We start from the raw sequence: 219822 nt of genomic DNA on the forward strand, positions 1-219822 counted from the left end.
AGTTCATCGGCATCGTCGAGGAGACCGGCTCGGCGGTGACCACCGTCAAGAGGGGCGACCTGGTCGTCGCGCCGTTCGCCATCTCCGACAACACGTGCGCGTTCTGCCGCGAGGACCTGCACACCTCCTGCGAGAACGCCCAGGGCGGCTTCTGGGACGGCATACCGGAAGAGGGCGGTCAGGCCGAAGCCGTCCGCGTCCCACTCGCCGACGGCACCCTCGTCAAGCTCCCCGTCGCCGCGGACTCGGCTCTCGTCCCGTCCCTGCTCACCCTCTCGGACGTCTTCGGCACCGGCCACCACGCCGCCGTGGCCGGCGGCGTCGGTGAACACACCCGCGTCACCGTCATCGGGGACGGCGCCGTCGGTCTGCTGGCGGTGCTGTCGGCCAGGCTCCTGGGCGCGGAACAGATCATCCTCATGGGCCGCCACCAGGCGCGCACCGACCTCGGCCGTGACTTCGGCGCCACCGACGTCGTCTCCGCCCGCGGCGAGGAAGGCATCGAGACCGTCCGCGACCTCACCGGCGGCCACGGCACGCACGTGGTCCTCGAGTGCGTCGGCGCCATGCCCGCCTACGAGCAGGCCCTCGGCATCGTCCGCCCCGGTGGCGTGATCAGCCGGGTCGGCGTCCCGCAGTACGAGGAGGCGCCGATCGGTTTCGGCAGCCTCTTCCGCCACAACATCCGCCTGGCCGGCGGGCCCGCCCCGACGCGCGCCTACATCGAGGAGCTGATGCCCGCCATCCTCGACGGCTCCATCGATCCGGGCAGGGTGTTCGACGCCACCACCGGCCTCGACGGGGTCCCGGCCGGCTACCAGGACATGGCCGACCGCAAGAGCCTCAAGGTCCTCGTCAAGCCCTGACCAGACACCCCTGGAGCAAGGGGGGTGCGGCCTGGACCGCCCCTCCTGCCCGCCCCGGGCCGGCGCCCGACCGAGCCGCGTTGCGGCCCAGGTCCCGTGGTGCGTACGCACCAGGACACGTGAGCTGCTGGTCCGGGCGCACCAGGGGAAGACGGCGGCCGGAGACGATGCCCGGTGGGGGCGCCGGAGGGAAGGGTGGGAGGCGCGCGAATCCCGCGCTTTCCCCTTGTCCCTTGGTGTCTGGAGTGATCAACAGGTGGCGACGTTTCCTTACCGGACCGGACGGTGGGCCTTCCGGCGGCGCCGGCTCGTGGGTGGTGTGCGGCCGGGTGTCCTGGTGCAGCAGAAGGCGTTCGACCTGGTGGTCGAGCGCCGATGACAAAGACGTCCATGTCCGAGGCCGTGGCTTCCCCGGCCCGCATCGGGAGGCCCGCGATCGGTGCCCTCGGCATCCTGGCCCTCGCCCTCGGTACCCTGCAGTCCGTGGTGGAGCCCGCGCTCCCGCTGCTCCAACGTGAGCTGGGGGTCAGTCCCGCCGAAGGGGCACTGGTCGCCAACGCATTACTCGTCACCGGCGCCGTCGTCACACCCGTCGCAGGCAAACTCGGCGACCGCTACGGCGGGAAACGCGTGCTGGTCCTGCTGATGGCCGTGGTCTCGGCCGGTGGTCTGCTGGCCTCTGTGGCACCGAACCTGCCGGTGTTGTTGCTCGGTCAGGTGTTGCAGGGCGTCATGGTGGGTGCTCTGCCCCTCTCGTTCATCCTGGTGCGCAAACACCTCTCGGCGGGAGAGTCGCAGGTGGCGATCGGGGTGGTCGTCGCGTTGTTCACGGGCGGCGGCATGGTGGGAACGTTGGTTGCCGGGCCGATCGCGGAAGGGATGTCCTGGCACGGGATGTTCGCGCTGCCGACGATCGCGATCATCGTGACGACGCTGGTGGTGACTCGGCTGATGCCGCATGATCCGCCGGTCCGGTCGGACACCGGGATCGACTGGCCCGGCGTGGTTCTGCTGAGCGGCGCGTTGCTCGCGTTCATGCTCGGGCTCGTGACGGTGACGAGCGGCGGCCTGCCGCCGCTCGTGGTCGGTGCCCTCGCGGTGGTCGTGGTCGCCCTCGCGACCGGATGGGTCGTCGTCGAGCGTCGGGCGGCCTCGCCGATGGTCGATCTGCGCATGCTGGCAAAGCCCGCGATGTGGAACGCGTGCGTGCTCACCTTCGTCATCACCGTCAGTTCCGGGATGGTGATCCTTCTGCTCCCGCAGCTGTTCGCGGTGTCCGCCGACGGGTACGGATTCGGCGCCGACACCACCGACATCGGCCTGTTCCTGCTGCCCGGCGCCATCGCAGGGGCGGTGAGCGATTCGGTCGGCGGTGTCGCGGCGCGGCGTTTCGGTCCGCGTGCCGTGGTCGTCGTGGGCACCGTCGCCACGGCGGCCACGTTGCTCGTCCTGGCGTCACTGCACACCGCAGCATGGCAGCTCGTCCTCGCGAAGGTGGTGACCGCGTTCGCCGCGGGCGTCGGTACCACGGCCTTGCTCGCCGGCGCCGCCACCGCCGTCGAGACCAGGGACACCGGCATCGCCACCAGCCTGCTCGTGGTGACACGCGTGATCGGCGTCGCCCTGGGCGCCCAGATCGGCGGTGCCGTCCTCGCCGCCGGGGCCGACCCGACGACGGGCCGGCCGGCCGAAGCGGCCTTCGTCACGGGTTTCGCCACGGCCGGCCTCGTCGCCGCGTTGTCACTGCTCGTTGTCCGTGTCACGAAGAAGGGAGTCCAGGCATGAGGTCCACCGGTCTGTCGATGGATGCGAGTACTACCGCACGGCGCGAAGTTCTGATCTCCGGCGCCAGTATCTCCGGACCCGCGCTGGCGTACTGGCTGCACCGGTCCGGGTTCGCGGTCACGGTGGTGGAGAAGGCGGGCGCACTGCGCGACGGTGGTTACCCGATCGACGTCCGCGGTACCGCGGTCGAGGTGGTCCGGCGAATGGGGATACTGCCGCAACTGCGGGACGCGCACATCGACTCGCGCCGCTGCACCTTCCTCGACGCCGACGGCGGTGCAGTGGCCTCGGTCAACCCGCGCGCCGTTGCCGGCAGCGTCGAGGGACAGGACCTCGAGGTGCGCCGTGGGGATCTGGCGGCGCTCCTCCACGCGACGGTGCGCGACGACGTGGAGTTCCTGTTCAACGACTCCATCGACACCCTCGACCAGTCCGCACAAGGGGTCGACGTCACCTTCCGCAGTGGGCGACGGCGCACGTTCGACCTGGTGGTCGGCGCCGACGGTATGCACTCAGCCACCCGGGAGTCCCTGTTCGGCCCCGAAGAACAGTTCCACCGCTACCTCGGCTACTGCTTCGCCATCTTCACCATGCCGAACACCTTCGGGCTCTCCCACGAGCTCATGCTGTGGAACACCCCGGGGAAAGCCGCGGCCCTCTACGCCGTCGGGGACACCGACGAGGTGCACGCCTTCCTGAACTTCCACCGACCGGAACCGCCGTTCGACTCCCTGGGGAACCGCGACGCCCAGCGGGACCTGGTCGCCACCGTCTTCGCAGGCGCGGGATGGGAGGTTCCCGGCATGGTCGACGCCATGCGTGACGCCGATGACCTGTTCTTCGACACGGCCGGTCAGATCCGCATGCCCCGCTGGTCCAGCGGACGCGTCGCGCTCGTCGGCGACGCCGCGTACGCGCCCTCGTTCCTCACCGGTCAAGGGTCGAGCCTTGCGCTGGTCGGTGCCTACATGCTCGCCCACGCCCTGGCCACGAACCGGGACCACACCGCGGCCTTCGCCGCCTACGAACGCGAGGTCCGCGAGTTCGTGGCCATGAACCAGGCACTGATCGACAAGGGTGGGGCCACGCTCTTCCCCACCACGGTGCGGGCCCTGGAGCGACGCAACACCATGCTGCGTGGCCTCGTCACCCTGCCCTCCCCGACCGCACAACCGGCCCACTCCGCCCTTATCCTGCCCGACTTCGCCCCGGTTCCATGACCTGACGCGTCAGGCTCACTCGGCGCTCCGCACCGGGCGGCGGCGGGGTGTGCGCGGCCGGCCGCGCGGAGCTGCCGAGGGCACCTGTGTCGGACTACGACAGGCCGTCGGGACCGGCCTGGACCAGTCCCGTCCGGTAGGCGATGACGACGAGTTGCGCCCGGTCGCGGGCCTCCAGCTTGGTCATGGCGCGCTGCACGTGGGCGCGGACGGTGAAGGGGCTGAGGAACATCCGCTCGGCGATCTCCTGGTTGGACAGGCCGGTCGCGACGAGAGCCACCATCTCGCGTTCGCGCGAGGTGAGCATGGCGAGCTGTTCGGGGTGGTGCGGCCGGGCGTCGTCCGGTGTGGCCAGGAAACGGGCGACCAAGGAGCGGGTCGCGGCGGGGGACAGAAGAGTGTCGCCGTCGGCGATCGTACGCACGGCGTCCGCCAGGTCCTCGGCCCCGATGCCCTTGCCGATGAAGCCGCCGGCCCCCGCGCGCAGCGCCTGAGCGACGTACTCGTCGGTCTCGTACGTGGTGAGGATCAGGACGCGGCTGGTCCGCAGTTCCGGGTCCGCGCAGATCTCCGCCGTGGCGGTGAGACCGTCCACCTCGGGCATACGGATGTCCATGACCACCACGTCCGGGCGCAACTCCCGGGTGAGTCTCACCGCCTCCCTTCCGTCGGCGGCCTCGCCGACCACGGTGATGTCGTCGGCGCTGTCGAGGAGCAACCGGAAGGCACCGCGCAGCAGGGCCTGGTCGTCGGCGAGCAGCACTCGGAGCGTCATGGCGCGTCCCCGGCCTCTCCGTCACCTGTCGCGCTGTCGGTCATACGTCCCCCGGGGGCTGTCGCCCCGTCAGTTCTCCGCGTCGTGTCCTTGGCGGGCGGCAGGGGCAGCTCGGCGGAGACGAGGAAGCCGCCCTCGGGACGCCTGTCCGCGGAGAGGTGTCCCCCGACCGCGGTGGCACGTTCACGCATCCCGATCAGACCGTAACCGGGCGGACGGTCCGGCACCGTGGACGCACTCGCTCCCGTGGACGCGGTCGGCGCCGTACGGGTGCCCCTTCCGTCGTCGGCGACGGTGACGGTCACGCGATCGCGGTGCCAGGCGAGGCTCACCCGGGCACTACCGGTACCGGCGTGTTTGGTCACGTTGGTCAGGGCCTCCTGGACGATGCGGTAGGCGGTGAGGTCCACTCCCGGCGGCAGCGGCCTGGCCGTGCCCTCCTGGTGCACCGACACCTCCAGACCCGCGCGGCGGAAGGACTCGAGGAGCGTGGGAAGCGTGGACAGACCGGGCGCCGGTTCGGCGGGCGCGGCCGCGTCCCCGGACTGACGCAGCAGACCGACCGTGGCCCGCAGTTCGTCGAGCGCGTGGCCGGTGGTCTCGACGAGTTCCTTCAGGCTCTTGCGGGTCTGCTCCGGGCGGGCGTCGAAGAGGTGGGCGGCGACCGTGGCCTGCGCGTTGGCCAGGGTGATCTGATGGGCCACGAGGTCGTGCAGTTCCCGGGCGATGCGCACCCGTTCCTCGGCCACTCTCCGGCGCGCCTCACGGTCCCGGCTCTCCTCGGCCCGCCGGGCCCGCTCCTCCACGGCCGCCAGGTAGGCCCGCCGGTTCCGCACCGAGTGACCGAGTACGCCGGCCACCAGCGGGAACGCCGCCACCGATCCCATCCTGCTGGCGTCCTGCCACGAGAGGCCCCCCGACAAGGGGATGGAGGCGACCAGCAGCGCCGCGGAGGAGAGCGACACCGCGCTCGCCGCGCGCCGTTCGGTGCGCGCGGCGAGCGCGTAGGCGTATGCGGTGATCGCGACGGGGGCCATGACGAGCGGGCTCAGCAGGAGGCCCAGGGGCTGCACCAGCAGGCCGACCGCGGTGGTGGCCGCCAGGGCGGCCAGGGGCGCCCGGTGCCGCACCGGAAGTACGGCACAGGACACCACGGCGACGAGGTAGGTGGTGGCGGGCGGCGGTGCCAGTGTGTCGTCGACGTGCACCACGCCGCCGAGCAGACAGAGCGCGAACGCCGTCGCCGTGATCGCTCCCTCCCGCCACCACGCACCCCGCGGTCGCGGGCCACCGCCGCCCGTGTGCGTCATGGCCGCCTCACTCCCGGCCGACGGGGAGCCGCCGCACCGCTGCGTCATGCCCGGTCGCAGAGGCCGGAACATGCCTGCTCAGTGCCTCACCCTCGATATCGACATTCGGCAGCACACGGTTCAGGATACGGGGCAGCCACCAGGCCCGGTGACCGAGCAGGGCCAGGACCGCGGGTGCGATCGCCATCCGGACCACGAAGGCGTCGAAGGCGACGGCGGAGGCCAGGCCGACGCCCATCGTCTGGATGGTCGGGCTGTTCATCCCGACGAATCCGGCGAACACACTGACCATGATGATCGCCGCCGCGGCCACCACACGTCCGCTGTACCGGAAACCGCTGACGATCGCCTCGCCGGGGGACGCGCCATGGGCGTAGGCCTCCCGCATCCGGGTGAGGAGGAAGACCTCGTAATCCATGGCGAGGCCGAACACTATGCCGATGATGAGGATCGGCATCAGCGACATGACCGGTCCGGTCTGCTCGATGCCGAGCAGGTCTGCCGCCCAGCCCCACTGGAAGACGGCGACGAGGACGCCGAAGGCGGCACCCACCGACAGCAGGAAGCCGAGCGCGGCCTTGACCGGGACCAGGACCGACCGGAAGACCACCATCAGCAGGAGCACCGCCAGACCGATGACCACGGTCAGATAGGGGATGAGGGCGTCGGACATGGCTTCGGATATGTCGATGTTCATCGCGGTGGTGCCGGTCACCAGGACGTCGGCGCCCGTGTCGGGCTCGACGCCGGAGACCGCGCCCCGGATCGCGTGCACCAGGTCCTTGGTCTCGCCGCTGTTCGGCGCGGTCTGCGGGACGGCGGTGAGGACGGCCGTGTCCCCGGTCCGGCTGAGCACCGGATCACCGACCGACGCGACCCCGTCCACTCCCCGTACGGTCTTGACGACCAGGTCCGTGGTGGCCCGGGCGTCCCCGGGCTCCTGCATGTCCACGACCACGGTCAACGGGCCGTTGAAGCCGGGACCGAAGCCTTCCGACAGCAGGTCGTAGGCACGGCGCTGGGTGGTCTCCACCGACTTGGACTCGTCACCGGGCAGACCGAGTTCGAGGCTCAGCGCCGGTACGGCGACGGCCCCGAGACCGAGTCCGGCGATCAACAGCACGGCCATCGGCCGACGCAGTACGAACCGCGCCCAGCGGGTGCCGAGCCCCGGTCGGCCGCCTTCGGTGGGCACCCGGTGCGGGCGTTCGTTCGCCGGCCGGGTGGCCTTGCGGACGGCGCGGGGCAGCACCCGTCGGCCGAAGAAGCCGAACAGCGCGGGGACCAGGGTCAGTGCGACGAGCACGGCGAGGGCCACGGCGCCCGCGCCGCCCATGCCCATCTTGGTGAGTTCGGGGATTCCGACGACCCCCAGCCCGGCCAGGGCGATGATGACGGTCGCGCCGGCGAAGACGACGGCGGATCCGGCCGTGCCCACCGCCCGGCCGGCGGCCTCCTCCGGCTCGCTGCCCTGGGCGCGCTCGTCGCGGAAGCGGGAGGTGATGAAGAGTGCGTAGTCGATGCCGACCGCCAGCCCCAGCATCAGCGCCAGGATGGCGACGGTGGACGTCAGGCCCAGCGGAACGGTCAGCGCGGAGACCAGGCCGAAGGCGATGGCCACGCCCATGAAGGCGGTCAGCAGCGACAACCCGGCCGCGACCAGCGAACCGAGGGCGAGGACCAGCACCACCGCCGCCACCGACACTCCGATGAGCTCCGTCGTACCGCCCGGTTCCTCCTCCGAGTCCAGGGCCGAGCCGCCGATCTCCACGGTCAGCCCCGCGTTCCGGGCCTGGTTCGCGGCGTCCTCGAGGGCGCTCTTCGTCGGCTCGGTCAGGTCGACGGCGTCCACGGTGTAGGTGACCGCGGAATAGGCGATGGTGCCGTCCTCGCTGACCGCGCCGGTCTCGTAGGGGTCGGTGGCCGACGCGACCTGATCGCCCCCGTCCAGGGAGCCGAGCGTGTCCTGGACGGCCGCCTTGTTCTCCCTGGCCGTCACCCGCTGCCCGTCCGGGGCCTGGAACACCAGGCGGGCCTCGGCGCCTTGGGAATTGTTCTGGGGGAAGCGTTCGTCCAGCAGGTCGAACGCCTTCTGCGACTCGGTGCCGGGCATGGAGAGGTCCTCTTCCTCCCCGGCCGGTGCCACGGCGGCGGCGACCACGGCCAGCCCCAGGACACCCAGCCACACACCACCCACGAGCCGGCGCCGCCGGAAGGCCCACCGTCCGATCCGGTAAAGAAACGTCGCCACCTGTTGATCACTCCAGACACCAAGGGACAAGGGGAAAGCGCGGGACTCGCGCGCCTCCCACCCTTCCCTCCGGCGCCCCCACCGGGCATCGTCTCCCGCCGCCGTCTTCCCCTGGTGCGCCCGGACCAGCCACTCACGCGTCCTGGTGCGTACGCACCACAGGACGTCCGCCGCCGCACCCGGCCCCCGCCAGGGTCTCCTGACCGACCGGGCGTCCGCGGGCCGCACTGCTGCCGGGTGCACGTCCCCTGCCACTCGCGACGGTGGGTGCGCGGCACCCAGGAAGCCCTCACCCGGGGGGACTGCGGCCTGGTCGCCTCCCGCCGTGGAGCCGAGGGTGGAGCCATGACCAGCAACGACACGCCCCGCGATCCACACCCGTACGTCGGGATGTGGGTGACCGCGGACGGGTTCATCCGCCAGGAACTGCTGCCGAACGGCCGCTACGACGAGGCCCGGGGCAATCGCCGGAGCGCCTACACCGGCCGCTACACCGTCACCGGCAGCCACCTCGACTACGTCGACGACACCGGCTTCACCGCCACCGGCGACGTCCGAGACGGCGTTCTCTTCCACGAGCACCTCGTGCTCTACCGCGAGGACGACCCGCGCGCCCGGCAGTGAGCCCGGCCGTGACCGAGATCCGGATGCACACGACCTGAGCCGCCCCCTCCCCCCGTGCCGGGCTGCGAAGCCGTCGTCGCCTGCGCCGGGATCCCGAAGAGAAGGGGCTCGACTGCCTCCATCAGGCCGTCGAGCCGCAAGGCACCGCCGCCACTGAGAAGGAGTTCTCTGTCCATGACCCCCTTGACCCCCTCCACCAGCCAGAAGGTCGTCCTCGTCACCGGCGCCAGCAGCGGCATCGGCGAGGCGACCGCCAGGCTGCTCGCCGAACGAGGCCACCATGTCGTCCTCGGCGCACGTCGCACCGAACGGCTCAAAGAACTCGCCGAGGACATCCGGGCGGCCGGCGGCAGCGCCGAACACCACCCTCTGGACGTGACCGACGCCGAACAGGTACGCGCCTTCGTCGACGCCGCCCACAGCAGGCACGGCCGCGTCGACGTCATGGTCAACAACGCCGGTGTGATGCCCCTGTCCAAGCTGGAGGCACTCCGGCTCGACGAGTGGAACCGCATGATCGACGTGAACATCCGCGGTGTGCTGCACGGCATCGCGGCCGCGCTGCCCGTCATGCGGGCCCAGCGCCACGGCCAGTTCGTCAACGTCGCCTCCATCGGCGCTCATCAGGTCTCCCCGACCGCGGCCGTCTACTGCGCCACCAAGTACGCCGTATGGGCCGTCTCGGAGGGGCTGCGGCAGGAGGTCGGCGGCGACATCCGCGTCACCACCGTCTGCCCGGGCGTCACCGAATCCGAACTGGCGGAGTCCATCTCCGACCCGGTCGGCCGCGAGGAGATGCGTACCTTCCGCCGCGTCGCCATCCCGGCCTCGTCCATCGGGGCGGCCATCGCGTTCGCCATCGACCAGCCCACCGAGGTCGACGTCAGCGAGATCATCGTCCGCCCCACCGCCGGCCTCGCCTGAGCCGATCACCTGCCTCGTCCCCACCGCTCACGGCGGGGACGAGCAGCGTCGTCCCCCACGGGTGGCATGCGGACCGGTGATCGGCGGCCCAACCCCCGGGCTCAGCGCTGTGGTGTGGTGCCGGGCCGGAAGGTCACGTTCGGGGTGTAATAGAAACCTCCGCCGCTGACCCGGTTGCCGGTGACCGCGACGTCGCTCACCGGCGAGACGAACCCGACCGTGTCCGCGCTCACTCGGACCGCGTTGCGCGAGGCGCCCGAAGCACCCGCCGTCACCGTCACCTGGTTGTCGATGATGTCGACCCCGGAGACGGGATTCGGCCCTACCTGGACCGGCGGTTGGCTGACCGTCCTCGCCGACACGGAACTGACGTAGACCCCACCGACGCTGTTGTTGATCGTGTTGCCGCGCACGATGATGTCGGTGGTGTTCATCGCGCCGATGGCGTCCCACTTGGCGTTGTCCACGACGTTGCCCTCGATCAGGACGCGCGCGTGCACCTGGCCGACCTTCTCGCCGCCGGTGTGCGATCCGACCAGTTTCGCCCAGGACGGCTGGGAGCCGGACGCGCCCGCGTAGTTGCGCTGGACCTGTACATCCACGGTCGGGGTGCCGTCGCTGGCTCCGGCCCAGGTGTTACCGGAGAGAGGCAGGTCGAGTTGGACGGCCTCACCCTGCCACAGGCCCCACGTCGGGTTCTCGACCCAGCCCTTGAAGAAGCAGTCCCGGACCGCACCCCGGCGCACGGCGTTGAGTTCTACCGCGTGCCACCACTTGACGTTCCAGACCGTCACGCCTTCGACCTCCACGTCCTGGGTGTGGGTGAAGGTCAGCACGTTCATCGGCGGAGCCTTGTCGGCACGTGCCCGCGCCGGCCCCGAGTCCTCCCACACCCACGCCGAAACGGGGTCCCACTCACCGCCCTTGACCATGATGTTGCCCGGGGCCGAATAGCCCTTCGTGGAAGAACTGGGAACATGGTTGATCAACATGGTGGCGGCCTTGGCGCCGCTGACCGCGGGCGCGGTGAACGCCCCCTGGCTGTCCGTCACGTACTCGGGACTGGGTGAGTGCTGATTCTTCCGGTCCAGCGTGTACGTCCGCATCACAGTGCCGAATCTGGCGACGAACCGGGCACCGGTGGCGTCCAAGACCGTGTTGCCGCCGATGACCAGAGTGTTGAGCAGCGTGTAGGTGGGAACGCCCGCGTACCCAGCCTTCACGATGATCCGGCCCTTGCCGTCGACGCCGTGCGGTCCGGCCACGCCCGCCGCCGCGTCGTCCAACGCCTTGCGCAGAGCCCGGACGTGCGCCGCCTCACCCGCAACGGACGGATTGACACCCGCGGCATCGGCTTGAGCCGCCGATGCCGCGCCCCCCGCAACCGTGACGGCCCCGGCCGCCACGCCCCCGCGCAGCAGGCCCCGTCGGCTGATCCCTGTCATTCTCCTGCCCCACCTCTCGAAACACCGGCCGACCAACCATCTCATCAGCCGGTGACAGTACTCCCGAAACCTGAACTCATGCGATCCAACGGGCCCGGAGGGCAGCGCCGACGACGGGTTACTTGGGGGCCCTGACCTCCATGAGCATGAACTCGCGCCCCTGCTCGTCCGCGCTCTCGCCGACGGGGTGCCGGTGACGTCGTATCAGGCCCGGCGCGCGCCCGGGGCGGTGAACCGGAGGTCTGTGGGACAAGGCGGGCCGAAGGAGAGGTGGTGCCGCCAAGGGTCGACCGCCGCACGCGCGGCCGCGAGCCAACTCCCACCCCCTGAGCGCATCTTCGGTGCCTCTTGACGCGCCGGGTATTGCGTAAGGGGTCGGCACTTGGTGGGGTGGGGCCGGGACGGACAGGACTGCTGAGAATACCCACGGGGGAAACGGTGCAGGCACAGAGGTTCGGGTATGCGGTGTCGCCGTCGGCGGCGATCGACACCGAGGCGACGTACCGTCACCTCGCGGACAGCAGGCGACGGGCGCGGCGCGGGCTTTTCGTCAGCTTCGTCGTGCTGGCCGTTCTGTACGGCGGCGGCGCGGTGTGGGTGGCTGCGGCGGGACGGCCCGGTTGGGTACTGGGCGCGCTGCCGTTCCTGCTGTTGCCGGTGGTGATCGTGCCGATGGGGTCGCTCCAGAAGCTCTACACGGTCTCCGTTCTGACCCGGTGGGTGAAGCGAGGACCATGGCAGGTGTGGCCCTGCCGCATGGAGGCTCTGCCGGACAAGGCCGCCGTGCACAGGGTGCTGATGCTGGGGCCGGACGGGACAGTGGCCCGGGAGATGTGGTCGAGGGTGCCGGTGCGGATCTGGGTGGGCCGCACTGACGGGCTCGGCCTGCTCTGGTTCTGCGGCGATCTGCGGTTCGGCGGCGTCTTCGCCGAACCCGGAGGCAGCCCGGTGTGGCGCGCCGAACCGCCCGCGCCGGGCCGGGAACTCGGCGCCGCCGTGCCCGCCGCCTCGCGCGACGACGAGAGCTCGATCGTCGCCGACCTGGCCCAGCAGGCGGCCCGCACCGTCTTCGGCAACCTCCTCGGCGGCTGACCCGGACTGGCTGATCACGGACGTCGGGCCCCCAGTGCCTTCCCGTGCCCCGACGGGACCACCCACAGCCGCGTGAGCGGCCGCGAGCCTGGACGTGGCCACGGCCCGGTTGCGCGTGAGGCGATCGGGCCCGCGTCGGACGTGGGCTCCGGTGCGCGAGGGACAACGGGCCCTCGTGTCCGCCCGGGTGACGGCGGGGCGCCCGTGGACGGCGAAGGCGCCCTGACGCGGCCCGCGGCTCGGTCGGCGCGGCGAACACGTCGGCGGAGCGGCGGTCCGGCGGCCACCACCGCCGCGAGGGCGTCGGGCTCACGAAGCGGGCCGAGTACTCTCGCGGCGCCGGGGGGCGCTCCGGTGCACCGGCTGGCCCGTCGATGGGCCCACGCCCCACCGTCGAGTTGGCGGCCGACCACGCAGGCCCCCTCCTCGTCATCGGCAACACCGGTCCCCTGAGCAGCCTCTGGCCAGCTCAAGAGCGTATTTCGGCCTTTCCCGGCGAGGCTGCCGGGTGCGCGCTCCCCGTCCGCCCGGACGGCTCTATGCTTCTACGCGTTTGTAGAAACAGGCCCGGGCGGTCCCGGGCCGCGCACTCTTGGGATGACACACATGGCTTCGATCGATCTGGACGAGGTGCTGGACAAGGCGTGGGCGGACAAGAGCCTGCCGGAGATACTCGCCGCCCCGGTGGCAGCGCTGAAGGGGGTCTCGGAGCGCGACGGCGAGCTGCTCCAGGAGGCGTTCGGCGTCAGCACCGTCGCGGACCTGGCCGAATTGAAGTACGTCCGCTGGGCACAGGCGCTGGCCGCTCTCGAAGCGGCCAAGTAGCCGGCCCGCGGACGACCGTGGTGCCGTTCGTCCCCTTGCAGCCGGACGGCACCGCCCTCACGAATCACACGCACGTAAAGGAGTGGACGCCACGATGGTGTTCAAGCGACTTCTCGGCTCGCTCGGCGTGGGCGCCCCCACAGTCGACACGGTCCTCGACCCGGCTCCCGCCCTGCCCGGCGGCACCCTCAGCGGGCAAGTACATCTCAAGGGCGGCCAGGCCGACTTCGACATCGAGCACATCACCCTCGAGCTCGTGGCCCGGGTCGAGGCGGAGCGCGAGGACGGCGAGAGCGACGGCATCGTCGTCTTCGACCGCTTCACCGTCGGCGGCGGCTTCCGGCTCGCCGCGCAGGAACCGCGCAGCGTGCCCTTCAGCGTCATGCTGCCCTGGGAGACGCCCGTCACCGAGCTGTACGGCCAGCCGCTGGGCATCGTGCTCGGCGTGCGCACCGAGCTGGCCGTTGCCGGCGCCAAGGACAAGGGTGACCTCGACCAGCTCACCGTCGCACCCCTGCCCGCCCAGGAGGCCATCCTTGAAGCCCTCGGACAACTCGGCTTCGGCTTCAAGTCCGCCGACCTCGAATACGGGCACATCGCCGGCACCGGGCAGCAACTGCCCTTCTACCAGGAGATCGAGCTGACCCCTGCTCCCCAGTACGCGCACCAGGTCAACGAGATCGAGCTGACCTTCCTGACCGGCCCGGGCGGCCTGGAAGTCGTACTGGAAGCCGACAAGCGCGGTGGCCTGTTCTCGTCGGGCCACGACGCGCTCACCCGCTTCACCGTAGGCCACCATGACGTGCGGGACTGGACGGCCGAAGTGGACGGCCGGCTACGGCAGCTCGTCGAGCACCGGTCGGCGTACGGCTCCCAGGCCGCGTACGGGCAAGGCGCCCCGTACACCGACCACGGACACGGTGATCAGCACCACCACGACCACCACCGCTCCGGCCCCGGCATGGGCACGGCCGTCGCGGCCGGCGCGGCCGGGCTCGCCGTCGGCGTTGTCGGTGGCATGGTCGCCGCGGAAGTCGTCGACGAGATCGGCGACTTCTTCGAGGGCGACGACGAAGGCGAGGAATGAGCCGTAACGCCGCTGCCAGGGGCGGAGGAAGCCGAGCCGCCCGCCCCGTCTCGGTGGTTTCCACGTTGCCGTAGAAAGGTACGGCTGCCCCGCGCCGCTTCGGCCGGGGCACACCTTTGACCCGTTCGGCGTGTCCATGGCCCTGCGGGGCCGTTCCAGAATTCCGGGTCGCAGACCCCGACGCAGCTCGTGGCGAAGTAGAAGCCCGACGAGGCGCGGGCCGTGATCCGGATCGGCAATGCGTCAGTCACGGCGCGAGTGCGGCGGCACATGCCGCCGGGGGTGGCCGTGGAGCCTGCCGTTGGAGGACCGGGTGCTGCTGGTGACCGCGTACTGGCGCACCAACCTCACCCTGCGCCAACTTGCCCCATTGTTCGGGATCTCGAAGTCAGCCTGCGGCCGTTGCCGCCCCGCCGACGGGGCAGCACGGGAACCGTCACAGGTCGCGGCGCATGCAGCCCCTCGGCCACTCGTCCAGGCCGTGTGCGGCCTCGGCCGCCCGCAGGCTTCGCACCCCGTCCGTCCATTCCGCTTCGGGCAGGTACCGGAACCCCAGCCGCTCGTAGTAGGGGCCGTTCCAGACGACTCCGGTGAAGGTCGTGAGGGTCAGCGCGGGGCAACCTTTGTCCCGGGCCCATTGCGCCACCCCTTCGATGAGCGCCTTACCGATGCCCCTGCGCGCGTGGGACGGATGCACCGATACCTGTTCGATGTGGGCGTTGCCGTCGATCACATCCACGATCACATAGGCGACGGGACGGCCGGCCTCGCCCACCCACACCCAGGCGCGATGGTCCTGAACATAGGTCTCGAGGGTCTCCAGCGACGGCGGCTCGTCGTCGGCGACCCGCACCATGTCGATCTCCCGGAAGGGCCGGCCGGCGGCCCGCTCGATGGCCTGCAGGACCGGCAGGTCCGCGGCAACCGCCCAGCGAATCATGTAACTCCCCTTGCACAGCGTTGGGACGGGGCACACTCTAGGCCCTCACTCCTCACTCCGAGCTGGTCGGATGAAGGGTGACGACTGCCTGGACGAGCTTGGTGATCCGCATGGTCGAGCACCGCGGTTCGTGAAGGAGCCCGGCCCTGGCGAGGGCCTCGACGATGCCGGGTTCACCACGCTGTCAGCCCGACTGCCGGTCCTCGACCGCAGGGTGGGAATGGCTCACTTCCTCGCCCCGCAAAGACCCGTTGGCGGACCACGGCGACCGTTGTTAGCCTCGCGGAGGCCGTGCGAGAGAACGAGGAGGTGGTACCCGTGAACGCAGTATCGACATGGGTGCTCTCCTCCGGGGTCACGGTCGGGCGATAGGTCGTCCGGGAGCGCCGCTCAAGAGCACTCCCGAAAGGCACGACCATGCAATTCACCTCTGAACAGCGCCTCGACGACGGCGTCCTCGAGCGCGAGTTCACCCTCGGTGAGATCCCCGGCAGCCTGTGGACGCCCGGATCCGCACCGGCCCCGCTGGTCCTGATGGCCCACAACAACGGCCTTCCCAAGGCGGAACCCCGGCTGGTGGCCCGGGCCCGGTACACCGCGGCGCGCGGCTACGCGGTGGCCACCATCGACGCCGCCGGGTGCGGTGACCGGCCCCGTTCCGCCGCCGACGAGCAGGCCCGTGCCGACCTCCGGCGGGCGATGAAGGCCGGCGAGCCGGTCGACGAGATCTTGGAGTCCTTCATCGGCCCGCTGGTCGAAAACGCGGTCCCGGAATGGCAGACCACTCTGGACGCCCTCCTCGCGCTGCCCGAGATCGGCGGCCCGGTCGGGTACTCCGGGGGGTGGACCGCCCTCGGCATTCGGCTGGCGGTGGCCGAGCCGCGCATCGCGGCCGCAGGCTTCTTCGCCGGGGGGTACGTGCCCCGCGCCCAGCGCGAGGAGGCTCGGCAGGTCACCATTCCGCTGCTGTTCCTGCTGCAGTGGGACGACGAAGGGAACCCCCGGCAACGGGCCCTGGACCTGTTCGACGCCTTCGGCAGCAAGGAGAAGACACTGCACGCCAACCCGGGAGGGCACACCGGCACCCCCTGGTTCGAACTGGAGGACGGGTGCCGGTTCTTGGACCGGCACCTGAAGTGAGGCCGGGTCGTCCGGCAGGCAGCGGACGGTAGGCGGTGTCGGCCAGGATGCCGTCATCGAGGACAGGTCCTGCCCCTCCTCGACGGCGTCGACCGGCTGACGCACCACCGCCCCGATCGCGGCGGTACCGGCCATCCGGTGGTACCGCCGCGATCGGGGCGCCACTCGGACATCAGCGCGACATCAGCTGGGACCGTGCCGTGAGGCACTCGACCCCCGCGGCGCGGAGCTGGTCGAACACCTTCAAGAAGCGCAGGCGGTGCGGGCTGGACAGACACCCCTCCCCCACGCCGGTGAGCCGGGAGGGCAGCCGCAGGATCGCCGCTCACGCAGTCGACCGGGTGGGTGGAAGCAGCCGGGGACCTCCGCCGGCACCGCGCCCCACAGGACGACAGGGAACAGTCGCCGCGCGAGCTCACCGACCCGGCCGGCCGCCTCTATCCGCAGCCTCGTCATCCGCACCCCGGTTTCCCCCAGAGGTCCAGCCCGCCAACCGGCACTTAATGAAAGACGAAAGAAAAGCCATGTGCGGAACCTTGACCGCGACCGGCGGGGCGGGCAAGGTTCCGGAGAGCGCTCTCCCACCCCTCCGTGTCAAGGAGTCTCTCCATGCCCACTGTCGGCATACCTCCGGCGGTGCCGGTCCCACGCAGACCCGGTCGCCGCGGCCTCGTCGGCGTCCTGGTCACCGCTCTGGCCGCCGCCCTGCTCGCCGTCGTCCCCGCCACGCAGGCCCAGGCCGCGCCCGTGCTGTTGTCCCAGGGCAAGCCGGTCACCGCCTCCAGCCAGGAGCACCACGGCACCCCGGCGACCGCGGCCGTCGACGGCGACAACGGCACCCGCTGGTCCAGCGCCGCCTCCGACCCGCAGTGGATCCGCGTCGACCTCGGCGCCCCAGCCTCCCTCAGCCGGGTCGAGCTGCGCTGGGAGGCCGCCTACGCCAAGTCCTACCGCATCGAGACGTCCCAGAACGGCACCGACTGGTCGACTGCCTACTCCACCACCACCGGCGCCGGTGGCACGGAGACCCTGGACGTCTCCGGCACCGCCCGGTACGTCCGCATGCTGGGCACCGTCCGCGCCACCGGATACGGCTACTCCCTCTGGGAGTTCAAGGTGTACGGCACCACCGGCGACGACCCCGGCCCGGTCATCCCGGGCGGCGGCGACCTCGGCCCGAACGTGCACGTCTTCGACCCGTCCACGCCCGGCATCCAGGCCAAACTGGACCAGGTCTTCAAGGAGCAGGAGTCGGCGCAGTTCGGCTCCGGCCGGCACGCCTTCCTGTTCAAGCCGGGCACCTACGACAACCTCAACGCCCAGATCGGCTTCTACACCCAGATCGCCGGCCTCGGACTGCGCCCCGACGACACGACGATCAACGGTGACATCACCGTCGACGCGGGCTGGTTCAACGGCAACGCCACCCAGAACTTCTGGCGCGGCGCGGAGAACCTCGCCGTGAAACCGGTCAACGGCACCAACCGGTGGGCGGTCTCGCAGGCCGCCTCGTTCCGCCGGATGCACGTCAAGGGTGGCCTCAACCTCGCGCCCAACGGCTACGGTTGGGCCAGCGGCGGCTACATCGCCGACAGCGTGATCGACGGCCAGGTCGGCAACTACTCGCAGCAGCAGTGGTACACCCGCGACAGCTCCATCGGCGGCTGGTCCAACAGCGTGTGGAACCAGGTCTACTCAGGTGTCGAGGGCGCTCCCGCCACCAGCTTCCCCGAGCCCCGCTACACCACGCTCGACACGACGCCGATCTCCCGCGAGAAGCCCTTCCTCTACCTGGACGGCAACGAGTACAAGGTCTTCGCACCCGCCAAGCGGACCAACGCCCGCGGCACCACCTGGGCGGGTGGCACCCCGCAGGGCGAGTCGATCCCGCTGAGCAGGTTCTACGTCGTCAAGCCCGGCGCCACCGCCGCCACCATCAACGCCGCCGTCGCCCAGGGCCTGCACCTGCTCTTCACCCCCGGCGTCTACCACGTCGACCGGACGATCAACATCGACCGGGCGGGCACCGTCGTGCTCGGCCTCGGCCTCGCCACGATCATCCCGGACAACGGGGTGACCGCCATGAAGGTCGCCGACGTCGACGGCGTGCGGCTCGCCGGCTTCCTCATCGACGCCGGACCGGTCAACTCCCCGACCCTGCTGGAGATCGGCCCGCAGGGCGCGTCCACCGACCACGCGGCCAACCCCACCACCGTGCAGGACGTCTACATCCGCATCGGCGGCGCGGGCGCGGGCAAGGCGACCACCAGCATGGTGGTCAACAGCCACGACACGATCATCGACCACACCTGGGTGTGGCGGGCCGACCACGGCGAGGGCGTCGGCTGGGAGACCAACCGGGCCGACTACGGCGTCCGTGTCAACGGCGACGACGTCCTGGCCACCGGACTGTTCGTCGAACACTTCAACAAGTACGACGTCGAGTGGTACGGCGAACGCGGCCGGACGATCTTCTACCAGAACGAGAAGGCGTACGACGCCCCGAACCAGGCCGCCATCCAGAACGGTTCGACGAAGGGGTACGCCGCCTACCGGGTCGACGACTCGGTGGACACCCACGAGGCATGGGGCCTGGGCAGCTACTGCAACTACAACGTCGACCCGGGCATCCGCCAGGACCACGGCTTCAAGACCCCCGTCAAGCCGGGAGTGAGGTTCCACAGCCTCCTCGTGGTCTCCCTCGGCGGCATGGGCCACTACGAGCACGTCATCAACGACACCGGCGCCTCCACGGTGCCCGCCGGCACCTCGACCGTGCCCTCCACCGTCGTGTCCTACCCCTGAACGAACCGCCCGTCGGCCACGACTCCCCTCCGGGCCGGACGACACCCCCATGTCCCGGCCCGGAGGGGCCATCACCCGGCGCTCCCGCAGCCCGCCCCGTCGGCTCTCCCCAACCCGCCAGGAGCAGATGTGTCCACAGCCCCCTCGTACCGCAGACCACCCGGCCGCCGCGCCGTCCCCCTGCTCGCCCTCGGCGCGCTGGTGGCGTCGTCGCTCGCCCTCGCCGCCCCGCCCGCCCAGGCCGCGGAGACCCTGCTCTCCCAGGGCAAACCCGCCACCGCATCGTCGCAGGAAGGCGACGGATACGCCCCCTCGGCGGCCGTCGACGGCAACCTCACCGGCACCCGCTGGGCCAGCCGGTGGAGCGACCCGCAGTGGATCCAGGTCGACCTCGGACAGCGGTCCGACCTCAGCCGTGCCGTGCTCACCTGGGAGGGCGCGTACGGCAAGGGCTACCAGATCCAGGCGTCCGACAACGGCACGGACTGGCGGACCCTGAAGACCGTGACCGGCGGTGACGGCGGCACGGACGAGATCGCCGTCTCCGGCTCCGGCCGCTACGTCCGCATGCTGGGCACCGAGCGTTCCGGCGGCTACGGCTACTCCCTGTGGGAGTTCCAGGTGTACGGGACCACGGACGGCACGCCGCCCGCCGCAGGGGCGGTGAAGGTCACCGGCTCCCAGGGGGACTGGCAACTGACCGTCGGCGGCCGGCCCTATACCGTCAAGGGTCTGACCTGGGGCCCCGCCATCGCGGACGCCCCGAAGTACATGCCCGACGTCAAGTCCATGGGCGTCAACACGATCCGCACCTGGGGCACCGACGGCGGCACCAAGCCGCTGCTCGACAGCGCCGCCGAGCACGGCATCCGTGTCGTCAACGGCTTCTGGCTGCAACCCGGCGGCGGGCCCGGCTCCGGCGGCTGCGTCGACTACGTCACCGACACCACGTACAAGAACAACATGCTCACCGAGTTCGCCAAGTGGGTGGAGGCGTACAAGAGCCACCCGGCGACCCTCATGTGGAACGTCGGCAACGAGTCGGTGCTCGGCCTGCAGAACTGCTACGGCGGGGCGGAGCTGGAGGCGCAGCGCAACGCCTACACCGGCTTCGTCAACGACGTCGCCAAGAAGATCCACAGCATCGACCCCGACCACCCGGTCACCTCGACCGACGCCTGGACGGGAGCCTGGCCGTACTACAAGCGCAACGCGCCCGACCTGGACCTGTACTCGATGAACTCCTACGGCGACATCTGCGGCGTCCAGGAGGACTGGGAGGAGGGCGGCTACACCAAGCCGTACATCATCACCGAGGGCGGTCCGGCCGGTGAGTGGGAGGTGCCCGACGACGCCAACGGCGTCCCCGACGAGCCGACCGACGTGCAGAAGGCCGCGGGGTACACCAAGGCCTGGGACTGCGTCACCGGCCACCGGGGCGTCGCCCTCGGTGCCACCCTCTTCCACTACGGCGTCGAGCACGACTTCGGCGGCATCTGGTTCAACCTCGTGCCCGACGGGCTGAAGAGGCTGTCCTACTACGCCGTCAAGAAGGCGTACAGCGGATCGACCAGCGGTGACAACACCCCGCCCGTCATCACGGACATGGCCGTCACCCCGGCCGCGTCGGCCGCGGCGGGCGAGGAGTTCACCGTCCGCGCGGACGTGCGCGACCCCGACGGCGACCCGATGTCGTACAAGGTCTTCCTCAGCGGCAACTACGCGAGCGGTGACAAGCGCCTGGTGGAGGCCGAGTGGCGGGCCACCGGCAACGGCACCTTCGCCGTGAAGGCCCCGGAGAAGCTCGGCGTGTGGAAGGTGTACATCCAGGCCGAGGACGGCCGCGGCAACGCCGGCATCGAGACGAAGTCGGTCAAGGTCGTCGCCCCGCCGGTGACCGGCACGAACGTGGCGCTGAACAAGCCCACCACCGCGTCCTCCTTCCAGCCCTCGTACGGCGACTGCCCGTGCGAGCCCGCCAAGGCGACGGACGGCAGGGCGGACACGCGCTGGGCCAGCGACTGGAGCGACCCGCAGTGGATCCAGGTCGACCTCGGCGCCGCCACCGCCGTCCGCAAGCTCCAGCTCGTCTGGGACCCCGCCTACGCCAAGTCCTACGAAGTACAGGTCTCGGACAACGGCACCACCTGGCGCACGGTCCACACCACGACCGCCGGCAACGGCGACATCGACACCATCGACGTCGCGGCGACCGCACGGCACGTACGACTGCACCTGACGGCGCGTGGCACCGGCTGGGGCTACTCGCTGCACGAGTTCGGCATCTACAGCTGACGGCGAAGGGCGTCCGGCGGCGCCCTTCGCACCACCCCCACTCGGTACCTCGGCGGGCAAGGAGGCCCCATGAGACCACGTTCGAAACTCCCCGCGCTGCTGCTCGGCAGCGCACTGATCGCAAGCGTGCTCGGCGTCGGCACCGTCGCCACGGCGGCCGGTCCCGGCGGCGCCCCGGCCGTGTCCGCCGGCGCTCACACCGGGCACACGACGGCGGTGTCGACCCGGGCGTCCGCCGACGATCCCGACGGCGACGGGTACATACCGGCCGTTCCCCCGGTCACCGGCGTGACCCCGTCCGAGGCCACCCCGCCGCCGCGCTACCACAAGGAGTTCCAGGCCAACTGCGCCGTCACGCACACGGCGCCGGACGACCCGATCGTGTACCCGGGGCAGCCGGGCAGGTCCCACGACCACACGTTCATGGGCAACACGACGACGAACGCCGGCAGCACGACGGCGAGCCTCTACGGCGGCGACACCACCTGTCTCGCACCGGCCGACGCCTCCGCGTACTGGATGCCGTCCCTGTACAAGGGGGACAAGAAGATCCTCCCCGTCGGCCCGCAGGTCATCTACTACAAGGCCGGGGTCACCGACTACACCAGTGTGCGGCCCTTCCCCAAGGGACTGCGGTACGTCGTCGGCGACCCCCTGCAGAGCGCTCAGGAGTTCCGCGGCCACAAGGGCTTCGTCGAGGGCTGGGAATGCGGTGACAGCTTCTTCAACGTCGACATCCCGGCGAGCTGCCCGAGCCGGCCCGACGTCCAGCTCAACATCCGTTTCCAGGCACCCAGTTGCTGGGACGGCAAGTACCTCGACACCCCCGACCACAAGAGTCACATGGCCTACCCGGTCGTCAAACCCGGCACCAACGACAACATGTGCCCGGCCTCCCACCCGGTGGCCCTGCCGATGATCGAGTTCAAGATGGCCTTCCCGGTCAACGGCGACATGCGCGACGTCCGTCTGGCCAGTGGACGCGGCTACTCCTTCCACTACGACTTCTTCAACGCGTGGGAGGAACGCACCCTCAAGGCGTTGGTCGACCACTGCATCGTGGGCGGCCTCCAGTGCGACACGCGCGGCTACGACCAGAACCACCCGGAGCGCGGCGCGGTGCTGGACGCGGAACACCGGCTGCCCTGACCCGGCCGGTTCCCCAGGGGCCCGACCACCCGCTCGGCGCGGGTGCCGTCGGGTCCCTTCCGCTGCCCGCGTGCCTCCGTGTGCCGACGGCCCGGGGAAGGGCTTGACGGAAGGGAGGAGCTCGTCAAAGGGTTGGGAGAGCGCTCTCCCGCAGGCGGGGAGCGGAAAGTGGGGCGGGAATGGACGACGGGACACTCGATCGGCTCATCGGAAGGCTGAGCCTCGGGCAGAAGGTGCGCCTGCTCACCGGCGCGACGACCTGGCGCACGGCCGGTGAGCCCGGGATCGGACTGCGGGAGATGGTGACCTCGGACGGGCCCGCCGGGGTGCGCGGCGAGGCATGGGACGAGCGGCGCACTTCGGTCCTGCTGCCCTCCGCCTCCGCACTGGGGGCGATGTGGGACGAGGAACTGGTGGAGCGGCTCGGGGGCCTGCTCGCCACCGAGGCCGCCCGCAAGGGCGTCGACGTGGTGCTGGCCCCCACGCTCAACCTCCACCGGAGCCCGCTGGGCGGCCGGCACTTCGAGTGCTTCTCCGAGGACCCGGAACTGACCGGCCGCACCGGGGCCGCGCTGATCCGGGGCATCCAGGCCCTCGGGGTGGCGGCCACCGCCAAGCACTACGTCGGCAACGACTCCGAGACCGACCGGCTGACCGTCGACGTCCGGGCGTCCGAACGCGCTCTGCGCGAGGTGTACCTCGCTCCCTTCGAGGCAGCGGTCGAGGCCGGGGTGTGGCTGGTCATGGCGGGCTACAACGCCGTCGGCGGCACCACCATGACGGCCAGCCCGCTCCTGGCGGAACCCCTCAAGGGAGAATGGGGGTTCGACGGGGTCGCCGTCTCCGACTGGGCGGCCGTGCGCACCACCGAGGAAACCGGTCGCGCCGCCCTCGACCTGGCGATGCCGGGCCCGGACAGTCCCTGGGGCGCGTCGCTGGTGCGGGCGGTGAAGGACGGCCTGGTCGCCGAGGAGGCGGTCGACGGGAAGGTGCGTCGGCTGCTCCGGCTCGCCGGCCGCGTGGGCGCGCTGGAACCGCGTCGCCCGCGCCGGGTACCGGCGACGGCGTCCCGGGACACCCGGGCGCTGCTGCGCCGCGCCGTCAGTGCCGGTTCGGTGCTGCTGCGCAACAGCGACGTCCTGCCGCTCGACATCGCCGGGCTGTCCACCGTCGCGGTCGTCGGCGTGCACGCCGCGTCCCCGCGCGTCCAGGGCGGCGGCAGCGCGGGCGTCTTCAGCTCCGACGTGGTCACCCCGTTGGCGGGCGTCCGGGCCCGGCTGCGGGGGCGGGCCCGGGTGGTGTACGAGCCCGGTCCGGCACCGGGGTTCCCGCCCGCCCCCCTCGACACCGACCGGTGCACCGACCCGGAATCGGGTGCCCCCGGCGTGCTCCTGCGGGTGCTGGACGCGGCGGGGCGGCAACTGCACGCGGAGCACCGGCTCTCGGGCCGGCAGTTGGAGCCGGACCTGCCTCCCGGCGCGCACACGGTGGAGATCCGCGCGGTGCTGCATCCCCGTCAGCCGGGAGAGTGGACGTTCGGTGTCGGGGGCTTCGGACGCATGACGCTCACCGTCGACGACCGCATGCTCCTGGACGGGGAGTTTCCCGGTGACACGGACGACCCTGCCGTCGTCCACGTCAACCCACCGCTGCACACGGCACGGACGGTACTGACCGGCAGGCGACCCGTGCACGTGGTGGCCCGGCGTGAACTGGTGCCCGGCCGTGGACGCGCCACCGTCGTCGCCGCGGCGCCGCCGGAACCGGACCCGGCGACCGCGGTGCGGGACGCGGTGCGGGCGGCCCGGGAGGCCGACGCCGCGATCGTGGTCGTGGGCACCACCGAGCACAGCGAGACCGAAGGGTACGACCGCGCCGGGCTGTCGCTCGGGGGACACCAGGACGAGCTGGTCCGCGCGGTGGCCGCCGCGAATCCGCGCACGGTCGTGGTCGTCAACAGCGGCGGTCCGGTCGAGCTGCCCTGGCACCGGGAAGCGGGCGCCGTGCTGCTCACGTGGTTCCCGGGACAGGAGGCCGGTGCGGGGCTGGCCGACGTCCTGTTCGGCCTCGCCGAACCCGGCGGCCGGCTCCCCACCACCTGGGCGGCTTCCCTGGCGGACGCGCCCGTCACCCGCACCCGGCCGGTCGACGGCCGGCTCGACTACGCCGAGGGACTGCACATCGGTCACCGGGCGTGGCTGCGGGCCGGAGGCGAGCCCGCCTACTGGTTCGGTCACGGACTCGGCTACACGACGTGGGAGTACGCGTCCGTGGAGGCTCCCGCGCACGTCGCGGCGGGCGAGCCTTTCACCGTCCGGGTGACGGTGCGCAACACCGGCACCCGCGCCGGGCGCGAGGTCGTACAGGTCTACCTGGCCCGCCCCGATTCGGCGGTGGAGCGTCCGGTGCGCTGGTTCGCCGGATACGCGGCCCTTCGGGCGGAAGCGGGCCGGACGGTGTGTGCCGAGGTGGTGGTGGGTCGGCGCGCCCTGCGGCACTGGTCGGAGACGGACCACGGCTGGGTCACGGAGGCCGGCACCTACCGGCTCATGGTGGGCAGATCGTTGGGAGACACGCGGTGGGAGGGGCGGGTTACGGTCAGCGGCCCCTGAGGGGTGGGGCGGTCGGTCCAGGCAGGCGTTGGCCGGGGGCCGCAGCGCCGGCCCGGGGGCTGCGTGGTGTCATGGGGCGTTCTCCCCGGGGGCCGCGCCCTTCGGCCGATGCCTGGGCCTCACCTCCCGTGGCCCGCGGTGGGGGCCGGCTTCGCCGGGTCCGTGGCTCAGGACCCGGGGCCGGCGCCTGCGCGGGACCCCTTCCGCAGCGGCGGGAGCCACGGGCCGCGGCGGGTCCGGCCGCCCCTGGAGGACTCCGCCGGGGCGGCTGGTACCGCTCACTGCACCGAGCGCTCCCGCAGGGCCGTCCGCCACGCCGGGTCCTGTTCCACCGGTTCGGCCTCCTCCGGCCGGCCGCCCCGCGCGAAGAAGCCGGCGAGCGGCAGGACCGCGGCGCCCACGGTGACGGCGTCCGGCCCCAGGGTGCCGAGGTCGATGCGGACGCGGGATGCGGGGTGGGCGAGGGCGTACGAGGTGGCGTGTGCCGTCACCGCGTCCAGGAAGCGCCGACCGAGCTGCAGTCCGGCCCAGCCACCGACCAGGATGCGTTCGGGCTGGAAGAGGTTGATCAGGTCGGAGAACCCGGCGCCGAGGTACTCGGCGGTCTCCTCGAGGACACGTAGGGCAGTGGCATCGGGTTCCGGGCCGGTCCCCGCCGCGTCCGGATCCGGGTACGCGGCCGCGAGCATCGCGGTGAGCGCGGTCTCCTCGTCCGCGCCCGCGGGCGGCCGCCCGCCCGCCTCCGCCCAGCGTTGCAGCAGCGCCTCCGCGCCCGCGTACGCCTCCAGACAGCCCAGGGCGCCGCAACGGCACCGGCGCCCGCGCACCCGCACCGTCAGATGCCCCCACTCCACCGCTCGGGCCGGCCCCATGTCGTCACCGACGACGCAGGCGCCGACGCCGGAGCCGAAGAGCACCACCGCCACGCTCTGGGCGCCCCGGCCGGCGCCGAACCACATCTCCGCCTGGCCCAGTGTCTTGGCACCGTTGTCGATGTAGTAGGGCACGGTCTCGGGCACGATCCGGGACTCGCGCAGCAGCCGCTCCAGGGGAACGGCGTCCCAGCCGATCGTCTGGCCGTGCACGACGGCGCCGTCCTCCGGGGTCCTGGCGACGATGCCCGGCACTCCGATCCCGACGCCGAGCAGCCGCTCCGTCGCGATGCCGGCCTCGTCCAGCACCTCGCGGATGCCCTCGCGCAGATGCGTCACGACGACGCCGACGTCGTAGCGGTCGAGGCGGCTCGGGCCGTCGGTCTCCAGCGGTTTCTCGACCCGTGCCAACTCGGTGAGGGCGAGGTCGAAGAGCTCGATCCGCACCCGGGTCTCGCCGATGTCGACGCCGATCATGTACCCGCTCCGCGCGCTGACGCGCAGCAGCGTGCGGGGCCGGCCGCCGGCCGAGTCGACGCTGCCGGCCTCCTCCACCAGCCCCTCGGCGACCAGCTCGGAGACCACGTTGCTCACCGAGCCCGAACTCAGCCCGGTGGCCGGCCCCAGAGCGAACCGGCTGAGCGGCCCGTCGAAATACAACCGTTGCAATACCGCGGTGCGGTTCTCCCGCCGCAGGTCACGCACTGTACGGCCACTGCGCACTTTCACCCTGTCCCCTCGTTCCGAAGTCGTCACCGCGACTTACCTGTGGCCGAGCCCTTGACGCGCCCTTCCACCTGAAGCTTAACTCACCTCCTAAATTAAGTCGTGGCGGCTTGAGGGTGCGCGGGGCGCTGCCCCGGCCCGCCTCCACGAGCGATCTCATCACCTCCCGGAAGGCCTCTGGAGTCATGCGCAGAATCAGAGCCGCAGCCGTCGGCGCCGTCACCCTCTCGTTCGCCCTCACCGTGGCGGCCTGCGGCGGGGGGTCGTCCGGCACCGAGGGTTCCAACGAGCAGCCGAAGACCCTGACTTACTGGGCCTCCAACCAGGGCGCGAACCTGGAGGTGGACAAGAAGGTCCTCCAGCCGGAGCTCGACAAGTTCGAGAAGCAGACGGGCATCGAGGTGAAGCTGGAGGTGGTGCCCTGGGGGGACCTCCTCAACCGCATCCTCACCGCCACCACCTCCGGTCAGGGCCCGGACGTCCTCAACATCGGCAACACCTGGAGCGCCTCGCTTCAGGCCAGCGGTGCCCTGCTGCCCTGGGACGCGAAGAACTTCGAGGCGATCGGCGGCAGGGACCGCTTCGTGGAGTCCGCGCTCGGCTCCACCGGCGTCCAGGGCCAGGACCCGGCCGCCGTGCCGCTGTACTCCATGGCCTACGCGCTCTACTACAACAAGAAGATGTTCGCCGACGCCGGCATCGAGAAGCCGCCGGCGACCTGGCAGGAGCTGGCCGAGACCGGCAAGAGGCTCTCCAAGGACGGCAAGTGGGGACTCGGCGCCGAGGGCTCCAACCTGTCGAACAACATCCACCAGGTCTTCGTCCTCGCCAAGCAGCACGGCGCGGACTTCTTCACCCCCGAGGGCAAGGCCGACTTCACCTCCGACGGCGCCGTGGCGGCGGTGAAGCAGTACGTCGACCTGATGGCCGAGGAGGAGATCGTCGCGCCGGGCAACGCCGAATACGCGCAGAACCAGTCCCTGAGCGACTTCGCCAAGGACAAGACGGCCATGGTGCTGTGGCAGACGGCTTCGGCCACCTTCGCGTCACAGGGCATGAACGAGGACGAGTGGGGTGTCGCACCCGCCCCCGTGCAGTCCGGCGCACCCGGCCCGGGCAAGGCCACCAACTCCATGGTCGCCGGCATCAACATGGCCGTCTTCAAGAACACCAAGAACATCGACGGCGCCAAGAAGTTCGTGAACTTCATGACCAGCGACGAGGAGCAGGTCATCCTGAACAAGGCGTACGGTTCGATCCCGCCGGTCAAGACCGCGCAGCAGGACCCGGCCTTCAGCGCGCCGGCGCTCGCCGTGCTCAGGGACACCCTCGCCACCAGTGCCACCGCGCTGCCGCAGGTCCCCGAGGAGTCCCAGTTCGAGACCGTCGTCGGCACCGCCGTCAAGGAACTCTTCGCCGACGCCGCCGCCGGCCGTGCGGTGACCACCGAGTCAGTGCGGGCGGGGCTCGAGAAGGCCCAGCAGCAGATGCCCAAGAAGTGAGCACGGACACCCTCATGACGACCACCGCTGCCCTCAGCGCAGGCGAGCGGACGGCGCGGAAGAGCGCCCCCGGGACGGCGCCGCGCAGACGCCGCCCCGGGCGGCTGCGCCGCATCGGACTGCCGTACCTGCTGCTGCTCCCCGCACTGCTGCTCGAACTACTGGTCCACCTGGTGCCGATGGTGATCGGCATCGTCGTCAGCTTCAAGGAGCTGACCCAGTTCTACATCCGCGACTGGGGCACCGCTCCCTGGGCCGGTTTCGACAACTACTCCCTGGCAGTCGACTTCGACGCCCCCGTCGGCGAGGCGCTGCTGGGGTCGTTCCTCACCACCTGCCTGTTCACCGTGTTCTCGGTCGGCCTGTGCTGGCTGATCGGAGTGGCCGCGGCGATCTTCATGCAGGAGACCTTCCGCGGCCGGGGCATCCTGCGCACGCTCTTCCTGGTGCCGTACGCGCTGCCCGTCTACGCCGCCGTCATCACCTGGGCGTTCATGTTCCAGCGGGACAACGGCCTGGTGAACCACGTGCTGCACGACCAGCTCGGCCTCACCGACAGTGCCCCGTTCTGGCTGATCGGCGACAACAGCTTCATCGCCCTGCTCGTCGTCTCGGTGTGGAAGGGCTGGCCCTTCGCCTTCCTCATCATCATGGCCGGGCTCCAGAACATCCCGAAGGACGTCTACGAGGCCGCCGCCCTCGACGGCGCCGGTGTCTGGCAGCAGGTCCGCCGCATCACCCTGCCGGCGCTGCGCCCCGTCAACCAGGTCCTCGTCCTGGTGCTGTTCCTGTGGACCTTCAACGACTTCAACACCCCCTTCGTCCTGTTCGGCAAGGCGGCACCCGAGGCCGCGGACCTGATCTCCATCCACATCTACCAGTCCTCGTTCCAGACCTGGAACTTCGGTACGGGCTCCGCGATGTCGGTGCTGCTGCTCCTGTTCCTCCTCGTGGTGACGGGCGTCTACCTCTGGTTCACCTCCCGAGGATCCCGAGGAAGGAAGGCCACCGATGCCTAGCCCAGCCGTCCGCCGACCGCGCTCACCGATGGCCGCCCCGCGGTCCTTCCTGTGGAGCCGGCGGATCTTCCTGACCCTCCTCACCGTCTTCGTGCTGCTGCCGGTGTACGTGATGGTCTCCAGCTCGCTGAAGCCGCTGGAGGACGTGTCGGGGAAGTTCACCTGGATCCCCTCGGGCCTCACCGTCCGCCCCTACTTCGACATCTGGGACACGGTCCCGCTGGCCGACTACTTCATGAACTCGCTGATCGTGGCCGGTGCGGCGACCGTCTGCTCCGTCACCATCGCCGTGTTCGCCGCCTACGCGGTCAGCCGCTACTCCTTCCGCGGCAAGCGCGTCTTCACGGTGACGGTGCTGTCGACCCAGATGTTCCCCGGCATCCTGTTCCTGCTGCCGCTGTTCCTCATCTACGTCAACATCGGCAACGCCACCGGCATCGCGCTCTTCGGCTCCCGCGGCGGCCTGATCCTCACCTACCTCACCTTCTCCCTGCCCTTCTCCATCTGGATGCTGATCGGATACTTCGACTCGGTGCCCAGAGACCTCGACGAGGCGGCCAAGGTGGACGGCTGCGGGCCGCTCGGCGCCCTCTTCAGGGTCATCGTGCCCGCCGCGATCCCCGGCATCGTCGCCGTCGCCGTCTACGCGTTCATGACGGCCTGGGGCGAGGTCCTCTTCGCCTCCGTCATGACCAACGACACCACCCGCACCCTCGCCGTCGGCCTGCAGGGCTACTCCACCCAGAACGACGTGTACTGGAACCAGATCATGGCCGCCTCACTCGTCGTCAGCCTGCCGGTCGTCGCCGGCTTCCTGCTCCTGCAGCGCTACCTCGTCACCGGCCTCACCGCCGGCGCCGTGAAGTGACCGCCGGGGCACCACCGCCGCACCACCCGACCATCCCAGAGAGGCTCTCTGTGTCCGAATCGTTTGACCTCGCCGCCTTCCCCGCCGACTTCGCCTGGGGCACGGCCACCTCCGCCTACCAGATCGAGGGCGCCGTCGCCGAGGACGGCCGGGCACCGTCGATCTGGGACACCTTCTCCCACACCCCGGGCAGGATCGACAACGACGACCACGGCGACGTGGCCTGCGACCACTACCACCGGTGGCCCGAGGACATCGACCTGATGAGGCGGCTCGGCACCGACGCCTACCGCATGTCCGTCGCCTGGCCCCGCGTGATGCCCGCCGGTGACGGACCGGTCAACGCGGCCGGCCTGGACTTCTACGACCGTCTCGTCGACGCCCTCCTCGACGCCGGCATCACCCCCAACGTCACCCTCTACCACTGGGACCTCCCCCAGGCCCTCCAGGACCGCGGCGGCTGGACCGCACGCGACACCGCCGAACACCTCGCCGACTACGCCTCCGCCGTCGCCGCCCGGCTCGGTGACCGCGTCACCCGGTGGGCCACCCTCAACGAACCCCTCTGCTCCGGCTGGATCGGCCACCTGGAGGGCCGCATGGCACCCGGCCTGACCGACCTGACCGCCGCCGTGCACGCCTCGTACCACCTGCTGCTCGCCCACGGCCTCGCCACCCGGGCCATCCGCGCGGTGGCCCCCGGCGCACAGGTCGGCCTGGTCACCAACCACTCCACCGTCGAGGCCGCCTCGACCCGCCCGGAGGACATCGCGGCGGCCACGCGCATGGACGGCCACACCAACCGCTGGTGGCTCGACCCCGTCTACGGTCGCGGCTTCCCCGCCGACATGCGCGAGCTGTACGGCGTGGAACTGCCCGAGCGCCCCGGCGACCTGGACACGATCGCCGCGCCCCTGGACTGGCACGGCCTCAACTACTACTTCCCGGCGACCGTCACCGACGACCCCCAGGGCCCCGTCCCGTACGCCCGTGAGGTCCGGCTGCCCGACGTACCGCGCACCGGCATGGACTGGCAGATCGACGCCGGGGGCCTGGAGGCCCTGCTGCTGCGCCTGACCGACGACTACGGGGTCCGCCAGCTGTACGTCACCGAGAACGGCTCCGCCTTCCCGGACAACGTCTCGCCCGACGGCGCCGTCCACGACCCCGACCGGGCCCGCTACCTCGAGCAGCACGTGAGCGCCTGCGCCCGGGCGGTCCGCAAGGGAGTGCCGCTGGCCGGCTACTACGCCTGGTCCCTCCTCGACAACTTCGAGTGGGCCTACGGCTACGACAAGCGCTTCGGCCTCGTCCACGTCGACTACGCGACCCAGACCCGCACCCTCAAGACCAGCGGCCTGCGCTACGCGGAGATCATCCGTGCCCACCGGGAGTCCCACGCCTGACCGCGCGGGGGTGTCCGCCCGGCGGACGGTGTGCCGGATCAGGCGGACTCGCGTACGACCAGTTCCGGTTCGAAGACGAGGGTGCGGGGTTCGGTACGGGCGCCCTGGACCTGCTCTCCGAGCATTCCGGCCATGGCCGCCGCCATGTCCTCCACCGGCTGGCGCACGGTGGTCAGCGGCGGCCGGCACGTCACGGCGATGCTCGAGTCGTCGAACCCGACGACGGCGACGTCCTCCGGTATGCGCCTGCCCAGTTCCCGCAGGACTTGGCAGGCGCCCTGGGCCATCAGGTCGTTGGCCGCGAACACGCCGTCCACAGCGGGGTGGTCCTCCAGCAACGTGGCCATGGCCGCCGCCCCGCTGTCGAGGGTGAAGGCGCCCGGCGCCACCGGAGGGCTGTCCTGCCCGGCGCGGACCAAGGCGTCGCGGAATCCGGCGAGGCGTTCTCGGCCGGCCCTGAGATCCAACGGAGCGCTGATCACCGCGATACGGCGACAGCCGCGAGCCAGGAGGTGCTCTCCGGCCAGGCGTCCCCCCTCATAGTGGTCCAGATCGACGCAGCTGACCGGTGTCCCCCGGGTGGGACGTGCGAACAGCACCGTGGGGACACGGGCGGAGAGGAGCATGTCCGGCAACGGGTCGTCCGGTTGCACGGACACCACCAGCACGCCGTCCGCACTGCCCTGCCGCACGTAGTCGACCACCTGCGTCCTGGCCGCCTCCGACTCGGCGAACAGCAGCACCGGTTGCATCGCGCGTGCCCGGAGATACCCCACCACGCCGTTGACGACACGGCCGAAGAACGGGTCGGCGAACACCCGGCCGGCGAAGGCGTCGCCCGCACCGGAGACGATGAGCGCCACCGTCCCGGTGCGCCGGGTGACCAACGCCCTCGCCGCGCGGTTCGGTGTGTAACCCGTCCGCTCGATCGCGCTGCGGACCAGGTCCTGGATGCTGGGGTCGACGTTGCGCACCCCGTTCACGACCCGCGACACGGTGGCGCGGGAGACCCCCGCCTCCCGCGCGACATCCTCCAGCGTCGGGGCCTGCCTGTTCATAGGGGGAACTCTAACGCCGGGCACTCTCACGGGCACAGGGCGGCAGACCCTGGACCGTCACGCTGACCAGTGACGCAGCCGGTGCGGAGGTGCCGGTGAGAAGCACGACAGCAGGACGAGCGGGGCGGCGGTGAACCACGTCCGGACACATGACCGCTTCCGGCGCATGGGCATCGGTGTCGCACTGATGGAGCGCGCCAGAGGCGTTGCGTTCTCCCCATGCGGACTCATGCCCCGACGGGAGCGGGGACTGCACGCGCGCCGTCCATGACCGCCACCAGTACGGCGCTGTCGCCGAACTGCCAGACCGGCACGACATGGGCGAAGCCCGCCCGGCGCAGCAGGTCGGTGTGGCGGTGCATTGTCACTCGCTCGTCGCACCCGTTCCCGGCGTGGACGGCCTGGCGCCGTCTGCGTTCGTCGAGCAGGTCGGCCAGTTCGGGGTCCCGGGCCGCGGCGTCCCACCAGGTTCGCCAGTCCTCCCGTGCGCGTGCGAGGCCGCCCGTACGCTCGGACCTGCGACGGCCCACGTGGGCGGTGAGGTCGGCGCACCGTGCCGCGCCCGGCGGAAAGTGGTCCCCGTTGACCAGGACGCCGCCGGGGCGGAGCAGAGACGCCAGGGAACGGTACGTGCGCAGCAGCGCCTGCTCGGGCAGGTAGTGCAGCGCGGTCGTCGAGACGGCGGCGTCCAGGGGGCGTTCCAGCCCGAGGGCGTCGGTCCAGCCCTCCTCGCCGATGACGGTGTCGACGTAGCGGGCGGCGTCGGCGTGGTGGGTGCGCCCCAGTTCCAGCAGGAGAGGGTCCATGTCGGCGGCGACGACTTCGGCGTGCGGGAAACGGCCGGCGAGCCGGGCGGCCAGGGAGCCGGGGCCGCACCCCAGGTCGAGCAGGAGCGGCCGGGTACGGCCGGCGGTGGTGTGCTCGACGACGTCCGCGATCACGGTGAACCGCTCCTCGCGGTCCACCGCGTACCGCTCCTGCTGTCGTTCCCAGCGCTCCACCCAGGCCCTGGCCGTCGCCATGCTCACGCCCATCGCTTGCGCCACCTCATCCGTCTCTCATCCGTGCGTAGGCACAGCCCAACCTACAGGTGGAAACGGTTATCAGTTGCCATTCATGTCAACGACGCGAGGACGTTCAGCAGGCGGTCGATCTCCTCCGCCGTGTTGTACACGTGCAGGCTCACCCGCACGGATCCGTCCCGCTCGTCGGTGCCGGCCTGGCAGAGGCTGTCGGCGCGGACCATGAAGCCGTGACTGTAGAGGATGAATCCGAGGTCGTCGGAGGGGATGTCGCGGTGCCGGAAGGTGACGATGCCGTGGCGGCGCTGGGCGGTGGGCAGTGCGGAGCCGGCGTCCAGGCTCGCCGGGCAGCCGAGGACCTCGTACGGGCCCAAGTGCCTGAGCCGGTCCGTCAGCCGGGTGGTGAGCGTGGTCGTCCAGCGCGCGATCCGCTCGACTCCGGCCGCGTCGAGCCAGTCGAGCGCGGCCCGCAGGGAGACGATGCCGACCGTGTTGGGCGTGCCCTGCCAGCCGTCCGGCCGGAACGCGGGACCCCGCGCGTTGCGCGCCCAGACCGCCCCCGAACCGGGCAGGGCCATCGCCTTGTGCCCGGAGAAGACCACGAAGTCGACGTCGAGCGAGGGGTCGTCGAGGTGGACGGGCTGATGGCCGATGCTCTGCGCCGCGTCCAGGCAGATCGGTACGTCCGGGCCGACCGCTTCGCGGATGCGGTGCACGTTCATGTCGCCGCCGTAGACGTGGTGGACGTGGGTGACGGCCACGAAGCGGGTCCGCGGTCCGACGGCCTCGGCAAGGGCCCGGTGGTCGTAGTCACCGGAGATCGGCTGGCACGGCAACGCCTGTACGCGGACGTCGGCACCGCGCTCGGCCAGCAGCCGCCGGGCCTCGAGCCAGGGGTCGAGATTGGCCCGGTGGTCGGCGTACGGCACGAGGATCTCGTCGCCGTCGGTGAGGTGGGGGACGAGCCAGTCGCGGGCGACGGAGCGCAGGCCCCCGGTGGTGCCGCTGGTGAAGTGGACGCCGGAGCGGCCCGGTTCGGGGTCGTGGAGGAACTCCTTGACCCGCTCCCGGGTCGATTCCACCAGTTCCGTGGTCCGGTTGGCCCAGGGGTAGGTGCCGCGGCCGGCGTTGGCGTTCGACGTCGTGAGATACGTCTGGACGGCCTCCAGTACGGCACGTGGCTTCTGCGACGTCGCCGCGCTGTCGAGGTACGCCAGCTCGGGGTGGGCTCCGATGATCGGGAACTGCTCCCTCAGTTCCCGCTGCCAGGACAGGTCTTCCCCACCGTCCGTGCCGGGAAGCGGCTGGGCCGCGCTCATTCGCGCACCAGCGGTGCGCCCGCGTCCCGCCAGGCGACGATCCCTCCGGCCAGGCTGCGGGCGTTCGGGTGGCCCATCCGGGTCAGCGCGGCGGCGTAGCGCAGTGACTTCTCCCCGACGGGACAGGCGAGCAGCACGGGGGTGCGCTTGCTGAAGGGGAGCCCGCCGCGGAGCAGGTCCTCGAACACCTCGTCGACGATGTTGATCGAGCCCTCGATGTGCAGGGCGGCATAGGCGTGCGGGCTGCGCAGGTCGACGACGAGCGGCCGGGGATCGCCCGTGACGGTCCAGTGCCGGGCGTCGTCGACAGCGATGACGCGAGCCTCCGCGCGGGCCTCCGCCTCGGTGACGGCTGATGCGGCTCGTCCCCGGTCCATCCGGCCCAGGAGTTCCGGGCGTCGCCGGCGCACATAGCTCAGGTAGCTCTCGGCCCGGTCGCACACGATGAATACCGCCGTCCGGCGCTGCTGCGTCCCGTCCAACTCGGCGTCGGCGTGCCGCAGTTGCCGCACCGCTCCTTGGTAGGCGGCGCCGCCGGTCGGTCCGGACAGGAGTCCGCAGCGACGGATGAGGGTGAGCATCCCGTCGATGGCCTCGTCCGAGGTGACCGACTCGATGGTGTCGTACGTCGCCGGGTCGAACAGGCCGACTTGGTGGACCTCGTCGATGGTGCGGATGCCTGGTATGAAGTCCGACTTGTGGGCGACCAGGCCGAGGACCCGCACCCGCGGGTCGTGCTCGCGCAGGACCTTGGCGACACCGGTCGACGAACCGGCCGTGCCGACGCAGGTGACGAACCAGTCCGGCACCCGGCCGTCCAGGTCCTTCACTATCTCGGGACCGGTGCCCATGGCATGGGCCTCGACGTTGCGAGGGTTGAAGTACTGGTCGGTGTGCAGATACGTACTCCCCGGGTCGGAGAGCGCCCGGTGGAAATGCGTCAGCGGGTCGTCCGTGTCGGTCGGGTCGAGGCACTCGCTGCGCCCGGGAAGTTCCTCGATCTCGGCGCCGAGGAGCAGCAGGAGTTCCTTGATCTCGGGTACGCGCATGCGGTTGGTGACGCTCTTGAACCTCAGGCCGTGCATACCGGCCAGCAGGGCAAGGGCCTTGGCCGTGTTGCCGCTGGAGAGCTCCACGACCGTCCCGTCACCGTCGGCCGCGGCCTCCAGATGGGGCCGGGCCATGTGCCAGGCGGGCCGGTCCTTGACGGACCCGAACGGGTTGAGCATCTCCAGCTTCGCGTAGAGGTCGATGTTGCGCAGCCCGTGCACGGCGGGATCGATGCGCACCAACGGGGTGTTGCCGATCGCCTCCGTGATGCTGTCGTACCTCATCCGGGTGTTCCTCCCAAAGCTGTGATCGGCCAGTAGTCCTCGTCGGGGCACCAGCGCCAGGAGTCGCCCTGGCCCTCCACCGCGACCGTCCGCGCGAGCGGCTGCCGCTGCGCGTGGTGGGCGTGGAAGTCCATGGCGTACCCGGCGGTGTTGGCGAAGGCCAGCAGGTCCCCCGCGTGCGGCAGCCGGGGCAGGAAGACGATGCGGCGGGTGATGAGATCGCCTTCCAGGCACAGGTTGCCGGTGAGGTGGACGCCGACCGGTCCCTCGTCACCCGGCGCCGTTTCGCCGCGCGGCAGCAGCACGGGGTCCACGAGGACTCCGTGCTCCTCGAGGCTCATGTCTCCCGCGTTCATGCCGAGGCGCACGAGGTGGTGCCCGGAGTCCGAGTCCGCGGGCCGCACGTCCAGCACGCGCGCCAGCGACAGCCCGCACTGATCGACCAGGGAGCGGCCGGGTTCGATGTACAGGTCGTGGAGGTGTTCCAGCAGGAGGGTGGCCGACGGCCGGCCCAGCACCGGTGCCGGCAGTGAGAGCAGCTCGTCGAGGTAGCCGGGGCCGGCGCTGGGGCGGTGAGCGGGGTACAGCGCCGCCGCTCCGCGCACCGTGCCGCCCTCGTTGTGCAGCCCGTAACCGTGACCGCGCCAGGTCAGCGGCGGGCGGACACCGAGCACCGCCTCGGTCAGCGCGGTGGTCCACCGCTCCCACTCCTCGGCTTCGGCGACGTATCCGACGCCGAATCCGCCCCCGATGTCGAGGGCGCGCGGCGCGAGTCCCCGTGCCCGGCACTCGTCCATGAACAGCACGCACTGTTCCAGCGCCCGTGCCTTCTCCTCCACGCCGGTGGTGTCCAGGTGGTAGGCGGCGCCGGTGAACTCCACGGCATCCGCGCAGCGTTCGAGCACCGACAGCACGGACTCCGTCTCCCGCACCGGGGTGCCGAAGCGGCTGCGCCGGGAGAGCAGCCGGGTGCCCGCTCCCCCGTGCCCGGAAGCGGACTCGAATCCGGCCAGGCGCACCAGTACGGAGACCCGGCCGAGACCGTGCGTGCGCACCAGGCCGGAGAGTCGTTCCAGTTCTCCGGGCGAGTCCACGTTGACCGTCGCTCCCACGCGCGCCGCCAGCCAGAGGAACGCGGCGTCCTTGGGACCGGTGGCCATGATGCGGTCCCCGGTGAACCCGCAGCCCAGTACGTGCTTCAGCTCCTCAAGCGACGCGACGTCGACACCGACGGCGGCCGGGTCCTCGGTCGCCAGCCGCCGCACCAGGGCGCTGGACCGGTTCGCCTTGTGCGCGAAGTACACGCGCCCGGTCAGACGGTGGCGGCGGTAGACGGCACGGAAGCGGGCGGCGTTCTCGGCGACGGCCTCGGGGAGCAGCACGTTGAGCGGAGACCCCAGCGCGTCGACGAGCGAGTGCAGGAAGGGCCGGTCCGTCAGCAGTGAGGCGAGCGGCGGATCCACCCTCGGCCTCAGATACAAGGGCGCATCCACGTGAGACCCCTCCCGTGTCGGCCGACCGTCGCCCCGACGATCGTTCGGGAGTAGTCGTTTCCAGGTACACCGGCCGCTAAGCCTCACCGGGCCGTGCCCGGGGTGACATCGCGTACTCAGGAGGGGGAGGTGGTGAGTATGCGGTTGAGCGCGCTGTCGGGGCGGCGGGTGAGTTCCTCCCAGGTTCCCTCTTCCGTGATGCGGCCCTTCTCCAGGACGGCGATGCGGTCGGCACGGCGGACGGTCGCGCGGCGGTGCGCGATGACGATCGTGGTACGGCCCTCTTCCCGTAGTGCGGTGGCGAGTTGGGCGTCGCCGGCGTTGTCCAGGTGGGCGGTGGACTCGTCGAGGACGAGGACTCTCGGGCGGACCAGCAGCGCTCGGGCGAGGGCGACGCGGGCCCGCTGGCCGCCCGAGAGCGTCGCACCGCGCTCGCCGACGAGGGTGTCCATCGGGGCGATCTTGCCGACGCCGCACAGACGCGCCGTCGTGGCGAGCAGTTCGTCGTCCGCCTCGGGTGCGGCGAGCCGCAGGTTCTCGGCGAGGGTGCCGTGGAAGAGGGGCGTCTCCTGTCCCACGAGCACCACGGCCCGCCGCAGTTCCGCGTCGCTCACCTCCCGCACGTCCACGGGGTCCCCGTGGGCGGACAGTAGCTGGACCGCCCCGGCGGAGGGGTCCCAGAACCGGGCCAGCAGGTGGGCACAGGTCGACTTGCCGGCGCCCGATGCGCCGACCAGGGCGAGTGTCTGCCCCGGGCGGACGGTCAGCTCGACGCCGTCCAGCACGGGCTCGCCGCCGTAGTCGAACCTCACCCGGTGCAGCCGGATGCCCAGCGGTCCGGGTGGCAGAGCGCGGGGTGCGGCGGGCGGTGGGGCGAGGGCGGGAGCCTTGACAGCCGCGCCGACCCGGGCGGCGGCGGCGCGCAACGCCACGGCCTGGCTCAGGGAGCGGGCCGACTCCGCGACCGGACCGAGGACGGACAGGGCCAGTGCCATCGCCGCCGGGGCCCATGCGCCGTGCAGTCGTCCGGAGGTCACGGACTGCGCCGCCGCGGCCACCACGCCGAGGACCGCCGCCGCGATGAGGAGGTCGCGCACCGCTGCGGCGACCGCCTCCCAGGTGGCCTCGGCGCGCTGGGCGTCACCCACCTGCCGCCCCCGTTCCGCCAGCTTGCGGCGGCGTTCCGTCAGAGCCCCGAAGGAGAGCAGGTCACGCAGTCCGTCGACGGTCTCCACCGTGTCGGCCGACAGGCGGGCGACGGCCTTGCGGGTGCGGTTGCCCCGCGCCGCGCGGGCGCGTGCGTCGGCGAAGGGGGCCGCGGCGAGCAGGACGGCGACCGGCAGGACGGCAGCGGGCAGCCACGGCTCCACCGTGGCGAGGACCACGGAGCCGCCGGTGAACATGGTCACCGCCGCCAGCAGCTGGGCGGTGGTGTGGGCGTAGAAGAACTCCAGGGCCTCCACGTCGGCCATGGCGGTGGCCGCGAGGTCGCCGCTGCGCCGGCCCGCGACCCGGGCGGGCGCGCTGCGGGCGAGGCCGTCGAAGACGCGTACCCGGAGAGCGGCCAGCACCCGGTAGGCCAGGTCGTGCGAGAGGTCCATCTCCCGCCAGGTCATCAGGGCGCGTACGAGGACGAGGGCGACGAGCGCGGTGACGGTGACCGCCGTGGGGGCACGCCCTTCGAGGACGGCGGTGCCCACGGTGTGCGCGGCCAGCGTCAGCAGCGCGACGAGGGAGCCCTGTTCGAGGAGCGCGGCGGCGCAGGTGCGGGCCGTCATGGCGCGGTGCTCGGCGAGGGCGGGGAGGAGGGCGCGCAGTGCGCCACGCGCGGGCGCCTCCGCGTCGGTGGTGTGGGTGGTGTCGGCGGTGATCATGCGGCGAGTTCTCCTCGGTGGGCGTGGCCCGCCTCGACGAGCCGCGTGTAGACGCCGCCGGCCTCGACCAGGTCGGCGTGCTCGCCGACGGCGTCCACCCGTCCTTCGTCGAGGACGACGATGCGGTCGGCGTGCCGGACGGCGGCCAGCCGGTGTGCGACCACCAGGACGGTCCGGCCGCTCGCGGCGTTCAGCAGTTCCCTGGCTATGTCCGCCTCGCGGCGCTCGTCGACCGCGCTCGTGGCCTCGTCGAGGACGAGCACCGGTGCGTCCGCCAGCAGGGCCCGCGCGAGGGCGAGCCGCTGGCGCTGGCCGCCGGAGAGGGTGGCGCCCCGTTCGCCGAGGACGGTGGCGTAGCCGTCGGGGAGGGCGGCGATCTCGTCGTGGATGCCGGCGACGCGGGTCGCGCGGGTGAGGTCGCCGTCCGTGGCGTCCGGCCGGGCCAGGCGCAGGTTCTCGGCGATGGTGGCGTGGAAGAGGTACGTCTCCTGCGACACGACGGCGATGCCCTGCCGCAGCGATGGGAGCGAGTAGTCGGTCGTAGGACGCCCGTCGAGGGTGACGCGGCCTTCCTGCGGGTCGTGGTGACGCAGGAGCAGGGCCAGGAGGGTGGACTTGCCTGCGCCGGAGGGGCCGACGATCGCGGTCGTCCGTCCTGCCTGTGCGGTGAAGGAGACGCCGTTCAGGGCGGGCGCCGGTGCGCCGTCGTAGGTGAAGGAGACGTTGTGGAAACGCAGTTCGGGCGGTGCCTGCCAGTGCGCGGACACCGCTCCGGTGTCGGGCACGGCCGGTTCGGCGGTGCGCAGGGCCGCGAGACCGTCTGCGGCCGACACCCCCAGGTATCCGGCGTGCCACTCGCGGGCCAGGTCGCGGACCGGCCGGAAGCACTCGGAGGCCAGCAGCAGCACCAGATAGGTGCCGGTCGCCGTGGTGGATCCGGTGACGGCCGACCAGCACGCCAGGAGCGCGGCGGCGGCGGTGCCGCCCTGGACGGCGAGGTCGGTGATGCCGGTGTCGACCAGGGACACCCGCAGTTTGGCGACGGTCGCCCGGTGCAACGCCGCGGACCGCTCCTCCAGGCGTGCGCGGGTGCGCCCGACAGCGCCGGCGGCACGGAGGGCGGGCATGCCCTGGAGGGCCTCCAGGTAGTCGGCGCCCAGTCCTTCGTAAGTGTCCCAGTGCTCCTTGCCGCGGGCGGCGAGGAGCCGGTCCCAGGCGCGCGGCCCGGCCAGGGCCAGGAGCAGGGCGGGGACCAGGCCGAGGAGGGCCCGCGGTTCGACCACGGCCAGGGCGGCCAGTACCAGGGGCGGCACCGTGAGGGTGACCAGGAGCTGGGGCAGGTAGCGGGAGACGTAGGCGTCGACGCCCTCCACTCCGTCGACGAGAGTGGTGCGGACGGCTCCGGCCCGCGCGGTGCTGAGGTGAGCGGGTCCCAACCGGCCCAGGTGGGCCAGGAGTTCGTCCCGCAGGGCCACCCTGACCCGGGCCCCGGCCCGGGTGGCGGTGCGCCGCTGCCACAGGGCGAGCCCGGCGCGGGCGGCGACGACGGCGAGCACCGCGGCCAGCAGCCATGGGAGCCGGCCGGTGTCGCCGCGGGGCAGGTCGGCGAGCGCGAGGGCCAGCAGTACGGCCTGCGCCAGGTGGGTGAGGGTGACGGCGCCCTGCAGCAGGGTGGCCGTGAGCAGGGGGCGCCGGGCGCGCCCGGCGGCGCGGCGCAGTTCGGGGTGGACGATCACGTGGTGTTCTCCTCGTCGGCGTGGCGGGTGCCGAGGGCCAGCGCGTGGACGACCCAGTCCCGGCCCGGCGCGGCTCCGAGGGCGGCGCCGAGGTCCGCCTGCTGCCAGGAGCCGACGGGCCGGGCGGCCAGTCCGTGGCGCCGGGCGGTGACATGGGCCAGGTGGACGGCGAAGCCGGCCCGCAGGTGGGCGCGGCGGATGTGCGGGGCGTCGGCGTCGGTGGGGCAGCCGTGGGCCAGCAGCACGGCGCCCGCCTTGGCGATCCACGCCTGGCCCGCGGCCCAGGCCGCGAGCGTCGGTCGGGAATCCCCCGCCGCGTACCGCCGCAGAGTCGTGCCGTCGGCTGCCGACCGCACCAGACCGGGCCGTGGCGGGCCGACCGCGGCGCACCAGCGCAGGTCGACCGTGCTCGCCCGTTCGGCCGTGGTGAGGACCGCCCGCAGTGCGTCCTGGGAGGGGGCGCCCGGCAACGGCGGTGGGGTACTCCGACGCGCCAGCAGCTCGGCGGGGGTGGGCGGTCCCCCCGACGGCTCGGGCACGCGGGCGCTGCCGGCCGGGTACGCCGGGCCCGGCCCGTCGGGCGGCGGCACGTGCACGGCGGCCAGTGGCCTCTCGGCGAGTCCGTCCAGCGACACCCGGGGATACCTCACTCCGAGCGCACGCGCCGCGAGGAACAGGGCCGCGGCGGCGTGCCCGGTGTCCAGCAGCAACAGGGGCCAGGCTCGGTGGCCGTAGTGGGAGGCCGTGCGCCGTGCGGTGACGGAGAGTTCGACGACCACGCCCGGCGGTGTGCCGTCGGGTTGCCCGCCGAGGCGGTGGACGCGGTGGCGCAGTGGGTCGTAGCCGTAGCGGCCGGGCGGCAGGGAGCAGCCGGTGCCCACGAGCAGTTCGGTGTCCACCGGGTGCAGCGCGCCGGCGGAGGGTGCGGGCCTGAGCCGTCCGGAATCGTCCGAGGCCGCCAGGGCGAGACGCAGCAGGGCCTGCACATCGAGGTCCGCCGGGCCGGCCGGCGGGATGGGGAGCGGGGGCCCCGGCCAGGTCCGGACGGCTGTTCCGGCGGGCGTGTCGGGGCCGGGGTGCTCCGGGGAGCGGGCGCGGGCGAGGGCGGCGACGAGGTCCACCGGGCGGTCCTCGCGGGGTTGTTCCACGGTGCTCCTCACATGTGCGGCGGAGGCGCCAGCGTGAAGTCCTCCGGCGCGCTCGGCGAGGTGGTGCGCCATCCCCGCGCGACGGCGGACTCGGCGAGGCGCGGGCAGCCGAAGTAGCCGAAGGCGGCGGGTGCGTTGGGGAGGAGCCCGGAGACGAGGACCCTGGCCACCCGCAGGGATGTCTCGGCGACGTCCTCGGTGGTCAGGTCGAACGTCATGACGCGGTGGCCGCCCGCGATCAGCGCGCGCTCCAGTCGATCGCGGCTGCCGGGCTCGACCTCGTCCAGCGACGCGGTCCCGAGCGTGGGCGCGGTGAATCGCCGGGCCTCGGCCGCCATCCGCCCGTCCAGCCACACCTGCACGTGCGCACCCAGGTCCCGCACATGCTCGAACTGCTCGCCGCACGCGTCGAGATAGCGGCCGTCGGTGCGGTGCTCCAGATAGAGCCCGCGGGCCAGCAGCCCGGCCTCCACGGCCTGGAACACCCAGCCGTCGGGGTCCGTCAGGCCCTGGGTGAAGACCCAGGTGTGCACGGCTTCCAGGACGGCCTTGCGGGCGGCTTCGGCCGGGTCGTACTTGGCGGCGAACCCGGCGGCGTACAGGCCGAGGCGCGGGTCGTGCACGAGCGCGGCCATGCAGGGGGCGAACTCCGAGGGCATCTCGACGATGTGGACGTCGAGGGCGGAGCCGGCCAGGTCGTCGGCGAGGCCCGGCACGTCGGCCGGGTCGATGCCGCGGGTGGGTCCGTCGAGGTGCCACCACAGTTCCAGGGCGTCGCGCTCGACGATCTCCAGCAGGCCGCGTTCGGCGGCGTCGTCGAGTCCCTGTCCGGTGGCTATGCCCGCGTAGTTGAGGTGGTGGGTGCGGGGCAGCTCGCGCAGTTCGCCCTGGCGCCAGTTGAGGTGGGTGAGCGCGACGGGGGCCCAGACCTCGCTCGTCCGTCCGCCGGGCAGCCGCTCGGTGCCGCGCGTCCACAGGGCCGGGGTGTCGGGGGTGAAGGGTCGGTAGGGGAACTTCTCACGGGCGTACTGCCAGTCGGCGTACGCGGGCAGGTCCCCTGGGCCGTACAGACGCAGGCCCTTCTCCGCCAGTTCGGCGGCGGTGGCGCGCACGGGGGCGTCGGGATGGCCGGGCGGCGGCACGCGGTTGCCGCAGTACCGCTCTGTCCCCTCGGCTATCGCGGCGATGCGGGCCTGGTCGGGGTCGCCGAACGTCGTGCCGAGGGAGACCCGGTCGGCCGGCCACAGTCCGAGTCTGCGGGCGTCGGATATCTCGGCGGTGAGCGCGGTGTAGCGGGGTGGGGTGCCCGGGGGGTGCTCGACGGGCTTGACCTTGCGGACGATGCCGCAGACCGGGTCGACGAGTGCTTCCACTGGCAGCGCCGTCATCGCAGGATCTCCTCGGTGGGCTCGATGGGGGAGGGACGGGAGGCAAGCACGGGCAGCGTCAGCACCACGCTGTCCGGATCGACCTCACGCCGGGAGGCGAACAGCCGGACGGCCGTCGCCGGGTCGCCCCCGGTGTGGGGGTTCCGGGCGTGGGCCGGGAAGTGGTGCCCGGCGATCTCCAGGCGCAGCCGGGTGCCGGCCCGCAGCCGACGCGCGAGCCGGCCGAGCTCGACGGTGAACTCGGTTTCGCGGAGTGCTGGTCCGTCGTGCCGGACGACACCGACGGCCAGTCGCTCGGCGGTCCCTTCCGGAGTGAGGGCCACGAGCCGGGCGGCCCAGTCGGCGGACGGCGTGTGGGCGATGGCCCGCAGCCGTACCCGCACGGGTCCGACCACGTCGAGGGGACGCGGCGACGGGGGCGTGACCAGCAGGCAGCGGTCGGGCGGGCCGTCGGTGGGGACGGTCAGGTCGTCGGAGCGGACGGCCCGGTCGGGGTCGGCGGTGAAGGCTGAGCCGCGCAGCAACCGTGGCCGTCGTGTGCGCGGTTCGCCGTTCGTGTCGGCGGGCAGCCACAGGTCGGCGCCGCCCAGCCCCTGTGCGCCGTGGCGGCCGGGGGCGAGTTCGCCGGTCAGGGCGCGGCGGGCCCAGCGCACGTACAGCTCGCCGAGGTTCACCCGGTGGGCCGGGCCGGCGTCGGCTCCGGGCGCGGTGACGAGACCGTGCCCCCAGGGGCCCAGCAGCATCCGGGCCGAGGGTCCGGCCCAGGCGCGCCACAGCGCGACCGTGTCCTCGGCGAAATGGTCGTGGTGGCCGCCCACCGCGAGCAGGGGCACGGCGGCGTGCGCGGCCCGTGAGACGAGACGGCCTCGGTCGCGGGACCGCCAGAGATCCGTCCAGGAGGGCAGCGGGCGGCCCAGCCGTTCGGGGAGGCCGGTGAGCGGCAGGTGGGTGAGGAGTCCGGGGTCGGCGGCGAGGGCCTTGTCCAGCGCGTTCTCGTCGGAGTCCCTCCGGTCACCGTGGGCGGCCCACCATCCGACGCGGGACAGCAGCCGTTCCACGCCGGACGCCTCGCGCGCCGTTTCTGCCGCGCCGAGGGCGGGCACGGCGGCGATGACGGCGTCGGGCCGTGACTCCTCGGGTACGTCGAGGGCGAGGACGAGGGCGCAGTGGGCCGCGTAGGAGGCGCCGACGGCCACCAGCCGGCCGTCGCTCCACGGCTGCCGTCGGATCCAGCGCACGGTCGCCGCTCCGTCGGCGGCCTCGTCCGCGTAAGGGTGCCACTCCCCCGGCGACGCGAACCGGCCGCGCACGTCCTGGACGACGGCGGCGAACCCGCGGTGGGCCCAGCCGCGTGCCTCGGCCCGGTGCCGTGTCCGGTCGTACGGGGTGCGGACGAGGACGGACGGGAAGGGTCCGTCGCCGGCCGGGAGACGGACGTCGGTGGCGAGTTGCCCCACAGCCGTGGTGAACGCCGTCATGCGCCCTTCTTCGGCATCGGTGCGACGTCGGGTACCGGGAGGACGGGGTGCTCGGTGACGATCAGCGTGCGCAGGTCCACACATCGGAGTCGGCGCCGTGCCGGAATGCCGGCCACGTCGGGGGCGTCGGTGGCCCACCGGTGGAGGCTGTCCGCGAGCAGTGCCGCGAGCAGGGTGGCGGCGGGAGGGGCGAGCCGGACCGGCGTTCCGGTGGTACGGGGTCCGCTCCAGTACGCGGCCAGTTCGCGGTGGGCGGGTGTGGCGGCGAGCCGGCGGGACCGGACGTGCGCCGAGGTGACGTCTCCGGGAGCGGCGGCCACCGGTTCGACGTACGCCTGCCAGCCCTCGCGATGGCAGCGCAGCCACGCGACGTCGTGCTCGGGCAGCCCGTCGGCGTTGTCCCACAGCCCGTCGGGTACGGGTCCGTCGAGACACCACACGACGGCGGAGGGGTTCCCGTCGAGCAGGTCTTCGATGCCCCCCGGTGAGCTGTCGGAGGCGGTCACGGCCCGAGTCGTGAACGGCCTCGCGCCCAGAGCGGCCAGTTGCACGGCGAGTGGTTCGGTCAGTACCGGGTCGCCGAGGAGCCGGATGTCCCGGCGGGCGACGGGCCACTGCGCGCGCAGCGGTTGTTCCGCCAGGTAACCGGCCTTTTCGAACGCCGCGACGACACGCGCGACTTCCTCGTCCACGGGGGTCGTGGTGAGGCCCGTGAGCAGGGAGAGCAGGACGTCTTCGTCCGCACCTCCCGTCCTGACGCTGAGGAACTCCCCTTCCGGGGTGCGGACGGCGAGCCCTCGCCCGGGCACGGCGACGACCTCGGCACCGGGGGCGAGTCGGCTGTGGGACACGGCGATCCTCCTGACGGCGGGACTGGAACGGGAGTGGGCCCGCCCGGAAGGCATCGGGCGGGCCCACGGTCGAGGGTGGCTGGGCCCTCGCTTACTCCTCGGTGTCGTCGAAGGGGTTCTCGACGAGTGCGTTGGAGTGGGAGGCCGAGTCGTGCGCCAGCTGACCCGGGTCGGTGATCGGCGCGAAGACCTGCTCGTTGTCCATGAACTCTCCTTCATAGCCAGGGAGATACGACGTTCGGATGAGCGCCGCAACGGCAGCTTAGTGAATCTGATTTTCATATTCTAGAGAGGGAAGGGGGTGATCTGGATAACACACCGGCCAGCCCCCCTCGGGGTCCTGGCCGACCCGGCCGGCCACCTTCAGCACGTCGGCCAGCAACCCCGGTGTCACGACTTCCTTCGGCGTTCCGTCGGCCACCACGCGGCCTTCCCGCAGGGCGACGATGCGTTCGGCGAACCGGGCGGCGTGGGCCAGGTCGTGCACCACCATCACCACGGTGAGCCCGCGCTCCTCGCGGAGGCGGACCACGGTCTGCAGCACGTCGAGTTGGTGGTGCAGGTCCAGGTAGGTGGTCGGCTCGTCGAGGAGCAGGACGCGGGTGTCCTGCGCGAGCGCCATCGCGAGCCGGACCCGCTGCCGCTCGCCGCCGGACAGCGCGTCGACGTCGCGGTCGGCCCATTCCTCCACCCCGACGTCCCGCAGCGCCCGGTGCACGACGGGGTCGTCGCCCTCGCGCAGCATGCCCAGAGGACCGCGTGCCGCGTACCGGCCCTGACGGACGAGGTGACCGACCGTCATGCCCGGGACGGCCGGGGCGGACTGGTGCAACAGCGCCACCCTCCGGGCCGTGGCGCGCCGCGAGAGCCGGGCGAGGTCGTCCCCACCGAGCAGCACGCGCCCTTCGCGGGGCTGCAGCAGCCCGGCGGCCAGCCGCAGCAGGGTCGACTTGCCGCAGCCGTTCAGGCCGATGAGAGCGGTCAGTTCGCCCGGCCGGACGGTCATGTCGACGCCCCGCAGCACGGGTCGTCCGGGGTAACCGAAGTGGACCCCCTCGACGTGGATCCCCACGGACTCGGTCATGCTCTGTCCTTAAGTCGACTTCAGAACGTACGGGTCGGCCTGCGGCGTACGACGACCAGCAGCAACGCGGCGCCGAGGCAGGCGGTGAGCGCGCCGACCGGCAGCGTGAGCCGTCCGGAGTCCAGCGCCGTCGCCAGCAGCCGCGAGGACAACTGCGCCGCCGCGTCGGCCCCGCACACCACGACCCCGCCCACCAGCGCGGCGCCCGGAAGGCTCGTCCGCAGGTCCGCACCGAAGAGCGCCACGGCCAGGTGCGGGACGAGCAGTCCCACGAAGCCCAGCGCCCCGACGGCGGCCACCGCGCCCGCCGTCAGCGCCACCGCGCACAGCAGGGCCAGGGTCCGGGCCCGGCGAGCGGAGAGGCCGGCGGCGAGAGCGATGTCGTCCCCGCAGCGCAGCAGGGTCAACGGCCCGGACAGCAGCCAGGCCGCGATCCCCCAGACGAGCGCCCACGGCCACAGCAGGTGCCAGTGCTGCCACACCCGGCCCTCCGTCGTGCCCACCAGCCACTGGACGACACTGCCCAGTTCGCCCGGCTCCACGAGCAGCACCATGGCGGTGAGCCCGCCGAGCACCGCCGACACCAGCACCCCGTGTACGGCGGTCTGCGCGGCATCACCCGACCCACGGCCGGCGAGCAGCCACAGCAGCGCCGCTCCGGCGCACCCGCCCGCGCAGGCGGCGAGGACCACGGCCAGGGGTGAGTCCCACCCGGCGAGTCCCAGGGCTGTGGCGGTGACGGCGCCGAGCACCGCCCCCGGGGTCACGCCCGTCACCTCCGGCCCGGCAAGGGGGTTGCGCAGGGCGGACTGCAGGACCAGCCCCGCCACGGCCAGGCAGGCGCCCGCGCCGAGGGCCACCAGGAGTCTGGGAAAGCGCAGTTGGAAGAGGATGTGGCGCTCCGTCGCGTCACCGCCGCCGTTCAGGACGTCCCAGGCCACGCCCGGGGACATGCCCCGCCCGGCCACCAGTTCCACGCCGGCGCACACGACGGCCAGCGCCGCGAGGGCCGTGAAACGCCGGGTCACCGCACGTCCTCCGTCCGGGTCGCCGTCGACGGGGGCGGGCAGGCACCGCTGGACGCGCCGTGCCCGGGCTCGTCGTCCCGGTGGGCGTTGTCGGACGCCCCGGCACGAGGGTCTTGGCCCGCCGCACCGGAAGCCGGTCTCCGCGGTCCGTGCAGCGGCTTGCGCACGGCAGTCGAGGCGGCCGGCCCGCGCCGGGCCACCCGGCCGCGGCCGCCCGAGCGCATCAGCGCGATCCCGGCCGGCACCCCCAGCAGGGCCGTCCAGGCACCGGCCGGTGTCTCGACGGGCGCCAGCGCCAGCCGGGCCGGGACATCGGCGACCGTCACGACGACGGCCCCCCAGGCGGCGGACCACGGAAGCCGGCGCACCGCCCCCGCCGTGGGATCGAACCAACGGGCCAGGTGCGGGGCGAGGAAGCCCACCCACGCGACGGGCCCGCACACGGCCGTCACCGGGGCGATCAGCACCACGGCGATGGCCAGCGCGGCCAGTCGCGCGCGATGCGCACGCACGCCGAGCGCCTCGGCATCCTCGTCGCCCAGCCGCATCACCGACAGCACCGGCGCGCACAGCACGAGGGCGGGGACGGAGACGAGCAGCCACGGCCACAGGCCCGTCACGTCGTCCCAGGTCCGGGCGGAGAGGGAGCCGAGCAGGTAGCGGTAGATGAGCTGGAGGTCGAGCTGGTCGGCCATGACCATCAGGACGAGCAGCGCGGCCTGCAACGCGGCCGCGACCGCGGCCCCGGTGAGCAGTACGGCGGACGGACTGCGGCCCAGCCCGGCGGCGAGGAGCGTGAGCCCGCCGCCGAGCGCGGCTCCGCCGATGGCCAGCAGAGGCTGGACGGCGGCGGGCAGGGACAGGGTCAGCACCAGCGGCGCGGCCACCCCCAGCGCGGCCCCGGACGACACGCCCAGCATCTCCGGCACCGCCAGGGGATTGCGCAGCGCCTCCTGGAGCACCAGTCCGGCCGCCCCCAGACAGGATCCGGCGACGAGCGCCAGCACCAGGCGGGGCACGCGGAGTTCGGTGACGACGATCCCGGCGAGGGTGGTGTCGCCGTCCAGCACCACGGCGATCAGCCGGTGCGGGGGAACGTAGGGGGTGCCGAGGCTGAGCGCGCAGCCCGAGGAGGCGGCCAGCAGTACGCCCACCAGGAAGGGTTGCCACGTTCGTGTGCCGCGCGACGGCCGCAGTCCGCCCGCAGCGGTGCGGTCCGCCGCGGCGGGCGCCGAGAGGGAGGTCCTCACCGCAGCGCGGCCGTGGCCTCGTCGAGGACGATGCCCAGGGAACGGGTTCCGCGTCCCTTGGCCCACACCTCTGAGTTCACCTCGTGGACGTCTCCGTTCCGCACGGCCGGGATCTTGCCCCAGAGAGGGTTCCCGGCCAGCTTCTCCGAGAGCCTGCCGTCCGCGTCGCCGAAGCTCATCGTCTCGACGAACAGCACGTCGACGCCCTGGGCGAGGATCTCCTCGAGGCTGTAACTGCCCTCCACGCCACGCGACTTCCACGGGTAGTCGGCGAGCTTGGGGAACAGGCTGGCGGTCACGTCGCCCTCCGGGGTCGCGACGCCGAAGTTCTCGTCACCGCCGTAGATGATGAGAGCGGTCTTCTCGCTCGGGGCCTTCTCGGCCGTGGCGAGCCTGGTCCGGAAGGTCCTCTCGGCCTTCTCCCCCTCGGCGGTGCGGCCGGTGAGCGCGGCGACGTCGCGCAGGTACCCCACACTGTCCTCCCACGTCTCGGGCTGCATGGCCCAGAACGTGGTCGCCCCCTTGAGCGCCGGGGCGAGCTTGCCGTGGGTGTCACCCAGCCCGATCACGAGATCGGGCTTGTGGGAGAGGATCGCCTCCACCTCCGGGGCGATGAACCCCCCGGGGATGACGTCGACCTCCTTGGCCTTCTCCTCCCCCAGGAAGCCCGGGTGGGCCAGCAGCGCGCTGTTGGTGGCCGCCGGGACGATCCCCAGTTCGGTCAGGATGTCGTCGCAGAGCCCGAACAGGCAGACGATACGCTCCGGTTCCTTCTTCAGAGAGACCTTGACGCCGTTCGTGTCGGTCAACTCCGCCGACGCCTTGATGGGTTCGACGGTGACCTCGGTCTTCGCCGCGCGCTCGGCCTTGGCACTCGCGGGTTCTTCGGACGACGAGCCGCAGCCGACCAGGACGGAACCCACCACCACTGCGGTGATCCAACTGCGGACGAATCTCGACGGTGAGCGCAGCATCGATGCCCTCGCTTCTTCTCAGGTACCGGGAACGCACTGAAGATACATGATAATCGTTTTCACCAGACCCAGACCGGACCGTTTCTGGAGGACCCATGCCGGCTGCCGCTCCCGTCCTGCTCGTCTCCGACCACGTGGACGGATCCGTACACGTGCTGACCGTGCCGGACGGCGCCGTCGTAGGACGCCTCACCGGCCGTCATCTCTCCGAGCACGCCGGGTTCCTGGCGCTACCGGGAGGGCAGGTGGCCTGCGTCGACGACCGCCGAGGGGAACTGCTGGTACTCGATCCGTTCGCGGACAAGCTCGTGGAACGTACGGTCCCGGTCGCCGTTCCGGCCGAGCACCTCGCCTGTGACCCGTCCGGTCGCCGACTGGCCCTCACCACCGGGCTGGGCAAGAACACGGAGCCGTGGTCGGACCTGCTGACGGTCCTCGACCTGGCCACCGGAGAGGCCACGAGGGTACGCACGCGCGTCGGCGAGCCGGGCGTGACCGTGCTCGGCGGCGGCGATCCTCTGGTGGTGCTGCGCCACCGGGAGCCCGGTGCGCTGGCCGTCCACCGGTTCGCGGATCTCCTCGCGACTCCCCCCGGCTGCCCTCCCGTCACACCTCACGCACTCCTGCCGCTGCCGGACGACGGACACGGGGACGCGCAGGCGCCCGGCGCGGGACACGTGTTCGCGGCCACGAGCGAAGGGGTGCACCGGGCCCGGAGGAAGGGCGACACACTCGCCGCCGATGAGGTCATTCCGTGGGGATCACCCGCCCGGGGCTGGTACCTCCGGCTCGACACCCGTCGGCAGGCGCTGTGGACCACGCTGCGCGGCGGTGACCCGGACCCGCTGCGGTGGCCGGAGTGGACCAACCACGCATGGCGCCACGACCTGCGGACGGGCCGCACGTTCCGCACGGAACTCGGCCCCGGACTCGTCTTCCGGCTGGCCCTCGCACGGCGCCACACCGCCTTCACTCGTATCCACCCCGACGGCGACGAACTGGTCCTCCTGAGCGCCGACGACACCGTCCGCCGCTTCCCGCTGCCCGCCATGGAGGGTGCTCCGCGTCGCGGCGGCACCCCCTGGGAGGGCGTCCAGCGCCGAGCGGTGGCCGCCTCTCCGGGCTCCGACTGGATCGCCGTCACCCGGGGTGGCCACGGCGAGGTGCACATCATCGACGCGGGGACGGGCCACGAGGCGACCCGTCTGCGGCTGAGTACAGCGCTGCATCACGGCGGCCACCTGGCACTGCGCAGCCGGAACGACGGTGCCGAGGGTGATCCCGTGGGCCGGTGACGACGTGTCCGGTCCGGAACGGTCCAGACACCCGGAACAGCCGCCAGGCCCGCCTGCGGACCGGTCGGCGTCAGGACACCACGCCGTCGTCTCGACCGGCTGCCGCAGTGTCAGTGTCCGGCAACGACGCCCGACGGCTCCACCGACCGGGTCGGCACGGACGGCAAGTACATCCAGGCACAGGGCGGCGGCTTCCTGCGGCGGAAGGTCAACCCGGAGACCAACGCCGCGGACCCTGACGGCGTCGACACCTGCTTCTGGGGCGGCGCGGACAGATCCGGCACACAGCGCGAACAACAACTCGGTCCGGCTGTACAAGTACCGGCAGCGAGCGCGAGCGCGGGGCGGCGTGACCCGTCGGGTGTACCAGGGCATACGGCTCTGCCATCGCCGGCCGCTTCCGCCGGGGCCCGGTACTTCCCGCCCCGGCCGCGGTCGCCACCGCGCCGCCGACCGTGGGAACCGGTCCTCACACCCGACCCGGCATGACCGTACTGCTCGATCGGCAACGGCTGCCGTGCATCCGTCTGCACCGACGTCGGAGGGGCACCACACCACCCCCATCCCCGCCCGAGACGCCCAGGGCCGGCATGCAGAACCCGCCACTGCGTCGAGCAGTGGCGGGTTCGCCAGTCGGATGCGTGGCTGTGCCGGTCAGTCGGCGTTCTCCGGACGTTCGCCCTTCGGCCCCCGGCCGCGTTCGGTGCGCGGGCCCCGGCTCTGCCAGTCGGGATCGCTCTGGAGCGTCTCGTTGGCCGCCTCGTTGGCGTCCTGATCGGTGACGCCCAACCGCTCCGCCTCCTTGCGCAGCCGTGCGCGCCGGGTGTCGTACTTCTTGCTTCCAGGCTCGGGCACGATCATCACCTCCTGTGCCGGACGGGTCCCCTGCGGCCCCCGGGGGCAAACGGCTCAGCCCTCCGTCCACCGGCACAGCAGCCGGAACACCGTGCAGCTCAGCGCTTCGGCGATCTCACCGGCATGGTGCTCCCAGGTGCCCCGGCCCCGAGCCCGCGGGACTGATGTCCATCAGGGCGTCGCGCACCGCCCGACGGCCGACGGCCCCTGCATGCCGGCCACCATGCAGGCGAGGCCGGTGCCCTGCGAACCGGCACACCGCGTCATTCCGAAGGAATGCGGAACTCGAATTCGGGACGGTCCCACGGCACAGCGGGCGGGTTCGCGAGCGCGGTCCCGGTCCGCACCGCACCGACGCGGTGGTAGAAGCCCTCGGCAGGAAGATGCGACACGACCTTGACACGGTCGAGCCCGGCGGCACGGGCCTCGGACTGCATGTGCGCGACGAGCAGTAGTCCGATACCCCGTCCTTGCGCTTCGTCGGCGACGAACAGCAGGTCGAGCTCCGGTGGAGTGAGGACGAGCGAGTAGAACCCGAGGACCCGGCCTCCGTGCTCGTCGGCGCCGACGGCTACGAAGGCGCGGTGGGCCTCGATGTAATCAGGACCGACCCGGTAGCCCGCGACTGCGGCCGCGTACTTGCCCTCGTAGGCGCCTGAGCCACGCACGAGCCGCGTGAGCCGTTTGGCATCCCGCGCGACGGCCCTCCGTACCGTGATCGGCCGGCTGGTCGGGGAAGTGCGTGAACTCATCGCGAGAGTATTGCGCACCGGGGAGTGCCTTCCTGCGGCGGGGCGGAGGAGCGGGAAGCGCATCGTCGCCGCCAGCCTCGTCGGGACCACCGTCGAGTGGTACGACAACTCGTCCGATCAGGGCCACGACCTGCACGACGTCCACCTCCTGCACCGGCGCGCCGGCCGGCCCCGCCCACGTCGGCGCCGCCCTGGCCTGAGGCGCTCCCCGGCCCGACCCCGCCGCGCCCCCGCACCGGTCGGGCGCGGGGATCTCGCCGACCGCCCGCCCGGCCGCTCCGAGAGGGGCCGGGCGGGCCGGTGATCAGCCGCCCGAGCAGACGGTGCCGTTCAGGCGGAACACCGTCGGGTCCGGGTTGGGGCCGTCGTTCGCGCCGACGAAGCCGAACGAGGCCGTCGACCCACCGTTCGGGGCGAGTGGCGGGGCGCCGTCGGGCGCGGTCGCCCGTGCACGGCGGCCGGATTGGTCGAAGGCGGCGTTCCAGCCGGAGGACACCGACTGGCGGTCGGTCGGCCACTCCCAGTCGACGGTCCACCCGGTGATCGGGGTGTCCGACAGGTTCCGGACGGTCACCGTGGTCACGAAGCCGTTGCCCCAGCTCGTGTCCCGGTGGTAGGTCACCGCGCACACGGCGTTCGCCGGGGCCGTGGTGGTGAACGTCAGCGGGCCGGACGGTGCGGAGAGCCGGCCGGCCGAGTCGGCCGCCAGGACGTTGACCGTGTGGGTGCTGCCCGGAGGGAGGTTCGGCAGGGTCACGGACGTCCCGGTGGTCTCACCGACCAGCCAGGTGTGCGCACCGTCTCGCTCCTGGACCAGGTAGCGCGCGGCGCCCGGCGCGCCCTCCCAGGAAAGACGGGCCGTGGTGTCGGTGATCGCCTCCGTACGCGGCGCAGCCGGCGCTCCGGCGGCGGAGGCGCCGGGCCCGGTGCCGGCCCGCGGGGTGAGGGTGACGGTGAGCATGCCCAGGGGCGGCACGGTGACCCCGGACGCGGACGCCGTGCCGTCGTCGACGTGGGTGATGTCGGCGTCGCCGCGCGCGTACCGACTGACCTCGGGTGCGGCGGCGGACGGGGTGAAGCCCTCGTAGTCGAGGCCGACGGTGTGCGCGGAGCCTGGGTCCTTGTTGATGAGCAGCACGCTCAGGCGCCCGTCGCGGCGGTGCACGGCGTGTGCGGAGACGTCCTGGGCGGACGAGGACGTGGCGACCAGGGTGTCGCCGGCGGTGCCCAGTTCACTGGTCATCTTCATGCCGTAGTACGGGTGGAACGGGGTGTTCGGTGCCGGTTCACAGACGTCTCCGGCACAGGCACCGCTGGACAGCATGCCCATGTCGCCGTAGTCGGTCTCGCCGTCGACGGTGGTGATCCGGCCCACCCCGTTGTGGGTGTTCCACCAGTCGACGGTGAAGACGCCGTTCTCCAGGGCCGTCATGAACGCGTCGGCGGCGAACAGCCCGTTGGGGCGGGCGGTGAGCAGCGCGCCACCGGTGTTGGTGTTGATCTCGGTGAGGGCGATGCCGATGCGCGACGAGTCGGCACCCGCGTGGCGGTCGATCTGGTTGCGCACCTCCCGCAGTTCGCCGGGCAGTCCGGTGAGTCGGTCCATGGCGTTCTCGGCGGTGGTGTCGGCGCCGCCCGCGTACCAGTGGACGCTCACGAAGTCGATGACGTCGGTGACTTCGGAGAGCACGGTGTTGTTCCAGTCGCCCGCGTCGCCCTCGCCGACGACGCCGTCCGGCCAATGTCCGGGGGTGGTGAGGACGGCGCCGATCCTGACGGCCGGGTCGACGGCCTTCATGGCCTCGGCGTAGGCACGGACCTGGCGGGCGTACTCGCGGGGGCTCTTGTCCTCGTGGTCGTCGTGCTCCCAGCCGCTGCCGTAGTGGCCGTTGCCGTATATCTCGTTGCCGATCTCCCAGTAACGCGCGCCGTAGCCCTTGGTGACGTTCGCGTACCGCACCCAGCCGGCGGCCTCCTCGGGCGTGCCGGAGCCGTAGTTGGCGATCAGGATCGGCTGGGCGCCGGCGGCGCGGACGGTGCCCATGAAGGCGTCGAAGCCGGTGCCGGGAGCGACGTACCCACCGGGCGCCGTGTGCGTCTCCCAGTGGTAGATGTCCGCGTACGAGCCGCCGGGGTAGCGCATCGCGCCGACGTCGGCCGCCTTCATCAGTGCGGCGACCTCGGGGTCGTTCATGTGCGCGTCCCAGACGGCGGCGTTGACTCCTCGGGCGGTGGCGGGGACGCGGCCCAACGACGCCTGGGTGTTGACCCGGACGTCGACGTCGGCGACGGGCTCTTCGCCCCCGGCGGCGGACGCGATGCCGGGGGCACCGAGCGGCGACAGCAGGGCGAGTGCCGCGGCCAGGGCGGCGGCGGAGCGTACGAGGCGGCGGGGGCCGCCACCGGCCGTGCGACCGGTCCTTGACGACAACGGCATGGGAGTCCTCCCTCGGGGCCCGGAGGCACGGGGCGGCGGGTGCCGGGCCCGTGCGGCCGGACGGGCGGAGTACCGGGGCGCGGCGACGTGTTCCGCGCCGACGACACAGCGAACGGGGCGTGCATGCGGTGCGGTCGTGCACGGGCAGGGCGAAGCCTGTGGGAGCGCTCCCAGAATGGGAGGAGTGTGACGCCCTGTCAACGCATGGGACAATCTCAGTACCGCCCCGCGCCCCCACCCGGCGCCACGAAGCCGACGTCGCACGGGCGGACGAGCCGGCCACGCGCTGTCCGGCGAGGAAGCGGAAGCACCGCGCTCCGCCACTCGCCGCGGCACAGCCTTCATCCGTCGGCGACTGACCGCCTGCTGTCGGACCACGAAGCGGTCTCCGCGAAGCCAGTTCGTGAATCGGCCGGCAGGCCCCTACTCGGCGGCCCGACGAGGACGCTGGACCCGAGGAGCGGCGGGAGGCGGACATCCGACGGCTCGGGCTGCAGCCCGACGTCGAGTCCGACGCCCTATGTCCTGTTGGGTCCCGAGGAAGTGGACGAGGACAGCGAGTGGGCCGTGCATGCACGTGGGCGAGCCGGCTTGCCGATTCACCCGGACGGCACGCGAGCTTCCTCGAGTTCATGCGGGACGTGCACCGGGAGTTCCACAGCTGCGGGCGCACCGGAGCGACGGGGAGCCGGAGTTCGTCGACGACACGACGCCGGAGGGTGGACACCGCGGTGGAGGCGGCCCTGCCGAAGGCGCTGCACGGTGGCTGGGAACGGGCCGTGAAGGCGCTGGACGAGCCGAAGGGTACGGCAGGGGCCGGGGACCACCGGACTGGGCGACCAGACACGCCGGCCGGCCCGCGCCACGCCTGGGCGACGGTTCCCGCCCGCAGGCACTCGCCGAGACGCGGGGCCTCCCACAAGGTCCGGGCGCTGGAGGATCGCGCGGCCCCCCTGGAACGCGAGCGCGAGCAGCACGACCAGGCCCCGGCACAGCGGGAACGCACCTCCCTCGCCCGCGAGCTCCACGACATCGTCGCCCATTCGGTCACCGTCATGCTGATCGGCGTGCGCGATGCCCGGGACGTCCTGCCGACCGAGCCAGGTCGCGGCTGAGACGCCACCGTGCCGTGGCCACGGGGTACGACAAGCTCGCCGTCCGACACGAGGCGACCTGCTGGTCACAGACCTCAACGAGTCGCTGTGTCCAGCACTTTCACAACAGCCTCACACCCCCAGCTCCTTGAGACGCTCGAGGTCGTCAGCGACCGACTCCCGCTCCTGGGCGGTGAGATGGACTGCGGTGGCCTGGTCGAGCGCGGACCTCGCGGTCTCTTCGTCACCGAGGCGCCCGGCGACATCCGCACGCAGCACGAGGAGGCGAAGCAACTGCACGGGCGTGGGCCGCTCGTCCTCGAGGCGCAGCACCCGATCGATGATCTTCGCGGCGCTCGCGGGGTCCTCTTTCGAGTCCGCGAGCAGGGATGCGTGGTGGAGTGCTCGGGCAAAGGTTTCCTTGGGCGCGGGCCGGTGGTGCTGGTCCTGGCTCGTCCGCTGCCCGATGCGGAGGCAGTTGCCGCCCGGGTCGGTCACGAGGAACTGCCGCACGCCGTGCGACGTGTCATTCAGCGGCCCGATGCGCGGCAGTCCGCGGGTCGGGATTCTCCCGTACTCCGCCTTGAGCCTGGCCCGGAAGACCTCGTGCAGCCCATCGACGTCATCGGTATGGACGTAGCAGGTGCTGTATGACTCGGCCGGCTCGTACTGCTTCATCCCGAAGAAGTGGAGCTGAATGCCACCACGCTCCACGACTGCGTACGGATTGGGACTCTTCTGCTGGAATGTCACCTTGAACCCGAGGGCGGTGTAGAAGTCGAGAACAGGCTGGATGGTCCGGCAGGGCAGGATCGGGATCGTCTTCTCCTCCATGCCGACAGTCTAGTCAAAGTTGAATAGCGGGGGCGGTTTTTGGCGGGACCGCCCCGGGCGGCGTCCGCTTCGAGTGACACCCTGGTAGTGAGGACCGCGGTCACCGTGACGGTGGTGGCGGCGACGACGGCGCTGGAGCGCACGGTGCGCAGGACGGGGCCGGTTCGCCGGCCGTGGCAGCAGCCCATGCGGTGTGGCCAGGACCAAGCAAACTCGATCAGACTGAGATCATTCAGCTCCTTTGCGCATATACCCTCCATCTGCAAGCATCGATATCAGACAGCACTTTGCGAACAGCAGTGCGCGCCGCACATCAGCCGCGCGCATCCTCGGCAGAGCCGACGCCTTCACCCGAACGCCGTCCCGCCTGCCTCAGAAGGCAGTTCCTCAGCCACCGCCACCATCAGACCAGGCCAGGAGGCGCATCATGGCCACGGCGGCACTCGCTTCCGAACGAGAGTCGGACTATCTGTCGCAACTGACGATGGCCGCGGCACGCTACGCGAACCGGACCGAACGGCGGGAGAAGAACCAATCCGCTCTCGAGACGCGTGGCCCGCTGTACGCGGATGCCCCCGAGCGTGTCGAAAAGCGGCTGGCACGTCTCGGTGCCGACTGGGCCATGATCCGGGCGATCCAGCGGACGCCGACGGAGCCGGCCAGCAGCGCGGGAAGCACCCTGCAACTGCCCCCTGAGGCCTTCACCAGTGAGGTGCTGGGACTGGAGCGCCTCATCGGGCGCAACAACCTCACCCCCGTCGCGTTCCTGGAGGAAGGCGTCCAGGTCTCCCGCTCAGTCGGCCGGATCACCATCAACGGGCCCGGAGGCGGACACGGCACCGGCTTCATGGTGTCCCCCTCCCTGCTGCTCACCAACAACCACGTGCTGCGCGGCATGGAGGAGGCGAGCCGCAGCGAGGTCGCGTTCGCGTTCCAGGACGGCATTGACGGAAGCCCGCTCGTACCGGCGGTCTTCCAGCTGGAACCGCTCCGGTTCTTCGTCACCGACCGGGCGCTGGACTACAGCCTCGTCGCGGTGGCCCCGCGCGGTGTTCAGGGCGAGGCGCTGTCGTCGTTCGGCCGGTTGGTCCTCAGCGAGGCCGAGGGCAAGGTTGTCGTCGGGGAGTTCGTCAACATCATCCAGCATCCCCGGGGTGAACCGAAGCAGATCGCGCTGCGCGAGAACCAGGTCGTCGACGTGCTGGAGCGGTTCCTGCACTACGAGTCCGACACCCGTGAGGGTTCGTCGGGTTCTGCGGTGTTCAATGACCAGTGGGAGGTCGTCGCGCTGCACCACTCGGCTGTCCCGAAGATCGATGCCGAGGGTCGGCCACTGAGTATCGACGGCACGGTGTGGCGGCCCGAGACGGGCGAGCAGCGACTGGCCTGGCGGGCCAACGAGGGGGTGCGGATCAGCCGCGTGCTGCGGGCTCTGCACGAGGCGCCGCTGTCCGGTGAGGCGGCCCGGCTGCGGGACGAGGTGTTCACCACAGGACTCGCTCCGTCCCCCAGGGAGAGCGCGGCCCCGATGCCCCCCTCCGACGGCAGGCCCACCCGGCCGCGAACCGACGGCTCACAGGCACAGGCACAAGAACAGACGCACGCGGCCGACGGCACCGTCCAGCTCACCATCCCGCTGCGGATCACCCTCGGCTTCGATACGCCCATGTCTTCGCAGGCTGCCCTCGTCGCCCCGCTGTCCGCGCTCGCACCGACGTCGAAGGCCCCACCGCAGCCGCCCCCGACCGGACGACCGGACGTCGTGGCAGCGGTCGAGAAGGACGTCGACGCGGCGCTGATCAATCATCGGCTCACGCAGGAACTTCCCTACTACGACCGCACCGCGGACTTCGCCGCGCGCGACGCGTACTACGCACACATCGGCACCGGTGACGGTGACGGGCTGCGCCGCGCGCTGGCCATGCTGCTGACGGACACCCACGAGCCCCAGCCCAGGTACAAGCCGATGAGGCTGGTCTACCCGTGGGTCGACCTGCACAAGGACGGCCGGCTCCACAGCATCTACTCGGGCAGGGACTTCAGCGCCGAGGAGCTCATACAAGCCGACGCGGCCGTGGCGAAGGCCCGGCTGGCTCGCGTGCAGGAACTCCTGTTGCAGGAGAGCACGGCGGGACCGGCCGAGTTCGAGGCGGAGTTCGATGCCCTGGAGGCGTCCATGCCGTTCAACTGCGAGCACGTCGTGCCGCAGTCATGGTTCGCCAAGAAGGAGCCGATGCGGGGCGACCTGCATCATCTGTTCGCGTGCGAGGTGGGCTGCAACAGTTTCCGCGGCAACTTCCCGTACTTCGACTTCCCCGACTTCGACGAAGCGGTCCGGGACGCCTGCGGGATGCGCGAGAGCGTGGGATTCGAACCGCAGGAGGGCAAGGGCGTGGTCGCCCGTGCCACCCTGTACTTCCTGCTCCGCTATCCGGGCCAGGTCGGTGACGCAGCTCGCGAGTTCCCCGAGGACCGGCTGCCGATCCTGCTGCGGTGGCACGAGAGCGAGGCCGTCACCGAGTACGAACTGCACCGTAATGCGGCCATCTCGGAGATCCAGGGCAACCGAAATCCGCTGATAGACCATCCCGAGTGGGCACGCGAGATCGACTTCACCGGCGTCTGGTCCTGAGTTCGCCGTGCGAATCACCATACTCGTGGGAGGTTCCCAGGCCTCCTTTTCTGTGGGACCGCGAAGGAGTCGATTCCGTGTCGGTCATAAAAGGACGCCACCCCGCTCCGGACATCGGTACGTGCTGAGCCAGTGAGGATCGTATGCCCACGCCCCAGAAACTGCCCATCGTCTACGTCCGGGGGTTCGCCGGCGATACGGCAGGCATCGACAAGGCCGTGACGGATCCCTTCTACGGATTCAACGAGGGCTCCACGCACATCCGTATCGGACCGGACAACGAGCCCAACTTCTACCAGTTCGAAAGTCCGTTGCTGCGCCTGCATCTGGACGAGGGTTACCAGATCCTGGTCGACGGAAGTCAGGCGATCTACCTGAATTCCCATGCCACGATCCCACCTGAAAGCATCTGGATTCACCGCTTCTACGATGTGTCCGCGAGCACCTGGAGCGGCAGGCCGAAGGAATTCCGCATGGAGACGGCTGCGACGGACCTGCTGACACTGATCGACACGATCAGGGAGAAATCCGGGGCGCCCCGCGTCCACCTCGTCGCGCACTCCATGGGCGGCCTGGTGTGCCGTTGCCTGATCCAGAAAATCCTTCCGGACCTCGGCCGCGACCCCGCAGAGTGCGTCGGGAAGCTCTTCACGTACGGTACACCGCACGGCGGCATCACCTTCGACTTCGGCTTCGGCATGCTGGAGAGGTTGCGCGACGCCATCGGCGTCAACGGCGGACAGATCTTCGGCCCCGAACACATGTACAGGTATCTGACGCCTGAGTCCGTCGCCGATCCGGACGGCCGGCCGGAGGGCTGGGACCCCTGTGAGATGCCCCCGGACCGGCCGTTCGCCTTCCCCCACGACCGGGTCTTCTGCCTGATCGGCACCAACCCGGCCGACTACGACGTGGCGCGTGGTCTTTCCGCTGCTGTGGTCGGGCCCCGCAGCGACGGTCTGGTACAGATCGACAACGCATACGTCCCCGGTGCCCATCAGGCGTGCGTGCACCGCAGCCACAGCGGACGCTACGGGATCGTGAACTCCGAGGAGGGCTACCAGAACCTGCGACGCTTCCTGTTCGGCGACCGTGAGGTGAAGGTCGCGCTCGTCGGCCACCGGCTGCCACAGCGACAGGACATGGCCTGGCAGGCCGAGGTCGGTCTGTCGGTACGCGGCCTCCAGATCGTGATGCACGAACGATCGAGCGCCCACTGGTGCCCGGTCCAACTGCGGGACGGCACACGGAGCGTCACCGCTGGGGGCCGCCCCACGGAAGCCGTCACGGACGCCGACGGAGCCGTACCACTGGTGGACACCTTCCTGTGCAGCAACCTGGCTCCTCCCGGCGATACCAGCACCATGCGGTATGCGCTGCACCTCCGGATTCTGTCGCTGCGTGAAAGCAACGGCCTCCTGAATTTCGGCGACCACTTGGAGCAGACCGCCGACTTCGACGACATCCTCGTCGTCGACGTCGGCGCCGACGGTGCGACCTCCGTGCCCGCCCTCTCGGCCGTCTGGAACTCGGCCATCTCCGGCTCCATCAGGGACTATCGCCCGGGCAGCCATGCCCGCGACGACGAGAATCCGGGCACCGACAGCTGGGTCAACCACATCGAACTGCCCCACACCGCCGTCCCGCTCGTGGGCGCGGACGCCCGGCTCCGGCTCACAGTGACGCCTTGGCGATGACGAGAGGACGCGAACTTCGCAGCAGCTGATCGGCAGGCTCTTGGCGGGAGTGGTCCCCGAAGAAGAACGAAGTCCCAGGTGGGCACTGCGGTGGCCAATGGTTCACATGGCCAGAAGAATGAATACGTGGGGCCAGTTGAGGCTTTTGTGCCAAAACACCCATCGAGAGGATGGTCATGGACCACGAGCGCAGGCAAGTGCGGAGGGCGACCGCGTGGCGGCGGCCGACCGTCGGCGGCGCCCTCGAGGCTGACCGCCGGGCCACCGATACGGTCGGCCCGGAAACGGCGGCGGAGCACGGCTTGGCCGTCGAAAGCTGCGGCACCGATCCCTCCGCGCTGAACTCCGGACAGCTGTACCGCAGGGTGAACGGCAGGGACAGCCGGGCGCAATCAGTGAGCGAGGAGGAACTCGCCGGTCTGAGCGACCCGATGGCCGCCGAGTTCTTCCACAAGAACAGATTCCCGTTGACAGTGCAGGAACTGTTGTCCGGACTGCCGGAGGCTGCCGCCGCCTCTCGGCGGGTGTACCTGGTCGGTGAGGCCGGGCAGATCGCGCCGGACACCTCTCCAGGACTGCACCGTGACCTGCGCTTCGCCATCACCGTGGCCGTGCGGGACGGCCGGCCGGACCTGCTCGTCAGTACGCAGGCCGGCGGCGACCAGGTCACAGCGTTCCTCCAGGTCGCGGCGTGGGACCCTGGCGCGAAGGTCTTCAATTTCTACATGCGCATCGGCCGGGCCTGGATATGGGCGGGCAACTCCTGGGACGCCTTGGAGCCGGACTCCCGCGGCAAGGGCTGTTTCGACAGCCATGTCAACGGGAGCGCCGTGATGAAGGAGCTCAGGATCCCTTGGCTCAACTGGCAGTCCGAGCGGGCGACGATCCGGCTGGCCGACGACGACCCGCTGCGCCGTGATCCTCTCTACCAGCAGGTCACGGGCGCCCAGAAGCTGGAGCTGACCGTCCGGTCGCTGGTCACCAGATGGACCGCCGCGCGACTCGCCGAGGTCACCGCGAACGGCGTCGTCGAGCACCCCGACCGTCTGCTCCGCCACCTGTTCACGACCACCACCGTCAACCTCGCCAGCACGGACAGACAGAGCAGCGTCATCGCCCCGGGATCAACCGACCTGGTGCTCCCGATGGGGTTCTGGCTCAATCAGGATGTTCTACTGGACGACCTCGGCCTGGTGACGCAGGCCGCGCCGCCCACGGCGCCCGCCGCCCGGTACTGCTCTAGCCTGGCCCGGTTCCGCTTCCGGCTGGAAGAGCGGTCCGGAGACGGCGGCGTCGTCTTCCGCCGACCCGGTGACACCTTCTTCGCCTTCGTGGTGCCCGAGGCCGCTCACGAGGACAACGAAGTGGTGCGGCAGATGATCCGCCATGGGCTGCTCTCGGCGAAGTTCGCCGCCTGCGTGATGATGGTCGACTTCCCCAATCCGGTCTTCAGCCTCCCCCGGGCGCGTCTCATGCGGTATGCGCCCACCGCAGCGACCCATCCTTCGGCACTGTGCGACCGGACGGCCCTGGCTGTCACGGATGCCGCACGCGCCCTGCCCGCCGACAGCCCGGAGGGCCGCTTCGCCGCGCACTGGCAGGTGCCCGACGACGCGTGGCGGACGTTGTTCGGACAGCGCGTGGACGCCTACCTGCGCAGGGCCGCAGCACAGGCCCGCACCGAAGACGGTTTCGACGACTACGTCCGCCTCGCCGAATCCCGCCGCCGGCAACTCCGGGCCATGAAACTGCACGAGTTCCAGCTGACCCTGCCGGTCACCGACATCCCCGCCGACGCGCCGCCGTCGGCGATGCGTGAGGACGCCACCGTCGTCCCCGTGCCGTGAATCACCGCCCGTGCGCTCGGTCACCACGCCGTCCGCTTCACACGAAAGAACGGACCATGACGAAACTCGACGCCTACAGGCCCCCCGGGAGCCTCGACGACTTCGACGACTTCGGCCGCAAGGCGTGGAACGCCTTCATCTCGAACTCGGTGGACGCGGCCGTCAAGGGACCCGATCCCGACGAAGTGCTGCACGACAGTCCAAGGCCTCAGTTCTACAACCTGACCAGCGCGGACACCGCTGGCGATGCCACCCGGGCCGTCATCAGCTGGACCGCGTTCCCCCGCGTCATCAAGATCACATCGAGTTCCGACGTCCAGCGGTGGGAACGCGCCGACGCCAGCCGTGACGTCCAGGACGAGTACTGCGAATGGAGCGTCACCCGCGACAACACCAACAAGATCACGCAGGTCACGTTCACCTGTGAAGGCCCCGAGTACTGGGAAGTGCTCGCGGAGACCAACCCGCAGAAGGTCATCGAGCTCTACCGTCGCCACATCGATCCTGACGTCCGTCCAGAGGATCTGTTCTCCCCCACCGGTCAATATCAGCCACGCAACAAGTGGAACGACTCCACGAGCCACGGCGCCATGCACCTCGTCCAGCGCAACAACACCCTGGGCGCCGAGATCGAACTGGCCGCGGCGGCCACCGTCCGACGCGTCATCGACGGCGCGGAGCTCACCACCGAGCAAGAGCTCATCTCCTGCGGCAAGTACGGAGCCCCTGAACGCAACAGCGATCCGCACATCGGCGCCGGCGTCAACGCCCTCGCCCGCCAAGGAGCCGACATCACCCTCGCCGACCCCGTCGGCCTGTACTTCGACGACCTGTCCATCGACGGCTGGGAGACGCCCGACGGGTCCGACCCCAAGGGCTACTGGACTTACCTCAGGGGCGACACGGAACACCGCGTCCGAGCCGTCTACCAGGTCCCACCGGAGAAGGGTTTCTGCGTGGGAGACATCACCATCGCCGGCAGGCCCATCGATTTCGGCTCCCAGATCGCAGACTTCATCACCATCAAGCTCACCGGTATCGCCTGCCGTTTCGGCAAGAGTGCAGCCGAACCACGGACCTCCTGCGTGGAATTCCTCCCGGCCGACATGCCCGAGGAGGCGTTCACCGCGGAGGCCTTCTCCGCCCACGGCACCTTTCTCAACCCGAGGCCCACTCTCTCCGGCCGGTCCTCCCGCGTCGCCTGAACCGTTCAGGGCTTCGTGCCGCCCTGGGTGATGTGCCACGGCACGAACGCGTTCTTCACCCCCGCGAGGGCACTACGCAGCTCCGGGTAGTGGCGCAACAGCACGGTGCCCATGGTGTTGTCGTCGATCCATGCCATGCCGGCTTTGGAGTAGACCTCCGGCGTATAGAACTCGGTGTAGAACCGGTCGCTGTTCAGCCGACGCGAGGCCATCAGGATGAAGATGCGGAATGCCGTGTCGCTGAAGGCGAATCCAGCCGGAAGCTTCTCCGCATACAGGCCCACCGTCAGATCGACCTGCTCGATGTCGTCCTCATAAAGCCGCTTGATCTCCTCGGCCCAAGCCGGGTTGTCCGTGAGTTCCTCGAAGCTCTCCGCGGGCTTCAGCCGCAGCAGCCGCCGGAACTCGTTGTAGCGGGGTACGCCCAGCTCCCGGCTGCGCAGGATGTCGGTAGCGGCGAGGTCCTGCAGCTGCCCGTCGGGACGCTCGTACTCCTGCAGGAACCGAGGGAAGTTGTGCAAGGTGACCAGTCCCGGATGGAGGGTGCCGAAACTGTAGAACAGATCGGCCGTCTCCGTGGTCCTCAGGACCTTCAGCGCCTCGGGCCCGGCAAGCTCGCGGAAGGTGCGGTGGCTCAGGGTGGCGTTGTCGGCGACCGAGCGCAGGTGCCAGTCGTCACGGACGAGCGGATGCATGCGGTAGACAGCCACGAACTCCTCCGTGAGGGCGTACGGGATCCCGTAGTGGTCCGTCCTGCCGCCGGGGATGCCGCTGACGGTCTCGCTCTCCGCGATCCGGCCGAAGAGGTTGTGGACGCGCTCGCCCGCGATGCCCCACCAGTTGGCTCGCATCGCCTTCACCGTGGTGGGGTGGCTGATGACGGCCGGCGTCCACTCCACGGTATGGATCTTGGCCAGGAGCGCGGCATTGACCAGCCGGGCCCGCTGAAAAAGCTCCTCGTCGCCCCAGGACGGATAGGCGGCGTGCAGGTGGTCGCAGATCGCGTTGTGCTCCTGGGTGAACAGGTTCTGCATCATGACGAGGCCCAACCAGAAGCCGGGAACACGAGCTGGGTCGGAGGGGGCCGGGGGCAGCTTGTCATCCCACAGACGCAGTTTGCCCAACTCGCCGGAGCGCAACAGTCGCTGTTCCCCTTCGTTGGTCCCATAGATCTGGGACGCGTCCCACCAGTGGGAGGAGACATTGACGCGGGTGTCGGGTGTTCCCTCCGGCGCCCGAGGATCCCGGGTGGGGTCGTCCGGTGTCCGCATGATCCGCATCGGGCGTTCCGGCCACGGGTCGTCATCCATGAGGGGCACTTCCCAGGGCTGTTCCGTGGGACTCGTACCATGGCTGAACCAGTCGCGGATCATGAACTGCAGCCAGGCGGCGACCAGGGAGTTGACCGACTTGGCCGGGATCAGCTCGGTGCGCGTGAGGAGAGCTCGGCTGACCTCGCGCGGGTTCGGCCTGGACAGAACCCGATCGGGGGTGGCCGGGGCGATCTTGCCCAACGGAATGTTGCGGCCGAAGCGGGTTCCCGTCATACCCATGCGCGGCTCGTCGAGGTCGTTGTGGCTGCCGTCGGCGGTCCGGTTGACCTTGTGACGCGCGGACGGGGGCGCGGGGTCGGGGAGGTTGGCAAAGGGCAGTCGGGTGGTGTCGTGGAGGTTCTTCTGACGGAGTCGGACGCGTAGCCCGAGGAGGGTGAGCAGGCCGGGAACAAGGGCCAGTTTGTCCCATCCGGTACGCCGGTCGACGTATTCGGCGATGCCGGTGACGATCCGCCAGGGGAAGGAACGACGGTACCCGGAACCGGATCGACGATGGGTGGTGTGTCTTTGCGAACTCAACGTGGTACTCCTCGGAACGGGTCGCTCCTCATCCGGCCACGAGGTGCTGACCATGTGCACCGGGTGGCCACGAGAAGCGGGGAATGCGACAGGGCTGAGACGTCGACGAAGCGGCTTGTGCCGGGTGCTCCAGAGGCGGTTTCCCCCACGGCTGTGGAATCGTCGGCCCACCCCGCGTTCCAGCTGCCGAACGTGTCGGAGGCTCTCGGTGTCGCGCACCTGCTCGCCTGCGACGCCCGACGAGTGCGGCCAGGGCGGTCGTGCGCGACGATCTCTCAGGCCGGGCCGGCAGGCCGGTGGCCCCGTGCTCCGGCCCGCGTGTGCGCGGAGGCGTGGCCATGGGCCGTACGTTGTTCGGCCATGGCATCTCCCTGAGAGAACTTCCTCCCAAAAGCCACATTACGGGGTGCACTGCGCACACGCACCTTGCGGGGAATCCGCCGCATGGCCGGTCATCAGCCTTCTGGCCGCCGGGTCGGTGGTGATCCGGCCCGGAGCCCGGCCATGCCCGGTCCCGCGCGGCCGCGGAGTGCGGTCAGTGCGCGGGCGGTGAACCCGGTGGCATCGGCGAGATCTGCCGGTGATCGCACACTGGCGTGCAAGCCACGTTTCTCCCCTCGACAGCCGCCGAGTCCGACCGAAGCGGTGTGGAGTCGGCCCAGGCCGGTCCTCATTGGATCGGTGCATCAGGCGGGGGGAGCTGGACGGTTCGCTCCCGATCGACTGATTCGACACCGTCCACCGCCTCCAGAGCCGGTACCCGGTCCTCCACGATGGTGCCGGAGAGCGTGCCAAGGATCGGCTGCTCGCCCGTGACCGTCAGCCCGACGTGCCGCAGGACCTCGACGACTTCCGCGAACCGGTCGGGGTCAACCGCGAGGTTGACCCCGACCGGTGCGGATTGCGACGACTCGCTCACGGGGCCTGGAGCAGACCCGCACCGACGTCCCTGAGGGGCTGTGTCAGCGGGAACGCACCGGCCTTCAGGCCGGCCATGAGATCGGCCGCGGACACGTGGGGATTCGCCTGGGCCAGCAGTGCGAGGACACCCGCCACGTGCGGCGTGGCCATGCTGGTGCCGCTCAGGGGCTGATACCCCCCGCCGGGGGCGGCCGAATGCACCTGCCAACCGGGCGCGGCGATATTGACCTCTCCGCCCTGGCCGTTGATGGCGCCGTTGGAGAAGAACGCCGGCGCGATCGCCTTGTCGAGCGCGGCCACCGCAAGGATGGAGGGGCAGTTGGCCGGCCGGCTGACGGGCTCGATCTGCGGCGGGCGGCGGCTGTCGTTGCCCGCGGCGGCGACGATCACCGTCCCGCGCTCGAGCGCGCGCTTGGCCAGGATCTCGTACGTCTGCGGGAAGAGCTCACCCGGTCGGACCTGGCCCCCGAGCGACATGGAGATCACCCGCGCGCCGCGGGCGACGGCCCAGGCAATGCCGGCCAGGATGAAACCGTCCTGGCCACTGCCCGCGTTGCTGAGCACCTTCGCCGCGAGGATCTGGGCCTCGGGGGCCACTCCGTAGCGGGGACCCTGCCGGGGGTTGGCCGGGCCGGCGGCGGTGCCGATGCAGTGGGTGCCGTGGCCGTTGCCGTCCTCCACGGTCTCCCCGGGCACGAAGGATTCCGCCGCCTCGATGCGGCCCGCGAAGTCCGGGTGGTCGGTGTCCACGCCGGTGTCCAGGACAGCGATCTTCACACCGCGTCCGGTCAGGTGGGACAGGTTGGCTCGGATCGCCTGCAGACCCCAGGTCCAGCTGTCCTCGCTCCAGGCCGGTCCCAGACCCGCGGCCATCTCGGCCTTCGTGTGACGCGCGACCACATCCTCATCGCTGCGGAAGGCCGGGAAGAACTCGGTCGGTGCTTGCTGCGGGGCGGTGATCGGCAAGGCGTGGACCATGCGTTCCGGTTCCGCCGCAGTGATCGAAGGCTCCGCCTCTGCCGTGGTCACCAGGGCGTGGCGCTGCTCGGGCCGAACCTCGACGACGGCTGCGGCGAGGTCTTCGAAGAGCACCGAGACGTCGGGGCGTTCGAGGAGTTCGGCGACGTTCCCGACGTCGGTGCCTCGAACGCGCTCGACGGACGCGATGTCGGCGGCGGAACGCAGCGCGTTGATTCCACTCTCCTGGCTGCTCGGGTCGAACAGGACCACGTACCGCCCGGTGTACTCCGTACCGTGGCCGATGACGGAGCCATCGGGCCGAGACGGCTGCTCGCCGAAAGCGCGCCTGTCCATGGGGCCGTTCACCATCGAGTTCCCTGCTTTCTGTGCGCTTCCCCCCTGTGCGTGGAGGCGCGCCGGCACACGGAGTGTCGGGTGCGAGGACGGTGGGGGCGGTTCAGCCGTGTATCGACGCGTGATGACGTAGGCCGGCAAGGTCGTCCCTTGCCGGACGATCGGCTTTCCCCCTTCGGACACCGTCGCACTGGGCGGGGAGGGCCGCAACACAGCGCCGCCAACCGGCAGCGGGATTCCGGCGTGATGTCCGTTCAGCGGCGGGCCGCTCATCGTCCGGGTGTCGGCTGCCCCCCAGGTCGCGGCCTCGGGAGCGGCTCGACACGGCGTGGTCGGGAGCGGAGCATGTGGGTGGTGAGCAGCACGTGGGGCATCCACGGGACATGTCCTGGCAGGGAGGGCAGCGGATGGGCAACGGGCACCGAGATGGTCACGGCGCGGTCGGCCGGCGGGCGCCGCAGCAGGCCGTGTCAGTTCCGATCTCCTCCGCTTCCGCGTCCTCCGGGCGGGTCGGGGCAGGGGTGTGCATCGGTGTCCTGGGAGGCTTCGGACTGTGGGTGGACGGGGAGTCGGCAGCCGTCCCAGCGGGGTCGGAGCGCGTACTGGCGTTCCTCGCCCTGTGCGCCCGGGCGGCGGTCCCCCGCCCCCTGATCGCGGGCACTTTGTGGCCGGCGTCGTCCGAGCACAGTGCGCACGCCAATCTCCGCTCGGCCCTGGCACGCCTGCACCACGCCGGCCGGCAAGCCCTGGAGATCGGCCCGGCCGAGGTACGTCTGGCCCGCGACACCACCGTCGACCTCCACGACGCCCGCCGGACCGCCCACCGTATCCTTGACCCTGCCGATTCCGGCCGACCCCCCTGCAGTTCGGCTTTGGACGCCGTCGATGTCCTCTCTGCCGACCTGCTGCCCGGCTGGTACGACGACTGGGCGCTGCTGGAGGCGGAGGACTGGCGGCAGCTGCGACTGCACGCCCTGGAGACGCTCGCCGGACGGCTGATCACGGCACGGCGGTATGCCGAGGCCGTCGCCGCCGCGCAGGCGGCCGTGCACGCTGATCCGCTGCGTGAGAGCGGCCAGGCATGTCTGGTGCGGGCCCACCTGGCGGAGGGCAACCCCTCCGAGGCCCTGCACGCATTCGCCCGCTACACCCGGCGCCTGCACGACGAACTGGGACTGGAGCCGACCGAGCGGATACAGCGGCTGGTCGCCGGCCTTGTCCGGTCACGCCGCGGTGACGACCGGCCCGGACCATGAGGGCATGGCCGAGGTCGAGCACCGGCATGACGCTCACCCGGGTCGGTGCCGGGCCACGCGGCCGTCACACGGCGGTGACGCTTCGGCCGGAACACTCGTGGACGAAGGTTCCGCCGAGGGGACCTCCTGTGCAGCCGCGCCCAAGGAGGACAGCCATGGCCGCCCCAATGTCAGCAGACCGGTTCCTCGACTCGCTGCGCGCCGAAGGGCTCACCGTCGTCGAGCACCGGTCGTGGCGCACCCACAATCGCAACCACAAGGGCCCCTGGGGCCCCGTGCACGGGGTGATGATCCATCACACGGTCACCACCGGCACGACGAGCAGCGTCCAGCTGTGTTACGACGGCCACTCCGCCCTGCCCGGGCCGCTGTGCCACGGAGTTGTCGCCAAGGACGGCACCGTGCACCTGGTCGGCAACGGCCGCGCCAACCACGCGGGACTCGGTGACGACGACGTCATGCGCGCGGTGATCGACGAGGTCGCCCTGCCGCCCGACAATGAGGCCAACACCGACGGCAACCAGCACTTCTACGGCTTCGAGGCGATCAACCTCGGCGACGGCACCGACCCGTGGCCCCAGGTGCAGTTGGAGGCGATCGAGAAGGCGGCCGCCGCCGTCTGCCGGGCCCACGGCTGGACCGAGCGCAGCGTGATCGGCCACCTGGAGTGGCAGCCCGGCAAAATCGACCCCCGGGGTTTCACCATGGCGTCGATGCGTGGCCGGATCAGGAACCGCCTGAGCACCGCCCTGGCCGGAACCCCCGCTACTCCATAGGGTCACGGGAGATCGCCACGGCGAGGACGCGGGCGAGGCAGGCGCCCACCCGGCCGCGCCAACTCCTGCACCACACATCCGAGTTGGTCGGCCAGCCGGAATTGCGGCGTGGTCGGCGTGGTCGGCGTTCCCAAATGCCGGGGATCTGCTCACGGAAAGTCTCCCGCGTCAGGTCCAGTTCGGGACAGACCAGGCCTCGCGTTCACCGACACCCGACGGGCGCGTCACTCGTGCCTTCGCGCGCGGCCGCCATCAGCCCGGTTGCGGGGCATCCAGGGCAGAGTAGCGTGGATCTCACCCATGCTGTCTGATCCTGGAGGTAGGAAATGTTTCTCAGACTGCTGCGGCGTCGTATGCCGTACGGGCTCGTCCTTCTCGGCAACGGCCGTCTGATCCGGGGTTTCAGCGGCGCCTTCTACGACGGTCACGGATACCACTCCTGACACCGGCCCCACGTCTTCGGACCGGGTCCGCCACCGGAGGGTTCCAGACCGACCTTGGAGGATGGTGCGGTGGCAGAGAACACCGATGCCCTGGTGGCCATGACGCGGATCCTGTCACCGCACTGCCGTGTTACCAGGATGTCCGACGGAGCGCTGATCGCGGACTGGCGGCGGACGCGTTTTCTCGGAGTGGCGACGGCGGACATACGGAAGTTCGCTGGTGAAATCTCCGAGGAACGCGACGAAATCATTACCGGTCTCGTCCGCGCCGGGTGTGCGACGGCCCGCCGGAGCCAGCAGTCGGACGTCGCCATCGGGCTTTGGCTGCGCGGAGTGCACCTGCTGATCCGGACCATGGGATTCGGGCGCGCCCTTCGGCTCCTGTCTTTGGCCGCCCCCGATTACGCCCGTGCGGATCCCGCCGCCACGGAGGACGTCGAACGGCTGAAACAGGCAGTGCAATCACACGGTCGCAGAAGCTGGTTCGTCAACGACGACTGCAAGGCCGAGGCGATGACGGCCTTCGTCCTGCTGCGGCGGCGCGGCTTGAAAGCCGTACTTCACGTCGGGGTGCGCGAGCACCCGTTCGCCCTGCACGCCTGGACGTCTTCGTCCGGCCTGTGCATCCCCAACGCCGATCCGCGCGGGCACGCGTTCGCACCGGTTCTCTCGGTCGACGGCGGAGGACAGTGACGTGGAAGCACTCCGCCTCGAGTGGGACGGGGGCGTCCCGAAGCTCTGGACAGCCGGGGCCATGGAGCGGCAGGGGCTCGTGACGACGGTTTCCTCACGAGCCAGGACCGCCGTGGTCGTCGGCTGGGTCGGCTCCGTCCGTGAGCGCGTGGCGGGTGCGCGCGGCCTCCTCGAGGGCTGGGACCGGCCGCAAGCGGCACCGCGTCTGCCGACCGGCGACTACGCGGCCGTCCTGGTGTGCCGCGACCGGATCCTGCTGATGCGCGACGAGCATGCACGCATCCCCCTGTTCTTCAGGGAGTCCGGTGGTCGTGTCACCGCGGTGAGTACCTCGGCGAGCCACCTGGGCGGCGGATCAGGACTGGAACGGCGCTACTTCTGCCGCTACCTGACCGGGAACATGGCGCAACCTCACTCGGAACTCACCCCCTTCGCCGGGGTGCACCGCATACTCGGTGGCGAGGTGGTGGAACTTTCGACCACGGGGCAGCTGCGCGGTCGGATGCCGCGACACGTCCGTCAGGCCCACGAGCCGTCAGTGCAGGCAGCGGACGAACCCGACCTCGGCGGGGCCGCGAAGGACCTGCGCCTCGCATTGGAGAACGCTGTCGGGCGCCGTATGGGCAGGATGACGGCATGCCATGTCTCCGGCGGCACCGACTCCACCAGCGTCGCGCTGCTCGCGGCACGTCTGCTGGCCGCCGGACAGGGACCCCCTGGGGGCCTTGTCCTGCTCGCCGGGCGCTTCGAAAGGGGGGAACTCGCCGCCGAACAACCTTATATGGACGAGGCGATGGCGGAGATCCGCCGGTACGCGCCCGCCGCCCGTCCGATGATCGTCGATGTCGACGACGTGTCCGACTTCGACGACTTCCCACACCACGCCGGAGACCCGGACGAGCCTCATGCGCACGCCTTCCGCGCGCCGTTCTGGAGCAGGCTTCACGCCGCTGCGGCGCAACTGGGCTGCGACAGCCTCTTGACCGGCTGCGGGGCCGATCCGATTGCGGACGCCAACCCGCTTCACCTCCACAGGCTGGCCCGCACCGGGCAGCTCCGTCAGATGACGAGGCAGGCACGTGACTGGGCCGCGGGCAGCGAGCGGGGCTTGTGGGAAGTCGTCTCCGCCCACGTGGTGCAGCCGGCTCTTCCGCTGGCCGCCGAACGGGTCACAGCGTTCGTCCGCCGCCGCGGAACGGTGCTCGACGGCCTCGGTAACTTTACCCGCCCTCGTTGGCTGCGTTCTGGATTCGCGCGGGCTCACGGCTACCGTGAGGCCAGCATCGCGGAGAGCCGCTTCGTGTTCGGGCGCAAGCCCGAGCAGTCCCTCTACGAGGCCGCCAACTACATCGCCGCTCCCGACCCGCTGTCCTGGCGCCGCGCACCGCAGGACGGGTTCTTCCTCTCGCACCCCTTCCTCGACCCGGAGGTCATCGCCACGATGCGCCGCCTCCCCGCCGAGACGGCGTTCCATCCGGGCCGTCCGAAGGCGGTGTTGCGCGAGGCGATGGCGGATCTGCTTCCCTCCCGAATCGGCGGCCGGGTCGTCAAGGTGCCCTTCAACCAGCTCTACGCCCGCGGCCTGCGGACGCACGGCGACGAACTCATCGACCTCTGCCGCTCCGCGAAACATCCGCTGACCGCTGAGATGTTCGACGTCGAGACGCTGTGCCGGGCGGTGAGGGAAGCACAGTTCGGCATAGGGAGCTCCTATTCCTGGGACCGCCTGAACAGTTCTCTCGCCCTCGTGGTGTGGCTTGAGCGATTGGACCAGCGCTCCCGCGCGCGCCGTGCGGCCATGCCGGTCATCGCTGGTACTTGATGTCCCACAGAGTCCGTTTGATGGGACCTGTTGCGGCGGTGACCAAGCCGTACCGGCTCAACATCTCGCGAATTTCCGCTCTGGAGAGGATGCGGTCTTCCTCACCGTTTCGCGTGATGGATTCCGACAGGCCTGCACCGTGCGCACCGAACTGCCAGTAGACAGTGACGTAGCGAGGGTCCATCACATGCTGGTCGATCGCGTTGTTCTCATACACCCGGCCGCGGTAGACGACGGAGTCGAGACTCTTGTCCTCCTTGACCCACTGGGGTACCGCGCCACCGCCCCAGGAATACCCCTCCACCTGGATCTGCTCCAGACCGAGCCGATCCTTGCGCGCCAAGTGCGCGGAGGCATAGAGCGCCAACTGGTCATACGGCGTGTCGATGGGCAGCTGCACAACCGTTTGGGTGACGAACGCGTCTTGCGCCTCGATCCAGTTCCCGGCAGGCACCCATGGCTGCGCCAGCACCAGCTGGCCGGCCTGGTAGATCTCCCTTCGGGAGAGCGGGTGTTGCACCTGGAAGTCGCGGAATGTCTCAGCATCTGCGCGCCATTGGTCGCGCGGCCGGTCCGTCTGGCTGAGCGACACCTGCTCACCCATGGCGTGAAATTCGGTGCCGAGCACGAAGAAACCCACATCGCTGTGGTTCTCGATCCTGATGTCGACCGGCACGGCGAATTCCTTACGGTCCTTACTCATCACAGGCTTACCCACGGCGATGTGGACGAGGGGCCTGACACCGCGCTGGGACGGGTGGTAGAGGTGTTCATAGCCGAAATTGGCTACGGCGAGAGCCGAGGAGACGATCAGTGCCGCGGCCACCCGCTTCGGAGAAGGGATCGTGACCGATGTCCGCCACACCGCGAATACGGCCCACGCGGATCCCGCCGTGAGCAGGCTGAACAGCACGCGGTAAAGTATGGAATCGCCGTCCCTGAATGTCTCCAGCAGGACCATGGTGTTGGCCAACAATGCCGCGACCGTGCCGATCAGCGCGACCAGCCCGGAATAGGGGAAGCTACTCCGGTGCCAGTGGTCCACGACCGCGGCAGCGCCCAGTAACGAGAAGGCCGAGACCAGAATGAGGATGGCACCGGTGATGCGCCCCGTGTAGGTCAGGGCCCCGCTGAGGTCTTCGACGCCCCACCAACCCAGCAGCAGCGAGGCCGGGAGGAGGACCAGCAGGATCAATACCATGGCAGCCGGTGACCGCCTGGTGCTCGTCGTGATCAGTAGCGCCCGCAGGCGCGAGCCGACGCCGGCCCCGGGAGAGGTCCTCACGTGATCATCTCCTGACGCCGCTGCCCGTCTCCCCTGTGCTGACGGTGACCGCGACCGGAACGGACACTCAAGCCGACCGCGAAGAGACCCGCCGGCAGGCATCGGCCTATGCGAACTGGACCCACGGGGTTCTCCTTCGACCGTCACTGCGGCACTGCGGCACTGCACGGGTGAAGCACCTTCTGGCGAGCCCCTGTTGGCTTCCCGCTGCACGTACGTCGTGGTGGCGTCGCGGAGCAGCCGATCCCCGCAGTGGACCAGAGAACCTGATGCTGCGCCGGGACCCGAGCACCATCGTCCGTGCTGATCATTCGGAGCACCACCCGGAAGCCTCCGGACGGCCTACACGAATGAGCCCCCTGCGGACTTCGGACAGGAGGTGCGCTCTCGTCGATGCCGCGGAGAGCGAGGAACTCGCGCTGGTCCTCACCGACGGAGGCGAGCACCCGCCCGTGGGTGGGAACTGCGACCAGCAACAACATCCACCCCGCCCGCGGTTCACCGGCAAGTGCGGCTCCAACCGAGCCCACTCCTCATCCGAAAGATCCCCCCGCCCCATGCCCCCCCCGAAACGAGTCCCCAGCCGGAGCGTCACACGAACCATCGGACAGGCCCTGGCCGGCGAGCGGCGGGGCAGCGGTTTCGCGGCCCGCCAGCCGGGCTGGTCAGATGCCCATGGAGGCCATTTCGATGGGTGAGCGGTAGTTGGCCGCGGCGGTGACCACGCAGGCACGGTACGTCCGGTCGCTCTTCACGACCAGGAAGTAGTCGCGAAGGTTCTTCCCATAGTTGACCAGATAGCCGAGTCCGGGCACGAAGCCGGCCGGGCGCGGCACGAGGGCGAACGCCTCACTGCACTTGAGGATCTCGCCGGTGGCCGTGGACAGTACGTTGGCCACCTCGGCGTTCATGTTCCAGCCGGCCGCCAGCTCGGGCGTCCAGATGGCACCGGCGATGGCCCGCAACTGCTCCTGCTCCTCGGGTGTGGGGTCGCTCATCTCGATCGACTGCGCGATCACCGGTGCGCCGGCCGGCGGACCGCCGGCGGCTGCCGCGGCCGGTCCCGCAATGGCCGTCGCGACCAGGAGTGCCGTGAGCGCGACGGCGATCCTGGTACCTTCGCCTCTTCTGTGTGCGCTGCCTGTGGTCACGGTGTGTCCCTCCTGTGAATGACTGCCTTCGACGCCTGAAGGTGACATGCGCGGGCAAGGCGGTCAACGGCCGCAATCGCGCCACACACCCTCATGATCCGGCCGACGTTCTGCACGTCGCATCAGGCACGGGCCGGCGCAGAGGACGAAGTCGGGGGTGATCCGCGATCAGTGAGGTGCTCGCCGTTCAGGCGGAACGGGCGAAACGGTGGCATGAGGGTCAACGGAACGTCGTGCGACCCGCGTGGCAGGAGCCGCCGACGGCTTCGACATGGCCGGCTACACCACCCTTCCCTGAGCCAGCATGGTGGCCGCGCGCATACCCCGTCCCCGAACTATGGCGCCCCGCCACATGCGCCCCTGAGCTGCGGCTTCCTACCGTGCCCCGACACGTACCCGTCCCCACCGCGCACGAGGAAGCGGTGCACATGGCCTCAGCAGCACCCGCTCCCCCGACGGTCCGAAGATTCCGCCGTTGTCGGTGACCGATGCCCAGCGGGCCGTGCTGGAGGGCTGGGGCGCGTCGACACTCGACGGTCCGCGCCTGGCGGCGGCGTTTCATCGAACGTGGTCTGGACGGCCTGTCCGACGAGCCGCGGTCCGGTGTCCCGCGGAAGATCACCGACGCGGACGTCGAGCGGGTCATCGTCAAGACGCTGGAGGAGAAGCCGAAGAACGCCACCCACTGGTCGACCCGGTCGATGGCGGTGGCGGTGGCCACCGGCATGTCGCAGTCCGCGATCTCGCGGATCCGACGGGCGTTCGCGCCGGCCCCGCACCGCTCACCGATGGCTTCCGGGGTTCCCGAGCGCCGCAGCCACGACTACGTCCGGGCCGGCACCACCACCCTGTTCGCGGCCCTGGAGGTGGGCACCACGGGGAAGGGGATCGGCTCTCTGCACCGCAGGCATCGGGCCGTGGAGTTCAAGAAATTCCTGGCCAAGCTGGACAAGGAGGTGCCCGCCGACCTGGACGTGCACCTGATCCTGGACAACTGCGTCACCCACAAAACGCGGGTCATCAAGAAGTGGCTGCTGGCACATCCCCGTTTTCATCTGCACGAACTCGCTGACTCAGGCCACCAGGGCCTTCCACCGGGATGTGATTCCGGCCATTCGGTACATGCTGACGAGGTCGGCTCCAGACTGGAGAACCACAGCCCAGAACCTTGGTGGCGGCCACTGGCACCGCCGCGATCCGGCGGTGCTCCATCCCGTTGGCGCTGCGGCTCACATCGGGCTCACCACTCGCTGCGTCGTCACGCCGGTGACGTCCCCGTGCGAAGCCGTGTCCGGCGCCGGCGTTCGCGGGGAGCTCGCGCCCGGGGGCCCGGTACATGAGTAGCATGCACGCGTCAAGTACGCGCTTTGCGTCAGAAACTCGAACGCTCTGGCGAACTCTCCGTCTGGCCTGATTGGATCACTTCAGCAACAACAGCAGCACCAAAGAATTAGGGGGACGTAGCATGCGCATCCGGCGATCCCTGACTCCCAGTCGCCGCGGAACAGTGCTCCGGCACTCGCAAGCCGTCGGCCTCGACGCATCTGTGGTCGCTCGCTCCGGATAGCGGCTTCGCGAACTCCTGGAACTACGACTCAGGCCGGAACGCGGGTATCGACGGCGCCGGCACCTCGGCCGACGCGGCGGCCGTCCAGGCGACTGGTTCCAGCGACACCAGTCAACCGGCTGACCGCTCGGCGATCGAGCGCTGTCTGCGGAGACATGGTCCTGCTTCGCTACGCCCCGAAGGAGCACTCCTGATGTCCACGTCTTCCCGCGAGCGTGACCTCCACTGGATGCGCCGAGCGGTCGAACTGGCCCGGCTCTGCCCGCCGTCGGAGGGCGCGTACTCCGTGGGTGCCGTCGTCGTCGGCGCCGACGGAAGGGAGCTGGCGTCCGGCTACAGCCGTGAGAACGGAGGGCGTGAGCACGCCGAGCAGGCGGCACTCGCCAAGCTTCCGTCCGACGACGTCCGGCTGCGCACCGCGACGATCTACAGCACGCTGGAGCCGTGCTCCCGGCGCAGCCACTCGGCGATCTCGTGCGCGCACCGGATCCTGGCCGCCGGACTGCCGCGCGTCGTCATCGCCTGGCGTGAACCCTCCCTGTTCGTCGCGGACTGCGTCGGCTGTGAGTTGCTGACGGAGGCAGGGGTAAGGGTGGTCGAACTGCCGGAACTCGCTGCGGACGCCCGGGCCGTCAACGCTCATCTGGGACGCCTCGACCAGTCAAAAGGCTGATTCGCGCAAAAGGGCGGATGAAAGAGAGTCCATGCCCCTGCGCGCCAATGAAGTGATCTGCACCATGTGTGATGAACGGGGATGAAGGTGACGACGAGTCAATTGCCCGTTGGAAACCGGCCTCTTGGCCGGGCCGAGGTCCGGAGGCGGACAGTAGTGCCGTTGGATCTAGAAGCGTACACGTCTGTGCAGTCCGAACTCATCACGTTCCATGGCCTCGCCGACGGCCAGGAACACCTGGCGGTTCGCCTCGGGGAGCCAACGGGCATCCCGCTGGTCCGCGTGCATTCGGAGTGCCTGACCGGAGACGTTCTCGGGTCCCGGCGCTGCGACTGCGGTCCGCAGCTGACCGATGCCCTCGCCATGATCCACGAGCGGGGCGGCTACCTGCTCTACATGCGTCAGGAAGGACGTGGCATAGGGCTGTACAACAAGCTCGACGCCTACCAGCTCCAGGACGACGGCCATGACACGTATGCCGCCAATCTACAGCTGGGACGCGCCGCCGACGAGCGGGATTACACGGCTGCCGCGCAGATTCTGCACTGCCTGGGTGCCGTGGAGATCGACCTGCTGACGAACAATCCGGACAAGGCGGAACAGTTGCGCCGGTACGGCATCCGCCTGCGCAAGGTGCTGCCCACCGTCGCGCACGTGAACCCCGACAACTACCGGTACCTGGCGGCCAAGGCCACCGAGACCCGCCACACCATTGATCTCGAAGGGATGTTCCCGTGATACGCCACCGCGGCCCCATCAGCGGCATCGCCGCCTACGACAGCACCTATGTGGCCACTGCCGGTTACGACAACCAGGTCGTGCTCTGGAACGCCGCCGACCGGCAGCCCCTGGCCCGCGGGGTTCATGATCACCTGGCCAACCAGGTTTCTTTCAGCCCCGACGGCACGTACTTGCTCACCTCCTCCAGTGACTACACGGCGCGGCTGTGGTCGCTTCCGGATCTGAAACTTGTCACGGTCTTCTCGAACCACGACGACGACGTGGAGATGTCTGCTTTCCACCCCACCGAGCCGCTGATCGCCACGGCCTCCCGCGACCACCGGGTCCGGGTATACGGCTTCGGCGGAGAGCTTCGGTTCGTCTTCGAGGGGCACACCGCGGATGTCATCTCCGTCGAGTGGGCCAGGGACGGGGACGAGCTGATCTCGTCCAGTGACGACGGCACCATCAAGCGCTGGTCGCTGAGCAAAGGCGCGAAGGTCGCGGACATCGACCTGGGCGGAGTCGAGACGGACACCGTCGCCCTGGACTCCAACGGCATCGTCTACGCGGGTAACGACGACGGCGAGATCGTCCTGATCCAGGACGAGAGCACGACCACACACCCGGCGCACGAGGCGGGCATCAAGCGGCTGGTCCACAACGCGGCCCGAGAACTGCTGGTCAGTCTCAGCTACGACCGGACACTGCGGGTCTGGGACACCTCCGACGGCCTGGCCCCGGTCGCCTCCTCGTCGCTGCCCAGCGACGTGTGGCCGCGCTCCTGCGCGTTCCTCGACGACAACACTCTGGTGTTCGCCACGTTCGGCACCTCGTACGCCACCTACCGCATCGACGACGACTCCTGGGACCTCGACGGGGTGGACCCCACGCCCGGTGTCAACGCGGTCATCACCCGCCGAGGAGCCCGCCTCACCATCGGTGACGCGGGCATCCTTCGGGAGAACGGCGCGGCGCGGGCCAGGACCGGCAGCCTCTGCAACTTCCTGACCGAGGTCGGCGACCGCGTGGTCACCGGTGGCCAGATGGGGACGGTCTTCGACGCCCTCAGCGGCAAGGTGCTGCACCAGCACCGCTCGCCGCTCAACTGCGGAGCCGCGTTCGTCCGCGAAGGGCTGCCGCACGTGGTGATCGGCGCCTACACGGGTGAGGGCCTGGTCTTCTCCCTGCGACCCGACGGGGAGTTCCGGCTGGAGGAGACGCTGCACCTGCACGGGAACGCGGTGAAGGGCGTCGCGGTCAGCGGCGACTCGATCTTCTCGGTGTCGGCGGACGCCGAGGCGGCCTGGTTCTCCACCATCTCCCTCACCGAGACCCGGCGCGCACCGCAGGCCCACGACAAGATCGCCAACGGCTGTGTCGGTCTCGGCGACGGCGCCTTCGCCAGCGTGAGCCGCGATCTGAAGCTGCGCGTCTGGAGCGGCGAGGACGCCGTCGTCACGCTGGACACCCCGCACGACCACTCGATCAAGTGCGTCAGCGCCTCGGCGGACGGCCGCTATATCGCCACCGGCTCCTACAACGGACTGGTCGCCGTCCACGACCGCGCCACCGGCACCTGGCCCACGGTCACCCGCCCCACCACGGCCGGCATCTCCTCGCTGCACTACGACGGCGAGGCGAAGACCTTCCTCGCGGGCTCGTACGACAGCACGGTCTACGAGGTCCCGCTGGAGCGGGCGTGACGCGGGCGGGGCTCCCGGCCAACCCGAACGATCTGGCCGACCGCGAGGCGATGGGCCTGCCCCGGTCCTTCGTCTCGCGGACGGACCACGTCCTCCTGGCCGAGGCCCACCGCAAGCTCGCCGGCCGAGAGCCGGAACACCTGGCGGCCGCGGCTGAGGACCACCTGCTGCCCTTCACCGAGAGACTCGCGGCCGGCTCCCTCCTCGGCCTGCTCGAAGACCCCAGGATCTCTGCGCTGGACCCGGCGATGGTCGAGGTGCCGGCCGGTACGTTCCGGATGGGACTGGACCCCGCGCGGGTGGCGGCCACGGCGCAGGAGTGGCGCCACGTCGGCGTGCTGCCCGAGTGGATCCGCAAGGAGACCCCGGAACACACCGTCGACGTGGCGCGGTTCAGGCTCGCGCGGTATCCGGTGACCAACGCCGAGTACCGGCGGTTCCTGGAGGACACGGACGAGCGGTGGCTGCCGACGTCGTGGCGCTTCGGGGTGTACCCGGCCCACCTGTCCAACCATCCGGTGTGGACGGTGCCGCCGGAGGCCGCCGACGCGTACACCCGGTGGCTGGCCGGCCGGACCGGCCGCGCCTTCCGGCTTCCCACGGAGGCGGAATGGGAGTACGCCGCCTCCGGTGGGGACGGCCGGGAGTATCCGTGGGGAGAAGCCTTCCACCCGGAACGCTGCAACACCGCTGAGGCGGGCCCACTGGGGACCACCCCCGTGGGGATCTATCCCGAGGGCCGTGCGCCGTTCGGTTGCGACGACATGGCGGGCAACGTCGAAGAGTACGTGGCCGACGACTACCGGCCCTACCCCGGCGGGCCGCGCGTCGCCGACGATCTGGCGCGGGACGAGAAGCCCTACCGGATAGCCAGGGGCGGAAGCTTCACCCGGTTCGGGGACCTCACCCGGTGCCGCAGGCGCCACGGCTGGTACAGCAAGCCCATCTACGCCATGGGCTTCCGGATTGCGGAGACACCATGAAAGCAGCCCCGTCCATCGCGCCGCTCGAGGCGCCCTACACGCTGCGGGCTTGCGCTGTGCCCTACGAGACGCTGGCCGAACGGCATCCCGCCTACGGGAAGTTCGGCCAGGACGTGGGGCGCACGCGGCTGATCGAGGTACCCGGCCCCCACGGCGGCGCCACGGTGATGGCCAAGTGCGAGTGGGAGAACCCGGAGGGCTCCGTCAAGGACCGCGTCGCCTACGCCCTGCTGGGCAGTGCACTGGAGGAACACGGGGACCGTCCGCTGAGCGAACTCAAGGTGCTCGAGTATTCCGGCGGGAACCTCTCCCGTGCGCTCTCCGCGCTCTGTGCGGAACTCGGCATACGCTCCCGGTACGTCCTCTCCTCCGCGAGCCCCCGCAGCCTGCTCGACACCCTGGAGGCGCGGGGAGCCGAGGTGGATCTCGTGGACAAGGAGAAGGGCTTTCTCGAAGTCGTCCGCCGCGCCCTGCGGACCGCCGAGGAGGACCCCGGCTGGCACCTGCTCTACCAGCACCGCAACCCGGCCAACCTGTTCTTCCACGAGCGCACGACCGGCGCCGAGATCGTGGCACAGACCCGGGAGCGGAAGGTGGCGGCCTGGGTGGCTTCCATCGGCACAGGTGGCACGCTCATCGGTGTGCTCCGCGCCCTGCGGCGACGAGATCCCGCAGTGAGGGCCGTCGGGGTCACCCCGTCCGAACTCCCCTACGCCAGCGAGCAACCGCCCAACGGATTGCCGAAGTACGCCGGGTCGGGCGGCATGGGGTACGGCATTCGGCAGCCGTTCGTCACACTCCACGACGACGAGATCGAGCATCACACGGTCTCCCACTCCCGCTGCCTGGAGCTGATGGCGGAGTTCTTCGCGGCGACGGGAATCCGTATCGGCACCTCGGCCGCCGCGAACTGGTCCACGGCGCGGGAAGTGGCCGCTTCGCTGCCGCCCTCGGACACCGTGGTCACCGTTCTGCCCGACGCGGGAACGCCCGAGGAATGGGCGCGGATCGGGCGATGAGCACGCGCCGGAGAGGAACCGCCGCAGAACGCGGGCGCGGGACGCCTCCGTCCGCGTTCCCGGCCGGTGGGCCGGAAGGGGAGGCACGGTGATCGGCGTACTGCTGGCCGCCGGCGCGCGGTTGCGGGAGGACCTGTGCGTGGTCGTGGAGCGAGATCCGGCGGTACGCGGCAGGAGCGAGGCACTCCTGGCGCCCCATCTGCCGGCGCTGTGGCTCCACCGGGTCTCACACCCGCTGCACACGCGGGGGCACCGGTTCCTGGCCCGGTTGTTGTCGCTGCTCGGACGGTTCCTGTCGGGTGGGGTGGACATCCATCCGGGGGCCAGGCTGGGGCGGCGGCTGTTCATCGATCACGGCGCCGCCGTGGTGATCGGCGAGGACGCGGTGATCGGCACGGACGTCACCCTGTACCACCAGGTCACGATCGGTGCCGTGGGCTGGTGGAAGGACCGGCGGAGGAAGCCCGGTGAGCGGCGGCACCCGACGCTCGGTGACCGTGTGGTGGTCGGTGTCAGCGCCTCCGTGCTGGGTCCCGTCCAGGTCGGGGACGACTGCGTGATCGGCGCGCACTCCCTGGTGACCGGCGACGTACCGGCCGGACACAGCGTCCGGGCGGCCGGCAGTGAGATCCGCGGGGGGAGGAAGAACGACACAAGCGTCACGCACTTTCCGGCTTCCATCAAGTGAAATCGCTTCAAGGGGGATTCCAGTGCACGTCATCCTGGTCGAGACGTCGTCGGTGAGAGGGTTCGACTGCGTCCAGGAAATGGTGGAAGCCGGTGTCGAGGTCACCTTTCTCTCCGGGGACCTGAGCGGATACCGCGCGAAGCCCGGGGCCGAGCTGATGTCGGCGGCCACGCGGACCATCGAGATACCGGGCCTCTCCTCGGTCACCGATCTGGCCGCCGAGCTGGAGGGCCGACTCGGCGACAACCCGGTGACGGGTGTCATCTGCCGGGAGGAGGCACACGCGTACGTCTCGGCCTGCCTGGCCCGGGACCTCGGCCTGCCGCACGAGGACCCCGAGACGACACTGATGCTGACCAACAAGGCCGCGGTCCGCGACGAACTCGACATGGCGGGGCTCGGCGGCCTGGCCTGGCGGGCCGTGACCGGCGAGGAGGCGGGGCTGGCCGCGGCGCGGGAGATCGGCTATCCCGTGGTCGTGAAGCCGGCCGACGGCGGCTGGTCCATCGGGGTGTCGGTGGTGTGGGACGAGACCTCGGCGCGCCGGGCTCTCCGGGAAGCCATGCGGCCCATTCCGTTCGCTCCGCCGAAACCGCCCCTGATCCTGGTCGAGGAGTACGCCGTCGGCCGGCACGTCAGTGCCGAGATGCTTGTCCAGGACGACCGTGTGATCGTGCTGGGCTTCGTCGACCGGGTGCCCGCCCCGGCGGGAACGACCGCCGAACTGGGCGGCCACTTCCCCGCTCGCTTCCCCGGTATGGAGGCCGCCCGCCAGTACGCCGTCGACGTGGTGCGGGCCCTCGGCGTCCGGTGCAGTGCCGTGCATGTGGAGATGCTGATCACGCCCGCCGGGCCGGTGCTCATCGAGGTCAACCCCCGGGTCGCAGGCCACGTGGTGGCCCACCAGATATCCCTGGCGCTGGGCCGGTCCCTGGCCCTGGACCTGGTGGACCTGGCTTCGGGACGGCCAGTGGCCGAGGCAGGTGTTCCCGTGGCAGCGGTGGCCCTGCGGCAACTGTTCAGCGTGACGGGCGGAACCGTCTCGGCTTCCGCCGCACCGCAGAAGCGGGGACCCGCGGTGGCGATGGCCGACGTCTGGGCAGGGCCGGGAGACCGGGTGCGACCGCTCAGGGACAACCAGGACCGCTTCGGCTACGTCTTGGCGTGCGGGGACTGCGCCGAGTCCGCCGACCGGGCCGCCAGGACGACCGCCGACGCCCTCCTGGCCGAGCTGGCCATCGTGCCCGACGGACCAGCTGACGGCGAAGTCGCGGCGACCGCGGTCCCGCCCGGCCCGCACCTCGTGCTGCTGGCAGGGCCGCAGGAGCCGGGCGACGTGCCGTTCGACCGGATCATCGACGCCGTCCGCCCGATCACCGACCGGATCAGCACTCTCTGGATCGCCCCGGACGAAGACGCCGACGCGCGGCCCGGTCCGTCTGCGCGGTCCGCCGGTGCCTGGCATCACGTCGCCTCCTGGGAGGAGGCGGAGAAGCTGTACGAGCGGCTCCGCTCGGCCGGTCCCGTCGAGGGCACCGTCGCGGCGAGCCCGCGTCTGGAGCCGCTCGCCCGGCGCCTGCGCGGTGAGAAGCCCCTGGAGCCCGCGGCGCCCCCGGACGAGGAGAGCGCCGCGCACATCGTGCTGGTACTGGGCCCCGTCCCCGGCCGCACCGATGACGCCGTTCCGCTCGGCGTCATCGACGAGCTCCGCCACGGCGGCGGTACGGAACGCCGCTTCCCCACCGCCTTGGAGTCGGGTGCCGCCGAACGGCTGCAGGCCCGAGCGGCGGCCGCTGTACGGGAGTCCGGGGCGACGGGTCTCGTCCGCTGCGTCGTCCCGGGCCCGGACACGGACGCGCGCGGCGACGCGGAGGTCGGACTCGTGCCGGGTGTCGACGCCTCCATGGTCGACCTCTTCGACGCCGTGCACACCCGCGGCCTGCTCACACTCGCCGCCGAGGCCGCGCTCGGACGCTCGCCCCGGCTGCCCGCACGCCGCGCCCGGACCGCACTGTGGCGCTCGCTGCCCGCGCCTGCGGGACCCTTCCGCGTGGTGGAGTCCACCCCGGCGGACGAACTGTTCGCCCTCACCGGTGTGTTCCGCGCCGAGACGCCCCTCGCCACGGGCGACATCCGGCACCGGGGAGGCCCCGGGACGCGGCTGCGGTTCACCGTGACCGGCCCGGACCCCGCGCAGGCCGCGGAACGTGCCGCGGACGTCGAGGCCTCGCACACGTTCAGGACGGATCCCTTGGACCGTACGCATGTACTGGTGCTGGACAGGATCGGCCCGCAGGCGTGGACGGACGAGGACGGCACGTCACTGTTCCCGCCCGACCGGTACCGGCTCAGCGTCCTGTCCTCGGCCCAGGACGCCCTGACCACCCGGGGCGCGGACTTCGCCGCGGCCGTGGACGTCTTCGACGACTCGGCCGTCGGCCGCCTCGCCGGGGCCGTGCACGCCACTCACCCCGTGCACCGCGTCGCCACGGTCTCGGAACGCCTCCTGGCCCCGGCCGCACTTCTGCGCGGCAGGTTCTCCGCACCCGGTGACACAGCCCGGCAGGTGGCGCGCTTCGTGGACAAGGCCGTCATGAAGCAGATCGCCCGCCGGGCCGGCATCCCCCACGCCCGGGGCCGGGTGCTCGACACCAGAGCGGACCTGACCACGATGCTCGAGCAGCACGGCCGGGTGGTGGTGAAGCCCCGCAGCGGTTCCGGGTCACAGGGCGTGCGCTTCCTCACCGGCGCGGAGGACGCCGCTCACTGGCTGGACACCGGATTCCGGCCGGGCGTCTTCCTCTGCGAGGAGTACGTGCCGTACGAGCTGTGCCACATCGACGCCCTGGTGACCGGCGGCGAGCCTGTCTGGGACGTCTCGCTGTACACACGGGACACCCTCGCCCTGCGACGGGGGCTGCCGCTGTCCTCCCGCACGGTGTCCGAGCCCGGCCTGCGGTCGGCGGCCGGCGTCCTGCTCGCCTCGGTGATCGACGCGTGGCAGGTCCACGACGGCGTGGTGCATCTGGAGGCGTTCCGTTCCCCCGCCGACGAGTTGACCTTCTGCGAGGTCGCCGCGCGGCCGGGAGGGGGAGGGGTCGCCGACGCCTTCCGGGCGACCCGCGGCATCCACCTCGACCGGGCCAAGCTGCTCCTGGACGCCGGCGAGGACCCCAGCCGCATACGACGGGATCCGGTGGCCGCGTACGCGGGCTGGACCGTGCACTACTCCCCGGGCGGCGTACTGCGGGAACTGGACGACTCGGCCGTGGCGGACCACGCGTACGCGCGTTCCGTGGCCGCCGAGCCCGGACAGCCGACCTCCGCCTCGTCCTTCTCCGGCAGCGGTGTGAGCACCCATGTCTTCGCCGACGACGATCCGCTCGAGGTGCGGCGTCTGGTCGAACTGGCCGAGACGAGCACACGAGTGCTCCTCGACACCCCTCCCACCACAGAAAGCGCAGGCACCAGGTGATCCTTTGCGTTCTCGGCAGTGCTTCGAAGGACTCCGTCACCCGCAGGGCTGTGGAGCTCGTCATGGAACGCTTCGTCCAGCACGGCAGTACGCCGGAACTGGTCGACCTGTCCACCGAGTTCACGCAGCTGCACGACATCGAGCAGTACGCGGACCCGGAACCGGGCAGCCAGACGGCACTCCTGCGGGACCGCGTCGCCTCCGCCTCCGCCGTGGTGCTGGCCTCGCCGGTCTACCATGGCACCTTCAGCGGACTCCTCAAGAACGCTCTCGATCACCTGGAAGGCGACAGTCTCGCCGCCAAGCCGGTCGGCATCCTCGCGGCCGGGGGAGGCCCCCGCAGCGCCGCCGTCGCCTGCGACCACCTGCGCACGGTCACCCGCGCGCTGAGCGGCTGGGCCGTGCCCACCCACGTGGCGGTGACCTCCACCGACTTCGAACCCGGGGACGACTTCGACAACCTCGTCGAGCGGGCCGACGAACTGGTCACCGAGCTGCTCTCCTTCCGTGCCGGCCCCGCGGCCGCGCCGTCCGAGGAGCCGCGCCATGACCACTGACGGCGAGCAGCACCTGCTGCTCCTCACCGGCATCGGCGGACACGCGCCCGAGGACGCGCTGGACTCCCTCCAGACCGTCACATCCACGATCAGCGTCCTCCACCTGACGGCGTGGACCCCCGTGGACCCGGTACGCGCCGACTGGTCCTCCCGGGGCCTGGACGGTGAGTGCCTGATCGCCGCCGACTTCGCCGAGGCCGCGGAGACCGTCGCAGCCCTGCACCGAAGGCGGCGGATCGACGGGGTGGTCACGTACTCGGAGCTGCTCCTGCGTCCGCAGGCGGAGATCGCTCAGCGGCTCGGGCTGCCCGGCAACAGCCCGCAGTCGGTGGCGATCGCCCAGTCCAAGGCCAGGCAGCGCGCGGTCTTCGCGCAGCGCGGAGTTCCCTCGCCGCGCTCGGCGGAACTGCGCGGCGCCGCCGATCTGGCCCCCGCCGCCGCGCGCGTGGGACTGCCCGCCGTGTTCAAGCCGTCGCTGGGAGCGGGCAGCACCGGCGTCCGGCTCGTACGCGACCAGGCCGAACTGGAGAGGGCGTACGAGGAGGCGAGAGCGGCCACCGGCCCCTTCCTCCAGGAGGACGACCGGTTCCTGCTGGAGGAGCGTCTCCAGGTGGAGGCGGACGGCGATACGGACTACGCGGCCTATGTCAGCGTCGAGAGCCTGCTGGTCGAGGGGCAGGCCCACCACTTGGTGGTGACGGACCGGCTACGCCTGCGGCACGGCTATGCGGAGGAGGGCCTGATCCTGCCCTCACGGCTTCCGGCGGCGCGACAGGCGGACGTGATCGCCTGCGCGGACCGGGCGATCCGAGCTGTGGGCCTGACCAGCGGCGCCGTGCACACCGAGGTGGCCCTCACCGCGCGCGGCCCGGTGGTCATCGAGGTCAACGCACGCGCCGGCGGCCCGGTACCGGATCTCCTGCGGACTGCGGCCGACTACGACTACGCGGCGCAGATCGGCCGGGCCGCACTACGTCTGCCGCCCACCGAGGGCGTCGTGCTGCGCCGGGCGGCCTGGCACCGGTTCATGCCCATTCCGGAGGGTGAGTGGCGTGTCGCCTCGCAGGAGGACGCGGCGAAGGTGCGCGAGCGATTCCCCGAACTCGTCTACCTCAGCCCGCGCTTCCGGCCGGGCCAGCAGGTCAGCCGGGCCCGCACCCTCCATCTGGCCAGCTACATGCTGCGGGCCGGGACGCTGGACGAGGCACGCGCGCTGGCCGAGGCCGTCGAGCAGGCGCTGGACGTGCGCCTGGAGCCGGTGACGCCTCCGGGCGGCCCGCGTCAGGGGTGAGCACACCCCCGATGCCACCACCAAGGAACACAGACCAGGAGCAGACGTGACCGACGGGCCATCACTCACCGAACAAGCACCGGGCGCGGACCGCGCCGGAGCATCGAGGGCGCCGATCTACGCGGTCGAACTGGCGGACGCGATCGGTCTGGGCATGTACCTGGCCTCCTCGGTGCTGTTCCTCAACCGGGCGGTGGACCTGTCGAACCATGAGGTCGGACTGATCCTGGGGGCCTCGGGCGTCGCCTCGATGGCGGGGGCGATGCCCATCGCCCGCGCGGCGGAGCGCTTCGGGGTCCGCAACGCGCTGTGCCTGCTGTTCGTGGTCCGGGGCGCCGCCTTCCTCGGGCTGTCCCTGGCCACCTCCTTCACGGCCGCGCTCTCCGTGTCGCTGGTCGCGGGTCTTCTCAGCCGGGGCATCGGCCCGCTCATCGAGTCCGCGATGCTCGCGGCGGGCGACGGTGACAAGGCCGGTGAGGTGGGAGCGCTGGCCCGACTGCGGACCCTGCGGAACGCGGGCATGGCCGCCGGTGCGCTGCCGGCGGGCTGGGCGATCACTGTGGACGAACGCTGGGCCTACCAGGTCGTCCTGGCCTCCTCCGCCGTGGTGTTCGTCTGCTGCGCCGTCGTCTGCCGACGGTTCCCCGCCGAGGGTGAAGGACCCGCGGGCAGGAGGGCGGGTGCCGCGGCCGACCGCGCGGGCATCCTGCGCAACCGCCCGTTCCTGGGGATCACGGTGCTGTACGGGGCACTCACCCTGTCCGCCCTGGTACTGGCCATCGGGCTGCCGCTGTGGATCGTGCAGGAGACCGAGGCGCCGGGCTGGAGCGTGACACTGTGCCAGCTGCTCAACACCGTGCTGGTGGTGCTTCTTCAGGTACGGATCTCCCGGGGCTCGGAGAAGCACCGCACAGCGCGCGGGATGATGCTTCGGGGCGGAATCATCTCCGCGCTCGCAGCCGTGGCCGTACCGCTGTCGGGTGACGTCGGCCCCTATCAGGCAGTGGCCGTGGTGGCGATGGTCGCCGTGCTCTTCACCCTGGCGGAGCTGTACATCGTCGCGGGCTGCACCGGGGCTGCACTGCAGCACATCCCGGAGGAGCGCAGGACTGGACATCTGGCGGCCTTCAACCTCGGCTTCGCCGCGGCCACCGTCATCGGTCCCCCACTGATCAGCACGAGCCTGGCATGGGGCGCCTGGTCCTGGGCCGGCTGGGCGGCCTTTTTCCTGGCTGTCGGCGCGGGAGCCCTTGCCGTCCCGCCGGCCGAAGAACCCGAGGCGGAGGCCCGGGCGGAGTGAACCTCATGTCCACCAACTGCATTCGCTGCACAGGAAGGAGACGAGTCATTGAATTCGACTGAGTACATGGCCCGCTTCACCAGCTGGGCCGACAAGATCTACGCACAGGCACGCGACTCGTGGACCGAGACGGACGAACAGCGGTACGCCGCGCGGCTCATGCTTGGCACGTTGGCACCGGGCAGCCGTGTTCTCGACATAGGGACCGGGCGAGGGCGCGATGTCGCAGTCCTTGCCGGGGCGGGACACGAGGCCGTAGGGCTGGACCTGACGCCGCTGGCGGAGTGGGAGAAGATCCGCGCGGATTATGACAGGGCCTCGTTCGAGGTGCGCGGGTTCATGGACTACAGGCCGACCGGTGCTTTCGACGCGGTGCTGGACAGCGGGTGCTTCCACCACCAGCACCCGGACGATCTGGATCCCTATCTCGAGAAGGTGAGGGACGTCCTCGTACCCGGCGGGAGCCTCTGGCTGAACGTTTTCCGCCGCCGCTCCGACGATTGCGCGTTCACGGAGAACCCGACCGCACCCTGGACCGACGGCCGCTACATCCGCACCTACGTGGAGTCCACGGTCAAGGCCCTGCTGACCGGGCACGGCTTCTCGCTTGTCTCGCACACCGTCATCGAACGCGACGACTTGAGAGCCGAGGTGGACGACATGCTTGTTCATGCGGTGCGGCCGAAGCAGTAGGCCGCTGAGACTTCTGTGTGGAGTCCCAGCGGCGGTGGACCGCCGCAGCGCCTACAGGGCGGTCGGTGGTTGTTCCGCGCCGAACACCCACGGTGCGAGCACGACCTGCCAGCCGTCGGGGTCCTCGAACAGAACGGCGCCGTGGTCCTCCCAGTACGGATTCACCGGCGGGACCGGGTGGTGCCCGTGCTCGGCGAGCCGCCGGGTCGCGGTGGCGACCGCCTTGGGGCCCCGCAGGTAGAGGACCAGCTGATTCTCCGGGTCGGGCTCGGGGACGCGCGGCGGATCGCCGTGCTGCAACAGCTCCATGTGCACCGGTGTCCCGGGCAGGCCGAGCACCACGCCGTCGTATCCGCGGTGTCCGCGCCACTCAGCCAGCACCGGCAGGCCGAGAACGTCGCGGTAGAACACGAGGACTTCGTCGTACTTCGCCGTCGGCCGGGCGAACCTGACGGCGCCGACATCTAAGTGGGAAGGCCAGGTATGAGACATGGGCCGATTATGGCAGAAGGCCGGCCTCGCACTTCCGCCGAGCGAAGCAGCGGCATCACTTGCCGAGCCTCTTTTCATCCCGCGCTGATAGATGAAACGGGCTGGTGGGCGGGGAAGTCCGCTCTGCCGGCGCACTTCGTCCTGCATCCTCCACCCGGCGTCGATGTCGTGTCGCTCTTCATCACCTCCCGCATGGCCTCGCAGAACGACGCCGCGGCGTTCTGCGAGGTCGCCCAGCGGCAGCAGGTGTACGCCTTGCTGGATGAGGAGAAGCCGCTGAAGACGGTAACCACCGGACAAGCCCCCGCCCGAGCAGCACACCACATACCCGAGTGTGACGCAGCGTGGTCAGCACCAAGTCAGCACGGGAGCCGGCACCACGCCGCCGAATCACCACTGACCATACTTCCCGGACAGCGCTCGTATCGGCCTCCTCCGGGCCCTTGAGCCAGCCCTCCGTAAGCCAGCATGGTGGCCGCGCGCATACCCAGTGCGCGAACTATGGTGCCCCGCCACATGTGCCCCTGACCTGCGGCTTCCTACCGTGTCCCGACACGTACCCGTCCCCACCGCACACGAGGAAGTGGCGCACATGGCCTCCGCAGCAACCGCTCCACCGACACCCGGCAACCTCAAGCGCATCGTCGCCGCGTCCCTCATCGGCACCACCATCGAGTGGTACGACTTCTTCCTCTACGGTTCCGCCGCCGCCCTCGTCTTCAACAAGCTGTTCTTCCCGGACTCCGACCCGCTGGTCGGCACGCTGCTGTCGTTCCTGACGTACGCCGTCGGCTTCGCCGCGCGGCCGCTGGGGGCTCTCGTCTTCGGGCACTACGGTGACCGGCTCGGGCGCAAGAAGCTGCTGGTGCTGAGCCTGTTGATGATGGGCGGGGCGACCTTCGCGATCGGGTTGCTGCCCACGCACGCGACCATCGGCACGGCCGCTCCCGTGCTGCTGACCGTGCTGCGGCTCGTGCAGGGCTTCGCGCTCGGTGGTGAGTGGGGCGGGGCCGTGCTGCTGGTGTCCGAGCACGGGGACGCGCGGCGGCGCGGGTTCTGGGCGTCGTGGCCGCAGACCGGGGCGCCGGCGGGGCAGTTGCTGGCCACCGGTGTGCTGTCCCTGCTGACGGCCGTGCTGTCGGACTCCGCGTTCGACAGCTGGGGCTGGCGCATACCGTTCCTGCTGTCCGGAGTGCTCGTCATGGTCGGCCTGTGGATTCGTCTCTCCGTCGACGAATCTCCCGTCTTCAAGCAGGCGTTGGCCCAGGCCCGGACCCGCAAGGCGGACGCCGAACCGCTGCCCCTGGTCTCCGTGCTGCGGCACCACTGGCGTGACGTGCTGATCGCGATGGGGGCGCGGATGGCGGAGAACATCAGCTACTACGTGATCACGGCCTTCATCCTCGTCTACGCCACCACCGCGGCCGACGTCTCCAAGCAGACCGCGCTCAACGCGGTGCTGATCGCCTCGGCCGTGCACTTCGCGGTCATCCCGGCCTGGGGCGCGTTGTCGGACCGGATCGGCCGGCGCCCCGTCTATCTGCTGGGTGCGGCTGGTGTCGGGTTGTGGATGGTCCCCTTCTTCCGGCTGATCGACTCGGGCCGCTTCGGCAGTCTGCTCCTCGCGGTGACCGTGGGCCTGGTGCTGCACGGCGCGATGTACGCACCCCAGGCGGCCTTCTTCTCCGAGATGTTCGCGACCCGGATGCGCTACTCCGGCGCCTCCATCGGCGCGCAGTTCGCCTCGGTCGCCGCTGGTGCCCCCGCGCCGCTGATCGCCACCGCGCTGCTGAACGAGTACGACAGCTCCACCCCGATCTCCCTCTATGTCATCGCCTCGGTCGTGCTGACGCTGATCGCGGTGGGCGTGGCCAAGGAGACCCGGCACCGGGACCTCGCCGAGGTCGCGTCCTCGGACGAGGGCCCGGAGGAGCCGGCCGACTCCCGCGTCCCCCGGGCACGCACCACCTGACCGCTGTGCCACCTCCCCCGGGTGACCCCGTGCGCCCGTGCGTGCGGGGTCACCCGCGTGGCGTGGCCGACAACCGGTGGAGTCTCAGGGCGAGTTGTATCTCCAGAGCGCGATCGGGGTTCTGCCAGTCCTCGCCGAGGAGACGGCCGACGCGCTCCAGGCGCTGGGCGACCGTGTTCACGTGGACGTGGAGCTCGTCCTTGGTGCGGGCGGGGCTCATGCCACAGGCGAAGTACGCGTCGAGGGTGCGCAGCAGTTCGGTGCCGCGTCGCTCGTCGTAGGCCACGATCTCGCCGATGGTGCGGTCGACGAAGCCGGAGACGTCCTGGTCCCCGGCCAGCAGCAGCCCCAGGAACCCGAAGTCCTCGGCTGCTGCGCCGTCCCCGGTGCGGCCCAGCAGCCGCAGGGCGTCCAGGCAGCGTCTGGCCTCTGTGTAGGCGCCGGCCACGGCCTCGGGGCCGGCCGTGAGGTCCTCGACGGGGGCGGAGGCGCCGACGGTGACGGCCTCGTGGACGGCGGTGCCGAGGTCCCGGGCGGTGCGGCGGGCCAGATCCGTGGCGCCGTCCCGGGTGGCGAGGGGCAGCAGCAGTACGGTGCCGCCGTCCCGGGCGGCGGCCAGGCCGTGCCGGGTGGCGGCGAGGTGGGAGGCCGCGGCCCACAGGCGTCGGCGCGCGTCCGCCTCCTGTTCGGCGTCGGGCGCGGTGGCGTCGAGGCGGGCGGCGAGGACGACGTGCGTGGCGTCGAGGTCGGCACGCAGCCGGGCGGCGCGTTCGCGCAGCAGGCGCGGGTCGCGGTCGCGGGCGTCGAGCAGGTCGTCGAGCAGCTCACCGCGGACACGCTGTTCGGCCTCGGCGGCGGAGCGCCGGGCGAGCAGCAGCAGGGAGGTGACCATCGCGGCGCGTTCCAGGGTGCGTTGGTCGACGGGGTCGAGCCCGGGGTGGCCGTGCAGCACGAGCGCGCCGAGCAGTTCGCCGCCGGCGGTGACGGCGGCGACCCAGTCGTCCTCGTGCCGCACCGCGTGGCCCTCGGCCCGGGACGCCTCCAGTGCTCTCGCGGGTGTCGCGGTGGCCTCGGCGAACTCGACGGTGCCGTCCAGGACCTGGGAGACGGCGGCGGCCACGTCGTGGACGCCGCCGCCGCGCAGGACGAGTTCGGCGAGCCGGTCGTGGACGTCGGAGGCGCGTTCGATGACCGCGCTGCGGTCCCGGATGATCTCGTTGGCCCGCTCCAGTCCGGCCAGGGCCGAGCGGGTCTCGGCGAGCAGGTTCGCCGTGTCGATGGCGGCCGCCGCGAGGGCGGCGAAGGAGCCGAGCAGGGCGATCTGCTCGCGTTCGAAGACGCGGGCGCGCCGGTCCGCGGCGAACAGCACGCCGATGACGTGGTGGCCGAGCATCAGGGGTACGCCGAGGATGGCGACGAGGCCCTCGTCGCGTACCCCGGCGTCGATGGTGCGCGTGTGCTGGAAGCGGGCGTCCTCGAAGTAGTCGTCGGTGACGTAGGGGCGGGCGGTCTGGGCGACCAGGCCGCCGAGCCCCTCCCCCATGCCGAGCCGCAACTGCTGGAAGCGGGCCGCGACCGAGCCCTCGGTGACGCGCATGTACGTGTCGCCGCGGTCCGGATCGTTGAGGCTGAGGTAGGCCACGTCGGTGCCGAGCAGCGAGCGGGCACGCTGCACGATCGCGCGCAGCACGGCGTCCAGGTCGCGCAGTCCGGCGAGGTCGTGGGCCGTCTCGAACAGTGCGGACAGCTCAGCCTCCCTTCTGCGCCGGCCCTCCAGTTCGGAGCGGACGCGCAGCGCGAGGCGTTTGGCCTTTTCGAGCGCGTCGATCCGCTCGGCCGGCCCTCCCTCCACGCGGGCGCGCAGCACCGGCTGCTCATAGGCGTCGGCGGAGGCGCCCCGGGCCAGCAGCTCCAGGAACGGCGTCTCGGCGGCGGTGGGTGACCGGTCCGCGGCGTCGTCGGCCGGCGCTCCGGCACCGTGGGCGAAGCGCTCGGCGGACTGCACGTGATCGCGGGACATGGTCACAGGATTCCCCATCGCACGGTCGGCCCGGCAGCCCTGTGGACAACCCGGGTCGCCGTGGGTGCCGTCCTGCCCGTCGGGCCTGCCGGGGTCGTGTTTCAGTGCGCGGTCCAGCCGCCGTCCAGGACGAGTGAGGTGCCGGTGACGAAGGACGCCTGCGGGCCGCACAGGTACGCCACGGCCTCGGCGACCTCCTCCGGTTCGATGAGGCGCCGCACGGCGCTGTCCCTCAGCAGTACGTCGGAGAGCACCTGTTCCTCGGGGATGCCGTGTGCCCGGGCCTGGTCGGTGATCTGCTTCTCCACGAGCGGGGTGCGCACGTAGGAGGGGTTCACGCAGTTGGAGGTGACGCCGTGGGCGGCCCCCTCGAGGGCGGCGGTCTTGGACAGTCCCTCCAGTCCGTGCTTGGCGGACACGTAGGCCGCCTTGTAGGCCGAGGCGCGCAGGCCGTGGACGGAGGAGATGTTGACGATGCGGCCCCAGCCCTGCCCGTACATGTGGGGCAGGGCACCGCGGATGAGGCGGAACGGCGCCTCCAGCATCACGGTGAGCACGGTGTGGAAGACGTCCGGCGGGAACTCCTCGATCGGCCGCACCAGCTGCAGCCCGGCGTTGTTGACGAGGACGTCGGTGCCCGCGGCGACGAGTTCGGCGGCGTCCAGGTCCGTCAGGTCCAGGACGTGCGGCTCGACGCCGCCCCGGAGGTTCCCGCCGCTCTCGGCGAGCGTCCGCAGTCCGGCGGCGTCCCGGTCGACCGCTCTGACCTTGGCCCCGGCGGCGGCCAGCCGCAGCGCGCAGGCACGGCCGATACCGCCGGCCGCGCCGGTGACGAGGGCGGTACGGCCGTCGAGGTCGAGCGAGGAGGCGTGGGGAGCCGGGAGGGGGCTGGGCGAGGTCATGTCCCGACCCTAGGCAGCGCGTGTCCCGCACCCCATGTGGGCACGCCCCATACTTCAGCCGGTACCAGTATGGTCGAACCATGTGGGGGCGTCCGACAGCGCCTGCTTGACCCTGACCTGCACGAACTCCTTCTGATCCGGCAGCGCGTCCACGTCGAACCAGCCCACGTCCAGCGACTCGTCGTCGTTGACCCGGGCCTCCCCGCCGACGGCACGGCAGCGGAAGGTGATGTCCATGAACTGGCAGACGTCACCGTTGCCGTACACGACCGGGTTCAGCGCCTGGACGAGGACCACGCGTTCGACGACGCACCGTACGGCCGTCTCCTCCCTGACCTCGCGCACGGCGCAGGCGGCGGGCTGCTCCCCCGGTTCCGGGATGCCGCCGATGAGTGACCAGCGCCGGTTGTCGGACCGCCGGTTCATCAGCACCCGGCCCGCGTCGTCGAAGACGACGGCGGTGACTCCGGGGAGCCAGAGCAGTTGGTGACCGGCCGAGGTGCGCAGGTCGCGGATGAAGTCGGGAGTAGCCATGCGCACGACCCTAATGGGCTGGTCGGGCACCGCCCGGCGATGGCGCGGGGCGTGCGGCGGGCGTACTGCTACACACCGCGGGCGCGTCGTCCGCGCACACCGGACCCGACGGCCCAGCCGAGTCCGCCGGCCGCGACCAGCACCAGGGCGATCTCGGGCGCCACGCCCAGTCGGGTGGCGGGCGTCCGGGAGGAGCGCAGGGGCACCTCCTGGACCAGGGAGTCCGCCACGAACATGCCGGTCTTCTGGGTGATCCTTCCGTCCGGCATGATGACCGCGCTGACGCCGCTGGTCACCGGGACGGTGACGGTCCGGCTGTGCTCGACCGCGCGGATGCGGGACATGGCGAGCTGCTGGTAGGTCATCTCGCTGCGGTCGAACGTCGCGTTGTTGCTGGGTACGGAGATCATCTGGGCGCCGTCGGTGACCTCGGAGCGCACGGCCCAGTCGAACGCGGCCTCGTAGCAGGTGACGAGGCCGACCTCGGTGCCGGCCATGGTGAACACGCCCGGTTCGGTGCCGCGGCTGAAGTCCTGGCTGACCATGGAGGTCCAGTCGTCGTTGATCGCCCCGATGAGCGAGCGCAACGGCAGGTACTCGCCGAACGGCTGGATCTGCCGCTTGTCGTAGGTGTCGACGGGGCCCTTGTCCGGGTCCCACAGGATCTGCTCGTTGAGCAGCCTGCCGTCGCGTTCCACGACGCCGCCGACCGAGACGGGCGCGCCGATCGCCTTGGCGGCCCGGTCGATGACGAGGCGTGCGTCGGCGTTGGCGAAGGGGTCGATGTCCGAGGAGTTCTCCGGCCACAGCACGAAGTCCGGCTGGTCGGCCTTGCCGGCCTTCACCTCGGCGGCCAGGCGTTCCGTCTCGCGCGCGTGGTAGTCCAGTACGGCCCGCCGCTGGGCGTTGAAGCCGAGGCCGGCGCGTGGCACGTTGCCCTGGATCACTGCGACGGTGGCGGTGCCGTCCTCCGCCTTGTCGCTGACCAGCGGCCGGGCGGCCGCGGCGCCGACGACGGGTACGGCGACACTGAGGAGGGCGACTGCCGCCGCGCTCCTGCGTACCTCTTCGGTGCGGCGCGCCCGGGCGGCCAGGCGCACGACCTCGCAGAGGCCGAAGCCGCACAGGACGACGGCGAAGCCGAGGACCGGTGTGCCGCCGACCGCGGCGAGCGGCAGGAACACGCCGTCCGCCTGTCCGAACGCGATCTTGCCCCAGGGGAAGCCCTCGAAGGGCACACGCGCGCGTGCCGCCTCTCCGGCGGTCCACAGCGCCGCCGCCCAGACCGGCCAGGCCGGCAGCTTCGACACCGCGGCGACGCCCGCGCCGACCAGCGCGACGAAGATCGCCTCGATCGCGACCAGGGCGAGCCAGGGACCGGGGCCGACCTCGACGCCGGTCCACACCAGCAGCGGCAGCAGGAAGCCGAGCCCGAAGAGGTAGCCAAGGCCGAGGCCCGCCTTCCAGCCGCGGCCGCGCAGCACCCGGCCGATGACGGCGAAGGCGGGCAGGGCCAGCCACCACAGCGTGCGCGGCGGGAAGCTGATGTAGAGCAGCACTCCGGAGAGCGCGGCCGCGACGGCCGGGAGGAGGCGCAGGAGCCGCGCGGCGACGCGCGAAGGGGGCGTGGTCTGCGGCTTCGTCCGGTCCGACTCGCCGACGGAGGTTGCGGTGGCTGTCACCCACCGGAGTGTACGGCGAGTGACCGCGCCGCCGACAGCGCGGTCCGGGGACGGCCTGGGCCCGTGGGCGGCCGGTGCCGCATCGTTTCGGCACCACCGGGTGCCGAGCGGCCCGCGATCCGCCGACCGGCCGTCACGGTGTGCCGGAGCCTCGGTCGTCGGCCTACCCGGGCGGGGGGCGGGCCCGCCAGGTCGGATCGGCGCGGGCGGCCGGCACGGTGGGTCGAGAGGGGGTGAGGTCTGCGGCCCGTCCGGACGCGGACGGCGGCCGGTGGCGGCTACGGGCCGCCGCCGGTGCTACGGCCCGGTGCGCAAGGCCACCGCCCGCCGGGCTCGCGCACGGTGACAGCGCAGGCCGCCATGCCGTGCGGGGCCTGTCCGGGTACAGGGCACCCCGGGAACGCCCGGGAGTCGAAGGGTGTGGGAGGGCCTGCCGACCGGCCGGCGCCCGGCGCGGCCGGTGGGCTCAGTGCGCCGGGCCGGGTGCCTTCGGACGCAGTCGGTCCTTGATGACCTGTACGGCCGCTTCCGCGTCGTCGACGGTGACCGTGAAGGTGTGGCCGTCCCACAGCCGAAGGATCACGCCCTCCCCCCGCCGCACGACGACGGCGGTGCCCTTCTCCGGACGCCAGCGGTAGCCCCAGCCGCCCCACTGGCGCGGGGTGACGTGCGGGGCGAACTCGGCGCCGACGACGTGCGACAGCGGGATACGGCGACGGGGCACGCCGATGTGGCCGCAGCGTACTTCGAGGCAGTCCTCGTCGACTCTCAGCGCGACGTGCACGAACGCCAGCGTGCCGAAGAGGACCAGCAGTCCCGCCGCGATGCAGCCGACCACCGCCATGGCCAGCGGCGCGACGCCGGTCTCCCAGGCGGAGTCGACGGCCAGCGCGATGCCGAGCGCCAGGCAGGCGGCGCCGATGAGCGCCAGGAACCATTGGACCCGGCTGGTGGCACGTCCGGTCCACACGTCGGCTTGGGGGGTGGTCTCGCCGTGGCGATGCCTCATGGACAAGAGGTTACTCACGATTCGCTGCGCGGCTACCTCGTCGCGCAGGGTGAGTGGGCCGATCGGGCGTGCCCGCCGGTCAGCGGGCGGGCGTGACCGCTCGCAGCAGCCGGCCCTCGTCGTAGGCCAGCGCGGGCGTGGGCAGCGTGCCCTCGCGCCCGCTCAGCAGCACGGTGAGGGTGCCCTCGGCCGGCGCCCCCGGGTCCGGCCGGGCGCCGATCCGGCGCAGTGCCTGTGCCGCGACCGCGCCGGCGGAACCGTGCAGGACGAGGCGCGGGCCGCCGGGGCGCTGCACGGCGGCGCGGATGCGTTCGGCGACGAGTTCGTAATGGGTGCAGCCCAGGACGACGGTCGTCACGTCCTCGGGCGTCAGGGCGGCCGCGGCGGCGAGGGCCGCGGCGATCGCGGTCTCGTCCGCGTGCTCGACAGCCTCGGCCAGTCCGTGGCACGGCACCTCGGTGACCGCCGTACCGTCGGCGAACTCGTCGATGAGGTTGCGCTGGTAGGGGCTGCCGGTGGTGGCGGGCGTCGCCCAGATGGCCACGGGGCCCCCGCCGGCCGCCGCGGGCTTGATCGCCGGGACGGTGCCGATGACCGGCAGGGCGGGTTCGAACCGGGCGCGCAGCGTCGGCAGCGCGTGCACGGTGGCGGTGTTGCAGCCGATGATCAGGGCGTCCGGCCGATGGGCGGCGGCGGCCTCGGCGACGGCGAGGGCCCGCCCGGTCAGATCCTGGGGCGTGCGCGGGCCCCAGGGCATGCCGTCGGGGTCCAGCGACAGGATGAGATCGGCGTCCGGTCGCAGGCGCCGTACCGCTGCGGTGGCCGCCAGCAGACCGATTCCGGAGTCCATGAGCGCGATCTTCACCCGGCCACCATAGACGATGCGCCGCCGCGGGCCGGTGCCGTGGGGCAGACTGCGCACGTGAGCGCCGATACGTGGACTTCCGCCGTGGCCGTCGTGTCCGCCCTGTCACTCGCCGCCTGGCTGTGGCTGCTGCTCGCCCGCGGCTTCTTCTGGCGTACGGACGTCAGGCTGCCGGCCGGCGGGGAAGTGGACGCCTGGCCGTCCGTGTGCGTCGTCGTCCCGGCGCGCGACGAGGCGGCGGTGCTGCCCGCCAGCCTGCCGTCGCTGCTGGCCCAGGACTATCCGGGGCGGGTGGACGTCTTCCTGATCGACGACGGCAGCACGGACGGCACCGGAGAGCTGGCGTGCGAGCTGGCCCGGCGGCAGGAGGCCAGGCCGCTCACCGTGGCCTCGCCCGGGGAGCCGCCCGCCGGCTGGACGGGCAAGCTCTGGGCGGTGCGGCACGGCATCGGCCTGGCACGCGCGCGTGCACCCGAGTACCTGTTGCTGACGGACGCCGACATCGCCCACGCGCCGGACAGTCTGCGCCGGCTGGTGGCCGCGGCCCGCACCGGCGGTTTCGACGTCGTCTCCCAGATGGCCCGGCTACGGGTGGACAGCGGGTGGGAGCGGCTCGTGGTGCCGGCCTTCGTCTACTTCTTCGCTCAGCTGTACCCGTTCCGGTGGATCGGCGGGGGCCGTGCCGGGAGGAAGAGGAAGGGGACGCGTACGGCCGCAGCGGCGGGCGGCTGTGTGCTGCTGCGCGCCGACGCCGCCGAGCGGGCGCGGATCCCGGAGGCGATCCGGCACGCGGTCATCGACGACGTGGCCCTCGCCCGGGCCGTCAAGGGCGGCGGCGGCCGGGTCTGGCTCGGACTGGCCGACCGGGTGGACAGTGTGCGCCCGTATCCGCGGCTGCGTGATCTGTGGCGGATGATCTCGCGCAGCGCGTACGCGCAGCTGCGGCACAACCCCCTGGTGCTCGCCGGGACGGTCGTCGGTCTGTCGCTGGTGTATCTGGTGCCGCCGGCGGCGGCCGTCGGGGGCGCGGCGACGGGGAGTGCGGCGACGGCCGTGCTCGGCGGGGCCGCGTGGCTGGTGATGGCCGGGACGTACGTGCCGATGCTGCGCTACTACCGCCAGCCTCTGTGGCTCGCACCGCTGCTGCCGTTGACCGCGTTCCTGTACCTGCTGATGACGGTCGACTCCGCGGTGCAGCACTACCGGGGGCGCGGTGCGGCCTGGAAGGGCCGCACCTACGCCCGTCCGGACGCCGTGCCCGACGAGGGCTGAACGCCCGCCCCGTGCCGGTTCACTTCCGGCCGGGGGTCCAGTTCATGCCCCAGCCGTAGGCGTGGTCGACCGTGCGCTGCGGGCTCACGCCGCGCTCGGGGACCAGGTAGCGGGCCTCGCGCTGGACGACGAGGTCGCTTCCGGTGTTGGTGATCAGCGCGAGGGCGCACACCGTGGAGGGGACCGTGCACTCGTCGAGCGAGAAGTCGACGGGGGCGCCGTACTGGGGGTGGAGGGTGACCGTGGCGTGCAGGTCGGCGAAGGAGCGCGCCCCCTCGTAGATGGTCACGAAGACGAGGATGCGCCGGAAGTACCGCTGGTGGTCGAGGTTGACGGTGAGGTTCTCGCCGGTCGCCACCGCGCCGGTGCGGTCGTCGCCGTCGAGGTGGATGAACGGCGGCTGGTGCAGGGACCCGAAGGCGTTGCCGAGGGCTTGGACGACGCCCTTGCTGCCGTCGGTCAGTTCGTACAGGCAGCACAGGTCGAGGTCGAGGTCGTCGTGCGTGGCGACCGGGCGGCCCAGCTTGCGGGCCCAGCCGGAGAACTGCTTGCGCACCTGCCAGTTGAGGTTCACGTGCAGGGCTCCTGAGGTGCCGCCCTGCTTGGTCAGCGAGACGGAGGGTGCCGCCTTGGTGAGCGTGACCTTGGTCAGGCGGACCGGCTCGGCGGAGGGCGCCGCCGGCGGGGACGGTGGTGCGGCGGCCGGCCGAGCGATGGGCGGCACCGGGGGCGACGCGGCCGCAGGGGGTGCCGGCCGCGGCACGGCCGTAGGGGGCGCCGACTGGGGCATGGTGACCGCGGGGGCCGGCGGAGCGGCCGGGGGCGCCTGCTGCGGCTCGTCCACCGTGATGCCGTAGTCCGTGGCCAGGCCCTCGAGCCCGCTGTCGTAGCCCTGGCCGACGGCGCGGAACTTCCAGGCGCCCTGACGGCGGTAGAACTCGCCGAGCACGAAGGCCGTTTCGACAGTCGCGCCGGGGTTGTCGAAGCGGGCCACCACGGTGTTCCGGGCGGCGTCGCGGACCTCGATGTAGAGGTCCGGGACCCGCCCGAACGCCCCGCCGTCGGAGGAGGCGGCGAGGATCACGGTCTCGATCGCGGGCTCCACGCGCGTGAGGTCGACGAGCAGGCTGTCGGTCACCCGGCCGCCGGCGTCCCGCTTGCCCTCGTGGCGGACCGCGCCGGAGGAGTGCGCCGGCTGGTTGTAGAAGACGAAGTCCGCGTCGGAACGCACCTTGCCGCCCACCAGGAGCAGAGCCGAGGCGTCCGCGTCGGGTATGCCCGGGCCGGACCGCCAGCCCATCTCGACCCGCAGCGCCGCCGTCGGCACCGGGGTGTTCGATCCCTTCGTCATCGGCATGTCCGCCCCCATCACGTGTCACCGAGCCGGGCCGTGTCCCGGCGGTTCGTCGAAACTTCCCGCGCCCAACCTATTCCCCTCGCCGCAGGCCTCCCGTGAGGAGTACGGGAGGACGACTGTGCAACCCTCGGTAACCCACCCGGAACTCGGTCTTTACCGCAAGATCACCGGTTGTGACGTCCCATTTCGCCGAGTTCGCTCGCATTGGGGATGCCAGGTCGCTGCAGACACGGAAAACAACCCTCTTATCGGTCTCCCCAACCAGCACATCGTGGGCTTAACTTATGTGCCATGACCTCCCCCCGCTCCACTTATGGCGGCGGCTACTACTCCGCCTCCTTCCCGGACACTCCGATCTACGACAAACTCGTGGCCGAGCGGGGCACCCCGCAGATCGCCCCGATCCGGGTCCCCGCCGCGTACGACGCGCCGGGCAGCCATCTGCCCGCGCTCCCGTCGGCTCTGCCCGCCCTTCCGGCGGCCCCCTCCCAGCCCTCCTACGGCTACCCGCAGCAGGTACCGCAACCCGCCCCGCTGCAGCAGGCCCCCGCCGCGTACATCCCGCACCAGGCGACGGCGCCGCGCGGGTACCCGGGCCCCCAGCAGCCGCAGCAGCCCCGCCCGCCCGCTCCAGGCCCCGCGGGGTACGAGGCCATGCGCCCCGCGGCCCCCCGGCCCGCCCCGGCGCCGTACCAGGATCCGTACAACCAGCAGCAGTACCGCGGCTACTGAGCCGCCCCCCGGGGCGTCGGTGCCACCTGGCACGATGACGTCATGGGGAACGCGCGACTGCAGTCGATTCACGTCCATCCGGTCAAGGCTTTCCGGAGTCTGCCGCTCCGGGAAGCCGTCGTGGAGCCCTGGGGGCTGGCCGGAGACCGCCGCTGGATGCTGATCGACGACGGGGGAAAGGTCGTCACACAACGCCAGCAGCCGCGCCTCGCCCTGGCCGCCGCCGAGCTCCTGCCCGGCGGCGGCATCCGGCTGTCCGCTCCCGGCCGGGAGCCGCTCACGGTGCCGGTCCCGCACTCGGCGAGCACCGTCGTGGCGCAGCTCTTCCGCGACAAGGTCGAGGCGCTTCCCGCGCAGGACGAGACCGCGCACGCCTGGTGCAGCGCGTTCCTCGGTGCCGACGTGCGGCTGGTGTACCTGGACGATCCCGCCACGCGCAGGCCCGTGGACCCCGAGTACGCGCTGCCGGGTGAGACCGTCACCTTCGCCGACGGCTTTCCGCTGCTCCTCGTGACGACGGCCTCCCTCGACGCCCTCAACTCCCTGATCGCGCGGGGCGAGCACGCGGAGGAGGGCCCGCTGCCCATGAACCGCTTCCGCCCGAACCTGGTCGTCTCCGGGACCGACGCCTGGGCCGAGGACGGCTGGTCGCGCATCACCGTCGGCGAGGTCGCCTTCCGGGTCGCCAAGCCGTGCGGGCGGTGCGTCGTGACGACGACCGACCAGGGCACCGCCGGGCGCGGCAGGGAGCCGCTGCACAGCCTCGGCCGGCACCGCCGCGTCAACGGGAAGCTGGTCTTCGGCCAGAACCTGGTGCCGGTCGGCCACGGCACGGTCCGGGTCGGCGACCCGGTGCGGATCGTCGAATGACGGCCGCTGGTGCGGGGGGCGTTGCGGGAACCGCGCCGCGGTGGTCCGGGAACCCGGTCGGGGGCCCGGGCGTTGGGCCTCATGAGACGTTCATGAGAAAGCCGGCGGGGAGCCGTACCAGGACTGGACGGCGCCCTCTTCCGCACCGGCCCGCGCGTGAACGGCTCGACCGGGGGCGGTAGGAGCGGGAAGGGGTGCGGGTCGTGCGGGCGGTCAAAGGGCTCTGGCGCTGGCGGCACAATCCACTGTGCCGTACGACCGACCTGGTCGAGGCGTGGATGGCCCTGGGGACACTGCTGCTGATCCTCTCCGTGGCGCCCTTGGCAGGCGCACTGGTGGGCGGCGCGGCGCAGGACGCCCTGAAGCGGTCGGTGCGCGACCAGCACGAGTCCCGACACCGGGTGACGGCCACCGTACTGCGTGAACTGGAGCGTTCGCCGCTGGGCTTCGACCCGGAGAACGCCTCCGCGGGGGACCTGCGCGGCCGGGTCCTCGCCGGCTGGACCGCGCCGGACGGCTCGGAGCACGAGGGCCCCGTGCCCTCGGGCCTCGACGACCCGCACAGCGGCGACCGTTTCCCGATATGGACGGACGGGCGGGGGCGGATGGTGGCCCGGCCGCTGGACTCGGCGACGGCGACGACGCACGCCGTGCTCGCCGGGTTCGGCGCCGCACTGGCGGTCGCGGCCCTGTGCGAGACCGGCCGCCGGATCGTCGTCTGGCGCATGGTCCGCCGCCGGTACGCCCGTTGGGAACGGGAATGGGAGCGGGCGGGCCCGGACTGGGGCAGGACGGGCGCGGGCAGCTGACGGGCTTCCGCCTCCGGTCAACTCACCACCGGTGCGCACGCTACGGTGGACCGGCCGAACCGAATCGGCGACAACCCGCGTACGACGAGGTGGGGGCACAGCAACGCCATGGCACAGGGCACGGTCCAGGTGACGCACACCGGTACCTCGCGGTGGCGGCGCCGCACAGGTGAGTACGCATCGCTCGCCGCCGCCCTGGAGGCCGCGGCGGACGGTGACGTCCTCACCGTCGCTCCCGGGACCTACCGGGAGAACCTCGTCGTCCAGCGGGCGGTGACCCTGCGCGGGCCCGAGGGGGCCCGGGGTTCCGTGCGGATCGCGCCCGTCGACGGGGTCCCGCTGACCGTGCGCGCCTCGGCGGTGGTCCAGGACCTGCACGTGGAGGGCCAGGACGGGGCGGCGCCCGCGGTGCTCGTCGAGGAGGGTACGCCGGAGCTGCTGGACCTCCGGGTGGTCACGCGCTCCGCGTCCGGGATAGAGGTGCGCGGGAGCGCGCGACCGACGGTGCGGCGCTGCACCGTCGACAATCCGGCCGGTGTCGGCATCGCCGTCCTCGACGGCGGGGGCGGCGTGTTCGAGGAGTGCGAGGTCGTCTCGGCCGGCCAGGCGGGCGTCGCGGTGCGCTCCGGCGCGCACCCCCGCCTGGAACGCTGCCGGATCCACCACGCCGCGGGTTCGGGCCTGACGGCGACGGGCGACGGCTCCGCGTTGGAGGCCGTGGGCTGCGAGGTCTACGAGGTCCGGGGCAGCGGTGTGCAGATCACCGGCCGGGCCACCGCCCACCTGACCGACTGCGATGTGCACCGCACCACCGCCGACGGCGTCACGCTCGACACCGACGCGGTGCTCACTCTCGCCGACTGCCGTATCCACGACATCCCGGAGAACGCTGTCGACCTGCGTTCCCGCTCCGTGCTCACCCTGACCCGCACCTCCGTGCGGCAGTTCGGGCGCAACGGCCTGTCGGTGTGGGACCCCGGCACGCGGGTGGACGCCAACCAGTGCGAGATCTTCGACAGCACGGGCGACTATCCGGCGGTCTGGGTCAGCGACGGCGCCACCGCGGTGCTCGACTCCTGCCGGGTGCACGACGTGCCGGACGCGCTCTTCGTCCTGGACCGCGGTTCACGCGCGGACGTCGTGGACAGCGATCTGTCCCAGGTGCGCAACACCGCCGTTTCGGTGAGCGACGGCGCCACCGCGCAGCTCGACGACTGCCGCATCCGGGACGCGGCCACGGGTGCGTGGTTCCGCGACCACGGCAGCGGCGGCACCCTGAACAACTGCACGCTGGACGGCAACCGCACCGGCGTGATCGTCACCAAGGGCGCCGACCCCACCATCGAGCGCTGCACGGTCGACTCGCCCACGGAGGCGGGGGTGTACGTGTCGGCCGGAGGCCGCGGCAGCTTCGTGAACTGCCGGGTGACCGGCAGCGCCGGCTACGGCTTCCACGTCATCGACGGCTGCCGTACGACGCTGCGGAGGTGCCGCACGGAGCGGTGCGCGCGCGGTGGCTACGAGTTCGCGGACGGCGGCCCCGACACCGCCCACGACTCCGGCCCGCTCGTCGAGGACTGCACCAGCGACGAGAGCGGCGCTCCGACGCCGCCCACTCCACCGCAGCCGGTCGTGCAGACGGTGGGCCAGTCCCCCGGCGGCCTCCTGGGCTCCATCCCCGGGCAGCGCAGCACCGAGCAGGAACCCCTGATCGCCGGCATCGGCCCGCAGGAGCCGGCGCGGACCTCGAAGGCCGTCCTGGGCGAACTGGACGCGCTGGTCGGCCTGGACAGCGTCAAGCGCGAGGTGCGGGCCCTGACCGACATGATCGAGGTGGGCCGGCGCCGGCAGCGGGCGGGCCTGAAGGCCGCCTCGGTCAAACGGCACCTGGTCTTCACCGGCTCCCCCGGCACCGGCAAGACGACGGTCGCCCGGCTGTACGGCGAGATCCTGGCCTCCCTCGGTGTGCTGGAGAAGGGGCACCTCGTCGAGGTGTCGCGGGTGGACCTGGTCGGCGAGCACATCGGCTCCACGGCGATCCGCACCCAGGAGGCGTTCCAGCGGGCGCACGGCGGTGTGCTGTTCATCGACGAGGCGTACGCGCTCTCCCCCGAGGACGCGGGCCGGGACTTCGGCAAGGAGGCCATCGACACGCTGGTGAAGCTGATGGAGGACCAGCGGGACTCGGTCGTGGTGATCGTCGCCGGCTACACGGCGGAGATGGAGCGTTTCCTCTCCGTCAACCCCGGGGTGGCGTCCCGTTTCTCGCGGACCATCACCTTCGGCGACTACGGGCCCGAGGAGCTGCTGCGGATCGTGGAGCAGCAGGCCGACGAGCACGAGTACCGGCTGGCGCCGGGCGCGGCCGAGGCGCTGACGAAGTACTTCACGGCGATCCCCAAGGGCCCGGCCTTCGGCAACGGGCGTACCGCCCGGCAGACCTTCGAGGCCATGGTGGAACGGCACGCGAGCCGGGTCGCCCAACTCGCCGAAACCAGCAAGGACGACCTCACCCTGCTGTACGCCGAGGACCTGCCGGAGCTGCCGTAGAGCGTGCCCGCCGGAGCTGCCGTGAAGCCGGCCCTGCGCGGCAGCTCCGGCGGGCACGCTCTAGCTAGTGCCGCAACAGGCAACGTTCGCCCCGTCGCGACGCCCGGCACGCCCTCTCGCCGCACCGGCCGAAAGCCCGAGTACGTCCAGTACGAGGGCTTCCGGCCGGCACGCCGAGAGCACGCACCGGACGCCGCTCCTTACCGGGCAAACGTTGCCTGCCGCGGCACTACTAGGGCCTGTCGTCCGCCGCCGGGGCGGGTGTCGGACGGACGGTGTGGCGTGGCACCGGTACCTCCGGGCGCAGCCGGGCCAGCAGGCGCCGGCGTTCCTCGACGAAGGCCGGGTCGGCCTGGTAGTCGGAGTGGCCGAGGATCGGCGCGGGCAGCGGGTGGAGTTCTGTGCGGCCGTAGGTCAGAGGGTCCTCGAGCGGGGCGCGGTCCACCGCCGGTCCGCAGTCGCCGGGCAGCCGCATCGGACCGCCGATGGGGTCGGTGCGCCGGTACAGGTTGCGCCAGCAGTCGACCTCCTCGTGCAGCGAGGCGAGCGCCGCCGGTCCGAAGTGGGCCGGGAACCAGCGGCCGTACAGCCGCTCCAGCGGGGAGCCGTACGTGAGCAGCGCGACCCGTTTGCGGGCGGACGGCTCCAGCTGCCAGGCCGCCGCGGCGGCGAGGACGCTGCCCTGCGAATGCCCGGAGATGACCAGTCGCCCGCCCGTGGCACGGGTCCAGGTCGCCATCCGCCAGGTCAGGTCGGGCACCGCGCGCTCGGCGTAGCAGGGCGGTGCGAAGGGGTGGGCGGCGCGCGGCCAGAAGGTGCCGACGTCCCACAGGATGCCGATGGTGCGCCGCGCGGAGGCGTCCTTGTAGGCGCGCCTGCCCCAGGTGACGAACAGGACGAAGCCGAGGCCGATGAGCCAGGAGCCCAGCGCCTGCGCGGTCTGCGCCGTGCCGTACACGAAGGCGTGCGTCCCGCGGGCCGCGTCGGCGGGCACCCGGTCGGTGATCAGGGCACCCACCAGGGCTCCGGCGCCCAGCAGCAGCGTGGCGGCGGAGGTGATGGCGACGAGGAGCGGCGCCCGGTCGGTGAGGGTGGCGATGGCCCGGGTGAACGCGATGCGCCGGGTGCGCCCCGGGTCTCCGGCCTCCCCCGGGTGGCCGCTCTCCACCACGTCCCGTTCCGCGCGGGCGAGGCGCCAGGTGTGCCGGGCGAGGGCGGCGGCGAGCAGCAGCACGACGCCGAGCAGCGGCGGGATGACGGACGCCTGCCAGGTCAGCAGGACGGGCGGGCCGTCGATGGACGTCCCGGTGCCGTCCAGCCAGTCCGACACGCGCTGGGCGACGCCGCCGGACATCACGCCGCCCAGTGCGCAGGCCAGCATGGCGACGGCGGGTCCGCCGAGGCCGCGGATCGCGGCGCGGGCGTCGGGGAGCCTCCGGTGGAGCAGGTGGGCGACCAGGGCGAGGGCGATGACCAGCAGGCCCTGCACCAGGGCGATGCCGCCGAAGGTGATGTCCCCCGGCAGCCGGCCGGCCGACGTCCACTCCGGGCGGGCCCAGCCGCTGTAGACCAGGGCGAGGGCGAACAGGGCCAGGGCGGCGAGCGGCAGACCTCGTACGAGGTGCTCGTCGAGCCTCCGGTCGAGGCGCCTCTCGCTGCGTCCGCGGCGACAGACCACCGCCACCACGGCGACCGCGCCGACGACCAACGCGGCGACCAGGAGCCACCCCAGCACGTCGAGCGGCGCGGGTCCGCCCGGCCGACGGTCGAAGCGGGCCGCCGGGGCCCCGACGGCCGCGGCGACCGTCAGCAGCCCGGCGGCGGTGTGCGCGGCGCGCAGCCGGGCCACCAGGCGGCGCCCGTACCAGAATCCGGGCCGACCCAGGGCGGTGCGGCCCGGGTCCGTCTCGGGGTCGAGGGTGCGGTCCATCGGCTGCTGGGACTCGTACGCCCGCCAGGTGCGCAGCGACAGGTACCACAGCAGGCCGGTCAGCGCGGCGGGCACGGCGGCCGCGAGGGCGAGCCTGCGGCCGGGCGCGCTCCACCAGCCGCCGTCCGACATGACCGGCGACAGGAAGCCGAGCCATGAGTGCCGCTCGGCACACGCGCGCGTGCCCGCGCACTGCCAGGCCAGGAGGTCGATCGCCACCTCGCAGGCCGCGGCGACCAGCAGTACCGTCAGGGTCAGTCCCGCGAGCCGGACCAGCAGCCCGTACAGGCGGACCGTCCGGATCCGGCCGTGCGTGGAGGGCCGCATCCAGTGGGCGAGGTTGACCACCATGAACGGCAGGAGCAGCAGCCACAGGGCCCGAGTGCCGTTGCCGGAGGTGAGGTTGCACCAGACGTAGGCCTCGGGCACCGGTCGGCCCCGGTAGTCCTCGGGACGCGACTCGGCGTCGGCGTCCTCGGTGCGCCGGAAGACGGCCGCGATGTGGTCGCCGGTGATCCGTACGGTCCGCGGGTCGTCCAGCATCTCGGCCGGTGTCGTGCCGCCCACTCCGTGCACGAGGAGTTCCAGGGCGGTGCCGGTTCTCCCGTCCCTCCGGTCCCTCCCGTCCCTCCCGTCGCTCGCGTCGTCCGGACCGTGGGCGTCCTGTCCGCCCGTCCCGGCTCGTTCCTGCGCTTGTTCCATTGTCCGCACTCCCCCGTGACGCGCCGTCGGCTGTGTCCGTGCGGGCACAAGGATCTCCGCTCGGAGCCCGCCGTACACCCCTCGGCACCGAATCTCCCCGAACCGTGTGGCCGGCGACGCCGGGACGGGCCGCGATGAGCCGCGGGTGGGAGGTGGGAGTGGCATGTGCGCGACCGACAGGCGGTGGCACGGTCCATGGCGGGGCGTGCGAGGATGGAACGTCCGCGCACCGGGCCGGGGAGTACCCGTCGTCGAACGGATTTCCGCCCGGTCGAGCGAAGTCGAAGCTCGGGGGTGGGTGCGCCGGGCGTTCGGACGGTTTTGCGGCGAAAGGACCGAAGCGTACGTGAGTGAGAACTCGAACCTCCTCGCGGAGCAGCGCCGCGCCCTGATCCTCGACGAGGTGCGCCGCCGGGGCGGTGTCCGGGTCAACGAGCTGACCCGGAAGCTCGGCGTGTCGGACATGACGGTCCGCCGTGATCTCGACGCGCTGGCCCGGCAGGGCGTGCTGGAGAAGGTGCACGGCGGCGCGGTCCCGGTGGCCGAGGCGAGTACGCACGAGCCGGGTTTCGAGGCCAAGTCGGGACTGGAGCCGACCGCCAAGGAGGACATCGCGCGGGCCGCGGCGGAGCTGGTCGCGCCGGGTGCCGCGATCGCCCTGTCGGGCGGTACGACGACGTACGCGCTGGCGCACCGGCTGGTGGACGTGCCGGATCTGACGGTGGTCACCAACTCGGTGCGGGTGGCGGACGTGTTCCACGTGGCGCAGCGCACCTCGGGGGCGCGGCAGGGTGCGGCCACCGTGGTGCTCACGGGCGGTGTGCGCACGCCCTCCGACTCGCTGGTGGGGCCGGTCGCCGACCAGGCGATCGCGGCGCTCCACTTCGACGTGCTGTTCCTCGGCGTGCACGGGATATCGGCCGAGGCCGGCCTGTCGACGCCGAACCTCGCGGAGGCCGAGACCAACCGGCGGTTGGTGCAGTCGGCGCGGCGGGTCGTGGTGGTCGCCGACCACACCAAGTGGGGCGTCGTGGGCCTGAGTTCCTTCGCGACGCTGGAGCAGGTGGACACGCTGGTGACCGACGTCGGCCTGCCGGCACAGGCCCGTGCGGAGATCGCGGAGCACATGCGGCTGGTCGTGACGGGCGAGCCGGACACGACCGACTGACCTCAGTGGTCGCTGGGGACCGACCCCTGCCCCACTGACACCCGACGCACCCCCGGCTATCGTGGCGCCCCCCGGCCGATCGCCCGCATCCGCGGCTTCGTACAAGGGAGTTGTGCCCATGGCTCGCCGTCTGCGTCCGGTGGGTCTCGGCTTTGTCGAGACGGCTCCGGTACGCCTGGTCTTCGCGCGGGAGATCTCCGCCGCTCCCGACGCGGTGTTCCGCGCGCTCGCCGAGGACGTGCCGGGATGGACCGCGTGGTTCTCGGCGGTGACGCTCGCCCGGCCCCTCGGCGGGGGAGCGGGGCGCGAGATCCGGCTCAAGGGAGGTACGCGCTTCACGGAGACCGTGCTGGCGGCGGACCGGCCCGAGGTGTACGCCTACCGCATCGACGTCACCAACGCGCCGGGCGCCCGGGCCATGGTCGAGGAGTGGCGGCTGGCGCCGGCCGGTACCGGCACGCGCGTGCAGTGGACGTTCGCCGCGGACGGTACGGCGCTGTTCCGTTTCGTGCTGGCCCGCGCGCGTCCCGGGCTGGGGCGGGCCTTCCGCGACGCGGTCACGTCGCTGGACCGGCGGCTCACCCGGCCGTAGGCGCGGGGCTGGGGGGCGTGTCGCCCGTGCCCCCAGAGCCGTCGACCGGAGGCCGACGGCTCTGTGCCCGGCCGGGAGGCCGTGGGCCCCTGCCCGGGATTGTCGACCCGTGCCGAGGCCGGCGCCCACCCCCCGGGGACAGAGAAGGCCGTGGACCCGCGGCCGGGGCCGTGGGCCGTGGGCCCGCTCCCGGGGGGCGCCGTGGACTGGAAGGCCGCGGCCCTGGGCCCGTCCCGGAGGCCATAGGCCGGCAGGCCATAGGCACGGGGCCCGTCCCCGGGGGCCCGGGGACGGACGGGTCGTAGGCAAGGGATCCGCCCGTGATCGAGGGCCGGCGTCAGCTCGGCCAGGTGCCCGTGTGCAGCAGGGACTCGATCGCCGCCGTGTACGGCCCGATGTCGAGGCCCTGTTCGACGAGCCACGCGTCCGAGTAGTACTTGTCGAGGTACCGGTCCCCCGGGTCGCACAGCAGCGTCACCACGCTCCCCCGGCGTCCCTCGGCCACCATTTCGGCAATGATCTTCAGCGCGCTCCACAGCCCGGTACCGGTCGAGCCGCCCGCCTTGCGGCCGATGGCCCGTTCCAGGGCCCGCACGGCGGCGACGCTCGCCGCGTCCGGCACCTTCATCATGCGGTCGATCGCGCCGGGTACGAAGCTCGGCTCCATCCGGGGTCGGCCGATGCCCTCGATCCGGGACCCGCAGTCGCAGGTGACGTCCGGATCGCCGGTGGTCCAGCCCTCGAAGAAGCAGGAGTTCTCCGGGTCGGCGACGCAGATGCGGGTGTCGTACTGCATGTAGTGCACGTAGCGCGCGAGGGTCGCCGAGGTGCCGCCGGTGCCGGCCGTGGCGACGATCCACGCCGGCTCGGGGAACCGCTCCAGCCTGAGCTGACGGAAGATCGACTCGGCGATGTTGTTGTTGCCGCGCCAGTCCGTGGCACGTTCGGCGTAGGTGAACTGGTCCATGTAGTGGCCGCCGGTCTCCGCCGCGAGACGGGCGGACTCCTCGTACATCCGGCGGGAGTCGTCCACGAAGTGGCACCGGCCGCCGTGGAACTCGATCAGACGGATCTTCTCGGCACTGGTCGTGCGCGGCATGACGGCGACGAAGGGCACCCCGATCAGCTTCGCGAAGTAGGCCTCGGAGACGGCCGTCGAGCCGCTGGACGCCTCGATCACCGGTCGGTCCGGTCGGATCCAGCCGTTGCACAGGCCGTAGAGGAAGAGCGAGCGGGCGAGTCGGTGTTTGAGGCTGCCGGTGGGGTGGGTCGACTCGTCCTTGAGGTACAGGTCGATGCCCCACCGCTCGGGCAGCGGGAACAGGAGCAGGTGGGTGTCGGCCGAGCGGTTGGCATCGGCCTGGACCTTGCGCACGGCTTCCTTCAGCCAGGTGCGGTAGGCGGTGTCGCTGTGGTCGACGTCCAGGGTGGCGCCGGTGCGGGTCTGCTGGGGGGTGCTCACGAGGGGGCTCCTTACGCTGCGCGCCGACGGCGCGTGGCGCGGCCGACGCCTCGATCATAAGCGCCTTCCACACGCTCCTCACCTGCATAAACACACCTTTGGGAGCCCCAAAGACACCCCTGGGTCGAGGCGCCCGGACCGGTGGGGGCGCATTCACGCGAGTGCTCCGGTCGCCTCGGGAAAGGGACGGCGCGCACTGGTGCTCGACGCGTGGTGCGGGCAGACTGCCAGCGGGCGGGACCGGGGTCCCGTCGCGCGGGCGCACACTGGAGCACGACACGAGCCGGGTGCCGGACCCACCGAGGTTGCACGGTCCGGCAACCGACGCGCACGAGGGGGCGGCGGCATGGCGGAGCCGGAGTTCAGGGCCACGGGGGTGCGGATCGGCAAGCGGCTGCGCTCACTCACCCGGGCCGGGACGGTCCGGATCAGCGGTGGCAGACTCGAGCTGCTCACCAGCTACGGCAGCGAGATCGACAGCGCGCCGGTGCAGGCGGTGCGCGCCTCCCGACCCTGGTTCGCCCCGGAGGACCGGGCACTCGCCGACCTCAACGGAAAACGCTACCTGCTCACGCTCGGTGAGCGGGACCCCGCACCGGGCGAGCCGGGCCCGCCCGCGGCGCGCCGTTTCATAGAGGCGGTGCGCAGGGCGGCCGGGCACCGCGGGTGAGATGTCCGTAAGTTGCGGTGTCCTACCCCTTGCGTCACGCTGGTCTCACGTCACTCTGGGTTTACCGGCGATAACGCTGCGAACCAGCCCGCCGGCCATGACAGCAGGCGGCGGTGCGCCTCGTACGCCCTGCTGGATCCGAACTCCGTGTTCTTCCGGACCTCTATGTCGGGGAGTCGCAGCCGTGATCAGTCACCCAAGCAGACACTGCACGGTGGAGCTCCAAGCCCTGCCGTCGCGGATCGGCCAGGTCCGCAGAATCGTATCTGCGCAATTGCGCTACTGGCATGTGGATTCCCTGATCGACCGGGCGGCGCTCGGCGTGACGGAGTTGTTGACCAACGTCCACCTGCATGCCCGGCCAGACAAGACGTGCACCGTGGAGATAGAGCTGCTCCTGGACCGGCTCACGGTCTCGGTACGCGACCACGATCCGCATCTGCCCGTGGTGGACGACGCGGAGCCGCTCGCGACGTGCGGGCGCGGGCTCGCCATGGTGGCCGCGATGAGCGAGAGCTGGGGCGCCCGGCCGGACGGTGAGTCCGGCAAGGTCGTCTGGTTCACGCTTCCGACGGCCGTCACCGCGTCGCCCGCCGCCGCCCGCCCGCCGCGGCGCCTGGCCGAGGAGGTGCCGGCCTCCGCGTTCGCGGAGGTCGAGCGCGCCGTCGAGCTGGGCCGGCCCCAACCCGCTCCCGCCCGGCCGGCCGTTGTCGGCTGACCGGGCGGTGACCGTTCGCTGCCGCCGGCCCGCGCCCGGTTTTCCGGCCACCGTCGGCCACGGAGGTCCGGCGCCGCCTCTGCACAGGTGATCGCCCGGGACCCGAAGCCCAGAGCGGCGGACCGCCCCCGGCTCGGGCGAGTGGCCGTGAGGCGCGGACGTGGCCCGCGGGCCGCCACGGAGTGAGGGGCCCGGGGACCCTCACTCCGTGGCGAGGACCCGCAGCCGGGCCCCGGTCTGCCCGCGGTGCGGGGCCCACGCGGCGCGGGCGATGACGGAGCCGGCGAGCACGGACGCCCGTACACCGTGGTCATGCCCCACCGCTCTCGCCGGTCCGGCCGAACCGCTCGTCCAGCACGGACAGCCGGCGCCCGTACTCGTCCTCGACGGTGGGCCGCCCGGGGCCGCGGCGACCGCGCCAGAGGGTGTGGCCCAGCAGGGTGACGCCGACGCCGATGACCAGTGCCCGGACCGGCGGGAGGAGCAGGATTCAGGGGCCGGGCCCGTGGTCGCCGAGATGTACCAGGGTGTGCATGTCGTCCAACTCCTCGGTGGCGATGTCCTTGTGCCGCTTTCTAGGATCGTCCGCAAGGTGGGCCCGGGTCGTCGTACGGCCAGCGGCCGTGTGCGCACTACCTGGGGAGTACCGCCCTTCTTCGTTCCGCCCTCGACTTCTGTAACTACTAGTATGTACAGTGCTCGTGTGAGCACCTCCGAGCGACTGATCGAGTCCACCCGGGAGCTACTGTGGGAGCGCGGATACGTGGGCACCAGCCCCAAGGCGATCCTGGAACGCGCGGGTGCCGGACAGGGCAGCATGTACCACCACTTCCGGGGCAAGCCCGATCTCGCGCTGGCCGCGATCCGGCGGACCGCCGAGGAGATGCGGGCCACCGCGGCGGGGGTACTCACCGGCCCGGGGACGCCGTACGAGCGCATCGAGGCGTATCTGCGGCGCGAGCGCGACGTGCTGCGCGGCTGCCCGGTCGGGCGACTGACGATGGACCCGGACGTGATCGCCGACGAGACGCTGCGCGCCCCCCTCGACGAGACGCTCGACTGGCTCCGGGAGCAGATCGCCCGGATCGTCGAGGAGGGCCGGGAACAGGGCCAGTTCGCGCCCTGGCTGGACGGCGAGGAGATCGCGGCGGCCGTCGTCGCCACCGTCCAGGGCGGTTACGTCCTCGCCCGCGCGTCCGGCTCACCCGCCGCCTTCGACGCAAGCGTCCGGGGGCTGCTCTCGCTGCTCGCACCGCACGACGCCCGTACCCGGTAGGCGAGTTGCCACTCGCCCGAGGAGGCTCCATGCACGCCATGCAGTACGGGTTCACCCTGCCCGCCGACTACTCGATGGACGTCGTCCGCGAGCGGGTGGCCCGCACCGGACATCTGCTGGACGACTGGCCCGGTCTCGGGCTCAAGGCATATCTGATGCGCGAGCGCGGGGTGCACGGCTCGCCGGTCAACCAGTACGCGCCGTTCTACCTGTGGAACACCATGGAGGGCATGAACTCCTTCCTCTGGGAGGGCGCCTTCCAGCGTCCCACCGACGACTTCGGCCGTCCCTCGGTCCGGCAGTGGACGGGCCTGGCGTACGAGGAGGGCGGCGCCGTTCGCTCGCCCGCGCGGACGGCGGTTCGGCGACGGCGGCCGGTGCCCGAGGGGGTGCCGCTGTCCGAGGTGGCGGCCGAGGCGGTGCGGGAGACCGGGCGGCTGGCGGCCGGGGACGGGGCGCTGCTCGCGGCGGCGGTCGTGGACACCGGCCGATGGGAGTTGGTCCACTTCTCGCTCTACACGCACGACGCGCCGAGCACGGTGGAGGGCGAGGTCTTCCAGGTACTGCACCTGTCCGCGCCGGAGCGGGACCGGCTGCCCCGAGGGCGTCAGTGGTGAGAACGGTCCGTACGGTGCTCGGGGACGTGGCCCCCGGGGAGTTGGGCGGGTGCAACGCCCATGACCACCTGTTCCTCGCCAGTCCCCGGCTGCCCGGTCAGGAGCTGCGGAGCGTGGCGGCGGCGCGGGCGGAACTGGCCGCGTTCCGGGAGGGTGGCGGCGGAACGGTGGTGCAGTGGACGCCCCATGGCATGGGCCGGCGGGCCGGCGATCTGCCATCGTTGTCCCGGGAGACCGGCGTGCACCTCGTCGCTGCGACGGGACTGCATCAGGACGTCCACTACGACGAGGAGACGCTCGCCGCGCTGCGGGGACGGGCGGCCGACGTGTTCGTCACCGAACTGACGGAGGGCATCGGCACTTCGGGCGTCCGCGCGGGGCTCATCAAGGTCGCGGGCGGCTTCCACGCGCTCGACGCGCACGCGCGGTGGGCCATGTCGGCGGCGGCCGAGGCACACCACGCGACGGGGGCGCCGATCGCCGTGCACCTGGAACTGGGCACCGGCGCACTGGACGTACTGGACCTGCTGTGCGGCGCGTTGGAGGTGCCGCCGCACCGGGTGATCCTCGGTCACCTCAACCGCTCCCCCGACCTCGTGGTGCACCGGGAGGCCGCCGGTGCGGGGTGCTATCTGGCCTTCGACGGGCCGTCCCGGGCCCACCACGCCACGGACTGGCGGATGCCGGACGCCGTACGGGCCCTCGCCGACGCGGGGCACGGCGATCAGGTGCTGCTCGGCGGCGACACGACGACGGCCGCCGCCCGGTCGGTCAACGGCGGCCCGGGGATGCCGCATCTGCTGCGCCGCGTGGCGCCCCGACTGGCGCAGGCCGTGGGCGAGGAGTTGGTGCGGCGCGTCCTCACGACGAACGCCTCGCGGGCGTTGGCCGTGGAGTGGCGCTGACACCCGCCGAGTGTTCCCTGGGCAACGGAATCGCCCAGTCCGTATCTTCGCCGGATCCCGTACGTCCCTGGGCTTAGGGTGGCCCCCATGCTGAGACTGGGAATCCCTGTCATCGGTGTGACGGACCTTCCCCGCGCGGTGGCGTTCTGGACGGCGGCGCTGAACCTGGTCGCCACCGAGGAATGGCGCAGCGAGACGTGGCGGACCCTCAACCACGCCGACGGCTCCGGGCAGGCCCTCGGCCTGCTGCGCAGCGAGTCACCGGCCGAGCCACGTCCGCGTCTCCACCTCGACCTGTACACGGACACGGCGGAGGAACAGCAGGAGGAGGTGCGGCGGCTGATCGGTCTCGGTGCGCGGGCCGTCGACTGGGACCTCTATCCGCCCGACCCCGACTTCGTCGTCCTCGCCGATCCGGACGGCAACAGGTTCTGCGTCGTGGACCTCAGCCACGCGCCCAGCGGCGGCAACCGGCCGACACCCTGACCCGACCGCCGCGAGGCGGGCGGGAATCGTCGGACACCTACCTAGCCCAGCGCCCCCAGTGGGTCGTCCAGTACCGGCTGCCAGGCCAGCTCGGCCGCGCCCACCAGGCTGTTGTGGTCGAGGCTGCAGGGCAGGATGGGCACGCTGCCGCTCTGGCCCCACAGGCTGCGGTCCGCGACGACCGCGCGCAGGCGCTCGGGGTCGGCGTCGAGGAGTGTGCGGTGGAGTCCGCCGAGGATGATGCGGTCCGGGTTGAGGATGTTCACCAGGCCGGCGAGGCCCAGGCCCAGGCGGTCGATGAGGGCCTCGGTGGCGGTGCGGACGGCCGGGTCGGCGTACTGGCCACGGATCAGGTCGTTGGACTGCTGGAGCAGGGAGACCTCGGGTCCGGGCTCACGTCCGGCCGCCGTCAGGAAGGCCAGCGGGTCGGTCTCCACGTCCAGGCAACCCCGGCTGCCGCAGTGGCAGGGGCCGCCCTCGGGGTTGACGGTGAGGTGGCCGACCTCCAGGGCGAGTCCGGAACTGCCGCTGTGCAGGCGGCCGTCGAGGACGAGCGCGCCTCCGACGCCCCGGTGGCCGGTCGCCACGCACAGCAGGTCGCGGGCGCCACGCCCGGCGCCGTGCCGGTGCTCGGCGAGGGCGGCGAGGTTGACGTCGTTCGCCGCGAACGCGGGGCCGTCGAGGCCGGCGGCACGTACCTGCTCGGCGAAGATCCGACGTACCGGCGCGCCCGCGGGCCAGGCCAGGTGCAGCGGGTTCAGGGCCAGGCCCTCCGGCTCCGCAACGGCGGACGGTACGGCGAGCCCCGCACCGACGCAGCGGCGCCCGGTCTCCCGGAGGAGTTCCGCGCCCGCCTCGACGACGGAGCCGAGCACCTTCGCCGGGTCGGCGTCGATGACCTCGCAGCCGGGCGCGGTCGCGACGATCCGGCCGCCGAGGCCGACCAGCGCCGCACGGAAGCCGTCGGCGTGGACCTGGGCGGCGAGGGCGACGGGCCCGTCCTCGGCGACCGCGAGGCGGTGCGAGGGGCGGCCCTGCGCACCGGCCGGCGCGCCGGGCCGGGCGTCGACCCGGATCAGGCCGAGCGCCTCCAGTTCGGAGGCGACCGCGCCGGCCGTGGCCCGGGTGACGCCGAGTTCGGCGGTGAGCACGGCCCGGGTGGGCGCGCGTCCGGTGTGCACGAGCTCCAACGCGGGTCCGAGCGCGCCGCGCCCCCGGTCCAGCCGCGTCCTCGAGGTGGTCCCTTCCCCCGCCGCCCGGGGGTCCGCCTTGCCGCTCATGAGGGCGAGTCTCCCATGATCCTCAGGGGCGGGGTGCCGGGAGGCCGCTGACCCGGAGCGTGATGTTCAGCCGCCCGGTGAGGCCCAACTCGGGGGGCGCGGTGCCCGCGTGCACCCGCGGCACCCCGTGGTACGCGAGCCGGGACGGCCCGCCGAACACGAACAGGTCGCCGCTGCGCAGCTCGACGTCGGTGTAGGGGCGGGTCCGGGTCTCGGGGTTGCCGAAGCGGAAGACGCAGGTGTCGCCGAGGCTGAGGGAGACCACGGGTGCGTCGGACCTCTCGTCGGCGTCGCGGTGCATGCCCATGCGGGCGTCGCCGTCGTAGAAGTTGATCAGCGCGATGTCGTACGGCGCCCGCGCCACCGCGTCGGCGCCCAGCGCGTCGGTCACCGCCCGACGGCCGAGCACGCCGAGCCAGTCCGGGAAGGGCTTCACGGGGGCGCCGTCGCCGTCGACGACCGTGTCGGCGTAGCCGTACGGGTACCAGTGCCGGCCGAGGCAGACCTGCCGGGCGGTCATGGTGCCCCCACCGGGGGTGCGGACCGTGCGCAGTCCGGCCGGTGGACGGGCCCACTCGCGGCAGGCGCGCAGCAGCTCGCGCTGCCGACCGGGGTCCAGCCAGTCCGGCACGTGGACGGCGCCGGGCGCGGTCGTGCTTCGGGCCCTGGGGAACAGCTCGGCGTCCATGTCTCCCATCCTGCCCGCGATCGCCTGCACTGCGACCCGGCACGACCCGCGCTGCGACCCGGCACGACCCGCGCTGCGACCCGGCTCGGCGCGGGCCGCGACCCGGCTCGGCTCGGCTCGGCCTCATCCACGACCCGGCACGGCCTGAGCTGCGACCCGGCACGGCCTGAGCTGCGGCTCGGCTAGCCTGGACGCACGATGAACGACCGCAGCGACCCTATGACCACTCCCTGGGGCGAGCACGTGCTGGCCCGCTTCCCCGAGGACCCGCGCGACCGGCTCCGTGCCTGGGACGCATCCGACGAGTATCTGCTCGGGCACCTCGCGGAGCAGGAGGTCCCGCTGTCCGGCACGGTCGTGGTCGTCGGCGACCGCTGGGGAGCGCTGGTGACGGCACTGGCGGCACACCGGCCCGTGCAGATCACCGACTCCCACCTCACGCGGGAGGCGACCCGCGCCAACCTGGAGCGGAGCGGCGTCGAGCCGGGCTCCGTGCGTCTGCTCACCACGCAGGACCCGCCGCCGGACCGCGTCGACGTGCTGCTGGTGCGGGTGCCGAAGAGCCTGGCGCTGCTGGAGGACCAGTTGCTGCGGCTGGCGCCCGCGCTGCACGAGGGCACGGTCGTCGTCGGCACCGGGATGGTGAAGGAGATCCACACCTCGACGCTCAGGCTCTTCGAGCGGATCGTCGGTCCCACCCGGACCTCGCTGGCCGAGAAGAAGGCCCGGCTCATCTTCGCCACCCCCGACCTCTCCCTGAAGCGGCCCGCCAATCCCTGGCCGCTCAGCTACCGTCTCCCCGACGACGTCGGGACGCTCTCCGGCCGGACCGTCGTCAACCACGCCGGTGTCTTCTGCGCCGACCGGCTCGACATCGGCACCCGGTTCTTCCTCCAGCACCTGCCGGCCGCCGGCGGCGCCCGGCGGGTGGTGGACCTGGGCTGCGGCAACGGTGTGGTCGGTACGGCGGTGGCACTGGCCGACCCCGGGGCCGAGGTGCTGTTCACCGACGAGTCCTTCCAGGCCGTCGCCTCTGCCGAGGCGACGTACAAGGCGAGCGGGGCGCCGGGGCACGCGGAGTTCCGGGTCGGCGACGGACTGGCCGGGGTGCCGGACGCCGAGGTCGACCTGGTGCTCAACAACCCGCCCTTCCACTCCCACCAGGCGACCACCGACGCCACCGCGTGGCGGATGTTCACCGGGGCACGGCGCGTGCTGCGCCCCGGCGGCGAGCTGTGGGTGGTCGGCAACCGGCACCTGGGCTACCACGTCAAGCTGCGACGCCTGTTCGGCAACAGCCAAGTGGTCGCGAGTGACCGGAAGTTCGTCGTGCTGAAGGCCGTCAGGAAGTAGTCCCGGCGACCACCTGGACCATCGTCGCCACCGTCCGCGTCATCGCCTCCCGTCCCGCGGTGAGATAGCCGCGGGAGTCGACCGCCTCGGGGCGGGCGGCGAGGAACTGTCTGATCGCGCCGGTCATGGCGAGGTTGAGGGCGGTGCCGACGTTGACCTTGGAGATGCCGCCCACGACCGCCGCGGCGAGTTCGCCGTCCGGGACTCCGGAGGAGCCGTGCAGCACGAGCGGCACGTCCAGCGCGCCCGACAGTTCCTTGAGCAGGTCGTGGTCGAGGGCGGCGGTGCGTGTCGTCATGGCGTGGGAGCTGCCGACGGCGACGGCCAGGGCGTCCACACCGGAGTCGGCGACGAAGGCGCGCGCCTCGGCGGGGTCGGTGCGGGCTCCGGGGGCGTGGGCGTCGAGCGGCGGCTCCCCGTTCTTCCCGCCCACCTCCCCCAACTCGGCCTCGATCCACAGCCCCCGGGCGTGCGCCCAGTCGGCCGCGGCCCGGGTGGCCGTGAGGTTCTCGGCGTACGACAGCCGGGAGGCGTCGTACATCACGGAGCTGAATCCGGCGTCCGGGGCCTGACGCAGCAGGCCGTCGCTCCGGACGTGGTCGAGGTGCAGCGCGACGGGCACGGCTGCACCCTCGGCGGCGGCGACGGCGGCGCGGGCCAGCGGCAGCAGGCGACCGCGGCGGTACTTCACGGCGTTCTCGCTGACCTGGAGGACGACGGGCGTGCGCACGGACTCGGCGCCGGCGACGACGGCCTCGATGTGCTCCAGGGTGATGACGTTGAACGCGGCGACGGCGGAGCGCTCGGCCGCGGCGCGGGCGATCAGGTCGCCGGTGGTGGCGAGGGGCACGGTCTCTCCCTTCCCGGGCGTCGGAGGGCGGGCGTCAGGGGGCGAGGATCACCGAGCGGGTGAGGTGACGGGGCCGGTCCGGGTCGAGGCCGCGGGCGGCGGCGACGGCGACCGCGAGCCGCTGGGCGCGGACCAGTTCGGCGAGCGGGTCGAGATCCCCGGGCACCCACAGCGCGCCGGTGTCGCGGACCTGGTCGGCCAGCCCCTCGGGCGCCTCGCCGAACATCCAGGTCGCCGTGCCGGCGGTGCTGATGCTGATGGGGCCGTGCCGGTACTCCATCGCCGGGTAGGCCTCGGTCCAGGACAGGGAGGCCTCGCGCATCTTGAGCCCTGCCTCGTTGGCCAGTCCGACGGTCCAGCCCCGGCCGAGGAAGGTGAACTGGGCGCGTCCGACGAGTCCTTCGGGCAGCTCGGCCGCGAGTGCGGCGCGGGCGTCGGAGACGACCGTGTCGGTGTGCAGGCCCAGGTGGGCGCGGAGCAGGGTGAGGGCGGTGGTCGCGAACCGGGTCTGCACGACCGACCGTTCGTCCGCGAAGTCGAGCACGACCACGTCGTCCGCGGCGCTCATGACGGGGGTGTCCGGGTCGGCGGTGAGCGCGACGGTGCGGGTTCGCCCCTTCAACGCCGCGAGCAGGTCCAGTACTTCGGTGGTGGTGCCGGAGCGGGTGAGGGCGACGACACGGTCGTACGCGCGGCCCCGCGGGAACTCGGAGGCGGCGAACGCGTCCGTCTCGCCCCGGCCCGCGTCCTCGCGCAGCGCCGCCGCCGACTGGGCCATGAAGTACGAGGTGCCGCAGCCGACGATCGCCACCCGCTCCCCGGCCGCCGGGAGCACCGCCGCCTGCCGTGCCGCCTCCTCGGCGGCGCGTGTCCAGCACTGGGGCTGGCTGTTGAGCTCGTCCTCGACATACGTCATGCCGCACACTCCCCGCTCACTGGCCCGTGACCATCCGGGCCGGCCTGATTGTTCCTGCAAGATATAGCGAGCTTTCGAGCACAATCAAGCAATCTGGCGAAGCGTGTGGTGCGTTAGGGTCGGCGGGAGACCGAAGAACGGAGGCGCGGATGTCGCGCGACGCCCGCTGGAAGGCGCTGCTGGAGCTGCTCGTCGAGCGCGGCCGGCTGGACGTCGAGGAGGCGGCGACCGAACTCGAGGTGTCGGCCGCGACGATCCGCCGGGACTTCGACCGGCTCGCCGAGCAGCAGATGCTCGTGCGCACGCGCGGCGGCGCGGTCGTGCACGGGGTGTCGTACGAGCTGCCGCTGCGCTACAAGACGGCCCGCCGCGTCTCGGAGAAGCAGCGCGTCGCCCAGGCGGTCGCCGCCCTGGTGGCGCCCGGCGAGGCGGTGGGGCTGACCGGGGGCACGACCACCACCGAGGTGGCCCGCGCGCTGGCCGTGCGCGCCGACCTGGCCTCCGGCACGCCGGCGCTGACCGTGGTCACCAACGCGCTCAACATCGCGAACGAGCTGGCCGTCCGGCCCCAGTTCAAGATCGTGGTGACCGGCGGGGTGGCCCGGGCGCAGTCGTACGAGCTGATCGGGCCGCTCGCGGACGGGGTACTGGGCCAGGTGACCCTCGACGTGGCGGTACTGGGCGTCGTCGCCTTCGACGTCACGCACGGCGCCGCGGCCCACGACGAGGCGGAGGCCGCGATCAACCGGCTGCTGTGCGAGCGCGCCGAACGCGTGGTCGTGGCCGCCGACTCCAGCAAGCTGGGCCGGCGGGCGTTCGCCCGGATCTGCGCGACCGAGTCGGTGGACACGCTGGTCACGGACGGCGCGGCCGATCCGGACCTGGTGCGGCAGTTCGAGGAGGCGGGGGTCCGGGTCGTCCTGGCGTAGGGGTGCGTTTGGATCAGCCCGGCTCCGGGTGACGGCGCCTTGCAGGCAAGCCGAGCGGGGTCTGGTGCGTGCGGCTGCAAGGCGGAGGAGGGCGCCGGGGCGGAGCCCCGGACGACACCCCCAGGGGGGTCCGCCCACGGCCACGGCCGTCCATGCCCACGGCCATCCTTCCCCTGCCGGCCGACGCTCCGCCGGAGTGTTCCGTCCGAGTGCTCAGGCGGAGCGGTCGGGGCGCGGCCCCGCGCGCCGGACGCCGACCGGCTCGCACGGCGAAACGCCGCTCGGTCGTCCTCCCCTGGCCGGCGGAGCGCTCCGCCGGCGTGCTCCACCGGAGCACTCGGGGCGCGACCCCACGCGCCGGACGCCGAACCGGCCCGTGCGGCGAACGCCGCGTTCGACGGCCGGACGTGCAACGTCGTGCGACGCGGGAGCGCTCCTGCGCGACGACTTGGCCCGCTCCCCTACCGACCCCCCTCGCGCCCGCGCCGTCGCCCGGACGGTCCTCCCGGGCGCGCCGTACGCCCGCAGACGGAGCAGGCTGGTGCGGCGACGGGTCACGCGCGGCGCGCCGGTGTGCCGACGCGCCGCCGGTGCCAACGGTGCCCCCGGACGTCGCCCCGGCCTCAGTCACCCCGCGGGAGCAGGAGCCCATGACCGAACCGACCAACGCCGACGGGGACACCAGCGGCCCGCTCGCGTCGGACTCCGGCCCGGCGCGGTCCGGCCGACGGGTCTTCGCCGCGGTACTCGGTGATCTGCGGGCGGTGGACGGCGCGCTGTACGCCGCGGTGGCCGCCACGCCGACGCCCACGCTCGACCGTGCGCTGCGGCGGCTGTCCCACGCCGCAGACCACTCCAAGGTCTCGCTCGCCATCGCCACCGCGCTCGCACTGAGCGGTCCGCGACCGCGCCGGGCCGCACTCGCCGGGGTGGCGGCGGTCGCCGTGGCGTCGGCCTCCACGAACCTGCTGGGCAAGCACCTGGTCCGCAGGGGGCGGCCCGACCGTGAGGCGGCGCGGGTGACGGTGGACCGGTACGTGCCCATGCCCGCGTCGGCGTCGTTCCCGTCCGGGCACACGGCATCGGCGGTGGCGTTCGCCACGGCGGTCGGCGTGGTCCTGCCCACGGCTGCCGTACCCCTCGGCGTACTGGCGAGCGCCGTCGGCTACTCCCGCGTCCACACCGGCGTGCACTACCCCGGCGACGTGGCCGCGGGCGCCGTCGTGGGCATCGCGAGCGCGGCGGTCGCGCTGGCGGCAGCGGCGGCCACTCCGGTACCCGGCCTGCGACCGGTCTGTTCGACGGCGCCCGCGACGCCGGCAATGCCCAGCGCGCCCGAGTGACGTGGCGAAGCCGGCCGTGACGGCCCGTCGGCTGCGCGGCCGACCTCGCGCTGCGTCTTCGGCCGGCACCTGCGCGGGCACCGGCTACGCGTGTTCCGTGGAGCGCGGGTCCGTCAGCCGAAGGCCTTCACGGCCTGGTAGTACGTCCACGCCGTGCTGTTGCAGGCGGTCTTCGTGGCGCCGTCGTAGCGTGCGCACACGCGCTTGAGGTCTTCGTAGAAGGCGCTGTCGAGGCGGGACTTGTTGGCGCTGAAGGAGCCTGCGGCCTTGTAGTTGCGGTAGCCGAAGTCGTGCCGCGCACAGGAGGTGCTGAAGGGGAAGCCGAACGGGTTGTCCGGCGAGGTGGAGCAGTAGTCGGTGGTCCAGTCGAACCCGTACGAGGCCCAGGCGGACTGGTTCGCCCGCGCGGCGGTCCAGGCGTTGTAGCTCGACGCGCTGGTCTGGGTCCAGCTCGCGAGCACCTGCGGTTTGTCGGCGGGAGCGGCGTCGGCGGTCGCGGCGGTGGCGAAGACGGTGGTCGCGGCCAGGGCCGAGGCGGCGAGTCCAGTGGCGAGTCTGCGGTGCATCCCACACCTCCATGGGGCTGCGGTCCGCCCCTCGGACCGCAGGTTCATGCCAAGATAATGCGCACTTCAACCATCCCTTCACACCTCCACACCCCTAATGGCCCCTTAACTCTTCGGTGGGACACGGGATCTGGACGTGAGCATCCGCCGTCCCGGTCCCGTCGGCGCACGGCCAGTACCCCCAAGTCCGGTGATCCGGCGCGCCGTTACTCCCCCTCGTACGGCAGCGTGGTCCTCGGCAGGGCGTACTCGTCGCGGCGCCCGCACATGCCGTAGCCGCCGAGCCGGCTGGGCGCGGCCCGGTATGCGGTGGCCTCGCCGAGGTACGCCGGGTCGCCGTCCGTCAGCGCGTCGAGCTGGGCGCCGGTGCGCTCGGCGGTGGCCAGCGCGCCCGACCGCCACAACTCCCGCCAGGCGGGCACCTTCTCGCGTACGAGCCGGGCGGCGGCCCACTGGAACTCCCGGTAGGGGCCGTCGTCGCCGGCGACGAGGGCCTCGCGCAGCGCGAGGTAGCCCTCGACGGCGAGGTCCCTGCGGCGCCGGGCCGCGGCCTCCGTCTCCGGTCCGGCGCCGGACGGCAGCGTGGCCGCGGCGGCGTAGGCGGCGGGGTCGGCCAGTACCTCGGGCGGGAAGGTGAACACGGCGTCCCCGGCCTCGGGCAGGCCGCTGTTCTGCATCAGCACCGTGACGCGCAGGCCACCGCCCTGCACCATGCGGTGCACGGTGCCCGGCGTGAACCAGGCGACGGAGCCGGGCTCCAGGGGGATGTCGCGGTAGCCGTCGGGGCTCAACGTCTGCACCGCGCCGCGCCCGCCGGTGACGACGTACGCCTCCGTGCACACCAGGTGCAGGTGGGGGCTGCCACCGCACACGCCGTCGGCGGCCTGCCAGTCGTAGGCGCTCAGGTGGGACAGGCCGACCGCGCCGGGCAGCGGGTGGGGCAGCGCCGGCTTCCGGTCGCCGCTCACCACGGCAGTCCCTCCAGGTACGCGCGGACGCGGCTGCCGTCCCACGACCCGTCGGCGACCACGATGCGGTACCGGTACGCGAAGGACTCGCCCGGGGGCAGCTCGAACTCCTCGAAGAACGCCCAGGAGAACGCCACCGACGGGATCGGTTCGGCGCGCACGAACCAGTGCGAGGGGTGGATCGCCCTCGCGTCGTCGAGGTTCTCGGGTGCGTGGGCGAAGACGAGCGTGGAGTGGGCGTCGACGTCGTCGTGCTCGGTGGTGAAGGCGAGCCACGGGCCCTGGGTGCCCATCAGCTTCGCGGCGCCCGCGTCGGTGTCCGGGGCGAAGACGGTGCCGCCGGTGAAGTCGCGTGGGCCGCGCCACTGGAGGCCTGTGTAGCCGGCCATCTCGCGGCCCGCGGTGGTGGGCGAGCCGAACGCCAGCGGCTCGGCGCGGGTGTTGGTGAGGCGGATCGACCAGTCCAGGACCCAGGCACCGGTCTCCGCGTCGACCGAGTGCACGGTCAGCCCGCGTTCCTCACGGGCCCACTCCGCGCCGCCGTTCTCCACCCAGGTCAGGTGCTCGGTGACGGCGAGCCGGTCGTCGTCGACCGTGAACCGGGGGAAGCCGTCGTGCCGCATCGAGCCGATGCGCTCGGGCAGGGGCAGGTAGCCCTCGCCGTGGACGTAGGAGTTGCCGCCCCAGAAGTTCTGGCCGGACAGGTGACTCGCCGTCATCTGCAGGCCCTTGTGCCAGCGGTGGTCGTTCGGGCGGTAGCCGGTCACCGTGCGCCCGGCGAGGGTGCGCACCGGGTGGGCGTAGGGCTTGCGGGACTCGAAGGCCTCGGGGTCGGGACGGTAGACGTAGCGGAGGATTTCGATGCCGTTCGCCGCGGTGACCGTGATGTGGTCGCCGTGGGTGTGGCTGACGCGGAGAGTCCTCATGCGCGCTCCTCGGGGGCCCAGTCGGGGTGGTCGCCGTGCATGGCCGCGTAGAAGGGGTCGCCGGGTGCGATCTCACCCGCGAGGACCGGCCGTCCGGTGAACGCGGCCTTGTACAGGGCGGCGGCGAACTCCAGCGTGGCGCGGGCGTCCGTACCGCTGCCCGGCGGCCGGGCGCCGGCGTCCCGGGCGTCCAGCACGGCGCCGAGCTGCGCCGTGTGGGAGCTGGGCACGTCCACCGCCGGGGTGCGCCACGCGGTGGCGCGTTCGGGGACGACGTGCCGGGCGGGCGTGTAGGTCCAGTCGTCGTTGCGGTGCCCGTACAGGTGGGTCAACTCGACCGTCGCGTCGGCGCAGTCGACGCGCACGCGGCTCACCTCGTCCGGGGAGAGCACGCTGTTGACGACGGTGGCGAGGGCGCCGTTCTCGAAGCGCACCAGGGCGGTGGAGACGTCCTCGCTCTCGGTGTCGTGGACCAGCCGGGACGCCATGGCCCGCACCTCCGCCCAGGGGCCGAGCAGGTGCAGCAGCAGGTCGTACTGGTGGATGCCGTGGCCCATGGTCGGGCCGCCGCCCTCGGTGGCCCAGCGTCCGCGCCACGGTACGGCGTAGTAGGCGGCGTCGCGGTGCCAGGTGGTCTGGCAGTGGGCGACCAGCGGGGCGCCCAGCTCACCGCTCGCGATCAGGTCGCGGGCGTGCACGGCGCCGGAGCCGTACCGGTGCTGGAAGACCACGGACGCGTACGCCCCGGACGCCTCCTCGGCCGCCGCGATGTCGTCGTACTCGGCGAGGGAGAGACACAGCGGTTTCTCGCACAGCACCCAGGCACCCGCCTTGAGCGCGGCCACCGTCTGCTCCCGGTGCAGGGAGGGCGGTGTACCGATGAGGACGAGGTCGGGGCGTACGGCGTCCAGCATGTCGCCCATCGACGTGTAGCCGGCGACGTCCGCCCCCGCTTCCGTCCGGAAGGCCTCGAGCCGGTCCCGGTCCACGTCCACGGCGGCGACCAGTTCCGTCCGGTCCGCGTGGGCCCTGAGGGCGGGCAGGTGGCTGCCGACGACGATGGCACCGGTGCCGACGACGGCGACGCGGAGGCGGGCGGGACGTGGGGACATTCGGTCTCCTCGGACACGGACGGACGACATGGATGCCGCACCTGTAGAAAGCGCTTGCACTCCGGCAGACCATAGGTGGCGAGTGAATGAGGGGACAACCCCCCAGCGTTTGCGGGCCAGGCATACGACTGGTCGACTGTCGCCTGAGGGGGGCCGGAGCCGGTCGCACCGCGCCGGCACACTTTTCAGTCCTCTCCGGAAGGAGTCCAGGCGTGAGCAACCCGAAGTCGTCCTCCGAGGAAAACCGGTCCGACGGCAGCCAGCCCTGGCTGCACCAGAAGGGCCGGACCATTCAGGAGTTCGGCACCGTCAAGCAGTTCCCCGTGGCACTGACCATGGAGACCCGCCTCTACTCCTGTCAGCGGCTCAACAAGGTGCTGGCGGACACCCGCATCCTGCACGACCTGTACAAGAAGTACCACTGGCTGATGCGCGGGGCGACGTTCTACCAACTGCACCTGCTGCTGGACAAGCACGCGGGAGAACAGATCGAGCTGATCGACGCCGTCGCGGAACGCGTCCAGACCCTCGGCGGCGTCGCGGTCGGCGACCCCCGGCACGTCGCCGAGATCACCACCGTGCCGCGTCCGCCCGACGGGGTGGAGGAGGTGCCGTCGATGCTCTCGCGGCTGCTGGAGGCGCACGAGCTGATCCTGACCGAGTGCCACGACGCCGCGGCCCGCACGCAGGAGCTCGGGGACGACGGGACCAACGACCTCCTGGTCTCCGACGTCGTGCGCACCAACGAACTGCAGGCCTGGTTCGTGGCGGAGCACCTCGTGGACACCCCGCTCGTGCACGTCTGACCCCCTTCCGCCGGGCTCCGGCGACCGCGCCGGGGCCGGCGTCACACTCCGTGCACCCCCGGACGACGGCGCTCCCCATGCCGTTCCGCCACGGCTGTGAAAGCGTCCGGGACATGGCCCACATGTCCCACGGCGCCCACGGCCGGCCTCCGACGCGCGGGCAGTGGTGGTCCACGTTCCGGCAGTCGCCGTTCTGGCCCGCCACCGTACTGGTGCTGATCCTCGCGGCGGCGGCCGGTCTCTTCGCGGGCTCCTACACCTATTCCATGGCGGATCCGACACCGCGCTCGATCCCCACGGCCGTGGTCGGCTCGTACGAGCAGGCTCGCGGGCGGGCCTTCCTGGACGGCCTGGAGAAGGCGCTGAACGCCTCGGTGAAGGTGCATCCGTACAGGACCCAGGCCGAGGCGCGTCAGGCGGTCGAGGACCAGGAGGTCTTCGCGATCTTCGAGTTGCGCGGCGACGGACGGACCGCCGTACTCGACCTGTCCAGCGCGTCGGGTGCCTCGGTCTCCCAAGTACTGGCCGACGCGGCACCGGCCGTGGGGAAGAAGACCGGCGTCGAGGTGACCGTCCGGGACATCAACCCGCTGCAGGAGGGCGATCCGCGCGGGCTGGCGATCTTCTACATCTCCCTGGCCGCCGTGATCATCGGCTTCGTCGGGGCGATCCAGCTGAGCGTGCACGCGCGGTCGCTGACCCCGTTCGAGCGCATCCTCTTCACGCTGGCCTACGCGCTGCTCGGCGGGTTCGCCATCGCCGCGACGGTGGACTGGCTGCTGGGCGCGCTCGACCTGCCGTTCGTGGAGTCGTGGCTGATCCTGACGCTCACCCTGTTCACGAGCGGCATGGTCTTCACCATGTTCAACACCCTGTTCGGACGCTGGGCGATGCTGCCGACGTGGGGGCTGATGGTGCTCCTGGGCAACCCCTCGTCCGGCGGCGCGGTGTCCTGGCCGCTGCTGCCGTCCCCGCTGGGGGTGATCGGCCAGTGGCTGCCGCCGGGGGGCTCGGTCAACGCCCAGCACACCGCGGTGTACTTCCAGGGCCACCAACACGCGTTCCCCTTCCTGGTGCTGGGCGGGTGGGCGCTGCTGTCCTGCGCGGTCTTCTGGACCTGGCGGCACCGCCATCCCGGAGGCCGCGAGAAGAACCCGGCACACGCCGACGCGCCACCGCCGGCCGCCCCGTGATCCGCCCGCCGCTGCCCTCTGTTCCCGTCGCCGCCCTGCTGCGATCATGGGGCGGGCATGCCCGCCTTCGGTTGGAGTTCACATGGCACTCGACGTCGACGCGATCCGGGCGCGGATACCCGCCCTGAAGTCCGGCACCGCCCGTTTCGACGCGCCCGGCGGCACCCAGACCCCGCAGCCCGTCATCGACGCCGTCGCCGAGGCCCTGACCAACCCGCTGGCCAACCGCGGGCGGACGACCGAGGGCGAGCGCAACGCGGACGACATCGTCACCGAGGCCCGGAGCGCGCTGGCCGACCTGCTGGGCACCGAGCCGCGAGGCGTCGTCCTCGGCCACAGCGCCACCCAACTGACGTACGACCTGTCCCGGACGCTCGCCAAGACGTGGGGGCCGGGGGACGAGGTGGTCGTCACCCGCCTCGACCACGACGCCAACATCCGGCCCTGGACCCAGGCGGCCGAGGCGGTCGGCGCGAGCGTGCGGTGGGCGGACTTCGACCCCGCCACCGGGGAGCTCGGCCCCGAACACGTCGAGGCGGTGCTCTCGCCGCGTACCCGTCTGGTCGCGGTGACGGCCGCGTCCAACCTCATCGGCACCATGCCCGGCCTGCCGGCCGTCGCGCGTTCGGTGCACGGTGTCGGCGCGCTGCTCCACGTCGACGCGGTGCACTACGCCGCGCACGCCCTGGTCGACCTGGCGGCGCTCGGCGCGGACACGCTGGTGTGCTCGCCGTACAAGTTCCTCGGGCCGCACCTGGGGGTGCTGGCGGCCCGGCCCGAGTTCCTGGAGACCTTGCGTCCGGACAAGCTGCTGCCCTCCGGCGACGCCGTCCCCGAGCGGTTCGAGCTGGGCACGCTGCCGTACGAGTCGCTGGCCGGTGCCCGTGCCGCGGTGGACTTCCTCGCGGGTCTGGAAGAGGACGCGCGGGGCACCCGCCGGGACCGGCTGGTCGCCTCCTTCGCTGCGTTGGAGGCCCACGAGGGGGTGCTGCGCGAGCGGATCGAGCGGGGGCTGGCGGACCTCGGCGGGGTCACCGTGTACTCACGGGCCGCGCGGCGCACGCCGACCCTGCTGTTCACCGTGGCGGGCCTGCGCCCGGCCGAGGTCCACCGGCGGCTGGCCGAGCGCGCGGTCGACGCGCCCGCCGGCTCCTTCTACGCCGTGGAGGCCGCGCGCCGTCTGGGACTCGGCGACGAGGGCGGCGTACGGGTCGGGCTCGCGCCCTACAGCAGCGCGGACGACGTGGACCGGCTCCTCACCGCCCTGACCGACCTCACCCGCTGACGGACCGGCGGACGAGAACCACGCCCCCGGCGACACGCACCGGCTCCCCCGACAGCGTAGACGTCCGCCCCGCCCGGAACCGGGCGACGAACGACGGCGCACGCGTCGCACGCGCGCACCGCGGCCGCCCGCTCACGGCACTCGGCAGTCTCACCCGCCAAGGAAGCCGGTGAAGAGCGAGCACCACACCCCCAGCGACCCGCCCAGCGGCCCCGCCAACTCCCCCGACGACCCGGAAAACCGCACCCCGCCCGGAACCCGGCGACGAACGACGGCGCACGCGGCCTCCGACGGCGTCGCACGTCGCTGTCGGAACGCGTCACCAGGGGCGCGCCCGTGCCCGGCAGCCGTCCGTTACGACGTGGAACGGCCTCGCCCGCCGACGCAGCCGGTGGGCGGGGCCCTGCCCGTCCTCAGCGCAGCGGCACGCTCACCTCACCGGTTCCCTCCGCGCTCGCCCCGCCCGCGACCCGCACGGTGAACGGGCGGTCGGTGCCGGTCGCGGTGACCCGCAGGACGTCTCCGTCCCGCCGGGCGCGGAACGTCGCGGCGGGCGTTCCCAGCAGGTCGGGCACGGTGACCTCGGCCGCGTACTCGGGGCCGGCGGGCGGGTGGACGAGCAGGGTCGGGGCGTCCAGCCAGTCGCCGTCCGGCCGCTGGTCGTCGGCGGCCAGCGGCAGCACGGCGCCCTCACGGACGTACAGGGGCAGGCTGTCGTAGCCGTGCCGCTCGGTGCGCCAGGCCGGGCCGGTGACCCGCTCGCCGGTCAGGAGGTGGGTCCAGGTCCCCTCGGGGAGGTAGACCTCCACCTCGCCGTCCTCGGTGAAGACCGGGGCGACCAGGAGGTCGGGGCCCAGCATGTACTGCCGGTCCAGCGGACGGCACGCGGGGTCCCGCGGGTACTCCAGGACCATCGGCCGCATCATCGGCACACCGGTGCGGTGGGCCTCGGCGGCGACGCCGTAGAGGTAGGGCATCAGGCGGTGCTTGAGGAGGGTGAAGCGACGGGCGACGTCGACGGCCTCCTCGCCGAACTCCCACGGCACCCGGTACGACGAGGAGCCGTGCAGCCGGCTGTGCGAGGAGAGCAGTCCGAAGGCCAGCCAGCGCTTGAAGACCGCGGGGTCGGGCGTGCCCTCGAAGCCGCCGATGTCGTGGCTCCAGAAGCCGAAGCCGCTCAGGGACAGGGACAGGCCGCCCCTGAGCGACTCGGCCATGGCCTCGAAGGACGACCAGCAGTCGCCGCCCCAGTGGACCGGGTACTGCTGGCCGCCCGCGGTCGCGGAGCGGGCGAAGAGGACGGCCTCGCCCTGTCCGCGCTCCTTTTCGAGGAGCTCGAAGACGGTCCGGTTGAACAGGTGGGTGTAGTAGTTGTGCATCCGCTCCGGGTCCGAGCCGTCGTGCCAGACGACGTCGGTGGGGATGCGCTCCCCGAAGTCGGTCTTGAAGCAGTCCACGCCCTGGTCGAGCAGCGGCTTGAGCTTGCCGGCGAACCAGTCGCGGGCCGCGGAGCTGGTGAAGTCGACCAGGCCCATGCCGGGCTGCCACAGGTCCCACTGCCAGACGTCGCCGTTCGGCCGGCGCACCAGGTGCCCGAGGGCGGCCGCCTCCTCGAAGAGCGGGGACTTCTGCGCGATGTAGGGGTTGATCCAGGCGCTGACCCTGAGTCCCTTGGCCTTCAGCCGGGCGAGCATGCCCTCCGGGTCGGGGAAGACGTCCGGGTCCCACTGGAAGTCGCACCACTGGTACTCGCGCATCCAGAAGCAGTCGAAGTGGAACACGGTCAGCGGGATGCCCCGCTCGGCCATGCCGTCCACGAACGACGTCACCGTCCGCTCGTCGTACGACGTGGTGAAGGACGTGGTGAGCCAGAGGCCGAAGGACCAGGCCGGCGGGAGCGCGGGGCGGCCGGTGAGGGCGGTGTAGCGGGTGAGGACGTCCTTCGGGGTGGGGCCGGCGACGACGTAGTACTCCAGCGTCTGGTCCTCGACGCTGAACTGCACCTGCCCGACGGACTCGGAGCCGACCTCGAAGGAGACCGCCCCCGGGTGGTTGACGAAGACTCCGTAGCCGCGCGAGGAGAGGTAGAAGGGGACGTTCTTGTAGGCCTGCTCGCTGCTGGTGCCGCCGTCGGCCTGCCACATGTCGACGACCTGGCCGTTCTTGACGAACGGGGTGAAACGCTCCCCGAGGCCGTAGATCTGCTCGCCGACGCCGAGGGCGAGCCGGCTGAGCATGTGGTGCGCGCCGTCGCCGGTGGTGGCGAACGCGGTGCCCTTGGCGTTCGCCCGGGTCAGCTCGCGCCCGTCCGCGTCGTGGAAGGTGAGGCCCCAGGGGCCCTCCCGGTCCAGGCGGAGGCTCAGCGGGCCGCTGGTCAGCTCGGTGACCGTGCCGTCCCGGTGTACCGCTCCGGCACCCTCCGCCGCGCCCGCGAGCGCGAAGTCGGGACCCGGTCGGCGCTTGCCGGCGTGGTGGGTGACCCGGACGCCTATGACGCCCTCGGCGGGAGAGAAGCACTCGACCGTGAGGAGCGGCGAGTTGAGCGTGTCCCCCCGCCGCGTCACCTTCTTCACGGCAGCGTGGGCGGTGAAGCGCTTCGATTCGGTGCGTACATCGCGTACCTCAGTGGCGTACGAGAGATGCACGCCCTCGCGGATGAGCCAGAAGCCGTCGGTGAACTTCATGATCTTCCTTGGGTGGGGCGGGAGCTGTCGGATGGGAAGCACGGGGGGCGTCTCACAGCATTTTGATCGTACACAAAACAAATCCCGCTGCCGAGGGCTTCGTGCGGACTTTGCCGGTCTGACCAGGCAGGATTACCCACAAGAACAGCCTCCTCACCCCATGAAGTGGAGAGAGAGGGGCCACTTTCCTCTAGCGCGACCGTGCGCCCTTGACGTATTAGTCATCACATCAAACAAAACGGTCCGGCAAGGAAGCCGGACGGTACGACAGCAAGGGCCCGCACCATGTCGAAGCGCTTCACCTCGCTCGCCTTGACAGCTCACCCTCCTGCCGCCCCGCACCGCGGGCGAGGACGCTCACGCCGGGTCGTCGCCCCGTTCGCCGCGGTCTCCGTCCTGGTCGCCGGGGCGGCGCTGACCGGCTGCGGACAGCAGCGTGACGCCGACGTGTACACCGTGATGAACTCCTCGACCGACGAGTCGTACCACCGCTGGGACGCGGAGGCGATGGCCCGGTGCGGCAAGCAGCTGGGCGTCACCATCGAGCAGCAGAGCGTCCCGGCGGCGCAGGTGATGACGAAGGCGCTGCGCATGGCCTCGTCCAAGTCGCTCCCCGACATCGTGCAGTTCGACGCCTCCGAGATGCCGACGTTCGCCGACGCCGGTGGGCTGGTCGACCTCAGGACCCTCGGGCTGAGCACCGACGACATCCCCGACGGCATCGTCGACTTCGGCTCCTACAAGGGGACGTACTACGGCGCGGCCCGCTCCGTGAACACGCTCGCGCTCTTCTACAACAAGGACGTCCTCGACAAGGCGGGCGTCGAGGTCCCCACCACCTGGGCCGAGTTGCAGGAGACCGCGAAGAAGCTCACCCAGGGCAAGCAGTACGGTCTGGCGCTCAGCGCCGGCGGCGCGGAGGACGGCGTCTTCCAGTTCACCCCGTTCATGTGGTCCAACGGCGGCGACGAGACGAAGCTGGACGGCCCGCAGGTCGCCGAGGCCCTCGACTACTGGAAGAGCCTGCTGAAGGACCGCTCGCTGTCCAAGTCGACGGTCAACTGGACACAGGCGGACGTCAACGACCAGTTCATGGCCGGCAACGCGGCGATGATGATCAATGGTCCGTGGCAGGTGGAGACCCTCAACACCGACAAGTCGCTGCACTGGGGCATCGCGCCGATCCCCGTGCCCGAGGCCGGCGAGGACTCGGTCGGCCCGCTGGGCGGTGCGGTGCTCACCGTGCCCAACACCGGGGACGAGGCGCGGGAGAAGACGGCCGGCAAGATCGTCGCCTGTCTGGCGAGCGAGAAGGAGCAGCTGACCTACGCGCTCAACAGCTGGATGGTCCCGGCCAACGCCAAGGCCGCCGCCGTCTGGCGCGAGCGGGTGCCGGAGCTGGACTCCCTCGCCGACCAGGTGGCCGTCGCCCGGTCCCGGACGGCGAAGCTCGGCGCCGGCTGGTCGAGCGTGTCGCTCGCCCTGCAGAGCGCCTTCCAGTCGGCCCTGACCGGCCAGTCCAGCGAGACCGCCCTGAAGCGCGCCCAGCAGCGGGCCACGAGCGGGAACTGAGGTACGCGCCCCATGACCACGTCCACCGTCACCGCGCAGACGCCCGCCAAGGCGTCCAGGACGGCCGCCGCGCCGGACCCGGACCGGCTCAGGCGCCGACGCCGGCTCACCCAGTGGGGGTTCGTCGCCCCCGCCGTCGTCTTCATGCTGCTCTTCTTCGGCTACCCGCTCGTCCGCAACGTCGTGATGAGCTTCCAGGACTACACGCCGAAGACCTTCTTCACCGGTGAGGCGCCCTTCAACGGCGCCGACAACTGGTCCAACGTGTTCCAGGACGCCCTGTTCGGCAAGGCGCTGTGGCACACGCTCGTCTTCACCGCCGGGTCGCTGCTCGGGCAGTTCTGCATCGGCATGGCGCTCGCGGTGTTCTTCAGCCGCCGGTTCCCGCTGAACGGGGTGCTGCGCTCGCTGATCCTGCTGCCCTGGCTGGTGCCGATGGTGGTCTCCGGCATCGTCTGGCGACGCATCCTCGACCAGGACACGGGCGTGCTGAACTCGTTCCTGGACACCCTGGGGCTGGGCGGTCACACGCCCTGGCTGACCAGTCCGGAAATGGCACTGCTGTCGGTCATCCTGGTCAACATCTGGATCGGCATCCCGTTCAACATGGTCATCCTCTACGGCGGTCTCCAGGAGATCCCGAAGGAACTGCACGAGGCGGCCTCGCTCGACGGTGCCTCGGCGTGGCGGACCTTCCGCTCCGTCACCCTGCCGATGCTCAAGCCCGTCATCACGGTGGTGCTCGTGCTCGGCTTCATGTCGACGGTCAAGATCCTCGACCTGATCCTCGCCCTCACCGACGGCGGCCCGGCCGACGCCACCCAGACACTGGGCACGCTCACGTACCAGAACTCGTTCGTGCAGCTGGACTTCGGTGCGGGCGCGGTCGTCGGCAACGTACTCATCCTGATCTCCGCCGTCTTCGCGGTGTTCTACCTGCGGGCCAACCGCACCGAGGGGAAGTGACGTCCATGGCCTCCCACACGCCCACAGCCTCCCGGCGCCGCTGGGGTTCCACCGTCGCCGGCGTGATCATCCTGTGCGTGATGCTGTTCCCGCTGTACTGGATGCTCAACACCGCGCTCCAGCCCGAGGCCGGGCTGCTCCAGGTCGACCCGGTGCCGGGCAGCCTGGACCTGTCCGGTTTCTCCAAGGCGATCACCGACCAGGGCGGGCATCTGCTGACCTCGCTGGCCGTCTCGCTCGGCGCGGTCGTCATCTGCCTGGCGATCGCGGCTCCGGCGGCGTACGGGCTGGCGCGGTTCGGGCTGCGCGGCTCGCGCACGATCGTGTTCGGCACGCTGATCACCCAGATGGTGCCGGGCATCGTCATCGCCAACGCGCTCTACAACTCGTACGTCGACCTGGGCCTGGTCAACTCCTACTTCGGCCTGATGCTGGCGGACGCCTCGCTGGGCATCCCGTTCTCCATCGTGCTGATGCGGTCCTTCATGGTGTCGATCCCGGGCGAGGTGATCGAGGCCGCGCAGATGGACGGCGCCGGACCGGTGCGGACGTTCCTGCGGGTGGTGCTGCCGATGAGCCGCAACTCCCTGATCACCTCCGGACTGTTCGCGTTCCTGTTCTCGTGGAGCGACTTCATGTTCGCGCTCACGCTGAACACCACGGACGACGTGAAGCCGGTGACGCTGGGCATCTACCAGTACATCGGTGCCCACGTCGGCGACTGGGGCTCGGTGATGGCCGCCTCGGTGCTCTCCGCGGTGCCGGCGGCGATCCTGCTCGTCCTCGCCCAGAAGTACATCGCCGCCGGCATCACCGGCGGTTCCGTCAAGTGATCACCCCGCACAGGAGATGGGCTCTCTCGTATGACTGACTTCCCCGGCTTCCCGTCCGGCTTCGTCTTCGGCGCCGCGACCGCCTCGTACCAGATCGAGGGCGCGGCCCGGGAGGACGGCCGCGGGCCGTCGATCTGGGACACCTACAGCCACACCCCCGGCCTGACGGCGAACGGCGACACCGGTGACGTGGCCTGCGACCACTACCACCGCTACCCCGAGGACGTGGCGCTGCTGCGCGACCTGGGCGTGGACTCGTACCGCTTCTCGATCGCCTGGCCGCGCATCGTGCCCCAGGGTTCGGGAGCGGTGAACGCGAAGGGCCTGGACTTCTACTCCCGCCTGGTCGACGAGCTGCTGGCGGCGGGCATCGAGCCGGCCGCCACGCTCTACCACTGGGACCTGCCGCAGACCCTGGAAGACCGGGGCGGCTGGCGGGTGCGGGAGACGGCGGAGCGGTTCGCCGAGTACACGGCCGTGGTCGCGGAGCACCTGGGCGACCGGGTGCCGCGCTGGATCACCCTCAACGAGCCGTGGTGCAGTGCCTTCCTCGGCTACTCCATCGGGCGGCACGCCCCCGGCGCCAAGGAGGGCCGGGGCGCCCTGGCCGCGGCTCACCACCTGCTGGTCGGCCACGGCCTGGCGGTGCGGGCGCTGCGGGCCGCCGGGGTGCGCGAGGTCGGCATCACGCTCAACCTGGACCGCAACCTGCCGGCCACCGACTCCCCCGCCGACCTGGCGGCCGTGGTCCGCGCGGACACCCAGCACAACCTGGTGTGGACCGAACCGATCCTGGCGGGCCGCTACCCGGCCACGGAGGAGGAGACCTGGGGCCAGCTGATCACCGGCGCGGACTTCCGGCTCGACGGCGACCTGGAGCTGATCTCCCAGCCGCTGGACTTCCTCGGCATCAACTACTACCGCCCGATCGTCGTCGCCGACGCCCCGCACCGCGAGGCCGACCCGGCGCGGCGGGTGGCGACGGACAACCGCTACGCGGAGGTCCGGCACGCGGGCGTGCGGCACACGGCGATGGACTGGCCGGTCGTCCCGGACAGCTTCACCGACCTGCTCGTGCAGCTGAAGAAGCAGTACGGCGACGCGCTGCCACCGGTCCACATCACGGAGAACGGCTCGGCGGAGGACGACACGGTCGCCGCCGACGGCGCGGTGCACGACACCGACCGCGTCGCCTACCTGCGTGACCACCTCACCGCGCTGCGGGCGGCGATGGAGGCGGGGGTCGACGTACGCGGGTACTACGTGTGGTCGCTGCTGGACAACTTCGAGTGGGCGTACGGCTACGACAAGCGCTTCGGCATCGTCCGGGTCGACTACGACACGCAGAAGCGCACCCCGAAGGACAGCTACCGCTGGTACCGGGAGATGATCGCCGCGCACCGCGCGTGAGGACCGGCCGGCGCGGGGGCCGCGAGACGCCCCCGCGTCAGCTCGCGTCCCGCTCCGCGTACGCCACGGGGTCGGCCAGGACCTCGCGGACGATCACGCCGGCCGCGCCCCGGGCCGCGTCACCGAGGGACGAGGAGGCCCGCAGCCGCTTCCCGTCCTCGGTCCACAGTCCGGAGACCACGCGGAGCGCGAGCTCGCGGTCGACGGCGGGCGCGAGCCAGTCCATCAGCTCCCGGTAGACACCGCCGAGCATGACCGCGTCGGGGTCGAAGAGGTTCACCGCGCCCGACACCACGACGCCCAGCCGGCGCCCGGCCCCCTCGATCGCCGCCAGCGCGGACGGCTCGCCCCGCCGGGCCCGGCGTTCCAGCTCGGCGACGCCCTGCACGCCGGCGTCCGCGTCGATGCCCGCGGCCTTCAGCAGCGCGGCCTGTCCGGCGTACTGCTCCAGGCAGCCGCGGGCCCCGCACCGGCACAGCGGGCCGTCGGGATCGACGACCATGTGCCCGATCTCCCCGGCGAAGCCGTGCGCACCGCGCAGCAGCTCGCCCCCCAGCACGAAAGCGCCGCCGATGCCGATCTCGCCGGTCAGGTACAGGAAGCTGCGCACGCCCTCGGTGCCCGCGCCGAACCACAGCTCGGCGAGGGCGGCGGCGTTGGCCTCGTTGTCGGAGCTGACCGGAAGGGGGCGGTGCGCGGGGCGCAGCGCGAGCAGGGCCTGGGCGAAGAGGCCCTCGACGGCGACCCGCTGCCAGCCGAGGTTGGGAGCCTGGCGCACGGTGCCGCCGGTGACCAGGCCGGGCAGCGCGACGTGCACGCCGGCCGGGGCGAGGTCCTGCTCGGCCGCCGATCCGATGGCGCGCGCCGCCAGCCGGGCCGCGCGTGCCAGCACCTCGGAGGGCTGGACCCCGCGGTTGTCGAAGTGCTCCACGAGCCGGACCCGGTCGGTGCCGGCGAGGTCGACGACGCACACGGTGATGTAGTCGATGTTGATCTCGACACCGAGGCCCGCCGGGCCCGACCGGGACACCTTGAGGACGGTGCCGGGCCGTCCCGCCTGACCGCTGCTGGTCTTGCCCCATTCGGAGACGAAGCCGTACTCCAGCAACTGCTCGACCAGGGACGACACCGCCGCGCGCGTCAGTCCGACGTGTGTGGCGATGCCGGCCCTGGTCGACTCCCCCGCGTCGTGCACGGCCCTCAGGACCAGGCTGAGGTTGTGCCGTCTGACCGTGGCCTTGTCGGCCTTCGGCTCCAGGGGGGTGAGGTTGCTCTTCATGGTGATGTCGAGCGTATGCGACGGCCGGAGCGCGGCCTTCGCCCCCCGTCGCCGGTTACGCCGGCAGGTTCCACTTCTGGGTGCCGAGGCCGTTGCAGTCGTAGATCTGCAGTTTCGTGCCGTTGGCCGTGGCACCGGAGGGGATGTCCAGGCACCTGCCGGACTGCGGGTTCAGCAGGGAGCCGTCGGACCGGTGGCGCCACTGCTGGCCGCCGACGCCCGGGGCGCAGTCCCACAGCTGGACCTTGGTGAAGTTGGCCGTGCCGTTGCCGTCGATGTCCAGGCACCTGCCGAACGCGCGCAGGGTGCCGTCCGGGGCGAGGGACCAGCGCTGGCCGGTGGCGGTGCTGCAGTCCCACAGCTGGGCGGCGCGGCCGTTGCCGCTGGTGTTGGTGTCGACGTCGAGGCACTTGCCCGCCACCCACGGCGTGGTGACCTGGCCGACGGGACCGCCGAGCGTGCCGGTGCCGAAGCGGATCTGGCACTGGTTCCCGGTGCCGAGCCAGGTGGCCGTCAGGTAGAGGAAGGAGGTGCCGTCGGCGCGCGGCACGATGGGTGAGCTGTAGCCCGGGCAGGAGGGCTCGCCGGGGTTGTACCCGCCGGTCGGGGCGGTCAGGACCGGGGCCTCGATCTCGGTCCACTCTCCCGCGCCGAGGTCGGTGTTGGCGAACAGCACGGTGCCGGACTCCGCCATCACGGCCTTGTTCCCGGTGGGCCCGGTGACGACGCGCTGGCCGGACATCAGCAGGGTGCCGTCGGGGCCGCCTCCCGGTACCCAGGCCAGGTACGGGGTGTGCAGCAGTTCCCTGCCGTCGGCGGTGCGCACCAGGGTGCCGGGGTTGTCGGCGGGCGCCCAGTTCAGGCCGTCGGGGCTGGTCTTGGTGTACACCTCGCAGGCGTGGTCGGCGTCGGTGGCGTCCCGGCACATCTCGTACGCCATCATGAACCGCCCGTTCGGCAGCGGGACGACGATCGACATGCCGGGGCGGGCGAGGTTGTCGGCGGGGAAGGCGACGTCCTGGGTGAGGGTGCCGCTCCAGGTGCGGCCGCCGTCGGTGGAGGTGTAGTGGCCGATGACCTGGTTGTTGGTCGGGCTGTTCGCGGGCCGCTCGTCGGAGATGAAGCAGGCCAGCCTGTTGTCGGGGGCGAGCAGGAACCAGGGCTCCCAGATGCCGTGCCCGATGGTGTCGGGCAGGCCGCTGGTGCGGGTGCAGTCGGAGAGGTACTGCCAGCTCTGTCCGTGGTCGGTGCTCTTGAAGACCTCGACCCGCTGCGTGGTGTAGTCACCGGCCTGCCAGGCGGTGCCGGCGGCGAGCAGGTCGCCCTGGTTCAGGCCGTTCGCGGTGCGCGGCACCTCGTAGAGGACCGGTGCCTCGATGTCCCAGCCGGGGGTGTGGGAGGTGATCGTGGAGATCGGCGTGGTGCTCCAGGTGCGGCCGCCGTCGGTGCTGCGGTGGACGGGCAGGGTGTTGGTGGCGCCCTGGTTGCGCCGGGCGTAGGTGGCCAGCATGGTCCGGCCCGCCGAGCCGTCGTGGTCGAGGCGGACGGCGCGCGGGTAGCTGTCGTCGCCCTGCGGGTGGGCCGCCTGGTCGGGGGATGCCAGGACCTGGCCGGTGGGGGCCGCCGAGGCGGGCTGTGCCCACAGGGACAGCAGTGCCGCGACGAGGGCGAGGACGCCGAGCAGGGCCGGTGACCGGCGTCTGGGCAGGAGGTTGCGCATGGATCTCCTTCGGGCTGGGTGCCGGGTGGTGCGGGTCAGTCGGTGGTGCGGGCCGACGGGTCGTCGCCGATGTGGGGCTCGGTGCGGGTGTCCACGTCCAGCGCGGTGCGGGCGGTGACGGTGCCGTCCACGACCAGCGCCAGGTGGAGTCGGCCGCTGGTCCAGCCCTCGGGGAGCGTGGCGGGCACGGTGACGGGCGCGCCGAGGACGTACGGCTTCGCCTCCGCGCGGCAGCCGGGAACGGCGCTGCCGGGGTCGTCGGGTGTCCTGGCGTACACAGGGGTCCAGGTGGTGTGCAGGGTGCCGGCGACCGGGTCGGTCCCGTGGTGGGAGACGCGCACGTCGACCGTGAGGTCCGGGGTGGCGGTGAGCAGGTCGCGGCCCGGTGCCACCGGGGTCACGTCCAGGACGAGCGTCGTCGGCGCGTTGGCGTGGGCCGGGTCGACGCCGGCGAGGTCCTTGGCGGCGCGCCGGAAGTCCAGCAGCCCGGCGCTCTCGTGCTCGATGTCGTACAGCTCGGTGTAGACGTATCCCGCGAGCCGGTCGTGGCGGCGCAGTTCCTGCGTCTGCCAGCGCAGGTGCCAGGCGCGGTCCAGGCCGGTGAAGCCGCCGCCGTACTCGCTGTTGAGGTTGGGCAGGCCGCGCAGGGGCTGTCCCGGGACGGCGAGCTTCTTGTGGACGATGTGGTCGGGGCCGAGTTTGACGGGGAAGTCGTCGCGGGCGCCGGAGAGCAGGTCGGCCACCGTGGTGGCCCAGGAGGCGGCGCTCTCGTCGTAGTAGTGCCAGTCGAGCAGGTCGGTCCTGACGTGGGTCCAGCCGGAGTTGTCGACGACCGGGCGGGTGGCGTCGAGGGCCTTGAGGCGGTCGTAGGCGTCGGCGGTCGCGCGCTGCTTGGCCTCGTCGCCCGGGATGTCCCAGTCCAGGCCCCACTCCTCGTTGTACAGGCCCCAGATGACGATGGCGGGGCTGTTGCCGTCGCGTTCGACCATCGGCTCGATCTGGTCGGCGAAGGCGGCGACGGAGGCGGGCGAGAAGCGGCCGGGCGAGGCGGGTTCGGCCCACAGGAGCATGCCGAGCGTGTCGGCGTGGTGCACGAAGCGGGGGTCCTCTAGCTTGAGGTGCTTGCGTACGAGGTTGTAGCCGGCCTCGGCGGCGAGTTCGAGGTCGCGGCGCAGGGCGGTGTCGTCGGGGGCGGTGATGCCGGTCTCGGGCCAGTAGCCCTGGTCGAGGACACCGCGCACGAACAGCCTCCGCCCGTTGAGGTACAGGTCCTCGCCGTCCACGGTGATGGTGCGCAGGCCGGTGTAGGCGGTGGCGCGATCGGTGCCGTCGGTGGTGGTCAGTTCGGCGTCGACGTAGTACAGGTGCGGGTCTTCGGGCGACCACGGGCGGGCGGCGGGGAGCAGGAGTTCGGTGCGGACCCACCCGTCGGGGTCGACGGTCGCCGTGACGGCGGTGGCCTCGCCGCGTACGCTCAGCCGCAGTTCGGCGCGGTCCGCCGCGGGGCCGTGCACGGCGGCCTCGACGGTGATGCCCGTCAGGTCGCCGTTCGGGCGCAGGCGCAGCGAGGCGAGGTGGGTGGCGGGGCGGGACTCGAGCCAGACGCTCTGCCAGATGCCGGAGGACGGGGTGAAGCAGACGCCGTCGTAGTCGTCGCGGGGCATGCTGCGCTGTTTGCCGTGGGCGATGTCCCGCTTGTCCGCGGGGGCGTGGACGCGCACGGTGAGCAGTTGCTCCCCCTCGCCGAGCGCGTCGGTGACGTCGGCGGCGAAGGGCGTGTAGCCGCCCTCGTGGTGGGCCACCTCGGTGCCGTTCACCCAGACCGTGGCCGCGTGGTGCACGGCGCCGAAGTGCAGCACGACGCGTTGTCCGGCCCAGGCGGCCGGCACGGTGAACGTGCGCCGGTACCAGGCGGTCTGCAGCCAGTGCTCGGCGATGCCGGAGGCCGGGGTCTCCCAGGCGAAGGGCACGGTGATCCGGCGGTCGTATCCGTCGGCGGCGTCGGCGCTGTGGTGCCCGGCGGGGTCGGCGCGGAACTCCCAGGTGCCGTTGAGGGTGAGCCAGGCGTGGGAGCGGTCGAAGTGGGGGCGGGGGTATTCGGGGCGAGGGACGGTCATGGGTGTGTGAGCTCCGATTCGGTGCGCGGGTGTGGTGGGAAGGCGGGGCCGACGGGGCGTCAGCCCTTGACGCTGCCCGCGAGGATCCCGTTGATGAAGTGGCGTTGCAGCAGGACGAACAGGGCGAGCACGGGCAGCATCGCGATGCTCCCGGCGGCGAGGAGTTCGCCCCAGACGGTGGCGAAGTCGGCGCCGACGCGGTTGCCGGTGACGTTCTGCGCCAGGGTGGACAGGACGACCTGGAGGGTCTGGTGGCTCTCGTCGTTGACGGCGACGACCGGCCAGACGAAGTCGTTGTAGATGTTCATGGCGGTCAGCACGCCCAGCGCCGCGATCCCGGGCCGGATGACGGGCACCACGATCCGGGCGAAGATGCCGAACTCGCTCGCCCCGTCGACGCGTCCGGCGTCGAGGAGTTCGTCGGGGACCGCGGCGATGGTCTGCCGCATCCAGAAGATGCTGAAGGCGTCGATGCTGCCGGGCAGGATCAGGGCCTGGTAGGTGTTGACCCAGCCCAGCTCGCTCATCTCCAGCAGCAGCGGAATGACCAGCACCAGGGTCGGCAGCATCAGGGTGAGCATCAGCACGCCGAACAGCAGGTTCTTGCCGGGGAAGCGGTACTTGGCGAAGGCGTAGCCGGCCAGCGGGCAGAAGAACATGGTCATCGCGCCCTTGACGGCCACGACGAGCACGGTGTTGACGAAGCCGGTGCCGATCGGCACGTCGTCGAACATCGCCCGGTAGTTGTCCAGCGTGGCGCTGCCGAGCGAGAAGGACAGCGGGTCGCGGACGATGTCGGTCGGCGGCTTCAGCGAGGAGCTGACGGCCCACCAGATGGGGTAGACGAACACGACGGCCAGGAGGCCGAGCACGAGGTACTGGAACGGGCCCGGCCTCGGCTGGGAGAGACTCGTGCGCCGCCCGCCGCCACCCTCCTCGCCGGCGCTCCGCCGGCTCCGTCGTTCCTGGCCGGCTGGGAGCCGGCTCTTGCTTTCGTTGGTCTGGCTGGTCATGGTCACTCGTCTCGGGAGCGGAGCAGGCGCACGGACAGCAGGGACAGGGCGAACACCAGCAGGACGAGCAGGAAGGAGTTCGCGGCGCCGGTCCCGAGGTCGGACGCCGTGATGTGGTTGTAGAGGTAGAGCCCGCCGGTGGTGGTCGAGCCGTACGGGCCGCCCTGGGTGACGACGTAGGGCTCGGCGAACATCTGGAACACCGCGAGGGTCTGGATCACCACGAGGAAGGCGATGCTGCGGCGCACCAGCGGCAGTGTCAGCGACCAGAACTGCCGCTTGCGGGAGGCTCCGTCGAGGGCGGCGGCCTCGTACACGTCGGCGGGCACGGCCTGGAGTCCGGCGAGCAGGATGATGATCGCGAACCCGGTGGTCTTCCACAGGAACAGCAGCGCCAGGGTCGGTTTGGCCCACGCGGTCGACTGGAGCCAGTCGATGTCGGGCAGGCCGACGAGGTTGAGCAGGTGGTTGACCAGCCCGTAGTCCGTGTCGAAGGCCACGATCCACACCTGGGCCATCGCCACCAGCGGGGTGACGAACGGCGCGATGAAGGCGACCCGGAACATGCCGCGCAACCGCAGTCGCGCGTTGGCCAGCAGGACGGCCGCGGCCAGTCCCCCGACGATCTGCAGCGGCACGATCAGCAGCCACATCACCGCGCTGTTGCCCAGCGAGGACCAGAACTCCTCGCTGGTGAGCAGGTAGGTGTAGTTCTCCAGGCCGATGAAGCGCGCCTCGCCGGCGCCCTTCCAGTTGGTGAAGCTCAACTGGAGCGCGAAGACGAGCGGGTACAGGCCGAACGCGGCGAAGACCACGTAGAACGGCGCGACGAACAGGTAGGGCGCGAGGAGGAGCCGGCGGCGGGAGCGGACGGGGCGCGGCGCTGCCGGGGGCCTCCCCTTGCTGCGCGGCGGGGTGAGGGTGCCGGACGTCATGCGCGGTCCACCAGGTTGCGCTGGATCTTCTTGGTGGAGTCGTCGATGACGTCGTCAGGGGCCATCTTCCCCTCGATCAACCGCTGGAGGTTGTCGCCGAGGTAGTCGACCGACTTGGCCCACCAGGCGGGGATCGGCGCGGCGGGCGGGATGGTCTCGGCCGCGTTGACGGCCACCTTCCACAGGTTCTGTCCACCGAGCGCGGCCACCGGTTCGAACAGCGGCCGGTCTGGACGGCGGGCGGGCCCGTAGCTCGGCACGGAGGTGGTCAGGCCGTCCGGGTAGACCTCGCCCGGCCCGTACACCGCGCTGTAGCCGGGCTCCTTGAAGCACAGGAACTCGTAGAGCAGCCAGGCCAGTTCCGGGTTCTTCGCCTTCGCCGGGATGATGAAGCTGCTGCCGCCCATGGCGCCGCTGCGCGCACCGCCCGGTGACCAGGCAGGCAGCGGGGCGGCCCGCCACTTGCCCTTGCCCTTCTTCAGCAGCTGCTGCGGCGCGAAGGACCACCACACCGCCCACGGGACCAGTGCCTGCTGCCCGTTCTCCAAGGCGGCGAGGTCCGCCTGCTTGAGGTACTCGGTATGGGTGACCAGGTCGTCGTCGACGGCGTCCCGTATCCAGCCCAGGATGTTGCGGTACTCCCTGGAGTCCAGCCGCACCTTTCCGTCCGCGTCCGCGAGGCTGGTGCCCTGCTGGCCCGCGAGCATCTCCAGCCACAGCTGGCCGAGGAAGGGGTCCTTCTCCATGTGGATCGGGCGGGCGTCGGGGTTCTTCTCCCGCAGTGACCGGGCCGCCGCCAGCAGGTCGTCGTAGGTCTTCAGACCCGCCGGGTCGACGCCGGCGTCCTCCAGCAGGTCCTCGCGGTACCAGAGCAGTCCCGGGTCGAGGTCCCAGGGCACGCCGTAGATCCGGCCGCCGACGGTGTTGACCGACAGCTTGTACGCCGAGGTCTTGTCGCGGTAGGGCGCGATCAGGTCCGTCAGGTCGTACAGGTGCTCCGCCTGCCCACCGATCTTGGCGTCGTCCCAGAAACTGCCGTCCGGCAGGTCGGTGCCGCTGATCAGGGTGTTGGCGAGCTTGGCGTCGATGTCGACGGCCTGGTGGTTGACCTTGATGTCCGGGTACGCCTTGCGGAAGGCGTCGATGGCCGCGTCGAAGACCTTGAACAGGTCGCCCGAGCGGTTCCAGATGGTGATCTCGCCCTTGGCCGACGCACCGGGCGTCCCGGCGAGCTTGCGCGGCTCGGACCCGGAGGAGCCCGGGGCGCAGGCCGCGAGGGGGCCGGCGGCGACGGCGAGCGTGCCGGCGCCGAGGGCACCGCGCAGGACGCTGCGACGTGGGACGGATGGTCTGGACATGGGCACGGCTCCTGGGTCGGGAATCGGGGCTGAGTCGAGGAAAGAACGGAGGGGAGAGGTCTGAGAGGAGAGACCTGAGAGGGAGGAACGAAGCGGGGAGGACGAAGCGGGGAGGACTTGAGCCGGACGGACAGAGCAAGACGGAATACAACAAGACGGAACGGGACGGGACGGACGGACGGAACGGGAAGGAGGGGCGCGAGGCGCGGGATGCACGCAGGCGGCGGCCCGGACCGCGCGCAGGCGTCGTCGGCGCAGCGGTACACCCGCGCCGCCGCCCCTCGCTTTGCAACGATGCAGAGATGATGCTGCGCCTTTTGCAACGATGCAATAGCTGAGTAACATCAACCTGCGTCAGCGCTGGTCCGCACCGGCGCGGCCCGAGATGCTGCCGACCGAAGGCCCGTGAGGGCCGTGAGGGGGAACCGGATGGCCGGCTCCACGCTCCGCGACGTCGCCCGACGTGCCGGAGTCTCGATTCGCACCGTGTCCAACGTGGTCAACGGCTCGGTGCCCGTCTCCGACGAGCTGCGGGTCCGGGTGCAGGCGGCGCTCGACGAGCTCGACTACCGGCCGAACCTGGTGGCGCGCAATCTCCGCCGCGGCCGCAGCGGCATGATCGCGCTGGTCGTGCCCGAGCTGGACGTGCCCTACTTCGCCGAGCTGGCCCGTGAGGTCATCACCGCCGCCCGCGCCCACGGGTACGTGGTCATGCTCGACCAGACCGACGGCGACGGCGAGCGCGAGCGGGAACTGCTCGGCCGCGAGTCGCGCGCCACGATGTTCGACGGTCTTCTGCTGAGCCCGCTGGCCATCTCCGCGGACGAGCTGCGGCTGCGCACCAACAGGGTGCCCGTCGTGCTGCTCGGCGAGCACATCTTCAACGGCAGCCTCCACCATGTGGCGATCGACAACGTGACCGCGGCCCGGGAGGCGACGGAGCATCTGCTCGCCCTCGGCCGACGCCGCATCGCGGCCATCGGCGACCAGCCCTACAGCACCGGCGAGACCGCGCAGCTGCGCACGATCGGGTACCGCCTGGCGCTGGAGCGGGCCGGGCTCACCGTCGACGAGGAGCTGATCGTCCCCACCCCGCGCTTCCATCGCCACCTCGGCGCCGAGGCCATGGAACGCCTGCTGGCCCTGCCCGAGCCACCCGACGCCGTCTTCTGCTACAACGACCTGCTGGCCATCGGCGCCATGCACGCGCTGACCCGGGCTGGAGTGCGGGTGCCCGACGACATCGCCGTCGTCGGGGTCGACGGCATCCAGGAGGGGCGCTACAGCTCGCCGTCCCTGACCACCGTCGCCCCGGACAAGGCCCAGATCGCGCGCACGGCGGTCAGCACTCTGCTCGGCGTGATCGACGGCTCGGCGCCCCCGCCGGCGGAGGTGAAGGCACCGCACCGGCTCCTGGTCCGGGAGAGCACGGCGGGACCGGCGGCGCGCACCTGAATCGACGAGGGCCCGGTGACCGAGCCCGGCGACGCACACCTGAAGCGCCCCTGAGGACCGGCGACGCATGCGAGAAACGGCCGTCGACCGGGTGACCGAGCCCGGCGGCGCCCGCGTGCGCACCGGGCACCAGCACGTCGGCAACCCCACCGGGTCCCCTTGCCCCGTCCCGGCGGCACCCCTAGCCTGACTTTGTGCCGCAAGTAAACAAAACCCGTTCGCACAGCGCCGTGCCGGGTCCCCGCAACGACCTCACCCGCCTCCGCACCGCTCTGACCGCCTTCTTCGCCCTCGACGGCTTCGTCTTCGCCGGCTGGGTCGTCCGGATCCCCGCCATCAAGGAGCAGACCGGTGCCTCCGCCAGCGCCCTGGGGATGGCGCTGCTCGGTGTCTCGACGGGTGCCGTCGTCACGATGACGCTCACCGGACGACTGTGCCGCCGTTACGGCAGCCACCCCGTCACCGTCGCCTGCGCGGTCCTGCTCTGCCTCAGCATCGCCCTGCCCCCGCTCACCCACTCCGCGCTCGCCCTCGGCGCCGTACTGCTGGTGTTCGGCAGCGCGTACGGCGGCATCAACGTCGCCTTCAACAGCGCCGCCGTCGATCTGGTGGCCGTACTGCGGCGCCCGATCATGCCCAGCTTCCACGCGGCGTTCAGCCTCGGCGGCATGGTCGGCGCGGGTCTCGGCGGGCTCGTCGCCGGATCGCTGTCGCCGACGCGGCACCTGCTCGGTCTCACCGTGATAGGCCTGCTCGTCACCCTGGTCGCGGGCCGCGCCCTGCTGCGCTGCGAGCCCGCCGCGCCGCCGGACCGCGCGCCCGAGGACGACGGCGCCCCGCGCCGGCTCGACCGCCGGACGCGCCGCCTCGTCATCACCTTCGGCCTGATCGCCCTGTGCACGGCGTACGGCGAGGGCGCCATGGCCGACTGGGGTGCCCTGCACCTGGAGCAGGACCTCGACGCCTCACCGGGCGTCGCCGCGGCGGGCTACTCCTGCTTCGCGCTCGCCATGACGGTGGGCAGGCTGACCGGCACGACGCTGCTGGAGCGCCTGGGGCGGACGACGACGGTGGTGGCCGGTGGCACGATCGCCGTGGCCGGCATGCTGCTCGGCTCACTCGCCCCGTCCGTGTGGGCGGCCCTGTTCGGCTTCGCGATCACCGGACTCGGGCTCGCCAACATCTTCCCGGTGGCGGTCGAACGGGCCGGCGCGCTGGGCGGCCCCGGCGGCGTCGCGACCGCGTCCACGCTGGGCTACGGCGGCATGCTGCTCGGGCCGCCCGCGATCGGCTTCATGGCCGACTGGTTCTCCCTGCCGACCGCGCTCACCAGCGTGGCGGCGCTCGCGGCGGTGGCGGTGCTCGTCGCGGCCGCGACCCGGCGGGCGGCGCCGGCGGGCTGAGCCGCAGCCCGCTCCTGCCGGTGCTCCTCGGCCCAGGCCCCGCCCCTCCACTTCCTGTCCGCCCGTCACCACCGGCCAGAACTTCACGTGGCGCCTTTCGGCCCGTTGAAGCGCTCGCCCTGCCGAGTGACGCACGCCGGAGAGAACCGGGCTACGGCTTCGATGACACCAGCCGCGTACGGACGAGTGCCCGCAGCATCGCCGTACCCGCCCCCACCGCTGCAAGGTGCAGGACCGCCCCGAGTGCGAGGTTTTCCGGCAGGGCCGCATCGGCCGGTTGCGTCGACCGGTTGCGCGACGGCGGCGGGCGGCGGTGTCGGCCGGCGCCCGCTCCACCGCCGGGGCCGGGCCTCCCGCCGGGGCCCTTCGAGCCCGCTCCATGAGGCACACTCACTGCCATGGAGACTGCCGCGTTCATTGAAACCCTGGAGCGTGAGGGCCAGTTGCTGGCCGTGGCCGCCGAGGCGGCCGGCACCGACGCCAAGGTGCCGACCTGTCCCGGCTGGCAGGTGCGGGACCTGCTGCGGCACACGGGGATGGTGCACCGCTGGGCGGCGGCGTTCGTCGCCGAGGGGCACACCTCCTACCACCCCGACGGCGGGCTCCCCGACCTCGACGGCACCGCGCTCCTGACCTGGTTCAAGGAGGGGCACGGGCAACTCGTCGGCACCCTGGCCGGCGCCTCGCCCGACGTGCGCTGCTGGCACTTCCTGCCCGCGCCCTCACCCCTCGCGTTCTGGGCCCGGCGGCAGGCCCACGAGACGACCGTGCACCGGATCGACGCCGAGTCGGCCGGGGGCGGCGACCCCACCGGCATCGCACCCGACTTCGCGATCGACGGCATCGACGAGTTGCTGTGCGCCCTCCACGCCCGCCCGAAGAGCGCCGTCCGCACCGAGGAGCCCCGCACGCTGCGGGTGCGGGCGACGGACGCGCCCGGCGCCGTGTGGACGGTACGGCTGTCGGAGGAGCCACCGGTGACGGAGCGGCACGACGCCGGGGACGCCGACTGTGAGCTGGCCGGGCCCGCCGCGCTGCTGTACCCGGCGCTGTGGAACCGGGGGCCGGTCCCGGAGGTGACCGGGGACGCCTCCCTCGCCGCGCTGTGGCGCGAGGCGTCGGGCGTCACCTGGAGCTGAGCAGGGCGGCCGGCCGCAGCGGAACCTCGGGGCGTGCGCAGCGCAGCGCCTGCGCGCGCCGGGCCGACGTGGCACGACCCGCCGGACGTACGGCTGCGACACTCGCCGGTATGACCAGTCACGGGAGACGGCGTACGCAGGGTGAGCGGGACGCGATCACGGTGGAGATCGGATACGCGCTGTGCAGCGCGGCGTTCGCGGCAGCCGTGCTGTTCGGAGCGGTGGCGGGTCCGGGCTGTGTCTTCGGGCTGCCGGCCGGCACGCGGGACGTGCTCGTCGGCTCGGGTGCGGCACTGGCCGTCGTGGTGTTCCTCAGCCGCGTGGTGAGCGTGCTGGTCCGGTTCGGGAGCGGCGATCAGCCCAGCCGGCCCGGCCGCACCAACCCCGACTCGTAGGCCGACACGACCAGTTGGGCCCGGTCACGGGCACCCGGCTTCACCATGGTGCGGCTGACATGGGTCTTGGCGATGAGAGGACTGACGACCGGGCGGGGCGATCTCCTCGTTGGCCGGGCCGATGCCGACCGGGGCCATCACCTCGCGCTCCCGCTCGGCGAGCCGGGACAGCGCGCCGACCGCGGCGGGCCCCTTGGAGCGAGCCGCGACTCGGCGATCAGGCGCCGTGGTCAGCGCCGTGGAACGCCAGGGCCTGCGGGGATGGCGCTCCTCGTCCCCCCGTTGGTTCCACCACGGGGGCCCGTGCCGCCACCACTGCGGCAGCCCGCCCCCGCGCTCACGGCGTCGGTCCATGACCGCCGCGCTGGACGCCGGATGCCGGGGGCGGCGTCATGCGCGCGTGGCGATCACACGTACTCCCCGCGAAGCACGTCCTCCTCGTCCGGACCACCCGGACCCCCCGGACCGCCCCGACCGTCCGGACCGCCCCGACCGTCCGGACCGCCCCGTCCGTCCGGCGCCGGTGTCCGCGCCGGTGCCTCCGTCACCCGGAAGCGGCGCAGCGCTCGCGGGGCGCCCACCAGTTCGCGCGCCCCGCGAGCCGCATCGTCACGGGCAGCAGCACCACCCGGATGAGGGTGGCGTCGACGAGGATCGTCAGGGCCGTGCCGATCCCCAGTTCCTTGAGGAACACGACGCCGCCGGTGGCGTACGACAGGAAGGACAGCGCGAGGATGCCGGCCGCCGCGGTGATCAGCGGGGCGCTGCGCCGGATGCCCTCGCCGACCGCGCTTACGGTGTCCCCGGGCCCCGTCGCCCCATCATGGAGACGCTGGGCGATCTCGTCCGAGTGCTGCCAGGCACGCGCCTTGAGGACCTCGATGGGAGCTTCCCAGCAACGCAACGCAACGCAGCGCGCAGGCGGCGTGCCGCCGGGACATTCGCTCCCCTCAGCGTCCTGCGACACGATGCGCCGACAGCGTCCGCCACCGGAGACCTGGCCCACCGCGTCGATGAGGCCGCTCCGCGTCGTGGCGGAAGAAGGGCGTCTCCCGGTCCTCGACGCCCCGTCCACAGCCTCCGGCGACAGGCCGGGACACCGAGCGGCGACCGTCCGCCGGCCCTCGGATCAGGAACCGGCCTCGTCACCCGCGGAGCCCGGGGAGCCCGCGGAGCCCGCGGAGCCCGGGGTGCTCGTGGCACCCGCGCCGGCCGTGGTGCCCGCAGCGCCCGTGGAGTCCGTCCCGCTCACGGGCTGCCGGCGGTCCATCGCCGCCAGCGCCCGCTGCGCCAGCGGGTGGCCGCGGACCAGCTCGCCCAGCGAGGTCGAGCCCTGTGTGATGTCCCTGAACGCCTTCCAGGCGGGACGGAAACCGGTCAGGGCCGCGTGGAAGAGTCCCGGCCGGCGTTCGAAGATCGCCAGCATGCGCTTGCCCACGCTCATCTCGACGCCCAGCCCGGCCTTGATCGCGAACGCGTAGTTCAGGGCCTGCTTGCGCGCGTCCACGGCGTCGTGCGCCTCGGAGATCCGCACCGCCCACTCCCCCGCGAGCCGTCCCGAGCGCAGCGCGAAGGAGATGCCCTCCCGCGTCCACGGCTCCAGGAGCCCCGCCGCGTCCCCGCACACCAGGACCCGGCCGCGCGACAGCGGCGAGTCGTCGGCACGGCAGCGCGTCAGATGGCCGGAGGAGATGCTCGGCTCAAAACCGGCGAGGCCGAGCCGCCCGACGAAGTCCTCCAGGTACCGCTTGGTCGCCGCGCCCTCGCCGCGCGCCGAGATCACACCGACCGTCAGGGTGTCGCCCTTGGGGAAGACCCAGCCGTAACTGCCCGGCAGCGGCCCCCAGTCGATGAGGACCCGCCCTTTCCAGTCCTCGGCGACCGTCTGAGGCACCGGGATCTCCGCCTCCAGGCCGAGGTCGACCTGGTCGAGCTTCACCCCGACGTGCGCGCCTATCCGACTGGCGCTGCCGTCCGCGCCGACGACGGCCCGCGCCAGCACCGTCTCCCCGCCCTGCAGGACGACGGCGACCGTACGACGGTCCGGCACCGCCGACCCGTGCTGCTCCACCCGTGTCACCGTCGCCCCGGTACGCAGCTCGGCGCCCGCCTTCTGCGCGTGCTCGACGAGCTGCTGGTCGAACTCGGGCCGGTTGATCAGCCCGAACAGCATCTGCCGGGAGCGCCGGGTCCGGGTGAACCGCCCGTTGTGGGAGAACGTCACCGCGTGCACACGGTCCTGGAAGGGAAGGTCGAAGCCGGGCGGAAGAGTGTCGCGCGAGGGACCGATGATGCCGCCGCCGCACGTCTTGTAGCGGGGCAGCTCCGCCTTCTCCAGCAACAGCACGCGCCGCCCCGCGACCGCCGCCGCGTAGGCGGCCGAGGCCCCCGCCGGTCCCGCGCCCACCACGACGACGTCCCAGACCTGACGCGCGTCGTCCGCCGAAGAGTTCTCGCTGCTCACGATGGTCTACTGCTCCGATCAAACCGCATGCCGCACCTGACCCCCGCATCCTACGGCGGCATTGCCGCAGGCCACTGTGGGAGGATCCCCGTACTCATCGGTACAACGTCGCACCCACAAGGAGCGTGCCCATGTCGTCGAATCCGGTCGCCGAGACCGTCTCCTCCCTGATGCCCAGGGCGAAGGAGGAGCTCACCGCGCTGGTGGCCTTCAAGTCGGTGGCGGACTTCGACCAGTTCCCGCGCAGCGAGAGCGTGGGCGCCGCCAACTGGATAGCCGCGGCGCTGCGCGCCGAGGGCTTCCAGGACGTGGACCTGCTCGACACGCCGGACGGCACGCAGTCGGTGTACGGGTACCTGCCCGGGCCCGAGGGTGCCAAGACGGTGCTGCTGTACGCCCATTACGACGTGCAGCCGCCGCTGGACGAGGCCGGCTGGGCCACCCCGCCGTTCGAGCTGACCGAGCGCGACGGCCGCTGGTACGGGCGCGGTGCCGCCGACTGCAAGGGCGGCGTGCTGATGCACCTGCTCGCGCTGCGCGCGCTGAAGGCGAACGGCGGCGTGCCGGTGCACGTCAAGGTCATCGCCGAGGGTTCGGAGGAGCAGGGCACCGGCGGCCTGGAGCGGTACGCCGAGCAGCACCCCGAGCTGCTGGCAGCGGACACCATCGTCATCGGCGACGCGGGCAACTTCCGGGTCGGGCTGCCGACGGTCACCTCGACGCTGCGCGGCATGACGCTCGTGCGCGTGAAGGTGGACACCCTCCAGGGCAACCTGCACTCGGGCCAGTTCGGCGGTGCGGCGCCCGACGCGCTGGCCGCGCTGATCCGCGTACTGGACTCGCTGCGCGCCGAGGACGGCTCGACGACCGTCGACGGCCTGGCGACGGACAGCCGGTGGGAGGGGCTGGCGTACGACGAGGAGCAGTTCCGCCGGGACGCGCGAGTGCTCGACGGAGTGGAGCTGATCGGCTCCGGCTCGGTCGCCGACCGCATCTGGGCCCGCCCGGCCGTCACGGTGCTCGGCATCGACTGTCCGCCGGTCGTCGGTGCCACCCCGTCGGTGCAGGCGAGTGCCCGCGCGCTGGTGAGCCTGAGGGTGCCGCCGGGCGTGGACGCGGCCGAGGCCACCAAGCTGCTCCAGGCACACCTGGAGACGCGCACGCCGTGGGGTGCCCGGGTCGGCGTCGAGCAGATCGGGCAGGGCCAGGCGTTCCGCGCCGACACCACCAGCCCGGCGTACCAGGCCATGGCGGACGCGATGGCGGTGGCGTACCCGGGCCAGGAGATGCAGTACGCCGGTCAGGGCGGCTCGATTCCGCTGTGCAACACGCTGGCCGCGCTGTACCCGCGGGCGGAGATCCTGCTGATCGGCCTGAGCGAGCCGGAGGCGCAGATCCACGCCGTGAACGAGAGCGTGTCCCCCGAGGAACTGGAGCGGCTGTCGGTCGCGGAGGCCCTCTTCCTGCGCAACTACGCGGCGAGCTGAGCCGGTCCGGCCCGCGCTCTGCCGTCGGCAGAGCGTCCTCGCCACCTGGCGGGCCCCTGCCTACGCTCGTGCCGTGGACATCGTCGAGCTCCTCCCGTGCCTGCACCTGCTGCGCTTCCCGGTCGGCCAGGCCTACCTCTGGCGCGACGGCGACGAGCTGACGCTCATCGACGCCGGGCCGGCCGGGTCCGGGGCGCGCATCGCCGCTTCGGCACGGGCCGCCGGACGCGTACGGCGTGTCGTCCTCACCCACTTCCACGAGGACCACGCGGGCGGGGCGGGCGAGGTCGCCGCGCTCACCGGGGCCGAGGTGGTGGCCCACGCCCTGGAGGCGCCCGTCGTACGGGGCGAGGTGCCGGGCCCGCCGCCCGTGTTCGAGGACTGGGAGCGCCCGCTGCACGCGGACGCCGTCCGGCGGCTTCGACCGGCCCGCGCAGGTGACCGAGGTGTCCGGCGGTGACGTCCTCGACTTCGGCGGCGGGGCACTCGTCGTCCACGTCCCCGGTCACACGGACGGCAGCATCGCGCTCCTCCTCCCGAGTCACGGTGTGCTGTTCACGGGGGACGCCGTCGCCGCGTCGCCGGTCGACGGCGGTGTGATGCTCGGTGTGTTCAACGTCGACCGGGACCGGGCCGTCGACTCCTTCCGGCGATTGGCGGACCTGGACGCGGAGGTGGCCTGCTTCGGGCACGGGGATCCGGTGATCCGCCGGGCCGCGGAGGCGCTCCGGGAAGCGGCGCGGGCCCACGGGGCGACCGGCTGACGTCAGCCGACCGGAGTGCCCGCCTCCAGATACAGTGCGGCCCCGCGTTCCCGGGCCCGCAGGGCCCAGCGCAGACGCTCGTAGCGGACCGGGGGCAGGAGGTCGGCGGCCTCGTCCTCCGTGACGAAGCGCCAGTCGCGCAGTTCGGGGCCGGGCAGCAGCACCCGGCCGGCGTCCGCGGGATCGAGCCGACCGCCGTCGAAGAGCAGCCGCAGACCGCCGTAGCCGGGGGGCACGGGCGATTCCCAGTCGACGACCAGCAGGGCGGGTACGTCGTCGAGGCGGATGCCGGTCTCCTCGGCGACCTCGCGCATCCCGGCGCGGGCGGGCGCCTCGCCGGGTTCGACGACTCCCCCGGGGAACTCCCAGCCGGGCTTGTAGGTGGGGTCGACGAGCAGGACGCGGTCCTGCTCGTCGAAGAGCAGGACGCCGGCGGCGACGGTCTCGCCGGTGGGCTCGGGTGTCTGCACGATGTCGCAGACGGGGAGGGCGTCGGCATGGACGGCCTCGGCGATGCGGGCGGCGGCCTCGTAGGGGCTGAGGGCGCCGGTGTCGACCGGGTGGGCGTCGGCGGTCAGCCACGACGCGAGGGCGGCCCGGTACGGCTCTATGTGGTCGTACGACCACTGCCGCACGCGTATCTCGCCGTCGGCCGGGCCCTCCGGTATGTCGCGGCCCGCTATCCGCTCCCGCAGGATCGTTTCGGCCGGAGCCAGCAGGACGTGCCGGACCTCGATCCTGCGGGCGGCGAGGCCGCCGAAGATCTCGTCGCGGTACTCCTGGCGCAGCAGGGTCATCGGGACCACGAGGGTCCCGCCGAGCTCGGCGAGCATGGCGGCCGCCGTGTCGATCACGAGGCGGCGCCAGATCGGCAGATCCTGGAAGTCGCCGACCTCGGCGAGGCGTTTGGGCGGCAGCAGCCGCGCGAGCGCACCGCCGACGACTTCCGGGTCGAAGAGCGCGCTGTTCGGGATCAGTTCGATCAGTTCCCGTGCGGTGGTGGTCTTGCCCGCACCGAACGCGCCGTTGATCCAGACGACGGTCACAGGTCCCCCTCTTCCGTTGGCCCCCTGAGGCTTGCCCGCTTCACCCTGCCACGGAAACCAGGCCCAGTTGAGGGCGTACGCGGACGGCGCCGGCGCCCCCCGGAGGGGCACCGGCGCCGCGTGGTCCGGATGGTGCTTGTGGTGCTTTTGTTGCTTTTGGTGCGTGTGGGTCGGTGTGCGTCAGCCAAGCTGCCTGAGGTTTTCCTGGTCCAGGGCGAGGTTCTCGGTGTGGACCGTGTCGTTGACGATGCCGACGGGGTCCATCTCGAGGTGGATCGGAAGGCCCTCCGGGGCGGCGTGGGACGGACTGACGGCCGCGACGACGAAACCGGTGGCGAGGGAGGCGATGGCGAGCATGCTGCGCTTCTTCATGCCTGCTCCAACTGCGCCACGGCGCCGGGGTCACGGTCCGGGCCGCACAAGTCACGGAATGGACCACGCGCGCCCCGCCCGGGCCCCGGGCCGACCGGACTCGTGCCCCGGTCGGCCTCGGACGTCCCGGGCCCGGACTCCCGCACTCCGGACCAGCCGCTCTCGCAACCCGACGCTGGGACCTGCCGACCTCGCCCGCCCGCACCCGAACCCGCCGGTCGCCCACACACCCACGCCCGAACCCGCCGGCCTCGCACGCCCACACCCGGACCCGCCGGCCGCCCACACACCCACGCCCGAACCCGCCGACCTCGCCCGCCCACACCCGGACCCGCCGGCCTCGCACGCCCACGCCCGGACCCGCCGGCCTCGCACGCCCACACCCGGACCCGCCGGCCTCGCACGCCCACGCTCACTCAGGCCCGAGCCGGCACCGGCCGGCCGGGGGCGCCCGGTGCAGCACACCACCCCGCGCCCGTACCGGCCGTCTCACCCGCACGCGCCTCTCGAGCCCGGACCGGTACCGACCCGCCGGGACGGCCCGCCACACGACCCCTGCGCTCTCCCCCGCCTTCCGGTCCCGCGTTCGGCCCGGATTCGGGTTCGGGTTCGGTTCAGACCCGCGCCGGGGTCACGCCCGCCGTCCTCGTGAGCGCCGCCGCGGCCGCGCCCACCAGCCCCGCGTCCGTCCCCATCTGGGCGGGCACGACCGTCAGGCGCTGCACGAAGGACAGGGTCGCGTAGTCGGTGAGGGCCTTGCGCAGGGGGGCGAAGAGCACGTCGCCCGCCTTGCCCACCCCCCCGCCCACCACGGCGATGTCGATCTCGACGAGGGTCGCGGTGGCGGCGATTCCGGCGGCCAGGGCCTGTGCCGCCCGTTCGAAGGAGGCCACGGCGACGGGGTCCCCCAGGCGCGCGGCGGCGGCGACCGCTGCGGCGGAGGTGTCGCCGTCAGGGCCCGGGCGCCAGCCGGCGTCGAGTGCGCGCCGGGCGATGTTGGGGCCGCTCGCTATGCGTTCCACGCAGCCGCGCGCGCCGCACGGGCAGGGGTCCCCGTCCAGGTCCACGCTGATGTGGCCGATGTGCCCGGCGTTTCCGGTCGGGCCGGGGTGCAGCCGGCCGTTGAGGACCAGACCGCCGCCGACACCCGTCGAGACCACCATGCACAGCGCGTTGTCGTGCCCGCGGGCGGCGCCCTGCCAGTGTTCGGCCGCCGTGATGGCCACGCCGTCGCCGATCAGCTCGACGGGCAGGTCACCGGCGGCGGCGCGGACCCGCCGGACGAGCGGGTAGTCGCGCCAGCCGGGCACGTTGACCGGACTGACCGTGCCGGCGGAGGCGTCGACCGGGCCGGCGCTGCCGATGCCGACGGCCGTGGCCCTCCCCCACAGCGGCGACGCGGCCAGCTCGCCGAGCACGGACTCGACGGCCCGCATCACGGTGTCGCCGTCCTCCTGGGCGGGCGTCGCACGCTGTGCGCGGGCCTGGATGCGGCCGTGGCCGTCCACCAGCGCTCCGGCGATCTTGGTGCCGCCGATGTCCAGCGCAGCCACGAGGTCGGTGTGCATCAGAGTCGGATCTCCCCGTCGGACCGAAAAAACGAAAAATGACGAGCACATGAACATGCAGTAGACCGGTCCCGCGGTGGGGACGGGGACCGGAGAGTGCGATGGACAGTATCTCCCGCATCTGACAACGTTGTCCAGGCTCTATGCTCGACGCCACATCCTCATACAAGTGCATCACCCAGGCATCCCCCGTGGACGACAGGAGCCGACGCAATCCCGTGGACGACAGGACAGGACACCGCACCGTGCCCGAGACGCCCCGCCGCGCAGACCGCCTCCCCGGGAACCGTTACGGCAATCGCCCGACCATGAAGGACGTCGCCGCCCGGGCCGGGGTCGGCCTCAAGACCGTCTCCCGGGTGGTCAACGGGGAGCCGGGCGTCACCCCGGAGACCGAGCGCCGCGTCCAGGAGGCCATCGACGCGCTCGGCTTCCGCCGCAACGACAGCGCGCGGGTGCTCCGCAAGGGCCGTACCGCCAGCATCGGGCTGGTCCTGGAGGACCTGGCCGACCCCTTCTACGGGCCGCTCAGCCGCGCCGTGGAGGAGGTGGCCCGCGCGCACGGCGCCCTGCTGATCAACGGGTCCAGCGCGGAGGACCCGGACCGCGAACAGGAACTGGTGCTGGCGCTGTGCGCGCGGCGCGTGGACGGACTGGTGGTGATCCCCGCCGGGGACGACCACCGGTATCTGGAGCCGGAGCTCAAGGCGGGCGTCGCCACGGTGTTCGTGGACCGTCCGGCGGGGCGGATCGACGCCGACGTGGTGCTGTCCGACAACTTCGGCGGTGCCCGCGACGGCGTCGCCCACCTCATCGCGCACGGGCACCGCAGGATCGGCTTCATCGGTGACATGCCCCGCATCCACACCGCGGCCGAGCGGCTGCGCGGCTACCGGGCGGCCATGGAGGACGCGGGCATACCGGTGAAGGACTCCTGGATGTCGCTGGGCGTCACCGACCCCGTGCGGGTGCGCCGGGCGGCCGAGGACATGCTCGCCGATGCCCATCCGGTCACCGCGATCTTCACCGGCAACAACCGGGTGACGGTCACCGTGATCCGCGTCCTCGCCGAGCAGGCCCGCGGCGTGGCCCTGGTCGGCTTCGACGACATCGAGCTCGCCGACCTGCTCCAGCCGGGCGTCACCGTGGTCGCCCAGGACGCGGCGGCCCTCGGCCGCACCGCCGCCGAGCGGCTCTTCAGGCAACTGGACGGCACCCTGCTCTCGCCCGACCGCATCGAACTGCCGACCAGGCTGGTCACCCGGGGCTCGGGCGAGTTGCCGCCGGCGGACTGAGCGCCCCGGGACCGGGGACTGGGCGGCAACGTCCGAGGGCAGCCGTGCCGCCCTCGGACGTTCCCGCGTACGACCTCCGCGACCGCCGTCCCACCACCGGGAGGGAACCCCACCGTGCCGAAGCCACTCGGCGAGGACCGGACGCTGCGAGCGCTCGGGCTGGCCGGCGTGCCGCGTGAGGAGCCGCTGCTGTACCCGGGCGCGTGGCCGCGGGAGTCGGGGCTGCTCGACGGGGACCGGCTGCTGCCGCTGGACGGGCCGGTGCACGAGGACGGTGCCGACCGGGTTCCCGTGCTCGCGATCGGCTCGAACGCGAGCCCGGGACAGCTGCGCCACAAGATGGCCGAGTTCGGGATCGGTTCGCCGATCCCGATGGTCAAGTCCCGGGTCACCGGCGTCGACGTCGGTGTCTCCGCCCATGTGAGCCGTATGGGCTATGTGTCCGCCTCGCCGGTGCGCGCCCCGGGCGTCGTCCGGGAGCTGTTCGTCCTCTGGCTCGACGCCGAGCAGCTCGCCGTGATCGACGCGAGCGAGGGCGTGCCGATGGCGGCCGGCAACTTCGACCGGGCCTGGCTCCCCGCGACCGACGTGCGCGTCGAGACGGCCGACGGCACGGTGCTGCGCGGGACGTACGCCTACGTCAACCGCCACGGAGTCCTGCACGACGGCAATGGGGCACCGCGTCGGCACCCGGGCGAACAGCGCCCGCTGCTCACCGAGTTGCTGCAGGGGTCGGCCCGGCTGCGCGAGCTGTTCGGGGTGACACCCGAGGAGTTCTGCGCCCGGGCGCGGGCCGACCGGCGGCTGTGCGAGCGGGGAACGCGACTGTTCGCCGAGGAGAAGCGGGTGACGGCGTCCGGCCTGGAGCGGTACGTGCTCTCCGGCCGGACCGACGGGCCGCTCCCCGGGGCCCAGCCGCCGCCTACTGCGCCGATGCCGTGAGGTCGCCCCGCCGCGGCGAGGAGAAGCCTTCCAGGTCGGCGCGGGTCAGGCCGGTGAGCCGGGCGACCTCGCCGATGTCGAGGGCACCGCAGTCCAGGCCGCGCAGCAGATAGCCGCTGAGGGCCTTGGCGGTGGCGGGCTCGTCCATGACGTCGCCGCCGGTGCGGCTCACGTAGCGGGCGAGGCGGGCGGCGGCCTGCTCGAAGCCCTCGCGGTAGAAGGCGAAGACGGCCGCGTACCGGGTCGGGATGTGGCCGGGGTGCATGTCCCAGCCCTGGTAGTAGGCGCGGGCCAGCGCACGGCGGGTGAGGCCGTAGTGCAGCCGCCAGGCGTCGTGGACCTTCTCGGTGGCGCCGACCGGCAGGACGTTGGTGGAACCGTCCGAGACGCGTACACCGGTGCCCGCGGCGGCGACCTGCATCACCGCCTTGGCGTGGTCGGCGGCCGGGTGGTCGCTGGCCTGGTAGGCGGCGGAGACCCCGAGGCAGGCGCTGTAGTCGAAGGTGCCGTAGTGCAGGCCGGTGGCGCGGCCCTCGGCGGCCTGGATCATGCGGGCGACGGCGGCGGTGCCGTCGGCGGCCAGGATGGACTGGCTGGTCTCGATCTGGATCTCGAAGCCGATCCGGCCGGGCTCCAGTCCGCGTGCCTTCTCGAACGCCTCCAGGAGACGCACCATGGCGGTGACCTGCTCGGGGTACGTCACCTTCGGCAGCGTGAGGACCAGCCCGTCGGGCAGGCCGCCGGCCTCCATCAGGCCGCTGAGGAAGACGTCGAGCGTGCGGATGCCCCGGTCGCGCACCTGGGCCTCCATGCACTTCATGCGGATGCCCATGTACGGGGCCGCCGTGCCCTGGTCGTACGCCTCGGCGATCAGCCGGGCCGCGCGGGCCGCGGCCTCGTCCTCCTCGGCGTCGGACCGGTTGCCGTAACCGTCCTCGAAGTCGACGCGCAGGTCCTCGACCGGCTCGCGCTCCAGCTTGGCGCGCACCCGGGAGTACACCGGCTCGGCGAGATCGTCGGTGAGCCCCAGCACGGCGGCGAAGGACGCGGCGTCCGGGGCGTGCTCGTCGAGGGCGGCGAGGGCCCGGTCGCCCCAGGAGCGGATCGTGTCGGCGGCGAAGACGTCGCCGGGTACGTAGACCGTGTGGACGGGCTGGCGGGTGCCCGGGTCTCCGGGGTAGCGGCGCTCGAGTTCCGCGTCGACCGGTGCGAGGGAGGCGCTGATCTCCTCGCCGACGGCGCCTGCGAGGCTCGTTGCCACCTTCTCCTGCTGACCCATCCCACACCCTCCTGTTTTCCGCTGAACGGAATCAATAATCCGTACAGCGAAGTTATCTGTCGGTCCGTCGCCGGTCAACACCATCCTGCGCAGACGCCGAGGCCCCCGCGACCAGGACGGTCGCGGGGGCCTCGGCGTCGATCCGACGGGCTGCTCAGCCCTTGCGGCTCTCGACTTCCTCGGTCAGCTGCGGGACGACGTCGAAGAGGTCGCCGACGACGCCGTAGTCGACCAGGTCGAAGATCGGGGCCTCGGCGTCCTTGTTGATCGCCACGATCGTCTTCGAGGTCTGCATGCCGGCCCGGTGCTGGATCGCGCCGGAGATGCCGGAGGCGATGTACAGCTGCGGCGACACGGACTTGCCGGTCTGGCCGACCTGGTTGGTGTGCGGGTACCAGCCCGCGTCCACCGCGGCGCGCGAGGCACCGACGGCCGCGCCGAGCGAGTCGGCGAGCGCCTCGATGATCGCGAAGTTCTCCGCGCCGTTGACGCCACGGCCGCCGGAGACGACGATCGCGGCCTCGGTCAGCTCCGGGCGGCCGGTCGACTCACGCGGCGTGCGCGCGGTGACCTTGGTGCCGGTCGCCTGGGCGGAGAAGGACACCGACAGGGCCTCGACCGCACCGGCGGCCGGGGCCGGCTCGACGGCGGCCGAGTTCGGCTTCACCGTGATGACCGGGGTGCCCTTGGAGACACGGGACTTGGTGGTGAAGGCGGCGGCGAACACCGACTGGGTGGCCACCGGGCCCTCGTCGCCGGCCTCCAGGTCGACGGCGTCGGTGATGACGCCCGATCCGAGGCGCAGCGCCAGACGGGCGGCGATCTCCTTGCCCTCGGCGGAGGACGGGACCAGCACGGCGGCCGGGGACACGGCCTCGTGGGCGGCCTGCAGGGCGTCCACCTTGGGCACGACCAGGTAGTCGGCGTACTCGGCGGCCTCGTGGGTCAGCACCTTCACCGCGCCGTGCTCGGCGAGCGTGGCGGCGGTGTCGCCGGCGCCGTTGCCGAGGGCCACGGCGACCGGCTCGCCGATGCGGCGGGCCAGCGTCAGCAGCTCCAGAGTGGGCTTGCGGACGGCGCCGTCCACGTGGTCGACGTAGACGAGAACTTCAGCCATGGGACTTCTTCTCTCCTGCTTGCGAGATATGAGGGGCGGTCTGCGGGTCCGGGGCTCAGATGAACTTCTGGCCCGCGAGGAACTCGGCGAGCTGCTTGCCGCCCTCGCCCTCGTCCTTGACGATCGTGCCCGCGGTGCGCGCCGGGCGCTCGGCGGCCGACTCCACGACCGTGTAGGCGTTCTCGAGACCGACCTCGTCCTCGTCGATGTCGAGGTCGGAGAGGTCCCAGGACTCCACCGGCTTCTTCTTGGCCGCCATGATGCCCTTGAAGGACGGGTAGCGCGCCTCGCCCGACTGGTCGGTGACCGACACGACCGCCGGCAGCGACGCCTCGAGCTGCTCCGTGGCGGAGTCGCCGTCGCGGCGGCCCTTGACCGTGCCGCCCTCGACGGAGACCTCGGAGAGCAGGGTCACCTGCGGCACACCGAGGCGCTCGGCCAGCAGCGCGGGAACCACGCCCATGGTGCCGTCGGTGGAGGCCATGCCGGAGATCACCAGGTCGTAGCCGGCCTTCTCGACGGCCTTGGCCAGGACCAGGGAGGTGCCGATGGCGTCGGTGCCGTGCAGGTCGTCGTCCTCGACGTGGATCGCCTTGTCAGCGCCCATGGACAGCGCCTTGCGCAGGGCGTCCTTGGCGTCCTCCGGGCCCACCGTCAGGACGGTGACCTCGACGTCGTCGTCCGCGTTCTCAGAGATCTGCAGCGCCTGCTCGACCGCGTACTCGTCCAGTTCGGAGAGCAGACCGTCCACGTCGTCCCGGTCGACGGTCAGGTCATCGGCGAAGTGCCGGTCGCCAGTGGCGTCGGGCACGTACTTCACAGTGACAACGATCCTCAAGCTCACGCCGGCTCTCCTACTGCATCGACATTTCAGTACTGCCTGCTTGCAGGCAGCATAGGCGCCTCAAGCGGCCGATCCCGGTCGGGGCGATCCGCGCTCCGCCCGGAATATTACTCGTCAGTACATCCAGTTCTTTCCCGCTAAGCAAGCGCTTTGAACTGTGACCTTCGCAACGCAGCGTAACCGGAACTCGACGGGTTCGCAGAGGCGCCCCCAAGGGGCGTCGCGGGGGAGATCAGTCGCGCAGGCCGTTGTACCGCCCCTGGTGGTACAGCAGGGGGCTGCCGGTGCCCGTGGGATCGCCGAGGAGCACTTCGGCCAGGACGATGCGGTGGTCCCCGGCGGGCACCCGGCCGACGACGCGGCACACCAGCCAGGCGAGTACGTCGTCCAGCACCGGCACGCTCTCGGGGCCCTCCCGCCAGGCGGTGGGCGCGCCGAAGCGGTCGGCACCGCTGCGGGCGAAGGTGGTCGCGAGGTCCCGTTGATGCTCACCGAGCAGATGGACCCCCACGTGGTCGGCCGCCGACACCGCGGGCCAGCTGGAGGATCCGGTACCGATGCCGAAGGAGAGCATCGGCGGCTGAGTGGAGACAGAGGTGAGGGAGGTGGCCGTGAAACCGACCGGGCGGCCGGACTCTCCGCGCGCGGTGATCACGGCCACCCCCGCCGCGTGCCGCCGGAAGACGGACCGCAGCAGGTCGGCGGTGGCGAGCCGCGGCGCGGCGAGGTCGGGGGTGGCCGTCATACGGGGTGTCCTTCTGCGTTGCGCCTCGCTCCGGGGAGAGAGAGCGAAGCAGTACGGGCAGGCTGACGATGGGTGGCGCGCACAGTCAAATACGTCCCGGGATGTGAGAGCTGTGGAGAACGCCTCACGACCGGCGTGGTGGTGGTCACACCGCCTCCCCCAGCGCGGCGATGACATCCGCCTTGCGCGGCAGGCCGACGGCGCGCCGTACGACGCGGCCGCCGGCGTCGAGGACCAGCACGGTCGGGGTCTTGAGCACGTCGAGCGCGCGCACCAGCTCCAGGCGGTGTTCGGCGTCGATCTCGACGTGGGCGACGCCGGGGACCATACCGGCGACCTCGGCGAGGATCCGCCGGGTGGCCCGGCAGGGGGCGCAGAAGGCGGTGGAGAACTGCACGAGCGTGGCGCGTTCCCCCAGTGCCGCGCCCAGGTCGCCCGCGCCGAGCCGGCGACCGGCCGAGTCGAGCCGGCGACCGGCCGCGTCGAGCCGCGGGCCCGCCGCAGCGAGCCCCGTTCCGGCCGCGTCGAACCGCTTGCCGTCGCTCCGCCCGCGCACCCGCGTGCCCCCGTTCCGCCGCCACCGCGGCACTCCGTCGACACGCTTCGCACGCGCCATCTGTCCGATCGTCGTACAGGTCAGCACTCGTGGGACGGCGGAGATTCCCTTCCCACCGTCGTGATTCGGCCACACGGCGGCCGATGACGTGATGAGGATCTCGCCACGGCGGGGCACCAAGGCTGGTACACCGGCCGTTCTTGGGGCACGATCTGCGACAAGCCGTAAACCTACGGCTGCGTAACTTTCGACTGGGAGTTCCCCTTCCCAGGCAGAGAAGGAAGGGCCCGACCCGCCCATGGCAGAACTCGTCTACCGCCCGGTCATCGGTCTCGCCCGCACCATGTTCAAGGTGTGGGACCTCAAGATCGACTGCCGTGGGTCGGAGAACATCCCGCGCTCGGGCGGCGCCGTACTGGTGAGCAACCACATCAGCTACCTGGACTTCATCTTCAACGGCCTGGCGGCGCTTCCGCAGAAGCGGCTGGTGCGGTTCATGGCGAAGGAGTCGGTCTTCCGGCACCGGGTCTCCGGTCCGCTGATGCGGGGGATGAAGCACATCCCGGTGGACCGCAAGCAGGGCGAGGCGGCGTACGCGCACGCCCTGGACTCGCTGCGGTCCGGTGAGATCATCGGAGTCTTCCCGGAGGCGACGATCTCCGAGTCGTTCACGCTCAAGAGCTTCAAGTCGGGCGCCGCGCGCCTGGCGCAGGAGGCGGGCGTTCCGCTGGTCCCGATGGCGGTGTGGGGCACCCAGCGGCTGTGGACCAAGGGGCACCCGCGCAACTTCAGGCGCAGCCACATCCCGGTCACCATCCGGGTCGGCGAGGCGCTGGAGGCCTCCCGCGAGCAGTACGCGGGCGCCATCACCCGTCGGCTGCGCGAGCGCGTGCAGGAGCTGCTGGAGGCCGCGCAGCGCGCCTACCCGGTGCGCCCCAGGGGCGCCGACGACACGTGGTGGATGCCGGCCCACCTCGGCGGTACGGCCCCGACGCCGGAGCAGCTGCGCACGGCCGAGGCGCACTGACCCCGGCCGGGGCGGGCCGCTCCGGCTACGACGACAGCGCGGGCGGGAGGATCGCCCACAGGTGCGGTCGGTCGGTGGCCGCCCTCAGCGCGTCCAGCACGACCGGATGCGGTGCCGCGTACAGCTCCGGGTAGTCCTCCTCCCCCGCCTCGAAGTCCGGCGTGAAGGCCAGCCGCTCCCTCCCCAGGGAGAACTGCGCGTTCACGCCGGGCTTGTTGCCGCGCGGGTCCTGCCGGTGCCAGGCCCCGTTGAACCGTACGGCGACGAGCCCGTGCACCACGTCGAAGCGCTGATAGCACAGCGCGGTCGGGATGTCCTCGGCCCGCAGCAGCGCGGCCAGCGCGTGCGCCTTGGCGTAACAGATGCCGGTGCGCTGCTCCAGGACGTCGGAGGCGCGCCAGGTGACGCGCGGATCGCCGACGTCCTGCGAGTGCGGGATGGTGTCGCGTACGAACTCGAACGCCAGTTGTGCATAGACATACGAGTCCTCCGCCTCCTTCGCGAGGCGTCCGGCCACCTCCCGTACGCGGGGGTGGTCGTGGTCGATGACCTCGTCGGCGGCCAGATAGGCGGACAGGTCGTGGGTCTCCTGGATCAGCTCCATGCCCGCAGAGCATAGGAACACGATCACCCATCAGTCAATGACTTTTCAGGTGACCGCATACCTATGCAGACCTCGGGTGTTGCCCGCTACCGCGCCATCTCCTCCTTGAGCGCCGCCACGAACGCGTCCACGTCGTCCTCGGTGGTGTCGAAGGCGCACATCCAGCGGACGTCGCCCGCGGCCTCGTCCCAGAAGTAGAAGCGGAACCGCTTCTGCAGACGCTCGCTCACCTCGTGCGGCAGCCGGGCGAAGACCGCGTTGGCCTGCACCGGGTAGAGGATCTCCACCCCGTGCACGGCGCGGACGCCCTCCGCCAGCCGCTGGGCCATCTCGTTGCCGTGCCGGGCGTTGCGCAGCCACAGGTCCTTGGCGAGCAGGGCCTCGAGCTGCACCGAGACGAAGCGCATCTTGGAGGCCAGCTGCATCGACAGCTTGCGCAGGTGCTTCATGTGGCGCACGGCGTCCTGGTTGAGGACCACGACCGCCTCGCCGAACAGGGCGCCGTTCTTGGTGCCGCCGAGCGAGAGGAGGTCGACGCCGACCGCGTTGGTGAACGTCCGCATCGGAACGTCCAGGGAGGCGGCGGCGTTGGATATACGCGAACCGTCCAGGTGCACCTTCATGCCGTGCGCGTGGGCGTGCTCGCAGATGGCGCGGATCTCGTCGGGCGTGTAGAGGGTGCCGAGCTCGGTGCTCTGGGTGATCGAGACGACCTGCGGCATCGCGCGGTGCTCGTCGTCCCAGCCGTACGCCTGCCGGTCGATCAGCTCGGGTGTGAGCTTACCGTCGGGCGTGGGCACGGTGAGCAGCTTCAGGCCGCCCATCCGCTCGGGGGCGCCGCCCTCGTCGACGTGGATGTGCGCGCTCTCGGCGCAGATCACCGCGCCCCAGCGGTCGGTGACCGCCTGGAGCGCGACGACGTTGGCGCCGGTGCCGTTGAAGACCGGGAACGCCTCGGCGCCGGACCCGAAGTGGCTGCGGATCACACGCTGGAGGTTCTCGGTGTACTCGTCCTCGCCGTACGCGACCTGGTGCCCGCCGTTGGCCAGGGCCAGGGCGGCGAGCACCTCGGGGTGCGCGCCGGCGTAGTTGTCACTGGCGAAACCGCGGACCTCGGGGTCGTGGTGGCGACGCGCGTCGGTCTTCGGGGGGTTCACGGCTTCTCGGTCAGCCACAGACGGTTTCCGTTCACTTCCGCGGCGGGCTTCTCCCAGACTCCGGCGACGGCCTCGGCGAGGTCACGCACGTCCGTGAAACCCGCGAACTTCGCGTTGGGGCGCTCGGCGCGCATCGCGTCGTGCACCAACGCCTTGACCACCAGGATCGCAGCCGCCGACGTCGGCCCCTGCTCACCCCCCGCCTTGCGGAAGTAGTCCGCCATGGCCAGCGTCCACGCCTCCGCGGCCGCCTTGGCGGCCGAGTAGGCGGCGTTGCCCGCGGTGGGGTGGGTCGCGCCGGCTGCGCTGATCAGGACGTAGCGGCCGCGGGCACTGCGCTGGAGGGCTTCGTGGAAGGCGAGGGAGGTGTGCTGCACGGTGCGGATGAGCAGCTTCTCCAGCAGGTCCCAGTCGCCGAGGTCGGTCTTGGTGAAGTTCTGGCTGCCGCGCCAGCCGCCGACGAGGTGGACCAGACCGTCGACGCGGCCGAACTCCTTCTCGATGCGGTCGGCCCACGCGCGGGTGGAGTCCAGGTCGAGCAGGTCGACCGTCTCACCGGTGACCGCGGCGCCGCCGTGCGCGTAGCGCGCCGCGTCGACGGCCTCCGCCAGCCGCTCCGGGTCGTTGTCCGAGCCGACGACCGTCGCACCCGCCTCGGCGAGCCGCAGCAGCGCGGCCCGTCCGGCGGGTCCGCCCGCTCCGGCCACCGCGATCACCGCGCCGTCGAGCGCCCCGTTCCCCATGGTCCTCGCCTCCCGAGCCTGTACCTGCTGAGCCTGTTCCCGCTGGGCCTGTTCCCGCATGCCGTCGCTCACGCGGCGGCCCGCTCGGCACCGTCCGCCGTGATGCCCTTGGTGGAGGCGATCACGTTCTTCAGCTTCTTGGACAGGGCCTCGTAGAACATGCTCAGCGGAAACTCGTCCGGAAGCACGTCGTCGACGAGCTTGCGCGGAGGCAGGTTCAGGTCCAGCGCGTCGGGTCCCTTGGCCCACTTCGAGCCCGGGTGCGGGGCGAGGTAGGTGGAGACCAGCTCATAGCCGGCGAACCAGTGGACGAGCTTGGGGCGGTCGATGCCGTCGCGGTAGAGCGTCTCGATCTCGGCGCAGAGCTGGTTGGTGACCTGCGGGGCGCGCTGCCAGTCGATGAAGAGCTTGTTGTCCGTCCAGCGGACCACGTCGTGCTTGTGCAGGTAGGCGAAGAGGAGCTGGCCGCCGAGGCCGTCGTAGTTGCGCACGCGCTCGCCGGTGACCGGGAAGCGGAACATCCGGTCGAAGAGGACCGCGTACTGCACGTCACGGGCCTGCGGGACGCCGTCGGCCTCCAGCTTCACGGCCTCCTTGAAGGCGGTGAGGTCGCAGCGCAGCTCCTCCAGGCCGTACATCCAGAACGGCTGGCGCTGCTTGATCATGAAGGGGTCGAACGGCAGGTCTCCGTGGCTGTGGGTGCGGTCGTGGACCATGTCCCACAGGACGAACGCCTCCTCGCACCGCTTCTGGTCGTGGACCATGGCGGCGACGTCCTCGGGCAGTTCCAGGCCCAGGATGCCGACGGCGGCCTCGGTGACGCGGCGGAAACGGGCGGCCTCGCGGTCGCAGAAGATGCCACCCCAGGAGAAACGTTCCGGCGCCTCGCGCACGGCGATGGTCTCCGGGAAGAGGACGGCCGAGTTGGTGTCGTAGCCGGACGTGAAGTCCTCGAAGGTGATGCCGCAGAACAGCGGGTTGTCGTAGCGGGTGCGCTCCAGTTCGGCCAGCCAGTCGGGCCAGACCATGCGCAGCACGACCGCCTCGAGGTTGCGGTCCGGGTTGCCGTTCTGGGTGTACATCGGGAAGACGACCAGGTGCTGGAGGCCGTCCGCGCGGCTCACGGCGGGCTGGAAGGCCAGCAGCGAGTCGAGGAAGTCGGGCACCTGGAAGCCGCCGTCGGCCCAGCGGCCGAAGTCCGTCACCAGGGCCTCGTGATAGGCGCGGTCGTGCGCGAGGAGCGGGGACAGCTCCTGGACGGCCCCGGTGACACGGCGTACGGCGTCCTCGGCGGCGTCCCGGTCGGGCGCGCCCTCGGCGTCGAAGTCGATCGACCCGTCCTTGGACTGCCATGGCCGGATCCGCTCCACGGCATCCTTGAGCACGGGCCACGCCGGGTGCTCCACCACCCTGCCGACCGGAGGAACTTTCTCCTCCGCACCCACCTGCACAAGAATTTCCGTCATGTCCCATCCTCCACGGGAGAAGCTTGAGTCAGGACACCGTATGCGCACGAGGTTCCTCCCTTCAAGGGGAGCCCCCGTAAATAATCCTGCTACACCTAGGGCTTCACCGCATTTTTTCCTGCGGGATGCCTGATTCCGTATACCCAGCGCGGCAGAGGGGAAACGATCCCGCAGGGCCGTTAGGCTGCGCCCTGCCATCGCCGCCGTCGACGGAAGCGAGTCGAGCCTTGAACTTCCTCACCATCGGTCACCGCGGAGTGATGGGTGTCGAACCCGAGAACACCCTGCGTTCCTTCGTCGCCGCCGAGCAGGCCGGGCTCGACGTCGTCGAACTGGACCTGCACCTGAGCAAGGACGGCGCGCTCGTCGTCATGCACGACGCGGAGGTGGACCGCACCACCGACGGCACCGGCGCGATCGCCGAGCAGACCCTCGAGGAGCTGCGTGCGCTGGACGCGGGCCGCGGGGAGCGGATCCCGGTCTTCGAGGAGGTGCTGGACGCCGTGTCCGTGCCGTTGCAGGCCGAGATCAAGGACGCGGCGGCCGCGCGGACGCTCGCGGAGGTGATGCTCCGGCGGGACCTGGTGGACCGGGTGGAGGTGATCTCGTTCCACGACGAGGCCCTCGTCGAGATCGCCCGGCTGGTGCCGGGGGTGCGCACCGCCCTGGTCGCGCAGTACTACGGCACCGACGTCGTGGACCGCGCCGTGGAGGCAGGGGCGGGGACGCTGTGCCTGGACATCAACCGGATCACGCTGGAGATCGTGCAGCGGGCCCGCAAGGCCGGCCTGCGGGTCTTCTCCTGGACCGTGAACACCCAGGACCATCTGCGGCTGGTGCGCGCCCTCGGCCTGGACGGCGCGACGACCGACTACCCGGAGATCAAACGCACCGGCCGCTTCACGGCCTGAGCCTCAGACCAGCGGCTTGACCAGCAGCTCGAACTGGAGGTCGTCGCGCTGCGGGATGCCGAAGCGCTCGTCGCCGTACGGGAACGGGGTCATCTCCCCCGTGCGGCGGTAGCCGCGGCGCTCGTACCAGGCGATGAGTTCCTCACGCACGGAGATCACGGTCATGTGCATCTCCGTCACACCCCACACCTCGCGGGCCCGCCGCTCCGCCTCCGCGATGATCGTCTTGCCGAGGCCCGCGCCCTGGAGCTCGGGGCTGACGGCGAACATCCCGAAGTAGGCGTGTCGACCGCGGTGCTCGAGCTGGCAGCAGGCGGCGATCCCGCCGTCCCGCTCGACCGTCAGCAGGTGGCTGCCCGGCGCGTTGACGACCGCCAGCACACCCTCCCGGTCCGTGCGCCGGCCCTGGAGGATGTCCGCCTCGGTGGTCCAGCCTGCCCGGCTGGACTCCCCTCGGTACGCCGACTCCACGAGCGCGACGATCGCGTCCACGTCGGCGTCGGTGGCTTCGCGGTAGGTCAGTGTGATGGCGGCGGTGTCCATGCGGGGCGTCTCCGGTTCGTTCTGGGGCGCGGGGCGGCACCGACGAGGGTAACGCTGCCGTTAGGCTCCGGACGCATGGTGTACGTACTCAGCAGCCGGACCCTGCTCCGCCCCACCGACCCGGACCGGACCCGCGCCTTCTACGGCGAACAACTCGGCCTGGCCGTCCACCGGGAGTTCGGCACCGGGCCCGAGCGGGGCACCGTCTACTTCCTCGGCGGAGGCTTCCTGGAGGTCTCCGGCCGTTCCGAGGCGCCGGTGACCCCCGCGTTGAAGCTGTGGCTCCAGGTCGAGGACGCGGCAGCGGCCCACGACGAGCTGCGCGCGAAGGGCGTCGAGATCGTCCGGCCACCGGTCAAGGAGCCGTGGGGGCTCGTGGAGATGTGGATCGCGGACCCGGACGGCACGCAGATCGTGCTGGTGGAGGTCCCCGCGGACCACCCGCTGCGCTACCGGCCCGGGATCTGAACCTCCGCGGCGGTACGTGCCGGATGGCCGCCGTCCTGGCCCGGCCTTAGCGTGCTGGGGACGGACGGCCGCGGCTCGGCGGAAGGACGCCCCACGCGATGAAGCTCCACGAACCGGTGACCGGCGGGCCCTGCTGGGCCGAGCTGGGGACCAGCAACCTGGAAGCAGCCAAGCGGTTCTACACGAAGCTGTTCGGCTGGCGCCCCGAGACGGACCCGCGGCAGCAGGCCGGCGGCTACACCATCGCGCGCCTCGGTGACGCGGCGGTCGCCGCCCTGACCCCGCTGTACCAGCAGGCGCGGCCGGTCGCCTGGAACGTGTCGTTCGCCGTGCGCGACGCGGACGCCGCCGTACGGCAGGTGACGGCGGCCGGCGGAGCGGTGCCGCAGGGCCCCACGGACGTCTTCGACCTGGGCCGCTCCGTGGTGGCCGTGGATCCGACGGGCGCGGTGTTCCAGCTCTGGCAGGGAGGCTCGTTCCCGGGCGCCGGGCTGTTCAACGCGCCCGGCTCGCTGGGTTGGGTGGAGCTGCTGACCCGGGAGCCGGACCGGGCCGCCGACTTCTACACCACGGTGTTCGGCTGGAGCGTCACCGCCTCCGAGCGCTATCCCCGGTGGGGGATCGACGGGGCGGACTTCGGCGGCATGGTGACGATGGACGACAAGTTCCCGCACGAGGTGCCCGCGCACTGGCTGCCGTACTTCGCGGTCGCGGACGTGGACACCGCGGCGGCCGACGCCACCGAGGGGGGCGGCACCGTGCTCATGCTGCCCACCTCCGTGCCCGAAGGACCGCGCATCGCGGTACTGCGGGACCCGCAGGGCGCGATGTTCGGCGTGCGCCGGGCGGGCGACGAGCGCTGAACCGCCGGTACACCGGAAGGCACCGCCGCGCGAAGGCGCCCCACCCGTATGGGCGGGGGAAAGCCACCGCAGGGCGATGCCACGGGAGGCACGCCCAGGGGCGGCGCCTCAGATCCGGAGCGCGTCCAGGCGCCCCTCCAGCTGGCCCAGCAGTACGCCGAGGAGCGCGGCGAGCTCGCCCTGGGCGGGTGGCTCGACGCCGGACAGGACGGCGGACTCGTAGGCGAGCTGATCGGGCAGGATGCCGTCGACGAGGTCGCGTCCGGCGTCCGTGAGCCGGACGTGGGCGACCCGGCGGTCGCGGGTGTCGCCGCGCCGCTCCACCAGGCCGCGCTCGGTGAGCTGCTTGAGGCGCTTGGTGACGGCGGCGCCGGAGGAGAAGGTCTCGCGGGCCAGTTCCCCGGGGGTCAGCTCGTGCCCGGTGCGGCGCAGCGCGCCGAGCAGGTCGAACTCGGCGCGGCTGAGGCCCGCCCGCCGCAGCGGGGCGTCCTCGGCCTGCTGGAGGAGGGCGGCGCACCGGTTGATGCGGCCGATGATCTCCATCGGGCCGGTGTCGAGGTCGGGGTGGACGGCCCGCCACTGCCGGACGACCGCGGCGACGGTGTCCCCGCCCGCTCCCCCTCTCGCGTCGCCCCCGGTCGCCGAGCCCCCGTCGCTTGCGGTCATCGCAGTACGTCCTCCGTTCTCGTGCCCGTGTCCCGGTCCGGACGCGCTGCCTGGCGTCGCACCGTTGCGGCGAGCGTACGGTGTCCCGACTGCTCGGCGAGCACGACCCTCTCCTGGGGCAGCGCACGCCCCCACCACTCACCGGCGGCCCCGTCGACGGTGGCCCGCAGGTCGGTCAGCGCGGCGACCAGCCCCCGGCGGGCGGCCTCCAGGGCGCCGGGGGCCGGGTCGGGCTCCGCCAGGAGACGGGCGGCGCGTTCGCGGGCTCGGTCGGCGGCGGTCACCGCCTGTTCGACGCGGTCCCCGGCCCGCCGGTTGGTGACGACCACGGCGGCCAGGAAGCCGACCAGTGCGCCGACGAGGGTGTCCACCACCCGCTCGGTGATCAGCTCCCCGGGTTCCTGGTAGCCGGCGAACTCGGTGACGAGGAGCGCCATCGGGGTCACGCAGACGGAGCCGAGCCAGTAGTTGCGGGTGATGAGCGCCTCGGCGCCGAAGTTGAGGGCGACGCAGAACAGGACGAGGAGGGCCTGCCCGAGGTGGGCGAGCGGGGCGATGGCGGCGAACAGCAGCACTCCGGCGACGTTGCCGACGACGCGCTGGACGGCCCGGCTCCAGGTCAGGGCCATGTTGGCCTGGTACAGCGCGGCGGCGGTGACCAGGGCCCAGTAGGGGCGGCCGATGCCGAGGGCGAGGGAGGCGTAGCCGGCCAGCGCGCAGCCGAGGGCGGTGCGCACGGCGATCGGGGTGAGTGGACCGAGCCGCTGCCACAGGGGCGCGGGGCGGGCGGCGAGTTCGGCGTCCACACCGAGGAGTTCGTCGGCGACCCCCGGGGAGTCGCCGGTGCGGGGGATCCGGCCGGTGCCGCGCAGGGCGCGGGCCCAGCCGCGCAACCGCTCCGGGTCCATGTCGGCGGGCGCGGCGAGCGCGACCTCGGCGCGGACCACGAGGCGTTCCAGGGCGTGCCGGGTGGTGGCGCGGGCGCCGGTCGCCGGGAGGGACAGCAGCGTCTGCCAGGCGGCCTGCACGGCGGCGTACCCGGCGGCGCGGGCGGGGACGTGGCCGTCGCCGGTGCCGCGGGTGTCGGCGTACGCGGCGGCGGCGTTCAGTGCCTGGGCGGTGGCCCGGCGTTCCGGCCCGTGCGGGCGCAGGAGTGCGGGTGCCATGCCGACGAGCCAGGCCCAGGCGCCCGCGGCGGCGCCCAGTGCCAGATGTCCGGGGACCTGTCCGAGGGTCTGCGGGACGAACAGGGAGGCGGAGCTGATGAAGGTCAGGACCACATTGCCCGGCGGGCCGACACGGGTGGCGTCGCACAGTGCCTTCTGCACGGCGGCCAGCAGGGCGCCGACGGTGACGAGCACGACGGCGTTCCGCGTGAACGAGGCGGTGACCAGGGCGACGGCGACGCCGCCGAGCATGCCGAGGACCACCCACGCCAGGGTGCGGGCCCGGGCGGCGTAGGGGCGGTTGTGCGCGTAGAGGGCACACAGGGACCCGGCCATGGTGTACATCGCCAGGTCGAGCCGGCCGAGCGCCAGCAGGATCAGGTTGGGCGGAGCGACGGCGGCGACCGAACTCAGGGCGGGCTTGAACCAGATGTCGGAGGGGCGGCGCAGGCGCAGCACGCCTGCCAGGGACAGACGTCGGCCGAGTGAGGTGCCGGAGGTGGGGGTCGCACTGCTCATGGAATTTAGCTTAACAGGTGTTTTACCAGTAAACGACTACCGCTATGTGACCTCGGCCCCGGCGCCGACCAGCCGCGACCCACCGCGCTCCCCCGAATACCCCCCGTGTACACCCTTGCGCTCGCGTGCGCGCCGCGTGGCTCGGGCAGTCCTTGAGCGACCGTCGAACGTCGAGCGGGGAGGCGCGCGTGCACGGATCGGCGTCGTCCGGGTGGCTGCTGGTCGCGCTGTGCGCGGCCACCGGCGCCTACTGCCTGCTGCGGATGCGCAGCGGCGTCGAGGAGCAGCGCCGTGCCGCGGGCGGCGAGGCCCTCATGGGTTTCGGCATGGCCGCCATGGCCGTGCCGGCAGCGGTGTTCACCCCACCGGCCTGGGCCTGGCCGGCCTACGCGGTGCTGTTCGGTGCCGCGGGGCTGCACGCCCTGTGGGCGGCCCGGTCCGACCGGCACCATCTGCACCACCTCGTCGGGGCCGCCGCCATGGTCTACATGGCGGTGGTGATGGCGGGCTCCCCCGCCCACGCCCACGGGCACGGCACCTCCGGAAATCCCGCGCTGACCGGGGTGCTGCTGCTCTACTTCACCGGCTACGTCATGGCGACCGGTGCACGCCTGATACCGGTCGTCGCCGTGGCCGGTGGCGGCTCGGCGACCGGGTGGGGCGACCGGCCGGAGCTGGCGCGGGCCTGCCGGCTGTCCATGGGGATCGCGATGCTGGCCATGCTGCTCACCATGTGATCACCGGTGGCGGCACGCGCCGGCCCGGTTCACGCCGCGCGCAACCGTTGCCTGCGTCACTTTGCGCGGCGGGCCGTACTGCCGGGGGCGCGGCGCTCATAGGCTGCCCCCATGATTCTCCCCGCGGCACTGTTGCTGCTCGGCGCCCTGACCGCCGTCCTCGGCCCGCGGCTGCTCGCCCGGGCCGACTGGCCGGACCGCGAGCCGGTGGTCGCGCTGTGGGTGTGGCAGTGCGTGGTCGCGGCGGTGCTCGTGTGCTGCGCGCTGTCGATGACGCTCAGCGCGGCGGCGGCCTGGCACGCGGTGGGCGGACACGTCTTCGCGACGGCGCCGCGCCCGGTGGTCGAGGCCTACGCGCTCGGCACGTCCGGCCTGTGGGCGGACACGACCGCCGTCACGTTGGCCTGCGCCGGCCTGTGGAGCGCCGCGATGCTGGCCCGGGAGATCGTACGGGCCCGGTCCCGGCGTCGGCGGCGACGGGCGGAACTCCTGCGGCGCGCCCCGGTGTTGCCCGGTGAGGTGCCCGGAACCGACCGGCTCGTCGTCCTGGAGGGGGAGCGGCCCGACGCCTGGTGGCTGCCCGGCACTCCCCCGCAGCTGGTCGTCACCACCGCCGCGCTGCGCCGCCTCAAGGGCCGGCAGCTGGACGCGGTCCTCGCCCACGAGCAGGGGCACGCGCAGGCGCGGCACGACTGGCTGCTGCACTGTTCGGCCGCGCTGGCGGACGGGTTCGGGCGGGTTCCGGTGTTCGCCGCGTTCCGCGACGAGATGCACCGCCTGGTCGAACTCGCCGCGGACGACGTGGCCTCCCGCCGGTTCGGCCGGCTGACGACCGCCCTGGCGTTGGTCGAACTCAACGAGGACCGCGGGGTGTTCGGCCCGTGCCCCACCGCGCAGGCCCATGTCCCGCAGCGGGTGCACCGGCTCCTCACGCCGCCGAACCGGCTGACGGCGGCCCGTCGACTGCGGCTGACGGCGGCGGCCGCGCTGGTCCCGGTGGTACCGGTTCTGGTGGCGTTCGTACCGGGGCTGCGAGCACTGGCGTAGCGCCCGGACGGGCCGGGGTCTGGCGGGCTGGGCGCGATCGGCGGCCCCCGCCCGGGGGCGTGGCGTACCCCTCGGCAACCAGGGCCGCGGGTGCGGCGGACGACGTGGCGCGCCGCGGCTTTGGGCACGGCCCGGACCCTCGTCACCCGGGGTCGCGGACGCTGCGAGCGCGGCGGACGACGCGGCGGCCCGTGGCTGGGGCGCGGCCCGGACCTTCGGCAACGAGGGGTGCGGGCGCTGCGAGCGCGGCGTGCCCCGTCGGCTGCCTGTGGCCGCAGGCGCGGCGGACGACGCGGCGGCCCGGCATCGCGAGCCCGGCGCAACTCCCCACGGCCCGCGGCTCCGGACGCCGACGCAGTCCCTCGGCGGCACGGCAAGAACGGCGAGCGACGCGGCGGCCCGGGGCCGGGCCCGGCGCAGAACCCCGGCCACAGACGCCGACGCACCCCTTCGACCACCCAGGACTACAAGCACAGCAAGCCACGTGGCGGCCCGGGATTGCTTGCGCCGCAAGCCCCCGTGGCGGCCCGGGGGCGCGGGCGCGGCGGCGGGCCTGGGCGGGCCGGCGCCGCGGGGATTGGCCCCGGGCCCTCCGGTTCGGCGAGTATCGCAGCATGCAGACGCCGTCCGTCGACTCCCCGCCCACGCCGCCGCGTTCCCGCACCGTCCTCCGCGCCACCTGGGCGCTGGCCGCGTGCTCCGTGCTGCTGCTCGTCCTGGTCGCCGCCGATTGGCGCCCGTTGACCGGCCTGGACGACGACATCGCCGCAACGACGCACCGCTGGGCGGTCGACGAGCGGGGCATCACGCACGTCATGCGGTTCCTCACGGACTGGGTGTGGGACACGTGGACGATGCGTCTGCTGTGTGCTGCGGTGGTCCTGTGGCTCTGGTGGCGGCGCGGGGACAGGTGGACGGCCGTGTGGCTGGGGGCGACCTGCGTGCTGGGCAGCCTGTTGCAGCAGGCGCTGAAGGCGGCGGTGGACCGACCCCGCCCCGTCTGGCCCGACCCCGTGGACTCCGCGCACTACGCCGCCTTCCCGTCCGGCCACGCCATGACCGCGACCTTCGTGTGCGGGCTGCTGGTGTGGCTGCTCCACCACTACGGCGCCGCCCGCGGCCTGTACCTGACGGCGCTGGCCGTGGCCGTGCTCTCCGTGGCCGGTGTCGGGATGACCCGGGTGTGGCTCGGCGTGCACTGGGCCACGGACGTCGCCGGCGGCTGGCTCCTGGGCGCCCTGGTGGTGACCCTCGCCGTACTGGTCCACCGGCGCCGCCACCCGTGAGCAGGACGGTGCGCGGCCTCGTGGACCACGGCTCCCGCCGACGGACGTCGCCCGAGGCAACCAGCGAGGCTGACCGTCCGCCTCGGACGATCCCCCGTGTCGCCCGAAGCAGACGGTGGCCGGACCGGACCCTGGGGTCCGTCCGCCTGCGCCGAGTATAGTTGGCCGGCAGCCAGTCAACGCAGGAGTACAGCATGTCCCCGCGCAGCGCCTCGGTCAATGAAGAGTTGCGGAGACGTTCGAAGGAGCGGCTCCTGCAGGCCGCCGTGGAGCTGGTCGGCGAGCGCGGGTACGACGCGACCACGCTGGGCGACATCGCCGACCGCGCGGGCTCGGCACGCGGCCTGGTCTCGTACTACTTCCCCGGCAAGCGCCAGCTCGTGCAGTCCGCAGTCCACCGGCTGATGCACCGCACGCTGGAGGAGGCCCTGGAGCGCGAGCCGCACACCGTGGAGGGCCCGGAGCGGATGGCCCGGGCCATCGACGCGATCCTGGGCCTGGCCCGGGACCGGCCGGTGCTCATGCGCCAGCACATGGCGGGCCTCCTGCAGGCCGAGGGCTTCGTGCCGTGCCCGGAGCAGCGTCGTCTCGCGGAGCTGCTGCGGGACACGGTGGCCCGGCAGGGCTCGTCGGACGTCGACCGTGACTACCCGATGCTGCGCGCGCTGCTGATGGGCGCCGTCTTCGCGGCCCTGGTGCCGGGTGTGCCGATGCCCGTACCGGTGCTGCGCGCCGAGTTGTTCAGGCGCTACCGGCTGGAGTGGGAGCGGGGCGTCCCGCCGGACGCCGAGGCGCCCGACGGGACGGAGTGCGACACCGACCTGTCGCGGTTCTTCGCGACCGGCGTGCCCGATCAGTCGAAGTAGTCCGGCTGAGTCTGCACGTTGAGCTCGCGCAGGTGGACCCGCTTGGCCGGGTCGGTGCGCCGGTCGTTCAGCTTGAGGACGTCGAAGCCCTTGGCCATGTCGTTCGAGTAGATGTAGCCGTTGTAGTAGTACGCCGACCAGGAACCGCCGCTGGCGAGGCCGTCCGTGGACAGCGGGCCGCGCTCGAAGTAGGCGATCTCCTTGGGGCGCGAGGAGTCGGTGAAGTCCCAGACGGAGATGCCGCCCTGGTACCAGGCCTGGACCATGATGTCCCGTCCCTCGACCGGGATCAGCGAGCCGTTGTGGGCCACGCAGTTCTCGGTGTCCGCCTGGTGGCGGGGGATCTTGAAGTAGCTGCGGAAGACCAGCTTGCGGTGGTCGCCCTTGCCGACGATGTCGTAGATGCCGTCGGCGCCGCGGTTCGGGCCGATCTCCGCGTTGCAGGTGGCGGCACCGCCGCCGCCCAGCTCGTCGGTGAAGACGACCTTGTTCGTGTCCTGGTTGAAGGTCGCCGAGTGCCAGAACGCGAAGTTGACGTTGTCCTGCACCCGGTCGATGACCTTCGGGCGCTCCGGGTCCTTGATGGAGAACAGGATGCCGTCACCCATGCAGGCGCCCGCGGCCAGGTCCTTCGAGGGCAGGACCGTGATGTCGTGGCAGCCGGTGGTCTTGGAGACGCCCGGGTTGGTGGGACCGCCCGGGTTGCCGCCGCCGTCCGCACCCTCACCGGGGAACAGCACCGGGAAGTTCACGACGGCCGCCCGCTCGGGGGCCTTGCGGGGCACCTTGATGACGGAGATCCCGTCGTGCGGCGGCCGGCAGTCGGGGTAGGCGGCGTTCGGCGAGTACGAGGAGACGTAGACGTAGACGTCCTTGCGCTCGGGCACCAGCGTGTGGGTGTGCGAGCCGCAGGCGGTCTCGACGGCGGCGACGTACTTCGGGTTGCGCTTGTCGCTGATGTCGAAGACCTTCATGCCCTCCCAGGAGGACTTCTCCGTCGCCGGCTGCGTGGTGCTGTTGCAACTGCTGTCGCTGCGCGAGGAGTCGGTCGACAGGAACAGCAGGTCCCCGGAGACGGAGATGTCGTTCTGCGAACCGGGACACAGCACCTGGGCGACGGTCTTCGGCTTCTTCGGGTTGCTGATGTCGAAGATGCGGAAGCCGTCGTAGTTGCCGGCGAAGGCGTACCGACCCTGGAAGGCCAGGTCCGAGTTGGTGCCGGGCAGCACGTCCTTGGGGATGTTGGCCAGGTGCTCGATGTTGTCGGAGTGGACTATCTCGTCCTGGCCGGGTATCTCCCCGCTCTCGATGGCCTCGCGCACATCGGCGCGCGCACTCCCGGACACCTCCTTCGACGTGACGGGACCGTCTCCCGGGTCGGGGGTCGCCATGGCCGGGCCGGCTGTCAGCAGCGCGGACAGGAGCCCCGCGGCGGCAGCCGCGACTCCCAGACGTCTGCGCCGCGTTCGCGGGTCGTTCGACAGGATCACTGTTTCCTCCCTGCGTCCGTTCCCTTCGGAACGGTTCACGCACCACGCAGTATCGTCTTCGCCATGCTCATACCAACAGGGGGCAACAAACACGCAATGAAGTTTTTTGATCACTGACGCACGGAAGCGTGCTAGGACGGTCATGGCACTCACGAGGTGTCCCGCATCCCTCCCAGAGGGGATACTCCCAGCCACAGGAGGTCGTTGTGCCCTTTCGCCCCTCGTCGACCCGCGCTGCGCTCGTCACCGCCTCGCTGACCGCGCTGGCCGTGCTCGGGCTCGGCGCCTGCGACTCCGGTTCGGACACCGGGTCGGCGTCCGCCGCCGGGCCTTCGGTGCTCGCTCCGGGCAAGCCGGGCGAGGGCAACCGGACGCTGTCCGCCGAGGACGCCCAGAAGCAGCGCGCCGACGACGACTCCCCCAACTCGGCGGACGTCTCCTACGCACGCATGATGATCCAGCACCACGCCCAGGCGCTGGAGATGACCGAACTCGTCCCGGAGCACGCCGAGTCCGGCAAGGTCAGGAAACTCGCCGAACGGATCGCCGCCGCGCAGGGCCCGGAGATCACGGCGATGCGGGGCTGGCTGAAGTCCCACGGCGAGCAGGAGACGGGCGGCGGGCACGACCACGCCGCGATGCCGGGGATGGCCACGGCGGCACAGCTCGAGAAGCTCCGCGCGGCGAAGGGCAAAGCCTTCGATCAGCTCTTCCTCACGCTGATGATCACTCACCACGAGGGCGCGATCACCATGGCCACGGACGTGAAGTCGCAGGGCAACAACGTGCGGATCGAGGAGATGGCCGACGACGTGGTCGCCCAGCAGACCAGCGAGATCTCCCGCATGCACGGGATGCTGTGACGGATGCGGTGACGGACGTCCCGCGGCCGCTCAGCGCCGGGCGCGACGCGGGGTCAGGAAGCCCTCGTCGCGCGCCTGCCCGATCAGCCTGAGCGACTTGCGCCGGCTGTGCCCGGTCAGGCGCATCACGGCGAGCACCGGGTCGGCTCCCTCCTCCCGGGCCGCCCGGTACTCCTGCGCGGCGAGCCGGCACCCCTCCCTGCCGCGCGGCCACGCGGGGCGGCCCCGCCGCGGTGTCGCCCGTGCGGAGCCCTCGGAGTGCGGCACGCAGGCCTCGAAGAGCGGGTTCTCCAGCCAGTCGGCGAGGACCGCCAGATCGTCGAGGGACAGGGGCGGCTTGGCGCGTACGTCCTCGACCCGGATGCCGTCCCCGGACAGCACGGCGAGCGCGTCCACCCGGGCGCCGTCGGTGAACGTCAGCCGGACGTCGAACCACGAGGTGGTGGTGCCACCCTCGCGCACCACCCAGGTGTGCCGCACGGACATCGCACCGTCGTCCGGACAGCGGTCGGAAAGCTGAAGAGAACGATCAACGAAGGATGCTTCGAGCACACACGCAACGTAACCGCACGATCACATTTCATCCGACCAGAACACGCGCCGTTCACCGCGCGCGGCACCCTGTCAGCGGAGCGGGGGCGGTGGGATGCTGGAACCACCAGCGGCTTCCCGCCACCTTCCGACCACGGATCCTCCCGACCTCCCGATCCTCCCGCCCCCCCGCCTCCGATCCTCCGGCGGGTCCCCGGACAAGGAGTACCGCCGTGCTGCGTGTCGCCGTCGTCGGCTCGGGGCCGAGCGGGTGCTACACCGCTCAGAGCCTCGTCCAGCTCAGCCCCGAGGCGCACGTCGACGTCCTGGACCGTCTGCCGTGCCCGTACGGGCTGGTGCGGTACGGCGTGGCGCCGGACCACGAGAAGATCAAGTCGCTGCAGAGCACCCTGCGTACGGTCCTGGAGAACGAGCGGGTGCGGTTCCTCGGCGGCGTCCCGGTCGGCCCCGGCGGCGTGCCGTCCACGCGACTGCGGGAGCTGTACCACGCGGTGGTGTACTGCGTGGGCGCCGCCACCGACCGGCGCCTGGGCATCCCCGGCGAGGACCTGCCGGGCAGCTGGTCGGCGACCGAGTTCGTGTCCTGGTACAGCGCCCATCCGGACGCCCTGGACGACGGGTTCCTGCGCGGGGCGCGGTCGGCGGTCGTGATCGGCGTGGGCAATGTCGCCGTCGACGTGGCGCGGATGCTGGTCCGGGGTGCGGCCGAGCTGCGCGGCACCGACATGCCGCAGGCGGCGCTGGACGCGCTCGCCGCGAGCCGGGTGGCGGACGTGCACCTGGTGGGCCGACGCGGCCCCTCGCAGGCCCGCTTCACCACCAAGGAGCTGCGTGAGCTGGGCACCCTGCCGGGCACCGCCGTCCTGGTGGACCCGGCGGAGCCGGTACTGGACCCGGCGTACCGGGACCCGGCCGGGCTGCCCGGACCGCTGCGCCGCAATGTGGAGGTGCTGCGCGGGTGGGCCGGGCGGCCCCCGGCGGGGGCCGCCCGCCGGATCCGGCTGCGCTTCTTCCTGCGCCCGGTGGAACTGTCGGCGGGCGGCGACGGACGCGTACGGGCCGTGCGCTTCGAACGGACGGTGCCGGACGGGCACGGCGGCGTGACGGGCACCGGGCGGCACGAGGAGATCGAGGCCCAACTGGTGCTGCGGTCGGTGGGATACCGCGGCGTGCCGCTGGAGGGGCTGCCGTTCGACGCGGTGAGCGGCACCGTGCCGCATCGGGCGGGGCGCGTCCTGCGCGAGGGCGTCGTCGCCCCCGGCGAGTACGTGGCCGGCTGGATCAAGCGGGGCCCGACCGGCGTCATCGGCACCAACCGCCCCTGCGCGAAGGAGACGGTGACGTCCCTGCTTGCGGACGCCGCCGCGCTCGTACGCGCAGACGTCCCCGCGGATCCTCTCGGGCAGCTGCGCGCCGAGGGTGCCGAGCCGGTCGAGTGGGCCGGGTGGCGGGCCATCGAGCGGGCCGAGGCGGAGCACGGCGCCTCGCTGGGACGGGGCGTGGTGAAGCTGCCCGACTGGGAGTCGCTGCTGGCGGCGGCGCGGACCGCGGCCCGCTGAGCGACGGGCCGCCGAGTCCGGTCAGTCGGTGCCGAGACGCGCTGCCTGGCGGCCGGCGGCGGCCAGGAGCGCGTCCAGCAGCCCGGGAAACAGGGCGTCCAGGTCCTGCCTGCGCAGCCCGTTCATCTTGGCCGTGCCCCGGTAGGTCTGCCGGATCACCCCGCACTCGCGCAGTACCCGGAAGTGATGCGTGGTGGTGGACTTGGTGACCGGCAGGTCGAAGTAGGAGCAGGCGAAGAGCTCGTCGCTGTCGGCGGCGAGATCCCGCACGATCCGCAGGCGCACCGGATCGGAGAGCGCGTGCAGCACGCCCTCCAGGCGGATCTCCTCGCGCGCCGGGTGCGGCAGGTCGCGGGTGCCGGCGGCAGTGGTGGCGGGGGTCACGGCGGCTCCGGTTCGTCGGGAGGGTCCCACCGTTCAGGAGGGCCTCTGCATTGTACGAAGGACATCGTAGTTTGACACCTGCCGTACTACGAGAGTTATCGTACGAGCCGTTCCGTCCTGCCGCGACCAAGGGAGCAGCCCCATGAGCGCCCTCTTCCAGCCTCTCCAACTGCGTGAAACCACGATCGGGAACCGGATCTGGATGCCGCCGATGTGCCAGTACTCCGCCGCACCGGAGGGCCCGTCGGCGGGCGTCCCCGGCGACTGGCACTTCGCGCACTACGGCGCACGCGCGGTGGGCGGCACCGGCCTGATCGTCGTCGAGGCCACCGGGGTGTCCCCGGAAGGCCGCATCTCCCCGCAGGACCTCGGCCTGTGGAACGACACGCAGGTCGAGGCGTTCCGCCGGATCACGGGCTTCCTGCGGTCGCAGGGCACGGTTCCGGCGGTCCAGCTCGCCCACGCGGGCCGCAAGGCGTCGACCGCACAGCCCTGGAAGGGCGGGGCACCCGTGGGCCCGGACGCGCACGGCTGGCAGCCGCTGGCCCCGAGCGTCCTCGCCTTCGACGAACGCCACCCCGTGCCGACCGAGCTGACCGTCGGGCAGATCCAGGAGGTCGTCGGCCAGTTCGCGGACGCCGCGCGCCGGGCCCTCGCCGCCGGTTTCGAGATCGTCGAGATCCACGGCGCCCACGGCTACCTGATCCACGAGTTCCTGTCGCCGCACTCCAACCACCGCACCGACGCCTACGGCGGCTCGTACGAGAACCGGGCCCGGTTCGCCCTGGAGGTCGTCGACGCCGTGCGGGAGGTGTGGCCCGACGACAAGCCGCTGTTCTTCCGCGTCTCGGCGACCGACTGGCTGGAGGACGGCGGCTGGACGCCCGACGACACCGTCCGCCTCGCCCGCGACCTCCGGGCCCACGGCATCGACCTCCTCGACGTCTCCACCGGCGGCAACGCCCCCCGCGTCCGGATCCCGACCGGGCCCGGCTACCAGGTCCCGTTCGCCGCACGCGTGAAGGCCGACACCGCGCTGCCGGTCGCCGCCGTCGGCCTGATCACCGATGTGGAGCAGGCCGAGAAGATCCTGGCCAACGGCGAGGCCGACGCGGTGCTGCTGGGCCGCGAGCTGCTGCGCAACCCGTCCTGGGCCCAGCATGCGGCCCGGGAACTGGGCGCCGGGGTCCGGATGCCGGACCAGTACGGATGGGCCGTGTGAGACGGCGCAGCGCGCAAAGCGTTGACTAGAAAGCGCTTGCCCTCTACGGTCCGTTCATCAGCATGACCGTCGCGAGCGCGGTAGGTCGCCAAGGCCCCACATGCGCCCTTCCGCGTTCGCGGCATCGATCATGCTGAAGTACAACGTTCATGTACATGTTCCGTTCCAACCCCCACTCCCTACGGAAGGGATCAGAACATGACTGCTGCGACACGCCCCCGGGCGCGGCACCGCGCAGTGACCGGCGCGCTGGCCGCCCTCGGGCTCTCGGTTGGCATGGTCATGACCACCGGGACCTCGTCGGCGCACGCCGCCACCTGGCCGACCCCCAACGGCAGCCAGGGAGTCTCCTCCACCATCTCGGTCTCCGGCACCAAGGACTACGGGATGCAGCGCCTCTACGGCACCGGCGACCTCGGCTCCGGCGGCCAGGACGAGGACCAGGGCCCGATCCTGGAGTTGGCCCCCGGCGCCGTCGTCAAGAACGTGATCATCGGTGCCCCGGCCGCGGACGGCATCCACTGCAAGGGCAGCTGCACCCTCCAGAACGTCTGGTGGGAGGACGTCGGCGAGGACGCGGCGACCTTCCGGGGCTCCTCGTCGTCGAACGTCTACACCGTCTCCGGCGGCGGCGCGAAGGAAGCCAGTGACAAGGTGTTCCAGTTCAACGGCGCCGGCACGCTGAACGTCTCCAACTTCGCCGTCAAGAACTTCGGCACCTTCGTCCGCTCCTGCGGCAACTGCTCCACGCAGTACAAGCGGACGATCAACCTCAACACCGTCGAGGTGACCTGGAAGGGCAGCCGGCTCGCCGGGATCAACACCAACTACGGCGACAGCGCGACCCTGCGCAACATCACGATCATCGGGGACAGCAGCAAGAAGATCGTCCCGTGCCAGAAGTACATCGGCAACGACGACGGCGACGAGCCGGACTCGAACGGCTCCGGCCCCGACGGTACGCACTGCAAGTACGCGTCGTCCGACATCACCTACAAGTGACGCACGCGTGAGGTACGGGAGATCCCCGTCGCGTCAGGTCCGGGCGTCCCGCGCCCGGACCTGTCCGGTCGGCCTCGGCGGCGCCCTGGAGCGTGCGCTGCCGGGTGGGAGTTGACGCGCAGAGGGGGCCTCGCCGCTCTGACCTGCGGCGAAGCGCTTTCCGGAGGTGACTGTCAGTGCCTGGGTGCAGACTGGCCGGTGTCCGAGTCGAAGGCGTCGACGACGACGTCGCGGAGGTGATCGGCATGACCGAGGTACTGCTCGCCGTGGGCACCCGCAAGGGTCTGTTCATCGGGCGCCGGCGGGGTGGCACCTGGGAGTTCGACGAGAGTCCCTACTTCAACGCACAGGCCGTCTACTCGGTCGCCCTCGACACCCGCCGGGACACCCCGCGGCTGCTGGCCGGCGGTGACAGCGCGCACTGGGGGCCGTCGGTGTTCCACTCCGACGACCTGGGCCGGACCTGGACCGAACCGAGCGCACCGGCCGTCAAGTTCCCCAAGGAGACGGGTGCTTCGCTGGAGCGGGTGTGGCAGCTGCACCCGTCCGCCGCGGAGCCGGACGTGGTGTACGCGGGCACGGAACCGGCCGCGTTGTACCGCTCGGAGGACCGCGGCGAGACCTTCGAGCTGGTCCGCCCCCTCTGGGAGCACCCCACGCGGTCCCAGTGGGTTCCGGGCGGCGGCGGCGAGGGGCTGCACACCGTCCTCACCGACCAGCGGGACCCGCGGTCGGTGACGGTCGCCGTCTCGGCGGCGGGCGTGTTCCGCACAGCTGACGGCGGAGCGAGCTGGGCCCCGTCCAACTCCGGGGTCTCCGCGGTGTTCCTGCCGGACCCCAACCCGGAGTTCGGCCAGTGCGTGCACAAGGTGGCGCGGGACGCGGCGACGCCGGACCGGCTGTACCTGCAGAACCACTGGGGCGTGTACCGCAGCGACGACGCCGGCGCGCACTGGACGGACATCGGTGCGGGGCTGCCGTCCACGTTCGGCTTCGCGGTGGCCGCCCATCCGCACCGCGGCGACACGGCGTACGTCTTCCCGATCAACGCCGACGCGGACCGCGTCCCGGCCGACCGGCGCTGCCGGGTCTTCCGCACGGCGGACGCGGGCAAGAACTGGGAGCCGCTCACGGCGGGGCTGCCCCGGGAGGACCACTACGGCACGGTGCTGCGCGACGCGCTGTCCACCGACGACGCGGACCGGACGGGCGTGTACTTCGGCAACCGCAACGGCGAGGTGTTCGCGTCGGCCGACGACGGCGACAGCTGGCGCCAGTTGGCCTCCCACCTGCCGGACGTGCTGTGCGTGCGGGCCGCGGTCGTCGGATGAACCGGACAGGGGGTCCGGCCTCGGCCACCGGTTGATCGACGTCACCCGTACGGCAGTACGGGTGACGCCCGTACTGCCGCGAACTTCGGCTGAAACGTCGGAGTGTCATCACGGGTTCAAGCTGAGTAACCGAATCCATCACGTTTGTGATGCCCCTGTGGCTGGTTTACTCCTTGTACCTCTCTTCTGTGTCATTTGTCATTGGGTGGAGCGTGGGCGATCAACAAGGGGGGCCGTGAGCGTGCTGGAAGGACGAGCCGACGGCGACAGAACGGGGAGCGCTGCTCGCATTCGGGTGCTTCTGGCCGAGGACGCTCCGTTGATCCGTCAGGCGCTGACCGCGCTGCTGAGCCAGGAACCCGACATCGACATCGTGGCGGCGGTCGACCACGGTGATCTCATCGTCCCCACCGCGCTCCGCACACCGCCGGACGTGGCGGTGCTCGACATCGACCTGCCCGGCATGGACGGGATCACGGCCGCCGTGGAACTGCAGGCCAAGTTGCCCTCCTGCCGCACGCTCCTGCTGACCAGCGTGGCACGGCCGGATCACCTGCGCCGCGCGCTGGCGGCCAGGGTCGTCGGATTCGTCCGCAAGGACGCACCGACCTCACGTCTCGCGGAGGACATTCGTCAGGTGGCGCAGGGCCATCGGGTGGTCGACCCTGAATTGGCGCTCGCTGCTGCGACGGCGACGGACAATCCGCTGACCCCCCGTGAGGTGTCGGTGCTGCGGCTGACGGCGCAAGGGGCCTCGACGCGGGAAGTGGCCGCGCAGCTCTATATCTCGGTCGGGACGGTGCGTAACCATCTGGCGTCCACCGTGGCCAAGACGCAGGCGCGGGGCCGGGTGGACGCGATCAGGATCGCGACCGAGGCAGGTTGGCTCTGACCACCACGTCGTTGCCGACGGGCACCTCCTCGTTCCCCGCACCGGTCTCCGACAGTTCGTCGTCGTCGCTCCAGTACCCCACCAGGTCGCGGTAGAGAGGCGAGCGTTCCAGCACCTCCTGGTGGGCGCCGCTCACCACCCGGCTGCCGTCCAGGACGAGGACGTGCCGGGCGCGAAGCGCGGAACTGATGCGGTGGGCGACCACGACGAGTGATCCGGGCCGCCGAGTGAACGCCTCCTCCGCACGTGCCTCGGCAGCGGGGTCAAGGTGGCAGGTCGCCTCGTCCAGCACGACGAGGGGGGCCGGTGACAGGTACGCGCGGACCAGCGCGATCTGCTGGCGCTCGCCCGACGACAGCGTGGCGGGATCGATCAGGGTGCCGATCCCACCGAGCCGGGTGACGAGCGGGGCTGCCCCCACCGCTTCCACGGCTGCCACCACCTCGTCCTCACAGGCGTCGGGCCGCAGATAGCGCAGGTTGTCCATGAGACTGCCCGAGAACACGTACGCCTCCTGGGGGACGAGGACGCGACGGGCGGAGAGAGCCTCCGGGGGAAGAGCGCCCGGGGGGTGGCCGCCGAGGCGGATCTGGCCACTTTCCGGCTCCAGTGTTCCGCTGATCAGCCCGGCCAGCGTGGACTTGCCGATGCCGCTCGGGCCGACGACCGCGAGATGTCCGCCCTCGGGCAAGGTGAGGTCGAGGTCCCGGAACACCGGGTCGGCCCCCACGCCATAGGCGAAGGTGACGGCAGTGAGTGCGACGTCGTAGGCGGTCGGGGCCGTCGTACGCGGCTGAGGAAGGGTACGGGCGGAGTCCTCCTTCGGTCCGGGCTGGGGAGACGGCGGCGGGTACGCCGCCCGGATGCGGCGCAGCGCCACCGCAAGACGCAGGCCGCTGCCGCCCAGCCCCTGGATGAGCGAACGAACCGCCGGTTGCAGGCCGCTCATCACATACGTCACCGCTCCCAGCACGGCACCGGTGGACAGCCCACCGGCACGCAGCCCGGGGGCGGCCACCAGCAGAAGCAGCAGGGGCAGCCAACCCGCGACAACCAGGCACAGCACACGGGCCGGCATCAGGGCCGCGAGTCGCCGACTCGCGGCCGCCTGGGCGTCGATGCGCTCCGCCAGATGGTCGCGTACGCCGCTCTCCGCCCCGCAGGCCGCGATGTCCCGGACGGCCGCGCACGCGGCGCCGACCGTTTCCGCGACGCGTTCGTCCGCGACGATGACGTCCCGCTGGGCGGTGGCCATGCGGCGGAGCAGCACCAGGAAGAGAGCGAGACCCGCCAGGAGGGGTGGTGCGACGAGCAGCAGGACCAGTGGCGCGAGAAACACCATGCCGATCAGGGCACCGCCCACGGTCAGGAGGAAGCCGCGTACGACCATGAGCACGCCCGCGTAGGCCTCGCGCACCATCTCGACCTGGAGGGTGAGCCGGGAGACGCCCGACGCGTCGACGGAACGTCCGGACACGGCCTGGCGCAGGGAGCCCTGGGCCACCTGGCGCACGAGATCGTCCCGGAACGGCTCGACCACCTCGGCGAGCAGAGGGTAAGCCTGCCGTGTTGCCCAGGTTCCGGCGAAGACGCCGAGCCCCATCAGCGCGAGCCAGGCCAGTCCTCGCAGTGGGTGTCCCGCCGCGAAACCGCGGTCGACCGCCAGGGCCACGACGTGGCCGGCGAGCAACGCGGGAACGGCTTCGACCAGGGACCACAAGACCAATCTGAGCAGACGGCCGGGGCGTGCCCGCAGAGGAGCCACGAGAAGGGGGAGCAGCGCCTCGTTCGGTGGTCCCGCGCTCACGTCGGCACCTCATCGACGGAGTCGGCGCCGCGAAAGACCCGCCGGTACTCCGGTTCCGTGCGCCACAGTTCGCGGTGCGGGCCGACCCGGCGCACCCGCCCGCCGTCGAGCCATGCGACGGTGTCCGCGCGGGCCGCGGTGGCCGCGCGATGGGCGACGACGACGCGGGTCCGGTCGTGCAGTCTTCCGGTGAGAGCCCGGCTGATGTGGTGTTCGGTGACCGTGTCCAGGCTGGAGGTGGCGTCGTCGAGGATGAGCAGCCGACCGGAGTGCACGAAGGCCCGGGCCAGGCCGATGCGCTGTATCTCTCCTCCGGACAGGGCCGCTTCCGCGGACGCGGTCAGGTATTCGTCCGGGAGCCGCCGGACAAAGCCGTCGACGTCGGCCGCGCGGGCCGCGCGCACGATCCGCTCGGTCGGTACCAGACCGGCCGGCCGGCCGGTGCCGTGTGCGATCGCGTCGCCGAGCGTCTCGCCGAAGAGCACCGGCCGTTCGAAGGCGTAGGCCACAGCGGACCGCAGGTCGAGGTGGGTCAGCCGGCGCAGCGGCACGCCGTCGAGGACGACGGTCCCGGCGTCCGGGTCCGCCAGCCGTCCGGCGACCGCGGCGAGCAGCGACTTACCCGAGCCCGACCTGCCGACGAGCGCCACGCACGAGCCTCCGGGAACCGTCAGATCGACTCCGTCCAGGACCCGTTCGCTCCCAGCGACCACTCGTACGCCCCGGAGCTCCAGGTTGCCCGGGCCCGGTGGCAGCAGTTCGTCGCCATACTCCATGAGGGGTTGCGCCAGGACGCCCCGGACCCGTTCGGCGCCGGCCCGCGCTCTGCCCAGCCTGCCCAGCAGCATCGTCGTCATGCCGATACCGCTGCCGATGGCCACGTACTGCGCGGCGGCCAGCATCTCGCCCGCGGTGATACGGCCGGCGGCGAGGCCGAAGCCCGCCACGGACAGGACCCCTATCTCCAGCAGCGGGGTGAGCAGGGCGGACCGGCCGACGACGCTGGTCTGCGCCCGCCACATGCCGTGCCCCAGCCGGTTGAGTTCGGGAAGCGCGCGCAGCACCCGACGGGTCTCGGCCTCGGTCGTACCCGCCGCGGCGATGGTGCGGCGTCCCGCGAGAGCCTCCAACAGGGCCGTGGCGAGGTGTCCTTGGGCCTTCTGGTACCGGATGGACACATCGGAGATCTGCCGGGTGAACGCGCGCAGGAGAACGACGACGGCGGGAAAGCCCAGCAGAAACGTGCCGGCGAGCCAGGGGTCGATGAGCCAGAGGGCGATGACACTGCCGACGGCCGGCACGGCCGACAGTACCGCGCGGACGAGTACGGCAGCCACAGCGCCCGCCTCCCCCGCAGCGCCCACCACGCGGCTCACCAGGTCACCAACGGACGCGCGGGGCGCGACCGGTCCGGTCCACGAGAGCAGGGGCCCCAGCATCGAGCGCCGCAGGTCGGCTGTGCCCCGAGCGGCGCTCACTCCGGCAGCCAGTTCGAACATCGCATCGGCGGTGGCCATGGCGACCACGGCCACCAGGCAGCCGATCACCCACCGGCCCGCGCCACCGCCGTCCAGCGCGTGGTCCAGAGCCCCGCCCAGGAGGGCCGGAAAAAGGATCTGCGCCACGGTCGAGACGGTGGCCGTGACGAGCAGGACGGCGGTCCAGGCGCCGCACCTGCGTGCGGTGCGCAGCAGAATGCGGTCTGCCGCACGCCCCGGGGCCTGCGATACACTTTTCAGCGGCTGACTCACGGTCAATGGGGCGCGCTCCTTGCACGAGTGCCACGGGCGTCCTGGGCGGATGATCCGGCCGGCGGATGATTGCCCCACCCGCCGACCGGATTCGTTCACGGCTTGGCAGCCGCGTCAGGTGCTCTCAGCCTGCGGAGTCCACAGGCTTCGTCCACCTGGATCAGCAGAAGACCCAGCTGGCGTCCGAGCAGTGCTGGCTCTGACCACTGCCGAGCACGGTCTCCTCCGAGGACTCGGTGGACAGTTCCATTTCCTGAAGTTCGAGCAGAGACATCCTGTGTCCTTTCGTTGATGTGGGCCGGTCATGGCGTGGGCCGCGTCAGCAGAAGACCCAGCTGGCGTCCGAGCAGTGCTGGCTCTGACCACTGCCGAGCACCGTCTCCTCCGAGGACTCGGTGGACAGTTCCATCTCCTGAAGTTCGAGCAGAGACATACAGATCACCTCCTTCGTGCGCGGATGCGCGTGCCCGCGTTGCGGGCGCCCCCCGTGGTCGGCGGGCAGGTCCAAAGGGTCGGGCGTCACACGGTCCGGTTCTGGACCGCGGCACCGGCGGGCGTCTGCGAACCGAGGAAGGGCAGGTGGACCGGCTCGGTGTGCAGGGCGGAGCCGAGCGCCAGCATGACGCCGGCGGAGCCGGTCGCGAGGTCCATGGAGAGCCTCAGCAACTGTTCCCCCGGGAAGGCGAGATGCCCTTGGTACTCCAGCGCGTGCCAGGACAGCGCCTCGATCTGCGCGGCAACACGCGGATCCCCGAACGCCGCGCGCTGAGGGGACACGGCGGCGAGGTGGGCGAGAATGCCCGCCCGGCCGTTGAAGAGTCCGGCCTGGACGTAGAACTGGGAGCTGGACGAGATCACTGCGCCCGAGGCCGCCGTCCGGAAGCGTTCGTCGTCGCGATGAGTCTGGTAGAGGTCGAGGACCATGGCCACTCCGGCGATGCCCTCGGCAAGGTACGGCAGCGAGCGCCAGCCCTCATTGACGTGGAGGGCTCCGTCGTCCCGGACCACGCAGCGGCGCAGATCCTGACGGAGTGCCGTCGCCGCAAGGTCCAGGAACGTTTCCTCACCGGTGGCCTCGTAGCAGCGTACGAAGAGCAGGGCCGGCCCCGACGAACCAAGCATGAGGCCCGCCTTCGGGTGAGCGCCGCCGCTCACCTCCGGTACGTCGCTCTCACCCCCGAGCCGCTCGGCGACGGTGCGAGCCACGTCGAGGGCCGCGTCCCGAAGGGTGCGCTCCCCCGTCGTCCCGGCGAAGTGGAGCAGGTTCAGGCCCACTCCGGCCAGCCCGCTGAACAGGTCCGTGCCGAGGCGCTGCCACTTCTCGTCCATGCACCGGTCGAGGACCCGCCTGGCCTCGTCGTGATGCCCCAGACGGTCCAGGGCGTACGCCACCCCGTGGAGCCCGTCGTAGAAGCCGATCCGGGCCCGCTGCTCCTTGCGCAGTGCCCGTTCCAGCAGCCAGTGCTCGTGCTCACGGTGACGGCCCGCACCCGTGACGTGCAGGGCGTACAGAACGCCCGCCGCGCCATGGGCCAGGTTGAGCGCGCCCGTGCTGAACTGCGCGATGTCGCCGGGGAACAGCCGGTCGTCGCGGTGCGGGGTGGCGCTGGCCAGGATCGCTTCCGCCAGTGAGCCGCGTACAGCGGGCCAGCTCTCCCGGTCGGGCCGGGGGCGGGGCGGCCGGCCGTCCCGCCCCCGGAGCTCACCGGCACGGCGGCTGTGCCGGCCACTCCCGCCGCCCTCGGCCGGGCCTGCGCCCACAGCGGCGTCCTCGCCGAGGATCGCACGCAGTGCCGCATCCAGGAATTCCTGTGGTACCGGGAACCGTGCGGCGATCTCGTCGGCCAGTTCCGCTGCCTTGCCCAGGTCCAGCCGCAACAACGCGGTCAGCGGCAGGAACACCGCGAGCTTGATGCAGCCCAGGGCGTAGGTGTCCGCCGCGAAGCCCGTGCGGTCGCGGGGGGCGGCGTACGCGGGGTGCCCGAGCATCCGTACCGCCTCGGCCTCGACCGGCGCCGCGACCTCGAAGTCGATCAGTCCGACCCTGCCGTCGTCGCCGACCATGACGTTGTAGGGGTGCAGATCTCCGAAGACGATCCCGCGGTCGTGCAACGAGGCGACCGCACGCTCCACCGCGGCGCAGACGTCCATCGCCCACTGGGTGTAGCCGGCGATCTCGGCGGGGTCGGCCCGCGGGCCGGTCTCCGGGTACTTCTGGCCGAAGAACTTGCTCAGTGGCTTGCCCGCGATGAGCTCCTGGGCGAGGAAGTGGTGGTCGCCCACGGTGAAGTAGTCGAGCACCGCGGGGACTGTGTCGAGACCGGCGAGCCGTTCGAGGATGTCCCGCTCCCGCTGGAGCCGGGTCACCGCGTCTCTCCCATCGGCCGTCAGCCCCGCGTACGGGCGGGCCTCCTTGAGGATCACCTCTGTGCCGGTGCGGGTGTCCTCGGCGACGTAGACGCCGCCTCCGTTGGAGAAGTGCACCGGACGGCGGACGACGTAGGGGAGTCCGGCCAGGGAGTGGGCGTGCCGGGCCTCGGCGTGCGGCGCCAGGAATTCCGGCAGTGTCACCCAGTCGGGGACGTGGAAGCCGGGCCGGCGCCGGTCTGGTACGAGCGTGCCGTCGGGCCGCTCGATGGCGGGCTCGAGAACGCCCCGCTCCGAGACGACGTGACGTTCGACGAAGCCGCCGTAGCGCACGTACAACGGGCCCTGGTTCCAGCGCAGATCGCTGAGAATGTACGCACCGGGCTCCCCGCCGACGACGGCGTCGAGGCCTTCGAGCACCTCGCGCAGCTCCGCCTCGTCCGCCGGGTAGACGGTGACCAATTTGCCGCTGGCCCCGCGGGGCGCGTATTTCATGTTCCGCAGCTGCAGGATGTGGTGACCGCGCAAGAACTTGAACGGTATTCCCCGGGGTACACAGAAGTCCCAGACGGCGTCGAGGATCTTCTCGGCGTTGTCCTGACACCCGGAGGCGTGGATCTTCCAGCCCTGGGCCGGCCGTCGTGTGCCTTCCGGGGTGCAGACAAGCCAGTCGTCCTGGCGGACGTGGAGCCACCCCCCGGGCAGCTCCCGGCCCGCGGCGGCGAAGGCGTACTCCTCTTCGTACGCCTCCCCCGGTGAGTCGAAGAACGTTCGGTCAACCATGCAATACGCGTCGTACCGCACCTTTCTGTCCCCCCGTGATTCTCGTACTCCCGCATTCGGTTTCCTCGAACGACTGGAAACATTTCACACTCACGAACGACCCCACCAGTACACAACACCCAAGTTGAACCGTGAAAAACGCATGGTTCAGGCTGTTCGAATCGGCCAAACCCCTTGCCTGGCAGGAGCCTGACGTCGGTAACCAGGAGATCTCCGATACGGTTTCAGCGCCCGCTCCAGAGAATCCGTCCGTTTCGAGAGGCACCCGTGATACGACTCGCATGGCGGACCCTTTCGGGCCGCAGGGCAAGCTGGGCCGCGAGCTTCGTGACGCTCGTCCTGGCCCTGGTCATGACGACGGCGTGCGCCGTATTGCTGGAGTCGGGCACCCGGGCCGCCGCACCCACCGAGCGGTACGCGGGGACGGACGTGGTCGTCGGCGGGCAGCCCTTCGTGCCCCGGGCACAGGCGCTTGTGACGGCGCTGAGCGCCCTGTCGTCCGTCGAGCGAGCCGTACCGGAGCTGTCGTTCCCCGTGTCGGCGGTGGACGGGTCCGGTGAGCCGGTCGAGGCGCCCTGGGGCGGCCCGTCCCTGGGGCACTCGTGGGAGAGCGCCGTCCTCGGCCCGTTCGTTCTGCGGCAGGGCCGCGCACCCGCCGACGACGCGGAGGTCGTGCTGGACGGCGTCCTCGCCGGACGCCTGGGCGTCGGTGCGGGCGACACCGTACGGCTGACCGGCCCGGACGGGCCGCGCGCATACAGTGTCTCCGGTGTCGCCGACCCTCCCCGGCAACCGGCCCGCCAGTACGCGGTGTTCCACACGCCCCGGGAGGCGGAGCGGCTCGCGGGCTCCGCCCAGCCGGTCCGGGCCGTCGGCGTGCTGGCGAAGGCGGCAGCGGACACGGCACAGCTGCGGCGGCAGGTGGAACAGAACGTCACGGCCCTGTACGGAAACGCCGGCGCGCCGGTCGTGGTCGCCTCCGGCGCGGGGCGGGCGGACGCGGAGTTCTGGAACGTGCCGTCCCCCGCGTCGGTGCTCTCCTCGCTCGTCGGCACCTTCGGAGCACTGTCGCTCTTCTTGGCGGCCTTCGTCATCTCCGGCACGCTGTCGCTCGCGGTCGCCGGACGGCTGACCGAGATCGGTCTGCTGCGGGCCGTCGCGGCCACCAAGGGGCAGATCCGTCGGATGATCGCCATGGAGGCCCTTCTGGTGACCGCGGCAGCGGCGCTCGTCGGTGTACCGGGCGGCATCGGTGTGGCGCTGCTCCTGCACCGGGTGCTGGTGGACGGGGAGGTCCTGCCCCCGTCGTTCGCCCTGTCCGTGGGGCCGGTCGCGCCCTGGCTGACCGTCGTCCTGGCCGCGGTCGTCGCCCAGCTCGCGTCGTTCGCCGCAGCCCGACGCGCGTCCCGGGTGCGGCCGGTGGAGGTGCTGCGCAAGTCGGCCGCACCTGCCCCGGGGATCGGGTGGCGGCGTGTGCTGCTCGGCGTGTGCGTGCTGGCCGGGGCGGGTGCCTGCCTGGGCGCGGTGGCCTCGGGCCGCCTGGACGGGGGCGGCGGGACGGCCGAGAGCATGGTGCTGGTCCTGATCGTCGGGGTGGCGCTGCTGGCTCCGTTGCTCTGCCGTGCCGCCGGCGCCGTTGTGGTGACTCCCCTGAAACCGCTCCTGCCCATGGAAGGCGCGCTGGCCGTCCGCAACCTCCGGCAGCAGAACGCACGGCTGGCGTCCACCGTGACACCGCTCGTGCTCGCCCTCTCCTTCACCGGCACACTGCTCTGTGTACCGGTGATCACGGCGGAGGGCGCGCAGCGAGCGGAACGGCAGCGCCTTCTCGCCGACCATGTGGTGACCTCGACCGGGCCGGGCATCGCGCCGGGTTACGCGGAGCGGGCCGCCCGACTGCCTGGAGTGGCGGCGGCGTCCGGGCAACTGTCCCTGTACGGAGAGTTGAGCCGGGCGGACGCCGATGAAGGCGGCGCCGAGGCAGTCGTCGGCGCGCGTCTGGTCGCGGTACGGGCGGAGGCGGTACCGGAACTGCTCGACCTGGGGGTCCGCGCGGGCTCGGTCGCCCGGCTCGGTGCGACTTCCGTGGCGCTCGGCGACAGCGCGGCACGACAGCTGGACGTGGCGGTGGGCGACCCGGTCCGCGTCGACTGGGACGACGGAACCCGGGACACCTTCCGCGTCGCGGCCGTCTACTCCCGTGACCAGGGGTTCGCCGACGCGCTGCTGCCGCATGCCTCGGCGGCCCGGCACGCGGCCGATCCCCTGGAGAGCACCGTCCTCGTACGCACCGCTCCCGGAGCCGATCGTGACGGTGTCCAGCAAGGGCTGGAGGCCCTCGCCGCGCAGTTCCCGGGAACCCGGGTCGGCGGTGGAGCGACGGAGGACGCCAAGAGCGGTTCGGGCTCCACGGATGCGGCCGACCTGTTCGTCCTCCTGCTGCTGGCCATGATCAATGCGTTCACGGCCATCGCCGTCGTCAACACCCTGGGCATGACGACGGCCGGCCGCAGACGGGAGTTGGCTCTGCTGCGGCTGGCCGGCGCCCAGTCCGCGCAGGTGTTGCGGGTACTGGCCTGGGAGGCCCTGCTCACCTGCGTGGTCGCGCTGGCGCTGGCCACGCTGGTGTGCGCGGCGGTGCTGGTGCCGCTCAGTACGGCGCTCACCGGCTCGGCCGTCCCCGCCCTCGCTGTGGGACCGTTGACCGCCCTGGCCGCCGGGGCACCCATGGTGACCGTCTTGACGGTCACCATGGTCGGCCGCACAGCCATGCGGCGTGCCGCGGCCGACGGGCTGGCCAAGGCCGTCTCCTGACCTCACCTTCGGCTCAGAACGCCGCCGTTCGGATCCGGCGCGACCGGCCCGGCGCGTCGGCCGGACGGGGGAGACCGCCGGCATGCGGCATGGTGGATCCCTCGGGACCGGTCACAGCCGACCGGTCTTCCCCTCGGGGACGGACGCAAGCGTGGCGAACGCCGTGGAGGCTTCGGCGGATCTGTCCTGCCCTGCGAAGGGCAGGGCCACCGCGATCCGGTAGCCACCCATGCCATCCGCCTCCGCGCTCAGCCTGCCGCCCCGTTCCGTGACCCGCTCGCGGAGATTGTGCAGACCGCTGCCGCCCAGTCCCTTCAGATCAGGGGAGTCCGACCGAGCCCGTCTCACCTCGCCCGAAGCGACCCCGTCGTTGGTCACCTCCAGGCGCGCCCACACTCCGCCCAGTTGCTCATGGCCCACGATGAGGCGGATCGCGCAGTGCCGAGCCTTGCTGTGCCGCAGCGCGTTGGTGACGCCCTCCCTGACCACGATGGCCAGTGTCTCGTCGACGGGCACCGGCAGTGGGGAGTCGGCCAGCTGGACGTCGACGGTGACACCGAGGGACTCCAGCAGCGCGGCAATCGTCCGCGCCTCCCGTTCCAGGGACAGCTTCCGGTATCCGGCGGACACGGCCCGTACCTCCGACAGAGCGTGCCGTGCGAGGGCCTGCGTCCGGCCCAACTCCTCGTGGGCGCGCTGAGGATCGCTGCGTACGAGCCCCTGGATCCCTTCGCACTGGAGCGCCACCGCCGTCAGTGAGTAACCGCACAGATCGTGCAGGTCGCGGGCGAAGCGCAGCCGTTCACGGTCGACGGCCCGCTGTGCCAGTGCGGCACGGGCCGCCTGCAGTTCCTCGGCGAGATCCGCGAGGCGCACCACGCCGAACAGGGCCAGGCCACCCACCGCGTGGGAGACCGCCGAATTGAGGCTCTGGCCGGTCGTCTCGCCGATGACCAGGGACAGGGGTACCTGAAGGCCGACCAGCACGGCGAAGGCGATCCACGCGTGCGGCATGGGCGTGGTGAGCAGCACCGCGGCGGCGAGGGACCCCGGAATACCGACCCAGGTGTCCTGGAAGAAGCAGTACGGCGCGTAGGTCAAGGCCGCGTGCGCGACGAACGACCACGGCCACCAGGGCTTGCGCCGGCGCACCGCCGCTGGGGCGGAGTGGCGCAGATGAAGGCCCAGGGTTGCCACCAGGATGGCTGACCCCACCACCAGGTCAGCAAGTCCGTCACGGTTGGCGGCCGTTGCCGCCACCGATGCGACGAAGAAGCCGACAGAGATCAGACAGACAATGACCCGCGCTCCCCGCGGACTGTTCTCTTCCCCCCACATGTCCCCCCCATGAGGTGTCTCCGCTCAACTCACGGGCGAGAATACGCAACCGGCCTCCTCGGCGACCCCACCCTGACGACGACCGGCGGACCGCTCCGCGAGGTGGAAGACCGCTTCAGCGTCGAACCCGCGGCAAGGGCCTTCCCCGACCGGACTCGTCAGGTCGCGGAGCAGAAGCTCCCCCTCGAGGTCGTCCGCCCCGCGGCGCTTCATCGAGAGCGACGACCTGCGGTGTCACGGCGTCAGTTCCCCGCCGGACGACCGGAGCGGCCCCGGGTCCCAGTGCACCTCCCGGGAGATGTCCTGTGACGGCCCCCGGCAGGGAACGCGTCTCAGGCGTCGGCGCGGCCCCGTCCGGACAGCCACTCCGGGCGGGGAAGGCGCCGGCGGTTCGTCACGGCAGACGCCAGTCCACCGGCGCTGCACCTTGCCGGGTGAGGAAGTCGTTGGCGCGGCTGAAAGGGCGGGAGCCGAAGAATCCCCGGTCGGCGGAGCGGGGTGAGGGATGCGCGGACTCGATCACCGGATAGCGGTCGAGATGGGGGCGCAGGTTGCGGGCGTCACGGCCCCACAGGATCGAGACCAAGGGCTTTCCCCGCTCGGCGAGGGCGCGGATCGCCTGCTCGGTGACCTCTTCCCAGCCCTTGTCCCGGTGCGAGCCGGGACTGTTCGGCCGTGTGGTCAGCGCCCTGTTCAGCAGCAGCACCCCTTGCCGGGTCCATGGGGTGAGGTCACCGTTGGACGGGCCGGGCAGGCCGAGGTCGCTCTGCAGTTCCTGGAAGATGTTGATCAGGCTGCCGGGCAGACGACGTACCTCCGGGGCGACGGCGAAGCTCAGGCCGATCGCCATCCCGGGCGTGGGATAGGGGTCCTGTCCCACGACGAGGACGCGCACGTCGTCGAAAGGCTGCTGGAAGGCGCGAAGGACATTCGGCCCGTCGGGCAGATACGTACGGCCCGCCGCAAGTTCGGTCCGCAGGAAGGCGCCCATGGAGGCGACGCGTTCGGCCACCGGTTCCAGGGCCTTCGCCCAGCCCGGCTCGACAAGTTCATGAAGAGGTCGTGGTGCCACGAGCCCTCACTCTACTGGTGCGCGTGAAGGACAAGTCCCGCGAACCAACCGCCCCGCCCCGCATCCAGCGGCACTACTCTTCCTCCTCGTCTTCTGCCAGAGTGACGAGCACATCCCGCAGCAGGTCCTCCGGAACAAGAGAGGCACGTCGAGTCCAGTGATCCGCCCACGCCGCCGACGTCATGCCCCTACGTCCCGTCCGTTCAGCCGGGCCAACGACCTGCTGATGCGGCTGGGAGGTCAGCCGGTCGACTGGCGCCTGCCGTGAGCGTCGGCTTCCTGGCCGTGGACTCCGGCGGCTCGGGCCTGCGCGTCGTCATGGGCACAGCCGGTGACGACGGGCGGGGTCGGCTCGGGCGGCGTGCGTCGCGCGAGCCCGTCCGCACCGGGGCGCGGGGCATCGACCCCGGACATCTGATGGCGCAACTGGTACCGATGGCCAGGGCGTTGACCGCCGAGACCGGCGTGTCCCGGCTCGGCACCGTCGTCGTGGGCGCCGCCGGACTGGCCACCCTCGGTGACGCCCTGCGCGCCGAACTGCCGGGCGCGCTGGCCCGGGAGTTCGGGGCGCGCACGGTCGCCCTCGTCGCCGACGCGGTCACCGCGTACGTGGGCGCCCTCGGTCCGAGGGCCGGCGCCGTGGTCGCCGCCGGCACCGGCCTGATCGCCACCGGAACCGACCTCGCCCGCTGGCGCCGGGCGGACGGCTGGGGGCATCTGCTGGGCGACTGCGGCGGCGGCGCCTGGATCGGGCGGGCCGGCCTGGAGGCGGCGCTGCGCGCCCACGACGGGCGCCGGGGCGGCTCCGCCCCGCTGCTGGCCCGGGCCGAGGAGCGGTTCGGCCCGGTGGCGGGACTGCCCGGCCAGTTGTATCCGCGCCCCGACCGTCCCGCCGTCCTCGCCTCCTTCGCGCCCGAGGTGGCCGCGTGCGCCGCCGCCGACGACCCCGTCGCCACGGACGTGCTGCGGGCCGCCGCCGCGCACATGGCCGACTCTGCCGCCGCGGTCTGCCCCACCGGCGGCGAGCCCCGCGTCGCGGTCACCGGTGGTCTGCTGAAGATGGGCGACCCCCTCGTCGTACCGCTGGCGGAGGAACTGGCCAAGCGGCTGCCGCACGCTCAGCGGGCGGCCGCGGAGGGTGATCCGCTGCACGGCTCGGTCCGCATCGCGACCGACCTGGCGACCGGCTCGCTCACCCTCCCGAGGGACGACAGGATGCTATGGGTGACGACCGTGCCCGACGGCTGAGAATCGGTCCGCCAACGAGGTGAATCGTGCCGATGTCGGCCGATCCGTACATCACTCATCAGACAAAACCGGACGGATACCGCTCAGCCGTACCCTCCCCGAACGGGGAAACCCCGGAAACCAGTAACATGCGGCGCCATGAGCTCCTCCACTGGGCCCGCGTCCGGCCTGCCAGTACGAATGCCGCGCCCCCGCCAGCCCGGACGGCACCGCCGTCCCGAACCCCTGGTGGCTCCCGAGGGCGCGCCCGCGCTCGTCCTCGCGGTGCCGGGCACGCCCAGTAGCGCCACCCGCGGCCTCGCCGAAGAGGTCATCAGCATCGCCCGCTCCGAGCTGCCCGGCCTCGACGCCCGGATCGGCTGGCTCGACGGGGAGGACGAGGAGTTCCTCCCCCTGCCGACCGTCCTCGTGCGTGCCGCCGAGGAGCGCACCGCCCGCTACGAGCATGCACGCGCCGCCGGGATGGACGTGAAGGAGCCGGAGGGCCCCGTCGCCGTCGTCGTGCCGCTGCTCGCCGGCCCGGACAGCGCGCTGCTGCGCCGGATCCGGCAGGCCGTCATGGACAGCAGCATCGCGGCCGAGCTGACCGATGTGCTCGGCCCGCACCCGCTGCTCGCCGAGGCGCTGCACGTGCGGCTCTCCGAGGCCGGGCTGGCCCGCGCCGACCGTGCCCGCCTGTTCACCGTGGCGACCGCCGCGGACGGCATCATCCTGGCCTCCGTGGGCGGTGACGAGGCCGTCCAGGCGGCCGGGATCACCGGCATGCTGCTCGCCGCCCGCCTCGCCGTGCCGGTGATGGCTGCGGCCCTGGACGAGGAGGGCTCGATCGCGTCCGTGGCCGAGCAGCTGCGGTCCTCGGGCTCGCAGCAGCTGGCGCTCGCCCCGTACCTGATCGGTCCGGAGATCGAGGCGAGCCTGCTGGACGAGGCGGCCAAGGAGGCGGGCTGTTCCACCGCCGAGCCGCTCGGCCCCTACCCCGCGATCGGGAAGCTGACGCTGGCGAAGTACACCACGGCGCTCGGTATCTCGCCGCAGCAGCCGCAGGGCACGCCGGTCCGCTGAGGCGTGGGGCGCACGCCAGGGTGACGCGCACGACCGAAAGGGCCCGCTCGGGTATCGGAGCGGGCCCTTCGTCGTGCCGTGCGGCGCGCGGGCCGGCCGGCCGCGGGCCAGACGTGCGGGCCGCCACCGGACCTTCGAGAGCATCCACAGACAAGCGAGCACACCTGCGCCGGGAACCCCCGCCGGCCGCGGGCCGGACATGCGAGCCACCACCGGACCTTCGAGAGCATCCACGGACAAGCGAGCACACCTGCGCCGGGAACCCCCGCCGGCCGCGGGCCGGACATGCGAGCCACCACCGGACCTTGGAGAGCATCCGCGGACAAGCCGAGTCCCCCTGCGCCGGGCGCGCCGGCCCGGTGCCGGGTCAGTCGAAGACCACGCAGGACGCCGCGGGTACCGCGAGTGAACCGCCGCGCCGGGGCACACCGGTCTCCGGGTCCAGCGCGAACCAGGTCACGTCTCCGGAGCGCTCGTTCGCCACGTACAGGAAGCCGTCCGACGCGGCGAGGGCCCGCGGCCAGTGTCCGCCGCAGGGCACCGTCCCGAAGAGCCGCAGCCCGTCCGGCTCCACCTCGAACACGGACAGGACGTCCTCGCCGCGGGTCGCGGTCCACACGAAGCGGCCGTCGGGCGAGACCACGATGCCGGACGGGTAGGCGTCGCCCTCCGGAACCCCGGTCAGCACCTGTACCTCGGTGAGGGGCTGCAGCACGCCGTCGGCGGCGTCCCAGCGGCAGACGGTGACGGTGGGCGCCAGTTCGTTGACCACGTAGGCGTGGGAGCCGTCCGGGTGGAAGGCCAGGTGCCGCGGACCCGAGCCGGGGCGCAGCGCGACCTCCCGGTGCACGACGAGTGCGCCGTCCGTCAGTCCGCAGACCCGCACCGAGTCGGTGCCGAGGTCCACGCTGACGGCCCAGCGCCCGCTCGGGTCGGGTTGCACCTGGTGGGCGTGCGGCCCCTGCTGCCGCTGGGCGTGCGGGCCCGAGCCGGTGTGCTGCAGGACGCCGGTCGGGGTGCGGGCGAGGGTGCCGTCGGAGCGGACGGGCACGGCGGTGACACTCCCGGAGCCGTAGTTGGCGGTCAGGACGTGCCCGGCGTACAGGCTCAGATAGGTCGGCCCGTCGCCGTTCACGGGCACCGGCCGCCCGGCCGGCTCGGGCCTGTCCCCGGTCACGCGGAAGGCGGCCACCGCGCCCTCGGCCCGCTCGCTGACGGCGTAGAGCGTCTCCCCGTCGGGCGCGAGGGCCAGGTAGGAGGGGTCGGGCAGGCGGTCCGTGCCGCTGACGACCGTGAGCGCGCCGTTGTCGGGGGCGACGGCCACGGCCAGGATCCCTGGACCGCCGGCCGCCGTGAACGACCCGATGAACGCCCGCCGCTTCCGCCTGTCGCCGTCTGCCACCGCTGACCCCTCTCGTCCCGCTTCGCGCTGCCGCGCGCCGCGTCGCGCCGCGTCGTCCGGCGCCTCGTCGAGTACCGACTGATCGTCTGCCCAGGAGCGACGGTAGCAGTCGATCACTCGCGGTCTAGACCAAATGGGTGGCGTGGCGTGGGACCGGCCCGCTCACGCACCGACCAGGGGCGACCCGGAGGGGCTCCGCAGGGGCGCGGCGAGTTCGGCCAGGGCGCGTTCCAGGCCGTGGAGGTGGGCCAGCGCGGGTTCGGCGGCGAGCGGCCCGTCCGCGCGGGCGGGGACGGCTCCGCCGCCGGTGAGCGCCTCGACCGCGGCCTCTACACGCCAGCAGGCGGCGGCCAGCCGGGCGTCGTGCGAGGCCTCCGGGTCGGCGGCGACGGCGACCAGGCCGCGGATCTCCCGGGCGCAGTCGTCGAGCAGGGAGAGCACCCGGCGGGCGCGCCGCTTGCGACGGTACATCGGGTTCAGCGGGTGCACGAGCGGGGCGAGCGACAGCCGGACCCGGCCGAGCAGCTGCTCCAGTTCGGCCACCCGCGGCGCCGGATCGGCGTCCTCGGTTCCGGAGAGGCGGGCGGCGGCCTCCGCGGTGCAGGCGTGCACGCAGCGCAGGGCGCGCTGGATCCAGGCGTCGTTGACGGCGTGGGTGGTCACGGGCAGGACGAAGAGCACCGCGAGTGCGGCGCCGAGCGCCCCCACCCCGGTCTCGGCGAGGCGCAGGGCGAGCAGTCCGGGGCTGAGGACGCCCAGGAGGCCGTAGAGCAGCTCGGCGAGGAGGGTGACGCAGAGCATCATCCAGGTGTAGGAGACCGCGGCGGTGTAGAAGATGCCGAAGACGCAGGCGGCGGCGAGTACGGCGGAGGGCACCGCGGCACCGGCCAGCGGGACGGCGATCAGGAAGCCGAGGCCGATCCCCATGACCGTGCCGAGGACCCGGCGGAAGCCGCGGACCAGGGTCTCGCCGCGCGAGGTGGTGTTGACGAAGACCCACCAGGTGGCGCCGACGGCCCAGTACCAGCGGTCGCCGGACACCATCTGGCCCACGACCAGGGCGAAACCGGCGCCCGCGGTGGCCTGGACGGCCTGGCGGGTGGTGATGCGGGCGAGCCCGGTGCCGGCGGGCGGCGCGGGGGCCACCGGCGCGGGCAGCCGGCGCTCGTAGCACCACAGGCCGAAGCGCACCACCGCGGCTGCGGCCACGGCCAGCAGGACGGCGGCGTACATCTCGGGCAGCCGGTCCGTGGTCGCGTGCAGGAACTGGGCGATGAAGAAGGTCATGAACGCGAACACGCCGAGGCTGTGCCCGCGTGGCCCCCAGCGCCGGGCGTACACGCCCGCGCCGACGACGGCGAGGAAGGTGAGGTCCCGGGCCACCGGGTGGTCGTGCAGCGCGGCCGCGGCGGCGAGCACCGGCAGCCCGACGACCGGAAGCAGCGCGGTGGTGACCGCCTGCCCCCGCACGGTGGCGTCGGTGACGGTGAACAGCGCGAGCAGCGCGGCGAGCCCGCCGATGACGGCGCCCACGAGAGAGGTGCCGGCCAGGCCGCAGACGACGACGGCCAGGCCGATGCCGAGGACGGCCCGCGCGGCGAACCGCAGCCGCGCCCGTCCCGGGTCCGGGCTCATGAACAGCCGCTTGAGCACTACGTACCGCCCCCTTCGTGAACCGGTCGTCACCCGCCCGGTCATCGGCATGAAAAAGGCGCCGCGGGATCCGCAGCGCCATCGACTCCTCCATATCAGCATCCCGACCGCCAGTGGCTCAAGAGGCACCTTCAGAACTGAGCCATTGGTACAGTGATCACGGCGATCTCACAGCCACCGAAGAGCCAACGGCCGACGAAGGGAACCGGGCGCCATGGCCGTCGACGAACTCGACACCCGCATCCTGCGGCTGCTGCTGGAGCAGCCGCGCACCAGCGTGCGCGAGTACGCCCGCCTCCTCGGGATCGCCCGCGGGACACTCCAGGCCCGGCTCGACCGTCTGGAGCGCGACGGCGTGATCACCGGCACCGCACCCGCCCTCTCCCCCGCCGCGCTGGGCCACCCGGTGCTGGCGTTCGTGCACATCGAGGTCACCCAGGGCCACCTGGACGAGGTGGGCGAGGCGCTGGCAGCCGTCCCGGAGATCGTCGAGGCCTTCTCCATCACGGGCGGCGGCGACCTGCTGACCCGGGTCGTGGCCCGCGACAACGCGCATCTGGAGGACGTGGTCCAGAAGCTGATCAGCCTGCCCGGGGTGGTCCGCACCCGCAGCGAGGTGGCACTGCGCGAACGCGTGCCGCACCGGCTGCTGCCCCTGGTGGAGTCGATCGGGCGCACGGCACGGAAATGAGCCTTGGCATCCTGGGTCCATGAGCACTCTCGGCGGCATCTCGGTCGTCTTCGACCTCGACGGCACACTCGTGGACAGCGAGCCGAACTACTACCAAGCGGGCCGGCGGACCCTCGCCGAGTACGGCGTCCCCGACTTCACCTGGGCCGACCACGAGGGCTACGTGGGCATCAGCACCCAGGAGACGGTCGCCGACTGGAAGCGGCGGTACGGCCTGCGGGCCCCGGTGGAGGAACTGCTCGCCGTCAAGAACCGCCACTACCTGGAGCTGGCCCGCACCTCCGCGCGCGCGTACCCCGAGATGCGGAAGTTCGTGGAACTGCTGGCCGGTGAGGGCGTCCCACTGGCCGTGGCGTCGGGGTCGTCACCCGAGGCCATCGGGACGATCCTCGCCCGGACCGGGCTGGACGCGTATCTGCGCACGGTCGTCTCGGCCGACGAGGTGGCGCACGGCAAGCCCGCCCCCGACGTCTTCCTGGAGGCGGCCCGCAGGCTCGGGGCGGACCCCGCCGACTGCGTGGTCCTGGAGGACGCCGCACCGGGAGCCGCCGCCGCGCACGCTGCCGGAATGCGCTGCATCGCGATCCCCTACGTCGCCGCACAGGCCGACGCCACGGAGTTCGCCACCGCAGGCCTGCTGCTGCGCGGCGGACAGCGGGAGTTCACCGCGCGGGCGGCGTACGACTGGCTCGTGCGGGCGGCGCGGTCTTCCTGACCGCGCCCGCCGCGGACCGCACCCGCACCCGGCACCCGCATCCGCCCCTACTCGTCAGTACCGTTGACGCTCCCGGGCCCCTTGCCTATCTTCTGGGCGACCTTCCGAACAGTGGTCGATATTTCGAACGCACACGTCGAACACCTCGACCCGATGTCACGCCCCCACGGAACAACCGAAGAACCGAAGAACCGAAGAAACGAGGAGCACATGGCAGCGCCCCTCTCCCGGCGGACCTTCCTGTTGGCCACGGCGGTCGCCGCGGGAACGCCCGCGGTCTCGTACGCGGCGAGCGGCCGGCCCGGCACCGCACCACGGACACCGGCCGCGCCCGCGAACCTCGCGGCACCGGCGACCTGGTCCGTACGACCGTTCGAGCTGGAGGACGTGACGCTCGGCCCGGGCGTGTTCGCCGACAAGCGGCGGCTGATGCTGGACCACGCCCGCGGCTACGACGTGAACCGGCTGCTCCAGGTCTTCCGCGCCAACGCCGGTCTCTCCACCCTCGGCGCCGTCGCCCCCGGCGGCTGGGAGGGGCTGGACGGCGAGGCCAACGGCAACCTCCGCGGCCACTACACCGGCCACTTCCTGACCATGCTGTCCCAGGCGTACCGCAGCACGGGAGAGCGCGTCTTCGCCGAGCGGATCGGCACCATGGTCGGCGCGCTGACCGACGTACGCGAGGCCCTGCGGCACGACCCGGTGGTGTTGAGCACGGACGGCCGCTTCGGCGGCGCCGCGGAGAACGTGCGCGGCTCCCACAAGTACGTCGACCTCCCCGCCGGCGTCCTCGGCGACACCCCGGAGATCACGCTGGCCGCCTGGGTGAAACCCACCCACGACGGCAGTTGGGCCCGCGTCCTCGACTTCGGCGACGACACCAACCGCTACCTCTACCTCGCCGCCCGCAACGCCCGCGGCGAGCCGCGCTTCGCCATCACGGACAGCGGCGCCGGAGGCGAGCAGGGCCTCGACGGCACGGCCGCACTGCCCCTGAACGAGTGGAGCCACCTGGCCGTGACCCTCGCGGACGGCACCGGGACCCTCTACGTCGACGGAACGGCCGTGGCGCGCAACACGGGCATGTCCCTGACCCCCGCCACCCTCGGCCCGCTCGCCCACCACTGGCTCGGCAGGTCGCACTACCGCGCCGACCCCGTCTTCGCGGGCGCGTTCGAGGAGTTCAACGTCTGGTCGCGCGCCCTGAGCCCCGACGAGATCGGCGCGCTGCGGGACAGCCGCGCCGCCGACACACCGGCGGGCCGGGGCGACCTGGCGTCGTACGCCTTCGACGAGACCGGGGGCGGCACCTTCGCGGACTCCTCCGGCCGGGGCCTGACCGCCACGCTGCGCCGCACCTGGGGCGGGCCCAGCCACCCCGGGTTCCTCGCCGCGTACCCGGAGACGCAGTTCATCGAGCTGGAGTCGATGACCGGCAGCGACTACGCCAGGGTCTGGGCGCCGTACTACACCGCGCACAAGATCCTCCGCGGTCTGCTGGACGCCCATCTCGCCACCGGCGACGAGCGTGCGCTGGACCTCGCGTCCGGCATGTGCGACTGGATGTACTCCCGGCTGTCCGTACTGCCGGCAGCCACCCTGCAACGCATGTGGGGCATCTTCTCCAGTGGTGAGTTCGGCGGCATCGTGGAGGCGATCTGTGATCTGCACGCGGTCACCGGGAGGACGGAACACCTCGCGCTGGCCCGGCTGTTCGACCTGGACCGGCTCATCGACGCCTGTGCCACGGACACCGACGTCCTCGACGGCCTGCACGCCAACCAGCACATACCGATCTTCACCGGCCTGGTGCGGCTGTACGACGAGACGGGCGAGGAGCGCTACCTCACCGCGGCGAAGAACTTCTGGGGCATGGTCGTACCCCACCGCATGTACGCCATCGGCGGCACCAGCGCCGGCGAGTTCTGGAAGGCCCGGGACGTGATCGCCGGCACGATCGGCGCGACCACGGCGGAGAGCTGCTGCGCGTACAACATGCTCAAGCTGAGCCGGACGCTCTTCTTCCACGACCAGGACCCGGCGTACATGGACTACTACGAGCGGGCCCTGTACAACCAGGTGCTCGGCTCCAAACAGGACGCGCCGGACGCCGAGAAGCCGCTCGTCACCTACTTCATCGGGCTGACGCCCGGTCATGTGCGCGACTACACGCCCAAGCAGGGCACGACCTGCTGCGAGGGCACCGGCATGGAGAGCGCCACCAAGTACCAGGACTCGGTGTACTTCGCCGCGGCCGACGGCAGCGCCCTGTACGTCAACCTCTACAGCCGCTCCACGCTGACCTGGGCCGAGCGCGGCGTCACCGTCACCCAGACCACGGACTATCCCCGGGAGCAGGGCAGCACCCTCACCATCGGCGGCTCCGGCGCGTCCTTCGCCCTGCGGCTGCGGGTGCCGTCCTGGGCCGGCGCCGGGTTCTCGGTCACCGTCAACGGCCGTGCCGTCCAGGGCACTCCGACGCCGGGCAGCTATTTCACGGTGTCCCGGAGCTGGCGCCGGGGCGACACCGTGCGGGTCCGGATCCCCTTCCGGCTGCGGGTGGAGAAGGCCCTCGACGACCCGTCCCTGCAGGCCCTGTTCTACGGCCCGGTCAACCTGGTCGCCCGTGACCCGGGCACCGATCTCCTGGAGTGCGGCCTGTACCGCAACGCGGGACTCTCCGGCGATCTGTTGCCCACGCTCACCCCCGTGTCCGGCCGACCGCTCCACTACACGCTGGACGGCACCGAGTGGGCGCCGTTCGCCGAGGGGACCGAGGACCCGACGCACGCCTACTTCCGCCGCTCGGAGCCCCGGGTGGTCCTCGGCGGCACCGACTCGGGCGTCGCCAACCCGGCGAAGGAGGACGGCACCACGCTGCTCGACGAGATCTGGGCCGCGGCTCCGTTCCGCGGCAAGGCCACGCTGGTGACGCACGTACGGTCGACGGTGGACGCGTGGGTGACGGCCGGGCTGCTCGGGCGCGACGAGGGCGAGCGGGTGGTGAGGACCGCGCAGAAGGCGTCGTACGCCGGCTGACGGGGCCGACGGGTGGCGGTGTCGCGGTCGGCATCATGCGCATCACGCACGGCCAGATCCTCCCGGTCCGGCAGCCGGCCGACCAGGCCAACGACACCGTGCTGGACCACGTCACCGTGCTGGAGAAGAACGGACTGGTCAACTTCGACCAGGTCAACTTCCAGCAGTCGGCCCCGCCGGACCTGGCCGAGGCGCAGCCCACCCAGGCCGGACGTCGACCCCTCGGCACCGACGCCCGGGCCGACGGTCCGCTGACACGGGGGTCGGTCGCGGAGGGGTCAGCGGCCGCGGGGCTTGCCGCGCCTGCCGCCGCCCTTCGTGCCGCCGCCCTTGGGGTTGCCGCTCCTGGGGCCAGCACTCTTCGTGCCGCCACTCTTCGTGCCGCCGCCGGCGCCGCGCCGCGCGCCGCCGGTCTGCTTCGAGGCCACCGGTCCGCGCCGCGCGCCGGCCTTCTCGGTGCGCTCGCCCGTGGACGCCGGCGCGGACTGCCGGCCCCGGGTGCTGTTGACGGTCCGGCCCCGGACGATCCCGATGAAGTCCTCCACCCGGTCCGTGTGCGCGTCCTCCGGCCAGGACAACGCCACGCTCGACCCGGGGGCGTCGGTCACCGTCCGGTACGTGAGGTCCTTGCGGTGGTGGAGCCGGGCCAGCGACAGGGGCACGAGCAGCACGCCGATCCCGGCCGCGACCAGCTCGACGGCGTCCGCCGTCGTGGCGGGGCGTTCGAAGGCGGGCCGGCCCGGCGGCCGCTCCCAGCCGAGGACGTCGTCCAAGGGGTGCAGCACGATCTCGTCGGCCAGGTCCTCGACGGTCACCTCGTCGGCCGCGGTGACCAGGTGGTCCTTGGGGACCACCACGACCGTGGTCTCGGTGTACAGCGGGATGGCGCTGAGGAGGGTCCGGTCGACGGGCAACCGCACCAGCCCGGCGTCGGCGTCACCGCCCAGCAGCACGCCGCTCGCCTCGGCGGCGGGCACCTGGTGCAGGGACAGCGGGACGCCGGGCAGCCGCTCGTTCCAGATGCGCACCCATTTGTCGGGTGTCACCCCCGGGACGTATGCGAGCCGGAACGAGGGGGGGTCTTGCGAGCCTGTCACCCGGCCAGGTTACCGGGCGTGGTCGGGGACCGCTCACATGCTCGATACCCTAGACACCATGACGTCGCACCAGAACACCCAGACCATGAAGCCCGCGACCGCGGCGAAGAAGCTGGGTGTGTACCTCGAGGCCACACCCGCCGAGTTCCGGGAGGGCGTCGTCACACGCGCCGAGCTGAACGCGCTGCAGACCGACCCGCCCGCGTGGCTGCGCGACCTGCGACGCGACGGGCCGCACCCGCGTCCGGTGGTGGCGGCCAAGCTGGGCGTGTCCATCGCGGGCCTGCACCGGGGCGGGGTCACCGAACCGCTCACCACGGAGCAGATCGAGACGCTGAAGCAGGAACGCCCCGAGTGGCTGGAGCGGGAGCAGGCCGTCCAGGCCGACGTCCGCAAGGAGTCGGCCCGCGTGAAGAAGCTGCACGCGGAGCGCGCCGAGCGTGCCGCACGCGACTGACCGTCCCGGCGGGCGCGCGCACGCCCCGTACGCAGGCCGCCCTTTCCCGGCCTCTCGTTCACTGCTCGCTCATCCCTCGGACTTCTGCTCCGTCAGGCTCCACGCGTACTGCAGCCAGTCCGACACCACGACGGCGGTCAGTCCCGCGCACAGCAGCCGCCCGGCCCGGGGCGCGACGGCGTAGGTGCCGACGAGTCCCCCGGCCACCCAGGCGGAGGTGCAGAAGGGGCAGGAGATCAGCTCACCGACGGCACGGCGCAGGCCCGTGCCGCGCGGGGCGTCCATCACCTCGTTGGCGTCGCTCTCGCGCTCGCGGCGGGTGAACGGCGCCCGCAGGAAGCTGGTGACCTTGTCCTTGGTCAGCAGCCGGGAGGCTTTGAACGTCGCCGTCCCCAGCAGGGCCACGTCCCAGACGGGGACGGCGTCGGGCAGTCGCAGCCCACGGCGCCGCGCCGTCACGGCGAGCACGCCGGCCCCCGCCGCGAAGGTCGTCGCGAGCGCCGCGTACCCGCCGAGCGGTGTGTCCTCCCCGCCGTCGTAGGGCTCCTCGCCGTCCATCATCGATGCCTCCTCGTGGGACGTCTCGGGTCCTCGGGTCCTCGGGTCCTCGGCCGGAGAGCGGGTGCCCTGTTCCGGCCGTCCGCAACGCGTGGTGGGGGCCGCTCTCAGCGCGTTGCCGGTCCGCCGAACAGGTCGGCGCAGTCCGCCGGCAGGTCGGCCAGGAGATGGTCCACACGTTCGCCGGGCACCGCTTCGGTGAGGGTGGAAAGCACGGCGCCCGCGTCCCACTCCGCGGTGCGGGGCCGGGCGCCGGTCTGCTGCGCCACCCGCCGCAGGAACTCCTCGCGGCCGAAGGTCTCGGGACGCCCGCGCTCCAGGCGCAGCGCGTCGTCCAGGGGTGCGGGCAGGTCGGAGGCCAGGTCGGCCGCCTCGTCCTGGGCGATGCAGGACGCGATCACCCACAGGACGGCCGTACTGACCTGCTCGGCCTCCTCCTTGCTGTGGTACTCGCCGCGGTCGCGGACCAGGGTCAGGAATTCGTCGAGCCGCACGGCTTCCTCCTTCCGCCGGTTCACGCTCCGGGCCGGGTGCCCACCGCCCGGGCCGGGGAAACGGGCGCGGTCTCACCGGCGTGCGCGCTCGGCGTCGGCAAGGGCCGTCACCCGGGTCACGGCGTCGTCCGTGAACAGCGCGTGTCCGGCGGCGATCCGCTCCCGCCGGGCCGGGCCCGGGGCGGTGAGCCGCCGCAGTGCGGCGAGCAGCGCGGTGTCGTCCTCGGCGACCTCCGACACTCCCAGCGCGGCCATCCGCCGGACGCCGTCCGCGCCGTGGCCGGGGATCGGGCGGTGCCCCACGACCGGCAGTCCGGCGGCGAGCGCCTGGACGGCGGTCTGGCCGGCCGCGTTGTCGACGAGGGCGCGGGCCGCGTGCAGGAGGCCGGGCATGTCCGTCACCCAGCCCGGCGCGACCACGCCCGGTGTGCCGGACAGTGCGCGGCGCAGCCGCTCGTTGTCGCCGCAGAGTACGACCGGCAGGAAACCGTGGTCCCTCAGGAGCCGGACGGTGGTGTCCAGGTGGGAGCCGACTCCCCAGGCGCCGGCGGACAGGACGACGGCGGGCCGCCCGGGACCGAGCCGGTCGAACAGCCCGTGCCACCCGGCCGCCCCGGGAGCGTCGGCGAAGTACTCCGGAGCCACGACGGGGCCGCACGTCCCCGCGGACGTGCCGGTGTACTCCCGCACCTCGTGCGCCGCGTCCTCGGTGAGACACAGGTAGTGGTCGTTGCCGGGGTGGAGCCACTGCCGGTGGACGGCGAAGTCGATCACGAGGACGACGCTGGGCACCGGCAGCAGACCACGGGCGCGGAGATGGCCGGTCAGCTGGGCGCCGAGGTGGAAGACGGGGACCACCACGTCCGCTCCCGTGCGCTCGACCAGCTTCCGCAGCCGGTCGCCGGCGAGCCGGGCCAGGGGCGTGCCGCTCGGGCGGCGTCCTGCGCCGGGGCGCAGGAAGAGGCGGTACAGGACGGCGTACGCCCAGGGGAAGTGGCGTACCGACCCGCGGTAGAAGTGCCGCAGCGCGCGGCCCAGGCCGTACGGCAGCAGCGCGAGGACGTCGACGGCCAGGGCGTCGCCGCCGCGCTCCCGGGTCCGGCGGACCAGTTCGGCGGCGACCGTGTCGTGCCCGGCGCCCATGCTCGCACTGACCACCAGCAGACGGCTGCCGTCCTGCGGGGCGCGCGGGCCCGTGGGCCGGTGGGGCGTCGATGAGCTGTGAGGATGCACGGCGGTCCAGGTTGCCCTGCCGGCATGTTCCAAACCGCTGCCGCTGCGGACCACTGCTGTCCGGAGCACGGCTGTTCAGAGCACTGCTGTTCAGAAACACCGCTGTTCAGAAACACCGCTGGTCAGAACCACCGCTGGTCAGAACCACTGGTCACCAAAGCGGCCACTGAGTACCAAAGCACCGATGATCTTGGCGTTTCGGGTGTTTAGGGTGTTTCGGGTGTTCCGCCAGGGATACTCCATGACCGCCCGTCCGGCCGGACGCGGAGCCCGACCGCCTGGTCGGTCGCCTCCTCCGCGTCCGCCCCGAGCCAAGGTGGTCGTCATGGTGTCTGCGTTCTCCCGTCCCCGGGCCGTTCCCGGGCCGCAGGTCGTCGCTCCCGACGCGGACCACGCCAGGCCCCGGCGGGAGCCCGTCGGCGTGCGGGACACGCAGACGCGCACGGCACTCGTGACGGGGGCTTCCTCCGGCATAGGCGCGGCCGTGGCCCGGCGGCTGGGCGAGGAGGGCGGCTGGCGACTGGTGCTCAGCGGGCGTGACGCGGGCCGGCTGCGGGAGGTCGCCGCGGACGCGTCGGCCACCGCCTTCGCCGCGGACCTCACCCTGCCCGGCGCCGACCGGCAGCTCACCGACTTCACGCTCGCCACGGTGGGCCCGGTGGACCTGCTGGTGGCCGGGGCCGGGATCGGCTGGGCCGGGGAGTTCCTGGACATGCCCCCGCACCGCATCGACGAGGTGCTCGACATCAACGTGCTGGCCACGCTGCGACTGGTGCGGCTGCTGCTGCCGGGGATGGTGGAGGCGGGGTCGGGGCGGGTGGTGCTCATCGGATCGCTGGCGGGCAGTGTGGGGGTGCGCGACGAGGCCGTCTACTCCGCCGCCAAGGCCGCGGTCGGCGCCTTCGCGGACGCTCTGCGCTACGAGTTGCGGGGCACCGGCGTGGGGGTCACCCATGTGGTGCCCGGTGTCGTCGACACACCGTTCTTCGAACGCCGCGGCGCCCCCTACCAGCGTTCCAGGCCGCGTCCGGTGTCCGCCGAGCGCGTGGCCGAAGCGGTGCGTACCGCGGTGGTGCGGGGCCGGGACGAGGTGTACGTGCCGGGCTGGCTGCGGGTGCCGTGCCGGGTGCGGGGCGCGGCTCCGGGGGTGTACCGGCGGCTGGCCGCGCGATTCGGATGAGTGGGAGTGCGCGGCGGTGAGTGTCCTCACCGTCGTCCTGGCCCTCTTCGCGGCGCTGTCCAACGCGGCGGCGTCGGTACTGCAGCGCCGGGCCGCGGCGCAGGACGAGGACCGGGCCGGTGCCGCCCACGCGGTGCTGCGCTCGCTGCCGCGGCTGGCGCGCGACCGGTACTGGGTGGGCGGGGCGGCGCTGCTCGCGCTGACGACGGTGCTGCAGGCGGCGGCGCTGGCGGTGGGCAGTCTGGCCGTCGTCCAGCCGCTGATGGCCACCGAGCTGCTGTTCACCCTGATGGTCGGCAGCATGGTCTTCCACCGGCGTCCCGACTCGCGGACCTGGCTGGCCTTCGTGGCCCTGGCCGTGGGGCTCGCGCTCTTCCTGGGCGCCGCCGCGCCGTCGACCGGCCACGGCACCGCGACCCCCGGCCGGTGGGGCTGGGCCGGCCTTGCGCTGTTCGTCGTGGTGGCGTCGCTCGCCTCGGTCGGCAGCCTGGTGCGGGGCGCTCCCCGCGCCGCGCTGTTCGGGTCGGCGTCCGCGGTGGGGTTCGGGGGTACGGCGGCGTTGCTGAAGGAGGTCACCGGTCGGTTCCCCCAGGGGGTGGGCGCCCTGCTGACCCAGTGGCCGCTGTACGCCACGGCGGTGGTCGGCGTGGTCAGCTTCCTGTTGCTGCAGAGCGCGTTGCGGGCGGGCACCCTCGCGGCGTCGCAGCCGGCGCTGACCCTCGGCGACGCGCTGACCAGCGTAGCCCTGGGCTCCGCCCTGTTCGGCGAACAGATCGCCCTCGGGGTGCGGGTGCTGCCCGAGCTGATCGGCATGGCGCTGATCGGCCTCGGCAGCGTGGGACTGGCGCGGGCGCCGTCGGTCCACGGTGCCTGGGACACGACGCCGGCGGCACGGGACGGGCCCCGGTCGGGTCTGGGGAATCGGGAACATCGGGGGCCATGACCGAATCGCCGGGGGGACAGGAGGCACCACGGATGCGTGAGGGGATTCATGCCGGACGGGCGGTGTACGCCGCCGCGCCCGTCGTCGCCGCGCTGGCCCACATCGGCCCCGCCGCGACGTGGCTGCCGGAACTGCGCCGGCGCCGGTTCCCGGGGCTGGCCGGACAGGGCCGCCCCGACCACGTCGCCCTCACCTTCGACGACGGACCCGATCCCAGGTCCACGCCGCACTTCCTCGACGCGCTGGACGCGCTCGGCGTGCGGGCGACCTTCTTCGTCCTGGGCGAGAACGTCGTACGCCACCCGGTGCCGGCCCGTGAGCTGGCCCGGCGCGGGCACGAACTCGCCGTCCACGGCTGGACCCACGACCGCCCCTGGCTGCCGGCGCCGGCGCGGGACGTACGCCGACTGCTGCGTGCCGCGCATGCGGTGGGAGAGGTCGCCGGACGGGCTCCGCGCTGGTACCGCCCGCCCTACGGCATCCTCACCTCCGGGCGCTGGGCGGCAGCCCGCCGCGCCGGGCTGCGGCCGGTGCTGTGGACGGCGTGGGGCAAGGACTGGCAGGAGGACGCGACCCCTGCCTCGGTGCACGCGACCGTCGCGGCGGATCTGCGGGGAGGCGGCACGGTCCTGCTGCACGACACCGACCACGCCTGCGCCCCGGACAGCTGGCGGACCACCCTGGCCGCCCTGCCGGACATCGTGGGCGACTGCCGCCGCGCGGGGCTGACGGTGGGGCCGCTCGGCGAGCATGGGGTCGCCGGGGCGGACGGAGTGGCCG

General features: G+C 72.0%; 180 protein-coding genes and 6 pseudogenes (1 of these 186 cut by a window edge). 98 read left to right on the forward strand and 88 right to left on the reverse strand.

All coding sequences use genetic code 11. From position 1 onward, the window contains the following. The 4 genes from RM812_RS09150 to RM812_RS09165 all read left to right on the forward strand — a co-directional run. On the forward strand, positions 1 to 866 hold the 3' portion of the coding sequence (locus RM812_RS09150; RefSeq protein ID WP_311571912.1) for a zinc-binding dehydrogenase. It extends 178 nt beyond the left edge of the window; the window shows 866 of its 1044 coding nt (coding positions 179-1044); its start codon lies beyond the left edge, outside the window; it ends in the stop codon at positions 864 to 866. Between the two features lie 256 nt (positions 867 to 1122). Then, on the forward strand, positions 1123 to 1245 hold the full coding sequence (locus RM812_RS09155; protein ID WP_311571913.1) for a hypothetical protein: 123 nt from the start codon (positions 1123 to 1125) through the stop codon (positions 1243 to 1245). 11 nt (positions 1246 to 1256) lie between these two features. After that, positions 1257 to 2651: an MFS transporter gene (locus RM812_RS09160; protein ID WP_311571914.1), complete on the forward strand. Its 1395-nt coding sequence runs from the start codon at positions 1257 to 1259 to the stop codon at positions 2649 to 2651. After that, on the forward strand, positions 2648 to 3871 hold the full coding sequence (locus RM812_RS09165) for an FAD-dependent monooxygenase (RefSeq protein WP_311571915.1): 1224 nt from the start codon (positions 2648 to 2650) through the stop codon (positions 3869 to 3871). The genes RM812_RS09160 and RM812_RS09165 overlap by 4 nt, the downstream gene beginning before the upstream one ends. Before the next feature lie 94 nt (positions 3872 to 3965). Here RM812_RS09165 and RM812_RS09170 read toward each other — a convergent pair whose 3' ends face one another. From RM812_RS09170 to RM812_RS09180, 3 genes are read right to left on the reverse strand one after another with little or no spacing between them, the layout of a single operon-like run. Then, positions 3966 to 4646 (reverse strand): response regulator transcription factor, encoded by a 681-nt coding sequence (locus RM812_RS09170; RefSeq protein WP_311571916.1) that lies wholly within the window; start codon positions 4644 to 4646, stop codon positions 3966 to 3968. Next, a complete protein-coding gene (locus RM812_RS09175; protein WP_311571917.1) occupies positions 4643 to 5956 on the reverse strand; it encodes a sensor histidine kinase in 1314 nt (437 codons plus the stop codon). Before RM812_RS09175 ends, RM812_RS09170 begins: the two co-directional genes overlap by 4 nt. 7 nt (positions 5957 to 5963) lie before the next feature. Further along, positions 5964 to 8207 (reverse strand): MMPL family transporter, encoded by a 2244-nt coding sequence (locus RM812_RS09180; RefSeq protein WP_311571918.1) that lies wholly within the window; start codon positions 8205 to 8207, stop codon positions 5964 to 5966. Between the two features lie 345 nt (positions 8208 to 8552). Between RM812_RS09180 and RM812_RS09185 the strand changes: the two genes are divergently transcribed. Together RM812_RS09185 and RM812_RS09190 are read left to right on the forward strand one after the other, a co-directional pair. Continuing rightward, positions 8553 to 8831, forward strand: coding sequence for an Atu4866 domain-containing protein (locus RM812_RS09185; RefSeq protein WP_311571919.1), 279 nt, complete (start codon positions 8553 to 8555; stop codon positions 8829 to 8831). A 174-nt stretch (positions 8832 to 9005) separates the two neighbouring features. Next, positions 9006 to 9755, forward strand: coding sequence for an SDR family oxidoreductase (locus tag RM812_RS09190; protein ID WP_311571920.1), 750 nt, complete (start codon positions 9006 to 9008; stop codon positions 9753 to 9755). Positions 9756 to 9856: 101 nt separating this feature from the next. On the opposite strand, the gene RM812_RS09195 is transcribed toward RM812_RS09190, so the two are convergent. Next, positions 9857 to 11200 carry a hypothetical protein gene (locus RM812_RS09195; RefSeq protein WP_311571921.1) on the reverse strand — a complete coding sequence of 448 codons (1344 nt, stop codon included), beginning with the start codon at positions 11198 to 11200 and terminating at the stop codon, positions 9857 to 9859. A gap of 438 nt (positions 11201 to 11638) precedes the next feature. Between RM812_RS09195 and RM812_RS09200 the strand changes: the two genes are divergently transcribed. The 4 genes and pseudogenes from RM812_RS09200 to RM812_RS09215 form a co-directional block, all read left to right on the forward strand. Continuing rightward, on the forward strand, positions 11639 to 12292 hold the full coding sequence (locus RM812_RS09200) for a hypothetical protein (protein ID WP_311571922.1): 654 nt from the start codon (positions 11639 to 11641) through the stop codon (positions 12290 to 12292). Between the two features lie 606 nt (positions 12293 to 12898). Then, the gene (locus tag RM812_RS09205) at positions 12899 to 13117 is read left to right on the forward strand and encodes a hypothetical protein (protein WP_311571923.1); all 219 of its coding nucleotides are present in this window, start codon (positions 12899 to 12901) and stop codon (positions 13115 to 13117) included. A 94-nt stretch (positions 13118 to 13211) separates the two neighbouring features. Beyond that, positions 13212 to 14204 (forward strand): sporulation protein, encoded by a 993-nt coding sequence (locus tag RM812_RS09210; RefSeq protein WP_311571924.1) that lies wholly within the window; start codon positions 13212 to 13214, stop codon positions 14202 to 14204. 271 nt (positions 14205 to 14475) lie between these two features. Beyond that, positions 14476 to 14607, forward strand: a pseudogene (locus RM812_RS09215) (helix-turn-helix domain-containing protein); the annotation flags it as partial. A 33-nt stretch (positions 14608 to 14640) separates the two neighbouring features. Here the strand turns inward: RM812_RS09215 and RM812_RS09220 are convergent. Beyond that, a complete protein-coding gene (locus tag RM812_RS09220) occupies positions 14641 to 15144 on the reverse strand; it encodes a GNAT family N-acetyltransferase (protein WP_311571925.1) in 504 nt (167 codons plus the stop codon). Between the two features lie 417 nt (positions 15145 to 15561). On the opposite strand from RM812_RS09220, the gene RM812_RS09225 reads away from it, so the two are divergent. The 5 genes from RM812_RS09225 to RM812_RS09245 all read left to right on the forward strand — a co-directional run bounded on the left by RM812_RS09225 (position 15562) and on the right by RM812_RS09245 (position 25145). Further along, positions 15562 to 16284, forward strand: a complete 723-nt coding sequence (locus tag RM812_RS09225; RefSeq protein WP_311571926.1) for a dienelactone hydrolase family protein — start codon at positions 15562 to 15564, stop codon at positions 16282 to 16284. Between the two features lie 609 nt (positions 16285 to 16893). Beyond that, a complete protein-coding gene (locus RM812_RS09230; RefSeq protein ID WP_311571927.1) occupies positions 16894 to 19089 on the forward strand; it encodes a discoidin domain-containing protein in 2196 nt (731 codons plus the stop codon). Positions 19090 to 19218: 129 nt separating this feature from the next. Next, entirely contained in the window at positions 19219 to 21384 is a 2166-nt protein-coding gene (locus tag RM812_RS09235; protein ID WP_311571928.1) for a discoidin domain-containing protein, read from the forward strand. Positions 21385 to 21453: 69 nt separating this feature from the next. Next, positions 21454 to 22533 (forward strand): DUF1996 domain-containing protein, encoded by a 1080-nt coding sequence (locus RM812_RS09240; RefSeq protein ID WP_311571929.1) that lies wholly within the window; start codon positions 21454 to 21456, stop codon positions 22531 to 22533. Between the two features lie 179 nt (positions 22534 to 22712). Beyond that, positions 22713 to 25145 (forward strand): beta-glucosidase family protein, encoded by a 2433-nt coding sequence (locus RM812_RS09245; protein WP_311571930.1) that lies wholly within the window; start codon positions 22713 to 22715, stop codon positions 25143 to 25145. Positions 25146 to 25423: 278 nt separating this feature from the next. Here RM812_RS09245 and RM812_RS09250 read toward each other — a convergent pair whose 3' ends face one another. After that, complete coding sequence (locus tag RM812_RS09250) at positions 25424 to 26746, reverse strand: ROK family protein (RefSeq protein WP_311571931.1); 1323 nt, start codon at positions 26744 to 26746, stop codon at positions 25424 to 25426. Between the two features lie 182 nt (positions 26747 to 26928). Between RM812_RS09250 and RM812_RS09255 the strand changes: the two genes are divergently transcribed. Genes RM812_RS09255 through RM812_RS09270 form a run of 4 tightly spaced genes read left to right on the forward strand, consistent with a single transcriptional unit; the run spans position 26929 to position 31538 of the window. Next, positions 26929 to 28245: an ABC transporter substrate-binding protein gene (locus RM812_RS09255; RefSeq protein WP_311571932.1), complete on the forward strand. Its 1317-nt coding sequence runs from the start codon at positions 26929 to 26931 to the stop codon at positions 28243 to 28245. A gap of 14 nt (positions 28246 to 28259) precedes the next feature. Continuing rightward, entirely contained in the window at positions 28260 to 29264 is a 1005-nt protein-coding gene (locus tag RM812_RS09260; protein ID WP_311571933.1) for a carbohydrate ABC transporter permease, read from the forward strand. A gap of 28 nt (positions 29265 to 29292) precedes the next feature. Then, positions 29293 to 30132 (forward strand): carbohydrate ABC transporter permease, encoded by an 840-nt coding sequence (locus tag RM812_RS09265; RefSeq protein WP_311572087.1) that lies wholly within the window; start codon positions 29293 to 29295, stop codon positions 30130 to 30132. A 50-nt stretch (positions 30133 to 30182) separates the two neighbouring features. Beyond that, a complete protein-coding gene (locus tag RM812_RS09270; RefSeq protein WP_311571934.1) occupies positions 30183 to 31538 on the forward strand; it encodes a GH1 family beta-glucosidase in 1356 nt (451 codons plus the stop codon). Positions 31539 to 31576: 38 nt separating this feature from the next. On the opposite strand, the gene RM812_RS09275 is transcribed toward RM812_RS09270, so the two are convergent. The 16 genes from RM812_RS09275 to RM812_RS09350 form a co-directional block, all read right to left on the reverse strand. Then, on the reverse strand, positions 31577 to 32596 hold the full coding sequence (locus RM812_RS09275; RefSeq protein WP_311571935.1) for a LacI family DNA-binding transcriptional regulator: 1020 nt from the start codon (positions 32594 to 32596) through the stop codon (positions 31577 to 31579). A gap of 227 nt (positions 32597 to 32823) precedes the next feature. Further along, positions 32824 to 33630 (reverse strand): class I SAM-dependent methyltransferase, encoded by an 807-nt coding sequence (locus RM812_RS09280; protein WP_311571936.1) that lies wholly within the window; start codon positions 33628 to 33630, stop codon positions 32824 to 32826. Between the two features lie 80 nt (positions 33631 to 33710). Beyond that, positions 33711 to 34937 (reverse strand): aminotransferase class V-fold PLP-dependent enzyme, encoded by a 1227-nt coding sequence (locus RM812_RS09285; RefSeq protein ID WP_311571937.1) that lies wholly within the window; start codon positions 34935 to 34937, stop codon positions 33711 to 33713. Beyond that, positions 34934 to 36271, reverse strand: a complete 1338-nt coding sequence (locus RM812_RS09290) for a pyridoxal-phosphate dependent enzyme (RefSeq protein ID WP_311571938.1) — start codon at positions 36269 to 36271, stop codon at positions 34934 to 34936. The genes RM812_RS09285 and RM812_RS09290 overlap by 4 nt, the downstream gene beginning before the upstream one ends. After that, complete coding sequence (locus RM812_RS09295; protein ID WP_311571939.1) at positions 36268 to 37764, reverse strand: Y4yA family PLP-dependent enzyme; 1497 nt, start codon at positions 37762 to 37764, stop codon at positions 36268 to 36270. Before RM812_RS09295 ends, RM812_RS09290 begins: the two co-directional genes overlap by 4 nt. Before the next feature lie 116 nt (positions 37765 to 37880). Then, on the reverse strand, positions 37881 to 39638 hold the full coding sequence (locus tag RM812_RS09300) for an ABC transporter ATP-binding protein (protein ID WP_311571940.1): 1758 nt from the start codon (positions 39636 to 39638) through the stop codon (positions 37881 to 37883). Beyond that, positions 39635 to 41374: an ABC transporter ATP-binding protein/permease gene (locus tag RM812_RS09305; RefSeq protein ID WP_311571941.1), complete on the reverse strand. Its 1740-nt coding sequence runs from the start codon at positions 41372 to 41374 to the stop codon at positions 39635 to 39637. The genes RM812_RS09300 and RM812_RS09305 overlap by 4 nt, the downstream gene beginning before the upstream one ends. Further along, a complete protein-coding gene (locus RM812_RS09310; RefSeq protein WP_311571942.1) occupies positions 41371 to 42522 on the reverse strand; it encodes a nitroreductase family protein in 1152 nt (383 codons plus the stop codon). Before RM812_RS09310 ends, RM812_RS09305 begins: the two co-directional genes overlap by 4 nt. Positions 42523 to 42530: 8 nt before the next feature. Beyond that, positions 42531 to 43910 carry a YcaO-like family protein gene (locus RM812_RS09315; RefSeq protein ID WP_311571943.1) on the reverse strand — a complete coding sequence of 460 codons (1380 nt, stop codon included), beginning with the start codon at positions 43908 to 43910 and terminating at the stop codon, positions 42531 to 42533. Next, positions 43907 to 45388 carry a CocE/NonD family hydrolase gene (locus tag RM812_RS09320; RefSeq protein ID WP_311571944.1) on the reverse strand — a complete coding sequence of 494 codons (1482 nt, stop codon included), beginning with the start codon at positions 45386 to 45388 and terminating at the stop codon, positions 43907 to 43909. Before RM812_RS09320 ends, RM812_RS09315 begins: the two co-directional genes overlap by 4 nt. Beyond that, positions 45385 to 46239, reverse strand: coding sequence for a hypothetical protein (locus tag RM812_RS09325; protein ID WP_311571945.1), 855 nt, complete (start codon positions 46237 to 46239; stop codon positions 45385 to 45387). Before RM812_RS09325 ends, RM812_RS09320 begins: the two co-directional genes overlap by 4 nt. A 91-nt stretch (positions 46240 to 46330) precedes the next feature. Beyond that, positions 46331 to 46444, reverse strand: coding sequence for a streptamidine family RiPP (gene amiA / locus RM812_RS09330; RefSeq protein WP_311571946.1), 114 nt, complete (start codon positions 46442 to 46444; stop codon positions 46331 to 46333). 57 nt (positions 46445 to 46501) lie between these two features. Next, complete coding sequence (locus tag RM812_RS09335; RefSeq protein WP_311571947.1) at positions 46502 to 47323, reverse strand: ABC transporter ATP-binding protein; 822 nt, start codon at positions 47321 to 47323, stop codon at positions 46502 to 46504. Positions 47324 to 47343: 20 nt separating this feature from the next. Next, complete coding sequence (locus RM812_RS09340) at positions 47344 to 48351, reverse strand: FecCD family ABC transporter permease (protein ID WP_311571948.1); 1008 nt, start codon at positions 48349 to 48351, stop codon at positions 47344 to 47346. Continuing rightward, positions 48348 to 49493, reverse strand: coding sequence for a FecCD family ABC transporter permease (locus RM812_RS09345; protein WP_311572088.1), 1146 nt, complete (start codon positions 49491 to 49493; stop codon positions 48348 to 48350). The genes RM812_RS09340 and RM812_RS09345 overlap by 4 nt, the downstream gene beginning before the upstream one ends. Positions 49494 to 49597: 104 nt before the next feature. After that, positions 49598 to 50575 (reverse strand): ABC transporter substrate-binding protein, encoded by a 978-nt coding sequence (locus tag RM812_RS09350; protein WP_311571949.1) that lies wholly within the window; start codon positions 50573 to 50575, stop codon positions 49598 to 49600. Positions 50576 to 50670: 95 nt separating this feature from the next. Here RM812_RS09350 and RM812_RS09355 point away from each other — a divergent pair, with 95 nt between their 5' ends. Continuing rightward, a complete protein-coding gene (locus RM812_RS09355) occupies positions 50671 to 51870 on the forward strand; it encodes a YncE family protein (RefSeq protein WP_311571950.1) in 1200 nt (399 codons plus the stop codon). 654 nt (positions 51871 to 52524) lie between these two features. On the opposite strand, the gene RM812_RS09360 is transcribed toward RM812_RS09355, so the two are convergent. The 3 genes from RM812_RS09360 to RM812_RS09370 form a co-directional block, all read right to left on the reverse strand. Further along, positions 52525 to 52731: a hypothetical protein gene (locus RM812_RS09360; RefSeq protein WP_311571951.1), complete on the reverse strand. Its 207-nt coding sequence runs from the start codon at positions 52729 to 52731 to the stop codon at positions 52525 to 52527. A gap of 257 nt (positions 52732 to 52988) precedes the next feature. Continuing rightward, positions 52989 to 53477: a GNAT family N-acetyltransferase gene (locus RM812_RS09365; RefSeq protein WP_311571952.1), complete on the reverse strand. Its 489-nt coding sequence runs from the start codon at positions 53475 to 53477 to the stop codon at positions 52989 to 52991. A 304-nt stretch (positions 53478 to 53781) separates the two neighbouring features. Beyond that, on the reverse strand, positions 53782 to 55914 hold the full coding sequence (locus RM812_RS09370) for a cellulose binding domain-containing protein (protein WP_311571953.1): 2133 nt from the start codon (positions 55912 to 55914) through the stop codon (positions 53782 to 53784). Positions 55915 to 56633: 719 nt separating this feature from the next. Between RM812_RS09370 and RM812_RS09375 the strand changes: the two genes are divergently transcribed. Next, the gene (locus RM812_RS09375) at positions 56634 to 57029 is read left to right on the forward strand and encodes a histidine kinase (RefSeq protein WP_311571954.1); all 396 of its coding nucleotides are present in this window, start codon (positions 56634 to 56636) and stop codon (positions 57027 to 57029) included. 111 nt (positions 57030 to 57140) lie between these two features. Here RM812_RS09375 and RM812_RS09380 read toward each other — a convergent pair whose 3' ends face one another. Beyond that, on the reverse strand, positions 57141 to 57842 hold the full coding sequence (locus tag RM812_RS09380; RefSeq protein WP_311571955.1) for a bleomycin resistance protein: 702 nt from the start codon (positions 57840 to 57842) through the stop codon (positions 57141 to 57143). 427 nt (positions 57843 to 58269) lie between these two features. On the opposite strand from RM812_RS09380, the gene RM812_RS09385 reads away from it, so the two are divergent. The 4 genes from RM812_RS09385 (at position 58270) to RM812_RS09400 (ending at position 65223) form a co-directional block, all read left to right on the forward strand. Then, the gene (locus tag RM812_RS09385; RefSeq protein ID WP_311571956.1) at positions 58270 to 60474 is read left to right on the forward strand and encodes an endonuclease; all 2205 of its coding nucleotides are present in this window, start codon (positions 58270 to 58272) and stop codon (positions 60472 to 60474) included. 143 nt (positions 60475 to 60617) lie between these two features. Next, complete coding sequence (locus RM812_RS09390; RefSeq protein ID WP_311571957.1) at positions 60618 to 62171, forward strand: esterase/lipase family protein; 1554 nt, start codon at positions 60618 to 60620, stop codon at positions 62169 to 62171. A 302-nt stretch (positions 62172 to 62473) separates the two neighbouring features. Then, positions 62474 to 64018 (forward strand): hypothetical protein, encoded by a 1545-nt coding sequence (locus RM812_RS09395; protein ID WP_311571958.1) that lies wholly within the window; start codon positions 62474 to 62476, stop codon positions 64016 to 64018. A 56-nt stretch (positions 64019 to 64074) separates the two neighbouring features. Continuing rightward, on the forward strand, positions 64075 to 65223 hold the full coding sequence (locus RM812_RS09400; protein ID WP_311571959.1) for a hypothetical protein: 1149 nt from the start codon (positions 64075 to 64077) through the stop codon (positions 65221 to 65223). A gap of 5 nt (positions 65224 to 65228) precedes the next feature. Here the strand turns inward: RM812_RS09400 and RM812_RS09405 are convergent, their stop codons facing one another. The 3 genes from RM812_RS09405 to RM812_RS09415 all read right to left on the reverse strand — a co-directional run bounded on the left by RM812_RS09405 (position 65229) and on the right by RM812_RS09415 (position 69311). Beyond that, entirely contained in the window at positions 65229 to 67076 is a 1848-nt protein-coding gene (locus RM812_RS09405; protein WP_311571960.1) for a peroxidase family protein, read from the reverse strand. A gap of 670 nt (positions 67077 to 67746) precedes the next feature. Continuing rightward, positions 67747 to 67995, reverse strand: coding sequence for a hypothetical protein (locus RM812_RS09410; RefSeq protein WP_311571961.1), 249 nt, complete (start codon positions 67993 to 67995; stop codon positions 67747 to 67749). Beyond that, positions 67992 to 69311: a S8 family peptidase gene (locus RM812_RS09415; protein ID WP_311571962.1), complete on the reverse strand. Its 1320-nt coding sequence runs from the start codon at positions 69309 to 69311 to the stop codon at positions 67992 to 67994. Before RM812_RS09415 ends, RM812_RS09410 begins: the two co-directional genes overlap by 4 nt. 383 nt (positions 69312 to 69694) lie before the next feature. On the opposite strand from RM812_RS09415, the gene RM812_RS09420 reads away from it, so the two are divergent. The 4 genes and pseudogenes from RM812_RS09420 to RM812_RS09435 all read left to right on the forward strand — a co-directional run bounded on the left by RM812_RS09420 (position 69695) and on the right by RM812_RS09435 (position 74301). Next, positions 69695 to 70567, forward strand: coding sequence for an AfsR/SARP family transcriptional regulator (locus RM812_RS09420; protein WP_311571963.1), 873 nt, complete (start codon positions 69695 to 69697; stop codon positions 70565 to 70567). Positions 70568 to 70722: 155 nt separating this feature from the next. Continuing rightward, positions 70723 to 71340: pseudogene (locus RM812_RS09425) on the forward strand (N-acetylmuramoyl-L-alanine amidase); the annotation flags it as partial. Positions 71341 to 71855: 515 nt separating this feature from the next. Beyond that, positions 71856 to 72479, forward strand: a complete 624-nt coding sequence (locus RM812_RS09430) for a lasso peptide biosynthesis B2 protein (RefSeq protein WP_311571964.1) — start codon at positions 71856 to 71858, stop codon at positions 72477 to 72479. A gap of 1 nt (position 72480) precedes the next feature. Further along, entirely contained in the window at positions 72481 to 74301 is a 1821-nt protein-coding gene (locus RM812_RS09435) for an asparagine synthase-related protein (protein ID WP_311571965.1), read from the forward strand. Here RM812_RS09435 and RM812_RS09440 read toward each other — a convergent pair. Both RM812_RS09440 and RM812_RS09445 read right to left on the reverse strand, forming a co-directional pair. Next, positions 74285 to 75502 (reverse strand): hypothetical protein, encoded by a 1218-nt coding sequence (locus tag RM812_RS09440; RefSeq protein WP_311571966.1) that lies wholly within the window; start codon positions 75500 to 75502, stop codon positions 74285 to 74287. The genes RM812_RS09435 and RM812_RS09440 overlap by 17 nt on opposite strands. Before the next feature lie 749 nt (positions 75503 to 76251). Further along, positions 76252 to 76737 (reverse strand): hypothetical protein, encoded by a 486-nt coding sequence (locus RM812_RS09445; protein WP_311571967.1) that lies wholly within the window; start codon positions 76735 to 76737, stop codon positions 76252 to 76254. Between the two features lie 533 nt (positions 76738 to 77270). On the opposite strand from RM812_RS09445, the pseudogene RM812_RS09450 reads away from it, so the two are divergent. From RM812_RS09450 to RM812_RS09505, 12 genes and pseudogenes are all read left to right on the forward strand, one after another. Next, positions 77271 to 77798 (forward strand): annotated as a pseudogene (locus RM812_RS09450) (helix-turn-helix domain-containing protein); the annotation flags it as partial. Positions 77799 to 78497: 699 nt separating this feature from the next. Then, positions 78498 to 78977: a deaminase gene (locus tag RM812_RS09455; RefSeq protein WP_311571968.1), complete on the forward strand. Its 480-nt coding sequence runs from the start codon at positions 78498 to 78500 to the stop codon at positions 78975 to 78977. Between the two features lie 81 nt (positions 78978 to 79058). After that, positions 79059 to 79715: a GTP cyclohydrolase II gene (locus RM812_RS09460; RefSeq protein ID WP_394816432.1), complete on the forward strand. Its 657-nt coding sequence runs from the start codon at positions 79059 to 79061 to the stop codon at positions 79713 to 79715. Continuing rightward, positions 79712 to 81403, forward strand: a complete 1692-nt coding sequence (locus RM812_RS09465; RefSeq protein WP_311571970.1) for a WD40 repeat domain-containing protein — start codon at positions 79712 to 79714, stop codon at positions 81401 to 81403. Before RM812_RS09460 ends, RM812_RS09465 begins: the two co-directional genes overlap by 4 nt. Next, complete coding sequence (locus tag RM812_RS09470; RefSeq protein ID WP_311571971.1) at positions 81400 to 82386, forward strand: formylglycine-generating enzyme family protein; 987 nt, start codon at positions 81400 to 81402, stop codon at positions 82384 to 82386. Before RM812_RS09465 ends, RM812_RS09470 begins: the two co-directional genes overlap by 4 nt. Further along, positions 82383 to 83405 (forward strand): PLP-dependent cysteine synthase family protein, encoded by a 1023-nt coding sequence (locus tag RM812_RS09475; RefSeq protein ID WP_311571972.1) that lies wholly within the window; start codon positions 82383 to 82385, stop codon positions 83403 to 83405. The genes RM812_RS09470 and RM812_RS09475 overlap by 4 nt, the downstream gene beginning before the upstream one ends. 88 nt (positions 83406 to 83493) lie before the next feature. Next, entirely contained in the window at positions 83494 to 84093 is a 600-nt protein-coding gene (epsC, locus tag RM812_RS09480) for a serine O-acetyltransferase EpsC (RefSeq protein ID WP_311571973.1), read from the forward strand. A gap of 22 nt (positions 84094 to 84115) precedes the next feature. Continuing rightward, positions 84116 to 87568 (forward strand): ATP-grasp domain-containing protein, encoded by a 3453-nt coding sequence (locus RM812_RS09485; protein WP_311571974.1) that lies wholly within the window; start codon positions 84116 to 84118, stop codon positions 87566 to 87568. Next, on the forward strand, positions 87565 to 88125 hold the full coding sequence (locus RM812_RS09490; protein ID WP_311571975.1) for an NADPH-dependent FMN reductase: 561 nt from the start codon (positions 87565 to 87567) through the stop codon (positions 88123 to 88125). The genes RM812_RS09485 and RM812_RS09490 overlap by 4 nt, the downstream gene beginning before the upstream one ends. Beyond that, on the forward strand, positions 88115 to 89416 hold the full coding sequence (locus tag RM812_RS09495) for an ATP-grasp domain-containing protein (RefSeq protein ID WP_311571976.1): 1302 nt from the start codon (positions 88115 to 88117) through the stop codon (positions 89414 to 89416). The genes RM812_RS09490 and RM812_RS09495 overlap by 11 nt, the downstream gene beginning before the upstream one ends. 46 nt (positions 89417 to 89462) lie before the next feature. After that, the gene (locus RM812_RS09500; protein ID WP_311571977.1) at positions 89463 to 90716 is read left to right on the forward strand and encodes an MFS transporter; all 1254 of its coding nucleotides are present in this window, start codon (positions 89463 to 89465) and stop codon (positions 90714 to 90716) included. Between the two features lie 66 nt (positions 90717 to 90782). Continuing rightward, positions 90783 to 91409, forward strand: a complete 627-nt coding sequence (locus RM812_RS09505; RefSeq protein ID WP_311571978.1) for an SAM-dependent methyltransferase — start codon at positions 90783 to 90785, stop codon at positions 91407 to 91409. A 51-nt stretch (positions 91410 to 91460) separates the two neighbouring features. Here RM812_RS09505 and RM812_RS09510 read toward each other — a convergent pair whose 3' ends face one another. After that, positions 91461 to 91901, reverse strand: coding sequence for a VOC family protein (locus RM812_RS09510; protein ID WP_311571979.1), 441 nt, complete (start codon positions 91899 to 91901; stop codon positions 91461 to 91463). Positions 91902 to 92493: 592 nt separating this feature from the next. On the opposite strand from RM812_RS09510, the gene RM812_RS09515 reads away from it, so the two are divergent. Further along, on the forward strand, positions 92494 to 93873 hold the full coding sequence (locus RM812_RS09515; RefSeq protein WP_311571980.1) for an MFS transporter: 1380 nt from the start codon (positions 92494 to 92496) through the stop codon (positions 93871 to 93873). 49 nt (positions 93874 to 93922) lie between these two features. Here the strand turns inward: RM812_RS09515 and RM812_RS09520 are convergent, their stop codons facing one another. The 6 genes from RM812_RS09520 to RM812_RS09545 form a co-directional block, all read right to left on the reverse strand. Further along, a complete protein-coding gene (locus tag RM812_RS09520) occupies positions 93923 to 95893 on the reverse strand; it encodes a helix-turn-helix domain-containing protein (protein WP_311571981.1) in 1971 nt (656 codons plus the stop codon). A 101-nt stretch (positions 95894 to 95994) separates the two neighbouring features. Further along, positions 95995 to 96795: a 3-hydroxybutyrate dehydrogenase gene (locus RM812_RS09525; protein WP_311571982.1), complete on the reverse strand. Its 801-nt coding sequence runs from the start codon at positions 96793 to 96795 to the stop codon at positions 95995 to 95997. Between the two features lie 54 nt (positions 96796 to 96849). After that, positions 96850 to 97329 carry an NUDIX hydrolase gene (locus RM812_RS09530; RefSeq protein WP_311571983.1) on the reverse strand — a complete coding sequence of 160 codons (480 nt, stop codon included), beginning with the start codon at positions 97327 to 97329 and terminating at the stop codon, positions 96850 to 96852. Between the two features lie 68 nt (positions 97330 to 97397). Next, positions 97398 to 99011 (reverse strand): apolipoprotein N-acyltransferase, encoded by a 1614-nt coding sequence (lnt, locus tag RM812_RS09535; protein WP_311571984.1) that lies wholly within the window; start codon positions 99009 to 99011, stop codon positions 97398 to 97400. A gap of 466 nt (positions 99012 to 99477) precedes the next feature. Continuing rightward, positions 99478 to 100020: a hypothetical protein gene (locus RM812_RS09540; RefSeq protein WP_311571985.1), complete on the reverse strand. Its 543-nt coding sequence runs from the start codon at positions 100018 to 100020 to the stop codon at positions 99478 to 99480. A gap of 79 nt (positions 100021 to 100099) precedes the next feature. Next, a complete protein-coding gene (locus RM812_RS09545; RefSeq protein WP_311572089.1) occupies positions 100100 to 100885 on the reverse strand; it encodes a glutamate racemase in 786 nt (261 codons plus the stop codon). Between the two features lie 39 nt (positions 100886 to 100924). Between RM812_RS09545 and RM812_RS09550 the strand changes: the two genes are divergently transcribed. Then, a complete protein-coding gene (locus RM812_RS09550; RefSeq protein WP_311571986.1) occupies positions 100925 to 102157 on the forward strand; it encodes a glycosyltransferase in 1233 nt (410 codons plus the stop codon). A gap of 19 nt (positions 102158 to 102176) precedes the next feature. On the opposite strand, the gene RM812_RS09555 is transcribed toward RM812_RS09550, so the two are convergent. Next, a complete protein-coding gene (locus RM812_RS09555; RefSeq protein WP_311571987.1) occupies positions 102177 to 103508 on the reverse strand; it encodes a TerD family protein in 1332 nt (443 codons plus the stop codon). A 297-nt stretch (positions 103509 to 103805) separates the two neighbouring features. Between RM812_RS09555 and RM812_RS09560 the strand changes: the two genes are divergently transcribed. The 4 genes from RM812_RS09560 (at position 103806) to RM812_RS09575 (ending at position 108475) form a co-directional block, all read left to right on the forward strand. After that, a complete protein-coding gene (locus RM812_RS09560; RefSeq protein WP_311571988.1) occupies positions 103806 to 104246 on the forward strand; it encodes a DUF6643 family protein in 441 nt (146 codons plus the stop codon). A gap of 42 nt (positions 104247 to 104288) precedes the next feature. Beyond that, entirely contained in the window at positions 104289 to 105116 is an 828-nt protein-coding gene (locus RM812_RS09565) for an MOSC domain-containing protein (RefSeq protein ID WP_311571989.1), read from the forward strand. 203 nt (positions 105117 to 105319) lie between these two features. After that, positions 105320 to 105925: an Rv1733c family protein gene (locus tag RM812_RS09570; RefSeq protein ID WP_311571990.1), complete on the forward strand. Its 606-nt coding sequence runs from the start codon at positions 105320 to 105322 to the stop codon at positions 105923 to 105925. Positions 105926 to 106033: 108 nt separating this feature from the next. After that, entirely contained in the window at positions 106034 to 108475 is a 2442-nt protein-coding gene (locus RM812_RS09575; RefSeq protein ID WP_311571991.1) for a right-handed parallel beta-helix repeat-containing protein, read from the forward strand. A gap of 232 nt (positions 108476 to 108707) precedes the next feature. Here RM812_RS09575 and RM812_RS09580 read toward each other — a convergent pair whose 3' ends face one another. Next, complete coding sequence (locus RM812_RS09580; RefSeq protein WP_311571992.1) at positions 108708 to 111107, reverse strand: hypothetical protein; 2400 nt, start codon at positions 111105 to 111107, stop codon at positions 108708 to 108710. Positions 111108 to 111453: 346 nt separating this feature from the next. On the opposite strand from RM812_RS09580, the gene RM812_RS09585 reads away from it, so the two are divergent. Together RM812_RS09585 and RM812_RS09590 are read left to right on the forward strand one after the other, a co-directional pair. After that, the gene (locus tag RM812_RS09585) at positions 111454 to 112275 is read left to right on the forward strand and encodes a DeoR/GlpR family DNA-binding transcription regulator (RefSeq protein WP_311571993.1); all 822 of its coding nucleotides are present in this window, start codon (positions 111454 to 111456) and stop codon (positions 112273 to 112275) included. A gap of 118 nt (positions 112276 to 112393) precedes the next feature. Then, positions 112394 to 112867 (forward strand): SRPBCC family protein, encoded by a 474-nt coding sequence (locus RM812_RS09590; RefSeq protein WP_311571994.1) that lies wholly within the window; start codon positions 112394 to 112396, stop codon positions 112865 to 112867. 337 nt (positions 112868 to 113204) lie between these two features. On the opposite strand, the gene RM812_RS09595 is transcribed toward RM812_RS09590, so the two are convergent. After that, a complete protein-coding gene (locus RM812_RS09595; protein WP_311571995.1) occupies positions 113205 to 114329 on the reverse strand; it encodes an L-cysteine desulfhydrase Cds1 in 1125 nt (374 codons plus the stop codon). A 346-nt stretch (positions 114330 to 114675) separates the two neighbouring features. On the opposite strand from RM812_RS09595, the gene RM812_RS09600 reads away from it, so the two are divergent. From RM812_RS09600 to RM812_RS09630, 6 genes are all read left to right on the forward strand, one after another. Next, positions 114676 to 114999, forward strand: coding sequence for a hypothetical protein (locus RM812_RS09600; protein ID WP_311571996.1), 324 nt, complete (start codon positions 114676 to 114678; stop codon positions 114997 to 114999). 184 nt (positions 115000 to 115183) lie between these two features. After that, a complete protein-coding gene (locus RM812_RS09605; RefSeq protein WP_311571997.1) occupies positions 115184 to 115717 on the forward strand; it encodes an ATP-binding protein in 534 nt (177 codons plus the stop codon). A gap of 688 nt (positions 115718 to 116405) precedes the next feature. Next, the gene (locus tag RM812_RS09615; protein WP_311571998.1) at positions 116406 to 116993 is read left to right on the forward strand and encodes a TetR/AcrR family transcriptional regulator; all 588 of its coding nucleotides are present in this window, start codon (positions 116406 to 116408) and stop codon (positions 116991 to 116993) included. Positions 116994 to 117022: 29 nt separating this feature from the next. Then, on the forward strand, positions 117023 to 117610 hold the full coding sequence (locus RM812_RS09620; protein ID WP_311571999.1) for a DUF4865 family protein: 588 nt from the start codon (positions 117023 to 117025) through the stop codon (positions 117608 to 117610). Beyond that, positions 117607 to 118515, forward strand: coding sequence for a phosphotriesterase family protein (locus RM812_RS09625; RefSeq protein WP_311572000.1), 909 nt, complete (start codon positions 117607 to 117609; stop codon positions 118513 to 118515). Before RM812_RS09620 ends, RM812_RS09625 begins: the two co-directional genes overlap by 4 nt. A gap of 87 nt (positions 118516 to 118602) precedes the next feature. After that, the gene (locus tag RM812_RS09630; protein ID WP_311572001.1) at positions 118603 to 119001 is read left to right on the forward strand and encodes a VOC family protein; all 399 of its coding nucleotides are present in this window, start codon (positions 118603 to 118605) and stop codon (positions 118999 to 119001) included. Positions 119002 to 119042: 41 nt separating this feature from the next. On the opposite strand, the gene RM812_RS09635 is transcribed toward RM812_RS09630, so the two are convergent. Continuing rightward, positions 119043 to 120281, reverse strand: a complete 1239-nt coding sequence (locus RM812_RS09635; protein ID WP_311572002.1) for an ROK family protein — start codon at positions 120279 to 120281, stop codon at positions 119043 to 119045. A gap of 22 nt (positions 120282 to 120303) precedes the next feature. Continuing rightward, positions 120304 to 120969, reverse strand: a complete 666-nt coding sequence (locus tag RM812_RS09640; RefSeq protein WP_311572003.1) for an alpha-ketoglutarate-dependent dioxygenase AlkB family protein — start codon at positions 120967 to 120969, stop codon at positions 120304 to 120306. A 198-nt stretch (positions 120970 to 121167) separates the two neighbouring features. Here RM812_RS09640 and RM812_RS09645 point away from each other — a divergent pair, with 198 nt between their 5' ends. Beyond that, positions 121168 to 122322: a methyltransferase gene (locus RM812_RS09645; protein ID WP_311572004.1), complete on the forward strand. Its 1155-nt coding sequence runs from the start codon at positions 121168 to 121170 to the stop codon at positions 122320 to 122322. Here the strand turns inward: RM812_RS09645 and RM812_RS09650 are convergent. Then, positions 122312 to 123172, reverse strand: coding sequence for a class II fructose-bisphosphate aldolase (locus RM812_RS09650; protein ID WP_311572005.1), 861 nt, complete (start codon positions 123170 to 123172; stop codon positions 122312 to 122314). The genes RM812_RS09645 and RM812_RS09650 overlap by 11 nt on opposite strands. Positions 123173 to 123206: 34 nt before the next feature. Then, positions 123207 to 124088: an SIS domain-containing protein gene (locus RM812_RS09655; protein WP_311572006.1), complete on the reverse strand. Its 882-nt coding sequence runs from the start codon at positions 124086 to 124088 to the stop codon at positions 123207 to 123209. A gap of 149 nt (positions 124089 to 124237) precedes the next feature. On the opposite strand from RM812_RS09655, the gene RM812_RS09660 reads away from it, so the two are divergent. Beyond that, a complete protein-coding gene (locus RM812_RS09660; protein ID WP_311572007.1) occupies positions 124238 to 125017 on the forward strand; it encodes a DeoR/GlpR family DNA-binding transcription regulator in 780 nt (259 codons plus the stop codon). A gap of 650 nt (positions 125018 to 125667) precedes the next feature. Further along, a complete protein-coding gene (locus tag RM812_RS09665; protein ID WP_311572008.1) occupies positions 125668 to 126360 on the forward strand; it encodes a phosphatase PAP2 family protein in 693 nt (230 codons plus the stop codon). Between the two features lie 113 nt (positions 126361 to 126473). On the opposite strand, the gene RM812_RS09670 is transcribed toward RM812_RS09665, so the two are convergent. From RM812_RS09670 to RM812_RS09685, 4 genes are all read right to left on the reverse strand, one after another. Then, the gene (locus tag RM812_RS09670) at positions 126474 to 126926 is read right to left on the reverse strand and encodes a phospholipase (protein ID WP_311572009.1); all 453 of its coding nucleotides are present in this window, start codon (positions 126924 to 126926) and stop codon (positions 126474 to 126476) included. A 206-nt stretch (positions 126927 to 127132) separates the two neighbouring features. Next, complete coding sequence (locus RM812_RS09675; protein WP_394816433.1) at positions 127133 to 127894, reverse strand: cupin domain-containing protein; 762 nt, start codon at positions 127892 to 127894, stop codon at positions 127133 to 127135. Then, positions 127891 to 128820 (reverse strand): DUF6807 domain-containing protein, encoded by a 930-nt coding sequence (locus tag RM812_RS09680; protein ID WP_311572011.1) that lies wholly within the window; start codon positions 128818 to 128820, stop codon positions 127891 to 127893. Before RM812_RS09680 ends, RM812_RS09675 begins: the two co-directional genes overlap by 4 nt. Then, the gene (locus RM812_RS09685; RefSeq protein WP_311572012.1) at positions 128817 to 129932 is read right to left on the reverse strand and encodes a Gfo/Idh/MocA family protein; all 1116 of its coding nucleotides are present in this window, start codon (positions 129930 to 129932) and stop codon (positions 128817 to 128819) included. Before RM812_RS09685 ends, RM812_RS09680 begins: the two co-directional genes overlap by 4 nt. Positions 129933 to 130144: 212 nt before the next feature. Here RM812_RS09685 and RM812_RS09690 point away from each other — a divergent pair, with 212 nt between their 5' ends. From RM812_RS09690 to RM812_RS09700, 3 genes are all read left to right on the forward strand, one after another. Beyond that, positions 130145 to 130738 carry a Dps family protein gene (locus RM812_RS09690; protein WP_311572013.1) on the forward strand — a complete coding sequence of 198 codons (594 nt, stop codon included), beginning with the start codon at positions 130145 to 130147 and terminating at the stop codon, positions 130736 to 130738. Between the two features lie 113 nt (positions 130739 to 130851). Then, a complete protein-coding gene (locus RM812_RS09695; protein ID WP_311572014.1) occupies positions 130852 to 131931 on the forward strand; it encodes an ABC transporter permease in 1080 nt (359 codons plus the stop codon). Positions 131932 to 132013: 82 nt separating this feature from the next. Continuing rightward, complete coding sequence (locus RM812_RS09700) at positions 132014 to 133216, forward strand: cysteine desulfurase-like protein (protein ID WP_311572015.1); 1203 nt, start codon at positions 132014 to 132016, stop codon at positions 133214 to 133216. Positions 133217 to 133629: 413 nt separating this feature from the next. Here the strand turns inward: RM812_RS09700 and yicI are convergent, their stop codons facing one another. Beyond that, entirely contained in the window at positions 133630 to 135900 is a 2271-nt protein-coding gene (gene yicI / locus RM812_RS09705) for an alpha-xylosidase (protein ID WP_311572016.1), read from the reverse strand. Positions 135901 to 136185: 285 nt separating this feature from the next. Between yicI and RM812_RS09710 the strand changes: the two genes are divergently transcribed. The 4 genes from RM812_RS09710 to RM812_RS09725 are packed head-to-tail and all read left to right on the forward strand — an operon-like array spanning position 136186 to position 140681. Further along, the gene (locus RM812_RS09710) at positions 136186 to 137472 is read left to right on the forward strand and encodes an ABC transporter substrate-binding protein (protein ID WP_311572017.1); all 1287 of its coding nucleotides are present in this window, start codon (positions 136186 to 136188) and stop codon (positions 137470 to 137472) included. A gap of 12 nt (positions 137473 to 137484) precedes the next feature. Then, positions 137485 to 138438, forward strand: a complete 954-nt coding sequence (locus tag RM812_RS09715) for a carbohydrate ABC transporter permease (RefSeq protein WP_311572018.1) — start codon at positions 137485 to 137487, stop codon at positions 138436 to 138438. Positions 138439 to 138443: 5 nt separating this feature from the next. Further along, the gene (locus tag RM812_RS09720) at positions 138444 to 139271 is read left to right on the forward strand and encodes a carbohydrate ABC transporter permease (RefSeq protein ID WP_311572019.1); all 828 of its coding nucleotides are present in this window, start codon (positions 138444 to 138446) and stop codon (positions 139269 to 139271) included. Between the two features lie 30 nt (positions 139272 to 139301). After that, positions 139302 to 140681, forward strand: coding sequence for a GH1 family beta-glucosidase (locus tag RM812_RS09725; protein ID WP_311572020.1), 1380 nt, complete (start codon positions 139302 to 139304; stop codon positions 140679 to 140681). 37 nt (positions 140682 to 140718) lie between these two features. On the opposite strand, the gene RM812_RS09730 is transcribed toward RM812_RS09725, so the two are convergent. The 6 genes from RM812_RS09730 to RM812_RS09755 are packed head-to-tail and all read right to left on the reverse strand — an operon-like array spanning position 140719 to position 149103. Further along, the gene (locus RM812_RS09730; RefSeq protein ID WP_311572021.1) at positions 140719 to 141960 is read right to left on the reverse strand and encodes an ROK family protein; all 1242 of its coding nucleotides are present in this window, start codon (positions 141958 to 141960) and stop codon (positions 140719 to 140721) included. 55 nt (positions 141961 to 142015) lie between these two features. After that, positions 142016 to 143680 carry a ricin-type beta-trefoil lectin domain protein gene (locus RM812_RS09735; protein WP_311572022.1) on the reverse strand — a complete coding sequence of 555 codons (1665 nt, stop codon included), beginning with the start codon at positions 143678 to 143680 and terminating at the stop codon, positions 142016 to 142018. Positions 143681 to 143715: 35 nt separating this feature from the next. Then, positions 143716 to 145797, reverse strand: coding sequence for a glycoside hydrolase family 2 protein (locus RM812_RS09740; protein WP_311572023.1), 2082 nt, complete (start codon positions 145795 to 145797; stop codon positions 143716 to 143718). Positions 145798 to 145856: 59 nt separating this feature from the next. Continuing rightward, positions 145857 to 146810, reverse strand: coding sequence for a carbohydrate ABC transporter permease (locus RM812_RS09745; protein WP_311572024.1), 954 nt, complete (start codon positions 146808 to 146810; stop codon positions 145857 to 145859). A gap of 2 nt (positions 146811 to 146812) precedes the next feature. After that, complete coding sequence (locus RM812_RS09750; RefSeq protein ID WP_311572025.1) at positions 146813 to 147745, reverse strand: carbohydrate ABC transporter permease; 933 nt, start codon at positions 147743 to 147745, stop codon at positions 146813 to 146815. Continuing rightward, entirely contained in the window at positions 147742 to 149103 is a 1362-nt protein-coding gene (locus RM812_RS09755; protein WP_311572026.1) for an ABC transporter substrate-binding protein, read from the reverse strand. The genes RM812_RS09750 and RM812_RS09755 overlap by 4 nt, the downstream gene beginning before the upstream one ends. Before the next feature lie 429 nt (positions 149104 to 149532). Here RM812_RS09755 and RM812_RS09760 point away from each other — a divergent pair, with 429 nt between their 5' ends. The 4 genes from RM812_RS09760 to RM812_RS09775 all read left to right on the forward strand — a co-directional run bounded on the left by RM812_RS09760 (position 149533) and on the right by RM812_RS09775 (position 153495). Next, a complete protein-coding gene (locus RM812_RS09760; RefSeq protein ID WP_311572027.1) occupies positions 149533 to 150558 on the forward strand; it encodes a LacI family DNA-binding transcriptional regulator in 1026 nt (341 codons plus the stop codon). A gap of 230 nt (positions 150559 to 150788) precedes the next feature. Further along, positions 150789 to 151961: an MFS transporter gene (locus RM812_RS09765; protein WP_311572091.1), complete on the forward strand. Its 1173-nt coding sequence runs from the start codon at positions 150789 to 150791 to the stop codon at positions 151959 to 151961. A 398-nt stretch (positions 151962 to 152359) separates the two neighbouring features. After that, positions 152360 to 153100, forward strand: coding sequence for a maleylpyruvate isomerase family mycothiol-dependent enzyme (locus RM812_RS09770; RefSeq protein ID WP_311572028.1), 741 nt, complete (start codon positions 152360 to 152362; stop codon positions 153098 to 153100). 110 nt (positions 153101 to 153210) lie between these two features. Next, entirely contained in the window at positions 153211 to 153495 is a 285-nt protein-coding gene (locus tag RM812_RS09775; protein WP_311572029.1) for a DUF6332 family protein, read from the forward strand. On the opposite strand, the pseudogene RM812_RS09780 reads toward RM812_RS09775, so the two are convergent. The 3 genes and pseudogenes from RM812_RS09780 to RM812_RS09795 form a co-directional block, all read right to left on the reverse strand. Beyond that, a pseudogene (locus tag RM812_RS09780) lies at positions 153456 to 153722 on the reverse strand (LuxR C-terminal-related transcriptional regulator); the annotation flags it as partial. The gene RM812_RS09775 and the pseudogene RM812_RS09780 sit on opposite strands and share 40 nt — an antisense overlap. Before the next feature lie 317 nt (positions 153723 to 154039). Next, positions 154040 to 154399, reverse strand: a complete 360-nt coding sequence (locus RM812_RS09790; protein WP_311572030.1) for an MMPL family transporter — start codon at positions 154397 to 154399, stop codon at positions 154040 to 154042. Positions 154400 to 154624: 225 nt separating this feature from the next. Then, entirely contained in the window at positions 154625 to 155959 is a 1335-nt protein-coding gene (locus RM812_RS09795; RefSeq protein WP_311572031.1) for a geranylgeranyl reductase family protein, read from the reverse strand. Positions 155960 to 156090: 131 nt separating this feature from the next. On the opposite strand from RM812_RS09795, the gene RM812_RS09800 reads away from it, so the two are divergent. Together RM812_RS09800 and RM812_RS09810 are read left to right on the forward strand one after the other, a co-directional pair. Further along, positions 156091 to 157446 (forward strand): dipeptidase, encoded by a 1356-nt coding sequence (locus tag RM812_RS09800; protein WP_311572032.1) that lies wholly within the window; start codon positions 156091 to 156093, stop codon positions 157444 to 157446. A gap of 73 nt (positions 157447 to 157519) precedes the next feature. Next, positions 157520 to 158210, forward strand: a pseudogene (locus RM812_RS09810) (MBL fold metallo-hydrolase). Positions 158211 to 158212: 2 nt separating this feature from the next. On the opposite strand, the gene RM812_RS09815 reads toward RM812_RS09810, so the two are convergent. The 3 genes from RM812_RS09815 to RM812_RS09825 all read right to left on the reverse strand — a co-directional run bounded on the left by RM812_RS09815 (position 158213) and on the right by RM812_RS09825 (position 161196). Continuing rightward, complete coding sequence (locus tag RM812_RS09815) at positions 158213 to 159256, reverse strand: NUDIX hydrolase (RefSeq protein WP_311572034.1); 1044 nt, start codon at positions 159254 to 159256, stop codon at positions 158213 to 158215. 180 nt (positions 159257 to 159436) lie between these two features. After that, positions 159437 to 159628 carry a hypothetical protein gene (locus RM812_RS09820; RefSeq protein WP_311572035.1) on the reverse strand — a complete coding sequence of 64 codons (192 nt, stop codon included), beginning with the start codon at positions 159626 to 159628 and terminating at the stop codon, positions 159437 to 159439. Between the two features lie 614 nt (positions 159629 to 160242). Further along, positions 160243 to 161196: an ROK family protein gene (locus tag RM812_RS09825; RefSeq protein WP_311572036.1), complete on the reverse strand. Its 954-nt coding sequence runs from the start codon at positions 161194 to 161196 to the stop codon at positions 160243 to 160245. Between the two features lie 218 nt (positions 161197 to 161414). Here RM812_RS09825 and RM812_RS09830 point away from each other — a divergent pair, with 218 nt between their 5' ends. Then, the gene (locus tag RM812_RS09830; protein WP_311572037.1) at positions 161415 to 162491 is read left to right on the forward strand and encodes a LacI family DNA-binding transcriptional regulator; all 1077 of its coding nucleotides are present in this window, start codon (positions 161415 to 161417) and stop codon (positions 162489 to 162491) included. A gap of 114 nt (positions 162492 to 162605) precedes the next feature. Further along, a complete protein-coding gene (locus RM812_RS09835) occupies positions 162606 to 163433 on the forward strand; it encodes a hypothetical protein (protein WP_311572038.1) in 828 nt (275 codons plus the stop codon). Here RM812_RS09835 and RM812_RS09840 read toward each other — a convergent pair. The 5 genes from RM812_RS09840 to RM812_RS09860 all read right to left on the reverse strand — a co-directional run bounded on the left by RM812_RS09840 (position 163414) and on the right by RM812_RS09860 (position 168034). After that, positions 163414 to 164712, reverse strand: a complete 1299-nt coding sequence (locus RM812_RS09840) for a DUF6986 family protein (RefSeq protein WP_311572039.1) — start codon at positions 164710 to 164712, stop codon at positions 163414 to 163416. The genes RM812_RS09835 and RM812_RS09840 overlap by 20 nt on opposite strands. A gap of 154 nt (positions 164713 to 164866) precedes the next feature. Next, positions 164867 to 165829, reverse strand: coding sequence for an electron transfer flavoprotein subunit alpha/FixB family protein (locus RM812_RS09845; RefSeq protein ID WP_311572040.1), 963 nt, complete (start codon positions 165827 to 165829; stop codon positions 164867 to 164869). A gap of 55 nt (positions 165830 to 165884) precedes the next feature. Next, complete coding sequence (locus RM812_RS09850; protein ID WP_311572041.1) at positions 165885 to 166673, reverse strand: electron transfer flavoprotein subunit beta/FixA family protein; 789 nt, start codon at positions 166671 to 166673, stop codon at positions 165885 to 165887. 232 nt (positions 166674 to 166905) lie between these two features. Further along, entirely contained in the window at positions 166906 to 167418 is a 513-nt protein-coding gene (locus tag RM812_RS09855) for a flavin reductase family protein (protein ID WP_311572042.1), read from the reverse strand. A gap of 145 nt (positions 167419 to 167563) precedes the next feature. After that, positions 167564 to 168034, reverse strand: coding sequence for a thioredoxin family protein (locus tag RM812_RS09860; protein WP_394816434.1), 471 nt, complete (start codon positions 168032 to 168034; stop codon positions 167564 to 167566). A 238-nt stretch (positions 168035 to 168272) separates the two neighbouring features. On the opposite strand from RM812_RS09860, the gene RM812_RS09865 reads away from it, so the two are divergent. Next, on the forward strand, positions 168273 to 169001 hold the full coding sequence (locus tag RM812_RS09865; RefSeq protein ID WP_311572043.1) for a lysophospholipid acyltransferase family protein: 729 nt from the start codon (positions 168273 to 168275) through the stop codon (positions 168999 to 169001). Positions 169002 to 169026: 25 nt separating this feature from the next. Here the strand turns inward: RM812_RS09865 and RM812_RS09870 are convergent, their stop codons facing one another. The 4 genes from RM812_RS09870 to RM812_RS09885 form a co-directional block, all read right to left on the reverse strand. Beyond that, positions 169027 to 169605 carry a transglutaminase domain-containing protein gene (locus RM812_RS09870; RefSeq protein ID WP_311572044.1) on the reverse strand — a complete coding sequence of 193 codons (579 nt, stop codon included), beginning with the start codon at positions 169603 to 169605 and terminating at the stop codon, positions 169027 to 169029. Positions 169606 to 169691: 86 nt separating this feature from the next. Beyond that, positions 169692 to 170762: a threonine aldolase family protein gene (locus RM812_RS09875; RefSeq protein ID WP_311572045.1), complete on the reverse strand. Its 1071-nt coding sequence runs from the start codon at positions 170760 to 170762 to the stop codon at positions 169692 to 169694. Continuing rightward, positions 170759 to 171505, reverse strand: coding sequence for an SDR family oxidoreductase (locus RM812_RS09880; RefSeq protein WP_311572093.1), 747 nt, complete (start codon positions 171503 to 171505; stop codon positions 170759 to 170761). Before RM812_RS09880 ends, RM812_RS09875 begins: the two co-directional genes overlap by 4 nt. Before the next feature lie 68 nt (positions 171506 to 171573). Continuing rightward, on the reverse strand, positions 171574 to 172971 hold the full coding sequence (locus RM812_RS09885; RefSeq protein WP_311572046.1) for a DUF6421 family protein: 1398 nt from the start codon (positions 172969 to 172971) through the stop codon (positions 171574 to 171576). A 227-nt stretch (positions 172972 to 173198) separates the two neighbouring features. Here RM812_RS09885 and RM812_RS09890 point away from each other — a divergent pair, with 227 nt between their 5' ends. Further along, on the forward strand, positions 173199 to 173882 hold the full coding sequence (locus tag RM812_RS09890; RefSeq protein WP_311572047.1) for a glycerophosphodiester phosphodiesterase: 684 nt from the start codon (positions 173199 to 173201) through the stop codon (positions 173880 to 173882). A 3-nt stretch (positions 173883 to 173885) separates the two neighbouring features. Here RM812_RS09890 and RM812_RS09895 read toward each other — a convergent pair whose 3' ends face one another. After that, positions 173886 to 174425, reverse strand: a complete 540-nt coding sequence (locus RM812_RS09895; protein ID WP_311572048.1) for a GNAT family N-acetyltransferase — start codon at positions 174423 to 174425, stop codon at positions 173886 to 173888. A 75-nt stretch (positions 174426 to 174500) separates the two neighbouring features. On the opposite strand from RM812_RS09895, the gene RM812_RS09900 reads away from it, so the two are divergent. After that, complete coding sequence (locus tag RM812_RS09900; protein WP_311572049.1) at positions 174501 to 174893, forward strand: VOC family protein; 393 nt, start codon at positions 174501 to 174503, stop codon at positions 174891 to 174893. A 98-nt stretch (positions 174894 to 174991) separates the two neighbouring features. Then, on the forward strand, positions 174992 to 175756 hold the full coding sequence (locus RM812_RS09905; protein WP_311572050.1) for a VOC family protein: 765 nt from the start codon (positions 174992 to 174994) through the stop codon (positions 175754 to 175756). Positions 175757 to 175864: 108 nt separating this feature from the next. On the opposite strand, the gene RM812_RS09910 is transcribed toward RM812_RS09905, so the two are convergent. Together RM812_RS09910 and RM812_RS09915 are read right to left on the reverse strand one after the other, a co-directional pair. After that, entirely contained in the window at positions 175865 to 176422 is a 558-nt protein-coding gene (locus RM812_RS09910; RefSeq protein ID WP_311572051.1) for a MarR family winged helix-turn-helix transcriptional regulator, read from the reverse strand. Continuing rightward, complete coding sequence (locus RM812_RS09915) at positions 176419 to 178107, reverse strand: FUSC family protein (RefSeq protein WP_311572052.1); 1689 nt, start codon at positions 178105 to 178107, stop codon at positions 176419 to 176421. The genes RM812_RS09910 and RM812_RS09915 overlap by 4 nt, the downstream gene beginning before the upstream one ends. Before the next feature lie 188 nt (positions 178108 to 178295). Between RM812_RS09915 and RM812_RS09920 the strand changes: the two genes are divergently transcribed. The 4 genes from RM812_RS09920 to RM812_RS09935 all read left to right on the forward strand — a co-directional run bounded on the left by RM812_RS09920 (position 178296) and on the right by RM812_RS09935 (position 182043). Further along, entirely contained in the window at positions 178296 to 178844 is a 549-nt protein-coding gene (locus RM812_RS09920) for a DUF5134 domain-containing protein (protein WP_311572053.1), read from the forward strand. A 111-nt stretch (positions 178845 to 178955) separates the two neighbouring features. Then, positions 178956 to 179891 carry a M56 family metallopeptidase gene (locus tag RM812_RS09925; protein WP_311572055.1) on the forward strand — a complete coding sequence of 312 codons (936 nt, stop codon included), beginning with the start codon at positions 178956 to 178958 and terminating at the stop codon, positions 179889 to 179891. A gap of 614 nt (positions 179892 to 180505) precedes the next feature. Next, entirely contained in the window at positions 180506 to 181177 is a 672-nt protein-coding gene (locus tag RM812_RS09930; protein WP_311572056.1) for a phosphatase PAP2 family protein, read from the forward strand. Between the two features lie 194 nt (positions 181178 to 181371). Next, positions 181372 to 182043 (forward strand): TetR/AcrR family transcriptional regulator, encoded by a 672-nt coding sequence (locus tag RM812_RS09935; RefSeq protein WP_311572057.1) that lies wholly within the window; start codon positions 181372 to 181374, stop codon positions 182041 to 182043. On the opposite strand, the gene RM812_RS09940 is transcribed toward RM812_RS09935, so the two are convergent. Beyond that, positions 182031 to 183533: an LVIVD repeat-containing protein gene (locus tag RM812_RS09940; RefSeq protein ID WP_311572058.1), complete on the reverse strand. Its 1503-nt coding sequence runs from the start codon at positions 183531 to 183533 to the stop codon at positions 182031 to 182033. The genes RM812_RS09935 and RM812_RS09940 overlap by 13 nt on opposite strands. A gap of 206 nt (positions 183534 to 183739) precedes the next feature. Here RM812_RS09940 and RM812_RS09945 point away from each other — a divergent pair, with 206 nt between their 5' ends. After that, a complete protein-coding gene (locus tag RM812_RS09945) occupies positions 183740 to 184396 on the forward strand; it encodes a DUF305 domain-containing protein (RefSeq protein WP_311572059.1) in 657 nt (218 codons plus the stop codon). A 30-nt stretch (positions 184397 to 184426) separates the two neighbouring features. Here the strand turns inward: RM812_RS09945 and RM812_RS09950 are convergent, their stop codons facing one another. Then, positions 184427 to 184882, reverse strand: coding sequence for a DUF6214 family protein (locus RM812_RS09950; protein ID WP_311572060.1), 456 nt, complete (start codon positions 184880 to 184882; stop codon positions 184427 to 184429). Positions 184883 to 185160: 278 nt separating this feature from the next. On the opposite strand from RM812_RS09950, the gene RM812_RS09955 reads away from it, so the two are divergent. Beyond that, complete coding sequence (locus RM812_RS09955) at positions 185161 to 186507, forward strand: FAD-dependent oxidoreductase (protein WP_311572061.1); 1347 nt, start codon at positions 185161 to 185163, stop codon at positions 186505 to 186507. 21 nt (positions 186508 to 186528) lie between these two features. On the opposite strand, the gene RM812_RS09960 is transcribed toward RM812_RS09955, so the two are convergent. Next, entirely contained in the window at positions 186529 to 186891 is a 363-nt protein-coding gene (locus RM812_RS09960) for an ArsR/SmtB family transcription factor (RefSeq protein ID WP_311572062.1), read from the reverse strand. 142 nt (positions 186892 to 187033) lie between these two features. On the opposite strand from RM812_RS09960, the gene RM812_RS09965 reads away from it, so the two are divergent. The 4 genes from RM812_RS09965 (at position 187034) to RM812_RS09980 (ending at position 191338) form a co-directional block, all read left to right on the forward strand. Further along, a complete protein-coding gene (locus tag RM812_RS09965) occupies positions 187034 to 188113 on the forward strand; it encodes an NADH:flavin oxidoreductase/NADH oxidase (RefSeq protein ID WP_311572063.1) in 1080 nt (359 codons plus the stop codon). 198 nt (positions 188114 to 188311) lie between these two features. Continuing rightward, a complete protein-coding gene (locus RM812_RS09970) occupies positions 188312 to 189115 on the forward strand; it encodes a pectate lyase (RefSeq protein WP_311572064.1) in 804 nt (267 codons plus the stop codon). A 176-nt stretch (positions 189116 to 189291) separates the two neighbouring features. Beyond that, positions 189292 to 190446, forward strand: coding sequence for a WD40/YVTN/BNR-like repeat-containing protein (locus RM812_RS09975; RefSeq protein WP_311572065.1), 1155 nt, complete (start codon positions 189292 to 189294; stop codon positions 190444 to 190446). Between the two features lie 241 nt (positions 190447 to 190687). Then, on the forward strand, positions 190688 to 191338 hold the full coding sequence (locus RM812_RS09980; protein WP_394816437.1) for a response regulator: 651 nt from the start codon (positions 190688 to 190690) through the stop codon (positions 191336 to 191338). Here RM812_RS09980 and RM812_RS09985 read toward each other — a convergent pair. From RM812_RS09985 to lanKC, 3 genes are all read right to left on the reverse strand, one after another. Then, positions 191307 to 193145 carry an ABC transporter ATP-binding protein gene (locus tag RM812_RS09985; RefSeq protein ID WP_311572067.1) on the reverse strand — a complete coding sequence of 613 codons (1839 nt, stop codon included), beginning with the start codon at positions 193143 to 193145 and terminating at the stop codon, positions 191307 to 191309. The two genes, RM812_RS09980 and RM812_RS09985, sit on opposite strands and share 32 nt — an antisense overlap. Continuing rightward, positions 193142 to 194896, reverse strand: a complete 1755-nt coding sequence (locus RM812_RS09990; protein WP_311572094.1) for an ABC transporter ATP-binding protein — start codon at positions 194894 to 194896, stop codon at positions 193142 to 193144. The genes RM812_RS09985 and RM812_RS09990 overlap by 4 nt, the downstream gene beginning before the upstream one ends. Before the next feature lie 519 nt (positions 194897 to 195415). After that, the gene (gene lanKC / locus RM812_RS09995; RefSeq protein WP_394816435.1) at positions 195416 to 198046 is read right to left on the reverse strand and encodes a class III lanthionine synthetase LanKC; all 2631 of its coding nucleotides are present in this window, start codon (positions 198044 to 198046) and stop codon (positions 195416 to 195418) included. A gap of 267 nt (positions 198047 to 198313) precedes the next feature. Here lanKC and RM812_RS10000 point away from each other — a divergent pair, with 267 nt between their 5' ends. Continuing rightward, the gene (locus tag RM812_RS10000; protein ID WP_311572069.1) at positions 198314 to 200860 is read left to right on the forward strand and encodes an FtsX-like permease family protein; all 2547 of its coding nucleotides are present in this window, start codon (positions 198314 to 198316) and stop codon (positions 200858 to 200860) included. Between the two features lie 111 nt (positions 200861 to 200971). Here RM812_RS10000 and RM812_RS10005 read toward each other — a convergent pair whose 3' ends face one another. Then, complete coding sequence (locus RM812_RS10005) at positions 200972 to 202120, reverse strand: sensor histidine kinase (RefSeq protein WP_311572070.1); 1149 nt, start codon at positions 202118 to 202120, stop codon at positions 200972 to 200974. Between the two features lie 472 nt (positions 202121 to 202592). Continuing rightward, the gene (locus tag RM812_RS10010) at positions 202593 to 203270 is read right to left on the reverse strand and encodes a uracil-DNA glycosylase (RefSeq protein WP_311572071.1); all 678 of its coding nucleotides are present in this window, start codon (positions 203268 to 203270) and stop codon (positions 202593 to 202595) included. Positions 203271 to 203463: 193 nt separating this feature from the next. Between RM812_RS10010 and RM812_RS10015 the strand changes: the two are divergent. The 3 genes and pseudogenes from RM812_RS10015 to RM812_RS10025 form a co-directional block, all read left to right on the forward strand. Continuing rightward, positions 203464 to 203538, forward strand: a pseudogene (locus RM812_RS10015) (uracil-DNA glycosylase); the annotation flags it as partial. Next, positions 203535 to 204518: an N-acetylglucosamine kinase gene (locus RM812_RS10020; protein WP_311572072.1), complete on the forward strand. Its 984-nt coding sequence runs from the start codon at positions 203535 to 203537 to the stop codon at positions 204516 to 204518. The pseudogene RM812_RS10015 and the gene RM812_RS10020, both read left to right, overlap by 4 nt. A 138-nt stretch (positions 204519 to 204656) precedes the next feature. Next, positions 204657 to 205580 carry a sirohydrochlorin chelatase gene (locus RM812_RS10025; protein WP_311572073.1) on the forward strand — a complete coding sequence of 308 codons (924 nt, stop codon included), beginning with the start codon at positions 204657 to 204659 and terminating at the stop codon, positions 205578 to 205580. A gap of 367 nt (positions 205581 to 205947) precedes the next feature. Here RM812_RS10025 and RM812_RS10030 read toward each other — a convergent pair whose 3' ends face one another. Then, on the reverse strand, positions 205948 to 206982 hold the full coding sequence (locus tag RM812_RS10030; RefSeq protein WP_311572074.1) for a lactonase family protein: 1035 nt from the start codon (positions 206980 to 206982) through the stop codon (positions 205948 to 205950). Positions 206983 to 207144: 162 nt separating this feature from the next. Continuing rightward, positions 207145 to 208635 carry an FUSC family protein gene (locus tag RM812_RS10035; RefSeq protein ID WP_311572075.1) on the reverse strand — a complete coding sequence of 497 codons (1491 nt, stop codon included), beginning with the start codon at positions 208633 to 208635 and terminating at the stop codon, positions 207145 to 207147. Between the two features lie 214 nt (positions 208636 to 208849). Here RM812_RS10035 and RM812_RS10040 point away from each other — a divergent pair, with 214 nt between their 5' ends. The 3 genes from RM812_RS10040 (at position 208850) to RM812_RS10050 (ending at position 213080) form a co-directional block, all read left to right on the forward strand. Next, positions 208850 to 209326, forward strand: coding sequence for an Lrp/AsnC family transcriptional regulator (locus tag RM812_RS10040; protein WP_311572076.1), 477 nt, complete (start codon positions 208850 to 208852; stop codon positions 209324 to 209326). Between the two features lie 19 nt (positions 209327 to 209345). Beyond that, positions 209346 to 210041, forward strand: a complete 696-nt coding sequence (locus RM812_RS10045; RefSeq protein WP_311572077.1) for an HAD family hydrolase — start codon at positions 209346 to 209348, stop codon at positions 210039 to 210041. Positions 210042 to 210251: 210 nt separating this feature from the next. Further along, positions 210252 to 213080, forward strand: a complete 2829-nt coding sequence (locus RM812_RS10050; RefSeq protein WP_311572078.1) for a beta-L-arabinofuranosidase domain-containing protein — start codon at positions 210252 to 210254, stop codon at positions 213078 to 213080. A gap of 278 nt (positions 213081 to 213358) precedes the next feature. Here RM812_RS10050 and RM812_RS10060 read toward each other — a convergent pair whose 3' ends face one another. After that, on the reverse strand, positions 213359 to 214177 hold the full coding sequence (locus tag RM812_RS10060; RefSeq protein WP_311572079.1) for a LysR family substrate-binding domain-containing protein: 819 nt from the start codon (positions 214175 to 214177) through the stop codon (positions 213359 to 213361). Between the two features lie 58 nt (positions 214178 to 214235). Between RM812_RS10060 and RM812_RS10065 the strand changes: the two genes are divergently transcribed. Continuing rightward, the gene (locus tag RM812_RS10065) at positions 214236 to 214634 is read left to right on the forward strand and encodes a DUF5997 family protein (protein ID WP_311572080.1); all 399 of its coding nucleotides are present in this window, start codon (positions 214236 to 214238) and stop codon (positions 214632 to 214634) included. 69 nt (positions 214635 to 214703) lie between these two features. Here RM812_RS10065 and RM812_RS10070 read toward each other — a convergent pair whose 3' ends face one another. The 3 genes from RM812_RS10070 to RM812_RS10080 all read right to left on the reverse strand — a co-directional run bounded on the left by RM812_RS10070 (position 214704) and on the right by RM812_RS10080 (position 216919). Continuing rightward, positions 214704 to 215195: a DUF1360 domain-containing protein gene (locus RM812_RS10070; RefSeq protein WP_311572081.1), complete on the reverse strand. Its 492-nt coding sequence runs from the start codon at positions 215193 to 215195 to the stop codon at positions 214704 to 214706. Positions 215196 to 215299: 104 nt separating this feature from the next. Next, the gene (locus RM812_RS10075) at positions 215300 to 215686 is read right to left on the reverse strand and encodes a DUF2267 domain-containing protein (protein ID WP_311572082.1); all 387 of its coding nucleotides are present in this window, start codon (positions 215684 to 215686) and stop codon (positions 215300 to 215302) included. 72 nt (positions 215687 to 215758) lie between these two features. Continuing rightward, positions 215759 to 216919 carry an MGDG synthase family glycosyltransferase gene (locus RM812_RS10080; protein ID WP_449657840.1) on the reverse strand — a complete coding sequence of 387 codons (1161 nt, stop codon included), beginning with the start codon at positions 216917 to 216919 and terminating at the stop codon, positions 215759 to 215761. 325 nt (positions 216920 to 217244) lie between these two features. On the opposite strand from RM812_RS10080, the gene RM812_RS10085 reads away from it, so the two are divergent. The 3 genes from RM812_RS10085 to RM812_RS10095 all read left to right on the forward strand — a co-directional run. After that, positions 217245 to 218099, forward strand: a complete 855-nt coding sequence (locus RM812_RS10085; protein WP_311572083.1) for an SDR family NAD(P)-dependent oxidoreductase — start codon at positions 217245 to 217247, stop codon at positions 218097 to 218099. Between the two features lie 16 nt (positions 218100 to 218115). Continuing rightward, entirely contained in the window at positions 218116 to 219042 is a 927-nt protein-coding gene (locus RM812_RS10090; RefSeq protein WP_311572084.1) for a DMT family transporter, read from the forward strand. 32 nt (positions 219043 to 219074) lie between these two features. Continuing rightward, on the forward strand, positions 219075 to 219822 hold a 748-nt coding region (locus RM812_RS10095; RefSeq protein WP_311572085.1), incomplete at its 3' end, for a polysaccharide deacetylase family protein.

The sequence above is a fragment of the Streptomyces lancefieldiae genome, from assembly GCF_031845825.1.
GTDB lineage: Bacteria > Actinomycetota > Actinomycetes > Streptomycetales > Streptomycetaceae > Streptomyces > Streptomyces lancefieldiae.

Excerpts from the sequence above, each read along its gene's own strand:
- RM812_RS09710 (WP_311572017.1), top strand. The coding sequence starts at position 136,186 with ATGTCGAAGCGCTTCACCTCGCTCGCCTTGACAGCTCACCCTCCTGCC.
- RM812_RS09495 (WP_311571976.1), top strand. The coding sequence starts at position 88,115 with ATGACCACTGACGGCGAGCAGCACCTGCTGCTCCTCACCGGCATCGGC.
- RM812_RS09825 (WP_311572036.1), bottom strand. The coding sequence starts at position 161,196 with ATGCACACCGACCTCGTGGCTGCGCTGGACATCGGCGGCACCAAGATC.
- RM812_RS09910 (WP_311572051.1), bottom strand. The coding sequence starts at position 176,422 with ATGACCGCAAGCGACGGGGGCTCGGCGACCGGGGGCGACGCGAGAGGG.
- RM812_RS09265 (WP_311572087.1), top strand. The coding sequence starts at position 29,293 with ATGGCCGCCCCGCGGTCCTTCCTGTGGAGCCGGCGGATCTTCCTGACC.
- RM812_RS09475 (WP_311571972.1), top strand. The coding sequence starts at position 82,383 with ATGAAAGCAGCCCCGTCCATCGCGCCGCTCGAGGCGCCCTACACGCTG.
- RM812_RS09635 (WP_311572002.1), bottom strand. The coding sequence starts at position 120,281 with ATGAGCGGCAAGGCGGACCCCCGGGCGGCGGGGGAAGGGACCACCTCG.
- RM812_RS10025 (WP_311572073.1), top strand. The coding sequence starts at position 204,657 with ATGAGCTCCTCCACTGGGCCCGCGTCCGGCCTGCCAGTACGAATGCCG.
- RM812_RS09730 (WP_311572021.1), bottom strand. The coding sequence starts at position 141,960 with ATGAAGAGCAACCTCACCCCCCTGGAGCCGAAGGCCGACAAGGCCACG.
- RM812_RS09300 (WP_311571940.1), bottom strand. The coding sequence starts at position 39,638 with ATGATCACCGCCGACACCACCCACACCACCGACGCGGAGGCGCCCGCG.
- RM812_RS09880 (WP_311572093.1), bottom strand. The coding sequence starts at position 171,505 with ATGGGGAACGGGGCGCTCGACGGCGCGGTGATCGCGGTGGCCGGAGCG.
- RM812_RS09370 (WP_311571953.1), bottom strand. The coding sequence starts at position 55,914 with ATGCCGTTGTCGTCAAGGACCGGTCGCACGGCCGGTGGCGGCCCCCGC.
- RM812_RS09555 (WP_311571987.1), bottom strand. The coding sequence starts at position 103,508 with ATGACGAAGGGATCGAACACCCCGGTGCCGACGGCGGCGCTGCGGGTC.
- RM812_RS09515 (WP_311571980.1), top strand. The coding sequence starts at position 92,494 with ATGGCCTCCGCAGCAACCGCTCCACCGACACCCGGCAACCTCAAGCGC.
- RM812_RS09210 (WP_311571924.1), top strand. The coding sequence starts at position 13,212 with ATGGTGTTCAAGCGACTTCTCGGCTCGCTCGGCGTGGGCGCCCCCACA.
- RM812_RS09420 (WP_311571963.1), top strand. The coding sequence starts at position 69,695 with ATGTCCTGGCAGGGAGGGCAGCGGATGGGCAACGGGCACCGAGATGGT.
- RM812_RS09685 (WP_311572012.1), bottom strand. The coding sequence starts at position 129,932 with ATGTCCCCACGTCCCGCCCGCCTCCGCGTCGCCGTCGTCGGCACCGGT.
- RM812_RS09715 (WP_311572018.1), top strand. The coding sequence starts at position 137,485 with ATGACCACGTCCACCGTCACCGCGCAGACGCCCGCCAAGGCGTCCAGG.
- RM812_RS09725 (WP_311572020.1), top strand. The coding sequence starts at position 139,302 with ATGACTGACTTCCCCGGCTTCCCGTCCGGCTTCGTCTTCGGCGCCGCG.
- RM812_RS09335 (WP_311571947.1), bottom strand. The coding sequence starts at position 47,323 with ATGACCGAGTCCGTGGGGATCCACGTCGAGGGGGTCCACTTCGGTTAC.
- RM812_RS09280 (WP_311571936.1), bottom strand. The coding sequence starts at position 33,630 with ATGGGCGTGAGCATGGCGACGGCCAGGGCCTGGGTGGAGCGCTGGGAA.
- RM812_RS09350 (WP_311571949.1), bottom strand. The coding sequence starts at position 50,575 with ATGCTGCGCTCACCGTCGAGATTCGTCCGCAGTTGGATCACCGCAGTG.
- RM812_RS09365 (WP_311571952.1), bottom strand. The coding sequence starts at position 53,477 with ATGAGTTCACGCACTTCCCCGACCAGCCGGCCGATCACGGTACGGAGG.
- RM812_RS09680 (WP_311572011.1), bottom strand. The coding sequence starts at position 128,820 with ATGAGGACTCTCCGCGTCAGCCACACCCACGGCGACCACATCACGGTC.
- RM812_RS09185 (WP_311571919.1), top strand. The coding sequence starts at position 8,553 with ATGACCAGCAACGACACGCCCCGCGATCCACACCCGTACGTCGGGATG.
- RM812_RS09220 (WP_311571925.1), bottom strand. The coding sequence starts at position 15,144 with ATGATTCGCTGGGCGGTTGCCGCGGACCTGCCGGTCCTGCAGGCCATC.
- RM812_RS09530 (WP_311571983.1), bottom strand. The coding sequence starts at position 97,329 with ATGGCTACTCCCGACTTCATCCGCGACCTGCGCACCTCGGCCGGTCAC.
- RM812_RS09320 (WP_311571944.1), bottom strand. The coding sequence starts at position 45,388 with ATGACGGCGTTCACCACGGCTGTGGGGCAACTCGCCACCGACGTCCGT.
- RM812_RS09630 (WP_311572001.1), top strand. The coding sequence starts at position 118,603 with ATGCTGAGACTGGGAATCCCTGTCATCGGTGTGACGGACCTTCCCCGC.
- RM812_RS09380 (WP_311571955.1), bottom strand. The coding sequence starts at position 57,842 with ATGGAGGAGAAGACGATCCCGATCCTGCCCTGCCGGACCATCCAGCCT.
- RM812_RS10045 (WP_311572077.1), top strand. The coding sequence starts at position 209,346 with ATGAGCACTCTCGGCGGCATCTCGGTCGTCTTCGACCTCGACGGCACA.
- RM812_RS09525 (WP_311571982.1), bottom strand. The coding sequence starts at position 96,795 with ATGACCTCGCCCAGCCCCCTCCCGGCTCCCCACGCCTCCTCGCTCGAC.
- RM812_RS09520 (WP_311571981.1), bottom strand. The coding sequence starts at position 95,893 with ATGTCCCGCGATCACGTGCAGTCCGCCGAGCGCTTCGCCCACGGTGCC.
- RM812_RS09855 (WP_311572042.1), bottom strand. The coding sequence starts at position 167,418 with ATGACGGCCACCCCCGACCTCGCCGCGCCGCGGCTCGCCACCGCCGAC.
- RM812_RS09745 (WP_311572024.1), bottom strand. The coding sequence starts at position 146,810 with ATGACCAGCCAGACCAACGAAAGCAAGAGCCGGCTCCCAGCCGGCCAG.
- RM812_RS09860 (WP_394816434.1), bottom strand. The coding sequence starts at position 168,034 with ATGGCGCGTGCGAAGCGTGTCGACGGAGTGCCGCGGTGGCGGCGGAAC.
- RM812_RS09620 (WP_311571999.1), top strand. The coding sequence starts at position 117,023 with ATGCACGCCATGCAGTACGGGTTCACCCTGCCCGCCGACTACTCGATG.
- RM812_RS09165 (WP_311571915.1), top strand. The coding sequence starts at position 2,648 with ATGAGGTCCACCGGTCTGTCGATGGATGCGAGTACTACCGCACGGCGC.
- RM812_RS09700 (WP_311572015.1), top strand. The coding sequence starts at position 132,014 with ATGGCACTCGACGTCGACGCGATCCGGGCGCGGATACCCGCCCTGAAG.
- RM812_RS09760 (WP_311572027.1), top strand. The coding sequence starts at position 149,533 with ATGGCCGGCTCCACGCTCCGCGACGTCGCCCGACGTGCCGGAGTCTCG.
- RM812_RS09865 (WP_311572043.1), top strand. The coding sequence starts at position 168,273 with ATGGCAGAACTCGTCTACCGCCCGGTCATCGGTCTCGCCCGCACCATG.
- RM812_RS09655 (WP_311572006.1), bottom strand. The coding sequence starts at position 124,088 with ATGACGTATGTCGAGGACGAGCTCAACAGCCAGCCCCAGTGCTGGACA.
- RM812_RS09775 (WP_311572029.1), top strand. The coding sequence starts at position 153,211 with ATGACCAGTCACGGGAGACGGCGTACGCAGGGTGAGCGGGACGCGATC.
- RM812_RS09640 (WP_311572003.1), bottom strand. The coding sequence starts at position 120,969 with ATGGACGCCGAGCTGTTCCCCAGGGCCCGAAGCACGACCGCGCCCGGC.
- RM812_RS09205 (WP_311571923.1), top strand. The coding sequence starts at position 12,899 with ATGGCTTCGATCGATCTGGACGAGGTGCTGGACAAGGCGTGGGCGGAC.
- RM812_RS09460 (WP_394816432.1), top strand. The coding sequence starts at position 79,059 with ATGAAGGTGACGACGAGTCAATTGCCCGTTGGAAACCGGCCTCTTGGC.
- RM812_RS09770 (WP_311572028.1), top strand. The coding sequence starts at position 152,360 with ATGGAGACTGCCGCGTTCATTGAAACCCTGGAGCGTGAGGGCCAGTTG.
- RM812_RS09260 (WP_311571933.1), top strand. The coding sequence starts at position 28,260 with ATGACGACCACCGCTGCCCTCAGCGCAGGCGAGCGGACGGCGCGGAAG.
- RM812_RS09385 (WP_311571956.1), top strand. The coding sequence starts at position 58,270 with ATGGCCACGGCGGCACTCGCTTCCGAACGAGAGTCGGACTATCTGTCG.
- RM812_RS09575 (WP_311571991.1), top strand. The coding sequence starts at position 106,034 with ATGGCACAGGGCACGGTCCAGGTGACGCACACCGGTACCTCGCGGTGG.
- RM812_RS09885 (WP_311572046.1), bottom strand. The coding sequence starts at position 172,971 with ATGACGGAAATTCTTGTGCAGGTGGGTGCGGAGGAGAAAGTTCCTCCG.
- RM812_RS09255 (WP_311571932.1), top strand. The coding sequence starts at position 26,929 with ATGCGCAGAATCAGAGCCGCAGCCGTCGGCGCCGTCACCCTCTCGTTC.
- yicI (WP_311572016.1), bottom strand. The coding sequence starts at position 135,900 with ATGAAGTTCACCGACGGCTTCTGGCTCATCCGCGAGGGCGTGCATCTC.
- RM812_RS09820 (WP_311572035.1), bottom strand. The coding sequence starts at position 159,628 with ATGAAGAAGCGCAGCATGCTCGCCATCGCCTCCCTCGCCACCGGTTTC.
- RM812_RS10050 (WP_311572078.1), top strand. The coding sequence starts at position 210,252 with ATGGCAGCGCCCCTCTCCCGGCGGACCTTCCTGTTGGCCACGGCGGTC.
- RM812_RS10070 (WP_311572081.1), bottom strand. The coding sequence starts at position 215,195 with ATGATGGACGGCGAGGAGCCCTACGACGGCGGGGAGGACACACCGCTC.
- RM812_RS09750 (WP_311572025.1), bottom strand. The coding sequence starts at position 147,745 with ATGACGTCCGGCACCCTCACCCCGCCGCGCAGCAAGGGGAGGCCCCCG.
- RM812_RS09720 (WP_311572019.1), top strand. The coding sequence starts at position 138,444 with ATGGCCTCCCACACGCCCACAGCCTCCCGGCGCCGCTGGGGTTCCACC.
- RM812_RS09455 (WP_311571968.1), top strand. The coding sequence starts at position 78,498 with ATGTCCACGTCTTCCCGCGAGCGTGACCTCCACTGGATGCGCCGAGCG.
- RM812_RS09510 (WP_311571979.1), bottom strand. The coding sequence starts at position 91,901 with ATGTCTCATACCTGGCCTTCCCACTTAGATGTCGGCGCCGTCAGGTTC.
- RM812_RS09225 (WP_311571926.1), top strand. The coding sequence starts at position 15,562 with ATGCAATTCACCTCTGAACAGCGCCTCGACGACGGCGTCCTCGAGCGC.
- RM812_RS09925 (WP_311572055.1), top strand. The coding sequence starts at position 178,956 with ATGATTCTCCCCGCGGCACTGTTGCTGCTCGGCGCCCTGACCGCCGTC.
- RM812_RS09645 (WP_311572004.1), top strand. The coding sequence starts at position 121,168 with ATGAACGACCGCAGCGACCCTATGACCACTCCCTGGGGCGAGCACGTG.
- RM812_RS09195 (WP_311571921.1), bottom strand. The coding sequence starts at position 11,200 with ATGACAGGGATCAGCCGACGGGGCCTGCTGCGCGGGGGCGTGGCGGCC.
- RM812_RS10040 (WP_311572076.1), top strand. The coding sequence starts at position 208,850 with ATGGCCGTCGACGAACTCGACACCCGCATCCTGCGGCTGCTGCTGGAG.
- RM812_RS10065 (WP_311572080.1), top strand. The coding sequence starts at position 214,236 with ATGACGTCGCACCAGAACACCCAGACCATGAAGCCCGCGACCGCGGCG.
- RM812_RS09970 (WP_311572064.1), top strand. The coding sequence starts at position 188,312 with ATGACTGCTGCGACACGCCCCCGGGCGCGGCACCGCGCAGTGACCGGC.
- RM812_RS09670 (WP_311572009.1), bottom strand. The coding sequence starts at position 126,926 with ATGCACCGCAGACTCGCCACTGGACTCGCCGCCTCGGCCCTGGCCGCG.
- RM812_RS09390 (WP_311571957.1), top strand. The coding sequence starts at position 60,618 with ATGCCCACGCCCCAGAAACTGCCCATCGTCTACGTCCGGGGGTTCGCC.
- RM812_RS10085 (WP_311572083.1), top strand. The coding sequence starts at position 217,245 with ATGGTGTCTGCGTTCTCCCGTCCCCGGGCCGTTCCCGGGCCGCAGGTC.
- RM812_RS09415 (WP_311571962.1), bottom strand. The coding sequence starts at position 69,311 with ATGGACAGGCGCGCTTTCGGCGAGCAGCCGTCTCGGCCCGATGGCTCC.
- RM812_RS09845 (WP_311572040.1), bottom strand. The coding sequence starts at position 165,829 with ATGGCTGAAGTTCTCGTCTACGTCGACCACGTGGACGGCGCCGTCCGC.
- RM812_RS09735 (WP_311572022.1), bottom strand. The coding sequence starts at position 143,680 with ATGCGCAACCTCCTGCCCAGACGCCGGTCACCGGCCCTGCTCGGCGTC.
- RM812_RS09175 (WP_311571917.1), bottom strand. The coding sequence starts at position 5,956 with ATGACGCACACGGGCGGCGGTGGCCCGCGACCGCGGGGTGCGTGGTGG.
- RM812_RS09935 (WP_311572057.1), top strand. The coding sequence starts at position 181,372 with ATGTCCCCGCGCAGCGCCTCGGTCAATGAAGAGTTGCGGAGACGTTCG.
- RM812_RS09800 (WP_311572032.1), top strand. The coding sequence starts at position 156,091 with ATGTCGTCGAATCCGGTCGCCGAGACCGTCTCCTCCCTGATGCCCAGG.
- RM812_RS09230 (WP_311571927.1), top strand. The coding sequence starts at position 16,894 with ATGCCCACTGTCGGCATACCTCCGGCGGTGCCGGTCCCACGCAGACCC.
- RM812_RS09540 (WP_311571985.1), bottom strand. The coding sequence starts at position 100,020 with ATGAGGCATCGCCACGGCGAGACCACCCCCCAAGCCGACGTGTGGACC.
- RM812_RS09190 (WP_311571920.1), top strand. The coding sequence starts at position 9,006 with ATGACCCCCTTGACCCCCTCCACCAGCCAGAAGGTCGTCCTCGTCACC.
- RM812_RS09900 (WP_311572049.1), top strand. The coding sequence starts at position 174,501 with ATGGTGTACGTACTCAGCAGCCGGACCCTGCTCCGCCCCACCGACCCG.
- RM812_RS09965 (WP_311572063.1), top strand. The coding sequence starts at position 187,034 with ATGAGCGCCCTCTTCCAGCCTCTCCAACTGCGTGAAACCACGATCGGG.
- RM812_RS09565 (WP_311571989.1), top strand. The coding sequence starts at position 104,289 with ATGGGGAACGCGCGACTGCAGTCGATTCACGTCCATCCGGTCAAGGCT.
- RM812_RS09245 (WP_311571930.1), top strand. The coding sequence starts at position 22,713 with ATGGACGACGGGACACTCGATCGGCTCATCGGAAGGCTGAGCCTCGGG.
- RM812_RS09170 (WP_311571916.1), bottom strand. The coding sequence starts at position 4,646 with ATGACGCTCCGAGTGCTGCTCGCCGACGACCAGGCCCTGCTGCGCGGT.
- RM812_RS09930 (WP_311572056.1), top strand. The coding sequence starts at position 180,506 with ATGCAGACGCCGTCCGTCGACTCCCCGCCCACGCCGCCGCGTTCCCGC.
- RM812_RS09600 (WP_311571996.1), top strand. The coding sequence starts at position 114,676 with ATGGCGGAGCCGGAGTTCAGGGCCACGGGGGTGCGGATCGGCAAGCGG.
- RM812_RS09505 (WP_311571978.1), top strand. The coding sequence starts at position 90,783 with ATGGCCCGCTTCACCAGCTGGGCCGACAAGATCTACGCACAGGCACGC.
- RM812_RS09915 (WP_311572052.1), bottom strand. The coding sequence starts at position 178,107 with ATGAGCAGTGCGACCCCCACCTCCGGCACCTCACTCGGCCGACGTCTG.
- RM812_RS09905 (WP_311572050.1), top strand. The coding sequence starts at position 174,992 with ATGAAGCTCCACGAACCGGTGACCGGCGGGCCCTGCTGGGCCGAGCTG.
- RM812_RS09400 (WP_311571959.1), top strand. The coding sequence starts at position 64,075 with ATGACGAAACTCGACGCCTACAGGCCCCCCGGGAGCCTCGACGACTTC.
- RM812_RS09160 (WP_311571914.1), top strand. The coding sequence starts at position 1,257 with ATGTCCGAGGCCGTGGCTTCCCCGGCCCGCATCGGGAGGCCCGCGATC.
- RM812_RS09315 (WP_311571943.1), bottom strand. The coding sequence starts at position 43,910 with ATGACGGCGCTGCCAGTGGAAGCACTCGTCGACCCGGTCTGCGGCATC.
- RM812_RS09740 (WP_311572023.1), bottom strand. The coding sequence starts at position 145,797 with ATGACCGTCCCTCGCCCCGAATACCCCCGCCCCCACTTCGACCGCTCC.
- RM812_RS09240 (WP_311571929.1), top strand. The coding sequence starts at position 21,454 with ATGAGACCACGTTCGAAACTCCCCGCGCTGCTGCTCGGCAGCGCACTG.
- RM812_RS09580 (WP_311571992.1), bottom strand. The coding sequence starts at position 111,107 with ATGGAACAAGCGCAGGAACGAGCCGGGACGGGCGGACAGGACGCCCAC.
- RM812_RS09665 (WP_311572008.1), top strand. The coding sequence starts at position 125,668 with ATGACCGAACCGACCAACGCCGACGGGGACACCAGCGGCCCGCTCGCG.
- RM812_RS09275 (WP_311571935.1), bottom strand. The coding sequence starts at position 32,596 with ATGAACAGGCAGGCCCCGACGCTGGAGGATGTCGCGCGGGAGGCGGGG.
- RM812_RS09840 (WP_311572039.1), bottom strand. The coding sequence starts at position 164,712 with ATGGGTCAGCAGGAGAAGGTGGCAACGAGCCTCGCAGGCGCCGTCGGC.
- RM812_RS09355 (WP_311571950.1), top strand. The coding sequence starts at position 50,671 with ATGCCGGCTGCCGCTCCCGTCCTGCTCGTCTCCGACCACGTGGACGGA.
- RM812_RS09660 (WP_311572007.1), top strand. The coding sequence starts at position 124,238 with ATGTCGCGCGACGCCCGCTGGAAGGCGCTGCTGGAGCTGCTCGTCGAG.
- RM812_RS09695 (WP_311572014.1), top strand. The coding sequence starts at position 130,852 with ATGGCCCACATGTCCCACGGCGCCCACGGCCGGCCTCCGACGCGCGGG.
- RM812_RS09440 (WP_311571966.1), bottom strand. The coding sequence starts at position 75,502 with ATGGTATTGATCCTGCTGGTCCTCCTCCCGGCCTCGCTGCTGCTGGGT.
- lanKC (WP_394816435.1), bottom strand. The coding sequence starts at position 198,046 with ATGGTTGACCGAACGTTCTTCGACTCACCGGGGGAGGCGTACGAAGAG.
- RM812_RS09590 (WP_311571994.1), top strand. The coding sequence starts at position 112,394 with ATGGCTCGCCGTCTGCGTCCGGTGGGTCTCGGCTTTGTCGAGACGGCT.
- RM812_RS09895 (WP_311572048.1), bottom strand. The coding sequence starts at position 174,425 with ATGGACACCGCCGCCATCACACTGACCTACCGCGAAGCCACCGACGCC.
- RM812_RS09285 (WP_311571937.1), bottom strand. The coding sequence starts at position 34,937 with ATGAGCGCGGCCCAGCCGCTTCCCGGCACGGACGGTGGGGAAGACCTG.
- RM812_RS09870 (WP_311572044.1), bottom strand. The coding sequence starts at position 169,605 with ATGGAGCTGATCCAGGAGACCCACGACCTGTCCGCCTATCTGGCCGCC.
- RM812_RS09290 (WP_311571938.1), bottom strand. The coding sequence starts at position 36,271 with ATGAGGTACGACAGCATCACGGAGGCGATCGGCAACACCCCGTTGGTG.
- RM812_RS09560 (WP_311571988.1), top strand. The coding sequence starts at position 103,806 with ATGACCTCCCCCCGCTCCACTTATGGCGGCGGCTACTACTCCGCCTCC.
- amiA (WP_311571946.1), bottom strand. The coding sequence starts at position 46,444 with ATGGACAACGAGCAGGTCTTCGCGCCGATCACCGACCCGGGTCAGCTG.
- RM812_RS09360 (WP_311571951.1), bottom strand. The coding sequence starts at position 52,731 with ATGATCGTGCCCGAGCCTGGAAGCAAGAAGTACGACACCCGGCGCGCA.
- RM812_RS09950 (WP_311572060.1), bottom strand. The coding sequence starts at position 184,882 with ATGTCCGTGCGGCACACCTGGGTGGTGCGCGAGGGTGGCACCACCACC.
- RM812_RS09755 (WP_311572026.1), bottom strand. The coding sequence starts at position 149,103 with ATGTCCAGACCATCCGTCCCACGTCGCAGCGTCCTGCGCGGTGCCCTC.
- RM812_RS09615 (WP_311571998.1), top strand. The coding sequence starts at position 116,406 with ATGTACAGTGCTCGTGTGAGCACCTCCGAGCGACTGATCGAGTCCACC.